The following is a 230,686-nucleotide window of genomic DNA, read 5'->3' as shown; positions in this document are numbered from 1 at the left end:
AAAAACGTCATAATCAGCCAGGTTCTTTCCGTCTTTTTCAGAGAATAAAACGACTTTTTTAGTGATGCTGTTTTTTAACAGCTGAATTTGTTCGTCTTTAATATTGTGTGGGGCAATTATAAATTTGATTTTGTATGAGTTCGAATTGATAAAAGGTACTATTAGATTTTCGTCTTTTGGCCAAGAACTTCCCACGACAATGGTGGGTGTGTTGTTTTTAAACTGAGACATAAAATCGAGTGAATTGTCCTTCTCTAAAATTGCAGCAACTCGATCAAAACGGGTGTCTCCAGAAACAATTACATTGGTTTTGCCCAACTGGTATAGTAGTTTTTTTGAAGTTTCATTTTGTACAAAAAAGAATGTGAAAGTATTTAATGCGTCTCTATAAAAACCGCCATACCATTTGAAAAACAATTGGTTCTTTCTAAGTATGCCGGAAATTAAATAGGTTTTAATATTTAATTTTTTGAGTTCAGTTAGATAATTTGGCCAATATTCATATTTAATAAAAAATACTAAATCGGGATGAACGAGTTTTAAAAACGTTTTTGCATTTTTATGGGTGTCCAAAGGCAAATAAACAGTGACATCAGCAACAGTGTTGTTTTTACGCACTTCATAACCCGACGGGGAGAAAAAAGTAACTACTATTTTGTGAGAAGGAAATTGCTCTTTTATCTTTTCAATTACCGGCAGGCCTTGTTCGTATTCGCCTAAGGAAGCTGCGTGAAACCAAATTGTTTTGTCAGTAGACTTTATTTTTTGTTGTAAAAGATAAAAAACCAATTTTCGGCCCTGTACAAAAAGTTTCATTTTTGGGCTGAAAAGCGCAATGATTTTTAATAGAAAACCGGCGATTTGAACCATTAGAGTATATAGAAAAAGCATCCTTAAAATTTTGTGGCTAAAATACGGTTTCTTTATATTAATTTGATTGGTTTAAACTCATTAAATAACTATTTTTGTTCTTCGTTTCAAGAAAGTATTTGCTGTTTTTAGAAGCTCTGACTTTTCGGACGTTAAACAAAAATTTCGATGAAAAAAATTCAAATGGTTGACTTAAAAAGTCAATATGATACAATAAAAGATACGGTTAATATAGCTATTCAGGAAGTTCTAGATACGAATGCTTACATTAATGGACCTCAAGTTCATCAATTTCAAAAATCATTAGAAGCGTATTTAGATGTAAAACACGTAATTCCATGTGCTAATGGAACCGATGCGTTACAAATTGCGATGATGGGATTGGGTTTAAAGCCTGGAGATGAAGTAATCACTGCTGATTTTACTTTTGCAGCGACAGTTGAAGTAATTGCATTACTGCAATTGACACCGGTCTTAGTTGATGTGGATCTGTATAACATGAATATTTCTATTGAAGGAATTAAAAAAGCAATTACTTCAAAAACAAAAGCGATTGTACCAGTACATTTGTTTGGCCGTGCCGCTAATATGGAAGCGATTATGGCTATTGCTGCTGAATACAATCTATATGTGATTGAAGATAATGCTCAAGCTATAGGAGCCAATTGCAAGTTTTCGGACGGGACTAAAAAGAAAGCAGGAACTATAGGCCATGTAGGAGCGACGTCATTTTTTCCTTCAAAAAATCTGGGATGTTACGGAGATGGTGGGGCTATTTTTACTAATGATGATGCTCTGGCACACACACTTCGTGGTATTGTAAATCATGGAATGTACGAACGATACCATCATGATGTAGTAGGTGTCAATTCTCGTTTAGACAGTATTCAAGCAGCTGTTTTGAATGTTAAATTACCTTTATTGGATGAATACAGTAAAGCCAGACAAGATGCAGCAAGAAAATACACGGCGGCTTTTGAAGGACATGCCAATATAATTGCACCCAGTATTTGTAGTATTTGTGATTGTCACGTTTTTCATCAATACACGTTACGAATCCTTGATGCTGACCGTAATGGGTTAATGCAACATTTGCTGGACAAAGGAATTCCATGTGCTATTTATTATCCTATTCCGTTGCATTCGCAAAAGGCTTATGCGCATTCTCGTTACAAAGAAGAAGATTTTCCGGTAACGAATCAATTGGTAAAAGAAGTGCTTTCGTTACCAATGCACACGGAACTAGAGGACGATCAAATTCAATTCATCACGGATAGTGTTTTAGAGTTTTTAAATAAATAACCACTTTTGATAGCTGTCGGGGTAATTGCTTTCCGATTTACGGTGTAACCAATTAATAAATCAACATTATATGAAAATACTAGTAACAGGAGGTTTGGGCTTCATAGGATCTCATACCGTAGTAGAATTGCAAAACGAAGGGTTTGAAGTTATTGTTGTAGATAATTTATCAAATACTTCTTTGAGTGTCTTAGACGGAATCCAGAATATAACGGGTAAAGTTCCTACTTTCGAGAAACTAGACTTGCGTGAAAAAGAAAAAGTACAGGATTTTTTCAAAAGACACCAAGATATTTCAGGTGTGATTCATTTTGCAGCCTCAAAAGCGGTAGGGGAAAGTGTAGAAAATCCATTATTGTATTATGAAAATAATATTAATGCATTAGTATATGTATTGCAGGAATTACAGCAAAAACCGGAAGCGAATTTTATTTTTAGTTCGTCTTGCACTGTTTATGGTCAAGCCGAAACCATGCCGATTACCGAAAATGCTTCTATCCAAGCTGCTATGTCCCCTTATGGAAACACAAAGCAAATTGGAGAGGAAATCATCACTGATACTACTAAAGTAACCAATATCAATGCAATTTTATTGCGCTATTTTAATCCAATTGGTGCACATCCTTCTACTGAAATAGGAGAATTGCCTATTGGAGTTCCACAGAATTTAGTGCCATTTATTACTCAAACTGGTTTTGGATTGCGAAAAGAATTGTCAGTATACGGGGATGACTACCCAACTCCTGACGGAACAGCAGTGCGGGATTATATTCATGTAGTTGATTTGGCGAAAGCCCATGTGATCGCTTTACAACGATTGTTAAATAAAAAAAATACAGCTAAAGTAGAAACCTTCAATTTGGGAACTGGAACCGGAACTTCTGTTTTAGAAGTCATCCATACTTTCGAAAAAGTAAGCGGTAAAAAATTACCTTACAAAATTGTAGGACGTAGAGAAGGCGATATTACTTCGGCATACGCCAATACGGATAAAGCGAATACTATTTTGGGATGGAAAGCACAATCTACGCTTGAAGAAGCGATGGCAAGTGCCTGGAAATGGGAACAGAAGATTCGTTCATAGAATAATACGTGTTCCGTTTTTAGTATTCAATATAAATAGGAATCCCAAATTATCGTGATGATAATTTGGGATTTTTATTTTCTAAATACTTAGGGACTCTTAATTACGCGTTTGCGGTTAATGCTTCTTTATCAATTTTGCCAATCAATCCTGCTAATACTTTTCCAGGACCTACTTCGGTAAATAAAGTTGCTCCGTCTAGTATCATTTGTTGTACGGATTGTGTCCATTTTACAGGAGCCGTCAATTGGATGATTAAGTTTTTTTTAATTTCATTAGGATCTGAAACCGCACTTGCCGTTACGTTCTGATATACCGGACAAATAGGAGTCGAGAAAGTCGTTGCCTCAATTGCTGCTGCCAGTTCTTCTCTTGCGGGTTCCATCATTGGTGAGTGAAAAGCACCACCAACAGGCAACAATAATGCACGTTTTGCTCCTGCCGTTTTCATCGCTACACAGGCTTTTTCCACAGCAGATGTTTCACCCGAAATTACTAATTGTCCTGGACAGTTATAATTAGCGGCCACTACGATTCCGTCAATCGAAGCGCAAACTTCTTCAACGATATTGTCAGCTAATCCTAAAACAGCAGCCATAGTGGATGGTTTAATTTCACAGGCTTTTTGCATTGCCAAAGCTCTTTGAGAAACCAATCTGAGTCCGTCTTCAAAAGACAAAGCACCATTTGCAACTAAGGCTGAAAATTCACCTAATGAATGTCCCGCCACCATTTCTGGCTTGAAATCTGCGCCCAAGGTTTTTGCCAAAATTACCGAGTGTAAAAATACTGCGGGTTGGGTTACTTTAGTTTCTTTCAGTTCTTCAGCTGTTCCTTCAAACATGATGTCTGTGATGCGGAAACCTAAAATTATATTGGCTTTTTCAAATAATTCTTTTGCAAGAGGGGAGTTTTCATATAAGTCTTTGCCCATTCCGGTAAATTGTGCACCCTGACCTGGAAATACGTATGCTTTCATGTGTGTAATTTAAAGATTGAAGATTAAAGATTGAAAAATTAGTTTCAACCGATTGGCAAAAATACTATTTTTTGCTGTATTGTAATTAAGGTTCCTGTTTTCTTTAAAATTCAGATCTTATTTACTGTAACATTTAGCAATAGTAAAGACTAACATGGAAATATACAATGACAAAACATCATGAAAAAAATCATGTCAATTATTTTTTTACTTCTTTTTGGTTTTTTACTTTTTTACATCAATTTACCGGTAATTAATTATGGGTTTACTGGTTTTGCTTTTATTTTGCTACTGTTATTAGTAATAGGGATATTATTTTCTGTTGGTTTGACCATTTCTCAGCAAACTAAGCAAGTCAAATTTATTTCCAGACCTCCTAAAATAGTGTATGTAGTGGCAGCAATTCTTTTACTATATTGTATTGCGTTACCTTTTATAACCAGCTTAAAAATGTTTAGAAGTGAGTCGTATCAAAAACTAATAGGTGAGGTTAAGAATGGAAAAAAAATAACAAATCACATTGCTCCAATCTCTATTGATAAAATCCGTGTGGTTGATGAGGCTTTAGCGCATTTGCTAGGCGAAAAAATATTAGGCTCTCAACCGGCATTGGGCAGTCAAGTAGAATTAGGGGATTTTTGTATCCAAAAGGTAAATGACGACTTGTACTGGGTAGCACCGTTGTTGCATTCTGGTTTTTTAAAATGGTTTAATAACCAGGAAGGAACTGCGGGTTATGTTATGGTTTCTGCCACGAATGAGCGCGATGTGAAACTAGTTCAGCAAGTGGAAGGAAAGGAGGTTAAAATTAAATACCAACAAGGCGCTTATTTTCAAAGCGATATTCACAGACATGCTTATTTAAACGGAAATGCTACTGTGGGTTTAGCTGATTTTAGTTTTGAAATTGATGATGTTGGGCGTCCTTTTTGGATCATTACACAATATTCAAAAAAAATTGGATTTTCCGGTAAAGAGGCTACGGGAGTTCTAATAGTAGATGCTCAGTCTGGATCTATAAAAGAATATTCAATTGCTGCGACCCCTAAATGGGTTGATCGAATCCAGCCTATAGATTTCATCGAAAATCAATTGAATGATTGGGGCGAATATGTTCATGGCTATTGGAATTTTTCCAATGCCGATAAACTTAAAATTACAGAAGGTTTGACATTGGTGTATGGAAAAGATAACAAATCGTACTGGTATACCGGATTGACCTCTGTGGGAAAAGAAGAATCTGCGGTAGGTTTTGTATTAGTGGATACCAGAACTAAAGAAACCACCTTTTATAAACAAGGTGGAGCAACGGAATTTGCTGCCCAAAGTTCGGCAGAAGGAAAAGTACAGGAGAAAGGATATAAAGCGTCAATGCCTATACCTTATAACATTAATAACATTCCTACGTATGTGATGACACTTAAAGATGACGGTGGATTGGTTAAAATGTTCGCAATGGTGGCCATCTCAGATTATACTATAGTAGGAGTAGGTAATACGATGCGAGAAACACTGACCTCTTTTAAAAGTGTCTATAACATGGCGGGGAATAAAATAAATCCAAATAGTGTTTCCAATAAAAAAGTATTAAACGCCGTAATAATCCGAATTCAGAATGATGTGAAAAATGGAAATAGTTTTTATTATTTTAAAGTAAAAGAGTATCCCAATCTATTTGTAGGCTCCTCGCAAATATCCAGCCAACTTCCTATATCCATGGTAGGGGATAGTGTACAGATTTCTTTTGATATTGATCTGGAAGAGATAATTGATGTGTCCACTTTTGAAAATATAAGCTTAAAAAAGCTCTAATATTACAAACCCTCCAGCTTTTCTGGAGGGTTTGTGTTATAATATATAGTAAGCATCTTCTTCTGTTTTTACAACTTCAGGGGCTTTAATTTGTTGGTCTGTATTTATAAATTCATTTCGATATTCATTGATCATCTGCATTAGGTTCTTTTCTATTGAATTTGAAATTGTTGTCACAGGCGTATCTGTGGGTCTATTTTCAAATGGATCTTGTAAATGAATAGCCATTTTCTCTATAAGAAAAAATGCGGTACCTATTGTAGTTACTAAGGGAATTGCAAACCAGCCAAGCAAACTTGTTAAGCCAAATGGAAGTAGAAAAATGAACAAACACAATGTAAACCGAATGTACATACTATATGTAGTTGGGAAAATTGTATTTTTTATTCGCTCACATTTACCCATGGCATCGCATAAACGAGTTAATGTATTGTCAATTTCTACTTGTTGATAAGTCTTTAGTTTTCCTGCATTTCGAGCATCTCTAAGATCTTTGGCATGAAGAATTAATAACGCATTAGGGATGTGATGGTGGTTTTTTATAAAAAGTAATTCATCTTCTGATAAAAAAGATTTGATAGGCTTTAGCGAATCTTTATTTCGTAAAAGCTGTCCTAAACTGTAACACCAGGCAATCTGTCTTTTTGCAAATTTTTCTTTAAAATTATTGGCTTCAACAGAAAAATCAGGATCCTTATAAAAAGTGATTATTTGTCGGACTAATGTTCTGGATTCGTTTACTATTGATCCCCAAATAATTCTAGCTTCCCACCATCGATCATACGCTTGGTTCGATTTAAAGGCCAACAACAACGAAATGATAGTACCTATGATAGTAGGTACTGCAAAAGGAATGTCAATAGAGATATTGATGTAGTAGTGATGGAAAACCTCGAATAATACCGAATAAGAAATAACGAGGGCAAGTTCGACTTTAATTTTTCCAAGAACATACTTCATTGGAATTTTCTTTTTTAAAAGCATTTTTTTGTAGTTTTATGATAAATTTAATTCTTAGGAATAATATTCTTACACCATCTCTTCGCAGAGCGATAAAATAGGAAGACCCAACAAGTCATTAATATCTTCTTTCTTACTCCTTCTAAATTTTAATTTTTGGGGTTTACGTGTTTTTACCAATAAATTGATCCCATTTTTGTGAATAATATCAGTTAAATATGGAGCAAATTCTTCGAAATTTTTGTCTTCTAGATTAGGTGTCTGAGTCACTATTTGAAATGAAAAATTTTCGTTTATAAACAGTTGGATGTCCTCCATGTGAATACTGGAGCTTGTGTTTTCAATATAGAGGGCTTTATTAAAGTCGTTCGGATGTTCTGTAGCCGAAAGATGTAAAATAGGGCATCTTTGATTGTCTAATAATTGAACCAAATGCTGATTTATTCTTTTTTGTTCTTGTTTATAAGAATGCGTTATAATAATCAGTTTTAAGGAGAAATGATCTATAATTCGTTTGAATATTGGAGAAGAAATCCCGTATTGGTTGTGGATTTTAAGGGTGCAATTTTTAGATTTATCAACAATCTGCCTGCAAACATCCAGAATAGTTTCCTGTTGTGTAGTGATGCCTGTTTTCATTTCTCTTAAAAAATAAGATGGGGAAGAATAAGCATCTGGAATTTCAGAAACAATCATTAAAATTATTTCACATTCACTTTCATTTGCTTGATTAATAGCTGTTTTCACAGCAAGTAGAGTATCTTGTTTTAACGTGGTTGGTATCAGGAAATTTTTCATCTGTATAAATGTTTCTTTTATACATACAAAGTAACTGTACCAAAATTAAAGCGGTATTAAAGTAACATTAGAATTTTCTAAGAAACGAGATTAGAATTTTTAATGTTGAGTTTGTTTAAAATAATGGTGACAATAGTTCCCTTGTTTTGCTCAGACTGCACCTGTAAATCTCCATCATGCATCCTGATAATTTTCATTGCCAGTGGCAAGCCTAATCCATAACCGGTGTATTGGGCCGCTTTTTTTCCTCTAAAGAAAGGTTCGTATAAATGCGGTATGTCCTCAGCAGGAATACCAATACCAATATCGTTTATTGTAATTTTTATAGAATTTTCAGTAGCTGTTACTGTAACAAAGACTTCATCATTATTAGAATATTTCACACCATTTGTAATGATGTTATTGATTGCTAATTCAAGTAAGGAGCGGTTGCATGGAATCAAAAACAGCTCTGAATTTTTAGGGGCTACATCAAGTCTGATGGTCACTCTGTTTTCAGGATAAATGGTATCAATGTCTGATTTTACATCCATGACCAACTCATCAATGCGGATAATCTCGAGTACTTGCTTTTTGCCATCATAGCCCGTTTGAGTAAGCTTTAATAAACTCTCGGTTAAGTTGCCCAGCTTTGAAGCCTGATTAAAAATGTTTTCTAAAGACTTGATGTATTCTGGTACTTCTCTTTCTTTAAAAAGCATAATTTCTGATTCTGCCATGATTGCTGTAATTGGAGTTTTTAGCTCATGTGAGGCATTATTGATGAAATTAGTTTGTATTTCGAACGAAGTTTCAAGTCTGTCTAACATATTGTTGAATGTTTCTGAAAGATCTGAAATTTCATCCGAACTATTGTTTTTTGGGAGTCGGTTGTGTAGGTTTGACGCACTAATTCGGTTTACTTCTTTAGTAATTCGGGCAACTGGGTTAATAACCCTTTTAGCTAGAAAACGTCCTAAAAAATATGCTAAAAGTAGAAATCCAATGCTCCCAAACAGCATTATTTTGACAATATAAATGGTAGTCGTCTTTCCTTTGCGATCAACTGCAGAAATTATTACAATGTATTTTTGATTGTTCGCTTTAAATAATTGTCCTAGATAATATTTGTCGTCAATTTCATACCAGTCTTTGCCTTTATTTAAAACATTTGTGTAAAATTGGTTCGGGAGATCAATATTAGTATTGTATTCAAAAGAGTTCTTACTGTTTACTTTAAGCACAAAGTCTTCTTCGTCAATAAGTTCCTCAAGTCCGTTTTTCTTGAGTTCCTTATAGTATTTGGTTTTTTCAGGATCATTTTGAAAATTAATTGAAGCAATAATTTTTGCTCTGTCTTCTAATCTTTTTAAAAAATAATATTTATTGTTACTTCTAAATAAGAAAAAAACTACCACACATAAAAGCAAAGTGCTAAAGGTAGAAAGCGCAACATATGTGAAAGTAATTTTTTTTCTAATATTCATTTTTAGGATTTAATGACATAACCCAAACCTTTCATGGTTTGAATGAGTTTACTATTAAATGGTTTGTCTATTTTTTTTCGTAAATAGGTAATATAGACATCTACTACATTCGTATTCATGTCAAAATTAATATCCCAAACGTTATCCAGAATTTGGCTGCGAGAAACAATTTTGTCTTTATTCTTAGCGAGATAATACAATAATTTAAATTCTTTGGCTGTCAAGACAATCGTTTTTCCACCTCTTTTTACGATTTTTGTCCTGCCGTTGATCTCTAAATCGGCTATTAGTATCGTGTCTATTTTTTCCAGATCCTGATTCGCTCTTCGTGCCAAGGCATGTACTCTAGCGTCTAATTCTCCAAATTTAAAAGGTTTCACTAGATAGTCATCTGCTCCTGCATTTAGACCCGTCACAATGTTTTCAGAGGTGCCTAGAGCCGTTAATAACAGTATTGGAACAAAATTTTTACTGGCGCGCAATCTTCTGCATATTTCAATGCCATTTATTTCAGGTAGCATAATATCTAAAATGACCACATCAAATGTATAATTATGAATCATCTCTAAAGCCGTTTTCCCGTCAAGAGCTACACTTACCTCATTGTTCTTTTCGACAAAACCTTTTCGTAAAATGGATAAGAGACTGGGTTCGTCCTCTACTATGAGTAATTTCATATTTAAAAGTTGAATTGATGACAAAAATAAGGATTGAAATCTTAAAATTGTTTTAAAATGGTATTATAAAAAGTTGACTCACATTTTAAATTTCTTAAAGAATAAATTTAAAATGTATTTGAGATAAGTACCATAAAATTTGAAAGAGCAGTAAAAACGCAGTCTTGATTAAAATTGAGCTTTTCTGAATTATTTTTCTTTCTTTTCTGGGAGTAGTTTAAAGGAAGTTACTTTGAATCGCTGGTCTACAACTTTACCAACCACTTCGGCTTTTCGTATTGTAGTGCAAAAACCGTCATTGGCGTGTGCATCTCCGTGTGAATCGATAGCGCTACCATCAACAAAGTAAAATTTTCCGTCAATGCGAACGGCCAATTCACAACCGTGTCCTTCCATTTTAAACTGGCATTGTCCACATGAAGCTTCAAGGATTTGAGATTTTGGTTCTTCTTTTTTATCCTGAGCACTTGCAAGTGTTGCCGAGAACAAAATAGCTAAGCATAATATCTTTTTCATAAAGGATCAATTTTTTACTTCAGCTAAGATACTGGTTTTTTACATCGAATAATTTTTAAACATGTAAATCCACAATAATCTGGAAAGGCGAATATTAATAGAGGCCATGGCAATAATGACCACCGCAATAATTGGAATGATTCTTAAATCAAAATTCTCTTCAAAGAAGAATTGGGCAATAACATAGGTAGCAATTCCCTGGGCTACTGTTAAACCATAATTTACATACATCGCCCCAAAAAAGTAACCAGGTTCTTTCTCAAATTTATAATTACAATGAGCACAATATTCGTTCATTTTGGGAAATCCAAAATTGAGAAATATACTTTTTTCATTGAAGACTTTGCCTTTAAGACAATGCGGGCAATCATTATTGAGGATATGTATAATAGAATTTGACATCATAATTATTTTTATCAAAGGTATTTATTATCCATGTCATAGATGTTTTCTATATTCGCGTATTATAGCACAATAAAGACATCTAGCGATATGATAAAATATCCTATTTATGACATTCAGCGGTTTAACTGCAGTGCAGTCAATAGTGATTTGTACATTAATACATTTGAAAACCATTTAATCAACCATAGTTTTGTTGAGGAACCGCATCGGCATAATTCCTATGTTTTGGTGTTTTTTACGAAAGGCTCCGGGATACATGAAATCGATTTTGATGTGTTTAGTATTCAGCCGGGAAGTATGTTTTTCTTGCAGCCGGGACAAATGCACCATTGGGATTTATCCGACGATGTGGAAGGCTTTGTGATTTTATATTCGGGGGAAATGTATAATCTTTATTTTGGAAAAAAAACAATCAGCGATTATCCATTTTATTCTTCGGTGGATAATAAGCCGGAAATGGTTTTTGATGCATCTGAATCGGAAGCTATTCTCCCCTATTTTAAGAGTCTAATTTCGGAAACTTTGACAAACAAAATGTTGAAGAGTGATAAAATAATGAATATGCTAGACAGTATTCACATTGAAATTGCCCGAAAATACAGTGCTAGATACCTTCACAAAGCGCATTCGTATAATGTGAAAATTAAAACATTTGAAGCGCTTTTAGAGCAAAATTTTAAAACAGAAAAACGAGCTTCTTTCTATGCTTCAGCACTGGCTATTACTTTGAAGCACTTGAACCGGATATGCAATGAAATCCTGCAAAAAACGTCAACGGAAGTAATTACTGAGAGAATCATTCTCGAGGCAAAACGCATGTTGATGGATAGAAAGTTTTCTGTTAATGAAATTGCAACCGCATTAGGCTATGATGATTATTCGTATTTTACAAGACTTTTCAAAAAACATACTGGAATGACTCCGTCAGCTTTTCGTGTTTTAAAAAAGTAATGTAGGAGTCAATGTTACGATGGTTTGTCAAGTCGAGCGCAGTCGAGACGAACCGTTGAGTATCTTCCGCTCAAGACCTGGCAGCACTAGTTGTTTCAATTTATATGTCAATGAAGGGAGGTCAAATTAAAGGTGAACTTTTACTAAAGTTGCTGCTTTCTTCGCTTTTTCTACCGCTTCTTCAATTGGAGTTTCTAAACTGTCATTGACTAAAGCTACTCCCATTCGTCTATACGGTCTTGAAGTTGGTTTGCCAAAGATTCTGAAATCAGTTTTAGGCAAAGCAGCAATTTTCTCGATGCCTGAATACGTTGGGTTTGTGGAGTTGCCCGTAGCTAAAATTACAGCACTCGCTCCCGCTTTTTCTAATGTGATTTCGGAAATAGGCAAACTCAAAATCGCTCGTAAATGCAATTCAAATTCATTAAAATTTTGTGTTCCGGCCAAAGTTACCATTCCCGTATCATGTGGTCTTGGGGAAAGTTCTGAGAAATAAACACCATCATCAGTCAAGAAAAATTCTACTCCAAAAAGTCCAGCACCACCCAAAGCTTCGGTTACTTTTTCGGCCATATCTTGCGCTTCGTACAAATCCTTGTCGGAAATTCTGGCGGGTTGCCAACTTTCCTGATAATCGCCACGTTCTTGTCTATGGCCTATTGGTGCGCAAAATAAAGTTGGATTGTTGTTTTGTACCACCGTTAATAACGTGATCTCCGAATTGAATTTGACAAAGGCTTCTACAATCACTTCTACCACATCGCCACGGGAACCTTCCACGGCATACTTCCATGCTTTTTCGATATCGGCTTCCGTTTTTATCGTCGATTGCCCTTTTCCGGACGAAGACATTAAGGGTTTTACTACGCAAGGTATTCCAACGGCTTCAACTCCTTTTTGTAATTCTTCGGCAGTGGTTGCGTAGCGGTAGTTGGCAGTTTTTAAACCTAATTCTTTGGAAGCTAAATCCCGAATCGCTTTTCTATTCATGGTGAAATTAGCTGCTTTCGCAGAAGGAACTACCGTGATGCCTTGCTTTTCGTAGTCATAAAAACGCTCCGTTCTAATGGCTTCTATTTCAGGAACAATGAATTCTGGTTTGTGTTTGGCAACGATTTTGTCTAAGGCGTCACCGTCAAGCATATTGATGACTTCAAAATCATGGGCAACTTGCATTGCTGGAGCATTTTCGTAACTGTCAACAGCAATTACAATTTGCCCGATGCGTTGTGCAGCGATTGTAAATTCCTTTCCTAATTCGCCTGAGCCTAGCAATAGTATTTTCATTTTTGAAGTCTTAATTAGAATGTAAAAATACTAAATTGCTTTTTTATGACTGCAAATTCGCTACAAACTTTGTCCAAAAGTCAGCAGATTATGATCCGGATCCAATATCGAAAATTCTTTTTGTCCCCAAGGTTTGCTTTCCAAAGGACCATTGGGATGAATGGCAACGCCGTTATCTAGGAAATTTTTATAAACGGTTTCGATATCCTGAACCCGAATGTAAACTCCTGAGTAATTTTCAACAGAATCAAGGGTAGCAAATTCAAAAAAATGAATTTCAATCGTGTCTTTTTGCACCATCAAATACCCGTCAAAGTCGGCATTACCCCATTCCTGAAAACCTAATTGGTTGATATAGAAATCCCGTGTAATTACTTTGTTGCGCATGGGTAATTTTGGGTTGATGGCGGTGAGCATGGTGGTTTGGGTTTTGAATAGTTTTTGTGAAGTTTAATAAACTTTTTATTATGTAGCTGTTATCTCCTGATATAACTCTAATCTTTTATTCGTAATTCTAATTTTCTGCTTTTAGTTTTTCTAAAATTCTTTGTTGAATTTTCATGTCTAATGCGATTTTCTCTTGCGTTTCATTTATTTCTTCTTCTAATTCCATTTCAGGAATCGCAAGATTATGAGTGTATTCTCGAATACCATCTAAAGAGTCACTACTATCATATAATTCATCTCTATAATTACTAATTTTTGATTTTTGGTTATTTAAATCTTCTAGTATATTATGACTTCTCTTGATTCTTTCGTTTATTATATACAACTGCGTTAAATAGTCTCTTTTTGTAATTGAAATATCTTCAATACTACCAATTATTTTACTGTTGTTATTTATTAATTCTAATGTTTCAGTAATTGATGAATCCTTTATTGTCTTATCAATTTCTTCTTTTGCGAATTTTAGAAATGTTGAAGTATTGTAAAGATGGAAAACATCTAGTTCTGCACATTGAGTATAAATCTCATTTAATAATTCTTTTCTAGCACCAATTTTTTTTCCTCGTTTTTCTTCCCACCAATCTTCCTTTACATCACCAGTAACTAATACAACATGTTTTAATTTTTTATCTTTTGCCAATTTAATAATCTCTTTCCACAAAATAAGATCTCCAAATTTTCGAATATATTCCTTGTCTTCAAAAAAATACGAACCTTCTTTTTTAATATCCATAAATCCAGGCGGAATTTTTGATTCATACCTTTTTGTCCCATCTTTATAAATTAAGTCTAAATTATCTTTGTCAAAAGATTCACCAATTTTATTATTGAAGATATTTATGATAAGCTCTTTTATCTCGTCTGTATCATTAACATCATTTTGCTTACTTTCAAGTTCCTCTAAATGTTTTAAAAACGCAATGTAAACATCTGTTGTTTTTTTTAAATTATCAGTTGTTATATATTCTTCAGGATTAATAAGCGAATGTCTTTGGGTCAGTTTTAGTTTTTCAATTTCAGTTTTATATGTCGTACTTAAACCATCAATTTCAGTAATTAATTTTTCAGTTAAAATTTTTATTTTGGAAAACATATTCTTTTGGTCTCCAATTACTGTTAATCTATTATTTAGAAATTCCATTATAACTTGGAAACCTATCCAAATACGATTATTAAAATTTTCGTTTTTAAAAACACCTAATAAATCGTTTTTTGCAGATTCAGGTAAACGATATAAATCTAAAAGAACATTTGAATCAAATATGAAAACACCTTCTTTCCAAATCTTTTGAAAATCTATTTGATTTGAATTCCGATGTATTTTATATAATTTTTCCATTATTGTTTACTAATTATTTATTTTAAATATACACAGAATATAAATCACAAAGTATTAAATTTACTATAATTCACCTGAAAACTGGAAAGCTTTATGTAACAAAAAAGCATTTAATTTATTTTCTTAAAAGTATAAAATAAAAAACATAAATTATCAGAAATTTCATTGTTTTCCTGGGTGTGTTTAAAAGTGTTGGGACAGCCACTAAGCAGCCTGTACTGGTTGAGGATAAATAGAATTCTGGCAGGGTTTGCGTGAGGGAGTGCAGCGAAAATCCCGACCCTTGTGGTCACGCTCAAATACAACAAAACCCCAAGAAAATCTTGAGGCTTTGTTGGTATACTGGAAGTTGGATTTTTGACTTTCCAACTTTCGACTTTATGATTTTGGATTATAGCGCCACTGCTTCTTTGATTCGGCGCAAGGCTTCAATTAGCAATTCTTCGCTGGTTGCGTAAGAAAAACGGATGCAATCTGGGTTTCCAAAAGCATCACCGGTTACGGTTGCTACATTGGCTTCGCCCAAAAGGTACATCGAGAAATCATTGGCATCCTTTATAAACGTTCCTCTTAATGTTTTTCCGAAGAAAGACGAAACGTCTGGAAATACATAAAAAGCACCTTCTGGAACGTTTATTTTCACGCCTGGAATGTCTTTTAATAATCCAACTACTAAATCTCTACGGCTATGGAAAGCGTCAACCATGTGTTTTAGAACACTTGGATCAGCATCTACCGCGGTAATGGTCGCACGTTGTGCAATACTGTTGGCACCGCTTGTCACTTGGCCTTGAATTTTTGTACACGCTTTAGCGATGAATTCAGGAGCTCCAATGTAACCAATTCTCCATCCTGTCATAGCGAAAGCTTTAGCAACACCATTTACGGTAATGGTTCTTTCTAACATTCCCGGGATAGATGCGATGCTGCAAAAAGTTCCTGAGAAATTGATGTGCTCATAGATTTCGTCAGCAACAACATAAATGTTTGGATATTTTTCCAAAACTTTTGCTAGAGCCGTTAATTCTTCTCTGTTGTACACCGATCCACTTGGGTTACAAGGAGAACTGAACCACATCATTTTTGTTTTTGGTGTAATTGCTGCTTCTAACTGTTCTGGTGTGATTTTGAAATCAGTATCTACAGAAGTTGGAACTTCTACAGGAACTCCACCCGATAATTTTACGATTTCGAAATACGAAACCCAGTAAGGAGCTGGTAAAATTACTTCGTCACCATCGTTTAACATTACTTGAGCAATGTTGTATAACGATTGTTTTGCTCCTGTTGAAACTACAATTTGGGAGGGTTTGTACTCTAAATCATTGTCTCTTTTAAATTTTCTACAGATCGCTTCTTTCAATTCCGCATATCCTTCTACAGGAGAATAGGTGCTGTAGTTTTCATCAATCGCTTTTTTAGCTGCTTCTTTGATGAAGTCTGGGGTATTGAAATCAGGTTCTCCTAAACTTAAACTGATAATGTCTTTTCCTTGTGATTTTAATTCTCTGGCTAAAGCAGCCATTGCTAATGTTTGAGACGTAGATAAATTGTTTATTCTATCTGATAATGGATTCATTTTTTATTGGTTGTAGTTAGTTTATTTATTAGTAGAGATGCACTGCAGTGCATCTCTAGGTATTATATGATTAGGTAAGTTCCGGTTTCATTCCCAATTCTTTCAAATGTTTGAAATGGGCAATAACAGCACTTCGCATTGTTTTGTATTCGTAATACGGTAAGTTGCATTCTTGGGCTGTTTCTTTTACGATGCTAGCAATTTTACCATAATGTACGTGGCTTATATTTGGAAAAATATGGTGTTCAATTTGGTGATTCAATCCACCAGTGTACCAATTAACGATTTTGTTTTTTGGTGCAAAATTAGTGGTGGTAAACAATTGATGAATCGCCCAAGTATTGTCCATTTCTCCTAATTCATTTGGAGATGGGTTGGTTGTTTCTTCTACAACATGAGCTAATTGGAACACTACACTTAGAATTAAACCTGCGGTGTAATGCATGATGAAAAAGCCAATAAGTACTTTCCACCACGTGATTCCAATCACAATCGGTAAAACAATCCAGATCGAAACATAGATTACTTTAGTGATAATTAAAGTGGTCCAAAGTGTTTTTGGACTTTTTGCTTCGCCGTATGATAATTTCCTTTTCAGATAACTTTTCATCTGTTTGAAATCAGTTGTGATAGCCCAGTTGAACGTTAACAATCCGTATAAGAATACAGAATAATATTGTTGGAAACGGTGAAAATTATACCATGTTGCTTCTTTTGTGAAACGAATAACACGTCCAGCATCTAAGTCCTCATCATGGCCTGGAATATTGGTGTAGGTGTGGTGTAGCACATTGTGTTGCACTTGCCAGTTGTATACGTTTCCAGCCAGAACATAAATAGTGCCCCCCATGAATTTGTTGACCCAAGTTTTATTGGAATAAGAACCATGATTTCCATCGTGCATCACATTCATTCCTACTCCAGCCATTCCAATTCCCATGACGATAGTTAACAGAAGATGTGCCCAAAATGGCATGCCAAGTGTCAGAATTAAAAAATAAGGCGCAAGAAAAATAGAAAACAGAATTATAGTTTTTAAATACAGTTTCCAATTGCCTGTCTTCTGGATGTTGTTTTCTTTGAAGTAGTTGTTAACCCGTGAGTTAAGTGTTCTAAAAAACTTTAGGCTATCTTGCTTAGCAAATGTTGGTGCACTATTAGTCATATATTTTTAATAAAGTTCAAAGGTAATTATTATAAATTTTTGGATATACAAAATTGAGATAAATATTTTAACTCTAAAGTATTACTTTTGTTAAAAAATTATAAGATGGACGAGATTCTTAAGTATTTTCCTAATTTAACCGATTTTCAGAAAGAGCAGTTCGAAAAGCTCGATTTTTTATACCACGATTGGAATGAAAAAATCAATATTATTTCGAGAAAAGATATTGATGCTTTGTATACCAAACATATTTTGCATTCGCTGGGAATAGCCAAAATAATAAAATTTGAACCGGGAACTTATGTTCTGGATGTGGGAACTGGTGGAGGATTTCCAGGAATTCCATTAGCGATTCTTTTTCCGGAAACGCGTTTTTATTTGATTGACATTATTGCCAAAAAAATCAAAGTGGTTCAAGCCGTTGCCGAAGGATTGGAATTGAAAAATGTAAAAGCGGAGCAATTGCGTGCCGAGAATGTAAAAGGAGATTTCGATTTTATCGTGAGTCGTGCCGTGACTAATATGCCCGATTTTGTTTCTTGGGTGAAAACCAAAATCAAAAAGAACAACAAACACGAATTGAAAAACGGAATTTTGTATTTAAAAGGAGGCGATTTAACCGAAGAGTTAAAAGATTTTCCTAAAGCGACGGAATATAATTTATCAGACTTTTTCGAAGATGAATTCTTTGAGACGAAGAAAGTAGTGCATGTGCCGTTGAAGTTTGTCCTGTAAGGTTGGTTTTCGGTGTCGAATTGGTGTCTGTAAACTAGAAGAATGCAGTACTTAAAAATAATAATTTAATGACAAATAAAGTAAGATCATTTTGTTTTTTGTTATTGCTATTGGTAACAGCCAATAGTAGTGCGCAAAAATCGGATGTAGGGAATTGGGTTGCTTATTTAGGCAACCAAAAAATTAACGATAGATGGAATTTTCATAATGAAGTGCAATATCGAAGCTTTAATTTTGGGGGAGATCTCGAGCAACTGCTTATCAGGACTGGGTTAGGGTATAATCTATCTGAAAATAATAATAATGTTTTATTGGGATACGCTTACATTCATTCTGAGCCGTATATAGCAGGAACAGAGGAGAAATCACGAACGGATGAACATAGGGTTTTTCAGCAATTCATTACAAAACAACAGTTTGGGCGCATGAATATTTTACATAGATATCGTTTTGAGGAACGATTTCTTCAAGGTGATTTTAAAATGCGTTTGCGTTATTTTATCTCATTGAATGTCCCGATAAATAAAAAAGGAATGGAGAAAAATGCTGTTTATGCTTCGTTATCAAATGAAATCTTTATCAATACAGAAAAGAATCAGTACGATAGAGATCGTGTTTATGGTGGTGTCGGATATTGTTTCAGTAAAAATATTAAAGTTGAAATGGGTGTATTATCACAACTTTTGCCAACAAATAGAAGAACTCAATTTCAAGTTATGATTTTTAATAACTTGCCTTTTTAATCCTTTTATTCAAAAGCAATTGGAAATTATGTTTCAGTAGGTTTAGTGTAAAAAATAAAACCCACAAGAACTCATGACTTGATTTCTTGTGGGTTTTTTAATCTAAAAGAAGCGTTTCCTCGCCATTTCTTATTCTCCTAAAAATGGATATCGGTAATTCTCTGGAGTAACAAATGTTTCTTTGATTGTTCTTGGGGAAACCCAACGCAATAAGTTCAATACGGAACCTGCTTTGTCATTTGTTCCTGAACCTCTGGCACCACCAAATGGTTGTTGCCCTACCACTGCTCCAGTTGGTTTGTCGTTAATGTAGAAATTACCTGCAGCATTTTCTAAAACTTTCATCGCATATTCAATGGCATAACGGTCTTGGCTCAAGACCGCTCCTGTCAATGCATATTCAGAAGTTGAATCTACTAATATAAGTGTTTCTTCCCATTTTGCATCCTCGTAAACGTAAATAGTCAATACTGGTCCGAATAATTCGGTTTCCATTGTAGTGTATTTTGGATTTGTAGTTACGATAACGGTTGGCTCAATAAAATATCCAACAGATTTGTCATAATTTCCTCCTGCAATAATTTCGGCATCAGTATCTTTCTTAGCTTGGTCAATAAAACCAGCTAATTTGTCAAATGAACCTTCTGAAATTACCGAAGAAACAAAATTAGTGGTGTCTGCCGGCGATCCCATTTTCATGGAAGCTAAATCAGCTACTAATAACTTTTTTACTTCTGGCCATAATGATTGTGGGATATATGCTCTTGAAGCAGCGGAACATTTTTGTCCCTGGTACTCGAAAGCTCCTCTGGAAAGTGCTGTAGCAACTTGAGCAGGAATAGCGGAAGAATGCGCTACAACAAAATCTTTACCTCCTGTTTCTCCTACGATTCTTGGATATGTTTTGTAGTTACTGATGTTTTGTCCAATTTTTCCCCAAATGTCATTGAAGACACGAGTTGAACCAGTAAAGTGAATTCCAGCAAAATCACGACTTCCTAATAACGTTTCAGAAATCATGGCTGAGTCTCCATAAACTACATTGATTACACCATCCGGTAATCCGGCCAGTTTGAATACTTCTACAATTACATTTGCAGAATAAATTTGTGTCGCACTTGGTTTCCAAACAACAACATTCCCCATTAATGCTGGAGCAGCTGGTAAATTACCGGCGATTGCTGTAAAGTTAAACGGAGTGATGGCATATACAAATCCTTCTAATGGTCTGTGTTCTAATCTATTCCAAACGCCTTCTGATGAAGCCGGTTGTTCGGCATAAATTTGAGTCATAAACTGCACATTATAGCGCAAGAAATCAATAAACTCACAGGCTGCGTCAATTTCAGCTTGGTGAACTGTTTTTGCCTGAGCAATCATAGTCGCCGCATTTATTTTGGCTCGATACGGTCCGGCAAGTAATTCAGCTGCTTTTAAAAATATGGATGCTCTGTGTTCCCAAGCTAAATTTGCCCATTTCTTTTTAGCTTCTAGAGCTGTTGAAATGGCTTTTTCTATATGTTCTTTATTGGCCTCGTGATACTGTCCCACAGTGTGTTTGTGGTCAAAAGGAGGATTGATTGATTTTGTTTTTCCTGTTCGGATTTCTTCTCCTCCAATGTATAAAGGCACATCAACTGTTTCATTATACATTTTCTTGAAAGTGGCTAGAACTTCTTCTCTTTCCGGACTTCCTGGAGCGTAAGACTTAACGGTTTCGTTAAACGCTTTTGGGACGTTGTAAATTCCTTTTGGCATATTAAATAGATTTTAATTATAATCAAAAATTGATTGGTAAAGGTACTAATATTTCATCAATCATAGAATCTGATAGGGAGTTAAAATTCTAATAAAACTGTTGGAATTTAATTCAAAGCAAATGGCGCACAGAGTCTAAAAGTAGGTACGATAACTTTGAAGTTTTTTGTTGAAGTGAAATTTATCATATTGAAATATCCTTTCATTGCGCCGTAGGGAGACGATAATAAACATCCAGAGCTATATGTGTGGAACTCTCCCGGTTTTAAAACGGGTTTTTTCCCAATTACGCCTTCACCATCAACAATCTCGATTTCATTTAAGGAATCAGAAATCTCCCAATGGCGGGTGATTAATTGAACGGAATCCTTACTATGATTTTCTATAGTAATTACATAACTAAAGGCAAAATGAATTTTATAGTTTTTGAAGTAGGTGCCTTCAAAACTAGTCAAGACCGAAATTTTTATACCTCTTGTAATTTGAGAAACCATATTAAATGGATGAATAGTAGATTTATATTCACAAATTTACAAAAAAATGACCTCATTTTGTGAAATTCCCAAAAAGTTTTTTTAGTTGATAATATTTAATGAATTAGCCATTCCTTTTCCCACTACTCTGTCATATCGATCAATATTTTCTCTGTAATAGACTAGAATAGTATACTCATTTTCGGTTTGATAAAAATTGCCGTCAATTGCGTTTTCATAATCAATAACACCCTGATTATCGGCTAGCCTGTACTGGAAGTTAGTGAATCCCTGTTTAATTAAAATTGCTTTCTCATAAATTCCTTTTTTGGGATTGTAATCCATTTTGTATTCTGGAATTAAAGTGTAATTATTGAACATTCCAGTAACGTAAATGTTTTTGTTGCTGTTGAAAGTGGGGGCAGAAAGACTAAAGTAGACCCAAGCATAATCAGCCTCAATTTCGCTGTTGGCAACATTAAAATTTTTGACTACAAATTCGCCATTTACATCTTGGGTAAACGAATATGGAAAGTTGCCTCTAGCGCTATTAGTATATAAAAAAGAACCATAAACCGGAGTGTTGAAATCTACTCTGGCGATAGCATTGTTAGCAGCTCTTATGTCTTTGTTTTCGAAAAATAAAAATTCATTTCCCGCCCAAAACTGAGTTTCTGAATCGTATTTGTAAATCAAATCATTCCCGATAGTGTATTGTGGAATTATATTTTTCACCGCACTATTCAATTCCCCATTTTGAAGTAAAATCACTTTTACATTTCGTAACGGAGTTTGGAAAATAAGTGTATTTGATCTAATGGTAAAATCTAAATTCTGCTTTGCCTCAATGTTGTTAACCGTTCGTGCCCGCTTTACTTGAATGGGAACCGTAACAAGATCTTCATATAGAATAATTTTTCTCGAAAATACGACCTCCTTATTTTCGTTTAAAACTTTAACCATGTAATTTCCGCTAATCTTTAATTGCTGTGTAAACTGATTGGGAATTGCTAATTTGTAATGCGAATAGATTTGTAATGTATTAAATGAATTGGTATAGTCCTGAATTCTTTGGTTATCAAATCCTTCCAGATATTCGTTTTTTGGAATTTCCGTAGGTCTCCAATTGTAATCACAATGAATAATTTCGTAATAATAATTAACTTCATTGCCAAAGAGATCATCAAATTGCAATTGAAAACCTTCTCCTAATTTGAAAATTGAAATTGTGTTTTGGTCATTTTGTACGAATGAAATAGTCTTAATATTATAAGGTGGAATTACTTCTTTTTCTATTTGTGAGAAAGAAAAAAAAGAAGAAAATGTAATAAGAATAAAAGAAGCTGTTTTGAGAAAAGGGTTTTTCATTTTGTAAAACTTAATATTTTGTAAATATAACAATTCCCTTTTGGTATTGGTAAATCTTAATTTTTAGCAAGACATTTTTTGTGCGTAATATCTGTTAATTTTATCTTAAAATATTTTAATTTTTAAAGTTAACTAATTAGTTTTACTTTAAACAAACAAACTTTATGAAAAAAGTCAACAATTTAGTATTTAGTGTTTTACTATTTCCATTAGCTGTTTTTGCACAGCAAATGGATTATTCAAAAACCATTCCTTTTGATCCGAGCGTAAAAACTGGAAAACTGGAAAATGGATTAACCTATTACATCAAGAAAAATGCCAAACCGGAAAATAAGGTAGATCTTCGTCTAGTGGTTAATGCAGGATCTATTTTAGAAGCAGACGATCAGCAAGGATTGGCGCATTTTATGGAACACATGTGTTTCAATGGGACCAAGCGTTTTCCAAAGAATCAATTAGTGGATTATTTGCAAAGTATAGGGGTAAAGTTTGGACAACATTTGAATGCCTATACTAGTTTTGATGAAACGGTCTATTTCTTGCCAATTCCATCCGACAATCCCGAAAAACTTGAAAAAGGATTTCAAATAATCGAGGATTGGGCTTTTAATACTGTTTTGACTCCAGAAGAAATTGATAAAGAAAGAGGAGTTGTTCTGGAAGAATACAGGTTAGGGTTAGGGGCAGGAAAAAGAATGCAAAGCCGTTACATTTCTAAATTGATGCATAATTCCCATTATGCAGAGCGTTTGCCAATTGGTCAAAAAGAAATTTTAGAAAAATTCAAACACCAATCATTAATTAATTTCTATAAAGATTGGTACCGACCTAATTTGATGAGTGTAATTGTTGTAGGTGATATTGACGTTGCTGCAATGGAAAAGAAAATTATAGCTCATTTCTCAAGCTATAAAAATCCAGCAAACGAAAAACCAAGAAAAGTTTATGATGTTCCTCAGCATGAGGCAACTTTTGTAGCTGTCGAAAGTGATAAAGAGGCTTCAAGTGCACAAGTGCAATTGATTTATAAAGATTATGGTACTCCCAAGCCCGTAGTGAATATAGGTGATTTTAAGAATTATATAGTTGAGGGATTATTCAGTACGATTTTGAATACGCGATTGGATGAATTGACTAATTCTCCAACACCTCCATTTACTTATGGATATTCCTTTTATGGCGGAACTTTTGCCCGAAATAAAAAAGCCTATCAATCCGTGGCAATGTCTCAGGAAGATAAGCAGTTGAGTGCTTTGAAAGTATTGGTAACAGAAAATGAAAGAGCGAAGAAATTTGGATTCACTCAAGGAGAATTAGACCGTTCCAAAGCAGATTTTCTAGCTTCTATCGAAAAAGCATTTAATGACAGAGATAAAACCAATTCCGTTAATTTTGTTGGGGAATACCAAGCTAATTTTTTAGAAAAAGAACCTGTTCCCGGAATTGAATGGACGTATCAAACCGTAAAACAATTGATGCCTTTAATTGATTTGAAGGATGTTAATAGTTTGATTAAGGATTATGTCAAAGAAGACAACCGTGTCATTATTCTTACCGGTCCTGAAAAAGAAGGGTTGAAAAAAGTTACAGAACAACAAGTTTTAGAGGCGTTAAAAATCAATATAAGTGATATCACACCGTATAAAGATGTTGCTGTTGTGGCCAGTTTAATCCGAAATAAAGTCTCGCCAGGAACTGTTGTCAAGCGTGAAAGCAATGTGAATATTGGCACCAAAACATTAGTTTTATCCAATGGTGCTAAAGTTACTTACAAGAATACTGATTTTAAGAATGATGAGGTACTATTCGAAGCAATTAGTTTTGGTGGGAGTAATTTATATTCTACAGCCGATATGAAAAAAGTTCAATTTGCAAATGGCGCATTAACTGAAGCTGGTTTCTCGGGATTAAAATTGAATGATATCAATAAATTCATGACGGGGAAAATAGCAAGAGTAAATCCTTATATTGGGATTACTACTGAAGGATTAAGAGGGAGTGCAACTCCTAAAGATTTAGAATATTTATTCCAAATGACGTATGCTTACTTCACAGATTTAAACATGGATATGGCTGCTTTTGAAGGGTATAAACAAAAACAAGGTGCTTTCTTTAATAATATGGCTTCACAACCAAATTTTTATTTTCAACAAGAGTTTTATACCTACTTAAATAAGGAAAATCCCAGATTCAATGGATTGATTCCTTCAGCTGCAACTTGGGAAGAGACGGATTATACATTAGCCTATACTAAATATAAAGAACGTTTTGCTAATGCTGCTGATTTTGAATTTTATTTTGTTGGAAACATAGATGATAAAACTCTGGAAGAATATGCGATCAAATACATAGCGTCTTTACCAGCATCCGATAAAAAAGAGAAAGCAGTTGATTTAGGATATCGAATGCTAAAAGGAGATCTAAAAAAAGTAGTGAATAAAGGTACGGATCCTAAAAGCAATGTAACCATAATGTATTACGGGGATGCTAACTATTCCGCTAAGAATGCGATGACTATGCAGGCATTAGGGGAAGTGTTAACCATCAAATTGATAGAGCAATTGCGCGAAAACGAAAGTGGAGTTTACGGGGTGTCAGCAAGAGGAAGCATGGTTAAAGTGCCAAACGAGTCGTTTAGCTTTACTATTGGTTTCCCATGTGGGCCAGATAATGCCGAGAAATTGACCGCATCGGCTTTGAAAGTGCTTCAGAATATTATTGATAATGGACCGGATGAAAAAGATGTAGCTAAATTTAAAGAAGGGGAGCTGGCTGATTATAGAAAAGAGAGTAAGGAAAACAGATATTGGTTGTCTAATTTCACAAGATCTTATGTCAATGGAAATAGTCCTGATGAAGTGTTAAAATTTGAAGAAGCTGTAAATGCAGTTACCGCAAAGGAAATTCAGAATGTTGCAAAACAATATCTTACTAAAGATAAAGTAATTGGAATGTTAATGCCGGAAAAAAAATAAACGAAATCATTTTTAAACTATAAACCTGCTAAAGTTAAATTTAGCAGGTTTTTTATTGGTATAAATTATTTAAAACAAACCGGAATAATTTCTCCTTTGGCCAAACAATATTTTTCTACTAACTCCGGTGCAATTTTAGTGGTGTATTTTTCTTCGATTACTTTAAAACCGATATTTCGTAATTTATCAAAATAATCGCGACCATAAATACGAACATGATCGTATTGACCAAAGATTTTAGCACGTTCTTTTTGATCCGTAATGGTGTCATCAGCAAAAGTGGTGGCTCTGGATAAATCCTGTGGAATTTGTAGAATTGCCATTCCACCTGGCTTTAAAACCCGATACAATTCCTGCATGGCTTTCGTGTCATCCGGAATGTGTTCTAAAACATGATTGCAAAGAATGACATCATATTGATTGTCTTCAAAAGGCAAATTACAAATGTCAGCCTTTACATCCGCCAAGGGCGAAAATAAATCAGTTGTTGTATATTCTAAATTTTTTTGATTTCTAAACAGTTTGTAAAAGGCTTGTTCGGGTGCAAAATGCAATACTTTCTTTTTTACTGTAGAGGTGAAAAAATCAGTTTCTTCATTTAAATACAACCATAATAAACGGTGTCTTTCCAAGGAAAGTGTACTGGGCGAAAGCACATTGTTTCGTTGAGTTCCATACCCGTAAGGCAGAAACATTTTGAAACTTTTTCCGTCAATAGGATCTGTAAATTGAGTTCCCTTTAAAGCAAATGCAAGAACGGGACGGGCCACATAACTCAAACGAATGAGTATCGGGCGGGGAATAGTATTGAGTATAAGTTTAAAAAGTTTTTTCATTACAGCACTAAAGGTTTTTGTCTAAACTCATCTTCTTCATTGCTTACAATTCCCAAAGCTTTGTAAACATAAGCAAAAGTGGATAAAATCTCTGGTTTACCATCGATAATAGCTACATCATGTTCGAAATGGGCACTTGGTTTTCCATCGGCAGTTAGAATTGTCCACCCGTCTTTTAACTGTTTGATGTTTCGGGTACCCATATTAATCATGGGCTCAATGGCAACAACCATTCCTTCAACAAAAAGCTTTCCTCTTCCTTTTTTACCATAATTAGGCATCTCAGGATCTTCGTGCATTTTTTGTCCTAAGCCGTGTCCTACTAATTCCCGGACTACACCATAACCATGGGCTTCCGTATATCTTTGAATGGCATTTCCTACATCTTCTACACGATTGCCTATTTTTAATTCGCGGATTCCTACATATAAAGATTCTTTAGTTACCTGTAATAATCTTTTGGTTTCCGGTGCGACTTCACCAATTTCGAAAGAATACGCATGATCCCCATGGTATCCGTTTTTATAAGCTCCACAATCTACTGAAATAACATCACCGCTTTCTAAGGGTTTATTATTTGGGATTCCATGAACTACTTGTGCGTTTGGACTCATACAAAGGGAGTTTGGAAAACCATACAATCCCAGAAAACTGGGTTCAGCGCCATGATCACGAATAAATGCTTCAGCTAATTTGTCCAGGTATAAAGTGGTGACGCCCTCTTTAATTTCTGAAGCAATCATTCCTAATGTTTTGGATACGATTAAGGCACTTTCGCGCATTAATTCTATTTCTTCACGTGATTTTACAATAATCATAATTTCAAATTTTCAGTTTGCAAAAGTACAATTTTATAAATTAGTTAATCCGGATTGGCCATTATTTTAAAAAGTTCTGAATTTGAAATGTAGAAACGGTTCTCTAGAGCTATTTTCGAAAGTTGTGCAATTACTAAATTATTCTCTCTGGTATTGATTAGAAATAGGGAACTTTCGCCAAAAGAAAACAATCGTTCTTCGGAGTTAAGCATAAGAATGTTATCCTGTACCAAAGCTTTGATTAACTCTTTTTGTTTCAGCAACGATTCTATCTCAATTTTTTGAGCATTAATTTTATTGCTTAGTTGCACTTTTTCTAAGTCTAATATAAATTCAGTTTCTTGCACTTTATATTTTGCCAATTTCAAATTGCCGCGTTCTTTTCTTAGAAATAAAGGGAAATAAAAATCCAACCCTATTTTATAATCCTGAAATTGGTAATTGTCAATATAACTGGGTTCGGACAAATAAGAGTATCCTACATCAATCTTTGGTAAAAGCATGTTGGCTTTTAGTTTTCGTTCTACATTGAGTATGTCAATTTTACTTTGTAGCGCATTTATTTTAGGATGATTGGTGATAGAAAAATTAGGATTTAATAAATCATTGGTTTTTAAACTTTCCTGAATTGTAAATTCCAATTGGGTTTCAGGAATAAGTTCTTCTGAAATTTCTAAGGGGATGTTATTTTCCAGCCAAAGGAAAGTGGAAAGTTCTAGTTTGGCTTTCGCCAATTTCAGATTTGAATCTTCCAAGTTAAGCAGTCTGTTTTTTACAATAATTCCTGCTTCAATACTGTCAATTGCCGGTTTGTCCCCTTGCTTGATTAAGGATTGAATTCCTTTAAAACGAATTTCTGCATTCCTACTGTACTCTTGGTACAACTGAACCTCGTTAAAATTTTTCTTCCAATTAAAATAGGCTAATGAGGCATCATACAAAACAACGATAGCTTGAAGTTTCCTTTCAGATTGGCTTAGTTGTATTTGCATCTTTGCTTTTCTCACGTCAGCCATTCGTTGGTTTATGAATAATCCTTGTCCAAGCGGAATGGTGATGCCCAGTGAAGTCAATCCTTGATTAGGCACTGTGTTTTGGGGGTTCAGATAAATTCCTTCGTTGTTGTCAAAGCCTGCTTTAATCTCAATTCCGTACCAAGTTGGTATTTTAAAACTGCTATTTAAAATCGAATAATACTCTTGATCTTTGAATTGCTTTTTGCTAAAATCGACTTCAATTTTTGGATCAAAGCCACCACGAGCCATCATCAAATTAGCTTGTGCTTTATTTATTTCCAAATTAGCGTTTTTAACTAACGGATGGTATTTTTTCACATACCCTAAGAATTCTGTATACGAAAGCTCTTTTGATGCGTTCTGTTGCGCTGTAGCAACAAGTGTAAAGAATAAAAATGCGAAAAGTAGCTGTTTCATTATTTTTTTTCTTTGGTTGTTTTTGTTGCCGGTTGGTAATAATTAGGAGGAAAACCATTTAATGTTCTCCATAATTCGAACCACACAGGCACCGTATTCAGTAAAGCGATAGTTTGTGCGCCCGCTCCTATACTTAGTTGTTTAGGCCAATTATCTTCGTCTTTGTCAGGGCTGATTAAAACTCTGTATTTTCCATTTTCGCTAATGAAGTTTTCAATGGCTACAATTTCTCCGCCAAAAGTTCCGTAGGACATGTCTGGCCATCCTGAAAACACGATTGTTGGCCATCCATCAAACCACACCCGAACTTTTTCCCCTTTGCTCAACAGCGGCAAGTCAATAGGATTTACAAAAGTTTCTACTGCAATATCATACTCTGAAGGCATAATGGTAGCAATTGGTGTTCCTTCTTTTATCGTTTCGCCTAAACCGGATTGTAAAGCCCTGTTAATGTATCCGCTTTGGGATGCTTTGATGTAGTACATGCCATTACGGATGCTGTAATTCACATATTGGTTTTCAAGTTTATTGACTTGCGCATCAGTATCATATTGACTGCTGAGTGCCGTAAATTTATCACTATTGGCTTTAGAAACTTTTTCAGCATATTCTGCGGTAATTCGGTTTACTTCTACTTTTGCATTAATAAGTTCATTCTTACTGGTTAAGTACTTGTTTTCCTGAGTTATGATTTTAGCCTCGCCTTCTTGTAATTTTAGCCTTTTTTCCTCAATATCAGTTAATGGTTTTAAACCTTCTTTGTTCAGCTGAACGGAACGGTTGTATTGAGTATCAGCAATCCGGAGTTGTGTTCGTACCGCCACTAAATCCATACTGTCACTTTTTATTTTTAAAAGGGCTTGTTTGATTTTATTTTGGGCTTGTTCCAGTTTTAACGTTTTTTCGGTCTCAATAGCTTTAATTTGACCTGAAAGTGTACTTACTTTTGAACCATAAGATTCCAAAGACTGTTTCTTGGCATCCATTTGTTTCTTAGTATTCGCTACTAAATTCGGATCCATATAATCTTCTTTAATTTCCGATATAAAAAGAATAGTGTCTCCTTTATTGACAAAATCTCCCTCTTGCACGTACCATTTTTCTAATCGACCAGAAATTACACTCTGAATGGATTGTGGTCTTTGACTAGGTTTTAAAGTAGTTACGGCTCCTGTTCCAGAAATATTTTGTGTCCAAGGCAAGAAAAGAGCAACAAGACCAATTGCTGAAACAGTGGCTATAATTCTGTTTAAAATTTTATAATGCGGTCTGTTGGATAAATTTTTTACGGTGGAATACCGATTGAGTGACGGTAATTTCGTTTTATTATCGGATATGTTTAGCATGGCTAATTATTTTTTTAAATCAAGTTGAATAAGACCATTTTTCAGTGTAATCTTTCGATTGGTTTTGGTTTCCCAATACGGGTTTTTAGAGGACACAATGATCGTCCATTTGTTCTTATCCGAAGTGATAAAATCAATAATCTCATTGGCTACTTTTTCATCCATAGTATCTGTAGGGTCTTCATAAAAAAGTATTTTCGGCTTGTGAATAATACTTCGTGCTAACAGTATTTTTTGTGCATTGGAGGAGGATAACTGTTTTCCTTCCGGATAAATATTTTGGTCTAAACCCTTAGGATATGATTTTATAAACGAGGTGAGTTGCACTCCGTCAATTGCCCATTTCAAATCCTCGGAACTTATCAATGGATCATTGAAGGTAATGTTTTCCTGAAGAGTTCCTTCAAATGGTTTTTCTCCATAAATGATGCTTCCTATTTGAGATCGATACTGTTTCATGTTTATTTTTCGAAACGTATCGTCATTGATATAAAAGGAACCAGAAGTGGGTTGGAGCAACCCGGACAATATTCGAATTAAAGTTGTTTTTCCAGAACCATTCTCGCCATCGATTACTATTTTTTCCCCTTGTTTTATTTTCAATGAAATAGTATTCAGTATTTCTTTATCATAATCGGGAAATTTGAAGGTAAGATTCTCAATTTCTAATGAGATATTGGCATAGCAAACATCACTTTTAAAACTAGTTTCTTCTTCTAATGTCAGGTCAGTAACTTGTCCTATTTTTTCAATGGAAGTTAATACATCATAGAAAGTTTCTAGTCCAATAATTATTTTTTCTAAGGAATTAATTACTAGTAAAATGATAATCTCTGCAGCAACAAATTGCCCAATATTCATTTGTTGTGATAACACTAAAAAACCTCCTATTGACAACAAACTAGTAGTAATTATAATTTTGAATATAATTAACTGACTGAATTGTTTCTTGATAATATTAAAATGTTTTTCCCGATAATTCAAGTAATCAGCAACTAAAGAATTATTTTTTTGAAGTGCATAATCGTAGTTGAGTTCATTTTTGAAACTATAGCTGTTGCGCGCCATTTCTTGAAGCCAACTCGCTACTTTGTATTTGAATTTTGATTCTTTTAAACTAGTTTCTAACCCAGATTTGTAAGAAAATCGGAAGATGAAATACAAAAGGAAAAAAAGTAAAAAACCAAATACAATAAAATAAGGATGATAAAGGGACAATAATATTACTCCAAAAACAATTTGTAATAAACCTGCCGAAAAATCAATCAATAATTTTGAAGTTCCTTTTTGAATGGACATAGTGTCAAAAAAGCGATTGGCTAACTCCGGTGGATAACTGTTGTGTAATTCTTCTGTTTTTATTTTTGGTAACCGAGCGGCAAATTCAAATGAGGAGCGAACGAATATTTTTTGCTGTAGATTTTCCGTAATCCGAAGTTGCATTAAAGAGAGGATCCCCGCTAAGGCTACTCCAAAAACGACCAGAACAATCAATACAATCCACGAAGCACTCACTCTTCCAGATTGAATAAAGTTAGTGATGGCTTGAATTCCAAGTGGGAGCGACAAACTGATCAATCCAGCAAATATGGCGTAAAAAATTATTTGGGAGACATCTTTTTTGTCTAATTCAAGTAAGTTGTAAAATCGTTTTAGAGGAGTCATAATAGTAGTGATGTATTTTTTAAAATATTTTTATCTCAAAACGTTTTCTGCGAGATTCAAATAAAAATTGGTTGTGCTTACGGAGTCATTACAATCGGTAATGGTTTTTAAATGCTGGGTTAGAAAATGCTGGTGCAAACTTCCTTCTACAATTGTAGAAATAAGGGATTTAGCATACGGATATTCTGGATTTACTTCGGTTACAATTCCTACAATTCGATTGATGACGCTTTTATACATCAAGAAAAAACCTTCGTTGTTTTCTTGATCAATTTCCTTAATGTATAGTGTTTTTGTGAACTCAGCTATAATTATTTTGTTGAGAACGGCTTCATTGATATGTACTGTATCATTGTCATCCCTTACTTTTTCGGTTACAATAGTTATCGCTTTTTTTAGTTTTTCCTTAGGATCTGAGATATTTGCAGTAGCAAAAACCAGTTTGTATTCCATCCAACTCCAGTACCAGGAGGATAAATAAACCAATAATCGATGTTTGTTTTCAAAGTAACGGTATACCGAGCTTTCGTTTGATCCTATTTTCTCTCCTAGTTTTTTAAAAGTAAAATTGTCAAACCCAATTTCGTCTATTAAAAGAATACTTTGTTCTACAATTTTTTTACCTAAAGCGGAGGTTTCAGGATCTTTAACATATATTTTTTCGTTGACTTGTATTTTTAAATGGGATAAGATTGTACTCACGATTGATATTATTTTATGCAAATATAATAGTATTACTATCAATTTTGAGATTTTAACTTTTATTTATTAAAAAAGCTACTTGGTGAAGCAGCTTTTAATTGTAGTTTGGTGTCTTTATAGTAAAGAATGGCAGGTCATTACAGCAGGTTTTTCGACTCCCATTAACGCTAATATTGTTGGAGCGATATCTCCAAGAACGCCATCGTGTATTGTTTTTAAGTCTTTGTCTACTAGAATAATAGGCACTGGATTTGTAGTATGGGCAGTGTTAGGACTTCCATCAGGATTAATCATGGTCTCACAGTTTCCGTGGTCTGCAATTACTATAGTAGTGTAATCATTTGCTAAAGCGGCTGTAATTACTCTTTCTACACATTTGTCAACGGCTTCACAGGCTTGTATTGCCGCACTCATAATTCCTGTATGTCCTACCATATCGCCATTGGCAAAATTAAGACAAACAAAATCTACGTCGCCTTTGTAAAGTTCTGGAATCAAAGCGTCAGTCAATTCAAAGGCACTCATTTCGGGTTGTAAATCATAAGTGGCAACTTTTGGTGAGTTTTTTAAGATGCGGCTTTCCCCTGCAAAAGGCAATTCTCTCCCGCCAGAAAAGAAGAAAGTAACGTGAGGATATTTCTCTGTTTCGGCAATACGGATCTGTTTTTTATGTGCTTTTTCTAAAACTTCTCCTAGGGTTTCGGTAATGTTATCTTTGTTGTAAACGACTTTTACATTTTGATAGGTTTCGTCATAATTGGTAAGGGTAACAAAATATAAATTGAGTTTATGCATGTTTTGCTCATGGAAATCCATTTGGGTCAACACTTCTGTAAGTTCACGTCCTCTGTCTGTTCTGAAATTAAAGAAAATAACTACATCATCTTCTTCAATTGTGGCCAATGGTTTGTCACATTCATCTACGATAAGGGTTGGATGAATAAACTCATCGGTTACATTAACTTCATAACTTTCTTCTAGGGAAGCAACTGCATTGGTCGAATGTGTTCCTACTCCATTTACTAATAAATCGTAGGCTAATTTTACTCTTTCCCAGCGTCTGTCGCGATCCATTGCATAATAACGCCCCACCACTGACGCCAGTTTTACCGTAGTTGTCGCTATATAATCTTGTAAATCCTGAATGTAATGTTTACCAGATTTTGGATCTACATCACGACCATCTGTAAAGGCATGTACAAAAACTTTTTGTAAACCGTGTTGTTGTGTTGCGTCAATCAAGCCGCGTAAATGGGAAGTGTGGGAATGAACACCGCCATCTGAAACCAAACCTAAAAAATGTACTTTTTTATTGTTTAATCTAGCGTAAGTGAAAGCATCTATCAAGACTTGCTCTTTTGCTAACGTACCGTTTGCTACGGCAAGATTAATCTTGGCTAGATCCTGGTATATGATTCGGCCAGCACCCAGATTCATATGACCTACTTCGCTGTTTCCCATTTGTCCTTCTGGCAAGCCTACATTTAAGCCGTCGGTTCTTAGTTGAGCGCTTGGATACTTTTTATAAAGACTGTTGATAAATGGTACGTTGGCATTGTCAATTGCAGATACTTTAGGATCAGGAGATTTCCCCCAACCATCTAATATCATAAGAATTACTTTTTTGTTCATTATACGATTGTTTTAAACAAAGGTATAGTATTTCTAAAAAGGTTCGAATGAATAGAAATCACTATTATGCATTCAGAGGTGATCAATAACAAAAATTGATAATTTTGTTGTGTAACGTTATCTTTTTTAAAATTACTGTATTTTAGAATTTATTCTTCACCTGATTGTAATCAATGAAATAACGGACACTTATGGAAAAAACATGGCTTAATGCATCGTTATTTAATAAATTAGTGACATTGTCTTCAAATTCTTTATTAATGTTTCTTTCAAATCTAGCAGCATTATTCCTGTAGAGAACCGATACCTGACTTCCTGGGGCAAACCACCATGAATAAGAAAGGTCAGCATTCCAGGAGTAAAAACTAGAATTCTTGTTAGTAGTGTATCCTGAGAATTCAGTAAGTCTTCCGTTTTCTCCTAATGATAAAGCATTCTTGTTTTCAGCATAGGACCAATATTGTCGCAACGAAATATTAAATGTCATTTGACTGTTTAAAGAGTATTTTCCTGAAAGTGTGTTGGAATACGTAATTACATTTCTATTGGCAAAAAGGATAGTGTTAGGAGTAGTCGCATTCATATCATCATTAACGCTATCAATGTATCCTTTGTTGTTGTTTTGTCTAAAAAAGTTGAATTTGTAATTCAGCGATAATTTATCATTAAAGCGATATCGTGGTCCAATTGAAAAACCATAAGAATTTCTTCCCGTTTCATCGAAAGCGGCATAAGATGGGTTAAAGTCAACAGCAAAACTATTATTATAATTCGTTGAGATATATATAAATCCTCCAATCTTGGTGGGTCTTATTACATATCGGTTAGGGGTTCTGGGTTCGTAATAATCGAAAGTTTCTAATGGATTTGCATCTATCCCAATTCCTAGATAATGATTTTTTTTGGTATTCGAGTTGATTTGAAAATTGATGTTACTGGATTGCACTTTACCAGTTTGTTTCTGGAACTGGGAATAAGCATTTATCCTGGCGTTAAAACTGTTGAAATACTTAGTTGGATTCAAAATTCTGTAACTGGTATTGCCGTAAATACTATAATAATTAGTTTCAAAATTAATTCCCAAGTCGTTGTTGTCAAAAAATTTTGTTGTAATGTCTCCACCAATACCATATCGGAATTTTCCGCTCGTTTCAGAAAAATTTAATTGAGAACTAATCCCTTTTTTATCTTCGGTACTGTTTATATAGCTGTACTTTAAATCACCCGCAAGGTTATACGTGTTCTTTTTGGTGTTTAAATCCCATACTAATGCAGTGACATTACCATCTCGGAAATTCCCGTTACGGGTTACATTGGTGTTAACAAATGCGATAGATGAATTTTTTCGAAAGCGTTGATCTAAAACTAAAACATTGTAGTTGGCGAGCGGTTCTACTACTTCTTTTCGTACTTCTTGAGTATCAGTATTTCGGATTGATGCCGAAGTTTTTTCGGTAACGGCATTTAGGATTCCTATACCCAATCCGTTTTTAGTTCGTCCAGATATTTTTAGAGCATTAAGGAGATTGACACTTGCTGGATTATCAATAATTTCTTCATTTGCAGCAATGGAGGGGTAATTGCTTGGGTTACCTCCAATTCGTCTCGAATAAACTAAATTCCCTTTGCTAAAAAGATCGGTCCCTTCTGTAAAAAAAGGCCTATTTTCATTAAATTGTTGTTCAAATGGGCCTAAATTTAGGATTTGATCATCATATTTTGTTTGTCCAAAATCAGGTATAAGTATCATATCTAGAGTAAAGGCATCGTTTATGCCGTATTTTAGATCCAGTCCGCCTTTGAGTGTTCCGAATGTTTTTTGCCCGGCACTGGCATTGGCATAAAAAGAAGAATAGGGCAAAAGAAAGAGTCGTGTTGGTGGTTTTATATTTGCAATTCCTTCCAAAACTCCAGTTTGTTGGGTAAATGTTCCCAGTTTTGAATCAATAAAATTCCAAGTGTATTTATGGCGGTCCCGTCTAATTTCTCTAAAAAAATTAAGTCCCCAAGTTTGTTTGTTTTCATTGGAGAATCGCAAAGCGGCGTAAGGAATTCTCATTTCTACAATCCAGCCTTTATCGGTAATCACAGCTTTGCTTTTCCAAACTGCATCCCAGGAATAATCTTCTCCATTGGTGTCAGTAGTGATACAATCCGCTTGGCCATCAGCGGCATTTACAAAAAACTGAAAGTCTTGCTGCCCGTCATTATAACCATTTATAAAAATACCAAAAATGTCTGAAGTCCCAAAATCATCCCGTTGGGTAATCTCTTTTAAAATTTTATCTGGATTTTCATCATACATAATGGCTCCAACATATATGGCTTCATTATCATATAAAATCTTTACTTCTGTTCTCTTGTTTTCTGGAATTTTTTTGCCATTATCAGGCTCAAACATGATGAAATCATTGGCGATTGAAGCTGACTGCCATATTGTTTCATCTAAGGTTCCATCTATGGCAATGCTTTCTGAAATAAATTTTGTTTGTAATACTTTTTTTTGGCTGAAACCCAAAACACTCATTAATAGAAAACAAAGTAATAAATGATTTTTCATGAAATTGTTGATTGATTGATTGATGCAAAAATAAAAAAACCAAAATAGTTTCAAAGTAGAAATCACCAATTCGCTCAATAGTTTGAATTAATAGACTCGGTTTCTAAGATAATGTTACAGTTTAATTTGAAAAAATTAAAATTTATTTTTCACTGCATTGTAATCTATAAAATAGCGAATGCTGATGGAAAACACATTAGTAAGGTCGCTGTTGAAGATGTTTTTAAGATTTTTAGACAAGTCTTTTTCTACGATACTTGCTCTTTCTAATCCGTAATTTCGATACAAAATAGAAATTTCACTTCCTGGAGCAAACCACCAGGAATAGGATAAATCAAAATTCCAGGAATTAAAGTTCCGGTCCTTGTTTTGTGTGTAAGTAGCATTAGGCGTTAAATAACCGTTTTTTTGTAAGGTAAAAAATGCATGATTTTTAGAATAGGACCAATAATAGCGTGCGGTTAAATTAACAGTCATTTTGTTATTGATCGAATATTTTCCAGTCAGGTTGTTCTGTAATATTTCACGATTGCGTTCCGTAAATACAATTCCAGCATCATCAAAGTCTACCCATCCTCGATCGTTTTTCATATTAGTATATTCTACAGCGTAGGCCAAAGAAAATTTGTCATTGAATCGGTATTTTGGGCTTGCATACATACCATAATTTAGCCTTCCTTGCTCATCATATTTGGTAAAAGATGGTGTCATGTCTAAAGTAAGTGCATTATTTCTATTCAATTCAAAACCAAAATAAGAAGCAACTCTTTTAGGGATATAGACATACCTTCCGTATTCACGAGGTTCGTAAAAATCAAATGTTTCAACAGGATTTACGATAACGCCTAATTCGAAATAATCGTTATTTAAAGAAGTTCCTTTTAACACTGTTTTGTACCACCCTTCCTGAATTTTACCGGTTGTATTATGAATTTCTAGGTTTAATTCTTGTTCAATTTTAAGGGTGTTGAAGACTTTTGTAGGGTTTAATATGCGGTAGCTTGCATTTGCTAATGCGGCGTGATAATTCGTGTAGAAAATAATTCCTAAATCATTAATGTCGTAATTTTCGGAGATGTACTTTCCAGAGAATAAATACCGATACCTTCCGCTTGTTTTTTCAAAATTTAATGATGTTTTGTATCCATTGTAATCTTCTGTTGTGTTCACATGACTGAATTTAAAATCACCATATAAATTATAAGTATTCTCTTTTGTATTCAAATCAAACAATAATGCGGAAGCATTCGCATCTCTGAAGCTTCCATTTCGGGTGGTGTTTGCGTTAACAAAAGAAACAGATGAATTCTGACTAAAACGCTGATCGAGCACTAACATATTATAATTAGTTAATGGCTCAATTACTTCTTTTCTGACTTCACCTGTGTCATTGTTCAAAATAGTGGCCTTTGTTTTTTCAGTAACTGCATTAAGGAATCCTATCCCTAAACCTTTTTCGGTACGACCAGATATTTTTACTGCATTGAGTAGATCAACAGTACTGGGGTAATTTATAATTTCTTCTCCTTGGATAACATCCGGTTCAGTACTAGGATTTCCCCCAATTCTTCGGGAATAAAATAATCCTCCTTTGCTAAAGAGGTCTGTTCCTTCAGTAAAGAAAGGCCTGTTTTCAGCAAATTGTTGCTCGAAAGGTAATAAGTTCAAAATGGCATTGTCAAACTTTGTTTGTCCAAAATCAGGTACTAAAATAGCGTCCAGTGTGAAGGAATCATTGATGCCGTATTTTATATCCAAGCCAGCTTTTAAAGTAGTGTCTGAGCCAATATTACTTTGTTGGTAATACGCAGATGCGTAAGGGATTAAGAAGAGTCGGGTAGGTGTTTGTATGTTTTCAATTCCTTGTAGAATACCTGCTTGAGGAATTACGGCCCCAATTTTAGTGTCAATCCTGTTCCAAGTATATTTTTGTACATCACGCTTGATTTCTCGCATGAAATTTAAACCCCAAGTTTGTTTTCCAGCTTTTGAAAATCGTAAAGCGGCATACGGAATTTTCATTTCAACAGCCCAACCAAATTCAGTGAGCGTGACTTCACTGTCCCAGATGGCATCCCAAGTAAAATCTTCATAGTCTTCGGTGGCTAAACAATCCATTTGTACACCAGCGGCACTTACAAAAAATCTAAAGTCTTGTTGGCCATCATTGAAGCCATTGATATAAACAGCGAAATGATCTGACACCCCAAAGACATCTCTGTTGGTAATTTCTCGTTGAATTTTATTGGGTTCGTTATCATACAGCAATGCAGATATGTAAATGGCATTGTTGTCATACAGCACTTTTACTTCTGTTTTCTTGTCAGTACTAATGGGTTTTCCATTATCGGGCTCAAACATTACAAAATCAGAAGCAATTGAGGCTGACTCCCAAATCTCCTCAGTTATTTTTCCATCAATAGTTATGTTTTCGGTTATAGATTTTGCTTGAAGTGTTTTTTTTTGGCTGTATAAATTAAAACTGAAGAATAGTAATGAAAACAATGTTATAGAATGTAATTTTGACATAAATTGGGATTGAATCTAAACAAAAATAATAAAATTAACATAGAAATTGTATTTTTTATGGTTATTCACTCAATAATTCGTAATAGTTTTCGTTATAGTTAAACTAAATTTTTGTTAAATGCAATTTGAATCCTAATTTTAGCCGTACGTTTGCAACCCCAATCATCTTATAACCTAAAGACAGTCAATGATTTATACAATACTTCCTACTATTTTATTTATGCTTGCTTCCTTCTCTCCAAGTAAAACAAGCCTTCCTGAGCCAAAAAATGTAGCACCAGTAGTTTATGCTAAAGCTGTAGAAATAAGCAATGAAACTAAAATTGAGTTGGCATACAATAATTTGCATTCTGACAAATTTACATTGCCAAAATTAGAAAGCTTTGCAGTTGCTTTGAAAGGGTATTATTCTCTGAAAGAAAAAGGGTTGGTCAAGAAAGAAATTTTAACCTTGGTTGATTTTAGTTTGTCTTCCAATACAAAAAGACTTTGGGTGATTAATTTGGTCACCGGAGACATCTTGTTTCATTCTCTTGTTGCTCATGGAAGAAATACTGGCGATGAATTTGCTTCTAATTTTTCAAATGCTTCGGAGTCTTATAAAAGTAGTTTGGGTTTTTACTCCACAGGCGAAATTTATGCTGGCAAACACGGAATGTCACTTCGATTAGATGGTTTAGAAAAAGGAGTAAATGATAATGCAAGAGCAAGGGGTGTAGTGATGCACGCAGCGGATTATGTTTCTACTTCGTTTATTAAAAACAATCATAGATTAGGAAGAAGTCAGGGTTGTCCTGCTGTTCCTGCTGAATTATCTAAAGAGATTATCACTGCCATAAAAGACAAATCGTGTTTTTTTATTTATCATCCTTCTAGAGTTTCAAAATTTGGAGAGAAATCAATTTCGTAATTTCTGGTATAAATTACTGTCCAAGCTATAGATATCATCTCTGAAAATCAATTTTTCATTTTCGCTCCAAGCCGTCCAATATAACAAATGGAAGCCCACTTCCTTTTTTATTTTGACAAATTTTGTTCTTTCGCTTTGTAGTATTTCTGTTATTTTTTCTAAATTCCAATTGGTATCATCTCCCAATAAATATTCTGTTAATTCTAATGGATTGTCAACTCTGACACAACCAGAACTCAAGGATCGGTCTATTTTGTCAAAATAGTCTCTATGATTGGTGTCGTGTAAATAAACAGAAAAACGGTTCGGAAAAATGATTTTTACCATCCCTAACGAATTAAACGTTCCCGGGCTTTGTACATATCGATACGTTTTGGCTTGTGATAATTGCCATTCGTAAGTACTCACAATACTTCCATTACTATCATAAACTTTAATATTTGACTCTGTCAAATAGCTTCTGTCTTTTAAAATAGCGGGAATCACATCCTCTCTCAAGATAGTTGGAGGGACAGTCCATGTTGGATTGAAGACTACTTGAATTAATTTTGAACTCAGGATTGGTGTTTTTCTTTTTGCTCTTCCCACAATGACTCTGTGTGTTCTTATTGTATCTTGATTTTTGATTAACGTCAATCTATAATCAGGAATGTTAATAATAATATATTCTTTCCCCATTTGTTTTGGATACCATTTCCAGCGTTCCAGATTTACGAGAATTTGTTTAGTTCGTTGGTTTTTAGAAAAATTAAGTGACGCTATTGTTCCTGATCCAATTTTCGCATCAGCGGCTAAACCATGACGGCTTTGGAATTTCTTTAAGGCTGTTTTAGTTTCTTCGTCATAAATTGCCGTAAGGCTGTCTTGCGGTTGTAATTCTTTCCAATAGATCAATCTTTTTTTGATGTCAATAATGGAAGGATTAGTGTCGTTAGGAGTAATTATTTTTGTGAATTTTAAGGTTTTAAAATCATCTCTTGGGAAAGTGTTAATTAGCTGAAGTGCTTTTTTTAATTTTTTGTAAACAATATGATTGGGTTTCAGTTGTTCCATTTTATAAGCGAGGGAATCACTTTGCAGTAATTGGGCAACTGTTGCATTTAGGTCAATATAGTTTTCTTTTAAATCCCAGTTTTTATATAGTTTACGAGGATTTAGTGTTCCGTTAGTAAGGTGAGAGATGTATTTTTGTACGCTAGAAGTTAGTAAAACATCATATTTTGCTAGCTCTAAAGAGTCTAGTGAGGTTACTTTTTTTTCAAAATCAAGCAGTGTTTTTATTTTATAATCCTCTGGATTTAGTCCTTCGGCTTCTGATTTAAGTAGCTCTGCCAAAACTATTTTTCTTTTTTCTACGGATTGCCAAACCGTCCTGAAGTCAGTTGATTTGTAAAAATTAGTGAGTGTTTTGTTGTTGAAAGTAAGTAATAAAGTAGAGTCAATAGTCGTGGGTTTGCCTTCAGGTTGAACACGTAGTATAGGAGTCTCTTTTTTCAAGACTACCTCGCTTTTTAGTACTTCTTTTTTGCAATTAATGAAGGTAAAGAGCAATATAAGCAGAAATAAATTTCTCATCATTTATATTTTTAAAAATAATCACATCTTCCCCGTTTTTTTTATTTCAAAAAGGACTCCTCTAACGTCACATCCCATTTTTGTGTAACCAACTGCTTCTTTTCTAAAATTGAACCAGATTAAATTGGTGTTTTGTTTGATATTATACTTTTCAAATTTGTACTCCATTTTTCGCTGAAACCTTTTTTTGTACTCTTTCAAAACGACGATTCTTCGGATTTGAAATTGTTTTTCATTGGTAAATAAATCATTTTTTACTTCGAATAAGGAACCATTTCTATGAGATTATAGGTGCTATACAATCTAAAAAGGACTGTGTTTTCTAAAGTGGCTCCATTAAAATGATAATTTGCTATCGATTTTTTAGCTCTGAGCACAAGATCTCGTGCCAATAATGTGTTCAAATTAGCAATTTAATTACTGTTTTGTATTATTTTTTTAGAGTGTTTTTTAAGTACTATAAAGGTATAATATTTTCATATTAAATTCTTTATGATTTGAATCCTCTTTTTTGAAAAAGGATCAAAGGGTGAGTTTTGGACTTTTTAAGAAAAAAACTTGCATTGAAGCAAACTTATTAATTATATTTGCACCGTTGTTAATGCGAAAGTAGCTCAGTTGGTAGAGCTCCAGCCTTCCAAGCTGGTTGTCGCGAGTTCGAGCCTCGTCTTTCGCTCTAAATTTCAAATATTAGTTTGAAATTATTTTACTGTTATTATGCGAAAGTAGCTCAGTTGGTAGAGCTCCAGCCTTCCAAGCTGGTTGTCGCGAGTTCGAGCCTCGTCTTTCGCTCTTTGAAGCCGAAACGTAATTGTTTCGGCTTTTGTATTCAATTTCTCACCATTATTTTATAAAATTCAAATCGGTTCCAGTCTCTAATTCTTCAGGTTCATGATTTTGCCTAAAGAGTCTGGCGGACAGATTGCCTTTCAAAATAATTGTGTCTCCTTTGACATCCAGCCAACTGCCTTCTCTCAACCCTAAAACGGGGACGGAATTAAAAGCATGGTATTCCTTAATACGGGTTTCTCTGGTTTCTCCCATGTGGTTGGAATTAGTGTCGGGATCTAAATAATGGGGATTTAAATTAAAAGGAATAAGTCCTAGAGTTTTAAAACTTGGCGGATAGACAATGGGCATGTCATTTGTAGTTTGCATAGTAAGTCCACAAATATTGCTTCCTGCGCTTGTTCCTAAATAAGGGGTGCCGTTTTTCACAACTTCAGAGAGGATTTCCATAACATTGTTCTTATGCAATTGCGATACCAGTACAAAAGTGTTTCCGCCACCAGTAAATATTCCTTCTGCATTTTTTATACCCTGCGCTACATCTTCAAACTCATGAATTCCGATTACTTTTATATTTATTTTGGCGAAAGCCAATCCAACGATTGCAGTATATTCCTGATGCGAAATTCCTCCTGGTCTAGCATAAGGAATAAAAAGAATGGTCTTGCAATTTTTAAAATGTGTTGTTAACGTGGGTAACAAATAATCCAAGTAACTTTCGTTTGCAAGCGTGGAAGTACTTGCGATTAATATGTTTTTCATTTTTAAAGCATGATTTTTGCTAAAGGTATTAAATTGGCCATTTTTATTTCTACTTTTTAATTAACAATTTTTTACCAAGTCATTAGTAATTAATTTGCAGTGCATTAAGATACTTTTACGAGGCGTCTATAATAGATTTTAAAGAGATGATTAAAATTATATATTTATTTTTGGCTTTTACAGTTACTAAAGCCATGTCTCAGGAAGGTTTTCGAACGCGATTGAACGGAAAAGTGACTGATGAGGTTTCGGCTTTGGAGGGTATTTATGTAATAAATATAGCAACAGAAAAAGTGGCAATTACGGATTATGAGGGTGATTTTTATGTTCAGGCTGCTGTTGGAGATACGTTGCTGTTTAACGGCACACAGTTCAAAGAAACTAAAATGGTTTTGGTTCAAGATCATTTTGAACACGGAATTCTCTCTGTGAAACTAGCGCCTATCATAAATCAATTAAGGGAAGTGATTATTCGAAACGGTATTAATGCAGTAGCATTAGGGATTGTTTCTAAGGGTCAAAAAGTCTATACCCCAGCGGAGCGAAAGTTGTATACTGCCAGTAATCTTAATGCTACTGCTAATGTGGGTAGTATGATGGGAGGGTCTATCTCAGCAGATCCATTAATTAATTGGATTTCGGGAAGAACTAAGATGCTAAAAAAAGAAGTTGAAGTCGAAAAGAAAGAAACGTATTTGAGGCAATTAGAAAATATGTTTACCATTGACTATTTTGTGGGTAAACTGAAAATTCCAACTGAATATGTAAAAGGATTTGAATATTACAGTGTGGAAAATGAACAATTTGTAGCAGTTCTAAAATCTAAAAATGTTGCTTTGACTACATTTTTGATAGGAGAATTAGCAGCTAAATATAAAGAAATAATTGCAAGTGAAAATTAAAAGTACCCTACCGTTGCTGTTTTTTTTATTAGTCCAGGTCGCTTTTGGACAGAAAGTAATGGTAAAGGAAATTCGAGGAAAAATCACTGCAGATTCTGTTGCAGTTGACCGCATTACTATTGTAAACATATCCTCTGAAAAAGCAACCGTTTCAGATATTGATGGTTTTTTTACAATACCTGTAAAGGAAGGAGATGTTTTGGTATTTACGGCCGTTAATCTGGAAATACTTCGCAGGAAAATTAACAAACAGGATTTGGTAGGCGTTGTTTTGAATGTGATAATGAATCCTAAAAGTATCGTTCTAAAAGAGGTTGTAATAAGTAAATCTTTGTTAACGGCAGAAAGTTTGGGAATTATTCCATATGGTCAAAAAAAATACTCCCCCGCTGAACGGAAATTATACACTGCTACATCTGGAGGCGGAATAGATGGATTGCTAAACGCGATCTCTGGAAGGAAAGCCATGCTCAAAAAGGAAATTGCAATTGAGAAAAAAGAGGGGTTACTTGCCAAAATTGATATGCTGTTTGATAATCAGTATTACACTGAAACGTTAAAAATCCCATCAAATTATATCAAAGGATTTCAATATTATTGCGTTGATGATGTTGATTTTGCGATTGCACTACACTCAAAAAATAAGACATTAATGATGTATTTAATTGTCAAACTTGCTGAAAATTATAACGATATAATAGTCCTTGAAAATAAATAGTATTTTATCAGGAATGTTGTTTTTTTTATGCCACATTTTTTTTGGATAAACTCCCGACGAAAAGTTATTTTCAGGAAAAGTCAGTGTAGATTCTATTGGTGTAAACGGAATAAACATATTAAATTTAACAAACGGTAAGGCAACGCAAACAAATGAGGAAGGGGGATTTTTTATTTTGGCGAAAGCCAATGATGTACTCCTCCTTACTGATGTAAATCTTAAACCATACAGAAAGATAGTTAGTTCTAATGATTTTAAATTGGAAGTATTGTTAATTCAAATGGTTTCAAAAGCTACAGAACTTAATGAGGTAATTGTCAATACGCATCCAGCAATAAATGCGAAGAACTTAGGGGTAATTTCAAAAAACCAGAAAAAATTTACACTTTATGAAAGACGGTTAGCAACTGCGGGGGACTTTAAACCTATTATGCTATTGAGCTTGTTGGGGGGATCAATGCCTCTTGATCCGCTAATAAACAAGATTAACGGAAGAACAAAACGACTTAAAAAATTGGTTGTTCTGGAAAAAAAAGAAAAGTATATCAAATTGATATCTGAATTGTATGGTCAGGAATATTTCACAGACAAACTAGGAATAGCGAGGGATTATGTAAGTGACTTTAAATATTTCATAGTGGAAAATGAAAATTTTTTAAAAATTTTAGAATCCAGAAATGAACAAAGAATTTCTTTTTTTATGGTAGCTTTGGCACAAGAATACAAGGCTATACTAATTAACAAAAATTGATAGCCGAGTTTAAAAAAAATAATACTTAAAAAATAATATGAAAACTACAATAAAAATTATTAGTTTACTTTTCTTTTTCCAATTGAGCTTTGGTCAAAATGAAAACAGGAAATCGATGCATGGTCAATTTATAAATGAATCCGCGTTGGTCGATAATGGATATGTTTTTAATTTAAATTCGAAAACGCGAACTTTTATTAGCGATCAAGGATTCTTTGATATTTTGGCCAAAGCCGAAGATACGTTGCTTGTTTCTAGCGCCTCTTTCAGATCTAAAAAAATTGTGCTTCAGGAAAAAGATTTTTTAAAATCATTGTTTGTAGTTGCTTTAGAGTCGCAAACTACCTTGTTGAAAGAAATTATTGTAAAAGGGAAAAAAGAAATAAAGCCTGCTATTGTAGGTTCTCAGAAAATTGTAGACATGCAATTTACTGACGATGCAAAATCTTCTCCCATAAACAGGACGATGCCCTCAGACGGAACCATAGAAAACGGAATGGATTTTGTAAGAGTATTCAAAATGGTTTCGAAATTGTTAAAGAAAGATTCATCAGAAAACGCGAGTTTGAATCAGAATAAGGATTTTTCTGAAGCAGTTTATAAAGGAATCGATGCTTATTTCTTTACCAATACATTGAAGTTAAAAAGTGAAGAAATCAGTCTTTTTCTTGATTATTGTGAGAGTGATCCAAAATCAAAAAACCTTTTGAAACAAGAAGACGAGTTTTTACTGATTGATTTTTTAATAACCAAGAACGAAGAGTTTAAAAAAATCACTACTATTAAAAAATGAAAAAAATAATCTTACTATCTTTTTTTGGGCTATTGTTAGTAACGCTAACATCCTTTGGGGTACATAAATTTTATGTGGCATTGTATCAGGTTAATTATGCTTCAGATAAAAAAATGCTCCAAATAACAAGCCGAATATTTGTAGACGATTTAAATAGTGCAATTGAGAAAAAATACCAAAAGAAAATCAATTTGGGTTCAGAAAAGGAAACTCCAGAAGACTTAATTTTTTTAAAAAAATACTTCAGCGAAAAATTTTACATTAGGATAAACGGTGAGGCTAAGCCAATACATTTTATAAGCAAAGAAATGGAAGGTGATGTGTTGATTTGTTATTTCAAGATGAAAGAAATTCAAAAAATTAATTCCTTAGAAATTTACAATGCGGTAATCACTGAAGGCAATTCGGAGCAACAAAATATAATGCATTTTAATGTAAGAGGAACCAAAAATACATTACTCTTTACCGAATCTACCTCCAGTGGAATGTTAAAATATTAATTAATTTGGATACATCTATATAAAATTATTATTTTCACACATTGAAATAACCAGATTTCCACCTATGAAAAAATTATCTTTATTATTATTTCTTCCAGCATTGTTATTTGCACAAGAAAAAACAACACCGGTAACACCAAAACAAACCGGTAAGTACGACACCAATAAGTTTAGCCAAATGTATGATTTGTTAGCCACGCCTAACATGTTTCGGACGGCTTCAGGAGCACCAGGGCCAGCTTATTATCAACAACAAGCGGATTACAAAATTAACATTGAGCTTGACGACAAAAATTCTAGATTAAGTGGTTCGGAAACTGTTACTTATTATAATAATTCTCCTGATACTTTGGAATATTTATGGGTACAGTTAGACCAAAATCAAGCCGCTAAAAACTCCCAAACTCCATTGGCTGAAAGCCAAAGAATGGAGCAGGTTTTTCCGGCGGGTAACTTTACTAATAAGTTTTTGAAACAAGAATTGGAACGTGGATTCAATATTGAGTTTGTTAAAGATGCAAAAGGAAATCCTTTGTCTTACACGATTAATCAAACCATGATGCGTATTAATTTGGCCACGCCAATGAAACCGGGTGAAAAATTCTCTTTCGCAATAAAATGGTCTTATAATATCAACAACTACAGACAAGATGGTGGTCGCTCCGGATATGAATTATTCGAAAAAGATGGAAATAAATTATATGTAATCGCTCAATTCTATCCTAGAATGGCGGTGTATAATGATGTTGAGGGATGGCAGAATATGCAGTTCTGGGGAACAGGAGAATTCACATTGCCTTTTGGTAATTTTGATGTAAACATTACAGTTCCTGCGGATCACGTTATGGAGGCAACAGGAGAGTTGATAAACAGAAGCGAGGTGTTTACTCCAGAACAAGTAAAAAGATATGAATTGGCCTTGAAATCATACGATAACCCAGTCGTTATTGTTACACAAGCGGAAGCAGAAGCAAACGAAAAAGGATTTTCTGATAAGAAGAAAACATGGAAATTCAGTGCTAAAAACGTAAGAGATTTTGGTATAGCCACTTCTAGGAAATTCATTTATGATGCAATGGCCGTTAAATTAAGTAACAAGACGGTACTGGCAATTTCAGTTTATCCTAAGGAAAGTAATCCTTTGTGGGGAGAAACTTCAACAAGAACTGTTGCACATACTCTGAAAAGTTATTCAGCACATACATTTGATTATCCTTATCCAAAAGCAGTATCAGTATCTGCAGAAGATCAGGGTATGGAATATCCAATGATTTGTTGGAATTACGGACGTCCTGACGAAAAAGGAGTGACTAGTGAGCGAACTAAAAATGGCATGATTGGAGTAGTGGTACACGAAGTAGGACACAATTTCTTTCCTATGATCGTAAATTCGGATGAGCGTCAATGGTCATGGATGGATGAAGGATTAAATACCTTCATGCAATACATGGCGGAGCAGGAAATGGGAACCAATTTTCCTTCCAGTCGAGGTCCTGCAAGTAAAATTGTTCCTTACATGAGTGGTGATCAAAAGTTTTTGGAGCCGATTATGTCCAACTCTGAAACAATAGTGCAGTTTGGAGCAAATGCCTATGGTAAACCTGCTACAGGATTGAATATTCTTAGAGAAACTATCATGGGGAGAGAGTTGTTTGACCATGCTTTCAAAGTATATGCCAATAGATGGAAATTCAAACATCCTACACCTGAAGATTTTTTTAGAACTATGGAAGATGCGTCAGCAGTCGATTTAGACTGGTTTTTCAGAGGATGGTTTTACTCTACTGATTTTGTAGATATAGGAGTGAAAGAAGTAAAACAGTATTACGTTTCTGAAACGGCTACTAAAGAATTAAAAGATGCAGTGGTTAAAAGAGGGCGTTTTGGTCAGGAAAAAGGGCCTTTTGTATATTTAGTGCCTGGAACAAGCGAAGAATTATCTTCTAAAGATAAAAAAGCATTGGCAATTGCAGAGGTAAATTTATTGTCAGATTATGTGAATAAAAACTTTACTGCTGATGAAAAAACAAAATTAAAAACACCAAAATATTTCTACGAAGTAGAGTTCAATAAACCTGGAGGTATGTTAATGCCAATTATTGTTGAATTGACTTACGAGGATGATTCAAAAGAAACATTCAAATACCCAGCTCAAATTTGGAGAAAAAATAACGATACCGCTAAGAAGGTTTATGCTACTGCAAAGGCAATCAAAAAGATCCAAGTGGATCCAAAATTAGAAACCGCTGATATTGATGTAACCAATAACACGTGGCCTAAAGAAGAAGTAAAATCTAAATTTGATTAAATAAAGATAAAATTTTAAAAAAGACTCTGAAAAGAGTCTTTTTTTTATGAAATAATTAAAAGTCCAAGATTCAAAATTTGATATCTTTGTAGCAATAAAAATAAAAAATATATGTTTGGCATAGGAGGAGGCGAATTAATTTTTATCATGTTTATAGTACTGATGCTTTTTGGGTCAGACAAAGTTCCTGAAATAGCCCGAACAATGGGCAAAGCAATGGCGCAATTAAAAAATGCTACTAACGACATAAAAAGCGAAATTCAAAAAGGAGCTGAAGCGAATGGATTTGACACAAAATCATTGAGCGATATAAGAGGGAATATTACGTCTGAAATCAACAAAGCAAAGGATAATTTATTGGGAGACACTTCTCAATTTAGCGATATAACGGGAAACATTACTTCAGAGATCAATAAAGCGAAAGACAGTTTGCTTGGAGAGGCAACTGCTCCAATAGAAACTACTAAAGAAGTGATTGAAGACATTACAGGTCCGATAAAACGTCAGGTGTAATGGTAGAAAAATTACTCTCTCTAGATACGGAATTGTTTGTTTTTTTAAATGGTTTAGGATCTGAAACGTTTGACGGACTATGGTCATTCATTACGAGGCAAAGCAATTGGATTCCACTTTTTTTACTTTTGCTGTATGTCATTTTTAAAAAACTAGGCGCAAAACAAACACTATACTTACTTTTATTTGTCGCAGTGTTAGTAACGTTTACAGATCAATCTACAAATTTATTCAAAAACGGTTTTCAGCGGTTACGTCCCTGTAATAATCCGCAAATCAATTCCTTCATACGCATTGTACAAATCCGGGGATCTTTTAGTTTTTTCTCAGGGCATGCATCAAATTCAATGGCCGTTGCAACGTTGGTTTATTTTACGCTAAGACAGTATTTTAACTATTTTTGGTTGTTGTTTTTATGGCCTTTTGTCTTTGCATACAGTAGAATTTATCTCGGATTGCATTACCCATTAGACATTTTATCAGGTTATTTATTTGGTTTTACTTTTGGTTTTTTGATGTTTAAAGTTTACAGAATGGCACAACATAAGTATTTCCCGCAGCAATAATTTTAGAATTGGTTTGGAGGTCTTTCCGGTTCTGTTCTGTATCTTTCTAGTCAACTTGTTTTCGATTCCGAAATGAGTTTTATAACTGGAAAGGATGTCGCTTCTATAAGGGCTAGGAATTTGTATATAAAAAACATTAGAAATTATAAGATTCGGCTAACTGTCAATCCATCCCGAATAGGCAATAGTACTGTTTCTACTCTAGGATCACTTGCTAATATTTTATTGTATTCCAGTAATACTTTTGTGCTGATGTCATTGGGTTGTAAGGGTTCTAAAATTTTTCCGCTCCACAGGACATTATCTGATAAAATAATTCCGCCTTTGTTCATTTTTGGAACAATTAAATGAAAATAGTTGAGGTAATTCTCTTTATCGGCATCGATGAAAACCAAGTCAAATTTCATTTTTAAAGTTGGAATTATGGCAGTTGCTTCTCCTAGATGCTGAAAAATGTGTTTTCCCCAAGGCGATTTGTTAAAGTGCTTACGCTGGAAATCCACCAACTCTTCTTTAATGTCAATAGTATGCAATTGTCCCGTTTCCTGCATGCCTTCGCATAAGCACAACGCTGAATAGCCAGTATACGTGCCAATTTCCAGAATATTTACAGGTCGGATCAATTTAGATAACATACTCAAAACTCGACCTTGAAAATGACCGCTAAGCATTCTTGGCAATAGAATTTTTTGATATGTTTCTTTATTCAACGCTGCTAATAAAGCGGGCTCTTTTTCAGAATGTTGCTCGATATAATCTTCTAATTCTTGGGAAATAAAATGCATTTTTGGAATTTTTTTCAATTGAGAGCAAAGTTATCAAATTATCAAATCAACAAATCAACAAATTGTCATTAAATTTGCACCATGGAAATCGAGAAAAAAGACATACGATCTTTATCAAAAGAACAATTACGTGATTTTTTTGTTACAAATGGAGACAAGGCTTTTCGTGGAAATCAAGTCTATGAATGGTTGTGGAGCAAAGGTGCGCATAGGTTTGAGGATATGACTAATGTTTCTAAAGGAACACGTACTGTGCTGGAAACACATTTTGTCATCAATCACATTAAAGTGGATACGATGCAGCGCAGTGAGGATGGCACCGTTAAAAATGCAGTACGTTTGCACGATGGTTTGGTGGTCGAATCGGTTTTGATACCTACAAATACAAGAACAACAGCGTGTGTTTCGAGTCAAGTGGGTTGTAGTTTAGACTGCAGCTTTTGCGCTACAGCGCGATTAAAAAGAATGCGGAATCTGGAGCCTGCTGAAATCTATGATCAAGTAATTGCCATTGATAAAGAAAGCCGTTTGTATTACAATCATCCGTTATCGAATATTGTTTTCATGGGAATGGGAGAGCCACTCATGAATTATAATAACGTATTAAAGGCCATAGAAATGATTATTTCACCGGAAGGCTTAGGGATGTCACCCAAGCGAATTATGCTTTCAACCTCTGGTGTACCAAAAATGATTAAAAAACTCGCGGATGATGAAGTGAAATTTAAACTCGCTGTTTCGTTGCATTCTGCAATCGATGAAATTCGTTCTCGGATTATGCCTTTTAGTGCTAATTTTCCATTAGCAGATTTACGCGAGTCATTAGAATATTGGTACAAAAAGACTAAAAGTAAAATTTCCTATGAATATGTAGTTTGGAAAGATATCAATGATAATAAAGCCTCAATAGATGCATTAGTGAAGTTTTGTAAATATGTTCCCTGCAAAGTGAATTTGATCGAATACAATCCAATTGACGATGGAGAATTTCAACAAGCTTCAGAAGAATCTATAAATGATTATATAAAAGCATTAGAAGCAAGTGGGATTGTGGTAAAAGTTAGGCGTAGCCGAGGAAAAGACATAGATGCCGCTTGCGGGCAATTGGCCAACAAAGAAGTATAAAAAAAGCATTAAGATTTTAACGTTAATCGTAATGCTTTTTAGTTTTATTTTTCTAAAACTATTTCTTTAGTAACTCCGCCAATAGTTATAGTTGCAAGATTATCACATTCACCAGTGCCGTAGTCTAATATTCCTTCTGAATCATTTTTAGTAATTTTAATAATACCTTGAACTGGAAAAGGTAATTTGCAACGCATTACATAGCGTAAAGGTGCCGTAATTAAAGTGCTAATTGTAGTCCCATTTGGCAACAAAGTACTACCATTACCAGTAACTAGAAAAACATTGTCTTCCCAACTAAGAGGGGTGTTATATCCTTCAATCATCTCTTTGATTTTAGTTCCTGTTCTGGTATAAGTTTTACCATCATCAAAAGTAATTTTCATGTCAACTGTAAAAGTTGACACCGGATGAATCGAAGCCAGTAATTCAGTACTTTTTAAAGAGTAATTAATGGATTTATTACCTTGCAAGAGTTTGTTGTTGTGATAAAAATTCACAAAACTGTAAGACAAAGTTCTTGACATACTCGTAAAATCATTTGAAAAACTAATTATAATTTTTCCTTTCAACACGTTTCCGTTTGGAAGAGCACAGCCCTCTGATCCAAAATCGATAGTTCTGGTCCAAGTTCCGCTTACTAGTACTGTGGTAATAGTTGTACACGCCGGGAGAATGCTCTTGATCGCTACGCTTGACTTATTCGAAGCGCTTTGTTGAACGGAATATTGATCTTCAACAATGTACATAACATCATCTACGGATGCATCAATTTTAGAATCTACTGTAATTTCTTTAATAGACAAAGCTGTAGTATCATCGATTTTTTCACTTGTGTCACAGCTGCTAAAAAACGACAAAGATAAAAACGCAGTAATAAATAAAAATTTTGTTTTCATAATTAAAATTTTAAGTTAATTCTCTTTTTTTTGTGTAAAAATACAATATTATCAGGTTTAATATACATTGTATCAATTGTTTATGTAAATTTTTTTAATATTTTTTGATTATTGAATTTTAAAGAATTCTACACTTAGGATAAAATACATAACGTTCTTTTATTTAAAATAGTATCTTTGAATTCTAATGAATGTGACTTCTCAAATTAAACAGCCTATTTTCGATGAAATGGAACTTTTTGAAAAAAAGTTCTATGAATCGATGACTTCAAAAGTGGCTTTGTTGAATAGAATTACTTATTATATAGTTAATAGAAAAGGAAAACAAATGCGTCCTATGTTTGTTTTTCTAACTTCAAAAATGGTTTCCCAAGGAATGATCAACGAGAGAACGTATCGGGGCGCCTGCGTTATAGAATTAATCCATACTGCAACATTAGTTCATGATGATGTGGTAGATGACAGCAACCGACGTAGGGGTTTTTTCTCGATTAATGCACTTTGGAAAAATAAAATAGCCGTACTTGTTGGGGATTATTTATTATCTAAAGGTTTATTACTCTCTATTGATAATGGTGATTTTGATTTACTACGAATTATTTCAGTCGCTGTACGCGAAATGAGTGAAGGAGAATTGCTTCAAATAGAAAAAGCCAGAAGACTGGATATTACCGAAGCTATTTATTATGAAATCATTCGAAAAAAAACAGCCACACTTATTGCTGCTTGTTGTGCTCTTGGGGCTAAATCCGTTATCGAAGATGAAATTCAAGTAGAAAACATGCGAAAATTTGGAGAGCTGATCGGGATGGCGTTTCAAATAAAAGATGACCTATTTGATTACACCGAAGATGCAATTGGTAAACCAACGGGAATTGACATCAAAGAACAAAAAATGACTTTACCACTTATTCACGTTTTGAATACATGTACTTCAAAAGAAAAAAAATGGCTTATCAATTCCATTAAAAACCACAATAAAGATAAAAAACGTGTTAAAGAAGTTATTGCTTTTGTGAAAAACAATAATGGATTACTTTATGCAGAACAAAAAATGGTTGATTTCCAGCAAGAGGCACTTTTACTGTTGAATAATTATCCTAATTCAGAGTTTAAAGAAGCGCTCATTTTGATGGTTAATTATGTAATTGAAAGAAAAAAATAGTTCCGTAATGTCGTTCTAACAAAATATAAATCTTATTTTTTTATTCATCATGCAACCTTTTTAGGTTGTAACTCGTCTATGATAATAGTAACAGTTTGTAAAGATTTCAAAATTAATTGCCTTACATCCAGCGGGAAAATAAATTTATCCAGTTAGTTGTCGAGAATAATCGGCAGACAGAACAATAATTGAACCTCCAATTTTTTCTAAAAATGTTAAGTGTTTGCCAGTACTATAATTACTACTTTAGTCAAAGATCGTATTTTTATATAAAGGCAAAAATATTTTTATTATCGTACCTTCATTTTCTTTTGAAATTATACTAAAAATACCTTCAGATTTCTTTATGATAATTTTGCTCAAAAAAAGACCTAATCCTAATCCTTGTTGCTCTCTTTCTTCGCGATTGAATTGTTGTGCTGCACCAATTTTTTTTAATTCCTGTTCGTTGAATCCAATCCCAAAATCTCGGATAATTAATTCATAGAAGTTTTCATTAAAGCGTGTGCCTGATATCATCACAATTTTATTGTCTGGCGAAAATTTAAGGGAATTATCTATTAGTTCAAAAAGAATAAAATATAAGTTATGGTTGCTAATTCTTATGTTAGCTTTGTCAATTTCAAAATTGATGCGTTTTTCTTTATTCTCATAAATTCGGAAGAGTGTTTCTTTCACGTTCGAAAAAATAGAGGATATTTCGGAATGGGATTCAGCGTTAAAATTGAGAGTATTGTTTTTTAAATTTTGATAGAGAATTATGTTTTGCATAGTTCGATTCAATCTATCTCCTGATATTTTAATCGATTTATAAAAACTTAAAACTTCCTTTTTGTCAAGGTTTTCTTCATAATCGATTAGAAGTTCTATTGAACCTAAAATTCCACTTAGCGGCGTGTTTATTTCATGTAAAAAGGATTTTTTTTTGCCGATATACAAATTATTATAAACATTCTTGATTTTCTCAAATCGTTCTATTTTGGTTTCAATTATAATTATTAATTCTTTTATCTTAAAAGGTTTCGATATAAACGCATCAACGCCATCAAGAAGAGATTTTCTCCTTAAATTAGGTTCTTTTTTTGCGGTTAAAAAAATGAAAGGTATTGGGCTTAATGACTGCGTGTCTTTAATTATTTCATATAGTGTATTGCCATCCATTACTGGCATCATTATATCACAAATAATTAAGTCTGGCATCCAGTGTTCCAATAAATTTAAGGCTTCCTGACCGTTAGTTGCAGTTTTGACTTCGTAATTTTGATAGGTAAGAAGTTCTGTAATAGTTTCTCTCAAATTTAATTCATCGTCAACTAAAAGAATTTTATTTTTGTTCATAAGGAAAGTTTAATTTTATTTTGTTGTGGTATTTAATTCTTTCATAAATATTGTGTAATACTTATATTGTTGCGTTTTAGAAAATTTAAAAAATGAAATTCTTTTAAAAAAGTAGTGGATATTACAAATCCCAATATGAGGGTTTGAAATTTAATAATTAGTAGTACCTATAATTTTATTTTTTAGAATTTTAATCAAAATTTAAATTACTTTGTAAAAGTATTTTTAATAAAACTCAAAAAGGATTTAATTACTGATAGTTTAAAATAAAAAGACGTTTGATTAAAATAGAAAGTGTTAATTTAGTAAAATGGAAAAGCAGAAATTAAAAATTGTTTTTATAGAAGATGATTTAGCTTTAGGAAGTTCCATTTTGGAATTATTAGTTTTGAGTAATTTTGATGTTTATTGGCTAAAAAATGGAAATGAAGCACTGAAGCATTTGCAAAAAAATATCCCTGATGTCATTATAAGTGATTTAATGATGCCAGTTATGGGAGGTGAAGAATTATTTTTAAAAATAAGACAAAATAATAAATTTAAAACTGTCCCGTTTATTATAATTACTGCAAATGTAGATGATGATATAAAATTTAAGCAATTAGAAAATGGAGTTAATGATTTTATAATGAAGCCTTTTAAAATCAAGGAATTGATTTTTAAAATCAAAAATATAATTGAACTTAAAAAAAATATAGAAAAAAAATATGCGCCTGATCCATTTTCAAAAGTTACAATAAAATTGTCCGAGAAAGATTTTTTGACTTCGTTAAATGAAATTCTTGTAAATTATTTAAAACGAAAAGTTGATATTGATGAATTGTCCTGTCAGCTGTTTATAAGTAAATCAACCTTAGATAAAAGAATTCGTAAACTTACTAATAAAAATATTAGTCAATACATTAGAGAGTTTAAATTAGATTATGCCGTTACACTCATTCATTTAGGGGAGAAAAATATACAATATTTAGTAGACGAAACCGGATTTAGTTCATTTTCATATTTTTCTACAAGTTTTAAGTCTTATCTTAATGCAACTCCTAGAAACTATATAAAACTAATTCAAAATGAAAATAAATCTTTTTTTAAATCTTTTATAGATAAAATTTAATTTAAAGAAAATGTTAAATACTCGATATGCAAATAAGAACTGCAGAGTAAGTAAAGCTAGATTTTTTCCAGTTACTGTGATTTAAACAAGATATTAAAAATTTGTTTGAATATAAATCAGCAGTATTTTTTTATAAATTATACGCATAAAACATTGTATCCATATTTAGAATCTTACTATTGCCTGATAATTAAAGATTATTCTTACCATGCAGCTTATTTAGGTTTTTTTTTGGGAAAAAATTACAATTAGTTAAGGTAAGCTGCTTTTGGTAAGTTCTTATGTAAAATGAATTAGAGAGAATCAGTATTTAAACACAATTCTGGCTCAAAAACAATACTCTCTTTAATACATTATGTAAGTGTAGTGAAAATAAAACTCTTTAGTTAAATATTATAATTATTTTTTGCAGTATTTAACATCACAATTTTTTAAATATTTGGTTATTTATACTAAAATATTATTTGTACTCTTAATTGTGTTTTAATCATTAGAAAATCGTTCCTTTTTTTAATTTTTATAGTAAAATGGACTAAAATGAAAATTTTTCTATCGGGAGCTTATCTATATCCTTCTCTGATTATCTATAATAATTAAGAGTTATGCTTCTGATTTATAAAACGGAAACTGCAAAGTTATTTTAGATCCTTTTCCTAATTCACTCTCTAATTGTATCGTACCTGAATTTTTTTCGATAAAAGTTTTTGCAATATAAAGCCCTAATCCAGTACCTTGAATTCCATTGGTATTGCTCGCTCTAAAAAAAGTATTAAATAATTTAAGTTGGTCTTCTTTAGGAATGCCAATACCGGAATCAATAATTTCCAAGAAAATCATATTTTCTTTGATAAAAAGATTTAGAATCACATCTTTACGTTCTTCGGAATATTTAAAAGCATTATTTAGGATGTTGAAAATAGAATATTCCATTAATTTTCGATCAGCATTGACTGTAAAAATATGGTCGGTAAAGTTAGTTATTACCTTTGGATGATTTACTTTGTCGATATAGTAAATGTCGATTATTTCAAGGCAAATTTGTTTTAAATCGAATTGTATAAGATTAAAATCTGTTTTTCCAGAATCTTCTTTTGAAATTGTCAATACCGCATTCATTAACTCAACTATTCGATCAATTTCTTCTGTAATGATAGTAACACGTTTTTGTAAACGTTCTCCATTTACTAAGTTTTGATTTTCTAAATACATAGAAATTAATTCAGCGCTAGTCCTTATAGTAGTCATAGGAGTTCTGAATTCGTGCGAAATGGTTGAAACTAAATTGGTGCGTAATTCATTTAGTTCTCGTTCTCGTGTCAAAGTATTTATTATTATTTCTTCGGCTTCTTTCTGTTGAGTTATATCTCGACTACTGGATTGAAAACCTATAGTCAAACCATTGTCAGTTATGATACTAGCTTTAGTTTCTAGCCATTTATAATCACCTTCTTTGGTTAAAAATCTACATTGCACAGATTCATCATTTTTCTTTTCTATGAAGTTATAAAATTTTTCTAACAATTCTTTTAAATTTTCAGGGTGAACATAATCTAAAGGAGATTTGCCTATTAGCTCTTCAGGGGTATAGCCTAAGAGTTTTTTTATGGAGGGTGAAATGTATTCAAAAATGGTGTTCGAATTATGTAAACACACCAAGTCGACTGTATTATCGGCCAACAGACGGTACATGCTTTTTGCTTCTTTAAGTTGATTGTTTTTATTTCGGTTGTTTTCTATTATTAATAATTTGTTTTCAAATTCTATTGTTTTCTTTTTAGTAATGTCAATTATTTGAATGATGTAATGCTTAATCTCATTTTTATCATTTTTAGCTAATGATACAAACATTTGCGCCCATACAATCGATTTATCATGGTGTAAAAATCTTTTTTCGGAACTGAAGTTAGCTATTTTTCCGGAGTCTAATTGTTCTTTATATTTAAGATCAATCTCTAAGTCTTTGAAGTAGGTTATTTCTTGAAATGTTAAAAATTTCATTTCTTTTTTTGAGTATCCTAGCATCTTACAAAGTCTATAATTAACTTCTTTATAATAGCCCGCTTGAGTTACTAATGCCATTCCTACTGCTGAATTCTCAAATGCTCCTTTAAATTGTTCTTCGCTTTGTTGTAATTCATCTTTCAGCTTTTTTTCATTTGTAATATCTTGCATAGCACCAATAATACGAATGGCTATTCCTTCTTCATTTCTAATGATTACGACTTTGTCACTTACATAGGCATAAGTGCCATCAGATTTTAAATATCGGTATTTAAACGACCATTTGTGGGTGTTACTAATTAAGGCTTTGGTGAGTGATTCGAGATAGGATACTTTATCTTCTGAATGAAGAAAATTTTCGTATTCTTGTCTTTTTATAATATTGTTCTCAAATTGATGTCCAAAAAGATCGCAATAACTCCCCCCAACAAAAATTTCATCTGTAGCTATATTCCAATCCCAGAGTGCATCAGATGTAGCTTCACCAGAATAAATAAACCGTTCATTACTTATTTTTAGTGCATCCTCAGCATTTTTTAGTGCCGTAATATCATTGAAGGAGCATATTACAGAGAGCAATTCAGCGCAATCACCAAATACAGGTATGGCATCAACTAATAACCAAACTAAATCATTGTACATCGGGCGATGAATACCCATGACAATATTATTTATTGGTTTTAATTTTTTTATTGCCTGAGAAACTGGGTATTGGTCTGCTGTAAAAGTAGATCCATTAAGATGAATTACTTTCCAATGATCATCATACGAAGTTCTTCCAAGTAATTGATCTTCTGTAACACCGAGCATTTCGCATGCGGCTTTGTTGTTTTCTAATATTTCAGATTGGGGGCCTTGTACCAAAATACCTACGGCCACATTCTGAATAATACTTTGAGTGAGTTGTCTGCTTTTAAGAATTTCTTCCTGAATGCTCTTACTCTCGGTAATGTCAACACCAAAACCTACCATCATTTCAAGGGTTCCATCCTCCTTAAAAACAGGAGTTAATTTTCGGGTGTGATAGGTTTTTTGGCCGTTAAGACTTTCAATACTATCTTCCCATTCAATTAAATTTTTAGATTTTAATGCTTGTAAAAATTTAAGCCGTCTGCTTTTTGCAAATGTGTCATCTCTACCCGTATGTTTTGCATATTCAAAATCATTTTTCCCTATAATATACTTTCTTAGTTCGTCATTTTTAATAGCAGATGAATTTAGATAGGTGTATCTATAATTACTGTCAAAAACGGCAACATCTGTAGGAAGTCTATCTAATATTTTTTCATAAAATTCTTTTTGTACTACAATTTTTTGAAGTGCTTCAATATATTCGGTTATATCTCTACAATTTCCTCTATAAATTTTCTCTCCTTCTTTTACAGATAAAATTATACTAGTTGCATGCCATACATAGTGTCCATCTTTGTGTAAAATTCTATAGGTTATTTCGTTTAATATTTGTGTAGAATCAATTGTATTGAAAAAAGTATTAACCATTTCTACATCATCAGGATGCATAAGCAGAAAGCTTTTTTTTCCAATTATCTCGTCAGGTTGATGTCCTAAATGAGTTGTCCAGTTTGTAGAAACATAAGTGATTATTCCGTCTGAATTAATTTCATAAATAATCTCTTTTGAATTGTCAATAAATATTTGAAATTGAGTTTCTTTGGCATTAATTTCCTTTTCTAAAATATAATTTTGTTGCCATAATTTGATCGTAGCTTGAATTTGTGAAACGGAATAATCTAATGTTTTTAATTCTGTTTCGGATAGTTCTTTGGCATTAGAATCCATGATGCATAGTGTTCCTATACAATCCATGTTGTTGTTAGATATAGGTAATCCAGCTAAAAATGAGAAATCATCTAATATAGTCTTCTTAGCTATTTTGTTAGTTGGATCTTCATTTATATCGGGAAAGATACATATGCTTTTTTTTCTAATTATTTCTTCATTATAAAGCTGTAAACCTTTAGGAATAGTAGATGTATAATCTAAGCCTGTTTTAGCAATAAAAGTAGGTGTGTCAGTATTAGTTAGCGTGATAGCAACAAATGGGACTTTACACAGTTCTGCTATAAACGATAGAAGAGGACTTAATTCTTGTTGAAAATTTTTATTGTTAAACAAAATGGAGTAGATTTTTTATTTAGAATTAATGTGCCAATTTACCTGTAATAACTACTTATAAAACAACAAATTAAATGCTTTATTAGCAAACGAATATGCAAAATAACGCTAATTTTATTGTAAATGGAAATGTATCTATTATTAATTATGGATTAAAAAAAAGAAACATAATTTACAACGACTTTTATAGGGTATTAGAACCGTAACTTTGAGAATTAAAGGTGTAAAACATTGTTCTTTTTATTGTATTTAAATTGTTTTAATGAATAATTAGTCTAACTAAACTTTGTAACTTTGGATTTTTAAAATAAATAAATTGATTTCAAAAGCTACTATAGATACTGTTTTCGAAACTGCTCGAGTAGAGGAGGTAATTGGTGATTTTGTACAATTAAAACGTGCCGGGAGCAACTGGAAAGGCTTAAGCCCATTTTCTGAAGAGCGCTCTCCGTCCTTTATGGTTTCACCTGCCAAAGGAATTTGGAAAGATTTTAGTTCTGGAAAAGGAGGGAACTCTGTGGCTTTTTTAATGGAGCACGAAAAGTTCACTTATCCGGAGGCGATTCGCTATTTGGCCAAAAAATACAATATCGAAATTGAAGAAACAGAGCAAACCGATGAAGAAAAAGCCAATACTGATGTTCGGGAAAGCATGTATTTGGTCTCGGAATTTGCAAAAATCTATTTTCATGATACACTTTTAAACTCCGAAGAGGGTAAAGCTATTGGGTATTCTTATTTTAAAGAACGCGGTTTTACGAATGAAACCATAAAGAAATTTGGATTGGGGTATTCTCCTGAAACTTGGGATGCTTTTACAAAAGAAGCTTTGGGTAAAGGATACAAATTAGAGTTTCTCGAAAGTACAGGTTTGACAATTGCACGAGAAGACAGGCCTTTCGACCGTTTCAAAAGCCGTGTAATGTTTCCAATACAAAGTATGTCTGGAAGAGTACTTGGTTTTGGAGGTCGGATTTTGACCAACGATAAAAAAGCCGCAAAATACCTAAACTCCCCGGAGAGCGAAATTTACCATAAAAGTAAAGTGCTGTATGGTATTTTTCAAGCCAAACAATCAATCGCTAAGTTGAATAATTGTTATCTGGTTGAAGGATATACAGATGTGATCCAGTTCAATCAATCTGGAATTGAAAATGTAGTTGCCTCTTCCGGTACTGCATTAACACCAGATCAAATCCGATTGGTCAATAGATTGACAAAGAATATTACCGTTCTTTTTGACGGGGATGCTGCCGGTTTGCGCGCTTCTATCCGAGGAATCGATTTGATTCTTGAAGAAGGGATGAATGTAAAAGTATGCACATTTCCTGACGGAGAAGATCCGGATAGTTTTGCTAAGAAAAATTCTTATGAGGATTTAGTATTGTACTTGGAGAACAATGCAAAAGATTTTATTCAGTTTAAAGCCTCGCTTTTGATGAATGAAGCCAAGAATGATCCAGTAAAAAAAGCGGATTTGATTCGGGATATGGTCGTGAGTATTTCTAAAATACCGGATAGAATTCAAAGAGAAATTTACATTCAGGAATGTTCTCGGATTATGGATATTTCGGAACAAGTTTTATTAAGTACTTTAGCGCAATTAGTTCAAAAAGATGTTGCTGAAGTTGGGAAAAAACAAAAACAAGAACAAAAAGCTTTTGAAATTGTAAAAAATGAAGACCCAATTGAAGCTGAAAAAGTAGATATTTTATATCGATTAGAAAGAAAAATAATTGAGATTCTTTTACTTTATGGAAATAAAAATGAAGAGTTTGAAGATACTTTTTTAAAAACAAATAGCGAAGGGGAGATCGAAACCCTCACAGAAAAAAAAGAATATAAAGTATACCAACGAATCTATCTGAGTTTACAAGAAGACGAGGTTGAATTGGCAAATCCTTTATTTCGAGACATATTTAATGATTTAATTAATTATTATCATCAAAATGAGCGTTTCACTTTAGAACAGTATTTGATGCACCTGAACGCTGACTTTGCGCAAGAGGTAACCGATATTTTGATGGAAGATGAGCGGGTTGTTTTACACGATTGGGTGGGACAGAATATTTTTCCGAAATCAAAAAATGATACGATAGGGCAAGATGTTTCAGAAACTATTTTAACCTTGAGATGGTATTTAGTGGGTAAAATAATCGAAGAATTAAAAAGCTCTCTGTCATCTGAACCAAATTCAGATAACACAGAGCCTTTGTCAATGGTAATGGACTATAATACACTAATCCATTCTTTTTCTAAAAAATTAGGAAGGGTAATGTCTAGATATTACTAAACAATTTCTAATTTTTTTGCTTTGTCTACTAAATCCACAAGATTAGTAACATTTAATTTTGTAAGCAAACGCAATTTGTAGGTACTAATCGTTTTTTCGTTAAGGTTTAAAATATCAGCTATTTCATGATTCTTTTTTCCTCCGCTTAAATAACGTAATACTTCTACCTCGCGATTAGATAGTTTACGATACAAGCGCTCACTCTTACTTTGTTTCGCAATCAAGGCTAAGTTTTTCTTTACGGTTTCATTCATGATTATCTTGCCTTGGAAGACTTTGATAATTGAAATACCTAAAGTTTCTAACTTTTCGGATTTATGCACAAAGCCAGATACTCCGGCTTTTATGGCATTTGGCGCATAAATCTGTTCTGAAAGCCCACTGAAGATAATGATTTTTGTTTTTGGAAAATTTTTCAAGACCGCTTTGACCTCAAAAATACTGGAAAGACCTTCCAGCTCCAAATCTAATACTAATACATCAATGTCTTTTGTTTGAAGTATATCCCGTACCATCAAGAAATTGCCCACATTGGCAACTATTGAGATGTCTGCATTATCTTTAAAATAAGATTTTACTCCAAAATGCACAACAGGATAATTATCGGCTATACATACTTTAATCATAATTTTAAATTTTTAGAATTGTTTGTAATTGGAAATGTAAAATTAATAAATAAATTCTGTAATTAATTGTAAATCAATATAAAATGTTGTTACTTTATTCTTTTGTAATTAAACAAACGGGAATTGCTCTCATCTTATGTTGATTGACGGTGTTTAATCGTTTGTAAGTTTCAAAAACAATTTTTTCTCTACCTGAAAAATTATCAGCAGAGTTTCCAGATTCATCCTTTAACATCGCCCATTCTAATTCATCATAACTAGCTCCTAATTGTTGCTCATCAGTTCTGTCATCACCAAATAATCCATCTGTGGGACTTGCTTCTAAAATAGATTTAGGGATTTTTAAATAATTTCCCAAAAGATAGACTTCAGATTTCATTAAATCTGCAATTGGACTTAAATCTACTCCACCGTCACCATATTTTGTGTAAAAACCTACACCAAAATCCTCCACTTTATTGCCTGTCCCAGCCACCAATAGACCGTGAATGCCCGCTAAGTAATACAATGATGTCATCCTCAATCGAGCACGCGTATTGGCAAGGGATAGATGTAATTTTGCTGTATCAGAATCATCAGGTACGGCTTTTTTGAAAGTTTCAAACACAGTAGTCAAATCAGTTTCGATACTCGTTACATTAGGATATCTTTTTTTTAACTGTTCAATATGTTCTCGTCCACGGGTTACATGACTTTTGGCTTGATGTATGGGCATTTCTACACACAATACTTTAAATCCTGTTTGGGCGCAAAGTGTGGAGGTGACTGCTGAATCGACTCCACCGGAAATCCCTATTACAAATCCATTTACTTTTGCATTTTCAGCATATGTTTTTAACCAGTTTACAATTTGAGTATTTACTTTTTCAACTTGGATTGTACTTTTTTTAGTCATAATAGTTTAGGTATTAAAACCAGGAATGTATATTTGCAAAATCAATTCGTTATGCATTGGTTTCCTAGGATTCTTTGGTAACAAATTTAATTAATATATATGAAAAAATATCTGTTTCCTGTAGTCTTTTGTCTCTTTATTTTGTCTTGTGATAAGAAAAATAAAGTTGAAAGCACCGTAGCAGCCATTCCTTTGGATATAAAAGTAGAGCGTTTTGATAAAATATTTTTTGAAACTGCACCGCAGGATTTAGAGAATGTAAAAAAACAATTTCCATTTTTTTTTCCTGTTGGAAATGATGACAGTGTGTGGTTGAATAAAATGCAAGATCCCATTTGGAGGGAATTATATTCAGAAGTTCAAAAAAAATATACTGATTTTGAACCTGTAAAAGTTGAGTTAGAACTTCTTTTTAAACATATCAAATATTACTTTCCACAAACAAAGACGCCAAAAATAATTACTATAATATCTGAAATGGATTATAATAATAAAGCTATTTATGCGGACAGCCTCGTGATCGTTTCACTTGAATTGTATTTAGGAAAGAATCATAAGTTTTATCAGTTTCCCAACTATTTAAAACAAAATTTTGAACAAAGGCAAATTGCTCCAGATGTGGTTTCCAGTTTTTCCATACGTAAAATCCCCGCTGTAACGGACAAAGATTTATTGAGTCAAATGATTTATCATGGAAAGCAATTGTATTTAAAAGACTTACTTTTGCCGGACTATACGGATGCTGAAAAAATGGGCTATACTCCGGAACAAATAATATGGTGTCAAGAAAATGAGAGCTATATGTGGCGTTATTTTATTGAAAAAGAAATGCTGTACAGCAATGATCAAAAATTAATCCCACGATTTATTAATCCAGCCCCATTTTCTAAATTTTATTTGGAAATCGATAATGAATCCCCAGGACAAGTAGGAGCCTGGATAGGTTGGCAAATCGTACGATCGTATGCTAAGAATAATGAAGTGCCTGTTGCTGATTTACTTCAAAAAAGTGCCAAAGAAATATTTGTTAAATCAAAATACAAACCCAAAAAATAATGTCAGATAAAAACACATCAGAAATTAAATTTCTAATTGAATTAGACGAAAATCGTGTTCCGGAAAAATTAATGTGGTCCGCTCAAGACGGTGGCGTTATGCTAGAAGAGGCTAAAGCCATCATGTTGTCGATTTGGGATAGTAAGGCTAAAGAAAGTATGCGAATTGATTTATGGACCAAAGATATGCCAGTTGATGAAATGAAAATTTTCTTTCATCAGACTTTGGTAGCGATGTCCGAAACATTCAAACGTGCTACAGATGATGAAAAAATGGCGGACACTATGAAGGATTTCTGTGATTATTTTGCCGAAAAATTGGAGTTGACAAAATAACTGGTACCAAAAAATCCCAAAAATTAAATTATTAATTTTTGGGATTTTTTATTTAACTCTAAGATAAGTCGGTTTTTTAAAAACTAGCTGTTGTTTTTGAAGACTTCTTGATTTACTTCGTCTATATAACTCAATAATTCCTCTTTACCGGTAGATTCAGTAGCTGAGGTTACAAAATAGTGAGGCATTTCGGCCCAGTTATTTGCAAACATTTTCTTTTTGTATGCAGCAACATGTGAATCTATTTTTACTTTACTAATTTTATCAGCTTTGGTGAAAACAATACAAAAAGGAATTTCGCTTTCTCCCATATAGGACATGAATTCAATATCGATGGTTTGCGCTTCATGTCGAATGTCAATCAAAACAAAAGCACACACTAATTGTTCTCTGGTTTCAAAATAATCAGTGATGAATTCCTGAAAAATAGATTTTGTTTTTTTAGAAACTTTAGCGTAGCCATATCCAGGTAAATCGACTAGAAACCAATTGTTATTAATCAAAAAATGATTAATAAGTTGAGTTTTTCCAGGTCTTCCAGATGTTTTTGCTAGTTTCTTCTGGTTCGTTATCATGTTTATCAATGAGGATTTTCCAACATTTGATCTACCTATAAAAGCATATTCAGGCAAAAAGTCTTTAGGACATTTAGTTACATCAGAATTGCTGATAACAAATTCGGCGGTATTAATTTTCATTTTTTAGGGGTATAAAATTCTCCTTTTTTAGTTTAGTGTACGGCTAAATGGGTATGTGTTAACCAGTCTTCTAGTAATCGATTAAACTCATCAGGATGTTCCATCATGGCCGCATGCCCGCATTTGTCAATCCAGTATAAGGTAGAATTGGGTAGTAATTTATTAAACTCTTCTGCGACATCCGGTGGAGTAACTTTGTCATTTTTTCCCCAAATAATGCAGGTTTGAACATGCATTTTTGGCAAATCTTTTGCCATATTATGACGAATAGCGCTTTTGGCAATTGTCAGTGTTTTTATCAATTTTATCCTATCATTTACAGATTCGTATACCTCATCAATAAGTTCCTTGGTAGCTACTTTTGGATCAAAAAATACATCTTCCGCTTTTTTCTTGATATATTCATAATCGCCTCTTTTGGGATAACTGTCACCCATGGCACTTTCGTAAAGTCCTGAACTACCGGTAATAACTAAACCCGAAACTTTTTCTGGATACATTTTAGTATGGTACAAGGCAATGTGACCTCCCAATGAATTTCCTAAAAGTATTACACGTTCTAAGCCTTTGAATGTGATAAAATCCTTAACATATTTTGCGAAACTTTTTACATTCGTTTTCAAAATATTTTGAGTGTATATTGGTAAGTCTGGGATGATTATTTTATATCCTTTCGTAGAAAAGTAACTAGCAACAGCGTCAAAGTTGCTTAGTCCTCCCATCAGTCCATGCAAGATGACTATTGGGGTTCCCTCTCCAGCTTCATAATAACTGTATCTACCTTCTTTTTTATAGTATTTTTCCATTTTTTTGAATCCAGATTTTCAATTTTGACAAATATAGGATTTAATATATAAAAATGAATTTTTACAACAATTTTTAATTGTAAAATTCTCTTAGTTTGTTTATGAATAGAATGGTTTTTTTGAAATAAAATAGATTATTTTAATTCGTTTTAATCTTTATTCCTACTCTTTAAAAGACAAAAAAACTTCTGTTTTATTGTCTTTTTTTTATAACATTATGTTTCTTACAAATTAAACAAACTAGAGCTAATGTTCTGACTGTACATAAATTAAGGGTTTTTATCTAAAAGTGGTTAAACTTATTAACAAAGTGGTATATAGTGGTAAATTGTGGTAATATTTTTTATATTTTTGCTTTATATCATTTAATACTTTTTGCTTGGATACAATTGTTGGGACATATGAATGTAAAGTCGATGCTAAAGGAAGGCTGCTTATGCCAGCGCCCTTAAAAAAGCAGTTGGCAGCTTCACTTCAAAACGGGTTCGTTTTGAAGCGTTCCGTTTTTCAGCCTTGTCTGGAATTATATCCGATGCAGGAATGGGATTTGATGATGCAAAAAATTAATAAACTAAATCGGTTTGTTAAGAAAAACAATGACTTCATTCGCAGGTTTACCGCTGGAGTCAAAGTAGTTGAAATTGATGCGTTAGGGCGATTATTAGTGCCGAAGGATCTAGTTGCATTTGCTAGTATACTAAAAGAGGTAGTGTTTTCATCAGCGGTAAACATCGTAGAGATTTGGGACAAAGACTTGTACGAAAAATCAATAAGTGGTGAAGATGTTGATTTTGCTGACTTAGCTGAAGAAGTAATGGGAAATATAAATGACGACAACAATGGAATATCATAATCCGGTTTTGCTTCAAGCATCAATAGATGGTTTAAATATTAAGCCTGATGGCATTTATGTAGATGTAACTTTTGGTGGCGGCGGTCATTCAAAAGAAATTTTGAAAAGACTTGGACCAAATGGGAAATTATTTGCTTTTGATCAAGACGAAGATGCTTTGGCAAATGCTTTACCAGACGAAAGATTTACACTTATTAATGAGAATTTTAGATTCATAAAACGTTTTCTACGCTTTTATGGGGTAAAAAGTGTGGATGGAATTTTAGCTGATTTGGGAGTATCCTCACATCAATTTGATGTTGCTGAAAGAGGCTTTTCTACTCGTTTTGATGCTGGATTGGACATGCGAATGAGTCAGAAAAATGATTTAAACGCCTTTCGAGTGGTAAATGAGTATGATGAGGAAAACTTAAAAAGAGTCTTTTTGGATTACGGCGAATTGAAAAACGCACCTGCTTTGGCGCGAACAATTGTAGAAGCCAGAAACGAACAGCCCATCAAGACAACAGATGAATTGAAATCCGTTTTAGCGAAATATTTGCCGGAAAGAGTTAGGAATAAAATATTGGCACAAATCTATCAAGCTATTCGAATTGAAGTAAATCAAGAAATGGATGTTTTGAAAGAGTTTTTGGAGCAATCATTAGAGGTGTTAAATCCTAATGGGAGATTAAGTGTAATTTCATATCATTCTTTAGAAGACAGATTAGTAAAAAGGTTTGTAAAAAATGGCCTGTTTGAAGGAGAGCCGGAACGAGATTTTTTTGGTAATTTTTCAGTCCCATTTAAAACTATTGGAAAATTAATTGTACCTGATAACGCGGAAATAAAAGATAATAATAGAGCAAGAAGTGCTAAGTTAAGAATAGCTGAAAAGAGATAATTAGTGATGAAAAACGGAGTTTACAGCCTATTAAAAGCAAAATTTCTTATAGATGATGACGCTGTTAAGAACTGGCGTTTTATTGTTTTTATAATTCTTTTGGCGATTGTTATGATCGCAAATACACAACGATTTGAGCAAAAAGTTTTCATGATTGTTGAGTTAACAAATAAGGTCAAAGAATTGCGTTCAGAGTTTGTGGACAGGCGTTCTGAACTAATGAAATTGAGAATGGAGTCTACAGTCTCTGAAAAAATGATAGAGAAAGAAATTTTTCCGTCAACAGTTCCGCCAACAAAAATTAAAGTTAAAAAAGAAAAAGAGAAAAACATCTTAGACAAAATATGGCAATAGAAGATAAATACATATCCTACAGAATTTATCTGGTAGCTTTTGTCATTTTTTTGATGGCCATTGCTATTGCTGTAAAGTTGACAAATATCCAATGGGTTGAAGGGGATTACTACAGGAAGTTAGCTAAAGAAAGAACGGTTAGAAACTTTGTAATTCCTGCTAATAAAGGAAATATTTATTCTGCGGATGGAAGTCTTTTGGCTACTTCTATTCCGAATTATGAAATACGTTTTGATGCTGTTACTCCAAGACCTGAAGCATTCGAAAAAAATGTAAAGTTATTATCCGATTCATTGGCTTTGGTTCTGGGTAAGTCATCCAGTTTTTTTGAAAACGAACTTCGAAAAGCCAGAGCAAATAAAAATAGATACTACCTGATAGCCCGTAATTTGAGCTATACTCAATATTTTAAGATCAAAGGTTTTCCATTGTTTAATTTGGGAGCTTATAAAGGAGGAATTATAATAGAGCAAGAAACTGTAAGGGAACATCCCATAGGTAAAATTGCTGAGCGTACCGTGGGTTATGAGCGAACGTCTAACGGTGAGTCACTAGACGGTAAAGGTATCGAATGGGCCTTTAGAAAATACCTGAATGGGAAAGATGGCAAGATTTTAAAGCAAAAAATTGCAAAAGGGCAATGGAAACCCATTCGTGACATCAATGAAGTAGATCCACAAGACGGCTATGATGTCATCTCAACAATAGATGTTTATGTTCAGGATATTGCGCATCACGCGTTGCTAAAACAGTTGGAATTGTATCAAGCGGATCACGGTTGTGTGGTAGTTATGGAGACTAAAACAGGGCACGTAAAAGCGATTTCAAATTTAGGAAGAGCAAAAGACGGAACTTACTATGAAACAACAAATTATGCAGTAGCGGAATCTCATGAACCAGGATCTACCTATAAATTAGCAGATTTAATGGCTCTTCTTGAAGATAAAAAAGCAGATACCAGTACTGTTTATGATAGTAAAGGGGGAATAATTGTTTATTCTGGAAAAAAAGTACGGGACTCTCATGAAGGCGGTTATGGTAAAATCTCATTAGCAAGAGGTTTTGAGGTTTCGTCGAATACAATTATGGTTCAAGCAGTTTATGATAACTATAAAAATAACCCTTCACAGTTTGTAAATCATCTTAATAATTTTGGACTAAACAAGCCATTGGGACTTTCGATTAAAGGGGAAGGAAAGCCCTATATACCGCAACCAAGTGATAAGAATTGGTCAAATATTTCGCTTCCGTGGATGGCTTTTGGATATGGTGTTTCTATTACACCTATGCAAACATTGGCATTTTACAATGCAGTAGCCAATGACGGAGAGATGGTTAAACCTCAGTTCGTTTCTGAAATTAAAGAATGGAACAGAACTATCAAGAAATATGAGAAAGAAGTTTTAAATCCTCGAATTTGCTCACCAGAAACCATTTTAAAACTAAAGGCAGTTCTAGCTAATGTTGTGAAAAAGGGAACGGCTTCGAAATTATATTCTAAGGATTTTTCGATGGCAGGAAAAACTGGGACAGCGGCTGTGAATTACGGAAAGGCTGGTGGAGTTGGAAAATATTATGCTTCGTCTTTTGTGGGATACTTCCCCGCAGATAAACCGATGTATTCTTGTATAGTAGTAGTGCACAAGCCGAGTACTGCACTCAATAATTATTATGGTGCAGACGTAGCAGGCCCAGTTTTTAAGAGGATTGCACAAAAGATTTTTACTGATGCTCCGTCGACCAATGAGATAAAAAACTTAGACAGAAAAATTCCAAAACAAGAGAGCAATTACGACTCGTATTTTGTTATCACTCAAAATAAGCAACAACTTATTCCCAATTTGAAAGGTATGTCAGGAATGGATGCCGTCGCATTATTGGGTAATTTAGGAATGAAAGTAAAAATTATCGGTGTTGGGAAAGTGAAAAAGCAATCGCTTCAAGCCGGACAGAGTTTAGTGAAAAACACAACGATACTATTGGAATTATCATGAGTATACTAAAAGACATATTGTATAAAGTAGCTATCGAAAGCGTAAAAGGATCGACGGATATTGCAATCAACACCATTGATTTCGATTCCAGAAAAATCGGAATAAATGATGTTTTTGTCGCTATTCGTGGCTCTATTTCGGACGGTCATGATTTTATAAATAAAGCAATTCAGCAAGGTGCAGTAGCAGTTGTATGTGATGCCCTTCCTACAGTTATTGAAAAAGGAATCACTTACGTTCTGGTAAAAGATACGAATTCAGCGGTAGCATTTATGGCTGCAAACTATTTTGGAAATCCATCTCAAAACTTGAAATTGGTTGGTATTACCGGAACCAATGGTAAAACGACCATTGCTTCTTTGTTGTATCAATTGTTTAAAAAGGCAGGATTTAAAGTTGGATTACTTTCCACTGTAAAAATAATGGTTGATGAAAAAGAATATAAAGCGACACATACCACACCTGACTCGATTACGATAAATCATTTTTTGAGTGAAATGGTAGACAATGGTGTTGAATATTGTTTTATGGAAGTGAGTTCTCATGGAATTCATCAAAAAAGAACCGAAGCATTGCATTTTGTAGGGGGTGTTTTTACCAACTTGTCTCACGATCATTTGGATTATCATCCTACGTTTGCAGAATACAGAGATGTTAAAAAATCATTTTTTGATAATTTATCAAAAAATGCCTTTGCATTATCCAATATTGATGATAAAAATGGGCAAGTAATGTTGCAGAATACTGCAGCAAAAAAATTGACCTATGCTTTAAAATCATACGCCGATTATAAAGCACAAATCTTAGAAAATCAATTGTCCGGATTGTTGCTAAAAATAAATGGTAATGATGTTTGGGTAAAACTTATAGGAACTTTTAATGCCTATAATTTATTAGCCATTTACGGTACTGCGGTTGAATTAGGAATGGAAAGCCTTGAAGTATTAAGATTAGTATCTGATTTAGAAAGTGTTTCGGGACGTTTTCAATTTATTGTTTCGGCTTCAAATATCACTGCTATCGTAGATTATGCCCATACGCCGGATGCTTTAGAAAATGTACTAAAGACCATCAATGATATTCGTACCAAAAATGAACAACTAATCACTGTTGTAGGCTGCGGAGGTAATAGAGATAAAGCAAAACGTCCAATCATGGCTGGTATTGCCAGTGATTTGAGTGATAAAGCTATTCTTACTTCAGATAATCCTAGAAACGAAGATCCTGAGGTAATTATCAGTGAAATGGAACAAGGAGTTGCACCTCAAAATTATAAAAAAGTCTTGGCTATTACGGATAGAAAGCAAGCCATAAAAACGGCTTGTCAATTGGCTCAGCCCAATGATATCATTTTAATAGCAGGAAAAGGACATGAAACCTATCAGGAAATAAGTGGAATTCGTCATGATTTTGATGATATGAAGGTTGTGAAAGAGCTGTTAGATCAAATAGGAAAGTAAGTGTTTAAAAAAGATGATTTGATTCCTTGTTTAGTCAAATAGTTTCAAAATCAATAGTTTCAAAATTAACAATTCAACGATTAACCAAATAAACAAACTGTATGCTGTATTATTTATTTGAATATTTAGACAAAATAGTAGATGTCCCGGGAACAGGTGTATTTCAGTACATTACTTTTAGATCAGCACTTGCATTCTTACTATCATTGCTTTTGTCTACCATTTATGGAAAAAGAATAATCAGTTTTTTACAAAGACAGCAAGTTGGTGAAACAGTTCGAGAGCTTGGATTAGCTGGGCAAAATGAAAAGGCAGGTACCCCAACGATGGGAGGATTAATCATTATTTTCGCAACCCTTGTGCCCGTTTTTCTCTTTGCAAAATTACATAATATTTATATAGTTTTGTTGATTGTTACCACACTTTGGATGGGAACTATAGGCTTTATCGATGATTATATTAAAATCTTTAAAAAAGATAAACAAGGTTTAAAAGGTATTTTTAAAGTGGTGGGTCAAGTAGGTTTAGGATTAATAGTTGGTACTGTTTTGTACTTTCATGCAGGTGTTACTATTCGTACAGATACCTCCACTTCGGATGTTTTTAAAACGCCAACGAGCACAGTCGTAGTGCCTGCGCCAATTGAAGAAAAATCGACTGCTACAACAATTCCTTTCTTTAAAAATAATGAATTTGATTACGCCGAATTATTGGCTTGGACTGGGGAGGGATATGAAAAATGGGCTTGGTTAATTTTTATTCCAGTAGTAATTTTTATCATTACTGCTGTTTCTAATGGGGCTAATTTAACAGATGGAATTGACGGATTGGCTGCTGGTACTTCAGCTATTTCGGTCCTTGCTTTGGGGATATTTACATTCGTTTCGGGAAATATTATTTTTTCCAATTATCTGAATATAATGTACATCCCTAGTTCTGGTGAAATGACGGTTTTTATTGCCGCATTTGTTGGGTCATTGATCGGGTTTCTTTGGTACAACTCCTATCCTGCATCAGTATTTATGGGAGATACTGGGAGTTTAACAATAGGTGGGATTATTGCAGTTTTGGCGATTGCAGTTCGTAAGGAAATGTTGATTCCTCTTTTATGCGGAATTTTTCTTGTCGAAAATTTATCAGTAGTGGTTCAAGTCAGTTATTTTAAATATACCAAGAAGCGCTTTGGCGAAGGCAGAAGAATATTTCTAATGTCACCTTTACATCATCATTATCAGAAAAAAGGGTATCACGAAAGTAAAATTGTTACTCGATTTTGGATTGTAGCTATTATGCTGGCCATATTGTCAATTGTTACTTTAAAATTAAGATAATATGAGACTAGTTATTTTAGGTGCCGGTGAGAGTGGTGTGGGTACCGCTATTCTGGGCAAGAAAAAAGGATATGATGTTTTTGTGTCTGATTTTGGAAAAATAAAAGAAAATTACAAAGAGGTTCTTATCATAAATGGAATAGCTTGGGAGGAGGAAAAGCATACAGAGGATTTGATACTGAATGCAGATGTGGTTATGAAAAGCCCTGGAATTCCGGATACATCTCCAATAGTGAAAATGCTTTTAAAAAAAGGAGTTTCAGTAATTTCAGAAATTGAGTTTGCGGCCCCTTTTACTGAGGCAACAATTATAGGAATAACGGGGAGCAACGGTAAAACAACGACTACCATGCTCACACATCATTTGCTAAAATCGGCAGGATTGAATGTAGGCTTAGGAGGAAATATTGGAAAGAGTTTTGCCTGGCAAATTGCAGATAATAAATACGATTCGTATGTGCTGGAGTTGAGTAGTTTTCAACTGGACGGAATTGTAAATTTCAAACCGCACATTGCTATTATTACCAATATAAGTCCAGACCATTTGGATCGCTATGATTACAAATATGAAAATTATATTGATGCAAAATTTAGAATTACGACGAATCAAACAGAGGAGGATTATCTCATTTATGATGCAGATGATGTAGCGATAAACCAATGGTTCTTAACACATACCACTAAAGCAAAATTAATTCCTTTTTCATTGAATAAAGTTTTCAGCGAAGGAGCATATATAAAAAATAATAAAATGGAAGTAAAGATTAATCAAGAAGAGTTTATAATGGACACAGAACACATAGCTTTAGAAGGAAAACATAATATGAAGAATGCAATGGCAGCAACCTCTGTGGCAAAATTGATGCAAATAAGGAAGGCTACAATTCGCGAAAGTCTGTCTAATTTTCAAGGTGTAGAACATCGTCTGGAGAAAGTTTTGAAAATCCAGAACGTTCAATATATTAATGATTCTAAAGCGACGAATGTAAACGCTACTTTTTTTGCTTTAGAAAGCATGAATACCCCTACGGTATGGATTGTGGGTGGTGTTGATAAAGGAAATGATTATAATGAATTGATGTCACTGGTTCGTGAAAAGGTGAAAGCTATTATTTGCTTGGGTGTGGATAATAAAAAAATTATTGATGTTTTTGGGAATGTGGTCGATATGATGATTGAAGTTTCTTCAATGAATGATGCGGTAAGAATGGCCCAACGATTGTCAGAAAAGGGAGATACTGTTTTATTGTCTCCTGCTTGTGCCAGTTTTGATTTATTCGAAAGCTATGAAGACAGAGGAAAGCAATTTAAACAAGCCGTTAAAAATCTATAAAAGGGTTTCGTAGTTTAAGGTTGCTCTACACTAACTTTTAAACGTAATGAAACTTTAAACCAAAATTAAAATGAAACAACTAATAAACAATTTAAAGGGAGATAAAGGGATTTGGTCATTTGTGGCCTTATTAGCCTTGTTTTCGTTTATGCCTGTTTTTAGTGCAAGTAGTAATTTAGCGTATATAGGTCAAGGAAACGGGAATACTTTGGGGTATTTGGTGAAGCACATCGTACATGTATGCATTGGTTTTACTATAATCTTTATGGTTCATAAAGTGCCGTACCACTATTTTAAAGCCGTTTCTAAAGGAGCTTTGTATATTGTTTGGGTATTATTAGCTTACACATTAATAAAAGGTACAGTAATTGCCGGTGCCAATGCCAGTAGATGGATCCAAGTACCGTTTATAGGTGTTACGTTTCAAACCTCTACATTGGCCTCCATGGTATTGTTTATTTTTGTTGCCCGATATTTGTCTAAAACAAGAGTAGTTCCTATTACATTTAAATCCTCTGTTTGGGAACTTTGGATACCAGTTTTTGTTACGTTACTATTTATTTTACCGGCGAATTTTTCAACTACTGCATTGATTTTTTCAATGGTATTGATGTTGGTTTTTATTGGTAAATACCCGTTGCGTTATATCGGAATCGTTGTGGGTTCCGGAATAGTATTTCTGGCTTTTTTCATACTCATTTCTAAAGCTTTTCCAGATTCTAAATTTTTTAGCAGAGTAGGTACTTGGGGAAATAGAATTGAAAATTTTACAACCGACAAACCGGATGAGGACGATTATCAAATAGAAAAAGCGAAAATTGCAATAGCCTCTGGGAAAATTTACGGTTTAGGTCCTGGGAAGAGTATTCAAAAAAACTTTCTGCCTCAGTCTTCCTCGGATTTTATTTTTGCCATTATCGTTGAAGAGTATGGTCTTATAGGAGGTTTTGGAGTCCTGGCATTGTATCTATTATTACTGTTTCGATTTGTTATTGCTTCGCACAAAGCCAATTCGTTGTTTGGTAAGCTAGTAGTAGTGGGATTGGGTTTTCCCATGATATTCCAGGCAATGGTGAATATGGCCGTTGCTGTAGAATTATTACCCGTTACAGGACAAACATTACCTCTAATTAGTAGTGGTGGAAGTTCAATCTGGATGACTTGTTTTGCACTTGGAATCATTATAAGCGTTACAAAAAAGGAAGAAGAAATTGCGCAGGAATTGAAAGACAACGCTAAAAGAGAAGAAGCACTTCAAAAATTAATAGACAGGGAATTAGAAGAGGAAGAGGTTATAACAGAAAATTATTCAATAGAAGACAAAGCGAAGAATCCGATGCGTGCGGTTTTAAATAAATAAGGTGTTTAGAAAATTAGAAATCAGTATTATGAAACAGTATAAATTCATATTGAGTGGCGGCGGAACGGGTGGACATATCTATCCTGCAATAGCTATTGCAAATGAATTAAAATCTCGTTTTCCAGATGCAGAATTCCTTTTTGTAGGTGCCAAGGATAAAATGGAGATGCAAAAAGTACCTCAGGCGGGTTATAAAATTATAGGGCTATGGATTGCTGGATTACAAAGAAGGCTAACATTTGATAATTCACTTTTTCCAATAAAATTAATTAGCAGTTTATTGAAGGCTAGAACAATAATTAAACAATTTAAACCAGATGTGGTTATAGGTACCGGAGGGTTTGCCAGTGGTCCGGTGTTGCAAATAGCAGCAATTGCTGGTGTGCCAACAATAATTCAGGAGCAAAATTCATATCCTGGAATTACTAATAAGTTGTTGAGCAAAAATGCAAACAAGATTTGTGTTGCGTATGAAAATTTGGAAAGATTTTTTCCAAAACAAAAAATGATTGTGACAGGAAATCCAGTACGTCAGGATTTAATTGATATTGACAGTAAAAGAGAGCAAGCGATACGTAATTTCGGTTTAGACTCCAAGAAAAAAACGCTTCTCGTATTAGGAGGTAGTTTGGGTGCAAGAAGGGTGAATCAGTTAATAGCAAAAGAAGTTTTGACGTTTTCGGCTCATAATGTTCAAGTGATTTGGCAATGTGGAAAGCTGTATATTGAACATTACAAGCGTTTTGAAGAACATGAGAACATTCAGATTCATTCGTTTATCGATAGGATGGATCTGGCTTACGCTGCGGCGGATATTGTTATTTCAAGGGCAGGGGCCTCTTCAGTTTCGGAATTATGTATCGTTGGGAAACCAGTAATTTTTATTCCGTCGCCCAATGTGGCAGAGGATCATCAGACTAAAAACGCACAAGCAATACTAGATAAAAAAGGAGCTCTATTGCTTAAAGAATCAGAGCTTGATTCGCAATTTAGCTTGGTATTTGAATCCTTGCTGAAGGATCAAGAAAAGCAAAACCAACTGGGAGAAAATATTAAACAGTTAGCCAGACCAGAAGCAACAAAACAAATTGTTGATGAAATTATAAAATTAGTTGAAAGTCGGAAGTCTTAAGGGCAAAAAAACGGTAGACTCAATGCCATTAATAATATTGATATGAACTTGAATCAAATACATAACGTTTATTTTATAGGAATCGGAGGAATCGGGATGAGTAATCTGGCTCGTTATTTTAAGAGTTTGGGAAAACAAGTTTCGGGGTACGATAAAACCCCTTCGCCTCTTACGAATGAATTAATAGAAAGTGGTATTTCAATTCATTTTGAAGACAATATTAATGCGATTCCTAAAAATTTTTACATAGAAAATACTTTGGTAATTATTACACCGGCTGTTCCTAAGACACATTCGGAGTGGAATTATTTTTTAGAAAGAGATTTTCAAGTAAAAAAACGAGCAGAGGTCTTAGGAATTATTACAAAAGATACTTTTTGTTTTGCAGTTGCTGGTACACATGGAAAAACGACAACGTCAGGGATTTTAGGTCATATTTTATATGAAAGTGGTGCTGATGTTACCGCTTTTATTGGTGGAATAGTCGAAAATTATAATTCTAATTTGATAGGAAACGGGAAAACAGTTACGGTTGTTGAAGCGGATGAATTTGACCGTTCATTCCTGCATTTGCATCCCAATATTGCATGTATTACCTCTATGGATGCAGATCATCTAGATATTTATGGCACCAGTGAAGCTATTGAGGAGTCTTTTATTGAATTTGCTTCTAAAGTAGAAGATAAGCGCCAGCTTTTCATCACTAAAGAATTGCCATTAGAAGGGATAACGTGTGCTGTAAACGAAGATGCTGTTTACAAAGCGTTCAATGTTAGAATAGGAAACGGTAGTTATGTTTTTGATGTGCAAACACCCACAGAGACAATCAAAGATTTACATTTTGGATTACCAGGAAGGCATAATTTAATGAATGCGTTAATGGCTATTGCAATGGCAAATTTATTCGGCACCCCAACCGATGCCATTGCAAAAGCTATTGCGTCTTTTAAAGGGATAAAAAGAAGGTTTTCGTATCAGATAAAAACAGATACTAAAGTTTATATTGATGATTATGCGCATCATCCTACGGAGATAAGAGCAGTATATCAAGCAGTTAGGGAACTATATCCTGGTCAAAAAGTGTTGGCAATTTTTCAACCGCATTTATTTAGCAGAACCAAGGATTTTGCAGATGATTTCGCCAGAAGTTTGTCCGCTTTTGAGGAAGTAATTTTATTAGATATATATCCGGCTCGTGAATTACCTATGGAGGGCATAAATTCACAATGGCTGATGGATAAAATGACAAATAATAATAAGAAAATTGTTGCTAAAAATAATTTAATTCAAACAATTTTGGCAAGTGAAGCAACGGTTATTGTCACAATTGGAGCCGGAGATATTGGAGAATTAGTACCATCAATTAAAAAAGCACTTTATGAAACTCTTTAATTGGACAAATATTCGATTATTATTAATGTTTGTATTGGTTGTTTTTCTTTTTTCTTTCACGACAAAACGAAATGAAAATCGAAAACTGACTAAATCAGTTGTTATTTTTGTAGGAGATGACGCTCCTTTTATGAGGCAAGAAACGGTTAATAAATTGTTAATAGAAAATAATAAAGAGGCATCCAGCATTGAAAAAGTTAATTTAGATTTGAACAAGCTGGAAACTGTCCTTGATTCACAAGAAATGATTGAAAAGTCGGACGTATTTGTGAGTATTGATGGCGTGTTGAAAGCCGTGGTAAAACAAAAAACTCCTATTGCTAGAATTTTTGAAGGGGAAGATTCCTTTTATATTGATTATAAAGGAAATAGAATGCCTTTGTCAATAAATTTTACAGCAAGGGTTCCACTTGTTTCAGGGGTAATAAATAAAAAAAACACCGAAGATTTAACTGCTTTATTTCGCACAATCTATGACGATCCTTTTTTGAAAAGAAACATTATCGGAATTGAAATTATGCCAAATGGAAGTTTAAAAATGCACAACAGAAATTTTGATTACCAAATAGATTTTGGTACACTATTGAATGTGGAGCGTAAATTTAATAATTATAAGGCTTTTTTTCAAAAAGCAGTTTTAGATAGTTCGTTGTATAAATATAAGAAAATTGACCTCCGATTTACGGAACAAGTAGTTTGCACTAAATAATAGATAATGGAAAAAGAGAATATTGCAGTAGGTCTAGATATTGGGACAACTAAAATAGTTGCCATGATAGGCAAGAAGAATGAATATGGTAAACTAGAAATTTTAGGTGTTGGTAAATCTAAAAGTCTAGGTGTGGCAAGAGGCGTTGTTAATAATATTACTCAAACCATCCAATCAATACAACAAGCGATACAAGAGGCCGAAAATAATTCAGGCTATAAAATAAAAGATGTAGTAGTGGGGATTGCGGGACAGCATATTCGTAGTATTCAACATACAGATTACATTAGCAGACACAATCCAGAAGAAGTAATAGGAGGAAATGATATCCAGCTTTTAATTGATCAAGTAAATAAATTAGCCATGTTGCCGGGGGAAGAGATAATACACGTTTTGCCCCAAGAATTTAAAATTGATGGGCAATCTGAAATCAAAGAACCGATAGGAATGTATGGCGGAAGGTTAGAGTCTAGTTTTCATGTTGTAGTGGGACAGGCATCATCGATTCGTAATGTGGGAAGATGTATTCAGAGTTCAGGTATTGAATTGTCAGGTTTGACATTGGAACCATTGGCTTCAGCTGATGCTGTTTTGAGTCAGGAAGAAAAAGAAGCAGGTGTCGCATTGATAGATATTGGGGGTGGAACAACAGATTTGGCCATTTTTAAAGATGGGATTATTCGTCATACTGCGGTAATTCCTTTTGGAGGGAATGTCATTACAGACGATATTAAGGAAGGTTGTTCTATTATTGAAAAGCAAGCTGAATTATTGAAAGTCAAATTTGGATCAGCTTGGCCAGGAGAAAACAGGGACAACGAAATTGTTTCTATTCCAGGATTAAGAGGTAGGGAGCCAAAAGAGATTTCGTTAAAAAATCTTTCTAAAATAATTCATGCCCGTGTGGTGGAGATCGTGGATCAAGTTTTTACGGAAGTAAAAGCCTATGGACATGAAGATCCTCGTAAAAAACTAATAGCAGGAATTGTTCTTACTGGTGGTGGTGCCCAATTGAAACACATCAAACAGTTAGTGGAATACATTACTGGAATGGATACTAGAATTGGATATCCAAATGAACATTTGGCAGGAAATTCTGATGAGGAAATTTCAAGTCCTTTGTACGCAACTGCAGTTGGATTAGTGATGAAAAGCATTGAAAATAAAACACAAAGTGCTATACGAATGGATGCTGTAGAACAGCCTAAAGTTCCGGTTTATAGACCAACAGTCGTTCAGACTCCCGTGTATGAATCTGCTGAAAAAGGAGAAGAACAGGAAGATCAGAATGCAAATGAGAAGCAAAATTCTACTGTGAACAGAATACAACGAAATTTCTTTGATCGCTATGTCGATAAAATTAAAGATTTTTTGGATAATGCAGAATAAGGGCAGAGCCCAAAAAAATAGGAGAATTAATAATATAACAATTTCAAAAACCAAATAAAATGATGAGCAACTCAGAATTTGGAAGTATTTCATTTGATTTACCAAAGAACCAATCAAATGTGATAAAAGTTATAGGAGTTGGTGGAGGCGGAAGTAATGCCATAAATCACATGTTCAAGCAAGGGATTAAAGGGGTTGATTTTATCGTATGTAATACGGATTCTCAAGCCTTACAGAGTAGTTCTGTGCCTAACAAAATTCAGCTAGGAGTACATTTAACGGAAGGACTTGGCGCTGGCGCTAATCCTGATGTAGGGCAACAATCTGCTATTGAGAGTATTTCTGAGATTGAGAAAATGTTGGATCGCAATACTAAAATGGTGTTCATTACAGCAGGTATGGGTGGTGGAACGGGAACTGGAGCGGCGCCAGTAATTGCACAATTGGCTAAAGAAAGAGACATTCTTACCGTAGGAATTGTAACATTACCTTTCTTATTTGAAGGGAAAGTGCGTCAGGAACAAGCCTTAATTGGTATTGAAAAATTACGCAAACAAGTCGATTCTTTAATTGTTATCAATAACAATAAATTAAGAGAAGTGTATGGAAATCTTGGTTTTAAAGCTGGGTTTTCAAAAGCGGATGAAGTTTTGGCTACAGCATCAAGAGGTATTGCCGAAGTAATAACACATCACTATACCCAAAATATCGATTTAAGAGACGCAAAAACAGTATTGTATAATAGCGGAACGGCTATTATGGGATCTTCAGTTTCTTCAGGAGAGAATAGAGCTAAAGAAGCTATTGTCTCTGCTTTAGATTCACCTTTGTTAAATGATAATAAAATCACTGGTGCCAAAAACGTATTGTTGCTTATCGTTTCTGGAACTAATGAAATTACAATTGATGAAATCGGGGAAATCAATGATCATATTCAAGTTGAAGCAGGTCATAATGCTAATATTATCATGGGAGTTGGTGAAGACGAGTCTCTTGGAGATGCAATTGCAGTAACCATAATCGCTACCGGTTTTGATATTGAACAACAAAATGGAATTGTAAACACTGAGCCTAAAAAAATAATTCACACACTAGAAGACGAACAAAGAAGCGTACACAATTTAAGCAGTAAAATCGTGGCTGGATTTGATTTGAATACGGAATCAGCACCGGTTACTAACTCAAACGAAAGAATTGTTTTTGATTTAGTAGAAGATGTGGTGGTTGTACCCGAGTCAGTGGTTACAGCTCCAGCAATCAATAAAGAAGAGTTGATGGTTATGTCTGAATTTATTAAAAATTTAGATGTGACTTTCGAAATCGTTTCTCCAATTACAGACATTGATTTTACTATTTCATCTCCATTAGCTGAAGTTAAAGCGGTACAACCAAAAGCAATTGAAAGACAAGAGCAAACTACTTTCTCTTTTGATTTGCCTCTTTTCAAAGCAGAGCCAGTGGTGCAAGTGGAGGAAAGCAAAGTAATGTTTGAGCTTACTAATGAAACGCGTGATATTAAAGTAAATGAAGCTGTTCAGTTTGTTCCAGTAACGGAATTGGCAGATAACGGAATCATCAAATATTCTTTAGAGGAATATATGGAAGTCGAGCCTGATTTTATGGCTAAGCCAGTGGCGAAAATACCAGAAGTTGTTGTTCCTGCAGAATTAAATATTACAATGAAACAAGTGGAAAGATCTATAAATTCACCTGTTGATTTTGAAGAAGTTTCGCCTACCGAAATGACTATCGAAGAATCGTTGCGCATGAGAGCTGACGAAAGAAGAAAAAAATTAAAAGAATTTAATTATAAGTTTCATAACAACGTTTCTAAAATTGATGAGTATGAAAAAGAACCAGCTTATAAAAGATTGGGAATAGACATTTCAAACAATCAAACAAACAACACAAATTCGAGAATTTCTGTTGGAACGGATAGTAACAATGACTTACAGTTGCGTTCTAATAACTCGTATTTACACGACAATGTAGATTAACTTACGCACAACAAAAGAGTTAGCCCGAAAATTATATCTAATTTTCGGGTTCTTTTTTTATGTAGCGAGAAGAAAGTAATCTATTGTTAATTCCAGTAAATTTCTTTAAATTTGTCAAACTTTATTTCAACTATCATTTCAAGTTTCGCAAAAAAATAGTAGGGATTTTTTACTACCATCTTGGGAATTTAAAAAAAAATGAGTTTGCAATATTCAGTTTTTAAGTCTAATACCAATTTTAAAATTAATTAGTAGTATGAGTTTATCAGTACATATCATGGACGAAATGAAAACCGCCATGAGAGCCAAAGATACAGTTGCATTAGAAGCTTTAAGGGCTATAAAATCCGAAATTTTATTGGCTCAAACAGCAACAGGATCAAAAGAAGAAATAACGGAAGATGAAGAAGTTAAATTACTTCAAAGATTAGTAAAAACGCGTAAGGAAAGTGCTAGAATTTTTACAGAACAAAACCGTTTGGATTTAGCTGAACCTGAATTAGCACAAATTGCAGTAATTGAAAAATTCTTACCAACCCAATTAAGCGAGGCAGAAGTTGAAGAAGTGATTGCAAAAATCATCACAGAAACTGGAGCTTCAGGTATTGCTTCAATGGGAAAAGTGATGGGATTAGCTGCTGCACAATTAGGAGGAACTGCCGAAGGGAAAACCATTTCTACTATAGTTAAAAAATTATTGACATAATAAATAGGTTGTTGGTTAACCATTTTAAAACTAGTTAAGCAACAACAATAAAGACTGCGTAGTTCAACTGGATAGAATATCAGATTTCGACTCTGAGGGTTGCAGGTTCGAACCCTGCCGTGGTCACTTTAAAAGCCTATTTACAGGGCTTAACAAACATTTTAGTTAACATTTAGTTAACCATTTTAAAAACACTCATTTTTTGGGTGTTTTTTTAGTTTAAATAAGTAGCTGAAATAATATAAAATCACCCTCTATTCTTTGAATAAATTTGATTAATAAACTATTAATAGAATTTAGCTAATTAATTAATGTTTTCACGCACTTAACAGATAGTAACAAAGTTCATTTAAAATCATTAATGATATTACGCTCGCATAACAGATAGTCGGATATTCACGCGCTTAATGTTTTACTTTTATTTTATACGCGCGTAACAGATAGTGCAAAATTCAATATTAATTAGTTTGATTTGATTTTATACACGTATAACAGATAGGTGCATATTTAAAATAATCAGGTAATTTGAATCTAATATGACAATTAAGATTGTTTCCTGCGCGCGCGATATTAGTTCGATTTTTAGTACATGCGAACAGATGGGTGCAAAATGATTTTCAATTAGTGCCTCGCGCACGCGCACGCGTACTGGTTTGGTTTTGGATTTTCTTTACATACAAGGTTCGTAATTATTTATCTTGTGACTCCGAAAAAATCTTCGTGCGCGTGTTGTACGGCTTTTACATGCGCGTAACAGATAGTTGCAAATGATTTTTAGTGTTCCCGCGCGCGCGCATTATTGCTTCGATTTTACACGCGTGTAACAGATAGTTGCAAAATTTTCATTTTAACATTTGGCGCGCGCATATAGGGTGCGTTGATTCCTTTTTAATTGAAAAAAGTTTTGATTAATCAAAATTATAAATTCGATTATTTGCATAACAAATTACTATCAATAATTAACTAGTAATAAATTTTTACTATATTTGTTATCAGTTTACCGCTTGCCTGTGGTTTGACTATTTGAACAAAAAAAGAGGGTCGCCGTTATGGTTGCCCTCTTTACTTTTTTTATACGTCAAAATCAATCTTAGGAAATTTATAAACTGCCTTTGTTTTTATTTAATTCTACTTTTTAAAAACATCAAAATTTGGGCTTTTATCCATTTTTAATAATTTAAAATCTTTATCAAATTCAACCCACATTTCATCTAAATCTAAAGCACCAAAACCGTTTTTTATTCTAAACTTGTGAGTCGCAACATATCCTAAAACTTCTTTTGAATTTATAGTTTTACGATATTTAGCTATTTGTTTATTGCATACAAAATTTTCCTTTTCGATTGCTTTAATGTCAGTTGTTGCCCCAATAATGTGTTCGTCAAAACTATTATCATTATATTGCTTGTTTAGTTTGATTGCTTTTCCAAGAGTTGTTTTTGAAATTTGCATTGCTTCATCATTATCTTTCAATATTCTATTATTTTCTTCTATTTCATCTTCAGAAATAGAACCAACAGTTACAGTATCTAAAATTTTCAATTCTACAAATTCATAGCTTTTGGGGTCTTTGGCATTTTTATCTAAATAATTTTTAATTTCAGACTTCATTTTACTTTCATTAGAACACGAAAACATTAGCATAGTTAAACTCAACATTAAGATAATTCTTTTCATTTTTTAAGATTTAGATTAATAATTTTTAAATCTAATCATTTCAAAATCATTTAATTTGAGGTTTCCCGTAAACCAGCAATATATTTTCATTTTATCTTTTTTATTTCGTTATTGTTATAATCTACTAAATCAAAGGTTTTTATCAGTTCCCAAATTTCGGGCGTGTATTGTTCTATTTCGTGAATAATTAGTTCGGTTTCTGAATACTGAACCTCATCGGATTTAAATAGTTTAGCTTCTTTTAATTCGTTTATGTAAACGTCTGCTAAATCTGTTCCAGCTAAATAGTTGCTTTGGTGTTCCAACCAATCACTAACCACTATATTAAAACCAAATCCGTTTAACTCGGTGGCTTTGTCTAACCAGTCATAGTACTCACTTTTATCAGGGAACGCAACAATTTTATAGTGCTTAATAGGTTTTAAAAATTCGTGTTTTAAACCTCCTTTACTTCCCGTGGACAACCAAGTATACTCAGGCTTAAAAACACTCATTAGAACGGCCGTTTTCTCACTTTCTACTAATGCAATGGTCTTAGTATTGGTTTCATTTATCAGGTGCAAACCAAATAAACATTGGTTTAGATTAAAATCTTTTAATTTTAAAACACTTCGTACACTATTAAAAAAACCTTTGCCCTCGCTATTTTTTACACGTTTTCCAGTATAAGGATTTATTAGCATTATTTTGCCGTGCCTTACTTTTTCATTATTATCAATTTGCCAAAATACTGTTGCACCTTCCCAAAGTTTAGACGTTCCTATTAAATATTTCAGTATCACTTCTTTTACTTGAGCATCTAAAAAGATAGTTCTTAAGAATTGAACAAACGTATTTTGTTTATAATTACGCCCGCTTAGGCTTACTAAATCGTAAGTGTGAAAACTGGGTTCGGGCGTTGGTTTATTAACAACTTCAAAAGTGTTTTTAAATTCGCCTGTGGGCGTGCTGTAATAACCGCAATTTGTTTCACGGTCACAACGTCCGAACTCTTCAGCTAAATAGCTTCCTGTTTCAGTTTCTAAATATTTAACAAAGGTTTTTTTATTGCATTTAGGACAAACAAACTTTTTACTGCTTTTATCTAGATTATATTTGTATTGTTTCATAGAGTAAAGATTTTAATTGCACTTTGCATTTTCAACACTTTCAGCACTTTTAAAATGTCGATAATGTTGATAATGCAAAGTGCATTCATAAATAAAGGTTTATTTTTCCTGTTGGGGTTTTATAGTTTTTTCATAAAAGCCGTGCTTTATTCTTTTGAATAGAATAGTATCTTTTAAAAACTCTTTTAATCGCCTTTCCTGAAAATCAAATGCTTTGCCCTCTTCAATAGCTTCAGAGGTTGTAAACCTTTCTTTAAGATTGTAATAAAATCTTTTTTTATTGTCGGCCAATGTTTCTAAATACTCTTTTGGATTTTGAATAATTCCCAAAACTTTAAACGAACAATTCATATAATACTCACAAAGTAGCTTTGCACCTTGTACGGCTTCAATTTGTATAAAATCGCTTTTAGGGTTTGCCATCATTTGAAGTAATAAAGCCAAACGAATAAAATGATTGTCAAACTTTGAAATAATTTCGCCTCTAATATTATTGCTATAATCGTTTACTAAATCACAGTTATCATTTTGCCATTTATAAAAAAAGGTTTTAGCTTCAGTTGTCCAGCTTACTATTTTACTATTAATAAAGCCATCATTTTCTTCTACTCCTGTACTATGATAATACGCTGTAATAAAATCTTTATAGCGGTAAAAGATTAATTCATTCAGTTCATTATCGTTTATGGATTGCTTTAAAGTTGCATCAGGAAACGCAAATAAAAACCTTTGAAAAAAACCGTTATTTAGTTTTTGGATCGGAAATACATTTGCTAACATTCGAGGTTGTAAACCGCCAATAATCGACAAATAAGGATTTTTAATAAACAACGGTATCGGGTCGCCTATCCTGTCAATTGTTGTAGGTTGATTGTTCCAAAATGAAAGATATACGCCTATTTGGTCACCCTTTGAATAGTTGTTCATTCCCTCAAAAAAGGTGGCCATTTCGTCACTTAAAACCGTGCAACCTCTTAAATTTTCATTTAACCTTTTGTTTAAAACTTCAGGTGTAAAATTGGTTAAAATACTTTTAGTTAGTATTGGCTGAAACACTTTTTGAACTTCTAATTTCTCCGTTTTTGTCAGTTTTTGATATTCTAAATACTCTTTATGAAGTATTACAAAATTATCGTGATTCAATTTATCAATATCTCTAATTACTGAAAATATTGTATTAACTGGGTGCGTTTTATTTGCTCCAGCATTACCAATCAAACAACTGTAAATTGAAGCATATTCGAACCAATTATTTTTGACTCTTACTTTTACACTTGTTCCTATAATGGTGGCCATTGCTGTTAATATTGCCGTTCCTGTATAGTCAGTAGGGAAACTTAAACTTTTATTCAAGTCAGTTATTAAGTCCTTAAAAAGCAAAGGAAAAGCATTTATAGGGAATGGATTTTCACTTGCGATAACTTCGCTTTGCATAGCGGTATCAATAGCGGTGCTTAATACGTTTAAACCTTTCGCCTGTGGTTGGTTACTATTACTCATAATATTAATGATTAATAGGTTTAACCGCTTCTAATACTTCGCATTTTTTGTACAAAACACGGTTACCAATGCCGTAGCTTTTGAGTTTACCGCTTTTGGTGTGTTTCCAAAGACTTGTTTTGTTGAAGTTCAATAATTTACAAACCTCATCCCTTGTAATAAATTCGTTTTCGGGTTGAGGTGGTGCAACGGGTTGTTGTTGAAGTTTAACAACCGCCTCGGCTAATTGTTCTAATGTAATGCCGTTTAAGAAAATTTGTGTGTTCATCTTGTACTTCGTTTGAGTGAAGCGCCAAGGTATTCAGGTGTTTATAGGGGTTGCAATGGTGCAAAATGGTATTTTTATGGTATAAAAGTGGTATTTGTGGTATTTTTAATTTTATACCGTCTTATTCTTTAAAAAACTGTTTTCAAGTGTGTTTAAAATCGTTCTTTCGTCTTCCTTATATCGCTCCGATTTTGCGAACTTTTTTATTTCAATTCCTGTTTTTCCTTTTACCAAAATTTTATATTCGGCTTGTTTAATATTGAAAATAAAATACTTTTTATCAGCATCATTTTTTAAGTAGTGAAGTATATTAACATATTTTACAACTGTTGTTTCTGACGGTCTGTAATATTCAATTAAAAAATCAAAAAAAAGATTTGCATTGTCGTTTGTAGGTTGTCCTAAATATATTTCTTTTGTCGAAGTATTTTTTAAATCTATCGCTTCGGTGTCGTTTAATTTGGGTTTGGGGTTTGATTTAATGTAAAAAATTCTTTTGTAAAAGAGTATAAAAAAATCACTTATACTTTTACCTTCAATTTTTAAATCAGTTTCTAATTTATTAATAATGTTTAAATATTCAAACAATAGCCTTTCATAGTCACTTTTTAATACCGTGTTTAAGGTAATTTCTAAATCATTTAATACTCTTTTTTTAAATTTTGAGGTAATTGTATTTAAATTTTCAAAATCTGTTTTTAAATCGGGAAAGTTACGTTTTAATTCGTTTTGCATCTGTTCCAAATGCGAAATAAGTTCATTAATTCGTGTTAAATATTTTGGCAAATAATCTTTATAGTAAGTGTTTAATACTTCATTTTTTAAAATATTTTGATTGAAAAGCGCTTTGATTTCGTCATTTAAATTATTGTTAAAAATTTCAAAACCGTCTAATTCTTTAAATATATTTAAATATTTTGAGTTTTTTATTTTGTCTATATTATTTTGCTCTTTTGTGAAATCTTGAAAAGCTTTCAAAACACTTTTAAAATAAAGTTCTATTTGTGTAATATTTTTATTTGAAATAAGAAGTCTTTTTTCGGGTATGTCGGATTCAACTTTAAAAATATGAAAAAAATCATCGCCGTATTTATCCCAATTTTTAGCTTTTCCACGTTCTAAAACATCAATATATTGGTTTAGATAATAAATCAACACAGTCGTATTTTCCCGATTAAAAATTTCTAAATCAAAGATTGTATTCTCTTTAATAAATTCTTTTTTAATGGTGCTTAATTTTTCTTTTATAATATCTGTATCATAATTATTGACTTTGATTATAGGTCGATAATTATGTAAAATATCAACTTGGTCATCTTCTGAAAGATTGTATTTTTCTGAAAGGTCATAAACGTTCATGATCTTTGTAAATATATAATCGTACATCATTATTTTGTGTCTGTGTTTAGTTTATTTCGTGCCTGTGCTATGTACCACCTCCATTTGTGCGGTTGTTTTTTCTTTAGGTACTAACTTACTAAAATAATCTAACATTTGATAAGCATTATCGTACGTAGTTTTACCAATATAAGATAAAAACATTCGTTCCGTACCGTGAGCCGTTATGTTCATTAAAACGGGTGTTGGAATACGCCCGTAAAAATTAGTAGCAAACGAACGTCTGCAAATGTGACTGCTTATAACTTCGTGTTTAGGATAAACTCCCTTAACTGTGGGTTTATTGAATTTTATTTTTTTACGTCCCTTGGTTGGTGCTATAAGTCCCGCTTCTAAACATACGTCTTTAATATGTTCGTTAAAATGCACCAATGATATTTTATAAGGTAAACCGCTTTCGATTATTTCAACCGCTTCAGGTAGTAAAGGAACTGCAACCAGTTTGCCTGTTTTCTGTTGCTTCAGTTCAATTATTTTCATACCGTTTAACTCTTTTATGTTTTTGTCGGTAATGCTCAGTAAATCGCTCCCACGCTGGCCAATCAAACAACCTAACAACAACCATTTTCGGGCGTTTATAAGTGCCTCTCTTAGAAGTGGTGCTTTTTTTATTGCTTCCTGTTCGTCTTCACTTAAAAAAACAATGTCTTCGGGTTCACGGCTTTCTGAAATACCTTTAATATTTTTAATCTGTGTTGAGGTTTCAATATCATTTTTTAAGGCATCGAGGCAAATAGTTCTAATGTTCGCAATATTTTTGCCTACATAATTTGTGGAATATCCTTTGCCAAACATCCAGTTTTTATATTGCTCAACAAACTTTAAATTTATGTTTCTTATCAATATACTCTTGCCTTTCAAAACCTCAACTTCAAATTTTAAAACTGTGCTTTTGAATAGCTTTAAATTTTGAATACGTCCTTTACTTAATCCAAGTTCTTTTTTTGCATTTTGTTTATAAGGTGCTTCGTCAATATACTTTTGTATGTAGGTAGTCATAACGTCCAATTCTAAAACGGGCGTTTTTTTATTATACAAATCAATTTGAAGTTGTAACCAATCGGCTGTAAATTCTATTCCTGTGCTTATCGTGTCATTGTGAGCATCATTTATGAATGTGGCTAATTTGTCCAGCTTAGATTTTAAGGTTTTTAATTCTTGACTTTTTTGTATTGGTGCTTTTCCGTTCCAGTCTTTAGCATCTATTATAAAACCCGTTTTTCTTTTGAAAACTTGTGTTCTACTGATTGAAAATTGAATGTAGATATTTGCGTTATCGCTTTTGCTTTGAAGTAAACATTTTACACTTGCCATAATTTTTGCCTTTTTTTGAACAATTCAAATATAATCAAAAAAAAGAACTTAGTTAACCGTTAGTTAACCAAACGTGTATTATTGCGAATTATAACGGAAATGAACAAACCTGTAAATCAAATAAACCCTTTATAATCAGTACGTTTTAGGGATTTTATAAACAATCAAAATACATAGGTAATGTCCCTGCCGTGGTCACAATTAAATCATCATTCTGAAATATTTTGTAATGGATAGAAAAGAGTTTTTAAAATCTAGCACTTTGTTAGGCGCGGCTTCGCTAATACTTCCTACAACTAATGCATTTGCAAAAAATTTAGCAAACAATTCTATTGATAGGTTGGTCGATGCAAACGGGAATTATATTCAACAAACCTTACCATATAGTGAAACTTTCTTAGAGCCTTATATGGATGCGGAAACCTTGCATTTTCATTACACTTTTCATCATGGTGGTGCGGTAAAAGGGGCTAACAAGGATTTGCAAATGATAAAAAAAGCTTTGGATGATAACAATTTGGAGACGATTGATTTTTGGACAAAAAAACTATCGTATCATTTTTCATCACACATTCTGCATTCTATATTTTGGACAAATCTTACCAATAAAAATACCTTGCCAAAAGGTAATTTATTGAAGCGTATTGAAAAAAGTTTTGGAAGTTATGATAGATTAAAAGTTTTAATTGCTGCCACATCAAAAAATGTAGATGGTAATGGTTGGGGTATTCTTGCTTACCAGCCTTACAGTGATAGCCTAGTAATTTTGCAATGTGAAAATCATGAAAAACTGACGCAATGGGGGGCAATTCCACTATTGGTGATTGATGTTTGGGAACATGCTTATTATTTAAAATATAAAAATAAACGAACTGACTTTGTAGATGCTTTATTTAATATTATCAATTGGGATAATGTAGCACTACGATTAAATGATGCTGAAAATTTGACGAATTAAGTATCTAGTAATCAGTATTTTAAATGTATCTTGCATAAAAAAAACCAAAGGCAATTCCTCTTTGGTTTTTTTTATGCAAGATATGGTGAAGACTAAAATGAAGTTAATCTCTTCAAATCAGAAATAGTTGCTGTTGGATTTTCGGATTTAAACACAAAACTTCCTGCCACAAGGACATCAGCGCCTACCTCTACTAGTTGTTTAGCATTTTTATTGGTAATACCACCGTCTACTTCAATAAGAGTACTGGCCCCTTTTTTGGTGATTAAAGCTTTTAGTTTTTCAATTTTAGCATACGTATTTTCTATGAAGGATTGTCCTCCAAAACCAGGATTTACACTCATGATACACACTAAATCGATGTCATTAATGACGTCTTCCAGCAAATCAATATTTGTGTGGGGATTTATAGCAACTCCAGCTTTCATTCCTTCGGCCTTAATGGCTTGAAGTGTTCGGTGCAGATGTGCACACGCTTCATAGTGTACGCTTATAATATTAGCGCCTAATTCAGCAAAGGTTTTGATGTAACGGTCAGGATCTACAATCATTAAGTGAACGTCAATTATTTTTTTTGCATGTCGATTTATGGCTTCTAATACAGGCATCCCATAAGAAATGTTGGGAACAAAAACCCCATCCATAATATCAATATGAAACCAGTCGGCTTCACTGTTGTTGATCATTTCTATATCGCGTTGTAGATTAGCAAAATCAGCAGCAAGTACTGATGGAGCAATAAGAGTATTCTTCATTTTGTAGTTGAATTGTTTGTACAAAAGTAGTTTTTTTGGAACAACATGCGAAAGTTTTTTATAGATTCAATTGGCCAGTTATTCTGCGATTTGCGTAAAGTATAGAGGTGGTATCCTCGAAGTACAGCGGAGCGATAAAGCCGAAAGCCTGACCCGAAGTTTTACGGAGCGTTGCGTCCAAATGATTTTAAATAAGAATTGGTTTAAGGAATCTGAAATGAATTCAGATTAAAAAAATAAAACTCCGGTAATCAGCCGGAGTTTCAATCATCAATCAAAAAACGAACAGTCAATCAAACTGTTGTTCATTTTGAATTAAAAAAGTTAAGATTTAAAATTTTTAATTGGGTAATATTATGAATTAACCTAAGTAGGTTTTAAGTATTTTACTTCTGGAAGTGTGTTTCAACCTACGGATAGCTTTTTCCTTGATTTGACGCACACGCTCACGAGTTAGGTCGAAAGTTTCTCCGATTTCCTCTAAAGTCATTGGGTGTTGATCACCAAGACCAAAGTACAAACGAACTACATCAGCTTCTCTAGGAGTCAATGTTTCTAAAGAGCGTTCGATCTCGGTACGCAATGATTCGTGGATTAATTCTCTGTCTGGATTTGGAGACTCACCAGAACGCAAAACATCGTAAAGGTTAGAATCTTCTCCTTCTACAAGAGGTGCATCCATTGATAAGTGACGACCAGAGTTTTTCATACTCTCTTTTACGTCGTTTACGGTCATGTCAAGCTCTTTTGCAATCTCCTCAGCAGATGGTGGGCGCTCGTTAGATTGCTCTAATAAAGCGTACATTTTATTGATTTTGTTGATAGAGCCAATTTTATTCAAAGGCAAACGAACGATACGGGATTGTTCCGCCAACGCTTGTAAAATAGATTGACGAATCCACCAAACGGCATACGAGATGAATTTGAAACCACGTGTTTCATCAAAACGCTGTGCTGCTTTTATCAATCCCAAATTTCCTTCGTTAATCAAATCGGGAAGTGTTAATCCTTGATTTTGATATTGTTTTGCTACCGAAACCACGAAACGTAAATTGGCTTTTGTCAATTTCTCTAATGCTTTCTGGTCACCGGCTTTAATCTTTTGTGCTAATTCTACCTCTTCGTCAGCGGTAATAAGGTCAACTTTTCCAATTTCTTGTAAATACTTGTCTAATGAAGCAGTTTCACGATTGGTAACCTGCTTGGTGATTTTTAGTTGTCTCATGTTTTTTTGTCTCCTAAATTTTAAGTGTACAAATAGTTATACGTATGAAGTTTGCAAAAAGTTACAATAGTCTTTAAAATAATTTCATTTAAAATAAAAATCCCGTTTCAAATACATGAAACGGGATTTTCTATAAATAAACCTTTAGTAAACTAAGATCTGATTACTCTTTTCTCTCCTCACGTAGAGGTCTTGCTTCCTCACGTGGAGGTCTTGGTAAAAGTGCTTTTCTTGACACTTTTTCTTTTCTTGTTTTTGGATCAATACCTAGGTATTTCACTTGAAAAACATCTCCCATTTTCACAACGTCAGAAACATTTTCAGTACGTTCCCAAGCTAACTCAGATACGTGAAGTAATACTTCATTTCCTGGTGCAGCTTGGTATTCTACCACCGCTCCAAAATCAAGCATTTTAATTACCTTTACTTCATAGGCATCACCTACAACTGGTTTGAATGTCAATGAGTCAATTTTGCGTAACACTGCTTCAATTCCGTCCGGATCAGTTCCAAGAATTTCAACTTCACCTTGCTCGTTCACTTCGTTTATAACGATAGTTGTACCAGTAGATTTTTGTAACTCTTGAATTACTTTTCCACCAGGTCCAATCAAAGCACCAATGAAATTACCAGGAATAGTCACTTTGATAATTTTTGGAGCATATTTCTTAACCTCCGGTTTTGGGGTAGCTAAAACTTCTGTTATTTTTCCAAGGATATGCAAACGACCATCACGAGCTTGAGCTAATGCTTCCTCCATAATGTGGTACGCCAATCCTTCGATTTTGATATCCATTTGACAAGCAGTAATTCCGTCAGCAGTTCCAGTTACTTTAAAGTCCATGTCTCCCAAGTGATCTTCATCACCTAAAATATCAGACAATACAGCAAAACGACCTGTTTTTTCATCAGAAATCAATCCCATAGCAATCCCAGACACGGGTTTGATCATTTGAATACCTGCATCCATAAGCGCTAATGTTCCAGCGCAAACGGTAGCCATAGACGAAGAACCGTTAGATTCTAATACTTCAGATACAATACGAATGGTGTAAGGGCAATCAGCAGGAATCATGTTTTTCAAGGCTCTTTGAGCCAAGTTTCCGTGACCTACTTCTCTTCTTGAAGTTCCTCTCAAAGGTTTTGCTTCACCTGTAGAGAAAGGGGGAAAATTATAATGCAAGTAGAATTTTTCTTCTCCTTGTTGAGATGGGGAATCAATTTGGTTTGCTTCTCTAGAAGTTCCTAAAGTAGCAGTTGCCAATGCTTGAGTTTCTCCTCTTGTAAAAAGGGCAGATCCGTGAACAGAAGGTAAATAATTAACTTCAGCCCAAATAGGTCTAATTTCTGTAGTTTTTCTTCCGTCAAGTCGGGTTCCTAAATCTAACGTTACATTACGAACCGCTTCTTTATTAGATTTGTAGAAATATTTAGAAATCAAATCGCCGTTTTCAGCTAATTCTTCTTCAGTAAATAAAGACTTAACTTCTTCTTTTACCGCTGCAAATTGAGCGGTTCTTTCGTGTTTAGCAGTACCTTGTTTGGCAATAGCGTAACACATATCGTATGAAGCTGCATTTACTTTTGCATAAATAGCCTCATCTTCTTTTTCTTGCTCGTAGGTTCTTACTTCTTTTTTACCAAAAGCAGCAACCAATCGTTCTTGAGCAGCAATTTGAATTTTGATGGCTTCATGTGCAAATTTAATCGCTTCTACCATTTCTGCTTCTGAAATTTCTTTCATTTCGCCTTCTACCATTGCGATAGAATCTTTTGATGCGCCAATCATCATGTCGATATCAGACAATTCTAATTGTGTACGGCTTGGGTTGATGATGAATTTACCGTCAACTCTGGCTACACGCACTTCAGATATTAATGTAGAAAAAGGAATGTCAGATAAAGATAAAGCTGCCGAAGCTGCTAAACCTGCTAACGCATCTGGCATTACGTTTTCATCATGAGACATCAATTGAATCATCACTTGCGTTTCGGCATGATAATCTTTTGGGAAAAGCGGACGTAAAACACGGTCTACTAATCTCATGGTTAATATTTCATTATCACTTGGTCTTGCTTCTCTTTTGAAGAAACCACCTGGAAAACGTCCGGCAGCAGCAAATTTTTCGCGATAATCTAGTGTCAAAGGCAAGAAATCAATTCCTGGACTTGCTTTTCTGGCAGATACCACTGTTGCAAGCAACATGGCATCTCCCATTTGTACTACTACAGAACCATCAGCTTGTTTGGCTAATTTACCTGTCTCGATTGAGATGCTTCTGCCATCTCCTAAATCGATAATTTCTTTTGAAACTTTTGGAATCATAATTTTAAATTCTCTTTAGATTAAACAATGGGTTCTAGTTGTGTTGTAGTTGTTGTCTTGCGTAGTTAATGCCTAAAACCCAATGAAAAACGAAACTTTTTTTATTGCCTATACTAGTTGGTAAAGACTTTATGGTATAGTCTTAGTTTTAATCCCTTTTGTGTCAGGATCAAAAAAAGAACATATATATTCTAAATTGTAAAATAAAAAAAGAGGCACTTTCGCACCTCTTTTATATTGATTATTTTCTGATATTCAATACTTTGATAATTTCACGGTATCTGTTGATTTCTGTTTTCTTTAAATAATCCAACAAAGATCTTCTTTTACCTACAAGCAATACTAATGAACGCTCTGTGTTATAATCGTGACGATTTTTTTTCAAGTGCTCAGTCAAGTGGCTGATTCTGAAAGTAAACAAAGCAATTTGAGCTTCTGATTTTCCAGTGTTTGTTTTTTCTCCGTGTTTAGCGAAGATTTCTTCTTTAATCTCTTTAGTTAAATACATTCCAATATTTGTTTAATGATTTTTATGTATGTCATACAGCTATTGTAGGACGGATGCAAAGGTAATCTTTATTTTTAAACAGACAAGTTTTAGTTACTATTAGTATTTAGATATTTTTTTGGAATATTAATTCATGGTTTTGTGTAAACTATTTTATCGATGTTGATACTGAAAATAGTGCGGGTCTATACATGCCTCTTGTTTTACTGTCACTTCATTGTGTATAAGTTTTGACTACTCAAGTAGCCTCCTCCTCAATGCCAAAACCTAATTTACTAATACTTTTAATATCAACTGCTCTACCGTCTTTTCAATAATAATATTTAAACAAATGGTATCTTATGCGTTATGTAAAGTAGCTTCTTTTGGTTTAATAAAATTATTTTGTAAAAACTATAAAAACGTTTAGGCCCTTCTTGGATTTAGGTAAAGTATTTATTGAAGTATAATTACCTGTTTAAGAATAGGGTGGGGAATTAATATTCCCTTCCCATATTCCGTTTTTTACACCATTAATGATTTTTCCTTTTCAGAATATCCAGTTTCTTTAATCTCATAATTTTCAGTCCCATCAATTACGGTATGAATATTTTTAGCATCCTAGAATTGGTTAATTTTAGATTGTGATTTAGATGAATCTAGATTTTTAAGATATTTAATTTCAAATTTGAGATGTCCGTTTTCATACCAAAAGTATTCTTTACCTGTAATTCTTGAGTTGGTATAATTGCTAACGGACTCTTTATTTCCATTTTTAAAATAAGTAACAAATTCTCCCTCTTTTTGAATAGTATCTTTATTCTTTGACGTGCCTGCGGCCTTCAAAATACCTGATTTGTAATACTCATAAAAAGCCTACGTATCTTTGGTAGCGAAGTAATCTTTAATCCCTGTAATCTTTATGATTACTACCGTAGCCTCATTTTATAATGAATCGAAATAAATTATAGCGGGTACTGGAGCTTTAGTTTGAAAAAAAAGGGCTATTGGTATTAGTCAAAGGACTAATGAATAAAAAATGGATTTCATAATACAGATAAAAAAAGCTACCAAAAAATGATAATTATTTTAGTACAATTTTGCTATTTCGCTATTCACAAATTCCAAAAATAATTCGTCCTCTTTGGTAAATGGATCTATAACGTGACTGTCAATATCAATTTGTCCTATGTTTTCTCCATTAACAAAAAGTGGAACAACAATTTCCGATTTTACGGTAAAACTGCAAGCAATATAATTGTCTTGTGCGGTAACGTCTGGGACAACAAAATTTTCGTTAGAAACAGCTACTTGTCCGCAGATTCCTTTACCAAAAGGGATTACGGTATGATCTGTTTCTGCTCCTACGTATGGTCCTAGGTGTAATGTTTTAGATTCTTGATCTGCAAAATAGAACCCTACCCAGTTGTAATATGCAATGGAGTTGCTAAGGAGCTCGCAAATGGCTAAAAGTTTTTCGTCTCTTGTTAGTGTTGTATTTAAAGTGATTTCGGTTACTTTTGGTTGTAGTTCTTGAAATGTCATGTTTTTTATATTTTATTTATACAAAAGTATTTAAAGCCAGTTTTAAAAATTACATAAATTTGTTAAAAAATAGATTTTGAAAAAATATTTTATTCTTTACAAGCCATTTCTTGTATTTCTAGCTACTTTTTTCTTGGCTTATCTCGTTCTTACGTTTTTGTATCAGCGCTATCTTATGAGTTTTGAAGAAAATAAAATAGATTCTTTTACAAGAATGGTGAGTGAAAATACGGTACAGGTATTACAATTGTTTAATGATGGATCTAGACTAGAAGAAACTAGAGGGGATTCTTATATTAAATTGTTTTATAATCAACAATATGTAGCCCGAATAGCCGAAGGGTGTAATGCAATCAGTGTGATTATTCTTTTCATCTCATTTGTGGCAGCTTTTTCTGGAAAACTAAAGACCACACTGCTTTATATATTGGGCGGAAGCCTACTTATTTACGTTTTAAACATCTTAAGAATAGCAATGCTGAGTGTATTGATCTTTTATTTTCCAAAACAAGGACCTTTTTTGCATGGAGTAATTTTCCCACTATATATTTATGGTGTAGTTTTTATTTTGTGGTTAATTTGGGTGCGTAAATTTTCAAAATATGCTTCATAAGCTATTAAATAACAAAATGAGGTCAATGCAATTACTTTTTCTAATTGTGTTGTTAGTGCTTGTTCGGGCATTTGAGGATCAGTTGTTTTATGACCCCTTTCTAGATTTCTTCAAAAAGGATTTTGCTACCTTAAGATTGCCAACTTTCAATTCATTCCAATTGTTTTTAGGGCTGTTATTCCGTTTTACATTGAATACCATTATTTCATTGGGTATTATTTATGTGCTTTTCAAAGAGGTGGCATTAATAAAATTTGCTTTTGTTCTGTATTATTTTTTCTTTATAATTCTTATTATTGCTTTCGCATATATAATTTATTTTGCAAATGAGCACAATAATTGGACACTTTTTTATGTTCGAAGGTTTTTAATTCAACCTATTTTTGTATTGCTATTTGTTCCAGGATTTTATTATCAAAAACAAAATAAGTAGCCTTTTTTCTGTATCTTTAGTAGTGATTTTAAGTTCCTTGTTTTTAAACTAATAAGGCTATGAAAATTATCAAAAATTCTGGAGATATTGTCGAGTTTAGTCCTGATAAACTTAAAAAATCACTTCTAAAATCTGGGGCAAGTGTTGCTGCCGTTACCAATATACTTGATGTTATAAAAAAACAAATCTATGAAGGTATTGCTACAAAGCAAATTTATAAAATGGCCTTTTCATTATTGAAAAAGACAGCTAATTCTCATGCAGCACGTTATAATTTGAGGGAAGCAATACGATTGTTAGGCCCTGCTGGATTCTTTTTTGAAAAATATATAGCCCGTCTTTTTGCCTCGGAACACTATCAAACCAAAACTAATGTAAGCCTTCAAGGTACATGTGTTTTACACGAAATTGATGTTGTAGTAAAGAAGAATCAGGAGGTTGCTATGGTTGAGTGTAAATATCATTTGGGTAGAGCTGCCGCTACTGATGTAAAAGTTCCCATGTATATTTTGTCTCGTTTCAATGATTTAAAGGAAAGGAAATATGTCATCTTTGAAAAAAAAGAGAGTATATCAAAATGTTGGATCGTTACAAATAACCGTTTTACAACAGATGCCGTCAATTTTGCAAAATGTTCCGGATTGAATTTATTGAGTTGGAATTATCCGGAGAATAACAATTTAAAAACAAAAAACGATACGCATTATCTTTATCCGGTAACTTGCCTAACTACATTATCAATTGCTGAGAAAGATAAGCTGTTAGTGTTAGATGTCATCTTGGTAAAAGAAATAGTAAATCATTCGGATTGCTTAGTAAAAATTGGATTGAGTCCAAGCCGTGTAAAACACGTCTTAAAAGAAGCGTCCGAATTATGTCGTTATATTTAAAAGGATACTTTCTTAATATTCTAAATTTAAATCAAATGAAAGTTAAATTTATAGGTGGCGCTGGAACGGTAACTGGATCTAAGACATTGATTGAGAGTAATGGCGTACTGATTTTGATTGATTGTGGTTTATTTCAAGGCATCAAGCCGCTACGGGAACTGAATTGGGATTCGTTGCCTGTTCTTCCGTCTACTATAGATTTTGTGTTGTTGACCCATGGTCATTTAGATCACTGTGGGTGGCTGCCAAGACTTGTCAATCAGGGTTTTTCAGGAAAAATTTATTGTACAAGCCCAACGAAAGATATTACAAAACTGATTCTTTTAGATAGTGCTAAAATTCAGGAGGAAGAGGCTAATAAAGCCAATGAAGGTGCGTATTCTAAGCATGAAATTGCTGAACCACTTTATACCGTTAAGCAAGTAAGAGAAGTTTTTCCTTTTTTTAGAGTTATCAAAATAAATGAACCTATTGCTTTAGCCGCTCAAATAGAAGCGGTATATTTTAATGCAGGACATATTCTTGGCGCTTGTAGTATCGCATTGTCGTTGGAAGGGAAAAAATTAGTTTTTTCGGGTGACTTAGGTAGGGATAATGATGTGCTTATGTATCCCCCAACCAGGCCTAAAAAAGCAGATTATATTTTTCTAGAAAGTACCTATGGGGATCGTCTCCATCCCTATTCTGATACTAAATTTGAACTGGAAACTTATATTAATAATGCCGTAAAAAGCGGGGGGACTATTATTATTCCCAGTTTTGCGGTAGAGCGAGCCCAAACCATCATGTACTTGTTGTGGCAATTAAAAGAAGAAGGAAGAATCCCCTCGATTCCCTATATTATTGATACCCCGATGGGGATTAGGGCATTGGATATTTTTACGGATAATCCAAAATGGCACAAATTGTCACCGGAAGAATGTGCCGGAATGAGTAAAATGTTTTTATTGGTTTCGGATTATCAAGAAACCATTGAAGTGATTTTTGGTAAAAAACCCAAAGTGGTAATTGCCGCTAGTGGCATGGTCACTGGGGGAAGGATATTGAGCTATTTAGAACATTATATTGGTCTTCCAGAAACTACTATAATTATTGTAGGTTATCAAGCAGAAGGAACAAGGGGTAGAAAATTACTCGAAGGAGCTAAGGAAGTTAAAATTCATGGGCACTATTATCCAGTTCAAGCAAAAATAGTTGAGATTCAAGGCTTTTCAGCACATGGGGATCAAAAGGATTTACTCAATTGGTTGTCTGAACTGAAAATTAAACCTACAAAAGTATTTCTAGTACATGGTGAAAATATACCATTGGATGAACTGCGTATAAAAATTGAGAAAGAATATGGTTTTGACTGTAAAGTTCCTTTAATGGGGGAAGAATTTGAATTATAGATCATAAATGTTATTTTGCTTAAAAAAGAAATCAAATCAGACAAGTTTCGTTCGTTGAATAACCGTTAATAAAACTTTAAAATAGAGTAATAAATTGGCTTTGAGAGATATTATATGTACTTTCACACACGAATAATTTTAGCATAAAAAACCTAAGAATGAACGATTTTGATTGGAAGAATTTAATTGACCCGCTTTTTTATATTCATTTTGATGTTAATGGAATTAAGCTAGGGATTTATATAGTTTTGTTTATTGTTTTTGCTGAAACGGGTCTTTTTGCAGGTTTCTTTTTACCAGGGGATAGTTTGTTATTTTTAGCGGGTATTTATAGCCGAGAATTAATAGAAAACATTTTATTTATTAGTAATGATTTTCTAAACGTAGTACTGCTATCAACGCTTGTCGCTTTGTCAGGGATTTTAGGAAATGTTGTTGGATACTGGTTTGGGTCAAAAAGCGGGTATTATTTGTATAATAAAGAAGATAGTTTTTGGTTTAAGAAAAAATACTTGGTGCAGTCTAAAGATTTTTTTGAGAAATACGGGGGTAAAGCTATCATCTTTGCACGATTTCTCCCAATATTAAGAACATTTGCTCCAATAGTGGCTGGAATTGTATCTATGGATAAACAAAAATTCATGTTTTATAATATCCTAAGTTCATTTATCTGGTCGTTCACATTAATTTTTGCTGGACACTATTTGTATGGTTTTTTACTTGAAAATTATCAAATTGATTTAAAAAAGCATATTGAATTAATTGTCTTGATTCTAGTTGGAATTACTGTTTTGCCAGTAATATATAAGTTCAGTAAAAAATCTAAAATCAAAGAATAAATAAACATTAAACTTCATAAAAAAACCGTCCCGATATAAATTGGGACGGTTTTTTTATTTAGACTGAAATAATATTACATCATTCCTGGCATACCACCACCCATTGGGTTTCCGCCATTATCTTCTTTGATATCTATCAAAGCACACTCAGTAGTCAATATCATTCCAGCAACCGAAGCTGCGTTTTCTAATGCTACACGAGTTACTTTTTTAGGATCAATAATCCCTGCTTTAAGCATATCTACGTATTCATCCGTCTTTGCGTTATATCCAAAGTCACCTTTACCTTCAGCCACTTTTGCAACAACTACAGACCCTTCAAGACCTGCGTTTTCTACAATAGTTCTCAAAGGAGATTCCACTGCACGCGATACGATTTGGATACCAGTTGCTTCATCAGCATTGTCCGCTTTTATAGCACTAAGTGCATTTTTAGCTCTTAGAAGCGCAACACCTCCACCAGCAACAATTCCTTCTTCAACAGCTGCACGAGTTGCGTGAAGAGCATCATCAACTCTGTCTTTTTTCTCTTTCATCTCTACTTCAGAAGCAGCGCCTACATATAGTACAGCAACACCGCCAGCTAATTTAGCCAAACGTTCTTGCAATTTTTCTTTATCATAATCAGAAGTTGTAGCTTCCATTTGACCTTTAATTTGGTTGACACGATTTTTGATCATGTCCGCTTCGCCTGCACCACTTACAATTGTTGTATTGTCTTTATCAATGGTCACTTTTTTAGCAGTACCTAACATTTCGATAGTGGTGTTTTCTAAAGTGTACCCTCTTTCTTCTGAGATTACAGTTCCACCAGTTAATATAGCGATATCTTCCAACATTGCTTTTCTTCTATCTCCAAAACCAGGTGCTTTTACAGCTGCAATTTTCAATGCTCCACGTAATTTGTTTACAACTAAAGTTGATAATGCTTCACCATCTACATCTTCAGCGATAATTAATAGTGGTTTTCCGGATTGAGCAACAGGTTCCAAAACGGGTAATAATTCTTTTAAAGAAGAAACTTTTTTGTCATATAAAAGGATGTAAGGATTTTCTAATTCTACTTCCATTTTTTCTGAATTAGTCACAAAATAAGGAGAAAGATAGCCTCTGTCAAATTGCATCCCTTCAACAACATCAACATACGTATCAGTTCCTTTGGCTTCTTCAACAGTGATAACGCCTTCTTTTCCCACTTTTGCGAAAGCAGCTGCGATTAACTCACCAATTACTTCGTCATTATTAGCTGAAATAGAAGCAATTTGTTTGATTTTTTCAGAATCGCTTCCTACCACTTTAGCTTGTTTAGCTAAGTCAGCAACTATAGCTTCAACCGCTTTATCTATACCACGTTTCAAATCCATTGGATTTGCTCCTGCAGCAACGTTTTTCAATCCTTCTTTTACAATAGCTTGTGCTAAAACAGTCGCAGTTGTAGTTCCGTCTCCAGCTAAATCATTCGTTTTAGAAGCAACTTCTTTTACCATTTGCGCACCCATATTTTCCAATGGATCTTTTAATTCAATTTCTTTTGCAACAGTAACACCATCTTTAGTAACAGTCGGTCCACCAAAAGCTTTTCCGATAATTACATTACGACCTTTTGGTCCTAGAGTTACTTTTACTGCATTAGCCAATGCGTCAACACCACGTTTTAATCCGTCACGTGCTTCAATATCAAATTTTATATCTTTTGCCATTTTTATTTTTATTTGTTAATTCGTTTATTTGTTAATTCGATTATATTATTGCTAAAATATCGTCTTCACGCATGATCAAATAGTCTTTACCTTCTAGTTTTAATTCAGTACCAGCGTATTTTCCGTAAAGAACAGAATCACCAATTTTGACAGTCATTGTGTGTTCTTTTGTTCCGTTACCAACGGCTACTACGGTTCCTTTTTGTGGTTTTTCTTTGGCTGTATCTGGAATAAAAATCCCTGACGCAGTTTTGGTTTCAGCAGCAACTGGTTCAATAAGTACTCTGTCTGAAAGTGGTTTGATGTTTAAAGCCATGATTTTATATTTTAGTATTATTTAAGGTATTAAAGGTATAGCATTTCAGAAATTATGCCATGCTGTTTAAACTGACATATTTTCTTATAAAAAATGCCAGCTTTGACAAGCTGGCATTTTTAAAATAGGAATTGTATTTTTATTTTGCTGGATTTGTTGCAGCAGGTGTATTTTGAACAGGAGCTACTGGTGCACTCGTTGCTGTATTGTCAATTATTTTAGAATCAGTGTCACTTAATGTTCCTGTAAAGCTCAAACTTGAAAGCAGTATAAGTGCAATTAATATAGTTGCTAATGTCCAAGTACTTTTATCTAAGAAATCAGTTGTTTTTTGTACACCACCTAGCATTTGTGAGCCACCTATTGTTGAGGATAATCCACCACCTTTAGGATTTTGGACCATGATAACTACGATTAATAGAAAACAAACTATAGTTATTAAAACTAAAAAAATTGAAAATGTGCTCATTGTTTAATTATTATTATGTTGTAAAATCTTAATATCCGATATGCGGTCTGCAAAGAAACTACTTTTTTCTGGATATTTCAAAATTAATATTTCATAAGCTTGTATCGCTTTTTGATATTTTTTTTGTTCCAAGTAAACTCGCGCTAGAGTCTCAGTCATTAAGTATGAATTATCATCTTTGTTTAAGTCGAAACTGACTGTAGAGGGTACACCATGTTTTACGGGAGAAATTTTGGGACTCGTTTCAATAAATTTATCAATTAATTCCAGTTTTTTTCTTTTGTCCGCATCTGTTATAGGTAAGGGTAAAATGATTGACTCCTTATTAGTTCTAACAATTGGCTCGTTACGAGAAAGCTGAAGCCATTCCTGAAAAGAATGTTGCTCCTTTTTAGAGAAATCCAATGGTTCTCCAATGGCTAGTTTTTCTTCAATCGTTTTAGAATAACCCTCAATTTCAATTGTAGACGCTTCTTTTATTGAGGTAAGGATAGATTGTTGTAACGAATCTATTTTAAGTGCTGATTTTTCTTCAGATATAAGAATTTCATTGCCCAATACGGGAATGTCAAGAATTTCTAATGCTTTACGATCGTATAAATTTTTATCAATAGCAGTAAACGTATCTGAAGTGATGAAATCAAATAATACTGATCTGTCTGTTGAATGGGCAGCAGTAGTTTTTAAAGCCAGATTGTATTTGTAACTATTTTGATTGAAAAGGCCTTTTAATTGAATCGCTCTCGCACTTTGAAAATACGGAAATTCTTCCAATACTTTGTCCAAAGACTCTGTTTGCTTTTCGTGAATAGCATCAGGTTTGTTAATCAAATACGAATAGTCGTTTACGTTCATCTTTTTAAGGTTCTGGAGTTCGGTAATCAGTTTGAGGTTGTTCTAGCTAACTTAAAACGATCATTGGAGTGTTTTTTACCATTTCGCAAGAGACTCGTTAAAGATGTCTTGTGTTATTCTTTCAAATATATCTTTCAAAGCGGCGTTTAATGTAGCTCCAGTCAATTGTTGCTCTGCGGGATAATCATAGAAAAAAGTAAAGGTTTTTTCAAAATCATCGGCTTCTTTTTTCTTATTGCTAAAACGAACATTTATACGAATCGTCAATCGATTTTGAGCTGCCCGCTGATCCGCTGTAGCAGTCATTGGGCTAATTCTGTAATCTACGATTTCTCCTTCATACGATAAGTCAGCGTCATTTTTGACTAAGTTTAGATTGGTTTGGTTCTGAATCAGATCTTGGAGTTCCAATGTAAATGTGCGGTCAATGCCAGGTTCAATTAATTCTGCATTATTTTGAAAAAAGCCAACTTGAAATGTTTCGGCATCAATTTTACCAGTTCCTGTAAAATTGTAGACGGAGCAACTATTGGTACTCCATATAATTATTAAAAGAAGGACGTGTTTTAGGTATTTCATTTTCTATTTTAAAATTTCTGCGCCAATTCATTAACGCTCGGTCAAATATATTCATTTTCGTTCAGAACCATTTATGTTTTGAATCTTTGTGAAAATATTACAAATCAAATTGCTTAATTTTTCGGTATAAAGTTCGCTCTGAAATGCCCAATTCATCTGCGGCAGCTTTTCGTTTTCCCTTGTTTTTCTCTAATGATTTTTTAATCATTTCAATTTCTTTTTGTTCTAAACGTAAGGTTTCTTCTTCCTCGATAGTTTCGGTGTACAAATAATTGTCGTCATTCTCTTGATAGAGGTCTTCGTTATTTTTGGCGGCTAATAACCCTGCTGTTGGTTCTTCTTCAAAATCAATTTCACTGTCCGTTTCTTTGGAACCGTATATTTTTTTTATCAGATTCTGATTGGTCTCCTGAACTTTAGAGCTCCCATTTTGGATCAGTTCCAACGTTAATTTTTTTAAATCATTCAAATCGCTTTTCATGTCAAAAAGCACCTTGTATAATATTTCTCTTTCGGTACTAAAATCGCTTTCACTTTTTTTATCTTTAATTACCGAAGGTAAATGACTGCCCTGTACCGGCAAATAAGATTGTAAAGTGATTGCTGATATATCTCGATTTGTTTCCAAAACAGAAATTTGTTCGGCTACATTTCGCAACTGTCTTATGTTTCCACTCCAACGAAATTTTTGTAATAGTTGAACTGCATTCTCCTCCAACTTCAAAGGAGGCATTTTATATTTATGGGCGAAATCTGCGACAAATTTTCTAAATAACAAATGAATGTCATCTTTTCTATCGCGCAAAGGCGGTAAAGTAATATCTACTGTGCTTAAACGATAGTATAAATCTTCGCGAAATTTCCCTTTTTCGATAGCATCAAATAAATTGACATTCGTTGCTGCTACAATTCGTACGTCTGTTTTCTGTACTTGGGAGGACCCTACTTTTATAAACTCACCATTTTCGAGAACACGTAATAAGCGAACTTGAGTCGTCAGCGGCAGTTCACCTACTTCATCCAGAAAAATGGTTCCGCCATCAGCCACCTCAAAATACCCCTCACGAGTTCCTGTAGCTCCTGTAAAAGCGCCTTTTTCATGCCCGAAAAGTTCACTGTCTATTGTTCCTTCTGGAATGGCTCCACAGTTTACGGCTATGTATTTTCCGTGTTTTCTATGCGATAGGGAATGAATAATTCTGGGAATATTCTCTTTACCCACGCCGCTTTCTCCAGCAACCAATACTGTAATATCCGTAGGAGCAACCTGAATAGCTTTTTCAATGGCACGATTTAGTTTTTGGTCATTTCCAATAATCTCAAAGCGTTGTTTTATAGCTTGAACTGATTCCATTTTTATCTTTTTTTAAAGTTTTAGTTGTTTAAGGGTTCAAGTTATTGAGATAATTTTAAGCCTTAAATTGTAAACTTTTTTCTAATTCATTTCACTCAAACCAACAGCTTCTCCTTTTAAAGTTCCACTTGTGCAAGACGTAATTCTTACATTCACAAAATCTCCAATTTTATAACTCTCTTTCGGAAAAACTACGGTAATACTTTGGGAATTTCTTCCAGAGAACTCTTCCGTAGATTTTTTTGAAAGTTTTTCTACCAAAACTTCTACTGTTTGCCCAATAAATTCCTCGGAGCGTAACCAAGCGTGTTTTTGCTGTAAGTCGACAATTTCTTGTAATCGTCTCGCTTTGGTTTCATCCGTTACATCGTCTTCCATTTTTCTGCCAGCCAATGTTCCGGGGCGCTCTGAATAGCTGTACATATAACCAAAATTATATTTTACATATTCCATCAAACTCAGTGTGTCTTTGTGATCTTGTTCGGTTTCCGTCGGAAAACCACTAATCATATCTTGCGAAATGGAACTGTTTGGGATAATGCTTCTGATTTTGTCAATCAAATTCATGTATTCCTCTCGTGTATGCAAACGATTCATTTCTTTTAAAATTCTATTGCTTCCAGATTGAACGGGTAGGTGTATGTGTTTACAAATATTAGGATACTTTGCAATAACGTGCAAAATACTTTCATGCATATCTTGGGGATTTGAAGTAGAAAAACGAATCCGCATTTTAGGAAAACCAACCGCCACCATTTCAAGTAATTGGTCAAAATCTACTGCTGTTGCTTTTTGCATTTCGGTTGCATTCACAAAATCTTTCTTCAATCCGCCACCATACCAGAGAAAACTGTCTACGTTTTGTCCTAAAAGTGTTATTTCTTTAAAACCTTTGTCCCACAAATCTTGGATTTCTTTCATGATACTTTGTGGTTCGCGGCTGCGTTCGCGTCCGCGGGTAAAAGGTACCACGCAAAACGTACACATATTATCACAACCACGCGTAATAGAAACCAGTGCGGTAATGCCATTGCTCATCAAGCGAACCGGTGAAATATCGCCATAGGTTTCATCTTTGGATAAAATCACATTGATTGCATCACGGCCTTCTTCCACTTCTTGTAAAAGGTTTGGTAAATCTTTATAGGCATCTGGTCCTACAACAAGGTCCACTATTTTCTCTTCTTCCAAAAATTGACTTTTCAAACGTTCGGCCATACAGCCCAAAACCCCTACTTTCATTTTTGGATTAATACGCTTTACCGCATTGTATTTCTCCAAGCGTTTGCGAATGGTTTGCTCTGCTTTATCTCTAATGGAACAGGTGTTAACCAAAACCAAATCGGCTTCTTCCAGAATTTGCGTTGTATTGTATCCGTTACCGGACAATATAGAAGCTACGATTTCGCTATCTGAAAAATTCATTGCACAACCATAACTTTCAATAAAAAGTTTCTTTGTATTCTCGGGTTTATTTTCTAAAACAAGACTTTCGCCCTGTTTGCTTTCTTCAATAATCTTTTCCATCCTATGTTTTCAAAGTGCAAAGATAAGGGAATTCAAATAAATATGACAAGATGTCAGATTAAGAATTAACACTTTTTATTCTTTACATCATGAGGCTAAATAGCGAGTCAGCCTTATGTTGGGACACTTTCAGCATTAGGATTCATTCCTCGTTGTATTTTAATAAAGCTACTCCTAAATCAAATTCGTTGATTTTAGTATGTTTTTTTCTGGCTAAAATTTAAGATATTAGCAAGCGTTAAATTTATATTAAAAAACTGAAAATCAGGTATTTATAAATTAAATTTACAAGAATATTACGTTTGTGTTTAATTGTATGAAGTTTTACAACAAGTGTTTTTGTGTAAATAGAAATAACCACTGCGAACAGTTTTAACTATAATTTTTAGCCTCAATATAATTTTAAAATAAAAAATATAATTAATTCATCCCTAATTATAATAATAAAACAAAATTGACACAACACTTTAATTTGAATCAAATAATTCTAATCTTAAATTAAATACTATGGACACTGAAAGAGATCAAAATCAAGCTGAAAAAACTAATTCAGAACACAAAATGTTAACAGGAATGTTTTCAGACCGGGAAAGTACGGAGAAAGCGTATAATTCACTTCATGAAAGAGGGTATAATAAGGATGATATTAACTTAATAATGTCTGATGAAACTCGTAAGAAACATTTTTCTGGAGATGTAAAAGAAACCGAAATAGGGACTAAAGCAGCAGAAGGTGCAGGAACAGGATCTGCTATTGGAGGTACTGTGGGGGCAATTGTTGGTGTGGTTGCCGCATTAGGCACCAGTTTAGTTATTCCTGGCTTGGGGTTACTTGTGGCCGGACCTTTAGCAGCTGGATTAGCTGGTGCGGGTGCGGGTGGAATTGCAGGTGGAGTAATCGGAGCCTTAGTAGGGTCTGGAATTCCCGAAGAACGTGCTAAATTATATGAATCGGGTGTAAAAGAAGGACATATAGTTATGGGAGTACATCCACGTAATGATGAGGATGCTAATATGATAGAACAATCTTGGCGAGACAATAAAGGACAAGAAATCTACCGCTAAATTTAAAGCTTTAAAAAAGGGAAGGTCCTGCAAAATGCTTCCCTTTTTTTATAACTTTTAATTTTAAACTAATTTCAGAAAACTTAGATCAAAAATTAGGCAATTCATTTAATTCCTGTTTTAAATAAAAGCATTTTAATTTTCGGAAATTAAATGCGGGAGCAAAGTGAAAAATAAGTGAGGAATTTGGAGAAATTAGGGCAATGATTTTTAAGCATTTAATATGTTTACATTTTATGGATAAAATAGTAATCCAAACCTGTAATTCAACGAGAAAATTTACTTTTAAAATTTAAAAAACTTAAAATTTAAAAAAATCATATACTTTTGCCGACATAAACAATCGGGATATGGCAAAGAATTTAGTTATAGTGGAATCACCTGCAAAGGCAAAAACAATCGAAAAATTTCTAGGAAGTGATTTTCAGGTCGAGTCCAGTTACGGACATATTGCTGACTTACCTTCAAAAGAAATTGGTGTAGATGTAGAAAATGGTTTCAAACCTAAATATGAAGTTTCAGCTGATAAAAAAGCATTGGTTAGTAAGTTAAAAACTTTAGCCAAGAATGCCGAAATGGTTTGGTTAGCAAGTGATGAGGATCGAGAGGGTGAAGCTATTTCTTGGCACTTAGCCGAAGAATTAAAATTAGATAAAACCAAGACAAAGCGAATTGTTTTTCATGAAATTACAAAAACAGCAATTCTAAAAGCAATTGACAATCCAAGGGAAATAGACTATAATTTAGTCAATGCACAACAAGCGCGTCGTGTTTTGGATCGGTTGGTTGGTTATGAATTGTCTCCAGTTCTTTGGAGAAAAATTAAAGGTGGACTTTCAGCAGGACGTGTGCAATCCGTTTCGGTTCGTTTGATTGTAGAACGAGAACGTGAAATTCAGAATTTCAAAGCCGTTGCAACGTATTCTATTGTAGCAGAGTTTACTAACGAAGTAGGAAAAACATTCAAAGCCAAACTACCTAAAAATTTCAATACTAAAAAAGAAGCCGAAGATTTTTTAAATAAAAATATCGGCTCTACCTATAAGGTATCAGATTTAGAAACGAAGCCGACCAAAAAATCACCAACGGGCCCGTTTACAACTTCAACTTTACAACAAGAAGCGGCGAGAAAATTATATTTGCCTGTTGGAATTACGATGCAACTAGCGCAACGTTTGTACGAAGCTGGACTTATTACGTATATGAGAACGGATAGTGTGAATTTATCCAAAGACGCTATGGAAGCGGCCGAAGCCGAGATTATAAAATCGTACGGAAAGGAATTTTCTAAACCTCGAACTTTTGTTAATAAAAGCAAAGGGGCGCAAGAAGCGCATGAAGCGATTCGTCCGACAGATATGTCCCGTCATACAGTAGATATAGACAGAGATCAGGCGCGTTTGTATGATCTAATATGGAAAAGAACCTTGGCCTCACAAATGAGTGATGCTAAATTAGAACGCACAAACGTGAAAATTGAAGCAAACAATCACGGCGAAATATTCACTGCATCAGGTGAAGTTTTGCTTTTTGAGGGTTTTCTTAAAGTATACTTGGAAGGGCATGATGATGATGAGGAGGAGCAAGAAGGAATGTTGCCAGCTATGAAAGTAAATGAGAAATTACAAAATAATTTTATAACTGCAACGGAGCGGTATTCCCGAGCTGCTGCAAGGTATACTGAAGCTTCTTTGGTAAAAAAACTAGAAGAGTTAGGAATAGGACGTCCTTCAACGTATGCCCCGACAATTTCTACGATTATCAATAGAAACTATGTGGAGAAAGGGAATCTTGACGGTCAAGAACGAAATTACACACAATTGACTTTAGTGTCAGGGAAAGTAGGGGAGAAGTTACTGAAAGAAAATACAGGTTCCGATAAAGGAAAATTAGTTCCTACAGATATAGGTACTATTGTAACAGATTTCTTAGTAAAGAATTTCGGAAATATTCTCGATTATAATTTTACTGCAAAAGTGGAGCAGGATTTTGATGAAATTGCCGAGGGTAATGTAAACTGGACCACAATGATGCAAGAATTCTACGATAAATTTCATCCTATAGTGAAAGATGTAGAAGCAAATGCAGAAAGAGAAAGCGGGGAAAGAATTTTAGGAACAGACCCAAAAACAGGAAAGCCAGTTTCGGTGCGTTTGGGGAAATTTGGACCAATGGCACAAATTGGAGCTGCAGATGATGAAGAGAAAAAATTTGCCAGTTTGATGTCAGATCAAAATATTGGAAACATCACTTTAGAGGAAACGTTAAATTTATTTTTGTTGCCCAAAAATCTTGGGGAGTATAAAGGAGAAGAAGTTGAGGTTAGCAATGGTCGTTACGGTCCTTACATTCGTCATGGTGCTGCTTTTGTTTCTTTGCCCAAAGGGGAAAATCCATTAGATGTAGATTTTGAAAGAGCACAGGAATTAATTGATGAGAAGGCAATAGCCGATGCTCCGATAGCAGTGTATAAAGGAGAAGGTGTGCAAAAAGGAACGGGTCGTTTTGGTCCTTTTATCAAATGGGATGGTTTGTTTATAAACGTAAGTAAGAAATACGACTTTGATAATTTGTCACAAACGGATATTGAAGCGTTGATTGAAGATAAATTGCAAAAAAACATTGATAAAGTTTTGCACAATTGGGAAGATGAAGGAATTTTAGTCGAAAAAGCCCGTTGGGGGCGTTCGGTTATTACCAAAGGAAAGATTAAAATTGAATTGAGTAAAGAAGTTGATGCCACAAAATTGACATTAGCAGAGGTTCAGGAAATGATTGCCAAGAAAACACCTGCTAAGAAAGTAGCTGCCAAGAAAGCTCCGGCTAAGAAAGCTGTTGCTAAGAAATCAGTAGTTAAAAAGAAATAATAATTAATCCAGTTTCGTCTCCCTTTCTTTGGACAGGGTTGAGGAGAGGAAAAAAAGAAATAAAATGGAATTTGATTTTCTAAAACCTCTAGGTAATGAAATCCTGGATTACATTAATGGTTTGACTTCTCAGCAATTGGGCAGCAAAATTGTTCTGCATACCAAGGAACAATTTCCAGATCTAAATAAAATAAAAATTGCAGTAATTGGAGTTTTAGAGAATCGAGGTGATTCAGCTGCAATTTCAAATGTCGATTTAATACCATTACGAAAAGAGTTGTACGGCATGTTTCCCGGAAATTGGGACGCAGCAATTGCAGATTTAGGCGACATTTACGCAGGAAATTCAGTTGAGGACACCTATTTTGCTTTAAAAAAGGTTGTTGCAAGTCTTGTTAAAAAAAAGGTTGTCCCTATTGTTATTGGGGGTTCTCAGGATTTAACCTATGCACTTTATAGAGCTTATGATGATTTGGAACAAATGGTCAACTTAGTTTCTATTGATAATAAATTTGATTTTGGAAAAGAAAATGAAGAAATTTCGGCTACTTCATATCTTACTAAAATAATAATAGAAGAGCCTAATAATCTTTTTAATTATTGTAATGTAGGGTATCAGACTTATTTTAATTCGCAGGAAGAAATAGACTTAATCGAGAAATTGTTTTTTGACGCCTATAGGTTAGGAGAAATTTCTAATACTATATCTATTTCTGAGCCAGTTTTTAGAGATGCAGATGTAGTTAGTATTGACTTAAATTCAGTTAAATCGTCTGATTCGGGAAATTTTATTTCCTTTCAGCCCAATGGTTTTAATGGAAAAGAAATTTGTTCTTTATCACGATATGCGGGGATAAGTGATAAAGTAACTTCGTTTGGGATTTTCAACCATAATAATTCTAAACAGGAATCCGTAATCATTGCGCAAATAATTTGGTATTTTATTGAAGGGTTTCATTACCGTTCCAATGAGTATCCTTTTGGCAGCAAAGAAAATTATCTAAAATACATTGTTCCAATGGAAGAACAGGAACTCGTTTTTTATAAAAGTGACAAAACGGATCGATGGTGGATTGAAATTCCATTTATTTCAAATGTTAATAATAAATTAAAAAGAAATACGTTATTACCATGTTCTTATGAGGAGTATTTATTGGCCTGCAATCAAGAATTGCCAGAAAGATGGTGGAAAGCACAAAGAAAAAACATCGTATAGAATCATTTTTTACTTATTTATTATTTTTTTATAAAAAACATTTTGTTTACTGTAAAAAAATTGTTTTTCTAAAAAATAATAAATAGGTTTACACACTTAAAAATAATGAATAGATAACCAAATTTATATGAAGAAGTTCATTGCATTTACGGCAATTTTGACCCTTTTAATTGGCTGTGGTAAATCAAGCGACAAAGGAGAACTAGTTGGTATTAATGGTGGTAAATGGAATCCTGAGAAGCCATATGGAATGGCTTTGATTCCAGGTGGTGCTTTTATTATGGGAAAATCAGATGCTGATTTAGCTAATGTAGAAGATGCTCCAACCAAAACAGTTACTGTTCGTTCTTTTTACATGGATGAAACGGAAATTACCAATAGTGAGTATCGACAGTTTGTAGAATGGGTAAAAGATTCTACCATGAGAGTTCGATTAGCTATTCTTGCGGATGAAAGTGGAATAACAGCAGGGACCTCAACTGGTAAAGGTAAAAACGCAGGAAGTATTGCGGATTTTGCTTTTAATGATTCTGATCCTGAAAAGATGACTGCGTATGATAAGTACATGTATGATAATTATTATAGTGTTGGAACGGCTGATGATCCTTATGCGGGCAGAAAACTAAACAAAAAGGTAAAATTAATCAAAGATACAAAGTTGTATCCAGATGAATATTATACTGAAGTTATGGATTCTATGTATTTACCAATAGAAGAATCGTACAATGGTCTACGAACTATAGATGTCAATAAATTGAAGTTTCGTTATTCTTGGATGGATATTCAGGCAGCAGCCAAAGCGAAAGTTGGAAGAAGAAAAGATTTTATAAAAACAGAAGAAGTAAACGTATACCCGGACACTACCGTTTGGATTAAAGATTTTGCATACTCTTACAATGAACCCATGCACAATGATTATTTCTGGCACAAGGCTTATGGCGATTATCCTGTGGTAGGGGTTAAATGGACGCAAGCTAAAGCATTTTGTGCTTGGAGAACATTAAATAAGAACACTTATGTAAAATCTAAAAAGAAAGGTCAAGATCTAATAAATTCTTTCCGATTGCCAACAGAAGCTGAATGGGAATATTCTGCCAGAGGTGGTTTAGAGTCCGCAACATATCCATGGGGTGGGCCGTATACTAAAAATGACAGAGGATGTTTTCTGGCTAATTTCAAACCAAACAGAGGAGATTATGCAGCTGATGAAGCGTTATACACTGTTGAAGCAAAATCATATGAGCCTAATGGCTACAATTTGTATAACATGGCAGGTAACGTTTCTGAATGGACTGATTCATCATATGATCCTAATGCCTATGAGTATGTTTCGTCAATGAACCCTAATGTCTTAGATGCTTCAAATAAAAGAAAAGTACTTCGGGGCGGTTCATGGAAAGATGTTGCTTATTTCCTACAAGTAAGTACCAGAGATTATGAATATGCAGATTCTGCCAGAAGTTACATAGGTTTTAGAACAGTCCAAGATTATATGGGAGTTCAGACTACCGGAACAGGAAAAAAGAAATAAAAAAAAACTCCAAATCTAACTTTAATTAAAAAACAAACTATTATGGCATTATTAAGCAAAAAAGCAATGAATTTCGCATACGGTATGGGAGCTGCGGTTGTAATCATTGGTGCATTATTCAAAATTACCCATATAGAATTTGGTTTCCTTACAGGAAATTTAATGCTTACAATAGGTCTTGTTGTAGAAGCGGCTATTTTTGCTCTTTCGGCCTTCGAACCAGTTGATAATGACCTGGATTGGACTCTAGTATATCCGGAATTGGCTAACGGTCAAGCTAAAACCGTAACTAAAAAAGTGGAAACACCGTCAGACGCACAGGGATTGTTGTCTCAAAAATTAGATGTTATGTTAAAAGATGCTAAAATTGATGGTGAATTAATGGCCAGTTTAGGAAACAGTATCAAAAATTTTGAATCAGCTGCTAAGGGAATTGTACCTACAGTTGACTCTATTAATTCTACTAAAAAGTATAGTGAAGAATTGACCTTGGCTGCAGCTCAAATGGAGTCTTTGAATAGTTTATATAAAATACAATTGCAAAGTGCTTCAAGAAATGCTCAGATAAATGAAGAAGTTGCTGAAAACAACTTAAAATTAAAAGATCAAATGCAATCATTGACTTCTAATCTTTCGTCTTTAAACAACGTGTATGGTGGAATGCTTTCTGCAATGAATAATAAAGGATAATTAGTTTCGAACTATAAAAAAATAATAAACTAATTATTAGAAAATATGGCAGGAGGAAAACTAACCCCTAGACAGAAGATGATTAACCTGATGTACTTGGTTTTTATCGCAATGTTAGCATTAAATATGTCCAAAGAAGTTTTGTCAGCTTTTGGATTAATGAATGAAAAATTTGAAGGTTCAAACTCTTCCGCTGAACAGTCAAACGCACAAATGTTAGCTGGTTTAGATGCTAAAGCCGCTGAAGCCGGTGGAGAATTTACCGCGGCATCAGCAACTGCTCACAAGGTAGAAACGATAACTAAAAATTTTTACGATTATATTGGAAAAATAAAATCAGAAGTTTTAGTAGGGACAGAGGTTGACCCTGAAACGGGAAAATTACCTTACGAGGCAATGGATAAAGGAGATAATATTGATCAGTTGTGGTTTAGTCCTGCAGGGTACTCAGCTAAAGGGAAAGAAGTTATTGCAACAATCGAAAAGTATAAATCAGACATGAAATTAGCTTTAGGCAATAACAAAAAGCTTTCACCAATTTTATCTGAAGTAGACTCAAAGTTTAGTTTGGCGGATGTTAAAAATAAGGATGGTGTAGCTATTGATTATTTAGATTATCATTTTAAAGGATTTCCAGCTGTAGCCTCTTTAGCAAAATTATCTGCTTGGCAGAATGATGTTAAAAAAGCAGAAACAGATGTGTATAATACATTGTTAGGTAAAGCTGCAGTTGCAGCTGCTTCATATAGTAATTATCAGGCCATTGTGGTTCTTGATAAAAGTGCTTATTTTCAAGGCGAAGCTATAACTGGTAAAGTAGTTTTGGGTAGATATGATGAGAATACTAAGCCGACATCTTTCTCAGGTCCTGGGAAAATTGTGAATGGTCAAGCTGTAATATCTATGACTGCCGGGAGTGTTGGAGAACAGACAATTAATGGTCAATTCACTTTCTTGGAAGATGGAAAAAACATTCCTCTTAAATTTCAAGGGAAGTATGTAGTTATTTCTCGTCCAGTTTCAGCTACGATTTCGGCTGATAAAATGAACGTTGTTTATAGAGGTGTTGTCAATCCTATGACAGTATCTTTTGCAGGTGTTCCTGATGCTAATGTTAGTGCTTCTGCTCCAGGTTTATCCAAAGCAGGCGGCCAAGGAAAGTATGTTATGAGTCCGCAAGGAGGAAATGAAGTGGTAATAAATGTAGTGGGTAAAATGGCCGATGGAAAGTCAGTTACTGATAGAAGAACTTTTAGAATCAAAGGAATTCCGGGTCCTACTGGAACTATTAGAGGGGAAATGGGAGTGGTAAAAGGTCCTAAATCCAATCTAGAAATAGCTACTATCGGAGCTAAATTAGTCGATTTTGATTTTGAAGTAGGTTTAAATGTTGTTGGGTTTAATTTAAAAGTTACTGGTCAGCCTACAGTGGTTGTTTCCGGAAATAGGTTAAACGCACAGTGTAAAGCGGTACTTTCAAAAGCAGGAAGAGGCGATCAGGTTACAATCTCCGAAATTAAAACAAAACTTGAAGGTGCAGGTAGTTATTTATTACCAAGAACAGCTCCGGTAATTTTTGAAATACAATAATAAGTAGGTTTTAAAAGCCTATTTCAATATATCTTATTAGGATAACATGATGAATATAAGAAACTTTTTGATCGCTATTATTTCTATTGCCGGAAGCTTTGCATCTATAGCACAGTCGAATTTGCTTAATGCTAAAACTCCGGACCAAATAGGACTTAAAACTGCTGCACAACTGGATTTAGATAATGATAAGCCATTAGCTTACGGTTATGTACATGACAGAGATGTTTTAATGGGAAAGACTACTTGGGAGATTATTGACTTAAGTGAAAAAATTAATTTTGCTTTATATTTTCCAATAGATACTGCAAATATAGGTTCTGACAGGAGATCTTTATACGATGTATTGACTAAAGCTATGAGAAATGGTGAAATTACTGAAGTATACACTGATAGTTATTTTAATACTAAAAAGTCTTTGCAAGATATACAAGGTTCATTAACCCGTATTGACACAACTGATGCAGGAAGAGAACAAATTAATGCAGGCAATCAAATATCTGATGAATACATTTTAAGACAAGATTTATCTGCTCAAGATGTTTCTCAATACAAGATAAAAGGATATTGGTATTTTGACAAGCGTCAGAGTGAATTAAAATACCGTCTTTTGGGAATTTGTCCCGTAACTCCTGATGTTTATACCATGAACAGTGAGGAAAAAGACTACATTGAGTTATTTTGGATATTTTTTCCTTCAGCAAGAGAAGTTTTACATAGTGCTAAAGCGTTTAATGATAAGAATTCAGCTATGCCAGTTTCCTTCGATCAGATATTAAATTCAAGACGTTTTAATAGTGTTATTTATAAAGAAGAAAATGTATATGGAGATAGAGGTATCGACGAATACATGAAGGATAATGCTCAAAATCAGTTATTAGAATCGGAAAGGGTTAAAGATAAAATTCGTAGTTTCGAGTCAGATATGTGGAATTATTAATTTCGATTTCTATTAAATATTAATTAACTCTTACTGTAATGGTAGGAGTTTTTTGTTTTAAAATGCGTTCTTTGTATTTAGTTTTAATTTTTTTTTGATGATTGATTATTTAATTGTGGGTTCTGGTTTAGCGGGTATTTCATTTGCAGAAATTGCTTTGCAAAATGAAAAATCTATCTTGGTGTTAGATGATAATTCTCAAACTTCTTCTAAAATTGCTGGAGGTTTGTACAATCCCGTTATTCTAAAACGTTTTAGTGAAGTGTGGAAAGCTCAAGAGCAGTTGAAAATAATGAATGAATTTTATGTTGCTTTGGAAGATAAACTAAAGTGTAAAGTTGATTTTAAAATGCCCATTTTAAGGAAATTTTTTTCCGTAGAAGAACAAAATAACTGGTTTGCTGCCTCTGATAAAGTGGTATTAACTCCTTTTTTATCCACAGATTTGATTTCTAAAAAATATTTGGGAATTGATTCTCCTTATGGATATGGTCAAGTTTTGCAAACTGGTTATGTAGATACGGCTTTGTTGTTAGACAAATACAGGGAATATCTTATGGCTAATACTCTTTTTCAAGAAGAATCTTTTGATTATAAGGTTTTGCTGATGGAGTCGAGCAGTATTCACTATAAAGGGATACAAGCAAAACATATTATTTTTGCCGAAGGCTTTGGGATGCATGCCAATCCCTATTTTAATCATTTGCCATTAGATGGAACAAAAGGGGAACTTTTTATCATAAAAGCTCCGCAATTAGATTTAGATATAATTGTTAATACCAGTGTGTTTATTTTACCTCTGGGGGATGGAGTATTCAAAGTAGGTGCTACTTATAACTGGAAAGATAAAACAGAATTGCCCACCGAGGAAGGGAAAGTAGAATTAATAGAGAGAATTAAAGAAATTATTACTTGTGATTTTGAAATTTTAGATCATTTTGCCGGCGTTCGACCTACTGTTAAAGACAGAAGACCATTGGTAGGGACAAATCCAACTTTCAACTCCGTTCACATTCTGAATGGATTGGGCACAAGAGGTGTGATGTTGGGGCCAGCAATGGCAAAAGCATTGTTTGATCACATTGAATATCAAATTCCGTTAGACAGGGAAATAGATATAAATCGATTTATTGCAAGAGGAAAGAAATAAAACTATTTAAGCTTTGTGTCTGGTTCGTAGGTAACAAACATATTAATATAAATGTTTCTGGAAAAGCGCAAAATAAAAGGGAACAGTATAATAAGCGAGATAATTATTGCTGTAAAAGCTACTTTAAGATTAGAGCCAAAAACTACAAAAGACAGTATAAAAGCAGCAATTCCTATTGCAACATTTAAACCATAACTAACATACATTGCCCCATAAAAAAAAGAAGGTTCAATTTGATATCTTAAACCACAATGGCAGCAATTTTCATGCATTTTCAAGATTTTATTGAAATGTAACGGATTTTTATCCAAATACATACTCTCATTCTGACATTTAGGACAAGTTCCTGTTAAAATGCTATATAATTTGGATCCTTTTTTTAACATTTGCAAAAAATTTAATTTTCCTTTCTTTGTAGTTACAAATTTACGCATTCGAAAAGGAATAAAATAACAATACATGCTTAATATACACAATTTATCCGTTTCTTTTGGTGGTACTTATTTATTTGAAGAAGTTACCTTTCGATTGGGTGCCGGAGACCGTGTGGGTCTTGTTGGTAAGAACGGAGCGGGAAAGTCTACCATGCTTAAAATGTTAGCAAAAGATTTTGCTCCTGATTCAGGTGTTATTTCTCAGGAGAAAGATCTTCGTATGGGATTCTTGCGTCAGGACATCGATTTTGAACAAGGAAGGACGGTTCTTGAAGAAGCGTATGAAGCTTTTACTGAGATTAAAATTGTGGAGAAAAAGCTTGAAGAAATCAATCATCTGCTAGTTACTCGCACTGATTATGAAAGTGAAGAATATACTCAAATAATAGAAGATTTATCGGACTATACCCATCGTTTTGAATTATTGGGCGGTTATAATTATGTAGGAGATACGGAAAAAATCCTGCTGGGTTTAGGTTTTAAAAGAGAGGTTTTTGATAATCAAACCGAAACTTTTTCTGGCGGTTGGAGAATGCGTATTGAATTAGCTAAATTACTATTGCAGGCTAATGATGTTTTATTACTAGATGAGCCTACAAATCACTTGGATATAGAGAGTATCATCTGGTTAGAAAGTTTCTTGCGTAATTATCCTGGTGTTGTTGTAATCGTATCGCATGATAAGATGTTTTTGGATAATGTGACCAACAGAACTATAGAAATTTCACTTGGAAAAGCGTATGATTTCAATAAACCGTATTCAGAATATTTAGAATTGCGTCACGAGATTCGTGAAAAGCAATTGGCAACACAAAAAAACCAAGCTAAAAAAATTGAAGAAACGGAGCGGCTAATAGAAAAATTCCGAGCGAAAGCCTCGAAAGCCTCGATGGCACAGTCTTTAATCAAAAAATTGGATAAAGTTGAACGTATTGAAGTGGATGAAGACGATAATTCTGTGATGAATATTACTTTTCCAGTTTCAAAAGAGCCGGGTAGAGTGGTAATTGAAGCTGAAAATGTTACTAAAAGCTACGGTGATAAAACGATTTTAAAAAACATCAATCTGTTAGTGGAACGAGGAAGTAAAATTGCCTTTGTTGGACAAAATGGACAAGGAAAGTCAACTTTTATCAAAGCAATAGTTGATGAATTTCAATACCAAGGCAATATTAAATTGGGTCACAATGTACAATTAGGATATTTCGCACAAAATCAGGCAGAATATTTGGACGGTGAAATCACTTTACTTCAAACCATGGAAGATGCAGCAGCAGATACGAACCGGATGAAAGTACGTGATATGTTGGGTTCTTTTTTGTTTCGAGGAGATGATGTAGAGAAAAAGGTAAAAGTCCTTTCAGGAGGCGAAAGAAACCGTTTGGCACTGTGTAAATTATTATTGCAACCCATCAATGTTTTGTTAATGGATGAGCCTACAAATCACCTGGACATTAAATCTAAAAATGTTTTGAAAGCCGCATTGCAAAAATTTGGAGGTACGTTACTATTAGTTTCTCACGATAGAGATTTCTTGCAGGGAATGTCCAATTTAGTGTATGAATTTAAAGATCAAAAAATAAAAGAATATTTAGGGGATATTAATTATTTCTTAGAACAACGCAATTTGGAAAACATGCGTGAAGTTGAGAAAAAAGATGCTCAAAAAGCAGTAGCTCCTAAGGAAAGCAACAAAGCCTCCTACGAAGATCAAAAGAAAGGGAAAGCCCTGCAAAATAAATTAAGTAAAGTAGAAAGTCAAATCAAGCAATTAGAAAGAGACATTCAACAAGATGATAAAATGCTCGCCTCTAATTATGATAAACACATTGAAGACGCAAAATTTTTCACAGCATACAACAAAAAGAAAGCAGAGTTAGATAAATTTTTACTGGATTGGGAAGCAGTTCAGCAAGAAATTGATAATGCATAAAAAAGAGTTCTATTTTGAATTTCCCCCAAAAAGCGGAATGCTATTTGGGGGTATTTTTTATACAATAATTCCAATTGATTTGGAGTGTGCAATAGCCTCATTACTGTTTTTGAAATAACAAATTGAAACCTTGAGGGTTTCCAGATTTTTCAAAACAGAGGTCACTTTTTCCTTTTTGGATGCGCCAGTTTGCCTTATATAGACCGCTTTTACCGTAACTGGAAAAATTTTACAAATAGCTTCGTAAAGATATGGATCGTGTTGGGAATCATCCCCAAGAAGCACATATTCTAAGGTTGGGTAAAACTCTAAGATGTGTTTTATTTTATCAAATTTATGATTGTGGTTTCCTCTTCCAGTTAGAAAAAAATCGGTAAGACTCGTTTTGATGTCCTTCAAAAGTAAAACAGCTTTGGGAAGTTGATGAATTTCAGTAAATTTTGTTATAAAACGATAGAGGTTCCATTCACTACTGGAAACATAAAAAAAGGCATTAAATTCCTCTTTATTGTCTCTTCCAGCAGTACTTAAAGCTTGATAATGGGTTACAACATCCTCGTATATTTTTCTTTTGTTAACGTTTTTAAATAATAAAACGTATAATTTTTTAAAGGGATTTAAGGTGTGAGAAACTAAAAAAGTATCATCAATATCAGAGATGATTCCTAAATTTCCTTTGTGAGGTCTTATATAGCTGTCTTTAGTTGTTATGGACTCATTTTTATAAACAATACTTACTTCATAATCAATCCAGCCATAGGTAGTGCTTTGGTCTAAAGGAACACAAAACTTAAAATAGCCATCGATTAATGTTTTGGTATGAATTTTGGAATTGTTGTGTTCTAAATATACATCTGCGTTTGCCTGTGTTTTTATTTGAAACATTTTAATAACAGAAGTAGCATTTTTCAGATTTTTTTTTTGAAAATTGTACTCGTTAACTGTTGTTGGTTTAAAAACATGTCCCATCACAATTAATTCCTGTTCATTGGCATAACCGCGGTATAATTTTAAAATTGGTTTCATATTTTTAGTACTTTTGATAGTTGCTGAAATTAATTATTTTTGATTAATAAAAGAGAATAAAATTTGAAAAATAATATAATGATGGTCGTAAATCCTATCTCTGGAGATGTTGATAAGTCAGCGCTTATTGACGCGGTGACTGTTTTTGCTGAAAATGAAAATTTGAATTTGGTGGTTTACAATACTTCGGGGTTAGTTGATATTGAGAATATAAAAGTACTGTATAATACTTATAAACCCAAACGAATTATTGTAGCGGGTGGAGATGGAACTGTGAAAATGGTTGCTGAGGCAATGGAATCTCATGATGTTATACTTGGGATTTTGCCTGCTGGATCAGCCAATGGTTTAGCCGTCGATTTGAATTTACCCACAACAATTGAAGAAAATTTACCAATTGTTTTTCGTAATTCGTTTACTGAAATTGATATGATTTCAATCAATGGGAAGAAAAGCATTCATTTAAGTGATCTGGGTGTAAACGCAGAAATGATTAAGAACTACGAAAAAAGTACTATTAGAGGGAAATGGGGGTATGCTTTACAAACGTTATCTACTTTGATTGATTTGGACGATCCATTTATTGCTACGATTACTGGTGATTTTCCCACGATAGAATGTGAAGCAAGAATGATAGTTATTGCTAATTCTCAAAAATACGGGACGGGAGTTTCCATTAATCCAAATGGTGTAATGGACGATGGAAAGTTTGAATTGGTTATTTTAAAAAATATGGATTTACTGGTACTAGGAAAAATTATTACTGGAAACATGCCATTAGATAGCAATGATGTCGAAATTATCTCTACTGACAAAGCCTTTGTCAGGACTAATATTCCGGTTAGTTTCCAAATTGATGGTGAATATTGTGGAAAAGAAATGGAGCTTGATATTCAGATTTTACACAAACAAATGAAAGTCGCAGTTCCTATCCCTGATAGTGCCGTTATTTAAACGGATTCCGTTCTTGCCAAATTGTTTCGGGTTCTAAATACTTAAATATTTTTGGCATATAAGGATTTACTATTGTATTGCTATGAGCCATGAGTCCATACATTTTTATAGGTTTAGCACCAACTGAACTTTTGATTTCCAAGGCTGTTCTGGCAAAAACAATTTCTTTAAATCCTTTATTGATCGAGTAAGCGATCATATCGTATAACATGTTTAGGTATAGCATTTTTTCACGCTGGATACCTTCGTCATATCCCAGAAAATACGTGTCCATTATTTCGCCATTTTTTATTAAAGTGTTGAAGCCAATTAGCTTTTCATCAATAAAGTATCCATAGAAAAGAAATTTATCTTTAAAAATTTCTTTGAAAACTCTAAAATGATTTTTCGGCAGAAAAAAAGTGTTAAAAGGGGCATTTTTTGCAACATGAAAATACAAGTCATAAATGGTGTCTTCTAAAGCAATGATGTCTTCGAGGTGTAGTTTTCTTTTTTCAATAAGAGTTGCTTTTTTTCGAGCCCTTTTATATTGATCTCTATACTTTTTTGAAAGGGAATCAATGTAGTCTTGCTCGGACTTCCAATTTTCATTAATCGAAAAAACCATGTTCGGTTGTGTAGAAAATTGATAGTCAGTTGTAAATTCTGGAAGGACAAAATTTTTAATTTCTTCAGAATTGAAATCTTTATAAGTGGTAATGTGAATTGGTATGCCTTTAGATTTGTATGTTTTTTTTAACTCCGTAATCGCAAAATGTAACGTTTGTAAGGCTTTCTTTTTATCTGTATTTGTTAAGAAAGAATAAGCATTTTGTCCGGTCAACATGTTGTTGCCAATAACTAGAACGTGAGAACCAAAGTTTCTAAAAACAATATTTCGTATAGCCGTTTTGATGCATTTGTCACGTTCTCCAAAAGAGTGTAATTTATTCAAATCCAAAAATTGAGAAATAGAAATGCCGATTAAGGTTTCATTTTCGAAAATTCCAATGAAATGACAAATCATATTGTCAGGGGAGGATTGTTCTAAAACTTCCAGATATTTTTTGGATAAAAAAATAGTTGAAATTGCCAAATCATTCCAAGTAGTTGGAAGTTCAGTAGTAGAATTATAAATTTTAAAGGAGTAAACTGGATTCAAATTGAAAGATAATATTTTTCCAAAATTAGTTAATAAAGTTAAAGTATTATTGTAAGTCTGGAAATTAACTAACTTTATATAAATAAAAAAAAACTAATTATGAAAACCTATTCCGAAGAATCTATTCAAGACGTATTAAAACAGGTAAAAGAGTGGGAATTTATCGATAATGGATTAGAGAAAAAATTTAAGTTCTTAGATTTTGTACAGGCATTAGCTTTTATGGTTCAAGTAGGTGTAAACGCGGAGAAAAGAAATCATCACCCCGAATTATTTAACGTATACAATAAAGTAAACATTCGCTTAGCCACGCATGATGCAAATGGCGTCACCGATAAGGATATTGATTTGGCAAAGGCTATTGACAAAATCCTATAAAAAATAAATTTTATCTGGCAGCTTACCCAAACGAAATTTATTTTATTCTATTTTGAAACTCATTTCCAAGCACAAATAATTCCGCCCATAATCATAAAGCATATAATCCAAAAACCACCGGTAACAAGGGTGTATTTGAAACTTCTCCTTTCATACAATGCATTGGTGCCTATAATTGGTAATGCTAAAAACAATCCAGTCATAAATCCGTGTAAAGCGCCATGCTTAAATGATCTAAACGCTAATCCATAATCTGCCATAAAAGCATTATAAGAAGGTTTTGCAATAGTGGGATCTCCACCGACCATTCCTAATGCACCAAATTGATGTACTGTTAAGATTTGAAGAATAAGACTTATAAAAAACGCATAAAGTAAGGAGGTTCCAAATAGTAAAAGCATATTACCTCCTTTTAACTTTTCTTCGGTCAATCCTGATTCTTTCATCCAAATGGTTCCAAAAACTTTAGGATGGTACCATAAAAATCCTATAATAAGCGTAGATAAAGCTGCAACAAATAGTGCTAAAAAATTGATTTCCATAAATTTGATTTTGTGGTTGTTAAGTCAAATTTAGCAAATTATTATTTAATAGCAAACGATTTTAATTGTAAGATATTTATATGTGTAAAATATATTACAATGTAGTTTGTCGGATTTATTTGCACATTAGATGGAATGTAAGTATTTTTATACCTGTACAAAGAAATACTTTCACTTATGAAAAATTTATCTACCCTATTTTTAATTTTTATATCATCCATTTCGATGTTTGCTAGTGTATCTCAGTCGGAGAAAGATGCTTTGATTAAATTATATGAATCTACTAATGGGAGTCAATGGAATGTAAAATGGGATTTATCATCACCAGTGTCTACGTGGTACGGAGTTAAATTACAGAATGAAAAAGTAGTTTCTATACATTTAGTCAATAATAATTTAGCAGGCGAAATTCCGGAAGAGATTGTTGGATTGTTAAGTCTTCAAGAATTAGATTTACACAAGAATCAATTATCAGGTATGATTCCATCATCTATTGGAAAACTAAAAGAAATGAAAGTATTGAATCTTTCATTTAACAAATTATCTGGAACAATACCTTCTTCGGTTTGCGAAATGAGTAATTTGAAAAATTTGGAATTGTACATGAATACACTTACTGGAGAATTACCATTACAAATCGGAGCCTTGAAGCAATTAGAAATATTAGCCTTATTTAATAATGAGATTGTCGGTCAAATTCCAACTTCGCTATATGAAATAAAAACAATAAGGGTATTGCTTCTTAATAGTAATAAACTTGAGGGTGAATTAAGTAGAGACGTAGAAAATATGACATCATTAGAGAATCTTAGTTTGTTTGATAACAAAATGGATGGCCAGATTCCTATGGAATTAGAAAAATTAAACAATCTTAAAGAAATGAATATTTCTTACAATAGGTTTAATGGTTTAGTATCTAAAGATTTAGCTATATTAGATACTTTAAACATGACAATGTTAAATGCTCAAGGAATTACCGTATTATTGGATTTAACTAGTAATAGTAATTCAGCAATAGTTTCAGAAGATTAATCAAAAAATAAATAAACAAGTACTTTAATAAATAAAATTTAGTTGGTTTTGAATATTTTATTATAATAAACTTAGTTAGTTAAAAAACCTGTATGATTTGTTCTACAGGTTTTTTTGTGTCTATTAAATTTAGTTTTCGGTACTTTTATACGTATGTAACTTAAAATTCAATAGGCTTCTGGCTGTAAGGATTTGCCTCTTTCATACTATAATTTAATAAAGAGTTGTGAGTGCTTTCGAGCTATTTTAAGCTTTTTATTTCTCTTATTTTGAGAATTAGTATCTTAATTAGATTTGCTTTTAAAGTTTACATTTAAAATGGATGCTTCGACTACCCAAAAGTCAAAAGCAGAAGGTTTGAATGACTCATTTGAGAATTTAGTAGCAAATTATACACTTGACACTCGATTTATCGAACCTTTTAACTTGCAGTTAAATAAGCTCTTTGATACCATGAGCACTGAGGGTAAGAGTGAAATGAAGAGTTTGACTTCAAAGGAAAAAGAATTGGAAATGAAAACAGAGAATTTGAATAAACGATATTTTGACAAACCGAATTTTGGTGATGAAAAATATAATAAATATGTACTGCAATTTGGGATCGAATTAAAGCCAATTGAAGAGCAAAAGGAAATGAATGAAAAAAATTATCTAACCACCCAAATACATCGAAAAAGCTCAAAACGTTAGTGGGGTTTTTGGGTAGAGGGGATGTGGAAGACAAAATAAGAATCCAAAATTTAGTGTTTCCAAAAGATTTGTCCATTAGGGCAGAAAATAGGGAATATCTAACCAAAAAAGTGAATGGTATTTTTGAGCTAATCTCAGTGTTTGTAGGAGTTGAGGGAGGTAGTGAAAATGAAAAAACCCATCAAAATCTTGATGGGTTTTTCTCAGTAGCGGGTAATCTTGAAAAATATAACGAATTTCTGGATGATTATTATTGTATTGTTGCATTTGCCACTATTACAGAAGCATTATAAGACTTCTTGATTTAATTAGTAACCGAAAAAATTTATGGTTTTGGAATCGATAACTATTATTTACTTAACGGTTACTAATTCATTTCTGTGTATTAAACAAAAACTTCCTACATTTATAAAATGATAAAAACGATAATAGTTGATGATGAGTTTAATGCTAGAGAATTTCTAGAAAAACTTTTGCAGCGATATTTTCCAGATAAATTTCTAGTCTTAGCTTTATGTGACAGTGTCGATGATGCAATTGATGCAATTGAAAAATTCAATCCCGAATTAGTTTTTCTTGATGTTCAAATGCCAAATAAAAATGGTTTTCAGCTTTTTAAAGAATTGAACAAAATAAATTTTGAAGTTATTTTCACTACTGCTCATTCTGAATTCGCAATTGATGCTATTAAATGTAATGCCTTGGATTATCTATTGAAACCAATAAATTATATTGATTTATTGGAAACCGTAAAGAAATATGAAAGTAAATTACACAAAGCATCCCAACAAGAAAAATTAATGTTGTTGATAGAAAATTTGGATACTGGAAATTCAGCATATAATAAAATTGCTTTACCAACAGAAACTGGATTTGAATTAGTGAAAACCAATGCCATTCTTTACTGTGAAGCTGATAGTAATTATTGCAAAATTGTTTGTTTGGATGGTAAAAAGATTGTTTTATCTAAAACTCTAAAATTTATTGAAGAACTCCTTCCAACAAGTGTTTTTCAAAGGATTCATAAATCTTATTTAGTGAATCTAAATTATGTTACTCGATTTAACAAAACCAACGAATTACTTGTTGAACTTAGTAATGGTCAAACTCTGCCTGTATCAATCAGAAAAAAAGAAGATTTTATCAATGCGATTATTCAAAAGAAATAATTTTCTAGTTGTTTTTCTTCTGTTTTTTGAAATAGCAGTCACGCAAACAATTCCCAGTAAAAATATTACAGTAAACGATGGTTTACCAAGTAATGGAATAAAATGTTTTTTTAAAGATAGAAGTGGGTTACTCTGGATTGGAACTGATGCCGGATTATGTTGTTTTGATGGTTCAACTTACAAAGTATTCAATGAAACAAACGGATTAAAATATGATAAGGTTTGGTCGGTTGTAGAAGATGAAAACAAAAACATTTGGTTGTCATTATATGGGAATGGATTAGCAAAATACGATGGTAAAAAGTTTACCTATTATAGTGAAAAAGATGGGCTAGTGAATAATTCTATCCGTAAAATTCATTATTCTAAAAAGTACAAATGTTTGATTCTAGCAACTGAAAATGGACTCGGTTTATTTAATGGAAAACATTTTAAATCTTTAATACAAAAAAATATATCGGATAAGTTTCAAGTTGTTGGGATAGAAGAAACGAAGAAAGAAATTTTAGTTACGGCTTCTTATAGCGATGAATATAATCGAAGCGATGTATTTAATCTCATAGTTAATAGGGATATTAAAAAATCAAGATTAGAAAAAATATTTAAGCCAATTCTATCCTATTCCTCTTTTGTTAACCACAATACTTATTTTAGTGGTGGACCAGGCCATTTCTTGTTTACAAAAAATCTTACTACCAATAAGGAAACAATTTTAGCTTGTCCTATTATTTGGGATTATGCAAAAGACCAACAGAACAATCTCTACTTTGCCACTTGTAATGTAATAGACCCAAAAGGTGGGTTGTTTAAGTATGTTAATAATAAAATTACCGACATTACACGTCAAGCTAATATTACATCTACTTCCTTATGGTGTTTATTTTATGATAAAGAAACCCAACAACTTTGGGTTGGTTCTAATGATAAAGGGATTTATCGGGTGGATTTGAGTAGAAGGATTCAATTTTTTGAACCCTCTTATTTTGGATTGAAGGAGCTACAAATTCAAGAAATGTATAATGATGTCAACAATACTACTTGGATTGGAGCCAGAGACAACATTGTCCTTCTTGATAAGGATTTAAGATCTACCATCTTTGATAAAGCGACTATTTTGAAGAAACTTTCGATTTATTTTAAACAAAAGGGATTGAATTCATATACGGTTGCTGAATTTAAAAGGTATAAAGATAAAGAAGGAGGTTTCACCTCATTCAATATAGTGTCAGATAATGAAGGCAATACATGGGTAAATACTACTTTGGGTGTATTCTGTTTTGATAAGAATTATGAAATTATATTTTTTAGCTTTTTTGACGGCGGGAACCTAATTTTTGATAATAAAGACCAAGCTTATTTCTGTAGGATGTATTCGGACACTTATTTATATCATAATAAATTTGATTGGACTCATTTCTCGATATTTTCAATTAAGAAATCTTCTACTCCAACCGATATAACAAAAATTGTAAAAGATGGGAATACGCTTTGGTTTGCTTCGGCTTCTAAAGGATTGTTTATAAACAACAAGAACCAATTTTATTCCTTGAATGCCAATGGCATGTTCGAAGAAAATAATATCAAAGACATAATTATTAATGACAAAGGTCAACTAGTTATTGGAACAAACAGCGGAAAGGTTTATATCACAAAATGGAACGGTAAAAGGCTCGATATTTTACATGTTTACAAACCGTATAAAGAGTTATATGGCACATCTATTTCATTTATAGAACAATCAAACGGCACTTACTTCATTGGTACAAATAAAGGAATCAATGTAGTAAGAAATAATAAATTTATAAAGCTCATCAACCAATCCGAAGGGTTAAAAGACGTTCAGTTTAACGATTGTATTAAAGACAAAAACGGTAATTTATTTGTAGCTACTAATAACGGTTTGATTCAGCTAAATGTTGAAGAATTTTCAAAAAATGAAAAAGCCCAAAATACTCCAATAAGAATAAACTCAATTAAGGTAAATGGTAAAGCGTACTCAAAAGCGTACTCCTATATTCGTTGGGGTGTTTTTGATTATAATCAAATAAAACTCGATTATAATCAAAATAATGTTGAGATTGTCTTTTCATCCAATAATATTTTTAATGCGGATAAGAATGTATTTCGGTATAAAATTCTTGGCTTGTCAGATGCTTGGAGTGACTTTGAATCCAACGGAAGAATACAATTACTAGGGATTCCAAATGGCAAATATAAATTAATGTTAGAGGGTAAAAATACTGGGACTGGTGAGGTATTTCATTCCAAAATTCTAGACTTAAGTATTACTCCACCGTTCTGGAAAACTTGGTGGTTCGTTCTAATTAGTGCTGTTTTATTTGCCATTATTGGTTTTGTAATCTATAAAAAAAGAATTCGCTTTATCAAAATGCAAGAGCGGGCAAGATCTGAGATTCAAAAGCGTTTGGCAGAAACAAAAATGGAAGCATTACAAAGCCAAATGAACCCACATTTTATCTTTAATGCTATGAATTCGATTCAGAATTATATAATTGATAACAATGTGGATGATGCGTTGATGTATATGGGTGAATTCTCTAAACTGATTCGGCAAACACTTAATAATTCTAGTAAACTTCGTCTTAACTTGTCAGATGAAATTCAGTATTTACAGTCTTATATCGCACTAGAAAATATGCGTTTAAAAAACAAGGTTATTGTTGAACTCCATATTGATGATGATTTAGATTTATTTGAAACTGAAATTCCACCAATGCTCATACAGCCATTTATAGAAAATGTATTTGTACATGCTTTTGATTCCAATTCAAAAAAACCTACGCTAAGGGTTTCTTTCAAACAAATCGAGGACTTCCTTTTTTGTGAAATCAAAGATAATGGGAAAGGAATGGCTGCTAAAAATTTAAACAAACTTAACACTTCAAAAGGGATTATATTGGCTAAAGAGCGTATCGCTTTATTCCAGTTTGACACGGTAGAAGCGGTCACTATTTCCTCTTCATCTGATGTTGGGACAATGGTTGTTTTACAGCTCCAAATAGACTTACTGTAGCGATAAATCATAATAACCTAACGTAAACTAATTTTTAATTTTTTCATAATTCATTTTATGTAGGTTTGGTGTAGTTAATGGTTTAACAAAATCGTAGCATCTAATTCTGATTCTCATTATTTGTACCCGTTAAAAGTTCTTCAAAAACTCAACATCCACATTAGAAACAGCCTCAGTTAAAAATTAGTAATTATGATTTCTATAAATAAATTTACGAAAGTAACATTGGTTAAGAATCGCTTAATTTTAATTTCTGAAAAAAATAAAAAAGAAATTCCGATTTCGGAAGTAGATAAGGTTTATATCACAGTCGATAAACTAGCTCCTATTTATACTTTTAGTTATATTTTATTATCAATAGCATTTATGCTATTTTCTATATGGTATTTGCCATTTGATATGATTTTAATAGCTCCTTCTCTACTAATTATTGCTGCGGGCATAAAACTCAAGAAGCATAAAAGTTATGGATTAAAAATATGCTTAAAAAATGGAGACTATTTTAAGAAGCAATTACCTTCAGAGTTAAAATATGATACTATTGAAATAGTAAATTGTATTCGAAAAGAGATTTTTGCTTTCAATATAGAAAAAGGCAAAAATATTATTCTTCATTATCAGCGTCCAATAATACGATAACTACGGAAGGAAAAAATGAAATGATAAGTTTACTTGTAAAGCAAAGAAATTTAGATAAATGATATTTTGACAACCCAAATTTTAGTGATAAAAATATAACAAATAGGTCTTGCAATTTTGATCTGAATTAGAGGTATTTAAAGAGTAAATGGTTGTGAATAAAACACAAAAAACATATCGAAAAGTGGTTGAGAAAGCTAAAAACATCAGTGATTACTGGGATAGAGGAGATGTCGAGAACAAAATAAGAATCCAAAATTTAGTGTTTCCAAAAGATTTGTCCATTAGGGCAGAAAATAGGGAATATCTAACCAAGAAAGTGAATGGTATTTTTGAGCTAATCTCAGTGTTTGTAGGAGTTGAGGGAGGTGGTGAAAATGAAAAAACCCATCAAAATCTTGATGGGTTCTCCTTAGTAGCGGGAACAGGACTCGAACCTGTGACCTTCGGGTTATGAGCCCGACGAGCTGCCTACTGCTCTATCCCGCGATGTGCGTTTGTAATTTCAATAAAATTCTTAGTAGCGGGAACAGGACTCGAACCTGTGACCTTCGGGTTATGAGCCCGACGAGCTGCCTACTGCTCTATCCCGCGTTGTTTCGGGTGCAAATGTACAACGAATTTTAGTATTTCCAACGAAAATTTTAAAAAATGTTTTATTTCGTCTATTGACTTGATATGTCTACCTTTGCAAAATAAATTATAATAGAAATGTCACATAAAGCAGGTTTTGTAAACATCATAGGAAATCCAAATGTTGGGAAATCAACATTGATGAATGCCTTTGTTGGAGAAAGATTATCAATAATCACATCGAAAGCACAAACAACACGTCATAGAATTCTTGGGATTGTAAACGGGGAAGATTTTCAAATGATCTTATCCGATACACCTGGAATCATCAAACCTGCCTACGAAATGCAGGAATCAATGATGAATTTCGTTAAGTCTGCTTTTGAAGATGCTGATGTTCTGATTTATATGGTTGAAATTGGAGAACAAGAATTGAAAGACGAAGCGTTTTTTAATAAAATTATCCATGCTAAAATCCCTGTTTTATTATTGTTGAATAAAATTGACAATTCAAATCAGGCCCAACTGGAAGAACAAGTGGCTTTCTGGACTGCGAAAGTTCCTAATGCAGAAATTTTCCCAATTTCGGCCTTACAGAATTTTAATGTGCCAGAAGTTTTTGGCAGAATTATTTCCTTATTGCCAGAATCTCCTGCGTATTACCCAAAAGATCAATTGACCGATAAACCGGAACGTTTCTTTGTCAATGAAACGATCCGTGAGAAAATCTTGTTGAATTACAGCAAAGAAATTCCTTATGCAGTAGAAATTGTTACAGAAGAGTTTTTTGAGGATGAAAACATCATTAGAATCCGTTCTTTGATTATGGTGGAGCGTGAAACCCAGAAAGGAATCATTATAGGTCATAAAGGTGCCGCTTTGAAGAAAGTAGGAATGGAATCCCGGGTTGATTTAGAGAAGTTTTTTGGAAAACAAATTCATATTGAGTTGGTGGTGAAAGTGAATAAAAACTGGAGAAGCAACGCAAATATGTTGAAGCGTTTTGGTTATAATCAATAAGTATTGATTTAGTTATTCGATTAGTCCTTTAATCGAATGAAAATAAATGCGATTTGATCCGCAAATACCCTAGCCCGGATAGGAGCGACATCCTTTTTCTGGTTTTTTAATAGAAAAAGATACAGCGGATAGCGGGAAAAAGCTCCTAAAACTTTAAAGTTGAAAGCATAAACAAAAAGCATACCTTTGCAAAATATTTGAAAATAGGATTATGAATAACATTGTTGCCATTGTAGGAAGGCCAAACGTAGGGAAATCGACACTTTTTAATCGATTAATCCAAAGAAGAGAAGCGATTGTAGATTCAGTTTCGGGAGTGACCCGTGACAGAAACTATGGAAAAAGCGAATGGAACGGAAAGGAATTTTCTGTAATTGATACCGGCGGATACGTGCGCGGATCGGATGATGTTTTTGAAGGCGAAATTCGTAAACAGGTAGAACTTGCTATTGATGAGGCGGATGTTATCATTTTTGTAGTTGATGTGGAAGAAGGTATTACCCCAATGGATGATGCTGTTGCGAGATTGTTGCGTAAAGTTACGAAGCCGGTTTTACTTGCAGTAAATAAGGTGGACAATGCGATGCGTGAGAAAGATGCGATTGAGTTTTACAATCTTGGTTTAGGAGAATATTATACGTTTGCCAGTATTTCTGGAAGCGGAACAGGGGATTTATTGGATGCATTGATTGATGCTTTTCCTATTAAACCAGAGCCAACTCAGGAAGAAATTGCATTGCCTCGCTTTGCAGTTGTAGGGCGTCCTAATGCTGGAAAATCAAGCTTCATCAATGCTTTAATTGGTAAAGAAAGATATATTGTTACTGATATTGCAGGAACTACCCGTGATGCTATTGATACAAAATTTGACCGTTTTGGTTTCGAATTTAACTTAGTGGATACGGCAGGAATTCGTCGTAAAGCGAAAGTGAAGGAAGATCTAGAGTTTTACTCGGTAATGCGTTCAGTTCGTGCCATTGAGCATGCTGATATTTGTATCCTGATTATTGATGCTACTCGTGGTTTTGAAGGGCAAGATCAAAGTATATTTTGGTTGGCGGAGAAAAACCGTAAGGGAGTTGTAATTTTAGTGAACAAATGGGATTTGGTTGAAAAAGAAACGATGTCAACTCGGGATTATGAAGCTAAAATCAGAGAAGAATTAATGCCATTTACAGATGTACCTATTCTTTTTGTTTCTGCTTTAACAAAACAACGTTTATTAAAGGCATTAGAAGCTACCGTAAAAGTTTTCGAGAATAGACAACAACGTATTGCGACTTCAAAATTTAATGAATTTATGTTGAAAGTAATTGAAGCATATCCACCACCAGCGACAAAAGGGAAGTATGTGAAAATTAAATATTGCATGCAGTTGCCAACACCAACACCACAGTTTGTGTTTTTTGCCAATATGCCACAATATGTAAAAGAACCTTACAAACGGTACCTTGAAAATAAAATTAGAGAAAACTGGGACTTTTCAGGAGTGCCAATCGATATTTATATCAGAGAAAAATAAAAAAATCCCGAGAAATCGGGATTTTTTTGGTTAAAATCGCTATTTAAGTAGAACCGGTTTTCTGGTTTTCTTCCTCACCCTCTAATGTTTTCATTGGATGATCACCGTACCAATCTTTAAATGTTTTTGTAGTTTTATAATCATCCTTTAATACGGTATAGACCATTAAGAGAATTAACGGTATTCCAATGCAATATAGGGTCATGATAACTGGTAAAGTAAGGTTGGCTTGGCATAAACCGGCAAATATAAAAACATAAATCGTGGTAAACCAAACGAGTTTAATTGCTGAATTTTTCATAGCTGTACTCTTTTTATTAAAGGTACTTACTAAATCTTAAAAAATAGGTTAAAGTGTTCTTAATCAATGTTTAAATTAAGTTATTGTTTACTTTGTAGACTAACTGTAATTAGGTATTTTTTGTCTTTTTCTGTAACTTGAGTTTATGAAAAATACTGATTCGAACAATATCTCGATTGAAATAATCTACTCCACTACTGCGTTTTTGAAAACTATTTAAGTAGCCAAGCTCAATAGCAATGTTTTTAGTAATGCCGTATTGTACCGCACCATAAACCCTATTTTGATCGAAGGTGTTATTCAAGATAGTTTTTCCGGCATTGAACATTATTTCATCGGAGAGAATAGTTTTTAAATACTGATTTTCTTTTTTCCAAAAAGTGTAGTCCGCTTGAAGTCTGTATCTGAATCTCCAAGAAAATGTAGTGCCGGGTAATAAAGATTCCTTATTGGCATTATGAATAAACCGTTCTTCTACTTGAAATCGTTGGTTGAATGTTACTCTAATAATGTTTAATTTCCATGTTATATCTTGCTGTCCTCTATATTCGGGTATATTAAAATCATAGGAAAGTTGTGGGTTTTGTGTAGCAACTGAGAAATGCGTAAACCCAATTCCTGTTTCAAAATGTTCATTTATTTTATAGCGTCCTTGAATTCGTATTACATATAAGTTTTGCTTTACTGGTTTTAAAAAGACCCGGTTGTCAAATTCTGTGTGTAAAGCCCATTTGTTATTTAATGTCAATTGGTTATAATATCGTGTCCAAAGAATACTTTGATGATCTACATTTTTTTCGGTTTGAGCTCGAGATACACAACAGATTAAGAATAAGAAAAGGATATTGGTAATTTTCATAAATTTATTTCGCTCTTTTGCAAATTTACGTAAACGCTGTTTAATTTATTGATTATATCTATTCTTATCTCCTATGATAATTAATTTATTAAAATTTGTTTATTTGAGACGAGACCTAATTTTTAAACTTCAGTTCAAAAATTTATAAATCGTTGTGGTTATACAACCAATTGCGGTGTTTATGTATTTAAAATTTAGTAGAATTGTAACTATTGTAAGGAGTATATCAAGGTGATACCATAGGTTCTTTGATCTCCTAAAACACCTGCATATTGTCCGGCATTACCACCTGCAGGTAATAATTGTTCAAAATAATCTTTATCTAATAAATTCCGTCCCCAGATGTAAATCGATAAGCCTTCTGAAGCACGGAAACCGATACGACCATTCAGCAAAGCATAGGAATTAACTACTAGATATTTTGAAGGAGACGCACTTGAAGAAAACGCGGAACGATAATAAGTGTCTAAAGCAAAGAAGTACTTCCCTGCAGCACCAAGTAATTTACCCGAATCAGAGATTTCACTTCCTAAAGATCCTGCCCATTTTGAGATACCCGGTAGGGCACCACCTGAAATATCCTTGGCATATATGGTATTATTATTTGCATCTTTTAAACCAGTTTCTTCCAATGGTAGCGGCGCATTCTGGAAAGAAATATATTTACCATCAGTATAAGATACTGCCCCGTTGAACGACAGATGTTTGCTGATACTAACACTCGTCTCAAGCTCAGCACCACGTACACGTACTTTTTCGGCATTAGCAAGATAACCACGGTTTAGGCTAACGTCAGGACTTTGAACCAATGTTTGAAAGTTTTTGATATCAGTATTATATACTGTGAAATTCAGTATAGTACGGTTAAAAGGGGTAGTTTTAACTCCCGCTTCTAAATGATTTACTTCTTCGGGTTTTATTTCAGCAAGGGCTATTATCGGACCAGTAGCATCGGTAGGTATCCCACCTACGTTAACACCTACAGGTTTATAACTTCTCGCATACGTAACAAAAGTATTGATGCGGTCAGAGGCTCTATAAGCTACTGTTAAATTCCCGGAAAAGTTGGTGTCATCTACATCTACCTTGAAAGCCTGATTAGAATATACCTTCTTTTTCAAGGCAAGTAAAGCTGGGTCATTTGTTTGAAGACCTCCGTAGGTCTCTCTGCTATAGTCCAATTTTTTTTGGTCATAATTATATCTAAGACCTGATAATAAATGAAGACCATCTGTAATTTCCCAATTTAATTGACTAAATATGGCTCCGCTGAAAGTGTTGAGTGTATTTTTGGTTTTGATTCCGTATCCATTTAGAAGTCCAGGTGTCTGCCATAATGAGTAGCCACTGGAATCGTTTGGTGTATCTTGAGAAAAGCGCCACTGAGCAGATCCAGCTTCTTCAATTTGTATAGGATCTGCCTTAAGTTGCTGCCCGATAGCAAATACACCAATTAAACCGCTTAATTTTCGGGAGAAATCTCCTGTATAACGTACTTCTTGTGACCATTGTTGGTGTTTTGATGTGGCTTGAGATAGTTTAAGTACTTGAAGACCTGTAAAATCTCTATCATTGGAGGGATCCCAATTCCAATAGCGCCAAGCTGAGGTAGAAGTAAGGGTTCCTCCTCCAATTTTAGTTTCTATATTAAGTGATATACCGCCTAAATCTTGGTTTGAACGCCATGGCGTATCCGTGTCAATCTTACGGTCAAATGGGTTCTGACTTGGAAGACTATAGTTTAAATCAGAAATAATCTGATTGAATTGTCGGTAAGCAGCACGTTTTGTTGGGGCTACGCCAGCAATAACTTGAGCATACCCATCCGGACGTTGACGCGAAAAATCAGCAGCTAATGTAATATCTGTATTGTCTGTTGGCTTATAAAGTAACTGGCCTCTTACTCCTTGATTATTCAAATCGTTTACTGATTTTCCTGTAGCAACATTTTCTATTAGACCATCACGTTGCGTTCCTGAAAAAGACAATCGTCCAGCAATTTTTTTACTTAATGCTCCGGTTATTGAAGCTTTTGCCTGAAGGAAACCATAATTTCCAAAGCTCACCTCCACGTTTGCCCCTGAAATAAAGTTCGGCTTACGCGTGGTTATGTTAAAAGCACCTGCAGTAGTACTTTTCCCGTATAATGTGCCTTGGGGTCCACGTAATACCTCAATTCTGTCTATATCAATAAAGTCTAATGTTGTTGCTGCAGGACGTGCATAATACACTCCATCTACGTAAAAACCTACTCCTGGATCGATACCATCATTAGTTAGGCCAAAAGTAGAACCCAGTCCACGAATGTTGATAGTTGTATTTCTTGGATTTGATGAATACAGCTGAACAGAAGGTATTAATTCTTTCAAACGATTCACGTTGAATGCACCAGCTTCTTCGGCCTGCTTGCCACTCACAACAGAAATTGGAATGGGAACATTTTGTGCTTTTTCAATTCTGCGTCTTGATGTGATGACTACTTCAATAAGTTGATTCTCCTCCGAAAGAATTATTTGTAAGGCCATAGAAGGTTGTTCATAAATATTGATTTCTTTAGACTGGTACCCTGTGTTTTCTATAGTGAACGAGAAAGGAAATTTTTCGGGGGTTTCAATAGTAAATGTTCCATTTAAGGCTGTACTTGTAGTATGTTTTGTTCCTTTTAATACGATTTTTGCGCCTTGTAAAGGGATATTATTTGTATTTGTAACAACTCCTTGTATAGTACTTTGTGCTTTTGAAGGAGTGAATATTATTAATAGTACGAGCGTTATAATTGTTTTTGTATAAATAGTTTTCATTATTATATAAATTATATGTATTTAGTAGAATTAAAATTAAATTTTTTTTAACTATTACATACAGATAATTTTAAAACTCTTTTCTTTAATTACAAATAGTTGATTTTTTCGTACATGTCTTGTCAAAAAAGTAAATTTACTTTGGAGCGTTTTCATAAGTTTATATTTGGATTGGTAACGTAATATTAAATTAAAAACAAATATATAATTAATTCTATAAAATTAGTAGAGTTTTGAAAATATTTTTTATTTTTTGACTAATGAAGCAATAGTTATGCCTTCCATCGCTTTTAAAGTTTCTTGTCTAATGGTAATTAACCCCTGTCTTAATAGGCATTCTGATTCTTCTGCACAATCAGAACAGCGTTCGTAAAAATTCAATGAAGCACAGGGAAGTAAAGCAATAGCGCCATCAAAAAGTCTGTGTATATCGGCTAAAGTAATGTCGTTTTTAGATTTTATAAGATAATATCCACCCAGTTTTCCTTGTTTACTACCTACGAAATGCCCTCGTTTTAAATCCAACAGAATCTGTTCCAAAAACTTTTTTGGAATAGAGGCCGCCTCGGCAATTTCAATAGTTCGAGAAACATAGGTTTCTTCTTGTTGCGCTAAATATAAGAGGGCTTTTAGCGCATATTTGGCTTTTTGTGAAAGCATTTAGTATAATTAATTTAGGTTTTATAATGCAATAATAATTAATTTGGTGTTTCAAATATTTAAAAATAAAAAAAAACAGAAAGTACTTAAAAAGGAATGGGCTTTAATGATTTAAATGGGTCTTGAAGATGAAGTTGTCTTTGTTCAACTATGTACAATCAGAATATAGAGAATCATCATTGCTTACTACCAATCTCCTCCAGATCCTCCTCCAGAGAAACCGCCACCACCAAATCCACCACCGAAAGCGCCACCACCAAATCCACCTCCAGAAGAGCTTCCTCCTCCAAATCCGCCTCCTCTGCCACCAGCGAGACTGCTTAAAATGATTACATCAAGTAAACTTGGACCACCTCCGCCAGAATTCCCGGAATTTCCACCACCTTTATTTCTTGAAATGAGCACCAGTATAATTATAACAATGATTACAATTGGTAAAATAGGAAATCCTTTATCTTGTTTCGTTTGTTTCCGTACGCCTTTGTACTTGCCTTTAAAAACATCAATCAAAGCATCGGTGCCTTTGTCAAGGCCATTGTAATAATTTCCCGCTTTAAATTCGGGAATAATAATGTTTCGGCTGATTTCTCCACCAATACCCGCAGTCAATCGATCTTCCAGTCCATATCCGGGTGAGATCCATATTTTTTTTTCTGCTTTGGCCAATAAAATAAGAACGCCATTGTCCTCTTTTGCAGTTCCTCCAATTCCCCATGTTTGGGCCCATTTTGGTGTAAGAATACCAATATCTTCTCCTTTAAGAGTTTCTATGGTTACTATCACAATTTGGGTAGTAGTAGAATCAGAATACTGTATCAGTTTTTGTTCTAATTGTGCCTTTTCTGTTGCATTCAACACATTAGCATAATCGTAAACAGCAGTTTGTAAAGTTGGTTTTTCAGGAATCGTAAATTGTGCAAATGTGATTTGAGAAATTAAAAAACAAACAAACAATCTTAGAGAAATTAGGGTATTCTTTTTTTGTAATAGCATTATCCTTTTGATATTTCGTTTGATAATTCATTTGTGTCGCCTTGTTGCCAAGGGAAATATTTTTGTAATTGTTCACCTGCTCTGGCAATTCCATCAACAAGTCCTTGTTTGAAATCTCCTTTTTTGAACTCTGCCACCATAATATCTCGGGTACAATTCCAAAAATCATCTTGAACAACATCGTTAATGCCTTTGTCACCACAAATTACAAAATGCCGGTCTTCTACAGCCAAGTAAATTAAAACACCATTTTGAAGCTCGGTTTCATCCATTTTCAGTTCATGAAAAACTTCCATGGCGCGATCATACGCATCCATGGAAGTAGTTTTTTCTATATGAACTCTAATCTCGCCAGAAGTATTTTTTTCAGCCATGCGAATAGCTTCAACAATTTCTTGTTCGTCTTCTTTGGTTAAAAAATCTGCTGCTTTTGACATTTTTTTAAATTAAAATTTTACTTCGACTGGTTTATCTGCACCTTCTACTGCATTGAAATATGCTTTTTCTTTGAAACCGAATATTCCTGCAAACAAACTATTTGGGAATGTTTTGATATGGGAATTATAAGGTTTAACCGCTTCGTTAAAACGTGTTCTGGCGGTTAATATCTGGTTTTCTGTACTGGCCAATTCATCTTGTAATTTTAAAAAATTCTGATTCGCTTTCAATTCAGGATATGCTTCAACTGTCACTAATAATCTAGATAATGAACTGCTTACCCCACTTTGTGCTTTGTTGAATTCAGCTAATTGTTCTGGAGTAATATTGGCTGGATCAACTCGTACTGAAGTTGCTTTGGCACGTGCTTCAATTACAGCGGTTAGGGTGCTTTTTTCAAAATCCGCGGCTCCTTTTACAGTATTTACTAAATTTCCAATAAGATCATTTCTTCTTTGATACGCAGTTTGCACATCACCCCAAGATTGTTCTACATTTTGGTTTAAAGTCACTGCGGTATTATTAATTCCTTTAACCCAGCTGTAAATTACAATAATAACAACTGCTACGATAATCCAAGGCAAAAATCTTTTCATGTTAATTTGATTTAATGTTTAATATTTAATTGTTTGAAATATTCAATTTATTTGTAATCAGAGTGTATTACAATTCGTTTTTAATATTTGTTAATTGGGTTCGTATTGTTTCTAATTTTCTAATAATTTCAAATTTGTCCAAGGTCTTCTTTTTTCCTTCTTTCAAATGTGTTTTTGCGCCTTCCAGCGTAAAACCTCTTTCTTTGACCAAGTGATAAATCAATTGTAAATTAGTAACATCTTCCGGTGTAAACATTCGGTTCCCTTTAGCATTCTTTTTTGGTTTCAGAATGTCAAATTCATTATCCCAAAAACGGATCAGGGAAGCATTCACGTCAAAGGCTTTAGCGACTTCGCCAATGCTGTAATATCTTTTGTCTGCGGATAATTGAATGTGCATTAGTCTAATGATTGATTTTCTTGGTTAGCCAATTGTGCGATAGCAACATATTCCACTGCTGAAATATTTCCATAATAAAAATTAAGAGGATTTACTACGCGGGAGTCTTTGTGCACTTCATAATGTAAATGCGGTCCTTCGGATCTTCCGGTATTCCCTACATATCCTATTATATCTCCCCGTTTTACACGTTTTCCTTTGCGGGTATTGTACTTATTTAAGTGTGCATACAAGGTTTCGTATCCAAATCCGTGCCGAATGACGATATGATTGCCATATCCAGATGCGGTATTGTCAGCTTTTGTTACAACTCCATCGCCCGTGGCATAAATTGGTGTTCCTGTATTTGCTGAGAAATCCATGCCCTCATGCATTTTTCGTACCTTGGTAAAGGGATCAGTTCTATATCCAAAACCAGAGGCTAATCGTTTTAAATTTTCGTTACGAACGGGTTGAATGGCAGGAATAGCTGATAACAAATCACTTTTGGCCTCTGCTAATTTCAAAATCACATCTAACGATTTTGATTGAATCGCTAGTTCTTTTCTTAAAATGTCGATTCTTTTTGTGGTATTCATCACCAATTGTGAATTGTCATACCCTTGTAATATTTTGTACCTATTTGTTTCGGGATATCCTGCTTTTCGAATCGTATCCGCAATAGCGGATTTGTTAAAATAAACCCGGTATAAATTATTGTCCCTGTCTTCAATTGCCTCAATAACATTGTTTGCCTGATCCATCCGTTTGTTCAGGATAGCATAATTTAATCTCAAATTTTCAATTTCGCGTGCCTGAAAACGGTCTTTTGGAGTTTCAAAATACGGAGTATTTAATAAAACAATAAAACTTAAGAAACCAAACAATGCCGATGCCAATAAAAACAATAGAATAACACCGAATTTTATTCTTTTTCGTGTTTTTATTTTTCTATAGGCTAGATTTTCGGAATCGTAATAATATTTTACTTTCGACATATTTTAAAATACCCTATTTTTGCACACTGTAAAAGATAAGACGAACAAATTTAATAAATGTTTCATTTGTTACACCCTTTTTTCAGGAATAAATATTATAATGTGCCTATTCCAGCTATTCGTTACAAGTTCTCGTCTTGAATTTTTTTATGATCCAGCAAGAGCTTCCTGAAGTCGCTCTGTCATCTCAAGAGAAATAAATTTCAAAACTACGAAGCTTTTCACTGATATCTGAGGCAAAACAAATTAAAAGATTTGATTCTAAGTAATCTTTAAATCTTTAATTATTTAAATTAAAAAAATGACATCACAAGACGTACGCAAACAATTTCTAGATTTTTTTGCATCAAAAGGACACTTAATCGTTCCATCAGCACCTATAGTTCTAAAAGAGGATCCAACCCTGATGTTCAACAACTCAGGAATGGCTCAGTTCAAAGAATATTTTCTTGGAAACGCCACACCAAAAAGCAATAGAATTGCCGATACACAAAAATGCTTACGTGTTTCTGGAAAACATAACGATTTAGAAGATGTAGGTTTTGATACGTACCACCACACCATGTTTGAAATGCTGGGGAACTGGTCTTTTGGAGATTATTTCAAAAAAGAAGCCATCAACTGGGCTTGGGAACTTTTGACAGAGGTCTATAAAATCCCGAAAGAAAATATATACGTCTCTGTTTTCGAAGGAAATCCAGAGGAGAATGTAGCATTCGATCAAGAGGCTTGGGATATCTGGAAGGAACTGATTGACGAAGACCGAATCATTCTTGGAAACAAGAAAGACAACTTTTGGGAAATGGGGGACCAAGGACCTTGTGGGCCTTGTTCCGAAATTCATGTTGATTTACGATCAGATGAAGAAAAAGCGTTAGTTTCAGGAAAAAGTTTAGTGAACAATGACCATCCGCAAGTAGTAGAAATCTGGAATAACGTATTTATGGAGTTCAACCGTAAAGCAGATGGTTCTTTAGAGAAACTTCCTGCGCAACACGTTGATACCGGAATGGGATTTGAGCGTTTGTGTATGGCATTGCAAGGAAAAACATCTAATTATGACACGGATGTTTTTACACCACTTATTGAAAAAGTAGAACAAATAACCGGATTAAAATACACTTCAAACGAAGTTTTAAATACTAGTGAAGAACAAAACAAGACCAATATTGCTATTCGTGTAGTGGTTGATCATGTTCGTGCGGTAGCTTTTGCTATTGCTGACGGACAATTGCCATCAAACACAGGAGCAGGATATGTAATTCGTAGAATTTTGCGTCGTGCGATTCGGTATGGATTTACGTTCTTGAATACCAAAGAACCGTTTATCAACCAATTGGTTGGCGTTTTATCCGATCAAATGGGGGAATTTTTTCCGGAAATCAGATCGCAACAACAATTGGTTACCAATGTGATTCGGGAAGAAGAAGCTTCTTTCTTGAGAACATTAGACCAAGGACTACAATTACTGGAAAATGTAGTTGCCGAAACGAAAGGGACAACAGTTTCAGGTACTAAAGCATTTGAATTATACGATACTTTTGGATTCCCAATTGATTTAACGGCATTAATCCTTAGAGAAAAAGGATTCGAACTCGACGAAGCTGGTTTTAATGTAGCCATGCAAGCTCAAAAAGCGCGTTCACGTGCCGCATCAGAAGTTTCTACTGAAGATTGGTCCGTATTAATCCCTGGAAATGTAGAAACGTTTGTGGGTTACGATCAAATTGAAACTGAGGTAAAAATTACGCGCATCCGTAAAGTAGACAGTAAAAAAGATGGTGTTTTGTACCAAATCGTTTTAGATAATACACCATTCTATCCGGAAGGTGGTGGGCAAGTTGGTGAAAAGGGAACTTTGGTTTCTGCAAATGAAACCATTGAAATCATCGATACTAAAAAAGAGAACAACCTGATTTTGCATTTTGCAAAAAAATTACCGGAAAATATAAATGCTGGTTTTGTGGCCAAGGTGAATCAGGATTTGAGAAGCTTGTCTTCTAGAAATCACTCGGCTACACATTTAATGCACCAAGCGTTAAGAAGTATTTTGGGAACACACGTGGAACAAAAAGGATCTTTGGTAAATCCAAATTATTTGCGTTTTGACTTTTCGCACTTTGCTAAAATGACGGAAACTGAATTGCAACAAGTAGAGGATTTTGTAAACGCAAGAATTCAAGAGCAATTACCACTAATTGAAAGAAGAAATATTCCTTTTGCACAAGCAGTTCAAGAAGGAGCGATGGCATTATTCGGAGAAAAATATGGAGATGAGGTTCGTGCTATTAAATTTGGCGAAAGCATGGAATTATGTGGGGGAATCCACGTAAAAAACACAGCTGAAATATGGCATTTCAAAATCGTTTCAGAAGGCGCGGTTGCAGCAGGAATTCGTCGAATCGAAGCCATTACAAGTGATGCCGTGAAAGCACATTTTGCATCCTATGAAAACACATTGAATGAAGTGAAAACAGCCTTGAAAAATCCTCAGGACATTTTGAAAGCCGTTCATTCGATGCAAGAAGAAAATGCTAAATTGGCCAAACAAATTGAGACTTTGGTGAAAGATAAAGTTAAAAATTTGAAAGCGAGTCTAACAGCAGAGATACAAGAAATCAATGGCGTTAAATTCCTCGCAAAACAAGTTGATTTGAATGTGGAAGGAGTAAAAGATTTAGCGTATGAATTAGGGAATTTAGGGAATAACTTATTTCTAGTTTTGGCAACAGCAGAGGAAGAAAAACCAATGTTAACGTGTTATATTTCTAAAGAATTAGTGGCGGAGAAAAACCTAAACGCAGGACAAGTAGTTCGTGAATTGGGTAAATTTATCCAAGGTGGCGGTGGTGGACAACCATTTTTTGCGACAGCAGGAGGGAAGAATGTGGCTGGAATTCAACAAGCATTGGAAAAAGCGATTGACTTTGTTAAGTAAAATATTTCTTGAAGATTATATTCATAATTTATTTAAAACTCAAATATTGTAAAAAGATATTTGAGTTTTTTTTATACAATTAATAGTGTTAAATTGGTTTTTTATTATTTAATTTATTAAAAATTATAATATGAAAAAAATAACTTTAATCTTAAGTGTTTTGATATTATCATCATGTTCAAGCGATAATAGCGAAAGTGATATAACGGTAACGCCACCATCGGTACTCGTCAAAAAAATTATTGAATTAGATAGGGATGGAAAAGAAATGAGTACGACTGATTTTGTTTACAACGGGAACAAAATCGTAAGTGAAGTTATAGCAAAAAAAGATCTTTCGGTAGTTGGGAATATAGGTTTTTTGTATAATTATAAAACTGAATACACTTATACGGGTAATTTAATTACGAGTATAAAAGTAAAAAATATTAATGCTAATCACGATAAACTTGTTCTGAAAACAGATTTTTTGTACGATAGTAACGAAGATTTAATTTCTTCTACCAGAGAACAATATTTTGATACGTTTAAAGGCGTGTTGAGAGTAGTATATAATAAAATAAATATGAATACTGTCAATTGCAAAATGTTCTCTAGTGATTCTAGGGATATGATAGAAACTCAAATTTGGGAAGGAAAGTTTTCTTTTGATGCAAATAAAAATCTTATTAAATCAGAGTCTTTGGATGCTAGTTTTCTTTTTGCCAGTTTTGAGTATGATTCGAAATCAAATGCTAAAAAGAATGTTTTAGGTTTAAATAAAATTATCTTTCAAGAGATTGCACCTCTTTATAATGCCTCAACCTTACGATATCATTTGCATAAGTTTAATAATGTTTCGAAATCTAATATTTCTGTCTTTTTCCCTACATTTAATCAATATACTTATAATGCTAGCGGATATCCTAGTGAGATGAAAGCGTATTATATCTATAATGGAAAGAATATTCACGATGCAACTTTTCAATATTTTTATGAATAAATTTTTGAGTGTATAGGATTGATAAACCCTTTCAAAGTTTAAAACTCTGAAAGGGTTTTTTTATACCAATGAAAAAAGAACTAAATCTCATATAATTCGCTAAAATTATTCAAATTTGTAGTAAATAAAAAACAATGCAATTCAGAACCCAAATTCCCATTTCTAAAAGTAATTATCCTTTAGATTACAATTCTAAAATTGTGTCTTTGGGTTCGTGTTTTGCGGAAAACATGGGTGAGAAATTCAATTATTTTAAATTTCAAAATACTATAAATCCTTTCGGAATAATTTTCAATCCAGTCTCTATTGAAAAACTAATTTACCGTATTGCTAATCAATTTTTTTTTACAGAGAAAGATATTTTTTTTCATAATGAACGCTGGCATTGTTATGAGGTTCATTCAGATTTTAGTGATGTTAACCAAAATGAATTGCTTGGAAAATTGAATACTGTTTTAAGAATTTCATTGATACAACTATTTCAAGCTTCGCATCTAATTGTCACTTTTGGAACTTCTTGGGTTTATCGAAATTTTGAAAGTAATGCTATTGTTGCCAATTGCCATAAAATGCCGCAAAATCAATTTAAAAAAGAAATTTTGTCAGTGGGGACAATTGAGAATTCTATTAAAAACACCATTGATTTAATCAAAAAAATAAATCCTAATTGTAATTTTATCTTCACGGTTTCACCAGTACGACATATAAAAGACGGTTTTGTGGAGAATCAGTTGAGTAAAGCACATTTGATTTCGGCTATTCACAGTATTCTGAATTCTGAACAATGCAAGCTGAATACCGAATACTTTCCTTCTTACGAAATTATGATGGATGAACTTCGGGATTACCGTTTTTATGCAGAAGATATGTTGCATCCCAATCCAGTGGCAATCGATTATATTTGGAAACGTTTCAAGGAAACAACGATTTCTGAAACTGCTTTTGATTTGATGGACGAAGTGGAAGGGATTCAAAAAAATCTTTCCCACAAGCCTTTTAACCCCAATTCTGAAAGCCATTTAAAGTTTGAGTTGAAAGTAAGAGAAAAAATCACTAAATTGGAGAATCAATATTCATTCCTGAAATTTTAATTATGCTTAGAAGAATACTTATTGGAGTAGCAGTTATCGGTGGAATATTTTTATTATTCAAATACTGCGATTTTAAGAAAAAAGATGATGAAGAGATCCAGTACAATACGAATCTCATTCAACAACAAATTCTAAATGTTGGAAAATTAGTAGTTACTGAAGGTCATTTCTCGGAAGTGATTACCTATAAGAACCAGCAAAAATACTTATTGGATATGCTTTCATTCGAAAAAAAAGCCTTGGTTATCGTCAATGCTGATGTAACCGTTGCGTATGATTTACACAAAATGAAGTACGACATCAATGAAAAAAACAAAACCATCACAATTCTCAGTATTCCTAAAGAAGAGATAAAAATAAGCCCGGATATTCAGTTCTATAATGTAGAACAAAGTAAATTAAATCCATTTACGGGGGATGATTACAATAAAATCAACAAATCGGTAAAAGCGAATCTAGCTAAGAAAATAGAAAAATCAGCATTGAAAACGAATGCTCAGAACCGCTTGATAAGTGAATTATCTAAAATATTGATTTTGACCAATACCATGGGTTGGAAATTGCAATACGAAGGAAAGGTAATCGAAAGCGAAAAAGATTTTGGGCAAAAAATAAAATTATAATAAAATGAACCGCAGATTGCTTTGCCTGTTTACTTTGGCTCGGGTCATAGATTTTAGATAATTCTAATAATCTATAAATCTGCGGTTCATTTATTTTTAAGCTTTCTCTTTGTCAAAAATAAGATCCAAACCACCAGCAATCAAATGCGCTACTTCGGGTCTTTTTTCTTTTAATTGATTGAGATAAATCATTGTTTCTTGTAGTAGTTGCGGTTCGTTTCTCTCTTTCAAAAGCTCCGTAATTTCAACAGCTAATAGCCAGTCGTTTGGGTGATTGGTGCGTAATTTATTAAAAATTGGCACTAAAGAAGTTTCTGTATCCTTGGTTTCTCTACTATTTCGAACCGCTTTGTATAAAACCTCTAAATCATCCCGTTCTGCAGTGTGTTTTGCTTTGATGGTTTTGCTTGTCGGGACATGCGAAATTAAATCAAAACTGTTTACATCAGCTGGGCCCGAAAAAGCAGAAATCACTTTTTTACCTACAGCCATATCGTAAATCCCCCATTCTGGTTGAAATAAAATAGTTTTTCCGTGAGTAACGGTACAGTTTTTTAAGCTGATTAAAATAATTTCTCCGTGCAGGTTACGTGATCCAGTGATAATTTCTCCCGTGACGGTAATATTTCCTTCAAATGCCAAGGTTACACTTTTGTTTTCAGTGATGGAATAGGCGTTTAAATCTCTAGGACTCATGTCTTCAATGGCGAGATTTATTCCTTTTAATTTTCCAATAGGACTTCCAAAACCTTCGACATGTTTAGCCGTTCCATGGCCTACTAATTCTTTCTCACGGTATGACAATGCTGTTTTTCCCGTTGTTTGAATATAAACAGGTTTTCCTTCTTCTTCAATAACATTGGTGAAAACTCCCGAAATCTGGATTCCAGTACTCAATTCAATCGTTCCTAAAGCATTCGAATGAATTAGTTTATTAATTCCTGACAATCCTCCAGTACGCAACGCCATTTTATTAGCAAACTCTTCCAGAACCAAGCTTAAATAAGCAAAATCTGGAGTGACGTAAAGCTGTGGTTGCAGTTTCGTAATATCAAAGCTCTGGTTCGCTGCTGATAAGTCGTAAGGAATTTTCTTTACATTATCCGTCATGCACCACGCACTTTCACCTATAGATGATAAGAGTCCAGCCCCATAAAGTTTGGGATTATCAGTAGTCCCTATCAAGCCATATTCCACAGTCCACCAATGCAGATTTCTAATTTGTGCCATTTCTGATAATTCACCCATATTATTTTGCAAATCTTCCACTGCTTTTTCGGCAGCATCAATATCGGCTTGCGGCGTATCTTCAGCTTCTTTCAAGATAGAAAGCAGTCGGATGGCTTCATACATTTGGTAATCTTTATGCGAAGAAATCGCTTTACAGCCTATTTCTCCAAAACGACGCAGGTATTCCGCATATTCAGGATTGGCAATAATGGGCGCGTGACCAGCACCTTCATGAATGATATCCGGTGCGGGCGTGTATTCTATATGTTCAAGTTGGCGAATATCAGAAGCAATTACAAGGACATTATACGCCTGAAATTCCATAAAAGCATTCGGCGGAATAAATCCGTCCACGGCAACGGCAGCCCAACCTATTTCGGTCAAAATTCGGTTCATGCCATACATACTCGGGATGTTATCAATCTCGATTCCCGTTTTCTTCAAACCTTCTAAGTAGGAACTATGTGCGACTTTTGACAAATAATCTACGTTTTTGCGCATCACAAACCGCCAAACCGCTTGATTTATGGGCGTGTAATCACTATAATTCTGAGATTTTATGAATTGTTTTAAGTGTTTTGGCAATCGGTCTAATAACGGATTGCTTTCTATAGTTGTGTTCATATCGAAAACGTTGTAGTTTTATTGCAAAAGTACGAATTCCAAGAGCGATTTCCCGCTTTTCATTACAAGTTTTTGCAAATCCGTTCGTTCTTCTACCGTTACCGCAGGAGCAAATTAAAGAGTTTTTCCTATTTTCTCCCTTTCCTTTGGAGAGGGTTGGGGAGAGAAGTCGCTCTGCTGCAACAAGAAAAACCAAAACGGCTTTTGCAAAAAGCTTTTCATTGCAAACGAAGTTCACTGAACTCCATTAAAAATAAAAGTATAGTGAAGTAATCGGGCTAGGGGATTAGAAGATGTTTTTGTATTGACTATTTCACCAACTCAAACACCAAAACTTGTGTTTTTTGTTTGTCAGAAAAATTATTATCCGTAACAAAAATGATGGATGGATTACCATTTGCCAATTTAGGTCCAAAAGTAAGCCCTTCGATATTATCGATAAAAATTCCTAAATCATCCATGTTCAGCAACAGTTTTTTAGAAGCCAATTCTAATTTTTGGTTTTGCAAGGAAGGGTGATTCTTAACGTTAGTGGCCTTTTTCAAGTCGCATAAAAATACTTTTACAGTGCAGGCTTGTGTTCCGGTAGAATAGGAACGTTCCACAACCAACAATTGGTTTTTATCATAATACTGAATTGCCGAAACACCATTGACAGCAAAAGTCCCTTTCGGATTAGGCTCACGAGCAATAGGCTCCAGTTGGTAGCCATATTGAGCGGTGTTCTTTTTTGTTTTGGCATTAAATTGATACAATCGGATCAAACCGCCTTTGCTGGTATTGGCTTGGTTGCCATCTTCAAAAAGCGGTTCTTCAATGTTCGCAAAGATGTTTTTATAGTTTTTGTCAAAAGTAATCCCTTCTAAAGTGCCGTTATTTCTTGGACCTTTTTCCAGTTGGTGCATTTTTAAATTTTCAGGTAATGTGATGTTACCCAGAAAATCACCTTTTAAATCCATGAAATTCAACGAAGGATTCTGTAAAACTTCCTTATCTGCAGTTAGCACTCGCGCGCCTTCACTGCACCAAACCAAAGTCTTTGTTTTTGGATTGAATCGGATGTCTTCGGGATCTGCGGAGGTTGTTGGCGTGGTGTTCCAATTGCCATACACTTTTCCAGTTTCATTTTTTAAAGTGCTGACACTTTGGAAATCGATCCCTTCTACTTTATTTTCGAGCAAACGAATTTTTGCAGTATAAAATCTAGAATCGTTAAACACGGATCTGTCATCACTTATCAAATAATACAAATCGTTTTTTGCATCATAATCGATTCCGGACAATCCGCCCACTTTTGTATTTTGAAACATTTCATCAAAAGGAATTTCAATGTAACGGATCAGTTTTAAACTTGGAGTTGGTTTGTTTTTAGTGGTTTGTTTTAAATTGGAACAAGAAAGTAGAAAAGTGGGTATAACGACAAGAAATAATAGTTTGCGCATAAAATAGTGTGTTGCTGTTTGCAAAAAGGAACTGATTTTGGATTAAAAACTACGAATTGTTTGTTTGATTTTTTTCAAGATTGCGGAAATAGTCAATTTTATAATGGAACATTTCAGCCATATTTTTGGCACGAAGTTTCGCTTCTTCGGCTAATGGACCTGCAAATAAACTATCGGTAGTTTCCGTAAAAATTTGCATCCAGCGATCAAAATGTTCTTTGGCAACCGGTAATTGTTTGTGTGGTGGAAAAGGACTCCCGGAATAGGAATGCACTTCAAGTAAAATAGTCTGCCAAAAGCGATACATTTTTTCTAAATGTTCCGGCCAACGGTTGCCTATTTTTTCGTTGAATATGGGTCCGATAAATTCATCTTTTTGAACTTTAGAATAAAAAGTATCCACTAGTAATTTGATATCTTCGAATGTGATAATGTCGTTAAATTGTGCCATGATTGGGTATGAAAAAAGCCTACGCAAAGGTAGGCTTTTATGTTGAAATGTAATAGTAAACTATTTTGCTTTAGGCGGAAATTGTTCAAGAATTTTTGCCACAAATTCATTAATTTGTTTTTCTTTTTCAGAGCGATTTTCAGTTAAGTATCCTACACCTTCGCCTTGCCAAACTAATTCTTTTTTCTTAGCATCGATTAAATCAATATACAGTGTTCCTTCGGTTGATGACGAAACATAAGTGCTTCTTCCGCCCCATAAATATGGATTCCATCCCCATCCCCAACCATAACCCCATCCTGCGTTGTATTGGTTTACATCAATTTTTTCCCTTTCTTTGGTTAGTATATTAATTAGCAGATCGGGGTTTTCGCTTCTGGTCATTCCTTTTTTACCCAATTCTTGGTCTATGGCATTCAGGATTCTTTTTTTGTCCAATTCTGAAATTTCAACTTTATCAATTCCTTTTTTATGAAAGGCATACGTTTTGTATTGACTGAAATTTACATTATTATCATAATCTGAATATACTTTTACAGAACTGCAAGAGGCAATTATGAAAAGTAGAAATACGGGTATAAGTTTAATTGCTTTCATGATATGACTGTTTGGTTTACTTTATGTTATTTAAAGATACGCTCAAATTTTTAAAAATCCAACAAATTATCGGCTACTATATTAGGGATGGTAACTTTCAATAAAGGTTGCGTTTCCATAGCTCTTTTTATGGCAAATAATGCTCCTTCATTTCTAGCCCAACTTCTTCTAGAAATCCCATTATTAACATCCCAGAAAAGCATTGATGTTAAACGTTTTGAAGCTTCTTTTGAACCATCAAGAACCATACCAAATCCACCGTTAATCACTTCGCCCCAGCCTACGCCGCCGCCATTGTGGATGGATACCCAAGTTGCTCCTCTAAAGCTGTCTCCAATGACGTTTTGTATTGCCATATCGGCTGTAAAACGGGAACCGTCATAAATATTAGATGTTTCTCTATACGGAGAATCAGTTCCCGAAACATCGTGGTGATCGCGTCCTAAAACAATAGTTCCTATTTCTCCATTAGCAATAGCCTGATTAAATGCTTCGGCAATTTTTACCCGTCCTTCAGCGTCGGCGTAAAGAATGCGAGCTTGGGAGCCTACGACCAGTTTATTTTCCTGAGCACCTTTTATCCAATGGATATTGTCCTGTAGTTGTTGTTGAATTTCTTCAGGTGCAGTTTTAGCTATTTCCTCGAGAACTTGGCAGGCAATTACATCTGTTTTGGCTAAATCTTCCGGTTTTCCAGAAGCACAAACCCAACGGAAAGGACCAAAACCATAATCAAAACACATGGGCCCCATAATATCTTGTACATAACTTGGATACCTAAAATCGATTTGGTTTTCGGCCATTACATTAGCACCGGCGCGGGAGGCTTCCAGTAAAAAAGCATTACCGTAATCAAAGAAATAGGTTCCTTTAGCAGTATGTTTATTTATTGCAGTCGTATGACGGCGTAAAGTTTCTTGAACTTTTATTTTAAATAGATCAGGAGTATCAGCCATCATTTCATTGGCGTCTTCAAAGGAAATATCAGCAGGATAATAGCCGCCAGCCCAAGGGTTATGTAGCGAAGTCTGATCAGATCCTAAATCGATATGGATATTCTCTTGGTCAAATTTTTCCCAAACATCAACTATATTACCCAGATACCCAATGGAAACGATCTCTTTATTGGCTTGCGCCAAAAAGACTCTTTTTACGAGTTCATCCACATTTTCAATCACTTCATTGATCCATCCTTGACTGTGGCGAATGTGCGTAATTTTAGGGTTTACTTCGGCACAAACGGTGATGCAACCGGCAATATTGCCTGCTTTAGGTTGTGCACCAGACATTCCGCCCAAACCCGAAGTGACGAATAAGCCGCCTTTTGGACTGCGTTTTATTTTTCTAAAACCATTCAAAACCGTAATTGTTGTTCCGTGTACGATTCCTTGCGGACCAATGTACATGTAACTTCCTGCCGTCATTTGCCCGTATTGTGAAACGCCTAATGCATTCATTTTTTCCCAATCGTCGGGTTTAGAATAATTAGGAATTACCATTCCGTTTGTAACGACAACTCTTGGAGCTTCTTTATGCGAAGGAAATAATCCCATGGGATGTCCTGAATAGATCGTCAGAGTCTGCTCATCGGTCATTTCCGATAAATATTGCATAGTCAATAGGTATTGTGCCCAGTTTTGAAAAACGGCACCATTGCCACCATAGGTAATTAATTCATGCGGATGTTGCGCTACAGCATAATCCAAATTATTTTGAATCATGAGCATAATTGCTTTTGCCTGTTCACTTTTTCCAGGATATTCCGCAATTGGTCGCGCGAACATTTTATAATCCGGGCGCAAACGATACATATAAATACGACCATAGATTTCTAATTCTTCTGAGAATTCTTTTACTAATACGGCATGATGGTGGGGTTCAAAATAACGAAGGGCATTTCGTAGCGCTAGTTTTTTTTCTTCACCAGAAAGAATTTCTTTTCGCTTTGGTGCGTGATTGATTTCTATTTCGTACGGTTTTGATTTGGGTAAGATAGACGGTATTCCTTGCTGTATTTGTTCTTTAAATGTCATATTTTGGTTGGTTCAGTTAATCGTAACTTTGGATGTTTAATACCATTAAAAAATTACTTTGTTTTAATGGTATTTGTTTTTTTATCAAATCCATAAGGACAATGGCGACAGCCACTTTTACAACAGTAGCCTCGTTTTAGATGGTGTTTTTCAGTAAAACATTTATATCCTTCGGGTGTATAATAGAAGTCTTCGCCTTCGATTAATTTATTTTCGTTACTTTGGTCAATCATATTTTAGTATTGTTCTAGAGTACAAATTAATCAATTTGCTTTAATTAATAAAATACTCAAACGATTGCGTCTTTAATTAAATCGAGCTATTTTAGTACTACAAATTTATAAATTTATAGCGAATGTTGCTGATTGTTACTAAATATTTAATTCCAAAAGGATATCGTGGGTTAGCAGTATTTCCTTTTATTTTATTAAAATTTAAGGAAGATAAAGTCAATACCATTTTGATCAATCATGAAAAAATTCATCTTCGCCAGCAATTAGAATTTTTGATCATTCCTTTTTTTGTGTGGTATTTGACAGAATATCTTATTCGAGTAATGCAATATAAGAATACTGACTTAGCCTATAGAAATATTAGCTTTGAAAGAGAAGCATATGCTAATGAATCAGATTTGAATTATTTAAAAAGAAGACCTTTTTTTGGGTTTTTAAATTATTTGCATAAAAAATCACTGAGAAAATAGTGAAATACTTTTTGACCAAGGCAATTAATTCTAAATAAGCATATATTGAAATTAATTGTAGCCGATTGGGTATTTTATCGCTGAATTTTAAACGTTGATGATTCACGTTTTGGAGCAATTTATTACTCAAATATAGCAGAATCTTAATTATTTAAAGAAAGGATACTACTTGTTTTATTTAATAAATCATTAAGATGTCTAGTCAATCCTATAGCACAAACTACAGTAAAATCTCTGATATTATTTTTTTGTAAGAAAAAAAACAGATACTTCATAAAATTATTTTTATTTATAATCCAATAAAATTTTGATCATAAAACTGAGTATTTGCTATAAATAGTAGGTTAAATTCATGCTTTTTTGAAATATTGATAATGCCAAAAAAGTTTAAATCAAATTCATTATCCTTTTTAAATATAGTTAAGCCAGTGAAATAACACCACCTTTGCATCTTATTAAAGTTAAAAAAGTAAAATATGTTGTTTTTCAATAAATTATTGCTTGATTTAAATAGAGTAATAAAAATAAATTATGAAAAATAACATTCGGTACGTATTGACTTTATTCTTGTTAATCTCTAAAATAGCTAGTGCTCAAGTGGGGATTGGTACAATAAATCCTGATATTTCATCAATATTAGATATTCAATCGAGCAATAAAGGATTTTTAATGCCTCGCCTAACTACATTGCAAAGAGATGCAATAAGTTCACCTGCAGCTGGACTTCTAATCTACAATAAAACGACTTCCTCTTTTAATTTTTATAATTTGGGTTGGCAAGATTTTGCCACAGGTCTAGTTTTACCAATAAACGGTGGGACAGGAATATCTAATGATAATTCATCAACTCTAGCCTTGCCGGGGATGTTTGCGACTACAATCAGGACTACAAGCACAACTGATGTAACACTTCCAACAACGGGTGTTTTGTACGGAACGGAAGCAGTGAGTATAACTTCTGCACAAATTTTAAATTCGCTAAACGATGAAACGGGAAGTAGAAAGTTGGTTTTTTCTGAATCTCCAACTTTTACAGGAATACCTACTGCTGTTACAGCAGTACTTGGAACAAATACCACGCAGCTAGCAACAACCGCTTTCGTATTAACAAATAGTCCAAGTATTTATCAATCTGTAGATGGAACTGGGGACATAACAACTAGATCTTCAACAGATATTGTAGTTCCAGGGATGTCAATAAGTCCTCAGGCAGGAACTTATGCAGTCAGTTTCAATGCGGAATATAAATTAATTGCAGGAAATAAAACGACTCAAGCAGCGACAGATTTAAATTTTTTTTATAATCAATTAGTTGCTATTTCTGCTACAAATATTGATCATGGAGCTGCATTTGGAAGTGAGACTTTATTTCCAGGAATTTATAGCACACCAGCAGCAGGTTCAGCATCAGGGATACTTATATTAGATGGAAGAGGGGATTCTAACGCTCTTTTTATTTTTAAATTTGGAGCGGCGTTTAATACCGTGGCGGGCACTAAGATTGTTTTAATTAATGGCGCATCTGCGACAAATATTTTTTGGATAGCAGAGGGAGCAATAGGTCTTGGTGCATCCACTAAGATGAAAGGAACTTTGCTCTCAAAGAGTGGCGCGGTTGCAGTAGGGGCTGATTGTATAGTTAATGGTAGATTACTTTCGGGTTTTGGATCTATAGGTATTGATGGTTCAACGATTACTAAAACTTTTGATAGCTCCTATGCTAATTTAGGAGCATTATCCTCTTTTGCTGTTTTTACTTCTTCAGGTGAGGTTGGAAATTCAGGTTTTTCCGATATTACAGGAGATATAGGTACACATTCTGGTGCTATAACTGGATTTGAAGGTTCGAATGTTATGGGAGGTTTTTTCACCCCTACTGTCAGTAGTGCGTATGCCAGTTTTAGTGTTTATCAAAATGATATTTTAATTACCAATTCGACTAGATTTAGATTGAGTACTGTTAATACAGCTGATATAACTTTGCAGGCAATAGCTACTGTTTCATCAGGTCAAAGTATCGATATCAGATGGAGTGTAGATACAGGACTTATAAAATTAGGAAATAGGATATTAACAATTATCAATGTTAGATAATTTATTATTTATTTGCTAACGATAAATTCAAAATTCTTTAAATACAAAATGGGACTTTCAAAGAGTAAAAATTGCTGTGTATGCAGAATCGATGAGGATTCCAATTTCTTAAAATAGAATTCTCTACCTATTTATATCAAATAGCTTTTTTAAAGTTGAAATTTATTGTACGATTTTGGAAATATTTAAAATTAAATAAAAATAGGTTTTGATCGATGCAATAATTTTTTAAACTTCCTTAAGGAATATTTAAAAAAATTAAACAAAAAAATAAGAAATAACATATTTAAATTAAAAAAACAGCTAATAAAAAGATATATTGTTCTTTTTGAGAGTATTTTGGCCAACTAGCGGCTTTTTTTTTTAAATTTATATAGTTTTAAATCAAGATTTTATTTTTAAAAAAAATTCAAAAAACTACTTTGATGTTTTTCTTCAATAATTTTTGTGATTGAAACGCATTAAAAATTAAAAACTTTTAAAGAATTTAATAAAATAAATTTTTAAAATTAACTTAATACAATAACTTATGAGCTTAAAATTACTTAAGAAACTAGTGCCTGCTGTTATAGGTTTTTTGTTTCAATGCAACATTGATGCACAGGTGTATGTGAGTCCTAACAGTTACGTATTTGTTAATAACGAGGTTGTTTTTATCAAGCAAGATTTGGAATTAAATGCAGCTAATAGCTTTTTTTATTTAAGAAGAGATGCTCAGTTATTACAAGGTTCATCTACCATCGGAACTAATAAGGGTTTAGGTAATTTATCTGTTTTTCAGGAAGGGACAACAAATAATTTTCAATATAATTATTGGTGTTCTCCAGTTGGAGGAAATAGTGCCGCTGCTGGAAATTCACCTTTTGGAATTACCCAACTCAAGGACATAGTTGATTTGACCAACAGTAATAATCCAACTATCTTGGCGAGGAACAATTATAATGGTACCGCTAGTCCTTTTGCAATAGCTCCTTATTGGGTTAATAAATTGATTGGTACATCTAGTTTTTCAAGTTGGGTTCAAGTTGGGGCTATATCAGATATTAACACTGGAGAAGGATTTACGATGAAAGGAACTTCTGGGACTAATTTGATTACTGTAAACGGGGTCCAAAATAATCCTACAAGTCAGCAAAGGTATGATTTTAGAGGAAAACCAAATGATGGAACCATTAATATCCCTGTAGCACTTGGTCAATTTACATTGACTGGAAATCCATATCCCTCAGCAATCGATTTGTCTGCTTTTTTAACTGCTGCAACAAATTCTACAGGAGTTGCATATTTTTGGGAACAGGATAAAACGGTTAGTTCTCATCTTATAACAGATTATAAAGGGGGTTATGGTACCTTTTCCCCATTATCTGGATCTGGAATCTATGTGCCCGCAACATTTTATTCGTATGATGGATTAGGTAATCAAGGGTCAAGTGCTGGAACTGGAGCGTCGTACGAGAGACGTTTTTCACCTATTGGTCAAGGCTTTTTGATTAGTGGTTTAGCAAACGGTTTCGTTCAGATGAAGAATAATTACAGAGTATTTGTAAAGGAAGGTGCGGCAAATTTTTCTCAATTTAATAAAAATGTAAATCAAAATAACACAAAAAGCAATTCCAAGAACTCTTCTTCTATTCAATCAGTTTCAGGATTTGATTATTCCACTTTAAGTTTAGTCCCAATCCCACAAATTAGATTAAATACATTGATGAATAATCAAGGAGTTCGTCAATTGGCTTTGGCATTCATTCCAGAAGCAACAGATGGTATCGATCACGCGATGGATGCTAAGTCATCCAGTGATAATCTTCAGGCAGATGTTTATTTTCTCTTAGAAGGCTTAGAGTTCGTTATTGATGCAATAAATTTTGATATTGATAAAAAAATACCATTAGGATTTAAAAATCTGAAACAAGCCAATTATAAAATTACAGTGAACGAAATTATAAACTTTACAGCATTGAATGCAATTTATTTACACGATAAAGTTAAAGATTTGTATTATGATATTAAAAACGATTTTCATGAAATGGAATTGCCTGCTGGAGTGAATAACACACAGTTTGAAATTACGTTTAAAAATAATTTGACATTAGGAGTTGAAGATGCGACGCACAAAAATTTCATAATTTATCAAGATAATAATACTAAAAACTTAAACATAAGTAATCCTTTGCAAATGGACCTTGCAACTTGTGGTTTGTATGATATTGCTGGAAAACTAATTTTTCATAAAAAGGACTTGGGAACGGGTGCATTATTTACATTTTCTACAGTTGGACTTAGTGATGGAATTTATATCGTGAAGATTGCAACTAAAGATAAAATACAAATGGGACAAAAAATAATTATTAGAAAATAAAACATGTTGAATTAATAACACCAAATGCAATCTTTAGAGGTTGCATTTTTTGTTAGATATAAAAATTTTATCTTTGTAAAAAAAAATCTTTGAATCAAAAGTTAACAATGTTATTTCAGAACTCCATTTCAGTTCAAATCAAAAGGGAAGATTTGATTCATCCTTTTGTTTCCGGTAATAAATTCCGGAAATTGAAATATAATTTGCTTAAAGCTAAAGAGGAAAATCAAGATACGATAGTAACTTTTGGAGGTGCTTTTTCAAATCACATAGCAGCAGTAGCTTATGCAGGAAAAGAAAAAGGATTTAAAAGTATCGGGATAATTCGTGGGGATGAAATAGCCAAAAAAATATCTGAAAATCCAACGTTATTATTCGCTCAAAATTGTGGTATGAAATTTGAATTTATATCACGGGATGAATACCGCCAAAAAAATGAATTATCTTTCTTAGAAAGTTTAAAACAAAAATTCGGAAAATTTTATTTAATCCCTGAAGGAGGAACTAATGATTTAGCCATTAAGGGGTGTCAGGAAATCCTAACTACCGATGATGCCGAGTTTGACTATATTTGTTGTTCAATTGGAACTGGCGGAACTATTTCAGGAATAATAAATACCGCTTTAGCCCACCAGAGGGTTTTAGGATTTCCTGCTTTAAAAGGCGATTTTCTCCAAGAGGAAATTCGTAATTTTGTCCAAAACGATAATTGGGAATTAATAACAGAGTATCATTTTGGTGGATACGCAAAAGTCAACACAATTTTAATTGACTTTATTAATCAGTTTTATTCTGAAAATAAGATTCCTTTGGATCCGATTTATACTGGAAAGATGGTTTTTGGCGTTATAGATCTAATTCATAAAAACTATTTTCCTGCTAACTCAAAAATTTTACTAATTCATACCGGAGGAATTCAGGGAATTCAAGGAATGAAAATGAAATTAATTAATAAACAATTACCAACAATAAATATAAATGTTTAAAAAAATCCTACTAATTTTTACCATAATTACTTTGATAGGCTGTAACGCCGCAAAGCCAGTTATTGTAACTACCAAAAAAACGCCTTTACGATCAAAAACTGAAATAGTCAGAACAATCAAGAAAACGAATCCTACGGTCCCAAAGACAACTAAACCTATAGTTTCGAAACAAGTAAGGCCAGAACAGAAAAAAAATGAAAGTGAAATAATTGTTTCAACCTCAAAAACTATAGTTACAAATGATGTGGTTAGCCAATACATTTCTCAATATAAAGATGCTGCAATGGGAAATATGAGAAATTATGGAATTCCAGCAAGCATAATTTTAGCTCAGGGAATTCTGGAATCTGGAGCAGGAAGGGGAGATTTAGCTTTAAATGCCAACAATCATTTTGGAATAAAATGTCATGAGGGCTGGACTGGTGAAACAGTAAAACATGATGACGACTCCTCGCAAGAATGCTTCAGGAAATATGATAATCCAGCAGAATCATTTAAAGACCATGCCCTATTTCTAACGGGAAGAAGCCGGTATGCTAAACTTTTTGGGTTTTCAAAAGATGATTACAAAGCCTGGGCCAGAGGACTTCGATCAGCTGGATATGCTACAGACCCAAAATATCCCGACAAATTAATCTCCTATATTGAGCGTTATCATTTGGATGAATATGACAATCAGGTTTTAGATGTTAATTATGTTTCCAATGAAAAACGGATGGTTGAGAAATTAACGGTAGAATTGAAAAGTCCAATACATCAGGGATTGATTTCGTATGTAGTTCAAAAAGGGGATACGCTGTATTCTATTTCTAAAAAATTTGAATTAAGGATTGAAGATTTAAAACAAAGAAATAATCTTTCCGATAATTCCCTTTCTATTGGACAAAAATTGGTTGTAAAATAATTTAAAATAACGATAATTCATATATTATAAATGTTGTATAAAAGAAGCAGTCAGCTTTTTGCTGAAGCAGAAAAAGTAATCCCAGGAGGTGTAAATTCGCCAGTAAGAGCTTTTAAAGCGGTGGGTGGAACTCCAATTTTTGTCAAAAGTGCCAAAGGCGCTTATTTGTATGATGAAGATGGAAACCGTTTGATTGATTATATCAATTCTTGGGGACCAATGATTTTAGGCCATGCTTACGAACCAGTAGTGCAAGCCGTGATTGAGAAAGCTAAGTTAGGAACTTCATTTGGTATGCCTACAGAATTGGAGACGCAAATTGCCGCATTAGCCGTAGCAATGGTTCCAAATATCGATAAAATTAGATTTGTAAACTCCGGTACCGAAGCCTGTATGAGTGCTGTAAGATTGGCTCGTGGATTTACCAAAAGAGATAAAATAATAAAATTTGCCGGTTGTTATCACGGTCATTCCGATTCGTTTTTAATCCAAGCGGGAAGCGGTGCCATTACTTTTGGTTCACCAAACAGTCCAGGAGTAACAGCAGGCACAGCCAAAGATACTTTGCTTGCAAAATACAATGACTTAGAAAATGTAGCGACTTTAATTGAAGCTAATAAAAATGAAATTGCAGCCATAATCGTGGAACCAGTTGCGGGAAATATGGGTTGTATTCCGCCAAACAAAGGTTTTTTAGAGGGCTTACGCCAATTGTGTACCGATAATGGAATTCTATTGATTTTTGATGAGGTGATGACTGGTTTCAGACTTGCTAGAGGCGGTGTTCAGGAGTTATTTGATGTAAAGGCTGATATTGTTTGTTTTGGGAAAGTAATCGGTGGAGGATTGCCCGTTGGAGCTTTTGCAGCTCGTGCAGAAATTATGAATTATCTGGCTCCGTTAGGCCCGGTTTACCAAGCGGGAACTTTATCAGGAAATCCATTGGCAATGGCAGCTGGATTAGCAATGTTGCAAGCATTAGATGCTGATCGTGGTATTTTTAAAAGATTAGAAGAGAAAACAGCGTATTTGGCTGCAGGAATTGATAAAGTGCTCAAAGCAAATAATGTGACGTTTACAATAAATACTATTGGATCTATGATTTCGATTCATTTTGATGCGACTCCGGTTGTAGACTTTCAAACCGCTGCAAACGGTGATAACGAAACGTTCAAAAAATTCTTTCACGGATTGTTGCAAGAGGGAATTTATATTGCGCCATCCGCTTATGAAACGTGGTTTATTACTGATGCATTAACCTATGAGGATCTTGATTTTACCATTCGAGCGGTAGATAGTGTATCCAAAAATTTTTAATAAAATTAAAGCCCCTAATTTGGGGCTTTTTTATGAAATAAGATGAAATAGTTTAAGGGAACAGATTATTTTTTATCACCCATTTTTGCTAGTTTTCCGTCTTTATTGTGCATCATTCTCTTTTTCATTCCGTGATGTCTTTTATCTTTCAGGTCATCCCATTTTTTATATTGGTCTGCTGAAAGAACCTTTTTCATTCGTTCTTTCATCGCAATTTGTTCGTCTAACATTTGGCTTTTTTTAGCATAAAGTTCGTCAGTAGTAAGTTGTTTTTTAGCGGAATCTTTAGTTGCTTTTTTCTCTGTGATTTTAGCCTCTCTTTTGGTGCTTTGTTCAGCGATAATTTTACTTATTTCTTTTTGTTGAGAAGCATTCAAATCTAATTCTAAAGTCATCTTTTTCAAGTGCAACTGATTTTTTTGCTCTAGAGTCATTTGCTCCATTTTGGCTCTCTCTGGTCTTGCTTTTCTTTCCTGTGCAAAGCTTGTCATTCCGACAACTAATAATGCAACGATAAATAATTTTTTCATTTGTCTTGTTTTAAGTTTTATAGGTATAAGACAAGGATAGGTTTTAAAAGTTTAATCGTTAACAAAAGTTTATCGTTTTATTTTTAGGATTAAATAGGAAAATAAAATTGTTTTTTTGTAGAAAAAGGTATTAAAGAAGTCCTGTTTATAGATTTTAGAGCATGATAATTATCAGTTTTTTTACGGTTTTGTTTCTCGACTTTTGTGGTTTATTTATTTAAATTATTATAGCATGACAAAAAATAATCCACTTCATACTTTTCATATTCCGGTTATGGGACTTGCTTATACAATTGATAGTCCGATACGAGTGGCTCAGTATGGAATATCGTCTGTAATTTCTATTATGGATGATGATCTTATCGAAAAAATGAATGCTTTTTACAGCAAGAAATTTAACCTTCCTTATTTGGAAATTACCCTAAAAATGCATGATTATCGCGCAAAACGCATTACTTCTTATTTGAATTTGGTAGATAAAATCGTCAAGGAAAAATTTGAAAAATTCAAAGTGGAGTTATCCGAAAGTAAATCAGCCTTGGAGAATTTCATCACCATGCTACCCAACAAATCCGAGATTAAAACAGGTTTACAAAATTTGATGGGCGATGGTTTTGCTTTCAAAGAAAATATCAAAAATTATCTGGAGAAAAATCTTTATCCTGGCAATATAGATGTTAATATTATGACTAAACTCGATAAGGATAATTTCATCAAAGAGGAACAATTGCCAATTATTTTTAATGATGCACATGCAGCCCTTCGTGGATTTGTCAATAGTACATTAGAATCATCTGTTGTTTTATCGGCGGGGATGAATCCAAGATTATACAGTTATTTCGAAAGTTTTACAGATTTTTTCCCTGATTCAAGCAACATGCTAAAAAAGAAAATCACGTTGAAAGTAAGTGATTTCCGTTCAGCGATGATTCAAGGAAATTTTTTAGCTAAAAAAGGACTTTGGGTCTCTGAATATCGAATCGAATCCGGATTGAATTGCGGCGGACACGCTTTTGCTACTGAAGGCTATTTGTTAGGACCAATTCTAGAAGAATTCAAAGAGAAAAAAGACCAATTAATTCAATCTGCCCATGGCTTGATGGTAAAAGCGTTAGAACAAAAAGAAAGGCATGTTCCGGAACAACCTTTAGATTTAAAAATCGCTGTTCAAGGTGGTGTAGGGACTGCTGAAGAGCATGATTTTCTATTGGGAACTTATAAAGTTGATTCCGTGGGTTGGGGTTCACCGTTTTTATTGGTTCCCGAGGCCACTTCGGTAGATAAACATACCAGAGCATTATTGGCTGGAGCCAAAGAAGATGATTTGTATTTAAGTCATATTTCACCGTTGGGAATTCCTTTCAATACGTTGCGAGGAACCACGAATGAAAAATTAAAATTTAAACGAATTGTGGAAAGCAAAGCAGGCAGTTCATGTCCAAAACGATTTTTGGCGTTAAGTAAAGAATACGATATGAAAGGAATTTGTACCTCTTCCAAGAAATACCAAGACTTGAAACTGGAAGAATTATTACAACAAAAAGATATTTTAACTGCAGGGGTTTTCGAAAAAAAGAAAAACAGCATTACGGAGAAAGCCTGTCTTTGTGTGGGTTTAGCCAATGCCTCGTATCTTGAAAATGACATTAAAATAAGAGGGCAGGCTCAAGGTGTAATCATTTGTCCAGGACCCAATATGGCTTATTTTGACCAAGAAGTTTCACTGTCTAGAATGGTACAGCATATTTATGGAAATGCTTCTGTACTGACGGTGACCAATCGACCAAATTTATTTGTGAAAGAGTTAAAGATGTATTTGGATTATCTGAAAAACGAAATTACCGCCGTTACTGAAGAAATAACTTTAGGACAAATTAAAAAATGGAATTCATTTAAAAATAATTTACTACAAGGAATTGCTTATTATGAAGTTTTATTTTCAGCAACTCCTTTTTTCGAAAGTACTAAAAAAGATATTTTTAGTCAATTTAATTCCTATAAATTAGAATTGTCTGAGATTAAAATACCCGAATTAAAATTAGCATAAAGTCTCCAGATATTTGTTTTTAAATAGAATAATTTTCACCAGATTATTCTATTTAAAAACATTTTTTTATACGCTATGATGTTGTAAATTTGCGCCGTGAAAAAAATCATATTCATAATTGTATTAATGATGCTCTTAAAGCCCATTCTGCCGGTTTTAGAGTATGTCGTGAATTATGAATACATTTCAAAAGTGCTTTGTATCAATAGGGACAAACCTAAAATGCAATGTAACGGGAAATGTCATTTGATGAAAGAATTGGCCAAAGTTTCTAATGCTGAAAAGCCTCTTTCTTCGGATAAAAAAGGAACTTCTCCAATACTTGACGTACTCATTTTTGAGGAAATTAAATCTTTTGTAATTGTACCCGTTTGTTTTGGTACCAAAGAAAAAATAAACCCATGCTATTCTAATTTATACTTTCACTTGAATAGTGCTTCAATTTTTCGCCCACCCACTTTCATTTCTTAAATTTTTAGGCACGTAGTGTGCTTTTTTCTTCCGTTTTATACAACGGATGAAATTCTGTTTGCTGTTTTTTGGAAATAAATAGTCCAAAAATGGTATGTAAATCAATACCTATATTTAAAATAAAACCTAAGAAATGAAATTTCAATTAAAAAATATACTGGTTGTAGTAGTTATTGCTGCAATATTGTTTTCTTGTTCAAATGCCGATGATTCTGAAATGAGTACCGGAAACGGAAACCTCATCTTTAAATTTGACAATATTTACAAATCTGCTAATTTTGCTATGAATACAAATTATACAAACGCTAATGGTGAAGTCATTGCAGCATCAAAAGCGATGTATATTGTAAGTAATATTGTCTTGACAAAAGCGGATGGAACGACGTTTGTCTACCCAAAAAGTCAGAGTTATTTTATTATAGATGAACTGACTCCTGCAACTTTGGCGTTGACTCTTTCTAATATTCCTGCTGGAAATTACACTAAAGTAAAATACGGAATTGGAGTTGATAAAACACAGTGGGAAGCAGGAGCAACCGGTCAAGGCGATTTCTTGGCAGCAGCCCAAAGTGCTGGAATGATGTGGTCTTGGAGTGCTGGTTATAAATTCGTGGCTTTCGAAGGTTCTTTTACTTCATCTACAGTGCGAACGGCTACGCAATTTAAAGTACATACCGGACAAACCGGGACGGATTATAACTACACAGAAGTTACTTTAGATTTTCCTGAAAATGCTTTGGTGAGAACTACAATTACCCCTCAAGTTCACATTATGGCTGATTTATCTCAGCTTATTGATGGAGCCAATAAAATCAATTTTTCAGAAGCAGCAACCGTGATGGGTGGCGCTAAAGTAGCGTTAGTTACCGCTAATATTTCCTCGATGTTTACAATAGATCACGTTCATAACGACTAAATTTCAATGTGAAAGCGGTTTGAAATTAAATCTCTCTCCGCTTTTTTTTTAAAATATAAAATGAACGCAAAATATATCATATTGCTTATTTTTCCGTTGCTGTGGTCTTGTTCAACTGATTCCGAAGAGTATCTGAATATTCCTTTGGACTTTCAAGTCCCGGTTAATTTTCCGCCTTTGGCCTATAATTTAGCAAATAATCCACCTACCGAAAAAGGATTTGAACTCGGAAAAAAGCTTTTTTATGATGGTCGATTGGCTTCAGATGGGATTGTTTCCTGTGGATTTTGTCATATTCAGGAAGATGCTTTTACGCATCACGGACATATTTTGAGCCACGGTGTAGATGACGCCATAGGAACCCGAAACACGCCACCCATCCAGAACCTGGCCTATCAAACCACTTTTATGTATGATGGAGCAACGACACATTTAGACCTGCAACCCATTATTCCGTTTACGAGTCCCATTGAAATGAATGGCGATTTTTCTAAAGCCATTGCTATGATGAAAAGTGATCCAGAGTACCAAAAGCTATTCAAAGTGGCTTTTTCTGATAGTCAAATCAATTCCGAGAACATGCTCAAAGCCTTGGGGCAATTTATGGTTATGATCACGTCCTCTAATTCCCGTTTTGATAAGTATCGCCGCAATGAATCGGGCGGAACGCTCACGCAGGAGGAACAACAGGGATATGCACTTTTTAATCAAAAATGTGCTTCATGTCACGCCACAGATTTGTTTACCGATAATTCTTTTAGAAATAATGGCTTGCAAGTCAATCCTACTATCGATGATATTGGTCGTTTTCGCGTCACCGAGTTACCTCAGGACAAGTACACGTTTAAAGTGCCAAGTCTTAGAAACATAGAAAAAACAGCGCCTTACATGCATGACGGACGACTATTTACATAGGAATCTGTTTTAGAAAATTATAATTCCGGAGTAGTAAATTTAGCTACTTTAGACCCAATTTTAAATAAAAATGGATCGCTTGGAATTCCTTTGACAACAACCGAAAAATCAAAAATAATTGCTTTTCTTAAAACATTAACTGACATGCAATACCTAACGAACAAACGCTTTTCCGAATATTAATTTAAGAAGCTATTTCCTGCTGTACACTACAAGTCCTCACTAAAAAAGCCGTTTTTATAAGTCCTGAAAAGAGCTTCCCTTGGTCGCTTTTTCAGGACAAGAAAAACAAGCTTTTTGCGCTCTGGGCTTTCCGTTTCCATCAGGGCTAAAAACAACAAATATGAAAAAATACGCACTATTATTGCTACTACTTTTTCAATTGGCAAACGCCACCGAAAAAGATAGTTTAAACACTGTTTATCCATTTACAAAATACCATTTCTTTCTTGAAGAAGAGGATTTTTGTGATGCTTGCGGTTGCTCAGCCAGCGGCGGAAGCATTGGATTTGCCTCAATGATAAACTCTAATTTCGTTGGGATTCGGTATTTCAATCAACAATACAAGTCCAGGGATGGCTTGTACAGCAATTCGCCTTGGTACAAAGAAAATTTCAATACCGTTCAGGTTTGGGGCCGAATTCCGGTTAGCAAAACGGTTCAGCTTTCGGTATTACTACCGTATCATTTTCATGAAAGAGAGACCGCAACAGGCAATAAAAACATCAATGGATTTGGCGACATCACCGTTTTGGCGATGTATCGTTTGTATCAAACGCGTAAAGACAGCACCTTCTTGGTGCATACGTTGCAATTGGGAGGTGGAATAAAAGTGCCAACCGGAAAGTTCAATGAAGCGAATTCCGGAAGTATAAATCCAAGTTTTCAGGTAGGAACAGGAAGTTGGGATTATCTTTTGGCAACAGAATACGTGGTTAAAAGAAGGCAATTTGGTTTGAACTCCATGCTGAATTATACAATAAAAACAGAAAATCAAAAAAATTACCGTTTTGGGAATCAGTTGAATTATGCAGGAACTTTTTTCTATTTATACGAGAAAGATAGCTTTTCTATTGTTCCACAACTAGGTTTTGCAGGGGAAGTCTATGAAAGCAATTACCAGCACAATCAAAAATTAAGAAATACAAACGGTGATATCTTTTTTGGAAAAATTGGTTTCGAAGTCGGGAAGGAAAGACTTTCTTTTGGAGCTAATGCAATGTTGCCTATCAATCAAAACCTTACCGGTGGCAATGTAGAAGCAAATTATCGATGGAGTGTTAACTTTAATTATAGTTTGTAAAATAAAAAAGAGTTTAATGAAATTTTTTAATTAGCACTATTATGTTCTCAATAGGATCTGAATCTGTTTATTTCGTGCAAGTTGAAGCAGCTTTTTGTTCTTGTAATCAGTTCCAATTTAGATAGTTATTCAAAATTTTTTTCAAAATTTTAAAACCATAATAAAGTATACTTCGTATGTAATATTATAACTAAATAAATCAACGATGAAAAATAAACAACTTAATTTAGGATTCGCTACCATTTTTGGACTTGCACTGATATCTTTTACCGCAATTTCATGCAATGATGATGATAATAATGATGTGATGATGCCTGCTGTTATAGCACCGGATGTGAATTTTACGGCATTAGCAAGTAATAATACCATTCTTACATTCAATGCACGAAATTTAGTAACTCCAACTTCAACCACTCCAATTGTTGGTTTGGCTGCATCAGAGACTATTGTCAGTATTGATTATAGACCAGCAACTGGGCAATTGTATGCATTAGGCTCCTCTAGCCGTCTTTACTTTATCAATGAAAAAAGCGGAGTGGCAACGGCACTAGGTGCAGGATCTTTCTTGCCTGTACTTGCGGGAGGTAATGCCTCGTTAGATTTTAATCCTACAGTAGATAGAATTCGTTTGGTAACAGATTCAGGTCAAAATTTAAGATTACATCCAGAATTAGGAACCGTTGTGGTAACTGATGGTCTTATTAATGGTGGTGCAAATGCTAAAATTGGTGCTATAGCATATACCAATAGTGTGGCGGGAGCTTCAGCAACTATGCTGTACGATATTGATTTTGAACAAGATAAATTATATATGCAAACGCCGCCTAACGACGGAACACTTCAACTTGTTGGTGACTTAGGAGTTAACTTTCAAGGTGTAGGGGACATGGATATTTTAGCGGATAATTCTACTGCTCTTGCTGTAACAAACAATGCTAATGCATCCACATTGTATACAATTGATTTAGCTACAGGAAAAGCCGTTGATGTTGGTAAATTCACTGCTCCAGTAATAAGTTTAGCATTTAAGACTAATCCAATTGCTTATGCAACAACTACTGGAAATATGTTGGTTCGTTTTAATCCTACAAGTGGGAATAATAATTCTGTAGGATTAACTGGTTTAGCTGCAAGCGAAAGTGTTGTAGGTTTAGATTTTAGACCAGCAAATGGAGCATTGTATGCGATCTCAAATCAAAGCAGATTGTTTTCTGTGAATACTGCAAGTGGAGCATTAACAGTGGTTGGATCTACATTGATACCTGGATTGTCAGGTACTGCTTTTGGTTTTGATTTTAATCCAACGGTAGACCGAATAAGATTAGTAAGTAATACAGGTCAAAACCTACGTTTACACCCAGATTTGGGAACAGTAGTCGCAGTTGACGGTAATTTAAATCCTGGAACACCATTTATAACGGGTGCTGCTTATACAAATAATGTTGCTGGAGCAACTACAACAGCTTTGTTTGTAATTGACTCACAAACGGATATGCTATTGCGTCAAGACCCACCAAATAATGGGACATTAGTTTCTATTGGAAGTTTAGGGGTAAATGTTGATGCAGATAGCGGATTTGATATTGGTGGAAATAGTGCTACGGCTTTTGCTTTATTGAAAGTAAACAATGTTACTTCTGTATACAGTATTAACATGGCAACGGGTGCTGCAACTAAGGTTTCTGATATAAATATTCAAGCTACAGCAATGGCTGTTGGATTAGGATTTTAATCTTAAGTTTTATTTGAATTAGTAAGCCGGCTCTTTTGTAGCCGGCTTTTTTATGTGATTACATCGTATTTAGTATCGTTTGTAATTTTTTAGTTTATTCTATAAAAAAAGGAACTCCATAACGAAGTTCCTTTTTTTATAAATATATTTTTGAATAAGCTTACTCTTTCAATCGGCACGCTTTACTGTCACCATTCACAACAACTTCAGTCAAGCCTAAAGAAGATAAATTCTTCATGGCTTTGTCCCATTTTTTACCGCTCAATTCCGATTTGATTTTCAAAAGACCAAAATCCATTTGGTTTTCATTTCCTTGTAATAAGGAGACAATGAATTTCTCATCGTCTTCTAATTCAATTTTAACTTGTTTTTTTTCTGGTCGCATTTGAGGGAACAATAATACTTCTTGAATAGAAGCATTGTTAGTTAAAAACATCATCAGACGGTCCATTCCAATTCCTAATCCAGATGTTGGTGGCATACCGTATTCTAATGCTCTCAGGAAATCTTCATCGATAATTCCCGTGGCTTCATCATCTCCTTTTTCAGACAATCTCATTTGCTCTTCAAAGCGCTCTCTTTGATCAATTGGGTCATTCAATTCTGAATATGCATTGGCCACTTCTTTACCGCATACCATTAATTCAAAACGTTCTGTCAGCTCTGGGTTATCACGGTGTTGTTTGCACAGTGGTGACATTTCTTTAGGATAATCCGTGATAAATGTAGGTTGAATGTAGTTTCCTTCGCATTTAGCACCAAAGATTTCGTCAATCAATTTTCCTTTGCCCATCGTGGTATCTACATCAATTCCCATCCCTCTTGCAGCGTCAAATAACTCTGTTTCATTTTTCCTCGAAATATCAAAACCGGTAAAATGCTTGATCGAATCCGTCATTGTAACTCTTGCGTAGGGCGCTTTAAAGTTCACAGTGTGCTCTCCAAAGGTCGCTTCACTAGTTCCGTTTACTGCAATGGCGCAATGTTCCAATAAGTTTTCGGTAAATTTCATCATCCAATTGTAGTCTTTGTAGGCTACATATATTTCCATGGCAGTAAATTCAGGATTGTGCGTACGGTCCATTCCTTCGTTACGGAAGTTTTTCGAAAACTCATAAACTCCTTCAAAACCACCAACAATCAATCTTTTTAAGTACAACTCATTCGCAATACGCATGTACAATGGCATGTCAAGCGAGTTGTGATGTGTGATAAAAGGACGCGCTGCAGCACCACCGGGAATTGGTTGTAAAACAGGCGTTTCAACTTCAAGATAACCTTTGTCATTAAAGAAACTACGCATCGCATTGAACAGTTTTGTTCTTTTGATAAACGTTTCTTTTACGTGATCGTTCACGGTCAAATCCACGTACCGACGACGGTATCTTTGTTCTGGATCAGCAAAAGTATCGTGTGTTTTACCATCGGCATCCGTTTTTACTACCGGAAGCGGTTTCAAGGCTTTTGCCAAAACCGTCAATCCATAAACATGAACTGAGATTTCCCCAACTTGTGTTTTGAAAACCGTTCCGCGAACTCCAATAAAATCGCCAATATCCAATAGTTTTTTGAAAACTACGTTGTACATTATTTTCTCCTCATCAGTCGAAATATCATCTCTGGAAACATAAATTTGAATACGTCCCTCAGCATCTTTTAATTCCGCAAATGACGCCTTCCCCATGATGCGCTTCCCCATCAAACGTCCTGCTAAAACAACTTCTTTTCCTTCGTACTTCTCGAAATCGGTTAGGATTTCGCTAGAATATGCGGTTGTGATAAATTCGGCTGCTGGATAAGGCTCAATGCCTAAATTGCGTAATTCGGTAAGTGCTTCTCTACGTAATATTTCTTGTTCGGATAATGCCATTTTATGCTGTTTTTAAGAGCGCAAAGATACTGTATAAGTAGCAAAGTAGCAAAGTGCTAACCGTTTTTTGGGGCTATTTCCAGCTTTCCGTTATAATCTTTTTATTTTTAAACACAAAATAAAAAGGATTTCCACTGTTATCTGGGCTAAGGATTGTAGTTATTAATTTACATTTGGTAAAAAATAACGATTCAAAATCATAAAAATTGAAAAATAAAATTTACGCTTTGTTGCTTTTAGGACTACTCGCTACAAGTTGTCAAATCACCGAAACCATCCATTTAAATCAAGACGGAACGGGAAAAATAGAAATCGAATCGCTTCGAGACGAACACAGTTACATGCAATTAGCGGGTGAAAATTATTCAAAAGAAGAAAAATTCGAAGATACAACATACGTTTTCAAGGATTTTATAACGAAATATTCGGAAACATTTTCAAAACTTCCAGCATCCGAAAAGGCTATTTTTCAAAAATATGCAACCGTTAACGTTCACATCAAGAAAAGTTCTTACGAGAAAGAATTCCGAACAACAATCAGTCAAAATTTTAATACAATACAGGAAGTGGCGGATTTATACAAAACCGAAGAATATGCGGATGATATAGAAAATAATTACGCACTGGTTGCCGAAGAGCATTATTATAGTGTGAGTTATGTTTTTGATGGAAATGTTTTTAAAAGGATAGTAAAAATCACTGATGCATCTGAGCTAAAAAAACAGCAGGATAAGATTGAAGGATACAAAACGCAAGGTTCTAAATTTAAAATCACGCAGCCTTATGTTTTAAAGTATCATTTTTCCAGAAAAATAAAGACGATATCCAATTCGAATGCAAAAATCAGTGAAGATAGAAAATCATTGGAATTACAATTTCTAATAGCAGATTGTTTGGTAAACCCTGAGAGTATTAATCTCGAAGTTGTTTTAGAGTAACTTAACTGGAAGTTTTTCTTCTCAGTAACTTCTCTTAAAAACTTTGTACCTTTGCGATTCAAAAATAAGGGGACGAAATAGGATTGCCTCGTTCCTAGCAATTACATATGAATAAAACCATCCAACTTCAAGATTTAGGAACTAAAGATTATAAGGAAACTTGGGAATACCAAGAAGAATTGTTTAAAGGAATTGTTGATTTGAAAATTCGAAATCGCAGAGAAGATCTTGACTTAGAAACTCCAAATTACTTTCTTTTCGTGGAACATCCACACGTGTATACTTTGGGTAAAAGCGGCGATTTAAGTAACCTGCTTTTATCCGAAAAACAACTCGAAGCAAAAGGAGCCACTTTCTATAAAATCAATCGGGGTGGCGATATTACGTATCACGGACCGGGACAAATTGTGGGTTATCCAATTATTGACCTTGAAAATTTCTTTACTGATATTCATAAATACTTGCGTTTTCTGGAAGAAGCCATTATTCTAACGCTGCAAGAATATGGAATTGCTTGTGGTAGAAGTGAAGGTGAAACCGGAGTTTGGTTGGGTACGGGAACTCCATTTGCAAGAAAAATTTGTGCTATGGGCGTGCGTGCTTCCCGTTGGGTAACGATGCATGGATTTGCTTTAAACGTAAATTCGGATTTAGGTTATTTCGATAATATTATTCCGTGTGGTATTCGCGGTAAAGCGGTGACTTCATTAAATGTAGAACTTGGAGTAGAAAAAGTCAATGAAGAAGAAGTGAAAGAAAAAATCCTAAAACATTTTTCCCATTTGTTTGAATGCTCGATTATTAGATAATTGAGATTGTTGGGTTTTAAAGAGGTCTAAGAATCTAAATATCCAATTTTAACTGTTCCGGTAATAAACGAAACGTCATGCGGTGGTATTTTGTAACTCCATAAATCCGAATAGCTTCCCTATGTTCTTTAGTAGGATAGCCTTTATTCTGTTTCCAATTGTACATTGGAAATTCTTCATGAATGCGATTCATATATTCATCCCGATACGTTTTTGCTAATATTGAAGCGGCTGCAATACTCATGAATTTAGCATCTCCTTTTATAATACTGGTATTTGGAATCGAATTTAGAATTTCAATTTCAGCGTCGGTAAAAATCGTTCCGCTTTGATTTTTGATTCCTCCTTTAGGGATCAAAGGGCTGTTTCCGTCTATAATAATAGATTCAGGTCTTGGATCTAATTTTAAAATACTTTCCTGCATCGCTTTTATAGAGGCATTCAGAATATTTATTTCATCAATAATCAATGGCTCAAGATGGGTTACAGCAAATGATATGGCTTGTTGCTCAATAATAGGTCTTAATTTTTCTCTAACTTTTTCAGATAGTTTTTTACTATCATTTAATAATTCGTTTTGAAAATTTACAGGTAGTATTACAGCTGCCGCAGTAACGGGTCCAGCCAGACATCCGCGTCCTGCTTCATCTGTTCCTGTTTCTAAATTTGGTGTTAAAAAAAAAAGGCTTAACATTAAATTAATTTTGACAAAAATATAAATTTTTTAGATAACTCATATCATATAATAGTGATATTGTACTAAAATCAGACTTATAGGTGCTTATTTTTATAAATCATTATTAAAAATAGTAATCATTATGTTGTGTATAAGTTTGGAATTTTAAGAAATTATTATGATTTTTGTCCAATATAACCAACTCAAAAAATTTAATATGAGATCAAAATTTAAATGGATTTTTTCGTTGCTATTGGCTTTGTCAATGCAGTTTGTGTTTGCACAAGAAAAAACCGTAACAGGAGTAGTTTCGGATGCAACAGGACCTATTCCGGGTGCAAATGTTGTTGTTAGAGGTACAAATAGAAGTGCACAAACTGATTTTGATGGAAAATATTCCATTAAAGCCAATGCAGGTGAAGTTTTAGTGTTTTCTTTTGTAGGTATGAAAGAAACTACAGCAAGTGTTGGAGCTTCGTCTACACTTAGTGTTAGAATGGAGCAACAAGATAATACATTAGAGGAAGTCGTAGTTGTAGGTTATGGAACTCAAAAGAAAAAAAATCTTACTGGTTCTATTTCACAAATTAAAGGAGATGCTATAGCAAGTTTAGCAACTCCTAGTTTCGAATCTCAATTGGCTGGTAGAGCTGCGGGTGTCCAAGTTACCTCTAATTCAGGTGTTTTGGGACAAGCTCCAAGAATAAGAATTAGAGGAATTGGTTCAATTTCTTCAGGAAGTTATCCTTTAGTTGTCGTTGATGGTGTGCCAATTTTTACAGGAGATGTTGGTGGGTATGCTAATACTAATGCTTTAGGAGATATAAATCCAGCGGATATTGAATCGACAGAAATTTTAAAAGATGGTTCTGCAACGGCTATTTATGGTTCTAGAGCCTCTAATGGTGTAATTTTAATTACAACTAAAAAAGGAAAAGGTGGTAAATTTAGAGTGAATTATAATACATACACTGGTGTAGCTTCGCCAATCGATTTCTTAGATTTGTTAGGGACTAAAGATTTTGTTACAATTCAGAATGAAAAAAGATCAAATAGAGCAGCTTCACCATGGGCAGCTGGAACGACTTTTAATACGGATTGGCAAAAAGCGGTACTTCGTTCTAACGCTTTTCAAACAGACCATAACTTATCATTATCAGGCTCAACTGACAAGACAAATTATTATTTTTCTATTGGATACAATGAGCAAGAAGGTATCGCAAAAGCAAATAACCAAACTAGATATAATGTAAGAGCTAACGTAGATCAAAAAGTTAAAAGTTGGTTGAACATCGGTGTGAATATGGCTTTATCTAGAACGCAAAATAATGGTTTAAACACAGGAGCTAACTCATTGTCAGGTTTGATGTTTAATGCAATGCGTCAATTGCCGAATACAGCTATATATGATGCCACTACTCCAACGGGTTACAATATCGCAGGTGCAAGTGTAGGTCAGGGAGAAAACTTATCAGTTATTGGTAACAATTTACCGAACATTGTTTATGTATTAGACAATAATATTTACAGATCAAAAGTGGATCGATCTTTAGTGAGTCTGTTTGCTGATTTTAAAATCTTACCTAGTTTAAATTTTAAAACTCAAGGAAGTGTAGATGCTATTGGAACTGAAGGTTTTCAGTATTTAAACCCAATTAATGGAGATGGTGCTGGAGTTGCAGGATCAGTTAGAAATAACTTTACAAACTTGACACGTTGGAATGTTCAAAATATTTTGTCTTATAACAAAACTTTTGGGGATGCTCATACTATTGGAGCTACTGCAATCTATGAAGCACAAAAACAAAAAGTAAATTCTTTCTTCGGTGGGGGTAATGGTTTGTCTGATACTTTTTTTAATCAAGGATTAATTTCCGGTTCCTATGCTACTCAGGTTTCTGGAGGATCAATATCTGAAAACGGAATCATTTCTTATGCAGGTAGATTAACTTATAATTACAAAGAAAAATATTTCCTTCAAGGTTCAATTCGTAAAGATGGGCTTTCATCTTTGCCTTCTGCTAACAAATGGGGAGCTTTTCCAGGAGTTTCTGCTGGTTGGAGCGTGAACAAAGAATCTTTCATGACGCCTTTGGAAAATGTTGTTTCTGAATTTAAATTAAGAGCTTCATATGCTGAAGTAGGAAATACCGATATTGGAAACTACCCGTATTTAGGTTTGTACAACAATGCAAAATATGCCGAGAATAATGCAATAGCATATTCACAAGCCAGTAATTTTGATTTGAGATGGGAGACTTCAGAAAAAATTGATTATGGTGTTGATTTAGCTTTTTTAAATAATCGTTTAAAATTCACCTATGATTATTTTATCAATAACCAAGATGGGTTAATTTTAGCAGTTCCTCAGCCTTTGTCTTTGGGTGTTCCAAACAATTCAATCTCTAAGAATATTGGAGCTTTAAGAAACTCAGGGCATGAAATATCAGTTGAAGCCTCGGCTTTCAAGAGTGAAAATTTTGAATGGACTGTAACGGCTAATTTATCTTTAGTAAAAAGCAAAGTGAATACTTTAGTAAATGGTCAGGACATTAATTATGTTGATGCAGATAATTTTAATACTGGAAATAATATATTAAGAGAAGGGGAGTCACCTTATTCTTTGTATGGTTTTAAGTATTGGGGAGTAAATCCAGCTAATGGTAACCCAGTTTATTATAAAGCTGATGGTTCGTTAGTTCAAGGAAATATTGATACTCAGGCATACAGAGTTTTTAATCCAAGCAATCCTTCAGATATTTCTGTGGCTTCTTCTTTGAGTACATCTGATAAAAGTATTTTAGGAAGTATACTTCCTACTTATTTTGGAGCGTTCAATTCTAATATGAGATATAAAGATTTTGATTTAGGTTTCATGTTCCGTTTTAGTGGGGGTAATAAAATTCACAATTCAACCAGACGTGATGGGTTAACTATGAATTTCAATAATAACAGTACTGAAATATTAGGAAGATGGCAAAGTGCTTCTAATCCTGGTGATGGATTAACTCCAAGATTGAGAGATGATAGAGAGACTTTTATCAATTTAAATCAAGCGTCTACTCGTTTTGTTGAAGATGGGGATTATATCAAATTGGATAACGTAACTTTAGGTTATAATTTGCCTAGAACAGTTTTAGAAAAAATTGGAGTAGATAAATTCAGACTTTTTGTGCAAGGTCAAAACTTATTAATTATTACAGACTACAAAGGTTTAGATCCAGAGATGGAAATTACAGGAATTGATTTAAATGGTACTCCAAGATCTCGAGTATTCACTATTGGTCTTAATGTAGGTTTCTAATTTAAAAATGAAAAAAATGAAAAATAAAAATAAATTTTTACCCTTATGGAGTGCTAAAATAGCAGTTCCGGTAATGATGGTTGCACTTTTGTTTGTCTCTTGCAGCGAAGAAAATACTATTGACTTAGTTCCTTTTAACAGTGTAGAAGAAAATATTGCCTTTACCACTCCTGCACTGATTGATCTTTCAGTTTCAGGGATGTATAATGGTGCGCAATTGGGTAACTTTAATGGTGCTGGAGCCAGAGGCTATGTATTTGGAGCGGCTTACATTCAGCAAGGCGATAATAGAGGTGAAGATGTTGTTAATCTTGCGGCATTCTATCAATTGACTTACACAGGAACGTACGATCCTACTACGGCAAACAATGTTTATTACTGGGCTGATGCGTATCGTTTAATCAATAGAACAAATATTGTAATTGAAGGAGTTGAAAAAGCTGTTGCAGGTGGAATAATATCTCAAGCTTTAGGGAATGATTATATTGGGCAAGCAAAATTTTTCAGAGCGATTACACATAATGAATTATTGATTTATTTTGCAAGACCTTTTCAAGATAAAAACGGAGATAATCCAGGTGTTCCTTATAGAGAACTCCCTTATAATACTGCTGCAAATATTGAGCTAGGTTTGGCTCAAGGCAGAAATACTGTAGCGGAGTGTTATACTAAAATTCTTAAAGATTTGAATGAGGCTGAGACTTTGCTTGTACCAAAAAGCGCAAGAACTGGTGTAGCAGCAATTGAAAGGATTACTAAAGAAGCTGCGATTGCTTATAAAACCAGAGTTTATTTGCACATGCGTAATTGGAACAATGTAATAACGGAAGGTTTAAAGTTGAATGGTTTATACAGTATGGAAGATAATCCTAATACTCCGTTCGCTAGTAATACTTCAAATAAAGAATCTATTTTCTCTATTGCAAACGGGGCTACAAATAATCCAGGTGCCAATGGTGCATTGGCAAATATGTATCATCCGCCAATTCCTGCAGCATCTAATGGCCGTGGATTAGTAGCCATTAGCCCAATTATTTGGAGAGATCCTAGTTGGTTGTCAGATGATAAAAGAAGAGCTGAGGGTACAATGGTTGTTACAGGTATTGGGAGTTATTACCCTAATTCTAAATTCACTAAAAAATATAAAGATGGTGTGAATAAAACAGATGCAGCTCCAATTATACGTTATGCTGAGGTGGCTTTAAATATGGCAGAAGCTTATGCAAGAACGAATGATGTAGTTAATGGTTTGACAAGATTAAATTCCGTTAGAAACAGATCTTTAGCAAATCCGTTAACTCAAGCTTATACTGCAGTTAGTTTTACTTCAAATATTCAATTGTTAGGAGCCATATTGAAAGAAAGAAGAATTGAGTTTATTATGGAAGGACGTCGTTGGGCGGATATTCATAGATTGCAAAATGATGCTAATTTTCCAATAAACGGAGTTCCAGCAAAAGCCGCTAATGGTGGATTTTCAAGTGCTTCAACGGCTTTAGCGGCTTATGCATTGGGTACGCCTTATACTGGAGCTTTAGGTGTGAATGCTATAGCATACGATAACTTTAAATTTTTGTGGCCCATACCGCAATTAGAATTGGATTCTAATCCAACCCTAAGAGCACAACAAAACCCAGGGTATTAATAATTAATTTAGATAATTTACTTTACAAAAAAAGATAATTATAAGCTGTATAATACCTGTTATTTTAGCAGTAGTAAGAAATTTTCTTACTACTGCTTTTTTTTTATATTGAATTTTCATTTTGGGAATCTCATTTAGTAGTAATCCTTTAAGACTGTAATAACATTGTGCTTTTTTTACTAATGCTTAAAAATGGTAAAAAAACCTTACTGTATATTAAAAAGATGAAGGAATTAATCTACTCCGTAAGTTTTAATGCAAAACTTAGTACAAATGATTTATATTTGCTTTTTAATGACTGTATTTAGTGCATAATAAAGAAAATATATTTCGTCTTTAGGCTGTGCTTAAAAGTATATAATTAGCAATAGGATTTTAGATTCCAGCAATGAACCAACCCGAACATACAAATGCCACTTGGCTGTTTGAAATAACGCCTAAAAATAAGTTTTTCTCACTTAATCTAAAGGAGGTTTGGCAATATAGAGATTTGCTGCTTCTTTTTGTTAAAAGGGATGTGGTAACGGTATACAAACAAACGGTTTTAGGACCACTATGGTACCTTATTCAGCCATTATTTACCTCGATCACGTTCACCATTATTTTTAATAACGTTGCAGGTATTACTACCGGCAACGTACCCCCATTTTTGTTTAATTTGGCTGGAATCACCGTTTGGAATTACTTTACTTCCTGTCTCAATGGCACATCGAATACGTTTGGCAGTAATGCTGGAATTTTTGGCAAAGTCTACTTTCCAAGGATTATTGTCCCGCTTTCTATTGTAGTCTCTAATTTATTGAAGTTTGGGATTCAGTTTTTTATATTTATTTGTTTTTACCTGTATTACTATAATCAAGGTGCATTAATTGCAATGAATGGAGCCACTTTATTCTTTCCGTTGTTGATTGTTATGATGGGTATTTTGGGATTGGGATTGGGGATGTTGATTTCCTCTTTAGTTACTAAATATCGGGATTTCAGTAATTTAGTTGGATTTGGGGTACAATTGTTGATGTATTTATCAGCGGTGATGTATCCTATGGCGTTAATTAAAGAAAAATTGCCTAATTATGGTTGGCTGGTTGAATATAATCCTTTAGCGTATGTTATAGAAACGACACGATACATGCTATTAGATGTTGGACAAATCTCTGTTTTGGGATTAGGATATACGTTTTTAGTCACTGTAATGGTGTTTTTAGTGGGAGTTTTGATATTTAACAGAACCGAGAAGAGTTTTATAGATACAGTATAGTGTTCAGTTTTTAGTAATCAGATTAGAGGCTTTAAAATCAAATTATTATTATTATTATTATTATTATAATTGTCCATTAATCGATTAACCCGTTAGACGATTAACCAAATAACCCATTTCAACTTTGAAAAAAGACATTATATTAAAAGCCGAAAACATCTCTAAGCAATACCGCTTAGGACAGGTAGGTACAGGTAGTATTGTAGACGACTTAAATCGCTGGTGGCATAAAATACTTGGGAAGGAAAATCCCTATTTGAAAATAGGTGATACCAATGACCGCAGTACAAAAGGTACAAGCGATTATGTCTGGGCACTGCAGGATATTAATTTTGAAATAGAACGTGGCGAAATTATTGGTATCATTGGTAAGAATGGAGCTGGTAAATCTACTTTACTCAAGATATTATCCCGAGTGACAGCACCCACTACCGGAAGTATTAAGTTTGGAGGTCGCGTGGCTTCTTTACTTGAAGTGGGTACCGGATTCAATGGAGAAATGACAGGTCGTGAAAATATATTTCTTAACGGTGCGATTCTTGGAATGACAAGAAAAGAAATTATTTCTAAGATTGACGAGATTATTGAGTTCTCTGGTTGTGAACGTTACATTGACACCCCTGTAAAACGCTATAGCAGTGGAATGTACGTGCGTTTGGCTTTTGCTGTTGCCGCTTTCTTAGAACCGGAAATTTTAATAGTTGATGAGGTTTTGGCTGTGGGTGATGCGGAGTTCCAGAAAAAAGCAATCGGAAAAATGCAAGATATTTCCAAACAAGGCGGTAGGACTGTGTTGTTTGTAAGTCATAATATGGCGGCAGTTAAGAGTTTGTGTACGAGAGGAATTGTGATAGAAAATGGGAAGATTGCTTTAAATGATACTATTGACAATGCGATCAGTTATTATTTATGTGATGATTTTGAAACCATGAATAAACGATTATTTGATTATGAATATAAGAATGAAGTATTTGAACTAAATGAAATTTCTTTAAAAAATAGACAAAAAACTAGCGAAGACCCATTAATTGAAAATGAAGAAATTATTTTATTTACTGATATTACTGTAAAGGATAATGAGGTGCATAGGTACCATATAACCTATCATTTGTATGATCAAATGGGAGAAGCATTGTTCTCTTTTACGAATATCCAAGATGGGGGTAAAGAATTACATACGGGTAATAATAAATTAACCTGTGTATTTCCAAAATCCTTTTTTCAATCTGGGCAATATTTTCTTTCTTTATTTTTTATTAAAGATAAAAACGAAGCTTATTTTGTTGAAAAAGATATTATTAGGTTTACAGTTATTGATGGAGCTAGGGAATTAGGCGTTTATATGGGTAGAGAGCCTGGCTATATAAGACCCACATTTATTTGGAATAATTAATCATGAAAAAAATAAATGTAACCAAAACTTTTTTGCCTCCTATAGAAGAGTATAACAAACAAGTACAACGTGCTTGGGATAATCAATGGCTAACCAATAGAGGGGAATTAGTTTTGGAACTAGAAGAAAAATTGAAGTTCTATTTAAATATTTCAAATATTATTATAACCAATAATGGGACCATTCCACTACAAATAGCGATTAAGTTATTAGGCAAAGGTGGAGAAATTATAACAACACCTTTTTCTTATGTAGCCACCACGGCAGCTATTGTTTGGGAATATTGTACTCCCGTTTTTGTTGACATACATCCTGAGTACTTAACGATAGATGAAACCAAGATTGAAGCAGCAATTACTAATAAAACTACTGCTATTTTAGCGACGCATGTTTTTGGAAATCCTTGTCATGTAGAAACAATTGAAGCTATTGCAAAAAAATACAATCTAAAAATAATTTATGATGCGGCGCATAGTTTTGGGGTAACTTACAAAAATAAATCCTTGTTTGATTATGGTGACATTAGTACCTGTAGTTTTCATGCTACGAAATTATTTCATACTGGCGAAGGTGGTGCTATATTTGCAAATGATATAGATTTACAGCATCAATTATTTTACAGTCATAATTTTGGACATAACGGACCGTTAGCTTTTTTTGGACTTGGGATTAATGGTAAAATGTCAGAATTGCAGGCGGCGATGGGGTTGGCAGTTTTGCCATATATGGAAACTATATTGAGTGAAAGAAAAAAAGTGGTCGATTATTATAATCAATATTTGGATTTCTCGAAGTTACAAGTTTTGAAAATAAGAGAAAATACATTATGGAATTATAGTTATTATCCTGTAATTTTTGAAAGTGAAGTGCGGCTTTTAGAAATACAGCATATATTAAACGAAAATCAAATTAATCCCAGACGTTATTTTTACCCATCTTTGAATACTATTGAATACTCTAAAGGGCAATCGATGCCCATATCTGAGAGTATTGCAAGTAGAATACTTTGCTTACCTTTATATGTTACAATGGGAGTGGAAGAATTACATCAAATCTGTTCAATTTTAAATGAATAATATAATGGAAATTACAAACTTTTTAGAGAATTTTATGTCTGTTCTAGATGATATAGATGATATTCTGATAACAAATAAAACAATCTTTAGAGATCTTGAGGAATGGGATTCCTTAACTGCATTATCATTAATAGCGATGGTAGATGAAGAATATTCTTTAAAATTAACAGGAGATGATATCAAAACATCTACAACTTTACAGGATATTTTTGAAAAATTAAAAAATAAAGCATAATTTTTATGGCAACTTTTTCAATAAAGAATATTGCAATAAAGGGCATTTCTTGTTGTGTTCCAAAAAATACGGAATACAATAGGGATTTGTCATTATTGTCCAAAGAAGAAATTGAAAAATTTATTGATGCAACTGGAGTGGAGGAACGACGTATTGCACCTCAAGAAATTTGTACGTCTGATTTGTGTTTCGAGGCTGCAGAAAAGTTAATTAAAGATTTAAAATGGAATAAAGAAGAAATCGAAATTTTAGTTTTTGTTACGCAAACTGCGGATTATATTTTGCCAGTTTCAGCTACAATACTTCAAAACAGATTGGGCTTGACAACTAATTGTATTGCATTTGATGTACCTTTAGGTTGTTCAGGATATGTGTACGGAATGTCTATTATTGCCAGTATGATGAAAAGTGCAGGCTTAAAAAAGGGACTTTTACTAGCTGGGGATACAATTAGCAAGTTGGTTTCTAAATTTGACAAAAGTACTTTACCTATTTTTGGTGATGCAGGTAGTGCCACTGCACTAGAGTTATCCGATGAATTAAAAGAAATTTTTTTTGATTTAGGTTCTGACGGCTCTGGATTTGATGCTATTATGATTCCAGATGGTGGAAGTAGAAATAGAGTAAATAGCAGCTCACTTAAAATCATTAAAATAGAAGCTGGGATAGAACGTGATTTTTGTAATTTAATCTTAGATGGAATGGATGTTTTTAGTTTTGGTATATCTCAAGGCCCTAAAACGGTTAATAATTTGCTTCAAACATTTAATATAAACAGAGATAATATTGATTATTTTATTTTCCATCAAGCAAATCTGATGATGAATAAGATAATTGCTAAAAAATTAAAACTTCCTGTGGAAAAAGTGCCCTACTCATTGAAAAATTTTGGTAATACTTCTTCAGCTACAATTCCATTGACAATTGTAACGGAATTAAAAGATAAAGTATTAAGTGAGTCCTCTAATATTTTAATGTGTGGATTCGGAGTTGGTCTGTCTTGGGGGACTATGTTAGTTAAAGATTGTGCATTAGAATGTTTAGAGTTAATTGAATTATAGCAATGATAACATTAAAAAATAAAAGTATATTGGTTACGGGAGCTTCCTCTGGAATAGGAAGGCAGATTGCTATAACGGCTTCCAAACTAGGAGCATTAGTAACTCTGGTTGGAAGAGATACACTAAAACTTGATGAGACATTAGCTTTAATGTCAGGTGAAAAACATAAAACACATAGTATTGATCTATCTATTTTAAGTAACATAGACCAATTAATTGCTGAAAGTTTACCTTATGATGGAGTTGTTTTTAATGCTGGAATAGTTAATTATCTACCTGTTAAGTTTTTAAATGAGGATAAAATAAGGGATGTTTTTAAGATAAATTTTGAAAGTAACGTGGTCTTAACTCAAAAGTTGCTCAAGAAAAAGTTAATAAACAAAAAAGGATCTCTTGTTTTTATTTCTTCCATTTCGTCTAAATTAGGTGTTCCAGGTACAGCTGTTTATTCAGCGTCTAAATCGGCTTTAAATTCTTTTGCTAAAGTACTAGCGTCAGAACTTGCTTCGCAAGGGATTCGTTCTAATAGTGTTTGTCCAGGAATTGTAGAGACGGAAATGACGAATTTAGCTAATGATATTATAACAGAAAACGAGGTTAGAAAAGCTGCCTCAGAATATCCTTTGGGATATGGAGAGCCAATTGATGTTGCAGGATTAGTCATGTATTTATTAAGTGATATAAGTAAATGGATGACAGGATCAGAGCTTATTATTGATGGCGGTTTTACTTTAAAATAAAGATATGAATTCAAACATACCAGCTTATCATTATTATGATGATAAGATATTATTACAGGAGAATAATAGGATTTTTAATAAAGTATGGAATTTCGTTGGATTTAAATCTGATTTTTTAAATGAAAATGATTTTGTCACATTAAAGATAGCAGGTACGCCTGTAGTTGTGCAAAACATTAAAGGAACGGTGAAATCTTTTTTGAACGTTTGTTCGCATCGATTTTCAATAATTCAAGAAGAAGACTCAGGAAATAGACCATTAATATGTCCTTATCATGGTTGGGCTTATGACAAAGACGGTATTCCAAGTGGTATTCCAAAAAAACCATTATTTAAAAAATTCTCTATAGATGAACTTTGTGAAATGAAACTGAAAGAATTCCGTGTTTCATTTTGTGGGAATATGTGCTTTGTGACTATAAATGAAGAGGTGGAAGCTCTTGAAGATTTTTTGGCAGGTTTTTATGAAGAATTAAAAATTATATCATTATCATTAGGTAAAAGAATTGATGTTAATACTATGGAAATAGAAGCCAACTGGAAAGTAATTGTAGAGAATACGCTTGAAAGTTATCATGTCGGTTTAATTCATTCAGAGACACTAGCAAAATTGGAGACATCAGGATTAAATTTTAATTTTGAGGGCTTAAATTCTAGTTGGAATTCAAGTTTAAACATAATTAAAAATAAAGGAGGGTATAAAAAAGTGAATACCTATTTTTCTCCAAGAAGTTATGATATTGAGGGGTATAGGCACATATTAGTTTTTCCTAATCTATTAATTTCTAGTACGCATGGAATTTCTTTTAATTATTCTTTGATTAACCCAATTACTTCTGATATTTCAAAATTTACGAGTTACGTTTTTACTACAATGAATGATAATGAAGGCACACCTTTTGTTATAAAAGCATTTGAAGAGTCTTTGATTAATTTTAACAGGCAAGTTTTTGAAGAGGATAAAAGGATATGTCAATTGGTTCAAAAAGGTGTTAGGCATACTAGTCTTTTAGGAAAATTATCTGATGAAGAGGAAAGGGTGTATCATTTTCAGGTAAACTACTTAAACTATTTAGACAATGAAAGCTAAAATTAAAGCGGTTTCGTATTATTTACCGGAATCAATTTTATCTAACGACTTGATTAATCAAGAATTTCCGGAATGGGATATTGAAAAAATAAGTTCAAAAACAGGGATTAATTCAAGACATATTAGCGCAGCTAATGAATTTTCTTCTGATATGGCTGTAAAAGCAGCTGAGAAATTATTTCTGGAACATAATATTGACAGATCAAATATTGATTTTTTATTGTTTTGCACCCAAAGTCCAGATTATTTACTACCAACTACTGCTTGTATACTTCAAGATCGATTGGGCTTGAATACAACTGCAGGTGCTTTGGACTTTAATTTGGGCTGTTCTGGGTTTGTTTACGGATTAAGCCTTGCCAAAGGTTTGATTGCTGGAGGAATGGCAAAAAATATTTTATTAATCACTTCAGAGACCTATACCAAATTCATACATCCAAAAGATAAAAGTAATAGAACTATTTTTGGTGATGCAGCTGCGGCAACTTTAATTACTGCTGATGAAGGATTTTGTTCTATTGGGGATTTTGTTTTTGGTACAGACGGTAAAGGCGCTGATAATTTAATAGTTAAACAAGGAGGAATGCGCTTTCCAGTTTTAAACGATAATGAAGATGTTTGTGATGAATTTGGGAATGTAAGGAATGATAAAAACCTGTTTATGGATGGAGCGGCAATTTTTAATTTTACGATTGAATCTGTTCCAAAACTTGCGCAAGCTATCTTACAAAAATCTAAACTGAATATGGAACAAGTTGATTTATTTATTTTTCATCAAGCCAATAAATATATGCTCAATCATTTAAGGAGAAAAATAGGAATCCCAGAAGAGAAATTTTTTATTGAAATGGAGTATTGCGGGAATACGGTATCATCTACAATACCAATTGCTTTATATGAAGCTCAAAAAAAACAAAAATTGATTCAAGGTAATAATGTTATTTTAGCAGGATTTGGGGTTGGGTATTCTTGGGCAGCTTGTAATTTAAAGATAGAATAATGAAAAATTTAATTATTATTGGAGCAAGAGGATATGGTCGAGAGGTTTATAATTTGGCTTTACAATGTGAAGGTTATAATAAAAATTATGTAATAAAAGGATTTTTAGATGATAAGTTAGAAGCATTAGTTGGTTTTGAGAATTACCCAGAAATCATTTCTAATGTTGAAAGTTATGAAATTCAAGATGGAGATATTTTTACTTGTGCCTTGGGAAGTGTAAAATGGAAAAAGTATTATGTTGAGATGATATTATCCAAAAGAGGAATATTTATTAATTTAATTCATCCAACTTTGATCTTCAATTCTAATGTGAAAATGGGTAATGGTTTGATTATTTTTATGTATTCAAATATTAGTAATGACTGCAGTATAGGAGATTTTGTTACAATACAAAGCTTTGTTGGGATTGGTCACGACTCTAAAGTTGGTGATTGGTGCCATATAAATGCTTTTAGCTTCATGGGAGGCTTTGCAATTTTGGAAGATCAAGTTTGTTTAAATACAAGAGCGACGGTCTTGCCGAATGTTATTGTTCATGAAGGAGCAACTGTTGGAGCAGCAAGTTTAGTCATAAAAAATGTAAAAGCGAATACAACAGTTTTTGGCATTCCTGCTACAGTTTTAAAATTTTAGTTATGAATGAAATGAAAAATGAGCTACTCTTATCTGTAAGTATGATAACTTTCAAGCATGAGTTGTATATAAAACAAGCAATTGAAGGAGTTTTGATGCAAGAAACTAATTTTGAATTTCATTTAATTATTGCAGACGATTGTTCTCCTGACGCTACGCCACAAATAGTTAAGGATTTAATAGACAATCACCCTAATGGCTATCGCGTAAAATATTTTAGACATGAAAAAAATATGGGAATGCAAACTAATGGATCTTTTGCATTGCAACAATGTAAAGGGAAGTATGTCGCCGTATGTGAAGGGGATGATTACTGGACAGATCCGTTAAAATTACAAAAACAAGTGGATTTTTTAGAAGCAAATAATGATTATGTAATTCATAGTGGAAATGCCATTCAATTTACTGATGATTTAAAATGGAATGGAAAAGCAATTCTTAGCGATACCTTAAACGCTACATTTCAATTGAAGGATTTTTTATCTAACAACAATATTATTACCTGCACCACAATGTTTAGGAATATTGAATTTAATTTGCCTAAAAATTTTAGTAGAGTAACTTTTGGGGATTGGTTTTTATATGTAATTTTAATCAAAAATTCAGGTCTAAAGGTATATAGATCAATTGATTTGTATTCGGTTTATAGGGTACATCCGGGAGGTGTTATGAGTAACTTAAGTGATTTAGAAAATTGTAGTGCCCACATTTTGCAAATAACAATCATTAATAATTATCTTAAAAACAAAAAATTAGGAGTAAAACAGCTAGTTGACTTAAATGATTATTCTTTACGAAAATATCGATTACAAATAAATAATAAATTATATTTTGGAGCATTAAAAACGGTAGTTATACATTTTAAATATGCTAGGTTTGAGATGCCTTTTAAAAAATATTTGAATACGTTCAAACATCTGTTTGCGTAAATTTAATATATAATGAATCTTAAAAAAGTCTCTATAATAGTACCCTGTTACAAGCAAGCCCAATATTTGGATGAAGCGTTGCTGTCTGTATTAGATCAAACTTATAATAATTGGGAATGTTTAATAGTTAATGACGGCAGTCCAGATGGTACTCTAGAAGTAGCTAAAAAATGGGTTGCAAAAGATAATCGATTCCGTTATTTTTATCAAGAAAACGGAGGGTTGAGTAGTGCCCGTAACTTTGGGATAAGTAATGCTCTAGGAGAGTTTATTTTACCATTGGATGCTGATGATAAAATTGCGCCACATTATGTTTCTTTAGCAATAGAGTCTTTTCAAGTTAATGAGTTCTTAAAAGTAGTTTACTGCAAAGGTGAAAAGTTTGGAGTAGAACAAGGTCTTTGGCTATTACCTGATTTTTCTCGTACTATTTTAGTAAAAGGAAATATGATTTTTTGTTGTGCTATGTATAGAAAATCTGATTGGATTAAAGTGGGTGGCTATGATAAGAAACTTATCTATGGCCTAGAAGATTGGGAATTTTGGATTGCAATCTTAAAAATAGGTGGAGAAGTTAGATGCTTAGATTATTTAGGTTTTTATTATCGCACAAAAACAGAATCAATGATAGGAAGTCTCAATACTAGCCAAAGAATCTTCTCAGAAAATTATGTTCAGACTAAGCACTTAGACTTTGTTTTGGCAAATTATGACGCTGTTGTGGAGGCAAATAATAATTTAATAAAGCAAAAGAGAAAATTAGAAGTTGATTTTAAAAGTGAAAAAATACTTTTAAATGCTTTATTTTATAAAGTATTTAAAATTAAGGTTTTTACTATCAAGCAATAATTCTAATTCAATATAAATTATACAAATGGTCTCTTCCATCCCTTTAATCTCTATAATTGTCCCCAATTACAATCATGAAAAGTTCTTAAAACAGCGTTTAGAGAGTATTTTCAATCAAACGTATGGTCATTTTGAAGTACTATTGTTGGATGATTGTAGTTCTGATTCTAGTAAAAATATTCTTGCTGAATATGCTAAAAATCCAAAAGTTAGTCACTGTCTATTTAATGAAACTAATTCGGGTAATACATTTATCCAATGGAATAAAGGAATTGCTTTAGCTACAGGAGATTTTATTTGGATTGCAGAATCAGATGATTTTTGTGAACTGAATTTTTTGGAGGAGTTAATTCAACCGCTACTTCATGATGATGAAATAGTATTGTCGTACTGTCAATCAAAGAGGGTAGATGAGTTTAATGCTATTAAAGGGAATTGGTTAAATCATACTGATAGTCTTGATAATATCTTCTTTTTGAAAAATTTTATTTTAGGCGGAAATGAATTTATCCAACGTTTCTTAATTTTTAGAAATGTAATTCCAAATGCCAGTGGTGTTTTATTTAGAACGAACAAAGCTCTAAGTTTAGGGGTCTTAGAAACCGACTCGTTTTTAAGATACTGTGGGGATTGGTTGTTTTACATGAAACTAATTACAAATAATAAAGTAGCATTTATAAGCACCGCTTTAAATTGTTACCGATTCCATCCTAAAAGTGTTATAGCGATGGCGCATAAAAGTGGTAAATTTGATTCTTACAATGGAGTTCATATTAATGTGAGAAAAAAAATGAAAGCTTTTTTGTTGGATAAAAAACCTTATAACTTGGGAACTATTTTAAAAATTAATAAACAAATTAGTAATGATTTAAAATATGAAAAAGCATTTCATCTCATTAGAAATCAAGAAAAAATCAAAGGATTTTTACTCTTAATTTTAATCTTTAGAACCTTTGTTATAAAATATAAATTCAAAAAAAATCTTGAATTAAGAGTTAATAAAATGTTCTTTAAAAATAGCTTGTAAGCTTTTTCACTTATGAAAAAAATTTTATTTATATCAAATACTGCCTCCAGAACCGGAGCCCCTTATGTTTTATTATTGTTTTTAAAATGGTTAAAAAGAGAAAATAAAAATCTACAAATTGATATAATTTTTTTAGAAGGGGGTGATTTACTGGAGGACTTTAAAGCCTTTACTTCAGTTTCCTACAATTATTCAGATGTGTTAATTAAAAAAGCATTTCTACCCAAACTTTATTCGTACTTATTTAGAAAAATAATGAAAAAGGGGAGTAGGAAAGAGGTTTTTATAAAAAATATAGCCAGAAAGAATTATGATATTATTTATGCCAACACTATTGTTTCAGTAGCTTTTGGAACTGCAGTAAAAAAAAGAAGTAATAATAATCCAAAATTAATAGCTCATATTCATGAATTAAATACGGCTATTAAAGGTTGTTTGCCAAATTTTCAAGAATACGTTCCTTATGTTGATCAATTTATATCAGTTTCTAAGCTAGTTATGGAAAACTTGAATATAAATTGGAAGGTAAATCCAAATATCAATCATCTTTTTTATGCGTTTTCAGATAAAGTAGCGCCTAATGATGGTGCAACAGAACAAAAAAAAGAGGGATATAGTAAAAAAGTTTTTGAAGTTGGCGCCTCAGGTTTGGTTTTTTGGAGAAAGGGAGACGATTTATTCATACAAGTTGCTAATTACATTAAAACACGATATCCTGAAATTGAAATTAAATTTACTTGGGTTGGACAAATCTCTTACCTACAAAGATTAAGTATTGAAGCTGATTTGGAAAAGACTAATTTAAATGATACTGTATTTTTTGTTGGAGAACAGAAAAACCCAGAGGTATATTTTCAAAAATTCGATGTTTTTTTAATGCCTTCAAGGGAAGATCCATTCCCATTAGTTTGTATAGAAGTGGGTAAAATGGGTGTTCCTATTATTTGTTTTGAAAAAGCGACAGGAACCGCTGAGATTCTTGCTAATGGTGGAGGCTTTGTAGTACCTTATCTTGATTGTGTTGCAATGGCTGAGAAAATAATATCATATTACTATGATGATGAATTAAGAAGAAAAGATGGGGAAATGAATAGACAAAATTTTGCAGATTTTACTCCAGACATCTTGGCAGAAAGAATATATGATTGCATTCAAAATCTGTATAAATAATTTTTCTTTTTTTTCTTTGTTAATAGGGTAATTATGAATTTTGTTAATTGCTTTGAGAAAAATAAAATACAATTTGATTAAGAATAAATATATTTTAAAAATTAATAATAAAAACAATGAAATTAAGTATTTTACTAATTTGTTATAATCAAGAAAAGTATATCAATCAATGTATTGATAGTATTCTATTCCAGAATATTCCGTTTGATTATGAAATCGTTGTTGCAGATGATTGTTCAGAGGATAGTACACTTACTATTATAAAAGAGAAATTAGATGCTAGTGGGAACCATTTAAAGATTCTAGAGAATAAAATAAATCTGGGTATTTCAAAAAATTATCAGAGAGGCTTTTCAGCATGTACAGGTGATTATATAGCTGTAATGGAAGGAGACGATTATTGGACAAGTCCTGAGCGTTTGTTAATGCATATTAATTTTTTGGAAAAGCATAGAGAGTGCGTTATGTCTATGAACAGATATATTGAATTTGATGAAAGTTTGAATAGTATGAAGCATATCGGGTGGCATCTTGTCGAAGATTTTAAATATGTTACTACCAGAGATATGGCAAATGGGAACAAGCTAGGTAACCTTTCGGCATGTGTGTTTAGAAAAAAAGAGATTAGTAAAATTAAATTAGATTTCTATCGACTAGATGTTGCTGATTGGATTTTGGGTTTAGTACTGAGTCAAAATGGATTTATTGCAATTTTAAAGGAATTGACTTCAGTACGGCGTGTGCATGAAAACGGTGAATGGTCAAAAATGTCGTCGAAGAATAAAAATGAAACTCTTATTACTTGTATTGATAACTATAATAAATATTTAGAGTATAAGTATGATAAAGAGTTTACTGCCTATAAAAGCAAAATAAATAGTACTGTAACTTTAAGTTTTTCAAATTATCCGATTACAGGTTTTATTCCGCCCATAATAATTTATTTATGTAGACTTATTATACCAAAAAATTGTATCGTATTTATAAAAAAATGGATTAAAAAATAATAAATATTGTAGTTTAAAAGCGGATATATAGTAGAGTTAGTTAGTAGGGATTTATCTCCATAGATTACAGGAATTGATAGATAATTTTAAGGATTTTAAAAATGGAAGAATGTCCTAAACTAAGTGTTTGCATGATTACATATGGTCACGAAAAATTTATAGAAAAAGCTATTAATAGTGTTTTGATGCAAAAGTGTGATTTTAGTATAGAATTAATTATTGCCAATGATTGTTCTCCAGATAAAACGGATTTGGTAATTCAAAATATTTTAACGAATCATCCGAAAGCTTCGATAATTAAGTATATAAGACATCATCAAAATATCGGGATGGTACCTAATTGTTTTTTTGTAACGCAGGAAGCTAAAGGTAGATATATAGCAGTGTGTGATGGGGATGACTTTTGGAATGATCCTATGAAATTGCAAAAACAAGTAGATTTCTTAGAATCAAATCCAGAGTATGTAATTAGTTGCCATGATACTGTTGTAGTTAATGAAAGTGGAATAAAGATTCAATCTTCAATCTTTAATGATTTACAGAAAAAAGATTGGTCCGAGGTAAAACTTATAAATGGGGCTTTTATAATGCCTTTAACAATGTGTTATAGAAATTTAATTAAAGAATTGCCACCAGAGATATATAAAGTCGATAATTTTGATGTATTTTTAATTAGTCTACTTGGGCACTTTGGTAAAAGTAAATTTCAACAAGAAATAGAGCCAGCCTCTTACAGACAACATAGTGGTGGAATATCTAGTATGATTTCTGATTTAAAAAAAGATTTTCAACACAAGAATACTTTTTGGCAAATTTTTAAATACTATTATAGAAATAATTCTACAGAGTATGCCGTTAATTATTATACGAAATATCGACAAATGATGTTTCGATTAATAAAAAGTCGAATTAGTGATTTTTTATATATAGATTCTGTTAAATTATATACAGAATTTATATTGAATACCATTAAATATGGTTTTTGGAAAGAATCAATTTATCTTACAGTTGATATTTTAAAATTCGTAAAAAATAAATAATTAAATGGTGAAAATAAATCCATTAGTTTCAATCATCCTTCCTGTATATAATGGGGAAAAATTCTTGGCACAATCTATCGAAAGTTGCCTCAATCAAACTTACCAAAATATAGAATTAATCATTGTTTATGATTCTTCGACAGACAATTCTTTGGAAATAATCATGTTATTTTCCAGTACAGATAATAGAATCAAAGTTGTTAATAATGCCGAGAAAAAGAATTTACCAGCGGGTCTGAATATTGGTCATTACGTTGCAAAAGGCGATTTTGTAACATGGACAAGCGATGATAATATATTTGAAAAGATTGCTATTGAAGAGATGTCAAAAAAACTTTGTGAAAAGGATATTGATGTAGTGTATAGCGATATGGTAATAATTGATCATAATGGGGAAAAAGTTAGGGACTTTGTTTTTCTTGATTTTGAAAATATAATATTCCGCAATTATATTGGTAACTGTTTTCTTTACAAAAAAGAAGTTTTTGAGAGAAACAAAGGGTATGATGAAAATTGTTTTTTAGTTGAAGACTATGATTTTTGGTTACGGGCTATTTCACATAGTCGTTTTTATCAACTGAGAAAGAAACTATATAATTATAGAAAACATGATACAAGTTTAACGCATCAAATTGCAGTAAATGCGGATATGAAAAAGATTTGGAATGATAATGTTACAAAAATGTATAGTAATTTTTCAAAAAAAATATTAGATACTGATTATTCCGTTATTGCAGAATTTTTATCCAAGTCTTTAAACTATCAAAAAATACCTTTTCAATGGATTATAAAGAATGAAAGTGCCATTAACCAATTCAAGCAAAAGTTATCTCAAAATCGTAATTTTCAAAATAAAAATGCAATTGAAAAAATATTCTTAGATAAGATGATTCATTTAATGGTTTTAGACAAAAGTGTGAAAACGAATCTTTTTAATTCTTTTTACATACTAAGACAATACGGTTTATTTTTGGATAAAAAGGCCGTCAAAACGTTAATCAAATATTCATTTTTTAAGAGATAGTAATGCCAAGAGTTTCCATAATACTAGCCACCTACAATAGAGCAAAATATATTTTAGAATCCTTACATTCTATTCAACAGCAAACCTTCACAGATTGGGAATGTTTAATCATTGATGATGGCGGTTCAGACAATACACAGGAAATTTTAGCTCCTATTTTAAAACAGGATACCCGGTTTCAGTATTTTATGCGGACTTCTAAATATCAAAAGGGATTGCCGGGAAGTAGGAATTATGGTTTAGATTTAGCACAAGGTGATTATATTATATTTTTTGATGATGATGATATTGCCCATCCACAAAACTTAGAATTGTGTGTATTCGAATTATCGAATACTGAGCTTTCTTTTTGTAGGTACATCAGGGATGTTTTTACAGGTAATTTTGTTTGTGATTTTGATTACTCAAAAGCGTATACTTCTTTTTATATTGACAGTAGTGATATCAATAAAATATTAAGGAATGAACTGCAATTTAATTCTTGTGCAGTCATGTGGACAAAAGAATGTTATACTAAGCATAGATTCACAGAGCATTTAAAGTATGCGGAAGAATGGGAGGTTTATGCACGAATCATAACTTCCGTAAATAGGGGAATATCGATTAACAAAATCCTTTATTATGGGAGGAAACACAATGTGTCTATCACAGGGGATTTTGGTAATAGAAACATAAATAGCTTGTCCTCTTACACTGACGCCATCCAATTAGTTATTGCCAATTTAAATAATAAAAAAATGTTGTCCAGTGAGATAATTCGTTATTTTATTCAAGTGTCTTTGCAGTATAAAGAATTCAACTTGTTTGAAAGAATTATAAATACATTAGATTTACCAAAAATGGAAGAATTAAAATGGAGATTTTTTTATGCTCATTTACCGTTGCGGTTATTTTTTTATGGAATTTGGAAAAAGGTTAAAAAATAATAGTCACTTAAATGAAATTTCTAGTAATTGTACAGAACTTAAAGGTCTCAGGGGCGAGTGAAGGGATTGTTTCCCGTTCTTTTCTTGCAAAGTTACGCATGACATATCCGGAGTCGGCTATTGATGTGCTGTATTTAAAAAACCATAACAGTGAGGACCAACTGGATTTACTGCCTGTTAATTCCATTCAATCGCATGTTTTAAATTTGAAACCACCTTTTCTAATTAAATGGCTCAATCGAATTTCTTGGAGACTTTTTCATATTTCTTTATACGACCGGTTTGTACATAAGTTGTATGGTTCCTATATTTCAAAAATAAAACACGAGCAGTACAATCATGTTTTTATTAGGAGTTCAGGCTTGAATCATGAAACGCTTTTAGGCGCAAGAGATTTACCTATTCTTAAAAAAGCGATTATTAATTTTCATGATCCCTATCCCTTTTTTTGGTATCAAGGTTCTCATCATGCATTATCTGGCGTAGAATTATTTCGACTAAAAACGATGTATAAAGTTATTCAGGAGGCTAAATGTTGCGTCAGTACGGCACAATTAATGTCTAATGATTTAGAATTTTTATATGGTTCCCGTAAAAAATTTTACACGATTCCGCATCAATTTTCTACATCAGTTTTTGATTTAACAGATATTCAAATGGTAAGACCCAAACAAAAGAAGCTAACTATTGCATACCATGGCTCCATACAGTTTGGACGTAAAATCGATACCCTTTTAGATGCGTATGCTGCATTAGTTACTGAGAATGCAACCATCAAGGCAGAAACAGAATTTGTATTGCGTTTAGGAGGCGGAGATGTAAATACTTTGCGGGATTATTATAAGAGTTGTACTAATATTGTGATTTTACCTACTTTAAATTTTTGTAATTCAGCTTACGAACAAACACATATTGCCAATATAAACGTAATTCTGGAGAACGGACCCTTGTATTGTAATATTTTAGTGGGTAAAGCGCCCTTTTTAGCGACACTGAATAAACCCGTATTTTGTGTTTCTCCGGAACGCAGTGAATTAAGGCAAATTATCAAAGATCCTAAATTAATTGCAAATGGAGAAGATGAAGTAGATGTAAAAGTAAAATTAGAAGCACTTATTAAGAAAAGATTGGTTTCTAATGAACCTGTTGATTGTTTTGGGGATTACTTCAGTGATTCTCGTTTTAAACAGATACTTAGCCTAATTTTAACAGACAGAAAATAAACATGATTCTAGAGCGATTAAAAAGAATTATAAGAAGAAGATATAATATTAGTTTTTCAAAATCTGGAGATGATATTCAATTGATGAAATTAATTAATAGTAATAACCCTGGAGTCTATGTCGATATTGGGTGCTGGCATCCTATAAAATCCTCGAATACTTATTTTTTTCACCTGAGAAAATGGAAGGGGATTTGTATTGATCCTAATCCAGAATTGAAATCATTGTATGAAAAATTTAGACCAGAAGATAATTTTGTAAATGTAGGAATTGGAAATTCAAATATTACTTTAGATTACTATATGTTTGAGGAAAGCTCAATGAACACGTTTAGTTGTGATTTTATAAAAAAGTATAATTTAGAGTCCAAAATTTAAAAAAAAATTAAGATTCCTATGCGTTCTCTGAAAGAAATCTTAGATCAGAATTTAAATGAAAATGATAGACTAGATTTTTTTGATGTTGATGCTGAAGGCTATAATTTAGAAATTCTAAAAACAAATGATTGGACAAAATATAGGCCAAAAATAATTGTTGTTGAAAGTGATAATACTTTACGCAATGATATTGTATCAGAAATAGTTCGCTATTTAGAAATTCAGAATTACAGGTTGTTGGGTAAATCAATTATTAATGGAAATCTAGGGAATTTGTTTTTGATAGCTAATTAATTTAATAAATGCGAATAGGTAATAACCCACATAAAGACCAAGCAATACCTCAATCTAACTACCTGCATCAGGTAGTTATTCCGGTATATATACCTCATGAAGAGGGCTACTTCAAAGACAGTTTGAAAATTTTGCAATTGTGTTTACAATCCTTGTTGAAAACGGTTCACGACAAAACTTATATTACGGTTGTTAACAATGGAAGCTGTAAAATGGTTATGGATTATTTAGACCAACTATATCATGAGGGTCTAATCAAAGAAATGATTCATACGGAGAATATAGGAAAACCCAATGCAGTACTAAAAGGGCTTGCCGGAAACAACATAGAACTCGTTACTATTGCAGATGCCGATGTGTTGTTTTTAGATAATTGGCAATTTGCGACTACAAAAATATTTGCTGCAATGCCAAAAGCTGGTGTAGTTGGTATAGTGCCTCAATTTAATATGTTTAAAAATAAATCGGGTACTATTATTTTTGATAATTTGTTTAATAAAAAATTGAAATTTATTCCTATTCTATCACCACATGGATTAATTCGGTTTTATGACAGTATCGGTTGGGACAAGAATTATAATAAAAATTATCTGAAATATTGTTTGGGTTTAGAACATAATGAGGTCAGAGTGTATGTAGGTTCGGGACATTTTGTAGCTACGTATAAAAAACAAATGTTTCAGGAAATGAAATCATACTTGCATTACAAATTAGGTGGGGATTCGGAAAATTACTTAGACACTTTACCTTTGCAATATGATTATTGGAGAGTAACCACTTATGATAATTATGCCTACCACATGGGTAATGTTATTGAAGATTGGATGTTTGAAATCGCACATGTAGAAAACAAACGGCTTATAATTGATTCCGGTTTTAAACAACATAAACGTGCTAATACTTTAGTAGTTTTATTAAAGAATAAGTTGTTTACTAAGATTTTAGGATATGAATTATTTTCTAGAATTTTTTACCGATGGAAAAAATTACCTAAAAGAATGATTAAAAATTATTCTACAATTGCTCCAATCGTAAATGAAAAATGAATATTAATTAATATTTCAGTTTTAAAAAACAATATAAATATTTTAAAATATTCATTTAAAAATAATATTTCATGTTAGAAATGATATAATGAAAGAAAAAGTATTTTCTATTCTCATAAGTACCAAAAACAGGCGTAGTGATTTGATTCTTACACTTGGTAAATTAGAGGGTTTATTGATTCGAAATGATGTCGAATGTATTATATATGATGATGGTTCGAGTGATGGAACGTTTAATTATATTCAGAATAATTTTCCTGCTATTTTACTCAAAAGAAATGAAGTGTCAAAAGGGTATTTATATTGTAGAAACAAAATGCTTAGCCAAACAAAAGCAACGTATGCTATTTCTCTTGATGATGATGCTCATTTTTTAACAAATAATCCTTTGGAACTAATCCGAAATTATTTTGAATCCAATCCGAATTGTGGTTTAATTGCCTTTCGTATATTTTGGGGGCTTACCGAACCAGTAAATACAGTTTCCTTTGAATTTCCTGAACGTGTGCAAAGTTTTGTGGGCTGTGCTCATGTTTGGAGAATGAAAGCTTGGCACTATATACCCAATTACCCAGAATGGTTTGTTTTTTATGGAGAAGAGGATTTTGGGGCATTTCAGTTGTTTAAGCAGAATTTGGAAGTACATTATTTTCCTGAAATATTAGTCAATCATAGAGTAGATTTGAAATCACGAAAGAACAATTCCGATTACTATATTCGTTTACGAAGTTCTTTACGTTCTGGATGGTTTTTGTGTTTTTTGTTTTATCCCAAACGTATTATTCCGCAAAAAATGGTATATTCGATTTGGAAGCAATTACAATTAAAAGTATTTAAAGGGGATGTAAAAGTTTTACAAGTGCTGAGTTTGGCACTATTTGATTTATTTTTTGCAATACCCAAAATAATACAAAATAGTAATCGATTGACTGAAAACGAATTTAATAGTTATGAAAAGCTTCCTGCTGCCAGAATATATTGGCAACCTAAAAAATAACATTTATTAATTCAGATTTTTTAAATGAAAAACATAGCAATAATTCCAGCACGTGGGGGTTCTAAACGATTACCTAATAAAAATAGTCTTTTGTTTGGAGGCATTCCACTTATTGCTCACAGTATTTTGTACGCCCAAAAGAATAACGATATTGTAGACGAAATTTACGTATCGACAGATGATGCGGCAATAAAAAAAATAGCACTAGACTATGGAGCTCAAGTAATTGACCGTCCAGTATATTTATCAGGTGACTTTGAACCTACATTAACTGCTGTTCAGCACGCTTTAGATGTTATTCCGTATACCGTTGATACGGTTCTATTATTGCAAGTAACCAATCCATTGCGACCGGAACATTTATTACGTGAAGCTTTTGAACGTTATAGAATCAGCGATTTTGATAGCTTATTCACTGTTACCAGAAACCATCAAAAATTGGGTAAAATTTTAAACCATTCCTTTAAACCTTATAATTATACCTTAGGGCAACGCAGTCAGGAATTAGAACCACTCTATTTTGAAAATGGGCTGTTGTATATCAGTAAAGTGAAATTGATACGTGAAGGTAAAATATTTTCTGAAAACAGCCTCCCTTATGAAGTAAATCATATTTTTGCGACTGTTGATATTGATACACAAGATGATTTTGATTATGCAGCGTATTTATATCAAAAATTTATAACTTATAATTCATAACTCATTGTATGAACCCATATATTGAAATTTCAGGAAGAAGAATAGGTCCCGATTATCCGCCATTGGTCATTGCAGAAATAGGAATCAACCATGAAGGCTCTTTGCAAGTTGCCAAAGAAATGGTGGATGCTGCTCACAGAGCGGGTGTTGAGGTGGTCAAGCATCAAACCCATATTGTAGAAGACGAAATGAGTGGCGCAGCTAAGAAAGTAATTCCGGGTAATGCTGATGTTTCTATTTATGAGATTATGGAGCGGTGTTCTTTGAACGAAGCTGATGAATTAGAACTAAAAAACTATGTTGAGGAGAAAGGGATGATCTTTATTTCGACTCCTTTTTCTCGTGCCGCTGCGGATCGTTTAGAAAAATTTGGTATTCCGGCCTATAAAATCGGTTCTGGGGAATGTAATAATTATCCCTTGTTGGAACATATTGCAGTTTTTGGCAAGCCAGTAATTTTAAGTACCGGGATGAATACTATTGAAAGCATTACAAAAGCGGTGGCGATATTTGATAAACATAAAGTTCCTGTCGCCTTGTTGCATACTACAAATTTGTATCCTACACCTATTCATTTAGTCCGTTTTGGAGCTATGATAGAAATGCATAACGCTTTTCCTGAAAACGTTTTTGGATTATCAGACCATACTTTAAATAATAATGCCTGTCTGGGTGCAGTTGCTTTGGGCGCTAGCATTTTGGAACGCCATTTTACGGATCATATACACCGTGTCGGACCAGATATTGTTTGTAGTATGGATGAAAAAGCTTGTATAGAACTTATCGTTTCATCTAATGAAATGTGGCAAATGCGGGGAGGAACCAAAAAGCCCGCTTTGGAGGAACAAGTGACCATTGATTTTGCTTTTGCTACAGTTTGTACCATTGCTCCAATACAAAAAGGAGAGGTTTTCACTAAGGATAATGTTTGGGTAAAGCGCCCGGGAACCGGAGCTATTTTGGCGGATCAATACGAATCTATTATTGGAAAGGTTGCAACCAGAACTATTAGCGAGGATGAACAATTGGAAGTAAATGATTATGAATGAAAAAATATCGGTAGTCATTCGGAATAAAAATCAAGGGGAATCTTTAGATTTCCTATTAGGTAACCTTAAAAAAAGATATGCGGAGGATATTAGTGAAATTATTGTGTTGGATAATATGTCAACGGATAATAGTTCCTCTGTAATACAAAAGTATGGGGTAAAAAAAGTCAATATAAACAACTTCTCTTATGGCAGAAGTGCAAATATTGCAGCAGAAAGTGCCTTAAATGATATTGTGGTTATTTTTAGCGCACACGCATTTCCAGTAAGCCATGATTTCTTTAAATTGATTCAATTAAAATTTAAACAAAAGAATAATTTAGCCGGTTTAAGATGTCTGCACAATCAGAATGACTATGTTCATTATATTAATGAGGTGACGGCTTCAGAAAATCCAAATGGTGCAGGAGTTATTTTTTGCGGGTCTGCATTCAGCAAAAAAGTTTGGAGAGAGCTTCGGTTTAATGAAGATATCCAGACGATGGAAGATAAGGAATGGACTAAAAGAGTTTTGGACAAAGGGTATGACATTGAATTTGTTCCCTCTATTTTTTGCTACGCTATAAAACGTAATGAAAAACAGCTTTTTTTTAGATATAAAAATGAGGTTATTGGAAGTTATCAATTATGGCATACTGAATATAAAACTACAACCGCTTTGAAAATGGTTGCAGGTTCTATTATAAATGCTTTTCAAGTTTTTATCAACAGTACTTACTATGCTCTTAAAAGGTTTTTTTTTCTTTTAAAATTCATAAATAACAAACCTGAAAAATTTTAAAGTTATCATTATGTTCGCTACGTTAAATTTAATACTGACCCTTTTGTAATGAAAAAAATCTTATTTCTTACTGGAACACGAGCGGATTTTGGTAAAATAAAATCATTGATTTCAATTCTTGATGATAATCCAGAATTTGAAGTTTTTGTTTTTGTTACAGGTATGCATTTACTAGAAGAGTACGGATATACCCTTTTAGAAATTGAACGTTGTAATTTTAAAAACATTCATACTTTTGAAAATCATACCCATGAAACCACCATGGATTTGACTCTGGCTAAAACTATTGAAGGTTTATCTGGTTATTGCAAAGAAGTAAATCCGGATTTAATTGTGATTCACGGTGACCGCGTTGAGACTTTGGCTGGCGCAATTGTTGGCTCTTTAAATAATATTTTAGTGGCTCATATTGAAGGAGGCGAGTTATCAGGAACAGTTGATGAATTAATTAGGCATAGTGTGAGTAAATTAAGCCATATTCATTTTGTTTCAAATGATGATGCAGCCAAGCGATTGTTACAAATGGGCGAAATGGAAACTTCAATTTTTAATATAGGTTCGCCCGATATTGATATTATGTTTTCTGATTCACTTCCAAGTTTAGCAGTTGTAAAACACTATTATGAAATCAATTTTGATGAGTTTGGTATAGTTATGTTTCATCCAGTGACCACTGAATCTGCTGAAATGCAACAATATGCTAAGAATTTTGTTGATAGTCTGTTGCAGGATACCCATAATTATGTGGTGATATATCCTAACAATGATTTAGGCAGCAGTTGTATTATAAAAGAGTATCAACGTTTACAAAATAATCTACGTTTTAGAGTTTTTCCTTCCCTGCGGTTTGAATATTTCTTGACATTATTAAAAAGCTCGCAATACATCATAGGTAATAGCAGTGCAGGAATTAGAGAGGCTCCATATTATGGGATTCCAATTATTAATATTGGAACGCGGCAACAGAATAGAGTAATTGATGCGGATATTATTAATGTGGATTATAAATCTCTTAGTATAAATAAAGCATTAAAAACTATAGACAATCATAAAAGACAAATGACTGCTACTGATTTTGGACAAGGAAATAGTACTGCTTTATTTTTTAACTCCATTCGAAATAGCGATATTTGGAAAATAAATCATCAGAAACAGTTTAGAGATAATTCTTAAAACAAATAATTTGTGCTAACCGTAAGTAATTATCATTACATAAGAGAAGATTATAAAACTAATTATCCAAGTATTTTTGGGGTAACACCCTTACAATTCAAAGAACAGCTTTTAGTATTAAAAAATAGTGGAGAGTTTATTTCTGCTGACGATTTGATTAGTCATACAGATAGTTTAATAAATTCTACAGAGAAGTATATTTTAATAACCTTTGATGATGGATTAAAAGAGCAGTATGAATTTGGTCTTTCAATTTTGGATTCTTTAAATATTCCTGGTTTATTTTTTGCTAATTCGATTAATTTTGAACAAAAAAAAGTTAGTACAGTTCATAAAATACATTTATTACGATCAATTATTTCTTCGGATGATTTCTTAAAAAGTATTTTAAAAATTGATTCTTCTAAAATTAAAAGTATTAATACTTTTAGAGCTAAAAAAATTTATATTTATGATGATGAAAAAAGTGCGGTTTTAAAATACATTCTAAATTTTGAGTTAACGTATGTAGAACAAGAAGAAATCATAAGTAATTTATTTCTAGATTATTATGACGAATCTGAGGTTTTAAAAAGTTTGTATTTGAATGATTTGAATCTTATGAAATTAGCTTCTAAAGGTTTTTTGGGAAGCCATACACATAGCCACTATCCGTTAGGATTATTAAAAACAGAGGACGTAATTTTAGAGTTGCAGAATTCTAAAAATTTCTTTGAAAAGCTAACATCTACCACTATAAATTCTGTTGCATATCCATATGGAACGCAAGAATCTTGTACTGATGAAGTTGCAGAAATCGCAAAAAAAATAGGATATAAGTTAGGTTTTACTACCAATAGAGGAGTGAATATAGGAAATGAGAATAAATTATTATTAAACCGTTTCGATTGTAATGATTTAGTTGGTGGAAAAAATTATCGAATATGATAACAAGAGAAGCCACATTAGAAGATTGGGAAAAATTATTACATTTTTTTAAATTAATTTACAGAGAAAATCATCCTTTGCAAAATAAAGAGTTTTGGCAATGGCAGTATGGAGATACACAGTACGGCCGATCTTTTATTTGTATAAATGCACAAGAGGAGATTGTTGGTCATGTTGGTGCTAATTTTCAAGGAGGAATTGCTTGGATTATCAATGTATATTTAAAGGAAGAATGTAGAGGGAAAGGTTTTTTGGGAGAGTTATATGGTTTAGCGAGAGCTTATTATCCATTAGCTGCTACGGCGGCTAATGATGCTGGTTTAGGACTTTATAGAAATATGCGTTGGATTCGTTATTATGATTTAGTAAGATTTGTAAAAATTAACCCTTCGCTATTAGATAAATCGTTTGAGTCAGTGTGTAAAAAAGTTGTTGTAGATACTGGTAGTTTTATAAAAAGGGATACACATTATTTTCGACAACCAAAAATAAAAGGTTTACAACTTAGTGATGGATCAAGAGCTGTAAGCCAGGAAGAAGTTGGAGGTTTACGAATTTTAGAAATTAAAAACGTGGTAGAATTAGAGAAACAGGCTTGGGAATTAGGCTACAATTGGGTTGATTATATTACCTCATGGAACAATATACGAATTAAAGATTTGGATAAAAATAATTGGACTATAGATTATAAAAATGTAGTTCCTTGGAGATTAAATCCTGTGGAAGAAAACTACTTTTGTGACATTTCATTTTTATCTGAAAAGCCATTAGACAACGAATTTATCGTTAAAAGAAATTTTTCTGATCATGGAAGGATAGGAAGTTTGTAAAAAAATAAAATGAATAAAAGAAAGATTTTAGTTTTATTACCAGATGGAATTGGATTGCGAAATTTTGCCTATTCTAAATTTTATGACTTAGGGAAGAAAGAGGATTTCGATATTGTTTATTGGAATAATACGCTATTTCCCTTAAGCAATTTGGGATTTGAAGAAATTAGAATAACTGACGCAAATATTCATCCCTTTACAGATATTTTAAAAAATGCAAGAAAGCAAATTGAGTTAAATTTAAATATAAAAAAAGCAAAGGATTATGTTTACGACTCATATCGTTTTCCTAATTCTTATAGAACTTTTAAATCTTCTTTAAGGAATCTGGCGACTCATTTTATAACTATCTTTTTTTCTTCAAAAAAAGGTTTAAATAAAGTAAGAAAATTGATTTTAACAAATGAGCGTAAAACCAATTATTATCAAAACTGTCTAATCACTTTACAGGAAGAGAAACCTACAATGATCTTTTGTACCAATCAAAGAATTAGTTCCGCAATAGCGCCATTATTAGCCGCACAGGATTTAAAAATCCCTACCGCTACCTTTATTTTTTCATGGGATAACCTTCCAAAAGGGACTATGGTAATAGAAACGGATTATTATTTTGTTTGGAGTGATCAGATGAAAAAAGAGCTTCTTTATTATTATCCCTATATAAACGAAAAGCAAATTATTATAACTGGAACGCCTCAGTTTGAAAATCACTTTGATAAGGATTCGATTGAATCTAAGGAAAGCTTTTTTAAAAATAATAACTTAGATTTTAATAAAAAATACCTCTGTTTTTCAGGAGATGATATTACTACTTCTCCGGATGATCCAGCCTATTTAAAAGATTTTGTAGAAGCAATAACTCTCTTAAATAATAAAGGTAATAATCTTGGAATTATTTTTAGAAGATGTCCTGTTGATATTTCGGATAGATATGATGTAATATTAGCGAAATATAAAGATGTAGTTGTTGAGATTGCCCCAAAATGGGAAAATATTAATAATTCGTGGAATTCTATTTTGCCAACTAAAGATGATTTAATTTTGTTGTCAAATACTGTTGCACATTCTGAATTAGTAGTTAATTTGGGTTCTTCCATGGTTTTTGATTACGCTAGCCACTGCAAACCATGTGCTTATTTTAATTACAATCAAAAAAAACGATCTAATATAAATTGGGATTTGCACCAATGTTATAAGTATGTTCACTTTCGTTCAATGCCCACCGATGCAGTAGTTTGGCTCAACTCACCGGACGAAATTGCAGCTAAAATAGAATTGATGTTGAGTGACAAGTCCCAGAAAGTAGTTGCAAACGCTGAAGAATGGTTTAAAAAAATTAATCAGCATCCCGCAGAAGATGCCTCTCAACGCATTTGGGACGGTATAGCGGAAATTTGTAGAAAATAAAAATGGTAAGACAAACTATAATATCGGATTACAAGCGATGTGGAATCAGTAAGATGAGTTTTTGGGTACTCCTCAAAACCTTCATACTCATGCCTAATCCGGGACTGAAATTCTTGACTATTTTTCGTCTGACACAATATTTTAGAAAAAGAAACAGAGCGTTGTTTTACTTTTTCTTTCTGTGGTTGCGCAACTTAAAAGTGAAGTATGGATTCGATATTTCCTATCGAACCCAGATTGGGGAGGGCTTTTATATTGGACATTTTGGAAATGTTGTTATTCATGGGGACACCAAAATAGGTAATAATTGCAATATTTCACAAGGAATTACTTTTGGAGTTAGTAACTCAGGCTCTCATATTGGAGTTCCAAAAATTGGTAATAATGTTTTTGTAGGACCAGGAGCCTGTGTTTTTGGGGCCATAACAATCGGTAATCATGTGACCATAGGTGCAAATGCAGTGGTAACAGAAGATGTCCCGGATTATCATACGGTACTAAGTGGTAAAACTACCACAATCAATAAAGATTTATCCTCTTTCTACATCCATAATAGCTGTAAATAGTATGTTTTTTAATTCGTTTTCCTTTGCCATTTTCCTCCCTGTTGTATTTGTCTTGTATTGGTTTGTTTTTAATAAAACCAAAAGCACACAAAATGCAGTGCTTATTATCGCCAGCTATTATTTTTATTCCTGTTGGGATTGGCGTTTTTTGTTTTTGTTGGTTTTCTCTACTTTTTTAGACTATTATACTGGTATTCGAATTGAAAAGGCCAAGACGGAACTGGAGCGAAAATTTTGGTTTTGGTTGAGTATCAGTATGAATTTGGGTTTTCTTGGGGTTTTTAAATATTATAATTTTTTTGCGGATTCTTTCTCCCAGTTATTAAATGGCTTCGGATTACAAACTAGCCCGTTATTATTAAACGTTATTCTCCCGGTGGGTATTTCTTTCTACACTTTTCACGGTTTATCATACGTCATAGATATTTATTTAAAGCGGATTAAGGCCGAATATAATTTTGTGGATTATTCTTTGTTTGTCAGCTATTTTCCTTTATTGGTGGCAGGTCCTATTGAAAGAGCGACGCATTTATTGCCACAGGTGAAAGTAAAACGCAGTTTTGATTATCAAAAAGCCAAAGAAGGTATTTATCAGTTTGTCTGGGGATTGGTCAAGAAGGTGGTGATTGCAGATACCTGTGCGACCTATGCTAACGCTATTTTCGATAATTATCAATCGATGAACTCTTTGTCACTGATTCTTGGTGCCGTTTATTTCGCTTTCCAGATTTATGGAGATTTTTCGGGTTATTCGGATATGGCTTTGGGAATGTCTAAATTATTTGGCATCGATTTACTGCGGAACTTTAATTACCCCTATTTCTCTCGTGATATCGCCGAGTTTTGGCGGAGATGGCACATTTCGCTCTCCTCTTGGTTTAGGGATTATCTATACATTCCTTTGGGAGGTAGTAGTGGTGGTATGGCGATGAAAATCCGCAATACATTTATAATTTTTTTAGTGAGTGGTTTCTGGCATGGCGCCAATTGGACTTTTATTGCCTGGGGTTTCATTAACGCCTTGTATTTTTTACCGTTGTTACTTTTGAAAAGGAATCGCTCTAACATGGAAACAGTATCCTTAAATTGGGACGTAGCGTCTGTTAAAGTTTTCTTTAGCATTGTTAGTACATTTGCGTTAACCAGCTTGGCCTGGATTTTCTTTCGTGTAAAATCTATAGGAGAAGCTTTTGACTATATTGGTCGTATTTTTACCAATGGAATTTTTCAATCACAGTATTTGGAAAACGAGCGTTACAACTATGAAATCATTATTTTAGTACTTGCTTTTATTGTTGTGGAATGGAATAGCCGAACGCAAGTGGAGCCGATATCAGGAAGATACAGTAATTTGAAATTAGCGTTATGCTTTGCTGCGATTGCGGCTTTGGGAACCTATTCGGATTATAAAGAATTTATTTATTTTCAATTTTAAAGAATAATTTTCGTTTTACTATAGCCTTAAAGGGAGTCGAAAATTTAGAACAGTTTTTAGCATTAGGTATACATAATAATTAGAATTAAGTAGTATATGAAAAAGAGAATAGAACAATAATGAAGCAGTTTTTAATTTTTATTATCAAAGCCCTCGCGCTACTATTTTTACTGGCAGTTGTATTGGATTTTCTATATACAACGGTTTATTTAGAGTCTTCGAATAGAGGAAAAATGGACTATGTTTATAATTCAGTAGCGAGAAATTATGACGTAGTGATTTTAGGTTCTTCCAGAGCTAATAATCACTTTGTTGCTCCTCTATTTGAGAAAAAGGGATTGAAAACCTTTAATTACGGGATGAGTGGAGGGCATTTGTTTGAAGCTTCTTTATTGTTGAAATTAATGATAGAACGTAAATACAATATTAAGAATGTTATACTGGAGACGGATCTGAATTTATCGAATGAACAACGAGCAGAGGGAATTGCTGCAAAATTTTTGCCTTACATACATAATTCGGAAATAATTAAGAATCATTTTTCAGAAGAAAAAGACTTTAATGAATTGTATTATATCCCTTTTTACAGATATGTTGTATTTGAAAATCGGATCGGTTTTAGAGAGATGTTTTTTAATGCCATTCATAAAAAGACAAATCATTTGCATAATAGTGGCTACTCTCCATTAGAAAATGGTAAGGGTAACATGAAAAATGACTTGACAAATTTAAAACCGTTACAAAATAAATATTACGAAGAAATTAAACAAATCTGTAAAGCGAATAACATTAATCTGATTGCTGTGATGACACCGATGTGTACCAATACTAAAGGGTTGAATTATTTTGACAAAGTAAAACAACTGTATCCTGAAATTCATAATTATGAAAAAGCGGTTGAAGGAGATCAGTATTTTTCTTCCTGTGGGCATCTGAATGATACCGGAGCAAGACTGTTTACCAGTGTAATTATAAAAGATTTTTTTAATAAATAATTTATGAAAATAGCTTTTCTGACTCCTGAATACCCACACATAAAGACTGGCAGCTCCGGCGGAATTGGTACGAGTATCAAGAACCTGGCAATGGGACTTTTGGCAGCGGGTTGTTCGGTACGCGTTTTGGTATATGCCCAAAAAGAAGAAGGAATCTTTTTCGATAATGGAATTTGCATACAACAAATAAAAAATATAAAATTAAAAGGATTGTCTTGGTATTTCACCCGAAAAAAACTGGAGCACATTATTAATACCTTATATCGGGATAAAGAAATTGATGTGGTAGAAGCGCCGGATTGGACCGGAATCACCTCTTTTATCTCTCCTAAAAAATGTCCTGTCGTGATTCGGTTAAACGGTTCCGATACTTATTTTTGCCATTTAGATCAGCGTCCTGTAAAATGGGTAAATCGATTTCATGAAAAAAGAGCGTTAAAAAAGGCGGATGGCTTGCTATCTGTCAGTCAGTTTACTGCTGATACGACGAATGAGGTGTTTGGTTTAAAAAAACAATTCACTATTATTCCAAATTCTATTGATCTTGATGCATTTAGTCCAGATAATAAAAATAAAGAAAATAGGAACACGATTCTATATTTTGGGAGTTTAATCCGTAAAAAAGGATTGTTAGAATTGCCATTTATTTTTAATGAAGTTCTTGCAAAAAATCCAAATACAAAATTGATTTTGGTTGGAAAAGATGTTCCTGATGTTATATCAGGAAACTCTTCTACTTGGGGGATGATGCAAGAATTGTTCACACCACAAGCACTACTACAAGTAACGTATTTTGGAGCGGTGCCGTATGAAAACATAAAGGAGCATATTAGTAGGGCAACAGTTTGTGTATTTCCAACATTTGCGGAGGCATTACCTGTTTCTTGGATAGAGGCCATGGCTTTGCAAAAAGCAATAGTAGCGTCGAATATAGGTTGGGCTAATGATGTTATTGATGATGATGTCAATGGGTTTTTGGTAAATCCTAAAAATCATTTGGAGTATGCTACTAAAATTAGTATGTTATTGGAAGATTCTGAATTGCAAAAAAGATTCGGTTTCGCTGCCAAAAAGAAAGTATGCGAAAAATTCAGTAAAGAGGAAGTGGCACTTCAGAGCTTATTATTTTATGAATCTTTAATCCAGTAGGCTTTGATTATAGTATATCATTTTGATGATAAAATTACCGAGGTGGTTAGTCTAGAGAATCAAAAAATTAAATTTGATTGTACAGGCACAATTTCGGCTGGCTTGATTCGGTTAGCGGATGCGTTTTCTGATGAAAAAATAGTTTGGTGTCATTCCACTTACAAAGAGCATCTTGCTGTCGAAAATATAGATACTCTTCTCCATCATAATAAGATGATGCTTTCGTTTCGACCGAAAATAAATAATTTTTTTGAGGATTACATCGGATATGTAGAGGAGTCTTTATTTATAAATGTTAATAAAAAGGTGTCGTATCCCACATGGCAAATGAGTAGTTATGTTGGAGTTATTCATGCTTCTGTTTTGAATGCTATAAATGATAAAATAGTTTGTGATCCTGATTTTGATTATTATTTGAATTCGATGGCTAAATTATGCATGCCTTTGGGATTGCTGTGTTATTCTGAACCACATCTTTTGAAGTCTGTAGAAACAAATGATTCGCCTCTTATAGCATCCAGCTTTACCCTATTTCGATTTGTAAAGCAGCATTATAAAACGAGATGGGTATTTTTATTAGCTTTAAACTTATTTTTATATGAACGTAAAATTTTGTTTTATCCTTTTATTTCCGCACTTTTTTCTAAAAGAAGAATTAATAATAAAATAAATTTAGATGGTATTGTCGTTCAGTCATCAAGAGCAATTATAGGTACAGGAACAATTGACGTCATTATCCCTACTATTGGAAGAAGCAGCTATTTATATGATGTTTTAAAAGATTTTTCAAAACAAAGTGTTTTACCGGATAAGATTATTGTGGTGGAGCAAAATCCAGAACCATTCAGTAAGACTGAATTGGATTATATAGAAACTGAAAATTGGCCGTTTGAAATACGGCATGTTTTCACTCATCAAGCAGGTGCATGCAGTGCTAGAAATTTGGCGTTGAATCAAACTACAAGCGAATGGGTTTTTTTAGCGGATGATGATAATCGATTTGACTCGGATTTATTTAAGGATATTTTTAAAAAAATAAAAAGATATGGTTGCAATGTAGTTACAACAGCTTATCCCCAAAAAGGAGAGGGTAAATTACATCGCAAAGTAGTACAATGGTCTACTTTTGGTGCTGGTAATAGTTTTTTAAAAAGAATTATTTTACAGAATGTAAAGTTTGATTTGGCATTTGAATTTGGTTATGGTGAGGATAGTGATTTTGGGATGCAATTACGAAATCAAGGGCATGATGTTTTATTTTTGCCAGAACCATCAATTATGCATTTAAAAGCTCCAGTTGGAGGGTTTAGAACTAAACCACAACTGAGGTGGTATAATGAAACCATTCAGCCTAAACCTTCTCCTACAATAATGCTATATTTAATTTCCTACAAAACAAAACAACAAACTTTAGGCTATAAAACGACTTTGTTTTTTAAGTATTATAAACATCAAAATATTAGAAATCCATTTAATTATTTAAAGATATTTAAAAAGCAATGGAATCAAAGTGTATACTGGGCCAATGAATTAAAAAAAGAATCGTGAAATTCACTCTAATTATTTGCACCTACATGCGTTCGGAATCAGTCATTCAATTGTTGGTTTCGGTTCAGAAACAGACCATCTATCCGAATCAAATTTTAATTATCGATAGCTCAACTAATAATGAAACTGAAATTTCTTTACAAAAGAATCGGTTTGAAAAGCTAAACTATTTTTCAGTTCCACCGCAACATCGAGGTCTAACCAAACAACGAAATTATGGAATTGAAAGAGTAGCATTTGATACCGAAATAATTTGTTTTTTAGACGATGATATTGTTTTGACAGCTACTTATTTTGAAGAGTTATTAAAAACCTATCAGAGATTCCCACAGGCGTTAGGTGTTGGAGGCTATATTATTGATGAAACTAAATCTGAATTTGTTGGAGAAAAGTATCATCCAAAAATTGATGAATATTATTTTGACGGATGGAAAAGAAAAGATGGAAGTCGATTTGTGCTAAGAAAAAAATTAGGACTGGACAGTGATTGTCCACCGGGTTATTCTTCCATGTATTCGCACGGGCGTAGTGTTGGATTTCTACCTCCAAGCGGCAAAACCTATGAAGTAGAAATGCTGATGGGAGGGGTGTCTTCATTTAGAAAAAAAGTATTTGAGACTTTACAGTTTTCTACTTATTTTGAAGGCTATGGTTTATATGAAGATGCTGATTTTACATTAAGAGTCGCTAAAACTGGTAAATTATACTTGAATACAAGTGCTCAATTGTACCATTATCATGATGCAATTGGAAGGCCTAATCAATACCAATATGGTAAAATGGTGGTGCGGAATGGATGGTATGTCTGGCATACAAAAAATCCGAATCCTACAGTAGAGCATCAATTAAAATGGCATTCTATAACCGTACTTTTGACTCTTATTCGATTTAGTAATACCTTTACCAGTAGTAATAAAAAAGAAGCTTTTACGGAAGCCATAGGAAGAACAGTTGGTTGGTGGAGTTTGTGGTTTAATAGGCCTAGAAAATAATATATAAATTGATTTTTAAATATGAAGTTTGTTATTATCACTCATGTTCCCCACATAAAAGAAGAGAACAAATATTATGCTTATGCTCCCTATGTTCGTGAAATGAATATTTGGGCGAACTATGTACAAGATGTTTTGATAGTAGCACCAACAGTATCAACAACTAAAACGGCTATCGATTGCGCTTATAATCATCCTGATATTAAACTCATTCCGATTGCTAATTTTCATATATTAAATTTAAAAGGCCTTTTAAATACTTTTTTTAAAATACCCAGAATTTATTTTCAAGTTTTCAAAGCCATGCAAGCTGCTGATCACATTCACTTGCGCTGTCCAGGCAACATTGGCTTGTTGGGGTGTTTTGTTCAAATTTTATTTCCTTCAACACCCAAAACAGCTAAATATGCAGGAAATTGGGATCCTAAAGCTAAGCAGCCTTGGACGTATCGACTTCAAAAATGGATATTGAGTAATTCCTTTTTAACCCGAAATATGCAGGTTTTAGTGTATGGGGAATGGGAAGGCAGCTCCCCAAATATTAAACCTTTTTTTACGGCCACCTATTCTGAAAAAGAAAAATTGGCACTAACACCAAAAGTGTTGGATGGAGTTATTGATTTTGTTTTTGTGGGTACTTTAGTCAAAGGGAAGCAGCCACTTTATGCCGTTCAATTGGTCGAAAATTTACATCTGAAAGGGTATTCAGTGCGGTTAAGTATATATGGAGAAGGCGTAGAACGAGAAATAATGGAGGAGTATATTAGGACGCATAAATTAGCAACTATCATTTCATTAGAAGGAAATCATTCCAAAGAAAGGATACAAAAAGCGTATCAGGAAAGTCATTTTGTAGTTTTGCCTTCCATTAGCGAAGGATGGCCAAAAGTGATTGCAGAAGGGATGTTTTGGGGTTGTGTTCCCATTGCAACTTCCGTTTCGTGTGTGCCTTTTATGCTGGATTATGGGAATAGAGGGGTTTTGTTGGATATGAATTTAGACACTGATGCAGCTCAAATTGGAAAAATTTTAAGCAATGAGCCTGATTTTTATAATATGAGAAATAAAGCTTCGGACTGGTCGAGGGAGTATACATTGGATGTTTTTGAGCAGGCGATTGTGAGGTTGATTCTTTTAAAGTGAAGTAGTATTTAGCGGTATAAAGATTTAATTTTGAAAAGGGTAGAGCGGAACAATTGAAGAAGCAAGATGAAACAAGAAAAACAAAAGATTCGAATCATTCAGATTATAGATTCACTAGAGTCTGGAGGTGCAGAGCGGATGGCTGTAAATTATACCAATGCATTGGTCCATAGAATTGAGTTTTCAGGATTAGTAGTGACCCGGCGGGAGGGCATATTAAAAAATCAATTGGATGTAAAAGCAAATTATCTGTTTTTAAATAAAAAGAGTTCCGTTGATTTAAAATCAATTTTTAGATTAAGATCATTTGTAAAAGCGCAAAAAATAGATATAATTCACGCTCATGGGACTTCGTTTTTTACCTCTGTATTGCTAAAATTGATTTATCCTAAAGTCAAAATCATTTGGCAAGAACATTATGGCGCAAGAGCAGATCAATCCAGATTAGAAAATTTGATTTTGTTTTTCTCTTCTTTTTTATTTTCGGGTGTTTTAGTAGTTAACCATCAGTTAGAAAATTGGGTCAAAAAAAAACTACTAATAAAAAAAGTATTTTACATTCCTAATTTTGTAACATTTGAAAATGACTTTGAAAAGGCAACTTTTTTAGAGGGAGATAAGGACAAGCGTATTGTTTGTTTAGCTAATTTAAAAAAACCAAAAAATCATATCGCTATTCTCTCTGCGTTCAAAGAACTCAAGTTAAAGGATTTAGGGTGGACTTTGCATCTCGTAGGAAAAGATTATGAGGATAGCTACTCAATTCTTTTAAAGGACTTTATTAGAGTACATAATCTAGAAGACTTCATTTTTATTTATGGTTCTAAATATGATGTACAAAATATTTTATCACAAGCTACAATAGGAATTTTAGCTTCAACTTCTGAAGGATTTCCATTAACATTATTAGAATACGGATTAGCAAAATTACCCGTAATGTCAACTAATGTAGGGTATTGTCCTTTAATCATTAAAGATAATCTTAACGGTTTATTATTTGAACCATTAAGCAATAGACATATTCAGGAACAATTACAAAAAATGATTTCTGAGAAAGGATTAAGAGATTCATTTGCGTTACATTTGTATGAATCTATATTGGATAAATACTCCCGTGACGGTGTAATTACGGTCCTATTATTAAAATACAACAGTATATTAAAGGCTAAGCAGTAAAATGAAAAAAGAGGATCAATCCTATCTGTATTTAATTCTTTTCCATGTGTTAATTGGCATATTGGGCTTTTTGTTACCGTTTACATCCAAAATATATGGCTATTCTATTTTTATTTTTGGGGTTTATTACATCATAAAAAATCAAAATAGAAATAACGAGGTTCTTATTGTGGCTGCTTATGTTGTAGGTAGCGAAGTTTTTTTGAGGATGACTGGAGGGAATCCTCTGTATGAAATTTCTAAGTATGGAATTGTCGTTTTTATTCTGATTGGGATGTATTTTAATGGTATTTCTAAGGGGGCACTACCTTATTGGATTTTTTTACTCTTATTAGTACCCGGTATCATTATTTCTACTTTTACTTTGAATTTTGATACTGATATCCGGAAGGCAATCGCCTTTAATATCTCTGGCCCTGTTTGTTTAGGAATTGCGTCATTATATACGTTTCGGCGCAAGATTACTTTAACACAAATTAACGCCGTATTGCTTAGTATGGGATTGCCTATTATTACTTGTATGGTATATCTGATCCTTTTTACACCAAATGTCCAAGAGGTAATTACTGGTACAGAATCTAATTTTCAAACTTCAGGGGGTTATGGTCCCAATCAAGTGGCAACAGTTCTGGGTTTAGGAATGTTTATTTTTTTTTCAAGAATTATTCTGGATTCCAAAACAAAATTTCAAGTAATTATTAATGTGGTCCTAGCGCTAAATATTACCTATCGCGGCATGCTAACTTTTTCTAGAGGCGGGATGATTACAGGGTTTGTGATGATCGTTTTGTTGCTGATATTTTTGTATTTTAAATCTAATTTTGGCGGAAGGGTAAAATTGAGTTATACAATCACAATTTTGATGTTCGCTCTGTTAGCGACTTGGGTGTATACTTCCTTTCAAACAGGAGGTCTTATTGACAAGCGGTATGCTAACCAAGATGCTACCGGAAGGGCTAAGCAAAGTCAATTTACCGGCAGGGAAGATGTTGCTCAAAACGAAATCAATACCTTTTTAAAGAACCCTATTTTTGGTGTTGGAGTAGGAAGAGGTGCCGAAATTCGACAGAATGAAACGGGAATTAAAGTTTTGTCTCACGATGAAATTACCCGAATGCTAGCAGAACATGGAAGCTTAGGGATAGTAGCCCTATTGTTTCTGTTTTTCACACCATTGGTTTTATATTTAGAAAATAAGTTCAATATGTTTCTATTGTGTTTTGTTGCCTTTTGGTTTTTAACGATTAATCATGCTGCCATGCGTACCGCAGCTCCCGCATTTGTATATTCACTTTCGTTATTGAATGTACAATTAGGATTTCCCAGAAGGAAGTAAGTTTATTAATAAGTTACTACAGTATTCTATTTTAAAAGATGGTAATGGCTATAAATAATTTTTTAAACAGCAAATTTTAGAATATGAATTAACGATTTTAGATCTTTTTAAATCCTTCACCATGATAACATACCTCCAAAATGTATAATGAAACAGAACTTTAACGAATATAAATCAACCTAGACTTATCAAAAAATAGAGGAGATAAATTTTGAAGCTAGGATTCTTCGTATTGTTCAAATGAAAAATGGTTTTCCTTCTCTAAATTTGAGCATTAGTATCTTTCGATCTAATGCCATTATTGTCAGTAAAGGAACAATAAAGTGTATATAAATACGACTTTTTAAAATAGATGTTGGGTTTAAGTATAAATATTAAAATTTTGTTAATTTTTTTTTGATAGCTTAAAACTTCTTAGAAACAAAAGCGTTAAATTGCACCCATAATATTAAATACGAGCCATGTTTTCAGTTGATAAAATGCATTTTGAAATATCAGAACGGAAAATGATCTTGCGAGTTTTTGATGTTCTATTTGTTTTAATGGCTCTGTACATTACCGGAAAGGTGTTTGCGTTTGATTATTTTACAATATCGGCCACTAATTATTACTGGACAATTGTCTTGTCAATCTATATTAATATATTTGGTACTATTTTCGAAATGTATAATCTTCAAGTAGCCAGCAACCAATTTCAGGTTCTTAAAAGTACAATTATTACTGTTTCCACTACAGTATTAGTGTACTTATTAACACCTTTCTTTTCTCCACAATTACCCACCAACCGGTTGCAAATTCTATTGTTTTTTTTGGTGACTTTTATGGCATTATTTACATGGCGCATGTTGTATGTGACATTTTTGGCCTCCAACCGATTCTTTCAAAAAGCAATATTGATTTGTGATCAAGAGCAGGTAAAAGAACTGATTTTAGGATTAGAAAATATCGATCCCCATTATAAAATAATTGGTTTTGTTAATACTGATATTAGTGAACAAAAAGTTGAAGAGTACCATTATGTACAACATATAGAAAGATATGACTTGTTTTCTTTTGTAAAAGAAAATGGTATCTCTGAAATTGTGATTGCTTCCCAGAAAACAGAGGGTATTACTGCGGATTTGTACCAACAGTTGCTGCACTTATTAGAATCAGGAAGTATTATCAGGGAATACACGCAAGTGTACGAAAGTAAGACGCAGCGTATACCAATGCAGTATATTTCAAGAGATTTTTATCGTTTTTTTCCCTTTAGTCGAAGCAATCAAAATAAATTATATTTATTGATTGTACGTATTTTAGAAGTAAATGTTTCCTTACTGGGTCTAGCTTTAGGTATATTTTTGTTTCCTTTTATAATGGTTGGAAATTTAATAGGAAACAGAGGTAGTATTTTTTATGTACAAGAACGTGTGGGTAAAGACGGTGCTGTTTTTAAAATTTTAAAATTCCGTACGATGGTTGAAAATTCCGAATCCAATGGAGCCGTTTTTACTGTTATGAATGATGCGCGTGTGACCTTGTTTGGTAAATTTATGCGTAAAACCAGAATAGATGAATTTCCTCAGTTTATCAATATTTTAAAAGGAGATATGGCCGTTATAGGCCCACGTCCGGAACGACCAGTTTTTGTAAAAGAAATTGCTGAAATAATGCCTTTCTATGAAACCCGACACATTATTAAGCCGGGACTTACCGGTTGGGCTCAAGTCAATTATTCGTATGGAGAAACCATTGAGGATAGTTTAATCAAGCTGCAATATGACTTGTATTATATTAAACACCGAAGTATTTATCTGGATTTAAACATAGTTTTTAAAACCATTACTACTGTATTATTTTATAGGGGACAATAAGGGTAATTATTATTACTAATTAAAGAGCTACTTTTATATAATTATAGGAATTCGCTTTTTATTTTGAATGGCCATTCTCAGTAAAATTATAGCACTGGAGGCTATCAATGGAAGAACCATTACTAAATGTGCTTTGTTGATTATAAAAAAGAAATAGAGTAGTAACGATATTAAGTTAAGTAACGCCAAATTGTAAATTCCTTTTTTATTTCTGATCCAATAGAAATAGAGTAAGCCTAATAAGGTTGGGTTAAATAATAAAATATTATAGTTATATCCTAACTCAAGATGGGAGGAATAAAGACCCACAAACGAAAAGAATAACCCAAGTATTGCCAGTAGGGTCAGGTAGAACAAATCGACACTTTTTTTGTTTATAAAAACGATCAAGCTTAGTAGTATGAGGTAAGAATACGGGTTATTCCACCAAGAGAAGGCAACTTCATTTTTAAATTCAATTATAGTTTTGTTTTTCTGTACCAGAGGGGAGCTTTGAAAAGAAATCTTTTTTAGACTTTTTTGTAGTTCTAAGGGTAAAAATATTTTGGTTCCTAATTGATCAACTTTTTTTCCAAAAATGATACTGGTACCTAATTTTTCATAAAAATGTCCCTCAAAATAGGGATATAATATGGTTCTGTACGAGATTTTAGTATCTGTTTTTTTTACAATTGTAACGGAGTCTAATGTTTTATTAATAATGTCCACTACCATTGATGTACAATTTTTGTCAATGAATTTGTAGGTGTAATGACTTTCTCCTGAAGCTAAGGAGGTATTCAGATTGTCATATAGTTTCTGTTTTAATGTAACTGGAATGTTTAGTTCCTGTTCATATACAGATCTTTTTTCATACTGATATTGATTGATGAAATCCGGATAGGAGTGTACGACAGCAAAATATTGCAAGTCTCCTTTTATAAATTTCATTACAAAATTAGGGGTATTAAAATCAAAAGCACCGTAATTATACACCACATCAATGGCATTGACTGTATCTCGTACGCGAATTGCAGTGTGCCCAAAAAGAGAATATGATTCATTGCCAGTGCCACAAGTGATTACGCTGACCTGTACTTTTTGGGATAATTGTGTGTTTTGTCCGAAACTGTAGTTTACAGTTAAAAAAAAGAATAGGAAAAAGGAATATTTTTTTAATAAGTAAGCGTTCATTCGTTTGCTTGTATAAGGATAAAGTATGTGATTTTTTATATAAAAGGCCTATTTTACTATTACAGGTAAAGAAATTATTGTGCAAAGATACTTAAAGAAAGAGTGTCACACGGATTTTTTAATCATTTAGAAGGTCAATTGTTGGGGAAGCATTCATATGACTTTGTAGTCTCTAAAATACTTTTATTGTTGGTTTTAATAACGCCGTTTAATTTAGATTGTCACATCCAAATTAATTTCTAAACATGCCCAAATCTACTTTTACCGAAAAAATATTCGAGTAGAGCGCAGCACTTTGATTGCCTAAATCAGTTAACGCATAATCAATCTGAATGCCTTTATATTTAAATCCCAAGCCAATATTAGGTTGGAATCCTACTTTTTCAGTGTTGTCTAGTTGTTCTAGATTTTGAAAATTCCCTACTCCGGCACGAACGAAAACTAGATTTGTATACCCAAATTCTAATCCTAAAGCCGGATCGATACTGACAAAATCAGTCGCGATAAGATCATTGGTTTTAGTAAATCGCATATTCATATTGGCAGCAGCCAAAATACTATAATCGTATCGGATGATGAATTTTTTGGCAATTCCTAATTGTGCTTTGGGCGCCGTAATTTCAGTACTTTCCGGTAAATCCTGATTTTCTCCAGGAATTGCATTCGCGATTTTCTGATACTCCTCTTCATCAATATTCCAAACATTATACGTGGTGGTAATGTCGCGAAGCATCAAACCAAATTGCCAGTTGTTTCTTTCGAATTGTAGTCCAACATCAAAACCAAATCCCCATGAATTGGCAAACTTACCAATAATACGTCGGATGATTTTGGAATTGACACCATATTGAAATCCCGGAACAGGTAGTTTTCGAGCATAAGAAAAAGTGAAGCCATAATCAGCAGTCGAAAAAAGACTGATTCGGTTGTAATCGATATTCCCCTGATTGTCGATTAGTTCGGTGGTATTCAGAATGTCGTCTACCCCAAAACGGATCAACGAAATTCCCCAAGCACTGCGATCATCAATAGGGCTGGCATAGGCCAAATAATCGTACTGGGCAATGTTAGCAAAATAATTGGCGTGCATTACTGATACCTGATGGTCTTCCAGATGCATGAGTCCGGCAGGATTCCAATACCCTGAATTGACATCATTGGTAGCCGCTACAACCGTATTTGACATACCCAATGCTGCTGCATCCACGCCGATGTTCATAAACTCATTAGAGTATTTTCTTACGGATTGACTGTAAATAAAGGTGCTAAACAAAAGCGTAGCTACTAAAAAACTTTTTCTCAAAGGTGTCATTTTTATAAACCGAAAGTCTGTTTAATTTTTATCAAAAATATAATTTTTTGCTGAGGTTGTTTCTTCCTTTTATTAAATAAATTTGAGAAAGAAATAATTGCTGCCAAAAACAAATGTTGTTATAAAATCTCTATTAAAAAACGTACATTCCATTCACTTATTATACTAAATTTACCAACTTTGATTCCTTAAACCGTATTATGATGACTATTAAAAAACACATCCCGAATATCATTACTTTACTTAATCTTTTTTGTGGCTGCATCGCTTTTGTGTTTGCTTTTAATCAAGATTTCGAAATGGCCTTTTATTTTGTTTGTCTGGGTATCTTTTTGGATTTTTTTGATGGTTTTTTTGCCCGTTTATTCAACGTTTCCAGTCCGCTGGGCTTGCAATTGGATTCTTTGGCAGACATGGTGACTAGTGGCGTTGTTCCAGGATTGGTAATGTTTCAAATGATGGTTAGTCATTTAACAACAGCGCCAGCAGCCCATTTACAGTTTTTTCCTTATTTAGGATTTATAATTGCTATGGGTTCTTGCTACCGTTTGGCTAATTTTAATATTGATACCCGACAAACGGATTCTTTCATCGGGTTGCCCACACCAGCCAATGCGCTGTTTATTCTAAGTTTGCCTTTGGTTTTACAATATACGGATTCAATATTCATCGTTGAGCTATTGACCAATCCATGGTTTTTATTAATGCTAACCGTATTGAGTGCGTATATGCTAAATGCTGAAATTCCGTTATTTTCTTTAAAAATCAAGAAGTTTAGTTTTAAAGAAAATACACTTCAAGTTATCTTCTTGATTTGTTCGGTTTTGTTGTTGATTTTCTTCCATTATTTAGGAATTCCTTTGTTGATACTATTTTATGTATTGTTGTCGGTTGTGAATAATAAAGTGCTCAAAAAGTAGTTTTTGTATGAGAAAACAAACCGTACGAAGAAAAACTAATGTAGTTCGTAAACCAAAAAAGAAACCAACTGTTTTCTCCGGAAAGTTGCTACACTATTCTATTATTACTTTTTTCGTGGTACTGCTCGTTGGAGTTGGTTTTCATTATCGAAATGGTTTAGCCTATTATTTTAGTTTTAAATCGGATAAAATTATTAGGGCAGAGAGAGAGGCTAAACGCATCTCGGATGTTCGAAATTATCAGGTTTTAGAAAAACATGAAGGAAAAAGTATAGGTATTGATGTTTCAGAATACCAAGGAAAAATCAATTGGTCGTATGTAGATACTTTAGAAAAAAAATATCCATTGCATTATGTTTTCATCCGTGCCACAGTTGGAAAAGACCGAAAAGACAGAGAATTTAATAGGAATTGGCGTGGTGCCAAAGAAAATAAAATGATTCGCGGCGCCTATCATTACTACCGCCCAAATGAAAATTCACTGGAACAAGCTGCACTTTTTATAAAAACGGTTATCCTTCAAAAAGGAGATTTACCACCCGTTTTAGATATTGAAAAATTGCCTAAAAATCAGTCAATTAGCAATCTTAAATTAGGCCTGAAGCGTTGGTTACATGCAGTAGAATCCCATTATGGTGTTAAGCCCATTATTTATACCGGTGAGCGGTATTATGATGATTTTTTGAAAGAAGAATTCAGCGACTATCTTTTTTGGATTGCCAATTATAATTTTTATAGGGAGGAAATAGACGAAAATTGGTTGTTCTGGCAATTCTCTGAAAAAGGATCGATTCCGGGTATTAAAGGTCCTGTAGACATCAATATCTATAATGGTGATTTGCAGCAATTGCGGTATATTACTCAGGAGTAGTTATTGATTTTTCAGGATCGTAAAGAGTACAAAAGAAAAAAACATTAGCGCTCCAATCATAAAAAATACTGATTTAGGATTGGCAAAGTTTACAGTGTTTCCCATCCAAGCAATCTTCTTCGGAGGAAAAATACGCCTGTCCTCTTTGTTGTAATAAAACATTCCCCAAATCCAGTTGTCAGGATCTTTGGACCATTTTTCTTGAGTTTTTTGACTTGAGTTATCTTGTTTTTGCATTTTTAATGATTTTTAGTCTTTAAATCTCACCACTCAAAATCTGACCACTTTTTTAAAACTCTAATTTCTTCTTTCTCAACTCAAAATTTTGTCCCAGATAAACGCGACGTACCATTTCATCTTCTACTAATTCTTCTGGAATTCCAGCTTTTAGAATCCCACCTTCAAACATCAAATAGGTTTTATCAGTAATGGCTAAAGTTTCCTGCACGTTATGATCAGTAATAAGAATGCCTATATTTTTATTTTTTAATTGCGCTACAATCCGCTGAATATCCTCCACGGCAACGGGATCGACACCTGCAAAAGGCTCGTCTAACAATATGAATTTAGGGTCAGTAGCCAGACAACGGGCAATTTCGGTACGACGGCGTTCTCCACCCGAAAGTAAATCCCCTCTATTCGTACGAATGTGTTCTAAGCTGAACTCATCGATTAAGCTTTCCATCTTTGCTTCTTGCTCAGCCTTGGACAGTTTTGTCAATTGCAAAACGCTCAATATATTATCCTCGATACTTAATTTTCTAAAAACAGACGCTTCTTGTGCCAAGTATCCAATTCCCTGCTGTGCTCTTTTGTACATAGGATAATCGGTAATATTCAAATCATCAAGAAATATGTTGCCGGAGTTTGGTTTAACCAATCCCACAATCATATAAAAAGAAGTTGTCTTTCCAGCGCCATTGGGTCCCAAGAGCCCCACAATTTCTCCTTGATTTACCTCTACCGAAATGCCTTTTACAACACTGCGTCCTTTATAGGTTTTGATTAGATTTTCGGCTCTTAATTTCATATTTGTTGGCTTAATCGTTTAACCGTTTACTGGTTTAACCCGTCAAATAAACGAATAAACAATTAAACGGTTTTACTTCTTAACAATTATTTGGTACAGGTTTACTTCCCAATGTTCTTATTTGAGTAGTTGTCTGGAATCTTTTAGTTTAAAGAAAAATATTATTTTGTAGCGGTTGCTTCTAAAGCTTCCCAGAATTCATAGGCTCTTCTTAAATGTGGTACAACTATAGTTCCGCCAACGAGTGTTGCAATACCCATAGCTTCCATCATTTCTTCTTTGGTTACGCCTTCTTTATGGCTGGTTTCCAAATGGTATTTTACACAGTCATCACAGCGTAAAACTGCCGAAGCGACTAGTCCCAATAATTCTTTTGTTTTTACATCCAGAGCTCCCGCTGCATAAGCATTGGTATCCAAATTAAAAATTCGCTTTACAATTTTATTATTGTCTGCCAATAATTTTTCGTTCATTTTAGAACGGTACTCATTGAATTCTTCTATTATATCAGCCATTTGCTTTTTTTTGATTTTTTACTACTATTTTTGAAATTAAGATACTTGCTTCATAGATTATTAACATCGGAATTGTTACAATTATTTGGCTCACAACATCTGGAGGAGTGACAATTGCGGCAACTATAAGAATGATAATTACGGCATATTTCCAGTATTTTCGTAAAAAAACTGGAGTTACTAATCCTAGTTTAGTCAAAAAATAGATGATTATTGGTAATTCAAAGAACAGTCCGCAAGCAATTACACTTGTTTTTACCAATCCAATATACGAATCAATACTAAACTGGTTTTTTACTACCGGGCTTATGGTGAACGTAGCAAAGAAATTGACGGACATTGGTACAATTACATAGTAACCAAACAATACTCCTGTGAAGAAAAGCAAGGACGATGAAAAAATAAAAAGTTTGGCATGTTTTTTCTCGGTATCATAGAGTGCCGGACTGATGAATTTCCAAACTTCCCAAAGAATAATTGGGAAACCAAGAATAAATCCAGCAGTTATACAAGTCCAAATCAAAACATTGATTTGTCCTTCCATATTAGTGTTTTGAATGATGAAAGGCATTTCTGTTACACAAATACTTTCGGCAAAACCTAAATAATTGGATAAGTCACAAAAAAAGCGGTACGTTATGAAATTTGAATTGGTCGGGCCAAAAATAATGACGTCAAAAATATAATCACTAACAAAAAAAGTGATCGTTGCCAATATTAATATTGCAATCGTGCTTCGAACTAATAACCATCTTAATTCTTCCAGATGATCTAAAAACGACATTTCGTTTAAGTTTTTTTTCGCCATTATACTATTCCTTCTTTTAAAATATCGTGTAAATGCAATATGCCTTTGTATTCCTTCCCGTCCATAACTACTAATTGAGTGATGGAAAAATCTTCCATGATGTTTAGCGCTTCCACTACCATAGCGTTAGAAGTGGTCATTTTTGGATTTTTTGTCATGATATCCTTTGCTGTCAAATCAGCAAAAGTATCTCTGTCGCTTAACATTCTTCGAATATCTCCATCCGTAATTATCCCAATTACGGTATAGTTTTCAACCACTGCCGTTACTCCAAGACGTTTTTCAGAAATCTCAAAAATAACCTTTTTTATGGATGATTCTGCTGTAACCATAGGTTTTAAGCTGTGTTCCAACATGTCTTTTACACGTAGTAATAATTTTTTGCCTAAGGCACCTCCAGGATGATACACCGCAAAATCTTCCGGTTTGAAATCCCGCATTTCCATCAAACAAACCGCCATCGCATCACCCATTACTAATTGTGCAGTGGTACTGTTTGTTGGGGCCAGATTGTTGGGACACGATTCAGAATCTACTGTGGTGTTCAGTACAAAATCAGATTCTTTGGACAAAAACGAGCTCATGTTACCGGTTATGGCAATTAGGGTATTTCCAAATCTTTTTAAGAGTGGTACTAAGACTTTTATTTCGGGACTATTGCCGCTTTTTGAAATACAAATAATCACATCTTCGTTTTGAATCATTCCTAAATCTCCATGAATGGCTTCGGAAGCGTGAAGGAAAAGCGATGGTGTTCCTGTAGAATTAAAGGAAGCCACCATTTTTTGAGCAATAATAGCACTTTTTCCTATTCCTGTTACAACTAATCGCCCTTTAGAATTATAGATTTTTTGAACTGCGTGACTAAAATTTTCATCCAGAAAATCAGACAGTTTAGCGATGGATTGGCTCTCCGAAACGATAGTTTTTTTGGCACTGGCCAATATATTTTCTTTAGTGATCAAAACAGAATGATTAAAATTTGTATGTGTAAAAGAAATTTGTACCTTTAGGTGTTGCAAATTTATACAAAATACCACATAATAAAGAATGAATCCAAACGAAATTGACATACACAAAGAATTAAAGAAGTATTTTGGCTTTAGCCAATTCAAAGGGTTGCAGGAACAAGTTATAAAATGTATCCTGAATCAAGAGAATACATTTGTGATAATGCCTACTGGTGGAGGAAAATCACTTTGTTATCAACTGCCAGCACTAATTCAGGAAGGGACTGCTATTGTAGTTTCACCATTGATTGCTTTAATGAAAAATCAGGTGGATGCCATTAGAAGTTTGTCTTCTGAAAATGGTGTAGCTCATGTTTTGAATTCCTCGCTTACTAAAACCGAAATCATTCAAGTAAAGAAAGATATTACCTCCGGATTGACTAAATTGCTTTATGTAGCACCTGAGTCTTTAACCAAAGAGGAATATGTAAATTTTTTAAAAAATGTTACGATTTCTTTTGTCGCAATTGATGAGGCACATTGTATTTCAGAATGGGGTCATGATTTTAGACCTGAATATCGAAATCTAAAACACATCATTAAGCAACTTGGAGATGTACCTATTATAGGATTAACAGCAACAGCTACCCCTAAAGTACAGGAAGACATCCTGAAGAATTTAGATATGACCGATGCAAAGACTTTTAAAGCATCTTTCAACAGACCCAATTTATATTACGAAGTGCGTACTAAAACGAAGAATATCGAATCAGATATTATTCGTTTTATAAAACAGCACAAGGGGAAATCTGGAATCATTTATTGTTTAAGTCGCAAAAAAGTAGAGGCCATTGCTGAGGTTTTACAAGTAAATGGAATAAGTGCTGTGCCGTATCATGCGGGATTAGATGCTAAAACCCGTGCCAAACATCAGGATATGTTTCTTATGGAAGATGTAGATGTTGTGGTG

At 33.5% G+C, this 230,686-nt stretch carries 206 protein-coding genes, 5 tRNA genes and 1 pseudogene (2 of these 212 cut by a window edge); 126 read left to right on the top strand and 86 right to left on the bottom strand.

The window, feature by feature from the left end; all coding sequences use genetic code 11:
- Positions 1-891, bottom strand: partial view of a 3-deoxy-D-manno-octulosonic acid transferase gene (locus tag ACNQF9_RS02065; protein ID WP_417989530.1) — the 5' portion only. 351 nt of this gene lie to the left of the window's left edge; the window shows 891 of its 1,242 coding nt (coding positions 1-891); its start codon is at positions 889-891; its stop codon lies off the left edge, out of view.
- 147 nt (positions 892-1,038) lie between these two features.
- Between ACNQF9_RS02065 and ACNQF9_RS02060 the strand changes: the two genes are divergently transcribed.
- Both ACNQF9_RS02060 and galE read left to right on the top strand, forming a co-directional pair.
- A complete protein-coding gene (locus ACNQF9_RS02060; protein ID WP_417989529.1) occupies positions 1,039-2,172 on the top strand; it encodes a DegT/DnrJ/EryC1/StrS family aminotransferase in 1,134 nt (377 codons plus the stop codon).
- Between the two features lie 70 nt (positions 2,173-2,242).
- Positions 2,243-3,256 carry a UDP-glucose 4-epimerase GalE gene (gene galE / locus ACNQF9_RS02055; RefSeq protein WP_417958599.1) on the top strand — a complete coding sequence of 338 codons (1,014 nt, stop codon included), beginning with the start codon at positions 2,243-2,245 and terminating at the stop codon, positions 3,254-3,256.
- Positions 3,257-3,359: 103 nt separating this feature from the next.
- Here galE and fabD read toward each other — a convergent pair whose 3' ends face one another.
- Complete coding sequence (gene fabD, locus ACNQF9_RS02050; protein WP_417989528.1) at positions 3,360-4,235, bottom strand: ACP S-malonyltransferase; 876 nt, start codon at positions 4,233-4,235, stop codon at positions 3,360-3,362.
- Between the two features lie 180 nt (positions 4,236-4,415).
- Between fabD and ACNQF9_RS02045 the strand changes: the two genes are divergently transcribed.
- Positions 4,416-6,047, top strand: coding sequence for a hypothetical protein (locus ACNQF9_RS02045; protein ID WP_417989527.1), 1,632 nt, complete (start codon positions 4,416-4,418; stop codon positions 6,045-6,047).
- A 36-nt stretch (positions 6,048-6,083) separates the two neighbouring features.
- Here the strand turns inward: ACNQF9_RS02045 and ACNQF9_RS02040 are convergent, their stop codons facing one another.
- From ACNQF9_RS02040 to ACNQF9_RS02015, 6 genes are all read right to left on the bottom strand, one after another.
- A complete protein-coding gene (locus tag ACNQF9_RS02040) occupies positions 6,084-7,007 on the bottom strand; it encodes a bestrophin family protein (protein ID WP_417958596.1) in 924 nt (307 codons plus the stop codon).
- A 69-nt stretch (positions 7,008-7,076) separates the two neighbouring features.
- On the bottom strand, positions 7,077-7,805 hold the full coding sequence (locus tag ACNQF9_RS02035) for a hypothetical protein (protein WP_417958595.1): 729 nt from the start codon (positions 7,803-7,805) through the stop codon (positions 7,077-7,079).
- Positions 7,806-7,882: 77 nt separating this feature from the next.
- A complete protein-coding gene (locus tag ACNQF9_RS02030; protein ID WP_417958594.1) occupies positions 7,883-9,271 on the bottom strand; it encodes a HAMP domain-containing sensor histidine kinase in 1,389 nt (462 codons plus the stop codon).
- A gap of 2 nt (positions 9,272-9,273) precedes the next feature.
- Positions 9,274-9,948 (bottom strand): response regulator transcription factor, encoded by a 675-nt coding sequence (locus ACNQF9_RS02025; protein ID WP_417958593.1) that lies wholly within the window; start codon positions 9,946-9,948, stop codon positions 9,274-9,276.
- A 189-nt stretch (positions 9,949-10,137) separates the two neighbouring features.
- Positions 10,138-10,464: a DUF6370 family protein gene (locus ACNQF9_RS02020; RefSeq protein WP_417989526.1), complete on the bottom strand. Its 327-nt coding sequence runs from the start codon at positions 10,462-10,464 to the stop codon at positions 10,138-10,140.
- Positions 10,465-10,503: 39 nt separating this feature from the next.
- On the bottom strand, positions 10,504-10,761 hold the full coding sequence (locus ACNQF9_RS02015; protein ID WP_417958591.1) for a DUF983 domain-containing protein: 258 nt from the start codon (positions 10,759-10,761) through the stop codon (positions 10,504-10,506).
- A gap of 195 nt (positions 10,762-10,956) precedes the next feature.
- On the opposite strand from ACNQF9_RS02015, the gene ACNQF9_RS02010 reads away from it, so the two are divergent.
- On the top strand, positions 10,957-11,820 hold the full coding sequence (locus ACNQF9_RS02010; protein ID WP_417989525.1) for an AraC family transcriptional regulator: 864 nt from the start codon (positions 10,957-10,959) through the stop codon (positions 11,818-11,820).
- Between the two features lie 126 nt (positions 11,821-11,946).
- Here the strand turns inward: ACNQF9_RS02010 and purT are convergent, their stop codons facing one another.
- The 5 genes from purT to ACNQF9_RS01985 form a co-directional block, all read right to left on the bottom strand.
- Positions 11,947-13,107 carry a formate-dependent phosphoribosylglycinamide formyltransferase gene (purT, locus tag ACNQF9_RS02005; protein WP_417958589.1) on the bottom strand — a complete coding sequence of 387 codons (1,161 nt, stop codon included), beginning with the start codon at positions 13,105-13,107 and terminating at the stop codon, positions 11,947-11,949.
- Positions 13,108-13,167: 60 nt separating this feature from the next.
- Positions 13,168-13,524, bottom strand: coding sequence for a bleomycin resistance protein (locus tag ACNQF9_RS02000; protein ID WP_417958588.1), 357 nt, complete (start codon positions 13,522-13,524; stop codon positions 13,168-13,170).
- 97 nt (positions 13,525-13,621) lie between these two features.
- The gene (locus tag ACNQF9_RS01995) at positions 13,622-14,893 is read right to left on the bottom strand and encodes a PIN-like domain-containing protein (RefSeq protein ID WP_417958587.1); all 1,272 of its coding nucleotides are present in this window, start codon (positions 14,891-14,893) and stop codon (positions 13,622-13,624) included.
- 391 nt (positions 14,894-15,284) lie between these two features.
- Entirely contained in the window at positions 15,285-16,472 is a 1,188-nt protein-coding gene (locus ACNQF9_RS01990) for a pyridoxal phosphate-dependent aminotransferase (RefSeq protein ID WP_417958586.1), read from the bottom strand.
- Positions 16,473-16,542: 70 nt separating this feature from the next.
- On the bottom strand, positions 16,543-17,637 hold the full coding sequence (locus ACNQF9_RS01985) for a fatty acid desaturase family protein (RefSeq protein ID WP_417958585.1): 1,095 nt from the start codon (positions 17,635-17,637) through the stop codon (positions 16,543-16,545).
- Positions 17,638-17,742: 105 nt separating this feature from the next.
- Between ACNQF9_RS01985 and rsmG the strand changes: the two genes are divergently transcribed.
- Positions 17,743-18,372 (top strand): 16S rRNA (guanine(527)-N(7))-methyltransferase RsmG, encoded by a 630-nt coding sequence (rsmG, locus tag ACNQF9_RS01980; protein ID WP_417958584.1) that lies wholly within the window; start codon positions 17,743-17,745, stop codon positions 18,370-18,372.
- A 68-nt stretch (positions 18,373-18,440) separates the two neighbouring features.
- Entirely contained in the window at positions 18,441-19,115 is a 675-nt protein-coding gene (locus tag ACNQF9_RS01975; protein WP_417958583.1) for a DUF2490 domain-containing protein, read from the top strand.
- 129 nt (positions 19,116-19,244) lie between these two features.
- Here ACNQF9_RS01975 and pruA read toward each other — a convergent pair whose 3' ends face one another.
- From pruA to ACNQF9_RS01960, 3 genes are all read right to left on the bottom strand, one after another.
- On the bottom strand, positions 19,245-20,873 hold the full coding sequence (gene pruA, locus ACNQF9_RS01970) for an L-glutamate gamma-semialdehyde dehydrogenase (RefSeq protein ID WP_417958582.1): 1,629 nt from the start codon (positions 20,871-20,873) through the stop codon (positions 19,245-19,247).
- Between the two features lie 107 nt (positions 20,874-20,980).
- Complete coding sequence (gene apaG / locus ACNQF9_RS01965) at positions 20,981-21,367, bottom strand: Co2+/Mg2+ efflux protein ApaG (RefSeq protein ID WP_417958581.1); 387 nt, start codon at positions 21,365-21,367, stop codon at positions 20,981-20,983.
- 81 nt (positions 21,368-21,448) lie between these two features.
- Positions 21,449-22,714 (bottom strand): type IX secretion system plug protein, encoded by a 1,266-nt coding sequence (locus tag ACNQF9_RS01960; protein ID WP_417989524.1) that lies wholly within the window; start codon positions 22,712-22,714, stop codon positions 21,449-21,451.
- A 164-nt stretch (positions 22,715-22,878) separates the two neighbouring features.
- On the opposite strand from ACNQF9_RS01960, the gene ACNQF9_RS01955 reads away from it, so the two are divergent.
- The gene (locus tag ACNQF9_RS01955; RefSeq protein WP_417989523.1) at positions 22,879-25,689 is read left to right on the top strand and encodes a M16 family metallopeptidase; all 2,811 of its coding nucleotides are present in this window, start codon (positions 22,879-22,881) and stop codon (positions 25,687-25,689) included.
- A gap of 65 nt (positions 25,690-25,754) precedes the next feature.
- On the opposite strand, the gene ACNQF9_RS01950 is transcribed toward ACNQF9_RS01955, so the two are convergent.
- From ACNQF9_RS01950 to ACNQF9_RS01910, 9 genes are all read right to left on the bottom strand, one after another.
- Positions 25,755-26,525, bottom strand: coding sequence for a class I SAM-dependent methyltransferase (locus ACNQF9_RS01950; RefSeq protein ID WP_417958578.1), 771 nt, complete (start codon positions 26,523-26,525; stop codon positions 25,755-25,757).
- Entirely contained in the window at positions 26,525-27,343 is an 819-nt protein-coding gene (map, locus tag ACNQF9_RS01945) for a type I methionyl aminopeptidase (protein ID WP_417958577.1), read from the bottom strand. Before map ends, ACNQF9_RS01950 begins: the two co-directional genes overlap by 1 nt.
- 44 nt (positions 27,344-27,387) lie before the next feature.
- Entirely contained in the window at positions 27,388-28,776 is a 1,389-nt protein-coding gene (locus ACNQF9_RS01940; RefSeq protein WP_417958576.1) for a TolC family protein, read from the bottom strand.
- Entirely contained in the window at positions 28,776-30,122 is a 1,347-nt protein-coding gene (locus ACNQF9_RS01935; RefSeq protein ID WP_417958575.1) for an HlyD family secretion protein, read from the bottom strand. Before ACNQF9_RS01935 ends, ACNQF9_RS01940 begins: the two co-directional genes overlap by 1 nt.
- Before the next feature lie 6 nt (positions 30,123-30,128).
- Positions 30,129-31,787 carry a peptidase domain-containing ABC transporter gene (locus ACNQF9_RS01930; protein WP_417958574.1) on the bottom strand — a complete coding sequence of 553 codons (1,659 nt, stop codon included), beginning with the start codon at positions 31,785-31,787 and terminating at the stop codon, positions 30,129-30,131.
- A 30-nt stretch (positions 31,788-31,817) separates the two neighbouring features.
- Complete coding sequence (locus tag ACNQF9_RS01925; RefSeq protein WP_417989522.1) at positions 31,818-32,489, bottom strand: TetR/AcrR family transcriptional regulator; 672 nt, start codon at positions 32,487-32,489, stop codon at positions 31,818-31,820.
- A gap of 114 nt (positions 32,490-32,603) precedes the next feature.
- Complete coding sequence (gene gpmI, locus ACNQF9_RS01920; RefSeq protein ID WP_417989521.1) at positions 32,604-34,121, bottom strand: 2,3-bisphosphoglycerate-independent phosphoglycerate mutase; 1,518 nt, start codon at positions 34,119-34,121, stop codon at positions 32,604-32,606.
- A gap of 142 nt (positions 34,122-34,263) precedes the next feature.
- Positions 34,264-36,681, bottom strand: coding sequence for a DUF5916 domain-containing protein (locus tag ACNQF9_RS01915; protein WP_417989520.1), 2,418 nt, complete (start codon positions 36,679-36,681; stop codon positions 34,264-34,266).
- A 135-nt stretch (positions 36,682-36,816) separates the two neighbouring features.
- On the bottom strand, positions 36,817-39,210 hold the full coding sequence (locus tag ACNQF9_RS01910) for a DUF5916 domain-containing protein (protein WP_417989519.1): 2,394 nt from the start codon (positions 39,208-39,210) through the stop codon (positions 36,817-36,819).
- Positions 39,211-39,397: 187 nt separating this feature from the next.
- Between ACNQF9_RS01910 and ACNQF9_RS01905 the strand changes: the two genes are divergently transcribed.
- The gene (locus ACNQF9_RS01905; protein WP_417989518.1) at positions 39,398-40,120 is read left to right on the top strand and encodes a murein L,D-transpeptidase catalytic domain family protein; all 723 of its coding nucleotides are present in this window, start codon (positions 39,398-39,400) and stop codon (positions 40,118-40,120) included.
- Here ACNQF9_RS01905 and ACNQF9_RS01900 read toward each other — a convergent pair.
- Positions 40,109-41,617 carry a L,D-transpeptidase family protein gene (locus tag ACNQF9_RS01900; RefSeq protein ID WP_417989517.1) on the bottom strand — a complete coding sequence of 503 codons (1,509 nt, stop codon included), beginning with the start codon at positions 41,615-41,617 and terminating at the stop codon, positions 40,109-40,111. The two genes, ACNQF9_RS01905 and ACNQF9_RS01900, sit on opposite strands and share 12 nt — an antisense overlap.
- A 681-nt stretch (positions 41,618-42,298) precedes the next feature.
- Between ACNQF9_RS01900 and ACNQF9_RS01895 the strand changes: the two genes are divergently transcribed.
- A tRNA-Gly gene (locus tag ACNQF9_RS01895) sits at positions 42,299-42,371 on the top strand.
- Positions 42,372-42,414: 43 nt separating this feature from the next.
- Positions 42,415-42,487: transfer RNA gene (locus ACNQF9_RS01890), tRNA-Gly, on the top strand.
- Positions 42,488-42,538: 51 nt separating this feature from the next.
- On the opposite strand, the gene pepE is transcribed toward ACNQF9_RS01890, so the two are convergent.
- Positions 42,539-43,246 carry a dipeptidase PepE gene (gene pepE / locus ACNQF9_RS01885; RefSeq protein ID WP_417989516.1) on the bottom strand — a complete coding sequence of 236 codons (708 nt, stop codon included), beginning with the start codon at positions 43,244-43,246 and terminating at the stop codon, positions 42,539-42,541.
- Between the two features lie 146 nt (positions 43,247-43,392).
- Between pepE and ACNQF9_RS01880 the strand changes: the two genes are divergently transcribed.
- The 8 genes from ACNQF9_RS01880 to ACNQF9_RS01845 all read left to right on the top strand — a co-directional run bounded on the left by ACNQF9_RS01880 (position 43,393) and on the right by ACNQF9_RS01845 (position 50,297).
- The gene (locus ACNQF9_RS01880) at positions 43,393-44,148 is read left to right on the top strand and encodes a hypothetical protein (protein WP_417958565.1); all 756 of its coding nucleotides are present in this window, start codon (positions 43,393-43,395) and stop codon (positions 44,146-44,148) included.
- Complete coding sequence (locus tag ACNQF9_RS01875) at positions 44,138-44,866, top strand: hypothetical protein (RefSeq protein WP_417989515.1); 729 nt, start codon at positions 44,138-44,140, stop codon at positions 44,864-44,866. The genes ACNQF9_RS01880 and ACNQF9_RS01875 overlap by 11 nt, the downstream gene beginning before the upstream one ends.
- A 175-nt stretch (positions 44,867-45,041) precedes the next feature.
- On the top strand, positions 45,042-45,617 hold the full coding sequence (locus ACNQF9_RS01870; protein ID WP_417989514.1) for a hypothetical protein: 576 nt from the start codon (positions 45,042-45,044) through the stop codon (positions 45,615-45,617).
- 37 nt (positions 45,618-45,654) lie between these two features.
- Complete coding sequence (locus ACNQF9_RS01865) at positions 45,655-46,410, top strand: hypothetical protein (protein ID WP_417958562.1); 756 nt, start codon at positions 45,655-45,657, stop codon at positions 46,408-46,410.
- Positions 46,407-46,910, top strand: a complete 504-nt coding sequence (locus ACNQF9_RS01860) for a DUF6702 family protein (protein WP_417958561.1) — start codon at positions 46,407-46,409, stop codon at positions 46,908-46,910. The genes ACNQF9_RS01865 and ACNQF9_RS01860 overlap by 4 nt, the downstream gene beginning before the upstream one ends.
- A 64-nt stretch (positions 46,911-46,974) precedes the next feature.
- Complete coding sequence (locus tag ACNQF9_RS01855) at positions 46,975-49,218, top strand: M1 family metallopeptidase (protein WP_417989513.1); 2,244 nt, start codon at positions 46,975-46,977, stop codon at positions 49,216-49,218.
- A 111-nt stretch (positions 49,219-49,329) separates the two neighbouring features.
- On the top strand, positions 49,330-49,731 hold the full coding sequence (locus tag ACNQF9_RS01850; protein ID WP_417958559.1) for a Sec-independent protein translocase subunit TatA/TatB: 402 nt from the start codon (positions 49,330-49,332) through the stop codon (positions 49,729-49,731).
- On the top strand, positions 49,731-50,297 hold the full coding sequence (locus ACNQF9_RS01845) for a phosphatase PAP2 family protein (protein ID WP_417958558.1): 567 nt from the start codon (positions 49,731-49,733) through the stop codon (positions 50,295-50,297). Before ACNQF9_RS01850 ends, ACNQF9_RS01845 begins: the two co-directional genes overlap by 1 nt.
- A 143-nt stretch (positions 50,298-50,440) precedes the next feature.
- Here ACNQF9_RS01845 and ACNQF9_RS01840 read toward each other — a convergent pair whose 3' ends face one another.
- A complete protein-coding gene (locus tag ACNQF9_RS01840; protein ID WP_417958557.1) occupies positions 50,441-51,082 on the bottom strand; it encodes an O-methyltransferase in 642 nt (213 codons plus the stop codon).
- A gap of 81 nt (positions 51,083-51,163) precedes the next feature.
- On the opposite strand from ACNQF9_RS01840, the gene rlmN reads away from it, so the two are divergent.
- On the top strand, positions 51,164-52,207 hold the full coding sequence (gene rlmN, locus ACNQF9_RS01835) for a dual-specificity RNA methyltransferase RlmN (RefSeq protein WP_417958556.1): 1,044 nt from the start codon (positions 51,164-51,166) through the stop codon (positions 52,205-52,207).
- A gap of 44 nt (positions 52,208-52,251) precedes the next feature.
- Here the strand turns inward: rlmN and ACNQF9_RS01830 are convergent, their stop codons facing one another.
- On the bottom strand, positions 52,252-53,106 hold the full coding sequence (locus ACNQF9_RS01830; protein ID WP_417958555.1) for a hypothetical protein: 855 nt from the start codon (positions 53,104-53,106) through the stop codon (positions 52,252-52,254).
- A gap of 187 nt (positions 53,107-53,293) precedes the next feature.
- Between ACNQF9_RS01830 and ACNQF9_RS01825 the strand changes: the two genes are divergently transcribed.
- A complete protein-coding gene (locus ACNQF9_RS01825; protein WP_417958554.1) occupies positions 53,294-54,271 on the top strand; it encodes a polyprenyl synthetase family protein in 978 nt (325 codons plus the stop codon).
- A gap of 246 nt (positions 54,272-54,517) precedes the next feature.
- Here ACNQF9_RS01825 and ACNQF9_RS01820 read toward each other — a convergent pair whose 3' ends face one another.
- Complete coding sequence (locus ACNQF9_RS01820) at positions 54,518-55,609, bottom strand: ATP-binding response regulator (protein ID WP_417958553.1); 1,092 nt, start codon at positions 55,607-55,609, stop codon at positions 54,518-54,520.
- Positions 55,610-55,919: 310 nt separating this feature from the next.
- On the opposite strand from ACNQF9_RS01820, the gene ACNQF9_RS01815 reads away from it, so the two are divergent.
- Entirely contained in the window at positions 55,920-56,720 is an 801-nt protein-coding gene (locus tag ACNQF9_RS01815; RefSeq protein WP_417958552.1) for a response regulator, read from the top strand.
- 600 nt (positions 56,721-57,320) lie between these two features.
- Here ACNQF9_RS01815 and ACNQF9_RS01810 read toward each other — a convergent pair.
- Positions 57,321-60,857, bottom strand: a complete 3,537-nt coding sequence (locus ACNQF9_RS01810; RefSeq protein ID WP_417958551.1) for a PAS domain-containing sensor histidine kinase — start codon at positions 60,855-60,857, stop codon at positions 57,321-57,323.
- A 316-nt stretch (positions 60,858-61,173) separates the two neighbouring features.
- Here ACNQF9_RS01810 and dnaG point away from each other — a divergent pair, with 316 nt between their 5' ends.
- A complete protein-coding gene (dnaG, locus tag ACNQF9_RS01805; protein WP_417989512.1) occupies positions 61,174-63,150 on the top strand; it encodes a DNA primase in 1,977 nt (658 codons plus the stop codon).
- Here dnaG and ACNQF9_RS01800 read toward each other — a convergent pair.
- Entirely contained in the window at positions 63,147-63,776 is a 630-nt protein-coding gene (locus tag ACNQF9_RS01800) for a LuxR C-terminal-related transcriptional regulator (RefSeq protein WP_417958549.1), read from the bottom strand. The two genes, dnaG and ACNQF9_RS01800, sit on opposite strands and share 4 nt — an antisense overlap.
- Positions 63,777-63,870: 94 nt before the next feature.
- Entirely contained in the window at positions 63,871-64,671 is an 801-nt protein-coding gene (gene nadE, locus ACNQF9_RS01795; protein ID WP_417958548.1) for an NAD(+) synthase, read from the bottom strand.
- Positions 64,672-64,770: 99 nt separating this feature from the next.
- On the opposite strand from nadE, the gene gldB reads away from it, so the two are divergent.
- Together gldB and gldC are read left to right on the top strand one after the other, a co-directional pair.
- A complete protein-coding gene (gene gldB / locus ACNQF9_RS01790; RefSeq protein WP_417958547.1) occupies positions 64,771-65,727 on the top strand; it encodes a gliding motility lipoprotein GldB in 957 nt (318 codons plus the stop codon).
- Positions 65,727-66,062, top strand: coding sequence for a gliding motility protein GldC (gene gldC, locus ACNQF9_RS01785; RefSeq protein ID WP_417958546.1), 336 nt, complete (start codon positions 65,727-65,729; stop codon positions 66,060-66,062). Before gldB ends, gldC begins: the two co-directional genes overlap by 1 nt.
- A gap of 83 nt (positions 66,063-66,145) precedes the next feature.
- Here gldC and yihA read toward each other — a convergent pair whose 3' ends face one another.
- Complete coding sequence (gene yihA, locus ACNQF9_RS01780) at positions 66,146-66,760, bottom strand: ribosome biogenesis GTP-binding protein YihA/YsxC (RefSeq protein ID WP_417958545.1); 615 nt, start codon at positions 66,758-66,760, stop codon at positions 66,146-66,148.
- A 32-nt stretch (positions 66,761-66,792) separates the two neighbouring features.
- A complete protein-coding gene (locus tag ACNQF9_RS01775; RefSeq protein WP_417958544.1) occupies positions 66,793-67,566 on the bottom strand; it encodes an alpha/beta fold hydrolase in 774 nt (257 codons plus the stop codon).
- Positions 67,567-67,945: 379 nt separating this feature from the next.
- Between ACNQF9_RS01775 and mraZ the strand changes: the two genes are divergently transcribed.
- The 15 genes from mraZ (at position 67,946) to ACNQF9_RS01700 (ending at position 84,585) form a co-directional block, all read left to right on the top strand.
- On the top strand, positions 67,946-68,419 hold the full coding sequence (gene mraZ, locus ACNQF9_RS01770; RefSeq protein WP_417958543.1) for a division/cell wall cluster transcriptional repressor MraZ: 474 nt from the start codon (positions 67,946-67,948) through the stop codon (positions 68,417-68,419).
- Complete coding sequence (rsmH, locus tag ACNQF9_RS01765) at positions 68,394-69,302, top strand: 16S rRNA (cytosine(1402)-N(4))-methyltransferase RsmH (RefSeq protein WP_417958542.1); 909 nt, start codon at positions 68,394-68,396, stop codon at positions 69,300-69,302. Before mraZ ends, rsmH begins: the two co-directional genes overlap by 26 nt.
- Positions 69,303-69,308: 6 nt before the next feature.
- On the top strand, positions 69,309-69,656 hold the full coding sequence (locus ACNQF9_RS01760) for an FtsL-like putative cell division protein (RefSeq protein ID WP_417958541.1): 348 nt from the start codon (positions 69,309-69,311) through the stop codon (positions 69,654-69,656).
- Entirely contained in the window at positions 69,647-71,650 is a 2,004-nt protein-coding gene (locus ACNQF9_RS01755) for a penicillin-binding protein (protein ID WP_417958540.1), read from the top strand. Before ACNQF9_RS01760 ends, ACNQF9_RS01755 begins: the two co-directional genes overlap by 10 nt.
- Positions 71,647-73,110, top strand: coding sequence for a UDP-N-acetylmuramoyl-L-alanyl-D-glutamate--2,6-diaminopimelate ligase (locus ACNQF9_RS01750; protein ID WP_417958539.1), 1,464 nt, complete (start codon positions 71,647-71,649; stop codon positions 73,108-73,110). The genes ACNQF9_RS01755 and ACNQF9_RS01750 overlap by 4 nt, the downstream gene beginning before the upstream one ends.
- Before the next feature lie 101 nt (positions 73,111-73,211).
- Positions 73,212-74,441, top strand: coding sequence for a phospho-N-acetylmuramoyl-pentapeptide-transferase (mraY, locus tag ACNQF9_RS01745; RefSeq protein ID WP_417958538.1), 1,230 nt, complete (start codon positions 73,212-73,214; stop codon positions 74,439-74,441).
- A 1-nt stretch (position 74,442) separates the two neighbouring features.
- Positions 74,443-75,774, top strand: coding sequence for a UDP-N-acetylmuramoyl-L-alanine--D-glutamate ligase (murD, locus tag ACNQF9_RS01740; RefSeq protein ID WP_417989511.1), 1,332 nt, complete (start codon positions 74,443-74,445; stop codon positions 75,772-75,774).
- 70 nt (positions 75,775-75,844) lie between these two features.
- Positions 75,845-77,134 carry an FtsW/RodA/SpoVE family cell cycle protein gene (locus tag ACNQF9_RS01735; protein WP_417958536.1) on the top strand — a complete coding sequence of 430 codons (1,290 nt, stop codon included), beginning with the start codon at positions 75,845-75,847 and terminating at the stop codon, positions 77,132-77,134.
- A 28-nt stretch (positions 77,135-77,162) separates the two neighbouring features.
- Positions 77,163-78,266, top strand: coding sequence for an undecaprenyldiphospho-muramoylpentapeptide beta-N-acetylglucosaminyltransferase (gene murG, locus ACNQF9_RS01730; RefSeq protein ID WP_417989510.1), 1,104 nt, complete (start codon positions 77,163-77,165; stop codon positions 78,264-78,266).
- Between the two features lie 42 nt (positions 78,267-78,308).
- A complete protein-coding gene (murC, locus tag ACNQF9_RS01725) occupies positions 78,309-79,658 on the top strand; it encodes a UDP-N-acetylmuramate--L-alanine ligase (protein WP_417989509.1) in 1,350 nt (449 codons plus the stop codon).
- Positions 79,645-80,367 (top strand): cell division protein FtsQ/DivIB, encoded by a 723-nt coding sequence (locus ACNQF9_RS01720; RefSeq protein WP_417958533.1) that lies wholly within the window; start codon positions 79,645-79,647, stop codon positions 80,365-80,367. The genes murC and ACNQF9_RS01720 overlap by 14 nt, the downstream gene beginning before the upstream one ends.
- A gap of 6 nt (positions 80,368-80,373) precedes the next feature.
- Positions 80,374-81,756: a cell division protein FtsA gene (gene ftsA / locus ACNQF9_RS01715; RefSeq protein WP_417958532.1), complete on the top strand. Its 1,383-nt coding sequence runs from the start codon at positions 80,374-80,376 to the stop codon at positions 81,754-81,756.
- 59 nt (positions 81,757-81,815) lie between these two features.
- Positions 81,816-83,753 (top strand): cell division protein FtsZ, encoded by a 1,938-nt coding sequence (gene ftsZ / locus ACNQF9_RS01710; RefSeq protein WP_417958531.1) that lies wholly within the window; start codon positions 81,816-81,818, stop codon positions 83,751-83,753.
- Between the two features lie 256 nt (positions 83,754-84,009).
- Positions 84,010-84,459, top strand: a complete 450-nt coding sequence (locus ACNQF9_RS01705; protein ID WP_417958530.1) for a GatB/YqeY domain-containing protein — start codon at positions 84,010-84,012, stop codon at positions 84,457-84,459.
- 52 nt (positions 84,460-84,511) lie between these two features.
- Positions 84,512-84,585, top strand: a tRNA-Arg gene (locus ACNQF9_RS01700).
- Between the two features lie 1,002 nt (positions 84,586-85,587).
- On the opposite strand, the gene ACNQF9_RS01695 is transcribed toward ACNQF9_RS01700, so the two are convergent.
- The 6 genes from ACNQF9_RS01695 to ACNQF9_RS01670 all read right to left on the bottom strand — a co-directional run bounded on the left by ACNQF9_RS01695 (position 85,588) and on the right by ACNQF9_RS01670 (position 91,725).
- Entirely contained in the window at positions 85,588-86,136 is a 549-nt protein-coding gene (locus tag ACNQF9_RS01695; RefSeq protein ID WP_417989508.1) for a hypothetical protein, read from the bottom strand.
- A gap of 86 nt (positions 86,137-86,222) precedes the next feature.
- A complete protein-coding gene (locus ACNQF9_RS01690) occupies positions 86,223-87,245 on the bottom strand; it encodes a DUF6371 domain-containing protein (RefSeq protein ID WP_417989507.1) in 1,023 nt (340 codons plus the stop codon).
- Positions 87,246-87,344: 99 nt separating this feature from the next.
- Entirely contained in the window at positions 87,345-88,745 is a 1,401-nt protein-coding gene (locus ACNQF9_RS01685) for a DUF3987 domain-containing protein (protein WP_417989506.1), read from the bottom strand.
- Positions 88,746-88,749: 4 nt separating this feature from the next.
- Complete coding sequence (locus tag ACNQF9_RS01680) at positions 88,750-89,013, bottom strand: helix-turn-helix domain-containing protein (RefSeq protein ID WP_417989505.1); 264 nt, start codon at positions 89,011-89,013, stop codon at positions 88,750-88,752.
- Between the two features lie 111 nt (positions 89,014-89,124).
- A complete protein-coding gene (locus tag ACNQF9_RS01675) occupies positions 89,125-90,402 on the bottom strand; it encodes a hypothetical protein (protein ID WP_417989504.1) in 1,278 nt (425 codons plus the stop codon).
- Between the two features lie 21 nt (positions 90,403-90,423).
- Positions 90,424-91,725 (bottom strand): phage integrase SAM-like domain-containing protein, encoded by a 1,302-nt coding sequence (locus tag ACNQF9_RS01670; protein ID WP_417989503.1) that lies wholly within the window; start codon positions 91,723-91,725, stop codon positions 90,424-90,426.
- A gap of 229 nt (positions 91,726-91,954) precedes the next feature.
- On the opposite strand from ACNQF9_RS01670, the gene ACNQF9_RS01665 reads away from it, so the two are divergent.
- Positions 91,955-92,683, top strand: coding sequence for a superoxide dismutase (locus ACNQF9_RS01665; protein ID WP_417989502.1), 729 nt, complete (start codon positions 91,955-91,957; stop codon positions 92,681-92,683).
- A 92-nt stretch (positions 92,684-92,775) separates the two neighbouring features.
- Here ACNQF9_RS01665 and rpe read toward each other — a convergent pair whose 3' ends face one another.
- The 6 genes from rpe to ACNQF9_RS01635 form a co-directional block, all read right to left on the bottom strand.
- Complete coding sequence (rpe, locus tag ACNQF9_RS01660) at positions 92,776-93,438, bottom strand: ribulose-phosphate 3-epimerase (RefSeq protein WP_417958528.1); 663 nt, start codon at positions 93,436-93,438, stop codon at positions 92,776-92,778.
- A 361-nt stretch (positions 93,439-93,799) separates the two neighbouring features.
- Positions 93,800-94,663, bottom strand: a complete 864-nt coding sequence (locus ACNQF9_RS01655) for a sigma-70 family RNA polymerase sigma factor (protein ID WP_007137700.1) — start codon at positions 94,661-94,663, stop codon at positions 93,800-93,802.
- Between the two features lie 163 nt (positions 94,664-94,826).
- Positions 94,827-96,989, bottom strand: a complete 2,163-nt coding sequence (locus ACNQF9_RS01650; protein WP_417989501.1) for a polyribonucleotide nucleotidyltransferase — start codon at positions 96,987-96,989, stop codon at positions 94,827-94,829.
- Positions 96,990-97,230: 241 nt separating this feature from the next.
- On the bottom strand, positions 97,231-97,497 hold the full coding sequence (gene rpsO, locus ACNQF9_RS01645; protein ID WP_066079886.1) for a 30S ribosomal protein S15: 267 nt from the start codon (positions 97,495-97,497) through the stop codon (positions 97,231-97,233).
- A gap of 600 nt (positions 97,498-98,097) precedes the next feature.
- On the bottom strand, positions 98,098-98,322 hold the full coding sequence (locus ACNQF9_RS01640) for a toxin-antitoxin system YwqK family antitoxin (RefSeq protein ID WP_417958526.1): 225 nt from the start codon (positions 98,320-98,322) through the stop codon (positions 98,098-98,100).
- A gap of 243 nt (positions 98,323-98,565) precedes the next feature.
- Entirely contained in the window at positions 98,566-99,021 is a 456-nt protein-coding gene (locus ACNQF9_RS01635; RefSeq protein WP_417958525.1) for a GAF domain-containing protein, read from the bottom strand.
- A 76-nt stretch (positions 99,022-99,097) separates the two neighbouring features.
- Here ACNQF9_RS01635 and xrtF point away from each other — a divergent pair, with 76 nt between their 5' ends.
- The 5 genes from xrtF to ACNQF9_RS01610 all read left to right on the top strand — a co-directional run bounded on the left by xrtF (position 99,098) and on the right by ACNQF9_RS01610 (position 103,187).
- Complete coding sequence (xrtF, locus tag ACNQF9_RS01630) at positions 99,098-99,634, top strand: exosortase family protein XrtF (RefSeq protein WP_417958524.1); 537 nt, start codon at positions 99,098-99,100, stop codon at positions 99,632-99,634.
- Positions 99,624-100,067, top strand: coding sequence for an exosortase F system-associated membrane protein (locus ACNQF9_RS01625; protein ID WP_417958523.1), 444 nt, complete (start codon positions 99,624-99,626; stop codon positions 100,065-100,067). Before xrtF ends, ACNQF9_RS01625 begins: the two co-directional genes overlap by 11 nt.
- A gap of 59 nt (positions 100,068-100,126) precedes the next feature.
- The gene (locus ACNQF9_RS01620) at positions 100,127-100,957 is read left to right on the top strand and encodes a restriction endonuclease (protein WP_417958522.1); all 831 of its coding nucleotides are present in this window, start codon (positions 100,127-100,129) and stop codon (positions 100,955-100,957) included.
- 35 nt (positions 100,958-100,992) lie between these two features.
- A complete protein-coding gene (locus tag ACNQF9_RS01615) occupies positions 100,993-102,348 on the top strand; it encodes an MBL fold metallo-hydrolase (protein ID WP_417958521.1) in 1,356 nt (451 codons plus the stop codon).
- Between the two features lie 158 nt (positions 102,349-102,506).
- The gene (locus tag ACNQF9_RS01610; protein ID WP_417958520.1) at positions 102,507-103,187 is read left to right on the top strand and encodes a DedA family protein; all 681 of its coding nucleotides are present in this window, start codon (positions 102,507-102,509) and stop codon (positions 103,185-103,187) included.
- A gap of 74 nt (positions 103,188-103,261) precedes the next feature.
- On the opposite strand, the gene groL is transcribed toward ACNQF9_RS01610, so the two are convergent.
- The 7 genes from groL to miaB all read right to left on the bottom strand — a co-directional run bounded on the left by groL (position 103,262) and on the right by miaB (position 109,987).
- Positions 103,262-104,887: a chaperonin GroEL gene (groL, locus tag ACNQF9_RS01605; RefSeq protein ID WP_417958519.1), complete on the bottom strand. Its 1,626-nt coding sequence runs from the start codon at positions 104,885-104,887 to the stop codon at positions 103,262-103,264.
- Between the two features lie 40 nt (positions 104,888-104,927).
- Positions 104,928-105,203 (bottom strand): co-chaperone GroES, encoded by a 276-nt coding sequence (locus ACNQF9_RS01600; RefSeq protein ID WP_007137725.1) that lies wholly within the window; start codon positions 105,201-105,203, stop codon positions 104,928-104,930.
- Positions 105,204-105,342: 139 nt separating this feature from the next.
- On the bottom strand, positions 105,343-105,672 hold the full coding sequence (gene secG / locus ACNQF9_RS01595) for a preprotein translocase subunit SecG (RefSeq protein WP_417958518.1): 330 nt from the start codon (positions 105,670-105,672) through the stop codon (positions 105,343-105,345).
- Between the two features lie 3 nt (positions 105,673-105,675).
- Entirely contained in the window at positions 105,676-106,527 is an 852-nt protein-coding gene (locus tag ACNQF9_RS01590) for a tetratricopeptide repeat protein (RefSeq protein WP_417989500.1), read from the bottom strand.
- Between the two features lie 75 nt (positions 106,528-106,602).
- Complete coding sequence (locus tag ACNQF9_RS01585) at positions 106,603-107,106, bottom strand: LptE family protein (protein ID WP_417989499.1); 504 nt, start codon at positions 107,104-107,106, stop codon at positions 106,603-106,605.
- 97 nt (positions 107,107-107,203) lie between these two features.
- Positions 107,204-108,460, bottom strand: a complete 1,257-nt coding sequence (locus tag ACNQF9_RS01580; protein WP_417958515.1) for a sigma-54 interaction domain-containing protein — start codon at positions 108,458-108,460, stop codon at positions 107,204-107,206.
- Between the two features lie 81 nt (positions 108,461-108,541).
- A complete protein-coding gene (gene miaB / locus ACNQF9_RS01575) occupies positions 108,542-109,987 on the bottom strand; it encodes a tRNA (N6-isopentenyl adenosine(37)-C2)-methylthiotransferase MiaB (protein ID WP_417989498.1) in 1,446 nt (481 codons plus the stop codon).
- A 507-nt stretch (positions 109,988-110,494) separates the two neighbouring features.
- On the opposite strand from miaB, the gene ACNQF9_RS01570 reads away from it, so the two are divergent.
- From ACNQF9_RS01570 to ACNQF9_RS01535, 8 genes are all read left to right on the top strand, one after another.
- Positions 110,495-111,052 (top strand): hypothetical protein, encoded by a 558-nt coding sequence (locus ACNQF9_RS01570; RefSeq protein ID WP_417958513.1) that lies wholly within the window; start codon positions 110,495-110,497, stop codon positions 111,050-111,052.
- A 350-nt stretch (positions 111,053-111,402) separates the two neighbouring features.
- Positions 111,403-113,919, top strand: coding sequence for a type I DNA topoisomerase (topA, locus tag ACNQF9_RS01565; RefSeq protein WP_417958512.1), 2,517 nt, complete (start codon positions 111,403-111,405; stop codon positions 113,917-113,919).
- Positions 113,920-113,983: 64 nt separating this feature from the next.
- Positions 113,984-115,135: a formimidoylglutamase gene (locus tag ACNQF9_RS01560; protein WP_417958511.1), complete on the top strand. Its 1,152-nt coding sequence runs from the start codon at positions 113,984-113,986 to the stop codon at positions 115,133-115,135.
- Positions 115,136-115,262: 127 nt separating this feature from the next.
- Positions 115,263-116,666 carry a T9SS ring complex lipoprotein PorK/GldK gene (porK, locus tag ACNQF9_RS01555; protein WP_417958510.1) on the top strand — a complete coding sequence of 468 codons (1,404 nt, stop codon included), beginning with the start codon at positions 115,263-115,265 and terminating at the stop codon, positions 116,664-116,666.
- 42 nt (positions 116,667-116,708) lie between these two features.
- Entirely contained in the window at positions 116,709-117,356 is a 648-nt protein-coding gene (porL, locus tag ACNQF9_RS01550) for a type IX secretion system motor protein PorL/GldL (RefSeq protein ID WP_417989497.1), read from the top strand.
- Between the two features lie 45 nt (positions 117,357-117,401).
- A complete protein-coding gene (gene porM, locus ACNQF9_RS01545) occupies positions 117,402-118,946 on the top strand; it encodes a type IX secretion system motor protein PorM/GldM (RefSeq protein WP_417958508.1) in 1,545 nt (514 codons plus the stop codon).
- Between the two features lie 49 nt (positions 118,947-118,995).
- Positions 118,996-119,886, top strand: a complete 891-nt coding sequence (gene porN / locus ACNQF9_RS01540) for a type IX secretion system ring subunit PorN/GldN (RefSeq protein ID WP_417989851.1) — start codon at positions 118,996-118,998, stop codon at positions 119,884-119,886.
- Between the two features lie 97 nt (positions 119,887-119,983).
- Positions 119,984-121,036, top strand: coding sequence for an NAD(P)/FAD-dependent oxidoreductase (locus tag ACNQF9_RS01535; protein ID WP_417989496.1), 1,053 nt, complete (start codon positions 119,984-119,986; stop codon positions 121,034-121,036).
- A gap of 2 nt (positions 121,037-121,038) precedes the next feature.
- Here ACNQF9_RS01535 and ACNQF9_RS01530 read toward each other — a convergent pair whose 3' ends face one another.
- Complete coding sequence (locus tag ACNQF9_RS01530; protein WP_417989495.1) at positions 121,039-121,422, bottom strand: DUF983 domain-containing protein; 384 nt, start codon at positions 121,420-121,422, stop codon at positions 121,039-121,041.
- Positions 121,423-121,495: 73 nt separating this feature from the next.
- Between ACNQF9_RS01530 and ACNQF9_RS01525 the strand changes: the two genes are divergently transcribed.
- Positions 121,496-123,403, top strand: a complete 1,908-nt coding sequence (locus ACNQF9_RS01525) for an ABC transporter ATP-binding protein (protein WP_417989494.1) — start codon at positions 121,496-121,498, stop codon at positions 123,401-123,403.
- A 57-nt stretch (positions 123,404-123,460) separates the two neighbouring features.
- Here the strand turns inward: ACNQF9_RS01525 and ACNQF9_RS01520 are convergent, their stop codons facing one another.
- The gene (locus ACNQF9_RS01520) at positions 123,461-124,429 is read right to left on the bottom strand and encodes an App1 family protein (protein ID WP_417958504.1); all 969 of its coding nucleotides are present in this window, start codon (positions 124,427-124,429) and stop codon (positions 123,461-123,463) included.
- 63 nt (positions 124,430-124,492) lie between these two features.
- Between ACNQF9_RS01520 and ACNQF9_RS01515 the strand changes: the two genes are divergently transcribed.
- The gene (locus ACNQF9_RS01515; RefSeq protein WP_417989493.1) at positions 124,493-125,383 is read left to right on the top strand and encodes a diacylglycerol/lipid kinase family protein; all 891 of its coding nucleotides are present in this window, start codon (positions 124,493-124,495) and stop codon (positions 125,381-125,383) included.
- Here the strand turns inward: ACNQF9_RS01515 and ACNQF9_RS01510 are convergent.
- Complete coding sequence (locus ACNQF9_RS01510; protein WP_417989492.1) at positions 125,376-126,524, bottom strand: 8-amino-7-oxononanoate synthase; 1,149 nt, start codon at positions 126,522-126,524, stop codon at positions 125,376-125,378. The genes ACNQF9_RS01515 and ACNQF9_RS01510 overlap by 8 nt on opposite strands.
- Positions 126,525-126,623: 99 nt before the next feature.
- Here ACNQF9_RS01510 and ACNQF9_RS01505 point away from each other — a divergent pair, with 99 nt between their 5' ends.
- Positions 126,624-126,902 carry a 4a-hydroxytetrahydrobiopterin dehydratase gene (locus ACNQF9_RS01505; protein ID WP_417958501.1) on the top strand — a complete coding sequence of 93 codons (279 nt, stop codon included), beginning with the start codon at positions 126,624-126,626 and terminating at the stop codon, positions 126,900-126,902.
- A 59-nt stretch (positions 126,903-126,961) separates the two neighbouring features.
- Here the strand turns inward: ACNQF9_RS01505 and ACNQF9_RS01500 are convergent, their stop codons facing one another.
- Positions 126,962-127,444 carry a DUF1761 domain-containing protein gene (locus tag ACNQF9_RS01500; RefSeq protein WP_417958500.1) on the bottom strand — a complete coding sequence of 161 codons (483 nt, stop codon included), beginning with the start codon at positions 127,442-127,444 and terminating at the stop codon, positions 126,962-126,964.
- A 225-nt stretch (positions 127,445-127,669) separates the two neighbouring features.
- Here ACNQF9_RS01500 and ACNQF9_RS01495 point away from each other — a divergent pair, with 225 nt between their 5' ends.
- From ACNQF9_RS01495 to ACNQF9_RS01470, 6 genes are all read left to right on the top strand, one after another.
- Entirely contained in the window at positions 127,670-128,476 is an 807-nt protein-coding gene (locus tag ACNQF9_RS01495) for a leucine-rich repeat domain-containing protein (RefSeq protein WP_417989491.1), read from the top strand.
- A gap of 318 nt (positions 128,477-128,794) precedes the next feature.
- Positions 128,795-129,166: a hypothetical protein gene (locus ACNQF9_RS01490; RefSeq protein WP_417958497.1), complete on the top strand. Its 372-nt coding sequence runs from the start codon at positions 128,795-128,797 to the stop codon at positions 129,164-129,166.
- Positions 129,166-129,459 (top strand): hypothetical protein, encoded by a 294-nt coding sequence (locus tag ACNQF9_RS01485; protein ID WP_417958496.1) that lies wholly within the window; start codon positions 129,166-129,168, stop codon positions 129,457-129,459. Before ACNQF9_RS01490 ends, ACNQF9_RS01485 begins: the two co-directional genes overlap by 1 nt.
- Positions 129,460-129,579: 120 nt before the next feature.
- Entirely contained in the window at positions 129,580-130,335 is a 756-nt protein-coding gene (locus ACNQF9_RS01480; protein WP_417958495.1) for a LytR/AlgR family response regulator transcription factor, read from the top strand.
- The gene (locus ACNQF9_RS01475; protein WP_417989490.1) at positions 130,313-133,369 is read left to right on the top strand and encodes a sensor histidine kinase; all 3,057 of its coding nucleotides are present in this window, start codon (positions 130,313-130,315) and stop codon (positions 133,367-133,369) included. The genes ACNQF9_RS01480 and ACNQF9_RS01475 overlap by 23 nt, the downstream gene beginning before the upstream one ends.
- A gap of 192 nt (positions 133,370-133,561) precedes the next feature.
- A complete protein-coding gene (locus tag ACNQF9_RS01470; protein ID WP_417958493.1) occupies positions 133,562-134,008 on the top strand; it encodes a hypothetical protein in 447 nt (148 codons plus the stop codon).
- Between the two features lie 416 nt (positions 134,009-134,424).
- Here ACNQF9_RS01470 and ACNQF9_RS01465 read toward each other — a convergent pair.
- Both ACNQF9_RS01465 and ACNQF9_RS01460 read right to left on the bottom strand, forming a co-directional pair.
- Positions 134,425-134,497: transfer RNA gene (locus ACNQF9_RS01465), tRNA-Met, on the bottom strand.
- Between the two features lie 32 nt (positions 134,498-134,529).
- A tRNA-Met gene (locus tag ACNQF9_RS01460) sits at positions 134,530-134,602 on the bottom strand.
- Positions 134,603-134,719: 117 nt separating this feature from the next.
- Here ACNQF9_RS01460 and era point away from each other — a divergent pair.
- Together era and der are read left to right on the top strand one after the other, a co-directional pair.
- Entirely contained in the window at positions 134,720-135,601 is an 882-nt protein-coding gene (gene era / locus ACNQF9_RS01455; RefSeq protein WP_417958492.1) for a GTPase Era, read from the top strand.
- Between the two features lie 211 nt (positions 135,602-135,812).
- Entirely contained in the window at positions 135,813-137,123 is a 1,311-nt protein-coding gene (gene der, locus ACNQF9_RS01450) for a ribosome biogenesis GTPase Der (RefSeq protein WP_417958491.1), read from the top strand.
- 43 nt (positions 137,124-137,166) lie between these two features.
- On the opposite strand, the gene ACNQF9_RS01445 is transcribed toward der, so the two are convergent.
- The 9 genes from ACNQF9_RS01445 to ACNQF9_RS01405 all read right to left on the bottom strand — a co-directional run bounded on the left by ACNQF9_RS01445 (position 137,167) and on the right by ACNQF9_RS01405 (position 145,148).
- Positions 137,167-137,424: a hypothetical protein gene (locus tag ACNQF9_RS01445; RefSeq protein ID WP_417958490.1), complete on the bottom strand. Its 258-nt coding sequence runs from the start codon at positions 137,422-137,424 to the stop codon at positions 137,167-137,169.
- Between the two features lie 109 nt (positions 137,425-137,533).
- A complete protein-coding gene (locus tag ACNQF9_RS01440) occupies positions 137,534-138,283 on the bottom strand; it encodes a DUF2490 domain-containing protein (protein WP_417958489.1) in 750 nt (249 codons plus the stop codon).
- A 209-nt stretch (positions 138,284-138,492) separates the two neighbouring features.
- Positions 138,493-141,084 (bottom strand): TonB-dependent receptor, encoded by a 2,592-nt coding sequence (locus tag ACNQF9_RS01435; RefSeq protein WP_417989489.1) that lies wholly within the window; start codon positions 141,082-141,084, stop codon positions 138,493-138,495.
- A 246-nt stretch (positions 141,085-141,330) separates the two neighbouring features.
- Complete coding sequence (locus tag ACNQF9_RS01430) at positions 141,331-141,744, bottom strand: RrF2 family transcriptional regulator (protein WP_417958487.1); 414 nt, start codon at positions 141,742-141,744, stop codon at positions 141,331-141,333.
- A 186-nt stretch (positions 141,745-141,930) separates the two neighbouring features.
- Complete coding sequence (locus tag ACNQF9_RS01425; protein ID WP_417958486.1) at positions 141,931-142,737, bottom strand: TPM domain-containing protein; 807 nt, start codon at positions 142,735-142,737, stop codon at positions 141,931-141,933.
- Complete coding sequence (locus ACNQF9_RS01420) at positions 142,737-143,174, bottom strand: TPM domain-containing protein (RefSeq protein WP_417958485.1); 438 nt, start codon at positions 143,172-143,174, stop codon at positions 142,737-142,739. Before ACNQF9_RS01420 ends, ACNQF9_RS01425 begins: the two co-directional genes overlap by 1 nt.
- 9 nt (positions 143,175-143,183) lie before the next feature.
- Positions 143,184-143,771 (bottom strand): LemA family protein, encoded by a 588-nt coding sequence (locus ACNQF9_RS01415; protein WP_417958484.1) that lies wholly within the window; start codon positions 143,769-143,771, stop codon positions 143,184-143,186.
- A gap of 67 nt (positions 143,772-143,838) precedes the next feature.
- Positions 143,839-144,171, bottom strand: coding sequence for a MerR family transcriptional regulator (locus tag ACNQF9_RS01410; protein WP_417958483.1), 333 nt, complete (start codon positions 144,169-144,171; stop codon positions 143,839-143,841).
- Positions 144,171-145,148: a M23 family metallopeptidase gene (locus ACNQF9_RS01405; RefSeq protein WP_417958482.1), complete on the bottom strand. Its 978-nt coding sequence runs from the start codon at positions 145,146-145,148 to the stop codon at positions 144,171-144,173. Before ACNQF9_RS01405 ends, ACNQF9_RS01410 begins: the two co-directional genes overlap by 1 nt.
- Positions 145,149-145,449: 301 nt before the next feature.
- Between ACNQF9_RS01405 and alaS the strand changes: the two genes are divergently transcribed.
- The 4 genes from alaS (at position 145,450) to ACNQF9_RS01385 (ending at position 150,782) form a co-directional block, all read left to right on the top strand.
- The gene (gene alaS / locus ACNQF9_RS01400; protein WP_417989488.1) at positions 145,450-148,086 is read left to right on the top strand and encodes an alanine--tRNA ligase; all 2,637 of its coding nucleotides are present in this window, start codon (positions 145,450-145,452) and stop codon (positions 148,084-148,086) included.
- 130 nt (positions 148,087-148,216) lie between these two features.
- Positions 148,217-149,068 (top strand): hypothetical protein, encoded by an 852-nt coding sequence (locus ACNQF9_RS01395; RefSeq protein WP_417958480.1) that lies wholly within the window; start codon positions 148,217-148,219, stop codon positions 149,066-149,068.
- Between the two features lie 134 nt (positions 149,069-149,202).
- Positions 149,203-150,159 (top strand): GSCFA domain-containing protein, encoded by a 957-nt coding sequence (locus ACNQF9_RS01390; protein ID WP_417958479.1) that lies wholly within the window; start codon positions 149,203-149,205, stop codon positions 150,157-150,159.
- Between the two features lie 2 nt (positions 150,160-150,161).
- Positions 150,162-150,782, top strand: a complete 621-nt coding sequence (locus ACNQF9_RS01385; protein WP_417958478.1) for a DUF4230 domain-containing protein — start codon at positions 150,162-150,164, stop codon at positions 150,780-150,782.
- A gap of 96 nt (positions 150,783-150,878) precedes the next feature.
- Here the strand turns inward: ACNQF9_RS01385 and ACNQF9_RS01380 are convergent, their stop codons facing one another.
- The 7 genes from ACNQF9_RS01380 to ACNQF9_RS01350 all read right to left on the bottom strand — a co-directional run bounded on the left by ACNQF9_RS01380 (position 150,879) and on the right by ACNQF9_RS01350 (position 157,392).
- Positions 150,879-152,636 carry an aromatic amino acid hydroxylase gene (locus ACNQF9_RS01380; protein WP_417958477.1) on the bottom strand — a complete coding sequence of 586 codons (1,758 nt, stop codon included), beginning with the start codon at positions 152,634-152,636 and terminating at the stop codon, positions 150,879-150,881.
- Complete coding sequence (locus ACNQF9_RS01375; protein WP_417958476.1) at positions 152,554-152,874, bottom strand: hypothetical protein; 321 nt, start codon at positions 152,872-152,874, stop codon at positions 152,554-152,556. The genes ACNQF9_RS01380 and ACNQF9_RS01375 overlap by 83 nt, the downstream gene beginning before the upstream one ends.
- Positions 152,875-152,944: 70 nt before the next feature.
- On the bottom strand, positions 152,945-154,078 hold the full coding sequence (locus ACNQF9_RS01370) for an esterase-like activity of phytase family protein (RefSeq protein WP_417958475.1): 1,134 nt from the start codon (positions 154,076-154,078) through the stop codon (positions 152,945-152,947).
- Between the two features lie 49 nt (positions 154,079-154,127).
- Positions 154,128-154,529, bottom strand: coding sequence for a group III truncated hemoglobin (locus ACNQF9_RS01365; protein WP_417958474.1), 402 nt, complete (start codon positions 154,527-154,529; stop codon positions 154,128-154,130).
- 60 nt (positions 154,530-154,589) lie between these two features.
- The gene (locus tag ACNQF9_RS01360) at positions 154,590-155,126 is read right to left on the bottom strand and encodes a DUF4136 domain-containing protein (protein WP_417958473.1); all 537 of its coding nucleotides are present in this window, start codon (positions 155,124-155,126) and stop codon (positions 154,590-154,592) included.
- A 50-nt stretch (positions 155,127-155,176) separates the two neighbouring features.
- On the bottom strand, positions 155,177-157,159 hold the full coding sequence (locus tag ACNQF9_RS01355; protein ID WP_417989487.1) for a urocanate hydratase: 1,983 nt from the start codon (positions 157,157-157,159) through the stop codon (positions 155,177-155,179).
- Positions 157,160-157,212: 53 nt separating this feature from the next.
- Positions 157,213-157,392, bottom strand: a complete 180-nt coding sequence (locus ACNQF9_RS01350; RefSeq protein ID WP_417958471.1) for a DUF5522 domain-containing protein — start codon at positions 157,390-157,392, stop codon at positions 157,213-157,215.
- A 122-nt stretch (positions 157,393-157,514) separates the two neighbouring features.
- Between ACNQF9_RS01350 and ACNQF9_RS01345 the strand changes: the two genes are divergently transcribed.
- The 6 genes from ACNQF9_RS01345 to hemL all read left to right on the top strand — a co-directional run bounded on the left by ACNQF9_RS01345 (position 157,515) and on the right by hemL (position 165,522).
- Positions 157,515-157,862, top strand: a complete 348-nt coding sequence (locus tag ACNQF9_RS01345; RefSeq protein WP_417958469.1) for a hypothetical protein — start codon at positions 157,515-157,517, stop codon at positions 157,860-157,862.
- A gap of 531 nt (positions 157,863-158,393) precedes the next feature.
- Positions 158,394-159,956, top strand: coding sequence for an ice-binding family protein (locus tag ACNQF9_RS01340; RefSeq protein ID WP_417958468.1), 1,563 nt, complete (start codon positions 158,394-158,396; stop codon positions 159,954-159,956).
- A gap of 529 nt (positions 159,957-160,485) precedes the next feature.
- Positions 160,486-162,315 (top strand): T9SS type A sorting domain-containing protein, encoded by a 1,830-nt coding sequence (locus tag ACNQF9_RS01335; RefSeq protein WP_417958467.1) that lies wholly within the window; start codon positions 160,486-160,488, stop codon positions 162,313-162,315.
- Positions 162,316-162,422: 107 nt separating this feature from the next.
- On the top strand, positions 162,423-163,301 hold the full coding sequence (locus tag ACNQF9_RS01330; RefSeq protein WP_417989486.1) for a 1-aminocyclopropane-1-carboxylate deaminase/D-cysteine desulfhydrase: 879 nt from the start codon (positions 162,423-162,425) through the stop codon (positions 163,299-163,301).
- Positions 163,294-164,205, top strand: a complete 912-nt coding sequence (locus ACNQF9_RS01325) for a glucosaminidase domain-containing protein (protein ID WP_417958465.1) — start codon at positions 163,294-163,296, stop codon at positions 164,203-164,205. The genes ACNQF9_RS01330 and ACNQF9_RS01325 overlap by 8 nt, the downstream gene beginning before the upstream one ends.
- A gap of 30 nt (positions 164,206-164,235) precedes the next feature.
- Entirely contained in the window at positions 164,236-165,522 is a 1,287-nt protein-coding gene (gene hemL / locus ACNQF9_RS01320; RefSeq protein ID WP_417989485.1) for a glutamate-1-semialdehyde 2,1-aminomutase, read from the top strand.
- Between the two features lie 65 nt (positions 165,523-165,587).
- On the opposite strand, the gene ACNQF9_RS01315 is transcribed toward hemL, so the two are convergent.
- The gene (locus ACNQF9_RS01315; RefSeq protein WP_417958463.1) at positions 165,588-166,052 is read right to left on the bottom strand and encodes a hypothetical protein; all 465 of its coding nucleotides are present in this window, start codon (positions 166,050-166,052) and stop codon (positions 165,588-165,590) included.
- A 232-nt stretch (positions 166,053-166,284) separates the two neighbouring features.
- Between ACNQF9_RS01315 and ACNQF9_RS01310 the strand changes: the two genes are divergently transcribed.
- The 6 genes and pseudogenes from ACNQF9_RS01310 (at position 166,285) to ACNQF9_RS01285 (ending at position 173,436) form a co-directional block, all read left to right on the top strand.
- A complete protein-coding gene (locus ACNQF9_RS01310) occupies positions 166,285-168,099 on the top strand; it encodes a hypothetical protein (RefSeq protein ID WP_417958462.1) in 1,815 nt (604 codons plus the stop codon).
- 96 nt (positions 168,100-168,195) lie between these two features.
- Positions 168,196-168,570: a hypothetical protein gene (locus tag ACNQF9_RS01305; RefSeq protein WP_417958461.1), complete on the top strand. Its 375-nt coding sequence runs from the start codon at positions 168,196-168,198 to the stop codon at positions 168,568-168,570.
- Between the two features lie 133 nt (positions 168,571-168,703).
- Positions 168,704-169,486: an MbnP family protein gene (locus ACNQF9_RS01300; protein WP_417958460.1), complete on the top strand. Its 783-nt coding sequence runs from the start codon at positions 168,704-168,706 to the stop codon at positions 169,484-169,486.
- 60 nt (positions 169,487-169,546) lie between these two features.
- A pseudogene (locus ACNQF9_RS01295) lies at positions 169,547-170,584 on the top strand (cytochrome-c peroxidase).
- Positions 170,585-170,744: 160 nt separating this feature from the next.
- On the top strand, positions 170,745-171,704 hold the full coding sequence (locus tag ACNQF9_RS01290; protein ID WP_417958459.1) for a transporter family protein: 960 nt from the start codon (positions 170,745-170,747) through the stop codon (positions 171,702-171,704).
- Between the two features lie 205 nt (positions 171,705-171,909).
- Positions 171,910-173,436, top strand: a complete 1,527-nt coding sequence (locus ACNQF9_RS01285) for a DUF4394 domain-containing protein (protein WP_417958458.1) — start codon at positions 171,910-171,912, stop codon at positions 173,434-173,436.
- A 160-nt stretch (positions 173,437-173,596) separates the two neighbouring features.
- Here the strand turns inward: ACNQF9_RS01285 and lysS are convergent, their stop codons facing one another.
- Positions 173,597-175,306 (bottom strand): lysine--tRNA ligase, encoded by a 1,710-nt coding sequence (lysS, locus tag ACNQF9_RS01280; RefSeq protein WP_417989484.1) that lies wholly within the window; start codon positions 175,304-175,306, stop codon positions 173,597-173,599.
- Positions 175,307-175,512: 206 nt separating this feature from the next.
- On the opposite strand from lysS, the gene ACNQF9_RS01275 reads away from it, so the two are divergent.
- Both ACNQF9_RS01275 and lipB read left to right on the top strand, forming a co-directional pair.
- The gene (locus tag ACNQF9_RS01275) at positions 175,513-176,244 is read left to right on the top strand and encodes a hypothetical protein (protein WP_417989483.1); all 732 of its coding nucleotides are present in this window, start codon (positions 175,513-175,515) and stop codon (positions 176,242-176,244) included.
- A gap of 107 nt (positions 176,245-176,351) precedes the next feature.
- On the top strand, positions 176,352-177,053 hold the full coding sequence (lipB, locus tag ACNQF9_RS01270; RefSeq protein WP_417958455.1) for a lipoyl(octanoyl) transferase LipB: 702 nt from the start codon (positions 176,352-176,354) through the stop codon (positions 177,051-177,053).
- Between the two features lie 34 nt (positions 177,054-177,087).
- On the opposite strand, the gene ACNQF9_RS01265 is transcribed toward lipB, so the two are convergent.
- The gene (locus ACNQF9_RS01265; RefSeq protein ID WP_417989482.1) at positions 177,088-177,747 is read right to left on the bottom strand and encodes a ribonuclease HII; all 660 of its coding nucleotides are present in this window, start codon (positions 177,745-177,747) and stop codon (positions 177,088-177,090) included.
- A gap of 199 nt (positions 177,748-177,946) precedes the next feature.
- Between ACNQF9_RS01265 and ACNQF9_RS01260 the strand changes: the two genes are divergently transcribed.
- From ACNQF9_RS01260 to ACNQF9_RS01060, 41 genes are all read left to right on the top strand, one after another.
- Complete coding sequence (locus tag ACNQF9_RS01260) at positions 177,947-181,033, top strand: SusC/RagA family TonB-linked outer membrane protein (protein WP_417958453.1); 3,087 nt, start codon at positions 177,947-177,949, stop codon at positions 181,031-181,033.
- 16 nt (positions 181,034-181,049) lie between these two features.
- Positions 181,050-182,678, top strand: coding sequence for a RagB/SusD family nutrient uptake outer membrane protein (locus ACNQF9_RS01255; protein WP_417958452.1), 1,629 nt, complete (start codon positions 181,050-181,052; stop codon positions 182,676-182,678).
- A gap of 388 nt (positions 182,679-183,066) precedes the next feature.
- Positions 183,067-183,936, top strand: coding sequence for an ABC transporter permease (locus ACNQF9_RS01250; protein WP_417958451.1), 870 nt, complete (start codon positions 183,067-183,069; stop codon positions 183,934-183,936).
- A gap of 124 nt (positions 183,937-184,060) precedes the next feature.
- On the top strand, positions 184,061-185,329 hold the full coding sequence (locus tag ACNQF9_RS01245) for an ABC transporter ATP-binding protein (RefSeq protein ID WP_417989481.1): 1,269 nt from the start codon (positions 184,061-184,063) through the stop codon (positions 185,327-185,329).
- 2 nt (positions 185,330-185,331) lie between these two features.
- Positions 185,332-186,405: a DegT/DnrJ/EryC1/StrS family aminotransferase gene (locus ACNQF9_RS01240; RefSeq protein WP_417958449.1), complete on the top strand. Its 1,074-nt coding sequence runs from the start codon at positions 185,332-185,334 to the stop codon at positions 186,403-186,405.
- A gap of 4 nt (positions 186,406-186,409) precedes the next feature.
- Positions 186,410-186,640, top strand: a complete 231-nt coding sequence (locus ACNQF9_RS01235) for a phosphopantetheine-binding protein (RefSeq protein WP_417958448.1) — start codon at positions 186,410-186,412, stop codon at positions 186,638-186,640.
- Positions 186,641-186,645: 5 nt separating this feature from the next.
- Complete coding sequence (locus ACNQF9_RS01230; RefSeq protein WP_417958447.1) at positions 186,646-187,701, top strand: 3-oxoacyl-ACP synthase III family protein; 1,056 nt, start codon at positions 186,646-186,648, stop codon at positions 187,699-187,701.
- A 2-nt stretch (positions 187,702-187,703) separates the two neighbouring features.
- Positions 187,704-188,441, top strand: a complete 738-nt coding sequence (locus ACNQF9_RS01225; RefSeq protein WP_417958446.1) for an SDR family NAD(P)-dependent oxidoreductase — start codon at positions 187,704-187,706, stop codon at positions 188,439-188,441.
- A 4-nt stretch (positions 188,442-188,445) separates the two neighbouring features.
- Positions 188,446-189,531 (top strand): aromatic ring-hydroxylating oxygenase subunit alpha, encoded by a 1,086-nt coding sequence (locus ACNQF9_RS01220; RefSeq protein WP_417958445.1) that lies wholly within the window; start codon positions 188,446-188,448, stop codon positions 189,529-189,531.
- Positions 189,521-190,531: a ketoacyl-ACP synthase III gene (locus ACNQF9_RS01215; protein WP_417958444.1), complete on the top strand. Its 1,011-nt coding sequence runs from the start codon at positions 189,521-189,523 to the stop codon at positions 190,529-190,531. Before ACNQF9_RS01220 ends, ACNQF9_RS01215 begins: the two co-directional genes overlap by 11 nt.
- Entirely contained in the window at positions 190,531-191,166 is a 636-nt protein-coding gene (locus ACNQF9_RS01210; protein ID WP_417989480.1) for an acetyltransferase, read from the top strand. Before ACNQF9_RS01215 ends, ACNQF9_RS01210 begins: the two co-directional genes overlap by 1 nt.
- A gap of 2 nt (positions 191,167-191,168) precedes the next feature.
- The gene (locus ACNQF9_RS01205; protein WP_417989479.1) at positions 191,169-192,095 is read left to right on the top strand and encodes a glycosyltransferase family 2 protein; all 927 of its coding nucleotides are present in this window, start codon (positions 191,169-191,171) and stop codon (positions 192,093-192,095) included.
- 12 nt (positions 192,096-192,107) lie between these two features.
- The gene (locus tag ACNQF9_RS01200) at positions 192,108-192,944 is read left to right on the top strand and encodes a glycosyltransferase family 2 protein (protein ID WP_417989478.1); all 837 of its coding nucleotides are present in this window, start codon (positions 192,108-192,110) and stop codon (positions 192,942-192,944) included.
- Between the two features lie 25 nt (positions 192,945-192,969).
- Positions 192,970-193,971: a glycosyltransferase family 2 protein gene (locus ACNQF9_RS01195; protein WP_417989477.1), complete on the top strand. Its 1,002-nt coding sequence runs from the start codon at positions 192,970-192,972 to the stop codon at positions 193,969-193,971.
- A gap of 12 nt (positions 193,972-193,983) precedes the next feature.
- Positions 193,984-195,141: a glycosyltransferase family 4 protein gene (locus ACNQF9_RS01190; protein ID WP_417989476.1), complete on the top strand. Its 1,158-nt coding sequence runs from the start codon at positions 193,984-193,986 to the stop codon at positions 195,139-195,141.
- A gap of 116 nt (positions 195,142-195,257) precedes the next feature.
- Positions 195,258-196,148, top strand: a complete 891-nt coding sequence (locus ACNQF9_RS01185; protein ID WP_417989475.1) for a glycosyltransferase family 2 protein — start codon at positions 195,258-195,260, stop codon at positions 196,146-196,148.
- Between the two features lie 101 nt (positions 196,149-196,249).
- Positions 196,250-197,188: a glycosyltransferase family 2 protein gene (locus ACNQF9_RS01180; RefSeq protein ID WP_417989474.1), complete on the top strand. Its 939-nt coding sequence runs from the start codon at positions 196,250-196,252 to the stop codon at positions 197,186-197,188.
- A gap of 4 nt (positions 197,189-197,192) precedes the next feature.
- Positions 197,193-198,212, top strand: coding sequence for a glycosyltransferase family 2 protein (locus ACNQF9_RS01175; protein ID WP_417989473.1), 1,020 nt, complete (start codon positions 197,193-197,195; stop codon positions 198,210-198,212).
- A gap of 2 nt (positions 198,213-198,214) precedes the next feature.
- Entirely contained in the window at positions 198,215-199,138 is a 924-nt protein-coding gene (locus ACNQF9_RS01170) for a glycosyltransferase family 2 protein (protein ID WP_417989472.1), read from the top strand.
- Between the two features lie 11 nt (positions 199,139-199,149).
- Positions 199,150-200,361, top strand: a complete 1,212-nt coding sequence (locus ACNQF9_RS01165) for a glycosyltransferase family protein (protein ID WP_417989471.1) — start codon at positions 199,150-199,152, stop codon at positions 200,359-200,361.
- A gap of 2 nt (positions 200,362-200,363) precedes the next feature.
- Positions 200,364-200,738: a class I SAM-dependent methyltransferase gene (locus tag ACNQF9_RS01160; RefSeq protein ID WP_417989470.1), complete on the top strand. Its 375-nt coding sequence runs from the start codon at positions 200,364-200,366 to the stop codon at positions 200,736-200,738.
- Between the two features lie 6 nt (positions 200,739-200,744).
- Positions 200,745-201,032: an FkbM family methyltransferase gene (locus ACNQF9_RS01155; protein ID WP_417989850.1), complete on the top strand. Its 288-nt coding sequence runs from the start codon at positions 200,745-200,747 to the stop codon at positions 201,030-201,032.
- Between the two features lie 8 nt (positions 201,033-201,040).
- Entirely contained in the window at positions 201,041-202,078 is a 1,038-nt protein-coding gene (locus ACNQF9_RS01150) for a glycosyltransferase family A protein (RefSeq protein ID WP_417989469.1), read from the top strand.
- An 88-nt stretch (positions 202,079-202,166) separates the two neighbouring features.
- Positions 202,167-203,075, top strand: coding sequence for a glycosyltransferase family 2 protein (locus tag ACNQF9_RS01145; RefSeq protein ID WP_417989468.1), 909 nt, complete (start codon positions 202,167-202,169; stop codon positions 203,073-203,075).
- Between the two features lie 24 nt (positions 203,076-203,099).
- Positions 203,100-203,774, top strand: coding sequence for an acylneuraminate cytidylyltransferase family protein (locus ACNQF9_RS01140; protein ID WP_417989467.1), 675 nt, complete (start codon positions 203,100-203,102; stop codon positions 203,772-203,774).
- An 8-nt stretch (positions 203,775-203,782) separates the two neighbouring features.
- Entirely contained in the window at positions 203,783-204,823 is a 1,041-nt protein-coding gene (locus ACNQF9_RS01135) for an N-acetylneuraminate synthase family protein (protein ID WP_417989466.1), read from the top strand.
- Positions 204,816-205,604 carry a glycosyltransferase family 2 protein gene (locus ACNQF9_RS01130; protein WP_417989465.1) on the top strand — a complete coding sequence of 263 codons (789 nt, stop codon included), beginning with the start codon at positions 204,816-204,818 and terminating at the stop codon, positions 205,602-205,604. Before ACNQF9_RS01135 ends, ACNQF9_RS01130 begins: the two co-directional genes overlap by 8 nt.
- Before the next feature lie 48 nt (positions 205,605-205,652).
- A complete protein-coding gene (gene neuC, locus ACNQF9_RS01125; RefSeq protein WP_417989464.1) occupies positions 205,653-206,777 on the top strand; it encodes a UDP-N-acetylglucosamine 2-epimerase in 1,125 nt (374 codons plus the stop codon).
- A 12-nt stretch (positions 206,778-206,789) separates the two neighbouring features.
- Complete coding sequence (locus ACNQF9_RS01120) at positions 206,790-207,704, top strand: polysaccharide deacetylase family protein (RefSeq protein WP_417989463.1); 915 nt, start codon at positions 206,790-206,792, stop codon at positions 207,702-207,704.
- Positions 207,701-208,534 carry a GNAT family N-acetyltransferase gene (locus tag ACNQF9_RS01115; RefSeq protein ID WP_417989462.1) on the top strand — a complete coding sequence of 278 codons (834 nt, stop codon included), beginning with the start codon at positions 207,701-207,703 and terminating at the stop codon, positions 208,532-208,534. The genes ACNQF9_RS01120 and ACNQF9_RS01115 overlap by 4 nt, the downstream gene beginning before the upstream one ends.
- A 9-nt stretch (positions 208,535-208,543) precedes the next feature.
- Positions 208,544-209,941: a glycosyltransferase family protein gene (locus ACNQF9_RS01110; RefSeq protein ID WP_417989461.1), complete on the top strand. Its 1,398-nt coding sequence runs from the start codon at positions 208,544-208,546 to the stop codon at positions 209,939-209,941.
- 2 nt (positions 209,942-209,943) lie between these two features.
- Entirely contained in the window at positions 209,944-210,507 is a 564-nt protein-coding gene (locus tag ACNQF9_RS01105) for a serine O-acetyltransferase (RefSeq protein ID WP_417989460.1), read from the top strand.
- A 1-nt stretch (position 210,508) separates the two neighbouring features.
- Positions 210,509-211,942 (top strand): MBOAT family O-acyltransferase, encoded by a 1,434-nt coding sequence (locus ACNQF9_RS01100; protein ID WP_417989459.1) that lies wholly within the window; start codon positions 210,509-210,511, stop codon positions 211,940-211,942.
- Between the two features lie 119 nt (positions 211,943-212,061).
- A complete protein-coding gene (locus ACNQF9_RS01095; protein WP_417989458.1) occupies positions 212,062-212,937 on the top strand; it encodes a hypothetical protein in 876 nt (291 codons plus the stop codon).
- 3 nt (positions 212,938-212,940) lie between these two features.
- Positions 212,941-214,086: a glycosyltransferase family 4 protein gene (locus tag ACNQF9_RS01090; RefSeq protein ID WP_417989457.1), complete on the top strand. Its 1,146-nt coding sequence runs from the start codon at positions 212,941-212,943 to the stop codon at positions 214,084-214,086.
- Between the two features lie 3 nt (positions 214,087-214,089).
- The gene (locus tag ACNQF9_RS01085) at positions 214,090-215,634 is read left to right on the top strand and encodes a glycosyltransferase family 2 protein (protein ID WP_417989456.1); all 1,545 of its coding nucleotides are present in this window, start codon (positions 214,090-214,092) and stop codon (positions 215,632-215,634) included.
- Positions 215,631-216,626, top strand: a complete 996-nt coding sequence (locus ACNQF9_RS01080; protein ID WP_417989455.1) for a glycosyltransferase family 2 protein — start codon at positions 215,631-215,633, stop codon at positions 216,624-216,626. Before ACNQF9_RS01085 ends, ACNQF9_RS01080 begins: the two co-directional genes overlap by 4 nt.
- A 21-nt stretch (positions 216,627-216,647) precedes the next feature.
- A complete protein-coding gene (locus tag ACNQF9_RS01075) occupies positions 216,648-217,769 on the top strand; it encodes a glycosyltransferase family 4 protein (protein ID WP_417989454.1) in 1,122 nt (373 codons plus the stop codon).
- Between the two features lie 66 nt (positions 217,770-217,835).
- On the top strand, positions 217,836-218,945 hold the full coding sequence (locus tag ACNQF9_RS01070) for a glycosyltransferase (protein ID WP_417989453.1): 1,110 nt from the start codon (positions 217,836-217,838) through the stop codon (positions 218,943-218,945).
- A gap of 1 nt (position 218,946) precedes the next feature.
- Positions 218,947-220,281, top strand: coding sequence for an O-antigen ligase family protein (locus ACNQF9_RS01065; protein WP_417989452.1), 1,335 nt, complete (start codon positions 218,947-218,949; stop codon positions 220,279-220,281).
- A gap of 461 nt (positions 220,282-220,742) precedes the next feature.
- The gene (locus tag ACNQF9_RS01060) at positions 220,743-222,137 is read left to right on the top strand and encodes an exopolysaccharide biosynthesis polyprenyl glycosylphosphotransferase (protein WP_417989451.1); all 1,395 of its coding nucleotides are present in this window, start codon (positions 220,743-220,745) and stop codon (positions 222,135-222,137) included.
- 33 nt (positions 222,138-222,170) lie between these two features.
- Here the strand turns inward: ACNQF9_RS01060 and ACNQF9_RS01055 are convergent, their stop codons facing one another.
- Positions 222,171-223,310: a lipoprotein N-acyltransferase Lnb domain-containing protein gene (locus ACNQF9_RS01055; RefSeq protein WP_417989450.1), complete on the bottom strand. Its 1,140-nt coding sequence runs from the start codon at positions 223,308-223,310 to the stop codon at positions 222,171-222,173.
- A gap of 232 nt (positions 223,311-223,542) precedes the next feature.
- The gene (locus tag ACNQF9_RS01050) at positions 223,543-224,613 is read right to left on the bottom strand and encodes a putative type IX sorting system protein PorV2 (protein ID WP_470303275.1); all 1,071 of its coding nucleotides are present in this window, start codon (positions 224,611-224,613) and stop codon (positions 223,543-223,545) included.
- A gap of 212 nt (positions 224,614-224,825) precedes the next feature.
- On the opposite strand from ACNQF9_RS01050, the gene ACNQF9_RS01045 reads away from it, so the two are divergent.
- Positions 224,826-225,542: a CDP-alcohol phosphatidyltransferase family protein gene (locus ACNQF9_RS01045; RefSeq protein ID WP_417989848.1), complete on the top strand. Its 717-nt coding sequence runs from the start codon at positions 224,826-224,828 to the stop codon at positions 225,540-225,542.
- A 7-nt stretch (positions 225,543-225,549) separates the two neighbouring features.
- Complete coding sequence (locus ACNQF9_RS01040; protein ID WP_417958414.1) at positions 225,550-226,413, top strand: glycoside hydrolase family 25 protein; 864 nt, start codon at positions 225,550-225,552, stop codon at positions 226,411-226,413.
- Here the strand turns inward: ACNQF9_RS01040 and ACNQF9_RS01035 are convergent, their stop codons facing one another.
- The 5 genes from ACNQF9_RS01035 to ACNQF9_RS01015 form a co-directional block, all read right to left on the bottom strand.
- Entirely contained in the window at positions 226,414-226,650 is a 237-nt protein-coding gene (locus ACNQF9_RS01035) for a DUF5808 domain-containing protein (protein WP_417958413.1), read from the bottom strand.
- A 52-nt stretch (positions 226,651-226,702) separates the two neighbouring features.
- Positions 226,703-227,443: an LPS export ABC transporter ATP-binding protein gene (gene lptB, locus ACNQF9_RS01030; RefSeq protein ID WP_066082639.1), complete on the bottom strand. Its 741-nt coding sequence runs from the start codon at positions 227,441-227,443 to the stop codon at positions 226,703-226,705.
- Positions 227,444-227,604: 161 nt separating this feature from the next.
- The gene (locus ACNQF9_RS01025) at positions 227,605-227,958 is read right to left on the bottom strand and encodes a carboxymuconolactone decarboxylase family protein (RefSeq protein WP_417958412.1); all 354 of its coding nucleotides are present in this window, start codon (positions 227,956-227,958) and stop codon (positions 227,605-227,607) included.
- The gene (gene tatC / locus ACNQF9_RS01020; protein WP_417958411.1) at positions 227,951-228,766 is read right to left on the bottom strand and encodes a twin-arginine translocase subunit TatC; all 816 of its coding nucleotides are present in this window, start codon (positions 228,764-228,766) and stop codon (positions 227,951-227,953) included. Before tatC ends, ACNQF9_RS01025 begins: the two co-directional genes overlap by 8 nt.
- The gene (locus tag ACNQF9_RS01015; RefSeq protein WP_417958410.1) at positions 228,766-229,731 is read right to left on the bottom strand and encodes a KpsF/GutQ family sugar-phosphate isomerase; all 966 of its coding nucleotides are present in this window, start codon (positions 229,729-229,731) and stop codon (positions 228,766-228,768) included. Before ACNQF9_RS01015 ends, tatC begins: the two co-directional genes overlap by 1 nt.
- Before the next feature lie 85 nt (positions 229,732-229,816).
- Between ACNQF9_RS01015 and recQ the strand changes: the two genes are divergently transcribed.
- Positions 229,817-230,686, top strand: the beginning of a protein-coding gene (recQ, locus tag ACNQF9_RS01010) for a DNA helicase RecQ (RefSeq protein ID WP_417989449.1). The gene runs 1,326 nt beyond the window's last position; the window shows 870 of its 2,196 coding nt (coding positions 1-870); it begins with the start codon at positions 229,817-229,819; the stop codon falls past the right edge of the window.

This window comes from Flavobacterium amylolyticum (assembly GCF_048284335.1).
Classification (GTDB): Bacteria; Bacteroidota; Bacteroidia; order Flavobacteriales; family Flavobacteriaceae; genus Flavobacterium.
The sequence above is the reverse complement of the archived record's forward strand: the minus strand, read 5'-3'. Positions and strand labels throughout refer to the sequence as shown.

Bases quoted from the DNA above. Each gene is read 5' to 3' on its own strand.
- ACNQF9_RS02060 (WP_417989529.1), top strand. From the start codon at position 1,039: ATGAAAAAAATTCAAATGGTTGACTTAAAAAGTCAATATGATACAATA.
- galE (WP_417958599.1), top strand. From the start codon at position 2,243: ATGAAAATACTAGTAACAGGAGGTTTGGGCTTCATAGGATCTCATACC.
- fabD (WP_417989528.1), bottom strand. From the start codon at position 4,235: ATGAAAGCATACGTATTTCCAGGTCAGGGTGCACAATTTACCGGAATG.
- ACNQF9_RS02045 (WP_417989527.1), top strand. From the start codon at position 4,416: ATGAAAAAAATCATGTCAATTATTTTTTTACTTCTTTTTGGTTTTTTA.
- ACNQF9_RS02040 (WP_417958596.1), bottom strand. From the start codon at position 7,007: ATGAAGTATGTTCTTGGAAAAATTAAAGTCGAACTTGCCCTCGTTATT.
- ACNQF9_RS02035 (WP_417958595.1), bottom strand. From the start codon at position 7,805: ATGAAAAATTTCCTGATACCAACCACGTTAAAACAAGATACTCTACTT.
- ACNQF9_RS02030 (WP_417958594.1), bottom strand. From the start codon at position 9,271: ATGAATATTAGAAAAAAAATTACTTTCACATATGTTGCGCTTTCTACC.
- ACNQF9_RS02025 (WP_417958593.1), bottom strand. From the start codon at position 9,948: ATGAAATTACTCATAGTAGAGGACGAACCCAGTCTCTTATCCATTTTA.
- ACNQF9_RS02020 (WP_417989526.1), bottom strand. From the start codon at position 10,464: ATGAAAAAGATATTATGCTTAGCTATTTTGTTCTCGGCAACACTTGCA.
- ACNQF9_RS02015 (WP_417958591.1), bottom strand. From the start codon at position 10,761: ATGAACGAATATTGTGCTCATTGTAATTATAAATTTGAGAAAGAACCT.
- ACNQF9_RS02010 (WP_417989525.1), top strand. From the start codon at position 10,957: ATGATAAAATATCCTATTTATGACATTCAGCGGTTTAACTGCAGTGCA.
- purT (WP_417958589.1), bottom strand. From the start codon at position 13,107: ATGAAAATACTATTGCTAGGCTCAGGCGAATTAGGAAAGGAATTTACA.
- ACNQF9_RS02000 (WP_417958588.1), bottom strand. From the start codon at position 13,524: ATGCTCACCGCCATCAACCCAAAATTACCCATGCGCAACAAAGTAATT.
- ACNQF9_RS01995 (WP_417958587.1), bottom strand. From the start codon at position 14,893: ATGGAAAAATTATATAAAATACATCGGAATTCAAATCAAATAGATTTT.
- ACNQF9_RS01990 (WP_417958586.1), bottom strand. From the start codon at position 16,472: ATGAATCCATTATCAGATAGAATAAACAATTTATCTACGTCTCAAACA.
- ACNQF9_RS01985 (WP_417958585.1), bottom strand. From the start codon at position 17,637: ATGACTAATAGTGCACCAACATTTGCTAAGCAAGATAGCCTAAAGTTT.
- rsmG (WP_417958584.1), top strand. From the start codon at position 17,743: ATGGACGAGATTCTTAAGTATTTTCCTAATTTAACCGATTTTCAGAAA.
- ACNQF9_RS01975 (WP_417958583.1), top strand. From the start codon at position 18,441: ATGACAAATAAAGTAAGATCATTTTGTTTTTTGTTATTGCTATTGGTA.
- pruA (WP_417958582.1), bottom strand. From the start codon at position 20,873: ATGCCAAAAGGAATTTACAACGTCCCAAAAGCGTTTAACGAAACCGTT.
- apaG (WP_417958581.1), bottom strand. From the start codon at position 21,367: ATGGTTTCTCAAATTACAAGAGGTATAAAAATTTCGGTCTTGACTAGT.
- ACNQF9_RS01960 (WP_417989524.1), bottom strand. From the start codon at position 22,714: ATGAAAAACCCTTTTCTCAAAACAGCTTCTTTTATTCTTATTACATTT.
- ACNQF9_RS01955 (WP_417989523.1), top strand. From the start codon at position 22,879: ATGAAAAAAGTCAACAATTTAGTATTTAGTGTTTTACTATTTCCATTA.
- ACNQF9_RS01950 (WP_417958578.1), bottom strand. From the start codon at position 26,525: ATGAAAAAACTTTTTAAACTTATACTCAATACTATTCCCCGCCCGATA.
- map (WP_417958577.1), bottom strand. From the start codon at position 27,343: ATGATTATTGTAAAATCACGTGAAGAAATAGAATTAATGCGCGAAAGT.
- ACNQF9_RS01940 (WP_417958576.1), bottom strand. From the start codon at position 28,776: ATGAAACAGCTACTTTTCGCATTTTTATTCTTTACACTTGTTGCTACA.
- ACNQF9_RS01935 (WP_417958575.1), bottom strand. From the start codon at position 30,122: ATGCTAAACATATCCGATAATAAAACGAAATTACCGTCACTCAATCGG.
- ACNQF9_RS01930 (WP_417958574.1), bottom strand. From the start codon at position 31,787: ATGACTCCTCTAAAACGATTTTACAACTTACTTGAATTAGACAAAAAA.
- gpmI (WP_417989521.1), bottom strand. From the start codon at position 34,121: ATGAACAAAAAAGTAATTCTTATGATATTAGATGGTTGGGGGAAATCT.
- ACNQF9_RS01915 (WP_417989520.1), bottom strand. From the start codon at position 36,681: ATGAAAAATCATTTATTACTTTGTTTTCTATTAATGAGTGTTTTGGGT.
- ACNQF9_RS01910 (WP_417989519.1), bottom strand. From the start codon at position 39,210: ATGTCAAAATTACATTCTATAACATTGTTTTCATTACTATTCTTCAGT.
- ACNQF9_RS01905 (WP_417989518.1), top strand. From the start codon at position 39,398: ATGATTTATACAATACTTCCTACTATTTTATTTATGCTTGCTTCCTTC.
- pepE (WP_417989516.1), bottom strand. From the start codon at position 43,246: ATGAAAAACATATTAATCGCAAGTACTTCCACGCTTGCAAACGAAAGT.
- ACNQF9_RS01880 (WP_417958565.1), top strand. From the start codon at position 43,393: ATGATTAAAATTATATATTTATTTTTGGCTTTTACAGTTACTAAAGCC.
- ACNQF9_RS01865 (WP_417958562.1), top strand. From the start codon at position 45,655: ATGAAAACTACAATAAAAATTATTAGTTTACTTTTCTTTTTCCAATTG.
- ACNQF9_RS01860 (WP_417958561.1), top strand. From the start codon at position 46,407: ATGAAAAAAATAATCTTACTATCTTTTTTTGGGCTATTGTTAGTAACG.
- ACNQF9_RS01855 (WP_417989513.1), top strand. From the start codon at position 46,975: ATGAAAAAATTATCTTTATTATTATTTCTTCCAGCATTGTTATTTGCA.
- ACNQF9_RS01850 (WP_417958559.1), top strand. From the start codon at position 49,330: ATGTTTGGCATAGGAGGAGGCGAATTAATTTTTATCATGTTTATAGTA.
- ACNQF9_RS01845 (WP_417958558.1), top strand. From the start codon at position 49,731: ATGGTAGAAAAATTACTCTCTCTAGATACGGAATTGTTTGTTTTTTTA.
- ACNQF9_RS01840 (WP_417958557.1), bottom strand. From the start codon at position 51,082: ATGCATTTTATTTCCCAAGAATTAGAAGATTATATCGAGCAACATTCT.
- rlmN (WP_417958556.1), top strand. From the start codon at position 51,164: ATGGAAATCGAGAAAAAAGACATACGATCTTTATCAAAAGAACAATTA.
- ACNQF9_RS01830 (WP_417958555.1), bottom strand. From the start codon at position 53,106: ATGAAAACAAAATTTTTATTTATTACTGCGTTTTTATCTTTGTCGTTT.
- ACNQF9_RS01825 (WP_417958554.1), top strand. From the start codon at position 53,294: ATGAATGTGACTTCTCAAATTAAACAGCCTATTTTCGATGAAATGGAA.
- ACNQF9_RS01820 (WP_417958553.1), bottom strand. From the start codon at position 55,609: ATGAACAAAAATAAAATTCTTTTAGTTGACGATGAATTAAATTTGAGA.
- ACNQF9_RS01815 (WP_417958552.1), top strand. From the start codon at position 55,920: ATGGAAAAGCAGAAATTAAAAATTGTTTTTATAGAAGATGATTTAGCT.
- ACNQF9_RS01800 (WP_417958549.1), bottom strand. From the start codon at position 63,776: ATGATTAAAGTATGTATAGCCGATAATTATCCTGTTGTGCATTTTGGA.
- nadE (WP_417958548.1), bottom strand. From the start codon at position 64,671: ATGACTAAAAAAAGTACAATCCAAGTTGAAAAAGTAAATACTCAAATT.
- gldB (WP_417958547.1), top strand. From the start codon at position 64,771: ATGAAAAAATATCTGTTTCCTGTAGTCTTTTGTCTCTTTATTTTGTCT.
- gldC (WP_417958546.1), top strand. From the start codon at position 65,727: ATGTCAGATAAAAACACATCAGAAATTAAATTTCTAATTGAATTAGAC.
- yihA (WP_417958545.1), bottom strand. From the start codon at position 66,760: ATGAAAATTAATACCGCCGAATTTGTTATCAGCAATTCTGATGTAACT.
- ACNQF9_RS01775 (WP_417958544.1), bottom strand. From the start codon at position 67,566: ATGGAAAAATACTATAAAAAAGAAGGTAGATACAGTTATTATGAAGCT.
- rsmH (WP_417958542.1), top strand. From the start codon at position 68,394: ATGACGACAACAATGGAATATCATAATCCGGTTTTGCTTCAAGCATCA.
- ACNQF9_RS01760 (WP_417958541.1), top strand. From the start codon at position 69,309: ATGAAAAACGGAGTTTACAGCCTATTAAAAGCAAAATTTCTTATAGAT.
- ACNQF9_RS01755 (WP_417958540.1), top strand. From the start codon at position 69,647: ATGGCAATAGAAGATAAATACATATCCTACAGAATTTATCTGGTAGCT.
- ACNQF9_RS01750 (WP_417958539.1), top strand. From the start codon at position 71,647: ATGAGTATACTAAAAGACATATTGTATAAAGTAGCTATCGAAAGCGTA.
- mraY (WP_417958538.1), top strand. From the start codon at position 73,212: ATGCTGTATTATTTATTTGAATATTTAGACAAAATAGTAGATGTCCCG.
- murD (WP_417989511.1), top strand. From the start codon at position 74,443: ATGAGACTAGTTATTTTAGGTGCCGGTGAGAGTGGTGTGGGTACCGCT.
- ACNQF9_RS01735 (WP_417958536.1), top strand. From the start codon at position 75,845: ATGAAACAACTAATAAACAATTTAAAGGGAGATAAAGGGATTTGGTCA.
- murG (WP_417989510.1), top strand. From the start codon at position 77,163: ATGAAACAGTATAAATTCATATTGAGTGGCGGCGGAACGGGTGGACAT.
- murC (WP_417989509.1), top strand. From the start codon at position 78,309: ATGAACTTGAATCAAATACATAACGTTTATTTTATAGGAATCGGAGGA.
- ACNQF9_RS01720 (WP_417958533.1), top strand. From the start codon at position 79,645: ATGAAACTCTTTAATTGGACAAATATTCGATTATTATTAATGTTTGTA.
- ftsA (WP_417958532.1), top strand. From the start codon at position 80,374: ATGGAAAAAGAGAATATTGCAGTAGGTCTAGATATTGGGACAACTAAA.
- ftsZ (WP_417958531.1), top strand. From the start codon at position 81,816: ATGATGAGCAACTCAGAATTTGGAAGTATTTCATTTGATTTACCAAAG.
- ACNQF9_RS01705 (WP_417958530.1), top strand. From the start codon at position 84,010: ATGAGTTTATCAGTACATATCATGGACGAAATGAAAACCGCCATGAGA.
- ACNQF9_RS01695 (WP_417989508.1), bottom strand. From the start codon at position 86,136: ATGAAAAGAATTATCTTAATGTTGAGTTTAACTATGCTAATGTTTTCG.
- ACNQF9_RS01690 (WP_417989507.1), bottom strand. From the start codon at position 87,245: ATGAAACAATACAAATATAATCTAGATAAAAGCAGTAAAAAGTTTGTT.
- ACNQF9_RS01685 (WP_417989506.1), bottom strand. From the start codon at position 88,745: ATGAGTAATAGTAACCAACCACAGGCGAAAGGTTTAAACGTATTAAGC.
- ACNQF9_RS01680 (WP_417989505.1), bottom strand. From the start codon at position 89,013: ATGAACACACAAATTTTCTTAAACGGCATTACATTAGAACAATTAGCC.
- ACNQF9_RS01675 (WP_417989504.1), bottom strand. From the start codon at position 90,402: ATGATGTACGATTATATATTTACAAAGATCATGAACGTTTATGACCTT.
- ACNQF9_RS01670 (WP_417989503.1), bottom strand. From the start codon at position 91,725: ATGGCAAGTGTAAAATGTTTACTTCAAAGCAAAAGCGATAACGCAAAT.
- ACNQF9_RS01665 (WP_417989502.1), top strand. From the start codon at position 91,955: ATGGATAGAAAAGAGTTTTTAAAATCTAGCACTTTGTTAGGCGCGGCT.
- rpe (WP_417958528.1), bottom strand. From the start codon at position 93,438: ATGAAGAATACTCTTATTGCTCCATCAGTACTTGCTGCTGATTTTGCT.
- ACNQF9_RS01655 (WP_007137700.1), bottom strand. From the start codon at position 94,663: ATGAGACAACTAAAAATCACCAAGCAGGTTACCAATCGTGAAACTGCT.
- ACNQF9_RS01650 (WP_417989501.1), bottom strand. From the start codon at position 96,989: ATGATTCCAAAAGTTTCAAAAGAAATTATCGATTTAGGAGATGGCAGA.
- rpsO (WP_066079886.1), bottom strand. From the start codon at position 97,497: ATGTATTTAACTAAAGAGATTAAAGAAGAAATCTTCGCTAAACACGGA.
- ACNQF9_RS01635 (WP_417958525.1), bottom strand. From the start codon at position 99,021: ATGACATTTCAAGAACTACAACCAAAAGTAACCGAAATCACTTTAAAT.
- ACNQF9_RS01625 (WP_417958523.1), top strand. From the start codon at position 99,624: ATGCTTCATAAGCTATTAAATAACAAAATGAGGTCAATGCAATTACTT.
- ACNQF9_RS01620 (WP_417958522.1), top strand. From the start codon at position 100,127: ATGAAAATTATCAAAAATTCTGGAGATATTGTCGAGTTTAGTCCTGAT.
- ACNQF9_RS01615 (WP_417958521.1), top strand. From the start codon at position 100,993: ATGAAAGTTAAATTTATAGGTGGCGCTGGAACGGTAACTGGATCTAAG.
- ACNQF9_RS01610 (WP_417958520.1), top strand. From the start codon at position 102,507: ATGAACGATTTTGATTGGAAGAATTTAATTGACCCGCTTTTTTATATT.
- groL (WP_417958519.1), bottom strand. From the start codon at position 104,887: ATGGCAAAAGATATAAAATTTGATATTGAAGCACGTGACGGATTAAAA.
- ACNQF9_RS01600 (WP_007137725.1), bottom strand. From the start codon at position 105,203: ATGGCTTTAAACATCAAACCACTTTCAGACAGAGTACTTATTGAACCA.
- secG (WP_417958518.1), bottom strand. From the start codon at position 105,672: ATGAGCACATTTTCAATTTTTTTAGTTTTAATAACTATAGTTTGTTTT.
- ACNQF9_RS01590 (WP_417989500.1), bottom strand. From the start codon at position 106,527: ATGAACGTAAACGACTATTCGTATTTGATTAACAAACCTGATGCTATT.
- ACNQF9_RS01585 (WP_417989499.1), bottom strand. From the start codon at position 107,106: ATGAAATACCTAAAACACGTCCTTCTTTTAATAATTATATGGAGTACC.
- ACNQF9_RS01580 (WP_417958515.1), bottom strand. From the start codon at position 108,460: ATGGAATCAGTTCAAGCTATAAAACAACGCTTTGAGATTATTGGAAAT.
- miaB (WP_417989498.1), bottom strand. From the start codon at position 109,987: ATGGAAAAGATTATTGAAGAAAGCAAACAGGGCGAAAGTCTTGTTTTA.
- ACNQF9_RS01570 (WP_417958513.1), top strand. From the start codon at position 110,495: ATGGACACTGAAAGAGATCAAAATCAAGCTGAAAAAACTAATTCAGAA.
- topA (WP_417958512.1), top strand. From the start codon at position 111,403: ATGGCAAAGAATTTAGTTATAGTGGAATCACCTGCAAAGGCAAAAACA.
- ACNQF9_RS01560 (WP_417958511.1), top strand. From the start codon at position 113,984: ATGGAATTTGATTTTCTAAAACCTCTAGGTAATGAAATCCTGGATTAC.
- porK (WP_417958510.1), top strand. From the start codon at position 115,263: ATGAAGAAGTTCATTGCATTTACGGCAATTTTGACCCTTTTAATTGGC.
- porL (WP_417989497.1), top strand. From the start codon at position 116,709: ATGGCATTATTAAGCAAAAAAGCAATGAATTTCGCATACGGTATGGGA.
- porM (WP_417958508.1), top strand. From the start codon at position 117,402: ATGGCAGGAGGAAAACTAACCCCTAGACAGAAGATGATTAACCTGATG.
- porN (WP_417989851.1), top strand. From the start codon at position 118,996: ATGAATATAAGAAACTTTTTGATCGCTATTATTTCTATTGCCGGAAGC.
- ACNQF9_RS01535 (WP_417989496.1), top strand. From the start codon at position 119,984: ATGATTGATTATTTAATTGTGGGTTCTGGTTTAGCGGGTATTTCATTT.
- ACNQF9_RS01530 (WP_417989495.1), bottom strand. From the start codon at position 121,422: ATGTTAAAAAAAGGATCCAAATTATATAGCATTTTAACAGGAACTTGT.
- ACNQF9_RS01525 (WP_417989494.1), top strand. From the start codon at position 121,496: ATGCTTAATATACACAATTTATCCGTTTCTTTTGGTGGTACTTATTTA.
- ACNQF9_RS01520 (WP_417958504.1), bottom strand. From the start codon at position 124,429: ATGAAACCAATTTTAAAATTATACCGCGGTTATGCCAATGAACAGGAA.
- ACNQF9_RS01505 (WP_417958501.1), top strand. From the start codon at position 126,624: ATGAAAACCTATTCCGAAGAATCTATTCAAGACGTATTAAAACAGGTA.
- ACNQF9_RS01500 (WP_417958500.1), bottom strand. From the start codon at position 127,444: ATGGAAATCAATTTTTTAGCACTATTTGTTGCAGCTTTATCTACGCTT.
- ACNQF9_RS01495 (WP_417989491.1), top strand. From the start codon at position 127,670: ATGTTTGCTAGTGTATCTCAGTCGGAGAAAGATGCTTTGATTAAATTA.
- ACNQF9_RS01490 (WP_417958497.1), top strand. From the start codon at position 128,795: ATGGATGCTTCGACTACCCAAAAGTCAAAAGCAGAAGGTTTGAATGAC.
- ACNQF9_RS01480 (WP_417958495.1), top strand. From the start codon at position 129,580: ATGATAAAAACGATAATAGTTGATGATGAGTTTAATGCTAGAGAATTT.
- ACNQF9_RS01475 (WP_417989490.1), top strand. From the start codon at position 130,313: ATGCGATTATTCAAAAGAAATAATTTTCTAGTTGTTTTTCTTCTGTTT.
- ACNQF9_RS01470 (WP_417958493.1), top strand. From the start codon at position 133,562: ATGATTTCTATAAATAAATTTACGAAAGTAACATTGGTTAAGAATCGC.
- era (WP_417958492.1), top strand. From the start codon at position 134,720: ATGTCACATAAAGCAGGTTTTGTAAACATCATAGGAAATCCAAATGTT.
- der (WP_417958491.1), top strand. From the start codon at position 135,813: ATGAATAACATTGTTGCCATTGTAGGAAGGCCAAACGTAGGGAAATCG.
- ACNQF9_RS01445 (WP_417958490.1), bottom strand. From the start codon at position 137,424: ATGAAAAATTCAGCAATTAAACTCGTTTGGTTTACCACGATTTATGTT.
- ACNQF9_RS01440 (WP_417958489.1), bottom strand. From the start codon at position 138,283: ATGAAAATTACCAATATCCTTTTCTTATTCTTAATCTGTTGTGTATCT.
- ACNQF9_RS01435 (WP_417989489.1), bottom strand. From the start codon at position 141,084: ATGAAAACTATTTATACAAAAACAATTATAACGCTCGTACTATTAATA.
- ACNQF9_RS01430 (WP_417958487.1), bottom strand. From the start codon at position 141,744: ATGCTTTCACAAAAAGCCAAATATGCGCTAAAAGCCCTCTTATATTTA.
- ACNQF9_RS01425 (WP_417958486.1), bottom strand. From the start codon at position 142,737: ATGCTATTACAAAAAAAGAATACCCTAATTTCTCTAAGATTGTTTGTT.
- ACNQF9_RS01420 (WP_417958485.1), bottom strand. From the start codon at position 143,174: ATGTCAAAAGCAGCAGATTTTTTAACCAAAGAAGACGAACAAGAAATT.
- ACNQF9_RS01415 (WP_417958484.1), bottom strand. From the start codon at position 143,771: ATGAAAAGATTTTTGCCTTGGATTATCGTAGCAGTTGTTATTATTGTA.
- ACNQF9_RS01410 (WP_417958483.1), bottom strand. From the start codon at position 144,171: ATGCACATTCAATTATCCGCAGACAAAAGATATTACAGCATTGGCGAA.
- ACNQF9_RS01405 (WP_417958482.1), bottom strand. From the start codon at position 145,148: ATGTCGAAAGTAAAATATTATTACGATTCCGAAAATCTAGCCTATAGA.
- alaS (WP_417989488.1), top strand. From the start codon at position 145,450: ATGACATCACAAGACGTACGCAAACAATTTCTAGATTTTTTTGCATCA.
- ACNQF9_RS01395 (WP_417958480.1), top strand. From the start codon at position 148,217: ATGAAAAAAATAACTTTAATCTTAAGTGTTTTGATATTATCATCATGT.
- ACNQF9_RS01390 (WP_417958479.1), top strand. From the start codon at position 149,203: ATGCAATTCAGAACCCAAATTCCCATTTCTAAAAGTAATTATCCTTTA.
- ACNQF9_RS01385 (WP_417958478.1), top strand. From the start codon at position 150,162: ATGCTTAGAAGAATACTTATTGGAGTAGCAGTTATCGGTGGAATATTT.
- ACNQF9_RS01380 (WP_417958477.1), bottom strand. From the start codon at position 152,636: ATGAACACAACTATAGAAAGCAATCCGTTATTAGACCGATTGCCAAAA.
- ACNQF9_RS01370 (WP_417958475.1), bottom strand. From the start codon at position 154,078: ATGCGCAAACTATTATTTCTTGTCGTTATACCCACTTTTCTACTTTCT.
- ACNQF9_RS01365 (WP_417958474.1), bottom strand. From the start codon at position 154,529: ATGGCACAATTTAACGACATTATCACATTCGAAGATATCAAATTACTA.
- ACNQF9_RS01360 (WP_417958473.1), bottom strand. From the start codon at position 155,126: ATGAAAGCAATTAAACTTATACCCGTATTTCTACTTTTCATAATTGCC.
- ACNQF9_RS01355 (WP_417989487.1), bottom strand. From the start codon at position 157,159: ATGACATTTAAAGAACAAATACAGCAAGGAATACCGTCTATCTTACCC.
- ACNQF9_RS01350 (WP_417958471.1), bottom strand. From the start codon at position 157,392: ATGATTGACCAAAGTAACGAAAATAAATTAATCGAAGGCGAAGACTTC.
- ACNQF9_RS01345 (WP_417958469.1), top strand. From the start codon at position 157,515: ATGTTGCTGATTGTTACTAAATATTTAATTCCAAAAGGATATCGTGGG.
- ACNQF9_RS01340 (WP_417958468.1), top strand. From the start codon at position 158,394: ATGAAAAATAACATTCGGTACGTATTGACTTTATTCTTGTTAATCTCT.
- ACNQF9_RS01335 (WP_417958467.1), top strand. From the start codon at position 160,486: ATGAGCTTAAAATTACTTAAGAAACTAGTGCCTGCTGTTATAGGTTTT.
- ACNQF9_RS01330 (WP_417989486.1), top strand. From the start codon at position 162,423: ATGTTATTTCAGAACTCCATTTCAGTTCAAATCAAAAGGGAAGATTTG.
- ACNQF9_RS01325 (WP_417958465.1), top strand. From the start codon at position 163,294: ATGTTTAAAAAAATCCTACTAATTTTTACCATAATTACTTTGATAGGC.
- hemL (WP_417989485.1), top strand. From the start codon at position 164,236: ATGTTGTATAAAAGAAGCAGTCAGCTTTTTGCTGAAGCAGAAAAAGTA.
- ACNQF9_RS01315 (WP_417958463.1), bottom strand. From the start codon at position 166,052: ATGAAAAAATTATTTATCGTTGCATTATTAGTTGTCGGAATGACAAGC.
- ACNQF9_RS01310 (WP_417958462.1), top strand. From the start codon at position 166,285: ATGACAAAAAATAATCCACTTCATACTTTTCATATTCCGGTTATGGGA.
- ACNQF9_RS01300 (WP_417958460.1), top strand. From the start codon at position 168,704: ATGAAATTTCAATTAAAAAATATACTGGTTGTAGTAGTTATTGCTGCA.
- ACNQF9_RS01290 (WP_417958459.1), top strand. From the start codon at position 170,745: ATGAAAAAATACGCACTATTATTGCTACTACTTTTTCAATTGGCAAAC.
- ACNQF9_RS01285 (WP_417958458.1), top strand. From the start codon at position 171,910: ATGAAAAATAAACAACTTAATTTAGGATTCGCTACCATTTTTGGACTT.
- lysS (WP_417989484.1), bottom strand. From the start codon at position 175,306: ATGGCATTATCCGAACAAGAAATATTACGTAGAGAAGCACTTACCGAA.
- lipB (WP_417958455.1), top strand. From the start codon at position 176,352: ATGAATAAAACCATCCAACTTCAAGATTTAGGAACTAAAGATTATAAG.
- ACNQF9_RS01265 (WP_417989482.1), bottom strand. From the start codon at position 177,747: ATGTTAAGCCTTTTTTTTTTAACACCAAATTTAGAAACAGGAACAGAT.
- ACNQF9_RS01260 (WP_417958453.1), top strand. From the start codon at position 177,947: ATGAGATCAAAATTTAAATGGATTTTTTCGTTGCTATTGGCTTTGTCA.
- ACNQF9_RS01255 (WP_417958452.1), top strand. From the start codon at position 181,050: ATGAAAAATAAAAATAAATTTTTACCCTTATGGAGTGCTAAAATAGCA.
- ACNQF9_RS01250 (WP_417958451.1), top strand. From the start codon at position 183,067: ATGAACCAACCCGAACATACAAATGCCACTTGGCTGTTTGAAATAACG.
- ACNQF9_RS01240 (WP_417958449.1), top strand. From the start codon at position 185,332: ATGAAAAAAATAAATGTAACCAAAACTTTTTTGCCTCCTATAGAAGAG.
- ACNQF9_RS01235 (WP_417958448.1), top strand. From the start codon at position 186,410: ATGGAAATTACAAACTTTTTAGAGAATTTTATGTCTGTTCTAGATGAT.
- ACNQF9_RS01230 (WP_417958447.1), top strand. From the start codon at position 186,646: ATGGCAACTTTTTCAATAAAGAATATTGCAATAAAGGGCATTTCTTGT.
- ACNQF9_RS01225 (WP_417958446.1), top strand. From the start codon at position 187,704: ATGATAACATTAAAAAATAAAAGTATATTGGTTACGGGAGCTTCCTCT.
- ACNQF9_RS01220 (WP_417958445.1), top strand. From the start codon at position 188,446: ATGAATTCAAACATACCAGCTTATCATTATTATGATGATAAGATATTA.
- ACNQF9_RS01215 (WP_417958444.1), top strand. From the start codon at position 189,521: ATGAAAGCTAAAATTAAAGCGGTTTCGTATTATTTACCGGAATCAATT.
- ACNQF9_RS01210 (WP_417989480.1), top strand. From the start codon at position 190,531: ATGAAAAATTTAATTATTATTGGAGCAAGAGGATATGGTCGAGAGGTT.
- ACNQF9_RS01205 (WP_417989479.1), top strand. From the start codon at position 191,169: ATGAATGAAATGAAAAATGAGCTACTCTTATCTGTAAGTATGATAACT.
- ACNQF9_RS01200 (WP_417989478.1), top strand. From the start codon at position 192,108: ATGAATCTTAAAAAAGTCTCTATAATAGTACCCTGTTACAAGCAAGCC.
- ACNQF9_RS01195 (WP_417989477.1), top strand. From the start codon at position 192,970: ATGGTCTCTTCCATCCCTTTAATCTCTATAATTGTCCCCAATTACAAT.
- ACNQF9_RS01190 (WP_417989476.1), top strand. From the start codon at position 193,984: ATGAAAAAAATTTTATTTATATCAAATACTGCCTCCAGAACCGGAGCC.
- ACNQF9_RS01185 (WP_417989475.1), top strand. From the start codon at position 195,258: ATGAAATTAAGTATTTTACTAATTTGTTATAATCAAGAAAAGTATATC.
- ACNQF9_RS01180 (WP_417989474.1), top strand. From the start codon at position 196,250: ATGGAAGAATGTCCTAAACTAAGTGTTTGCATGATTACATATGGTCAC.
- ACNQF9_RS01175 (WP_417989473.1), top strand. From the start codon at position 197,193: ATGGTGAAAATAAATCCATTAGTTTCAATCATCCTTCCTGTATATAAT.
- ACNQF9_RS01170 (WP_417989472.1), top strand. From the start codon at position 198,215: ATGCCAAGAGTTTCCATAATACTAGCCACCTACAATAGAGCAAAATAT.
- ACNQF9_RS01165 (WP_417989471.1), top strand. From the start codon at position 199,150: ATGAAATTTCTAGTAATTGTACAGAACTTAAAGGTCTCAGGGGCGAGT.
- ACNQF9_RS01160 (WP_417989470.1), top strand. From the start codon at position 200,364: ATGATTCTAGAGCGATTAAAAAGAATTATAAGAAGAAGATATAATATT.
- ACNQF9_RS01150 (WP_417989469.1), top strand. From the start codon at position 201,041: ATGCGAATAGGTAATAACCCACATAAAGACCAAGCAATACCTCAATCT.
- ACNQF9_RS01145 (WP_417989468.1), top strand. From the start codon at position 202,167: ATGAAAGAAAAAGTATTTTCTATTCTCATAAGTACCAAAAACAGGCGT.
- ACNQF9_RS01140 (WP_417989467.1), top strand. From the start codon at position 203,100: ATGAAAAACATAGCAATAATTCCAGCACGTGGGGGTTCTAAACGATTA.
- ACNQF9_RS01135 (WP_417989466.1), top strand. From the start codon at position 203,783: ATGAACCCATATATTGAAATTTCAGGAAGAAGAATAGGTCCCGATTAT.
- ACNQF9_RS01130 (WP_417989465.1), top strand. From the start codon at position 204,816: ATGAATGAAAAAATATCGGTAGTCATTCGGAATAAAAATCAAGGGGAA.
- neuC (WP_417989464.1), top strand. From the start codon at position 205,653: ATGAAAAAAATCTTATTTCTTACTGGAACACGAGCGGATTTTGGTAAA.
- ACNQF9_RS01115 (WP_417989462.1), top strand. From the start codon at position 207,701: ATGATAACAAGAGAAGCCACATTAGAAGATTGGGAAAAATTATTACAT.
- ACNQF9_RS01110 (WP_417989461.1), top strand. From the start codon at position 208,544: ATGAATAAAAGAAAGATTTTAGTTTTATTACCAGATGGAATTGGATTG.
- ACNQF9_RS01105 (WP_417989460.1), top strand. From the start codon at position 209,944: ATGGTAAGACAAACTATAATATCGGATTACAAGCGATGTGGAATCAGT.
- ACNQF9_RS01100 (WP_417989459.1), top strand. From the start codon at position 210,509: ATGTTTTTTAATTCGTTTTCCTTTGCCATTTTCCTCCCTGTTGTATTT.
- ACNQF9_RS01095 (WP_417989458.1), top strand. From the start codon at position 212,062: ATGAAGCAGTTTTTAATTTTTATTATCAAAGCCCTCGCGCTACTATTT.
- ACNQF9_RS01090 (WP_417989457.1), top strand. From the start codon at position 212,941: ATGAAAATAGCTTTTCTGACTCCTGAATACCCACACATAAAGACTGGC.
- ACNQF9_RS01075 (WP_417989454.1), top strand. From the start codon at position 216,648: ATGAAGTTTGTTATTATCACTCATGTTCCCCACATAAAAGAAGAGAAC.
- ACNQF9_RS01070 (WP_417989453.1), top strand. From the start codon at position 217,836: ATGAAACAAGAAAAACAAAAGATTCGAATCATTCAGATTATAGATTCA.
- ACNQF9_RS01065 (WP_417989452.1), top strand. From the start codon at position 218,947: ATGAAAAAAGAGGATCAATCCTATCTGTATTTAATTCTTTTCCATGTG.
- ACNQF9_RS01060 (WP_417989451.1), top strand. From the start codon at position 220,743: ATGTTTTCAGTTGATAAAATGCATTTTGAAATATCAGAACGGAAAATG.
- ACNQF9_RS01055 (WP_417989450.1), bottom strand. From the start codon at position 223,310: ATGAACGCTTACTTATTAAAAAAATATTCCTTTTTCCTATTCTTTTTT.
- ACNQF9_RS01045 (WP_417989848.1), top strand. From the start codon at position 224,826: ATGACTATTAAAAAACACATCCCGAATATCATTACTTTACTTAATCTT.
- ACNQF9_RS01040 (WP_417958414.1), top strand. From the start codon at position 225,550: ATGAGAAAACAAACCGTACGAAGAAAAACTAATGTAGTTCGTAAACCA.
- ACNQF9_RS01035 (WP_417958413.1), bottom strand. From the start codon at position 226,650: ATGCAAAAACAAGATAACTCAAGTCAAAAAACTCAAGAAAAATGGTCC.
- lptB (WP_066082639.1), bottom strand. From the start codon at position 227,443: ATGAAATTAAGAGCCGAAAATCTAATCAAAACCTATAAAGGACGCAGT.
- ACNQF9_RS01025 (WP_417958412.1), bottom strand. From the start codon at position 227,958: ATGGCTGATATAATAGAAGAATTCAATGAGTACCGTTCTAAAATGAAC.
- tatC (WP_417958411.1), bottom strand. From the start codon at position 228,766: ATGGCGAAAAAAAACTTAAACGAAATGTCGTTTTTAGATCATCTGGAA.